The organism is Kosakonia sp. (genome assembly GCF_032104925.1).
GTDB lineage: Bacteria > Pseudomonadota > Gammaproteobacteria > Enterobacterales > Enterobacteriaceae > Kosakonia.
On the sequence record NZ_DAMCGF010000007.1, the window covers coordinates 1 to 230,686 of the forward strand.

A 230,686-nucleotide genomic window follows, 5' to 3' on the forward strand; every position below is an offset into this window, starting at 1 on the left:
CGAGGTACAGTTCTGTTTATGTGTGGCATTTTCAGTAAAGAAGTCCTGAGTAAACACGTTTCGTTGAATACAGCTTCTCTGCCGAACCTTATATTAGTGCCTCAAGCAGTAATGTCTCAGTTTTCTCAGTCAATGCCTGCGGGCGAAGTATATACATTAAGGAATTTTGCAAATGGCAAAGATTAAAGGTCAAGTTAAGTGGTTCAACGAGTCTAAAGGTTTTGGTTTCATTACTCCGGCTGACGGCAGCAAAGATGTATTCGTACACTTCTCTGCGATCCAGGGTAACGGCTTCAAAACTCTGGCCGAAGGCCAGAACGTTGAGTTTGAAATTCAGGACGGCCAGAAAGGCCCGGCTGCAGTTAACGTAACTGCTATCTGATTTCGACACCCCTGAGCTTGAAGCGCGTGTAGCGCATCAATGTCAGACATAAAGCCTCGCCTTAGTGCGGGGCTTTTTAATTTCCACGGCATAACAAATGGCGGTACACTTTCGCCCTTTAAGAACGCCCCGGAGTTTTTATGGCTTTCAGTTGTCCGCTCTGCCACGAACCTTTGCACCGTCGAGATAAATCCTTCTTTTGCGCACAGCGACATCAGTTTGATATTGCGAAAGAGGGGTATGTCAATCTTTTGCCCGTTCAGCATAAACGCTCGAAAGATCCTGGTGACAGTGCGGAGATGATGCAGGCGCGCCGTGCCTTTCTGGATGCGGGGCATTACCAGCCACTGCGTGATGCGATTGGCGACATTTTGCATGCGCGGCTACCGTCGTTAGCCGATGCGGTGCTGGATATTGGCTGTGGAGAAGGGTATTACACCCAGGCGTTTGCCGCGATTGCTCAGCAACATGGTGCACAAATGTTAGGGCTGGATGTTTCAAAAGCGGCGATCCGTGCGGCGGCAAAACGCTATTCGGCGATCATGTTCTGTGTTGCATCCAGCCACCGCTTGCCTTTTGAGGATGGTTGCATTGACGGGCTGGTGCGTATTTATGCGCCCTGTAAGGCGCAAGAACTGGCACGCGTAATGAAACCAGACGGTATTGTTATCACTGCATCACCTGGGCCACGCCATCTGATGGAACTTAAGGGGCTCATATATGATGAGGTGCATTTACATGCGGAAAACAGCGGCGATATTGCGGGATTCAAACTGCTGGAACAGCAATCGCTCTCTTATGAGATGACATTGACGGGCCAGCAAGCCGTGGCGTTATTGCAGATGACGCCTTTTGCCTGGCGGGCAAAACCGGAGGTGTGGGAAAAGTTAGCGGCAATGGAGCAGTTCCACTGCCAGACCGATTTTACAATCCACTGTTTACAGCGGGAAAGTTAGGCTGCGAAGTGGCTCCACAAGATCTGCGCGCCTATGCCAATGAGTACGATCCCACCGAGGATCTCGGCGCGCTTTCCAAGCAAGGGGCCAATAAAGCGACCAATCATTATTCCTAGCGTGGACATAATAAAAGTGGCGCAGCCAATAGCCAGCGCAGTTGCGAGAATATTGACTTGCAGGAACGCGAGGCCAACGCCAACAGCCATCGCGTCGAGACTGGTAGCAATTGCGGTGGTTACCAGCAACCAGAAACCATGACGATGGGGCGTTTCCGCTTCACAGTCGTCATCGCCACGTATTCCCTCAAGCACCATTCGACCACCGAGAAACACCAGCAGCACAAACGCTATCCAGTGATTCCATTCCAGGACGAATTTTGTGGCCAGCAGGCCCAGCCCCCAGCCAATCAGCGGCGTCAGGGTTTCAATCACGCCAAAGATAAGGCCAGTGCGCAATGCTTCGGAAAACTTCGGTTTATGTAAGGTGGCGCCCTTACCGATAGAAGCCGCGAAAGCATCCATCGACATGCCAAAAGCGAGGAGAAGAGTGGCAGATAAATTCATGTGAGCGTCCTGACCGGGAATTCCATATAACACATCTCTGCCCCCAGTAAACAGCAGTTGATGTGCCAATGGTCTCGCCTGACTGATGGTTTCAGTCCGTACGCGCCACGTTTTGCAACGAGTATGTTGACACGTACATTTCCGGGTGGTGGAAATCGGCTACTCCCCAACGACGGACGCACCTTAACATATTTTGAGAATATAAAACAACAACGGCAATATATAATGTTGCTTGCCGTGTGATAACGATTAGCATTTAGATTTATTGGTAAAAGTTACGTTAATAAATATAAGTAAATCTCCCATCAATATAGCAACGGCTATAACTCTGCTGATTATTTACGCGGAGCGATTTTCGCCCTCTCAAATGCTAACTTACTGAGTTTTAAGTAAAACTGTTGAGATCTTTTCCAGGTCGTCGATATTTCGTACGCGAATAAGCAAACGTCGCTGCTCTAATTGCATCACTAACACACCATCTTCCGATAAATTCATCTCTTTTATACGGCTATATTCAATCCAGGCATTTGCAAAGAAAAAACCACGCATTTTAAAGATGATTTTGGGGGTGCGGATCCAGAATAGATAAATACCCAGCAAAGCCAGGGCAAATAATAACCACATGGTTAATGATGAACCGCCATTGGCTGTGTTGTTATAGATAAGGATCACCAGTAGGCCGACAAAAATTGCGCCATCGGTACGGCTTCTGCGTAACAGGGGAACCGCCAGGAGTGTGGCACCATTGCGGCGTGGCATGATGAATTCATCATAGATGGCGAAAGCCAGCAGGGCGGCGATAAACAGTACCAATACGATATCCGTAATCGTCATTGTTTCTCCTTACATAAAAAAACCGGGGGCAAGCCCCCGGTTATCACATCACATATTAAAGACCCAGAAGACCGATAGCGTAACCCACAATCCCGATGACGAAGAAGCCAACGATGATCCACAGCGGGTTAACTTTCTTACGCAGCAGCCACATACAAGCGAAAGTCAGCAGCAACGGTACCAGGCCCGGCATCAATTGATCGAGAATGGTTTGTACTGTCGTAACGTTGGTTTTACCGGTCTGATCGGTAATTTCTGATACCACCAGTGGAATGTTCACATGCGTCCACTTGTTAACCAACGCCCCCATAACAAACAGGCCGAGAATTGACGCCCCCTCGGTCAGTTTTTGCAGGAAACCACCGCCCATATCTTTAACAATATCGATACCTTTACGGTAGCCGTACGCCACGCCGTAATAACGTGTTGCCAGACGGACGATATTGAACAAGACGAAGAACAGCAGTGGCCCGAGCAGGCTACCGCTCATGGCAATCCCTGCTCCGAGCGCTGCAAATACCGGGCGCACCGTACCCCAGAAAATCGGGTCACCGACACCGGCCAGCGGCCCCATCAGACCAACTTTAATACCGTTAATCGCGCCATCGTCGATCTCTGCACCATTCGCACGCTGCTCTTCCATAGCCAGCGTAACGCCCAGTACCGGCGCTGCCACGTATGGATGGGTGTTGAAGAACTCCAGATGACGTTTAATGGCCTGACGGCGCGCTTCGTTATTTTCCGGGTACAGGCGTTTAATCGCCGGCACCATCGAGAAGCAGAAGCCCAATGCCTGCATGCGTTCGAAGTTCCATGACCCCTGGAACAGGTTAGAACGCAGGAACACGCCACGAATGTCACTCTGGGTGAGTTTTTTCTCAGTCGGGGTTTTTGTCATATCAACCATGTCGTTCACCTGTTAATCCAGTTCGTTATCAAGATCGTTGGAACCCGCAGCCGGAGCAGCGCCGCCTGCTGAACGGTTATATTTCGGGCTGAGCTGAATGTAGAGGATCGCCATGACTGCACCGATAACACCCAGCGAGACGAGGTTGAAATTGGTGAATGCCGCCGTCACGAAGCCGAGATAGAAGAACGGCATCAGGTAGCCTGCGCGCATCATATTGATGACCATCGCATAACCTACCACCACGATCATACCACCGGCGATATTCAGACCGCTGGTCACGACTTCAGGAATGGCGTTCAGCATGCTCTGAACTTCACTGGTACCGACAGAGATAGCGACAATGACCGCCGGGATAGCGATACGCATAGCTTGCAGGAACAGGGAAGAGACGTGGATCCAGGAAAGTGCCGTCAGATTACCGGTTTCGGCTGCTTTATCCGCGGCATGCTGGAAGCCGACGGTAATGGTACGAACAATAATGGTCAGAACCTGGCCTGCTGCCGCCAGCGGAATGGCCAGCGCGATACCGGCACCGATGCTCTGATGACCGCCAATGACCAGAATGGTCGAGATAATCGACGCCAGCGCCGCATCGGGAGCGACCGCCGCACCGATGTTCATCCAGCCCAGAGCAATCATTTCCAGCGTACCGCCGATAATAATACCGGTTTTCATATCACCCAGAACGATGCCCACCAGCGTACATGCCACCAACGGACGGTGGAACTGGAATTCATCGAGTATCGACTCCATACCGGCAATACACGCGACGACGAACACCAGCACAATCTGAAGAGTGGTAATCTCCATTGTACTTCTCCTATAGCTAAATCAGACGTAAGTGTGAAAACTGAGTCAATCAGGCCGCCGCGGTTATTTCGCCACTTTGCTGATTAAATCCATCATTTTCAGTTTCGGATCGTTTGAAACTTTGCGGACTTCCAGCTCAATATTGCGTTCATTCAATTTCCTGAAGGCGGCAATATCTTTCTCGTCCACCGAAACTGCGTTATTCACCTGGGTTTTACCCTGACGATAAGCCATACCGCCAATGTTGACGGAGGTGATTTTTACCCCTTCTTCAACGACGCGCAGCACATCCGTCGGATTGGTGAACAACAGCATCACGCGCTCGCCTGCGTATTTAGGGTTGTTGTACACACGCACCATTTTGGCGACATCAACGACATGCGCCGTCACACCTGGAGGCGCAACCTGAGTCAGCAGAGTTTTACGGACATTATCTGCTGCCACTTCGTCGCTCACGACGATAATACGCGTAACGTTAGTCTCTTTTGTCCAGCGGGTAGCAACCTGGCCATGGATCAGACGGTCATCGATACGGGCAAGGCCGATAACCATATAATCATTAGGCCCCATGGGTTTGGCCGGTGCTGCCGCTTTCGGTGCCACAGGAGCCGGTGTGGGTTTTGCCACCGGTTGTGCTTTTAGCGCTTTCACGCCTTCGCGTCCGGTCTCCACCGCCAGCGCCACCAGTTCGTCAAAGGTCGGGTTGTCATCCCGGGCCATCAGTGTTTCCACCAGCATCGGAATATTGACGCCAGCAATAACTTCATAATGCTCTTTATCGACGACAATACGGCTGGCAGCGTTAAACGGACTGCCGCCCCATGTATCAACGAGAAACAGCACACCTTTGCCGGTATCCAGCTTCGCCAGCTGTGCGTTGTACTTTTCGATCAACGTTTCCGCATTTTCACCGGGAACAAAATCAATCCAACCGACGTTCTCCTGCTCGCCCAGCAGCATCTCGGCGGTTTTGAGCAACTGTTCCGCAGCCCAACCATGTGTGCCTATAACAATAGCAATGGTCACTTGCTACCTCCTTCTTCTTGTCGTTAACACACCATTAATTGATGTATTGTGAATCTGTCCCGGTAACGGTAAACCGAATCGATTCAGATAAGGGTTAAAGAGAACACCTATGACTTTCGGGAATTATTTTAGATAGCGAAAAAATAATTTATGTGATGAAGATCCGTAATTTAGGTTTCCTCTTCGTGAAATTTCGAAGCGCAAAATATCCACATAAATTGCAAATTCCGGTAAATCTTTGCAAATGCCAAAGTCTCTCTGATATGTTTATCCTCCGTTTAATGAGTCAGGAGTATAGGGCAGCAGCCCACCGTATGGATCGTCACCGACGTCAGTTCACTTTTTGGCCTTCTCGTGCCACGCAGCCCGGCGTTTTCCGCCATTTCCCAACGACGTTCAATGTCACATTTGTGCGTTTGTGCACACTGAATAACGCATCTCTTCTCAGGAGCCTGTCATGGAATTCTTAATGGATCCCTCGATTTGGGCGGGATTATTGACGCTGGTAGTTCTGGAAATTGTTCTCGGTATCGACAACCTGGTGTTTATTGCCATCCTTGCCGACAAACTGCCGCCGAAACAGCGTGATAAAGCGCGTCTCATTGGTCTGTCGCTCGCGTTGGTGATGCGACTGGGGCTGTTATCGCTGATCTCGTGGATGGTCACGCTGACACAACCGCTTTTTTCCGTCTGGGATTTCACCTTCTCCGGGCGCGATCTGATTATGTTATTCGGCGGTGTGTTCCTGCTATTCAAGGCGACGACGGAGCTGCACGAACGGCTGGAAAACCGCGAGCATGACAGCGGGCATGGCAAAGGCTACGCCAGTTTCTGGGTAGTGGTCGTGCAGATCGTTATTCTTGACGCCGTCTTCTCACTCGATGCGGTCATCACCGCAGTAGGCATGGTCAATCACCTGCCGGTAATGATGGCGGCTGTCGTTATTGCGATGGCAATGATGCTGCTTGCGTCAAAACCGCTGACGCGTTTTGTGAACCAACATCCCACGGTGGTCGTGCTCTGTCTGAGCTTCCTGCTGATGATTGGTTTGAGCCTGGTGGCTGAAGGTTTTGGCTTCCATATTCCGAAAGGTTACCTGTACGCGGCGATTGGTTTCTCTATCATCATTGAGTTCTTTAACCAGATTGCGCGCCGCAACTTTATTCGCCATCAGTCACATCTGCCGCTGCGCGCCCGTACGGCTGATGCCATCCTGCGTTTAATGGGCGGTCGCCGTCAGTCGAACCCGCAAATTGAAGCTGATAGCCAGGCCTCTGTACCGGTGCCGGAAGGGGCGTTTGCGGAAGAAGAGCGTTATATGATTAACGGCGTATTAACGCTGGCTTCACGCTCGCTTCGCAGCATTATGACGCCGCGCGGTGATATCAGTTGGGTGGATGCCAACCTCGGTGTTGAACAGATCCGCCAGCAACTGCTGTCCTCGCCGCACAGCTTGTTCCCGGTTTGCCGTGGTGAGCTGGATGAAGTCATTGGCATTGTGCGCGCAAAAGAGATACTGGTGGCGCTGGAAGAGGGCGTGGATGTTGCGGCGATCGCTTCGGCAACACCGGCGATTGTGGTGCCGGAGACGCTGGATCCGATTAAGCTGCTGGCTGTATTGCGCCGGGCGCGCGGCAGTTTTGTTATCGTCACCAATGAGTTTGGTGTTGTGCAAGGCCTGGTAACGCCGCTGGACGTGCTGGAGGCTATCGCCGGTGAATTCCCGGACGCGGATGAAACGCCAGAAATCGTTGCCGATGGTGACGGCTGGCTGGTGAAAGGCACCACAGACTTGCATGCGCTCCAACACACGCTGGGTCTGGACAACTTCATCGATGAAGACGAAGACATTGCCACTGTGGCGGGTCTGGTGATTGCCGCGCGAGGGCAAATCCCGCCTGTGGGCGAAACCTTCGAAATGGCACCGTTGCATATCACCGTGATGGAAGCCAACGATTACCGTGTTGATCTGGTCCGTATTGTTAAAGAGCAACCTGCTCACGACGAAGAAGAGTAATCTTTACCCCGGCATTAACGGTGCGACATGACCGTTATGCCGTTCCGGCGGCGGGGAGATATTCCCCGCCAGCCAGGCCGGAAAATCCTTCACCGGCATCGGTGCTGCAAAAAGAAATCCCTGCAACATATGCACACCCTGTTGACGTAAATACAGTGCTTGTTGCGTTGTCTCCACTCCTTCCGCGACCAGCTCAATATTCAGCCGTTGGCCGAGCGCGATAATCATATCGGTCACCGTCGAGTTAACCGCATCCGTACCAATAGCTGCGGTATAAGACTTATCAATTTTCAGGATGTCCGGGTGTAATTTCTCCAGCCACGAAAGTGAACTATTACCCGTACCGAAATCATCAATGGCAATCTTCGCGCCATGGCGATGAAGCTCGCGCAGCATGCGTGATTCGACATCCAGCAACGCATCGCGCTCCGTGAGTTCAATGGTTAACTGCTGGGCAGGATTTTTGTTAAACCAGAGCTGGACGAGATCTTTTAACAACTCACCGTGGCGCAAATGGCTTGGTGCGGCGTTGATGCCGATATGAAAGTGAGGATCATCAGGAAAGAGCGCCAGTTGACGCTGGGTTTCAGCCAGCACATAACGCGTCAGTGGGGCAATCAGATGCTGCTCTTCGGCAATCGGGATAAATATCTCCGGCGGGATCCAGCCCTGACGCGGATTGTGCCAGCGCAACAAAATTTCGACGCCCGCACACTGCATATTGTGTGCATTGAGCAATGGCTGGCAAAACAGCTCAAACTCATGCCCGGCAAGCCCGAGGTTTATCTCGCGGGAAAAACTCATCCGGCTGGCGGTGGCAAACCAGGCAATAAAACCGGTCAATAAACTCATCATCAGCGCCAGCGGTAACTGCGAAGGCAAATGCCACAGCGCCAGTCGCGTAGAACCCGGCCCGGTTACGCTAATGGTAAAAGGAAAATGGGCAGAAGTACGCTGGTAGCGCTTTTCGTTTTCCAGCGACGGTAAGTTATCCAGCACACCTTTGCCTTCGACCAGATGTTTGCCGCCGACGCTGAGGCTGACGCTGGTAATCAATGGCGCTTGCGGCTCCAGCATTAAATTACTCAGCAGCTCAATATTTACCGCCTCCATCACGCCACTTTGTCCGTCCTCACTGGTGGGATACCACATGATCAAGATAGGGCGATCTTTTAGCAGTGACTGATCGGTGGTGAGCACCAGCTTTTGCGAACGTGAAGGCAGCGAGGGCTGAAGCTGGTGAATGGCAACATCGCGCTGGCCAAAGATACTCGAACAGTAGAGCGTTCCGTTCTGAATCAGGCCGATAGAGCGCACGGTTTGCAGGCTTGCTGCCAGCTTGCGAAGCTGCAGGTGAATATCGCTACAGGGAATGCCAACCAGCGGCACCAGCACACTGCGACCCGCCTCCAGCGGCAGCATCAATCGCTCAAGGGTTTTAACCGCGTGGTTGGTAAAGGCGTAAATACGCTGATGATTTAAATTACGCTCCGAAATAAAGCGAAACGTGAGGGTTAAAAATAGTGCGACAGCGCCAACCAGCACGCAAACAATGGCGCGCCGTCGTCGGTAACTTTTAATGATCCGTTGAGCCGTCTGCATGCCGCTGCCGCCTGTAAAATCCCTGGCCTGATTTCCATGCCAGAACACTCAAAGTGTAGTGGGGAATTACCGGAGCGACGATAAATCGGTGAAAGCTCACTCAACTGCAGTAAACATGAAAAAACGCCGTTCGGCTGAACGGCGTTGATAAGCAAGAATTAATCACACTGTACTTTGATGGCCAGCCCGCCACGTGATGTTTCACGGTATTTGGCGTTCATATCTTTACCGGTCTCATACATCGTTTCGATCACTTTATCGAGCGAAACGCGCGGCGCGCTGGTTCGGCGCATTGCCATGCGTGAGGCGTTAATCGCTTTCACTGAAGCAATAGCGTTACGCTCAATGCACGGCACCTGGACTTGCCCGGCCACCGGATCGCAGGTCAGGCCAAGGTTGTGTTCCATGCCAATTTCCGCCGCCACGCAGACCTGCTCCGGGCTGGCGCCCAGCAGTTCTGCCAGACCCGCCGCAGCCATCGAACAGGCAACGCCCACCTCGCCCTGGCAGCCAACTTCGGCACCAGAAATGGAAGCGTTCATTTTATACAAAGCGCCGATAGCGCCAGCGGCGAGAAAATAGCGGATATAAATATCCGGGCTGACGGATTCGATAAAGTGGTCGTAATAGGCCAGCACCGCCGGAACGATACCGCAGGCACCGTTAGTTGGTGCGGTTACCACGCGGCCACCGGCGGCGTTTTCTTCGTTAACCGCCAGCGCAAACATGTTCACCCAGTCGATAACGTTCATTGGATCGCTGGAGAGCTTATCGCTGGCAACCAACATGCGGCGCAGTGCGGAAGCGCGGCGCGGAACGCGCAGCGGCCCCGGCAACACGCCTTCCGTATTCATGCCGCGATCGATACAGGCGCGCATGGTGGACCAGACATTACCGAAGTACTCTTCAATCTCTTTTTTCGAGTGCAATGCCAGTTCGTTTTGCATCACCATGCCAGAAAGCGACAGGCCGGTTTCTTTGCAATACTCCAGCATCTGGGTAGCGGAATTGAACGGATAAGGGACATCGACCGAGCTGGTGGTCTCTTTACCAAAATGCTCTTCATCGACGATAAAGCCCCCGCCGATGGAATAATAGGTTTTGCTGTAAATGACGTTTTCGCCATTCAGCGCGGTGATACGCATGCCGTTCTCATGCAGCGACAGGTTATCGCTGTGAAAACGCATCCCGTCATCTTTCGGGAAATCGACTTCATGACGCCCCTGCGCCAGCAACAGTCGCCCGCGATTTTCCACATCACGGATAAAACCCGGGATTGCATCGATATCGACTGTGGCCGGCTCGTTACCCGCCAGTCCCATAATGATCGCGATATCGGTATGGTGGCCTTTCCCGGTAAGGGAGAGCGAACCGTACACATCCACTACCACGCGGGTGACGTCATCCAGCAATCCTTTTTCGACCAGATCATCGACGAACTGCTTACCGGCCTTCATCGGGCCTACAGTGTGGGAAGATGAGGGACCAATCCCCACCTTAAACATGTCGAATAGACTAATCACATTAACGCTCCTGACAGGGTTACCGGGGTTTCCAGTAACGATGTAATAACTGCGCATAGTGTAAGAGGGAAGGCCATCATCAGCTTAACTATTCACATGAATTAAACTAATGGCTAACCCTGATTTTACTAATAGCGCGTACGCTGTCACAAAAGTGCTATATGTAAAGTATAGTCAAGGTCTGCGCCCTATCTGCAGCGCCAGCGAGCGAATAATTCCTGCCGTCATGCCCCAGACAAAATAATGCTGATACCAGGATAACCACACCCGATGCGCATTGCCGTGGCGGTGGATATCCAGCGGATGATAGCGGCCAAGACGCAGCGCTTCGGCGAGCGGCATTTCAAACACCGCCGCCACTTCATCTTCACTGGCGTGATAGGGCAAATCCGGCGGGATAATGCCGACCACCGGCGTAACCTGAAAACCGGTCACGCTATCAACCGGCGGCAAAACGCCAATCACCTCGACGGCCTCAGGCGGAATGGCGACCTCTTCCTGCGCTTCGCGCAGTGCCGCAGCGATTAGCGACGCATCCGTGCTGTCAACCGCGCCCCCGGGGAACGCTACCTGACCGGCATGCTTGCGAAGCAGAGGCGAGCGTTGCGTCAGTAATAAGCCGGGCTGCTCACGGCGCACTACCGGCACCAGTACCGCCGCCTGACGTGTATTTGCAACCGCCGGGTTGAGTTGCGGGCGTAAAAGCTGAAAGCGCGATAAAAAATCATCCAGAGTTAAAGCCGGTTGCTCCACGAATCATCTCTCCAGTTGCCGCAGGATACGGTTAACTTTATCAAAAGTTTCCTGATACTCCGCCTCTTCCTGGCTGTCGGCCACAATGCCGCCGCCTGCGGAACAGTAAATTTTCCCCGCACAGGCGCTGAGCGTGCGAATGGTGATGCTGGTATCCATATTCCCGCAGAAACTGAGATAACCAATCGAACCGCACCAGGCGTTACGCCGCTGCGGTTCAAGCTCATCGATAATTTCCATCGCCCGCACTTTCGGTGCGCCAGTGATCGAGCCGCCCGGAAACGCCGCGCGCAGCAGGTCGCTGGCATTGCGTCCGGCGGGCAATTTCGCCGTTACAGTGCTGACCAGATGGTGCACGGCAGGAAAAGGTTCGACCACGAACAGTTCCGGCACGCGCACCGACCCCGGTGTCGCCACGCGACCGATATCGTTGCGCATCAAATCAACAATCATCAGGTTTTCGGCCTGATCTTTCGGTGAGGCGGCGAGTTTCTGTGCCTGCTGCGCATCGGCCAGCGGGTCGGCAAGCCTTGGCAACGTGCCTTTAATCGGGCGTGTTTCTATATTGTCGCGTTCAAGGCGAATAAAACGCTCCGGCGACAGGCTCAGGATCGCGCCGTGTTCAAGGCGTAGAAAAGCGCTGAACGGCGCGCGGTTTTCGCGATTGAGTTGGCTAAACGCCAGCCACTCATCCCCGCAATAGTCGGCAGTAAAACGTTGCGCCAGATTGACCTGGTAGCAGTCGCCGCTGTGTAACCATGCCTGAACCTGGCGGAATTTTTCGCCATATTCGCTACGCGTCATATTGGCCTGCCAGGCGGAAGTCAGCCGAAACGGTTGGCGCTGCGGTTCACTTTGCGCCTGTAACCATGCCAGCCTGGCGTTAACATCGCTATGGCTGAGCAATGTCACACGCTGCAACTGATGATCGACAATCAGCGCCCAGTCATAAATCCCGACCGCCATATCCGCGATGCGAATGTCCTGTTCGGCAATCGCGGGCAGCTTTTCGAAACGACGGCCTAAATCATAGCCAAACAGCCCCAGCGCACCACCCTGAAACGGCAGATCGGCATGAGGTTCGCATCGAAACGGGTAAGCATCCAGACGTTGTTGCAGCAGGTGTAGCGGATCTTCCTGCGATATCTCGCTACCATTAAGGGTAGTGGCCTCGCCGTGTGTCGTCAGTGTCTCCAGCGGATCGGCAACCACAATATCAAAACGATTGTGCGGATGTTCAGCATGGCCAGAATGCAACAGCATGGCCCAGGGCTGGTGGCTGAGTGGCGCAAAGTAGTGTTCGGCGGCGTCCTGGCGCCACTGCAGCGAAATAACGGCGGGGGATAACGTTTTCATTGATCCTGACTCATGTGCGTCTGCGCTGGTGAAGCGCGCCGACGCATGAAATAATTAGCGCCAACAATTTAGCAGGAGTTGACAATGTTTGCAGGTTTACCTTCCCTCAGCCACGAGCAGCAGCAAAAAGCGGTAGAGCGTATCCAGGAATTAATGTCCGGTGGCATGAGCAGCGGGCAGGCGATTGCGCAGGTTGCTGAAGAGTTACGCGCCAGCCATACCGGCGAACGGATCGTGGCGCGCTTTGAAGATGATGATGACGAGTAATTACACCGCGGCGATGATTTTGATTTCCACTTTATAACGCGGGTTCATCAGTTTTGCCTGCACGGTGCAACGCACCGGTGCATGGCCCGCAACAACCCAGGCATCCCACGCTCTATTCATGGCGGCGAAGTCGTCGCCATCGGCCAGAAAAATGGTGGCATCAAGAATGCGCGTTTTATCGCTGCCTTGCTTGAGCAGAACCGCATCAATTTGCGCCAGCGTGTTGGCCGTCTGTTCAAACGCATCGGCATCGAGGTTTTCCGGCACGCCAGTGTAGTAAAGCGTCTGATTGTGGATAACCACATCAGACCAGCGGTCTGCCGCATCAATACGCACAATTGTCATTGTCTTTTCCTTCTTATTGGCCATGAATTCGCGGGCAAGAGTGCCATAAAAACCTGGCTGGCGTAAATCCGCTCACCCTGACATAATCACTGGCGATTTAACCAGGGGGTAGTGTGACGGACGATTTTGCAACAGACGGCCAGTTAGCCAAAGCCATTGCGGGATTCAAACCGCGTGAACCGCAGCGCCAGATGGCGCAAGCCGTCACACAGGCGATTGAGAATACGCAGCCGCTGGTGGTGGAAGCGGGCACCGGTACCGGTAAAACCTACGCCTACCTCGCGCCTGCGCTGCGCGCCGGGAAAAAAGTGATCATCTCCACCGGTTCGAAAGCCTTGCAGGATCAGCTTTACAGCCGCGATTTACCTACCGTCGCCAAGGCGCTTGAGTTCACCGGGCGTACCGCGCTGCTGAAAGGGCGCTCCAACTACCTCTGTATTGAACGTCTGGAGCAGCAAGCGCTGGCCGGTGGCGATCTGCCGGTACAAACGTTAAGCGATGTGATTTTGCTGCGCTCCTGGTCGAATCAAACCACCGATGGTGACATCAGTACCTGCGTCAGTGTGGCGGAGGATTCGCAGGCGTGGCCGCTGGTGACCAGTACCAACGATAACTGTCTGGGTAGCGATTGCCCGATGTATAAAGACTGTTTCGTGGTCAAAGCGCGCAAAAAAGCGATGGATGCAGACGTGGTGGTGGTCAACCATCACCTGTTTCTTGCCGATATGGTGGTGAAAGAGAGCGGCTTCGGGGAGCTGATCCCGGAAGCCGAAGTGATGATCTTTGACGAAGCGCACCAGCTTCCTGATATCGCCAGCCAGTATTTTGGTCAGTCACTCTCCAGCCGCCAGCTTCTTGATCTCGCTAAAGATTTCACCATTGCCTACCGCACCGAACTGAAAGATACCGCGCAGTTACAGAAGTGCGCCGATCGTCTGGCGCAGAGCACGCAGGATTTTCGCTTGCAGTTAGGTGAGCCGGGTTATCGCGGTAACCTGCGCGAGCTACTGGCAGATGCGCATATTCAACGTGCGCTGTTGCTGCTCGATGATGCGCTGGAACTCTGTTACGACGTGGCGAAGCTGTCGCTGGGCCGCTCCGCACTGCTGGATGCCGCGTTCGAACGCGCGACGACATATCGTGCCAGGCTGAAACGGCTCAAAGAGATCAACCAGCCAGGTTACAGCTACTGGTATGAATGTACTTCACGTAACTTCACGCTGGCGTTAACGCCGCTGACCGTAGCGGATAAGTTTACCGAGGTAATGGCGCAGAAAAAGGGCAGCTGGATTTTCACCTCTGCAACGCTTTCCGTGAATGACGATCTGCACCACTTTACCGCGCGACTTGGCATTGAAGGGGCGCAATCGCTGTTGCTGCCAAGCCCCTTTGATTATGAGCGCCAGGCATTGCTGTGCGTACCGCGCAATCTTCCGCAGACCAATCAGCCAGGCGCTGCGCGCCAGCTGGCGGCGATGCTCAGACCGATGATCGAAGCCAACAATGGCCGCTGCTTTATGCTGTGCACCTCGCACGCCATGATGCGTGACCTCGCCGAGCAATTTCGCGCCACCATGAGCCTGCCCGTCTTGCTGCAGGGAGAAACCAGCAAAGGGCAACTGTTGCAGCAATTTGTGAATGCCGGTAACGCGTTACTGGTGGCAACCAGCAGTTTCTGGGAAGGGGTGGACGTGCGTGGTGACACGTTATCGCTGGTCATTATTGATAAGCTGCCGTTTACGTCTCCGGAAGATCCGTTGTTAAAAGCGCGGATGGAAGATTGCCGTCTGCGTGGAGGCGATCCGTTTGATGAAGTTCAGCTGCCGGACGCGGTTATTACCCTGAAACAAGGCGTCGGGCGCCTGATACGTGATATTGACGATCGCGGCGTGCTGGTCATTTGCGATAACCGTCTGGTGATGCGCCCCTATGGCGCGGTGTTTCTCGCCAGCCTGCTGCCTGCACCGCGAACCCGTGATATTCGCCGAGCGGTTGAATTCCTCGCCTCTCCCCCGGCGCAGTAATTTTCTGTGGACTGTGGTAAGATGCGCGCCATTTTGTTTTTCATGGACCGCTATACCCATGCGCATTCTGGCTATTGATACTGCCACAGAGGCTTGTTCTGTCGCCTTATGGAACGATGGAACCACCTTCGCTCACTTCGAACTTTGCCCACGCGAACACACGCAACGCATCCTGCCACTGGTCAGGGATGTGCTTGGCGACGCTGAACTTAACCTGACGCAACTGGACGCACTGGCGTTTGGTCGTGGTCCGGGAAGTTTTACCGGCGTGCGCATCGGCATTGGCATTGCGCAGGGGCTGGCGCTCGGCGCTGACCTGCCGATGATTGGCGTTTCAACGCTGGCGACGATGGCGCAGGGCGCGTGGCGCAAAACGGGCGCGTCCCGCGTGCTGGCGGCGATTGACGCACGCATGGGCGAAGTCTATTGGGCAGAATATCAGCGCGATGAAAATGGCGTCTGGCACGGCGAAGAGACGGAAGCGGTATTAAAACCGCAAGCCGTCACTGAACGTTTGCAGCTGCTGGATGGCGAGTGGGCGATGGTCGGTACTGGCTGGCCCGCATGGCCTGAGATGGGCAACAACAGTACGGCAACCCTGCGTGATGGTGAGATCTTATTGCCCGCCGCGGAAGATATGCTGCCCATCGCTCGTCAACTGTTGGCTGCGCAGAAAACCGTCGCCGTCGAGCATGCCGAGCCGGTTTATTTGCGTAACGAAGTGGCATGGAAGAAACTTCCTGGCCGGGAATGAATCTCAGTAGTATCCACTGGGGTAAGGAGTCGCATCATGGCGGGTCAAAAAAAGGTTGTGCGCAGGTTGCTGGCAGGGCTGGCAATTGTGGTATTAAGCGGTTGTGTTTCTGTGCCTGACGCGATTAAAGGAACCAGTCCCACGCCGCAGGATGATTTAGTGCGCGTGATGAGTGCGCCGTCGCTGTATGTCGGCCAGGAAGCCCGCTTCGGCGGTAAAGTGGTGGATATTCAGAATCAGCAGGGGAAAACCCGGCTTGAGATCGCTGCCGTACCGCTCGACAGCGGCGCGCGTCCGGTTCTGGGCGAGCCATCCGTTGGGCGAATTTTTGCTGATGTGAACGGTTTTCTCGATCCGGTCGATTTCCGCAATCAGCTGGTCACCGTGGTTGGCCCGATAACCGGCACGGCAGACGGCAAAATTGGCAACGCGCCGTATAAATTTATGGTGATGCAGGCAAATGGTTACAAACGCTGGCGGTTAACCCAGCAGGTGATGTTACCGCCGCAGCCAATCGACCCGTGGTACTGGGGGCCGGGGCCGCATCCGCGTGCGTGGCACGGCGGGTACGGTGGATGGGGCTGGTTCCCCCCTGAACCTGCACGAGTTGAGACGGTCGTAACAGAGTAATTTCTTGTTTTATCAGGAAAACGAAACAGCGGCTAAGCCGCTGTTTTTTATATTGGGCTTTGTATAAGAAAAATAATTAGTGACGCGCTTCGCAACCTTCAATCCGCTTAATTAATAAACTGGTACGCTGAGTTAATATTATGTTAACGACTTGTTTATTAACTGGGGTTGTGATGACCAAGAATACTCATTTTAGAGGTGATGCATTGAAGAAGGTTTGGCTAAACCGGTATCCCGCCGATGTTCCGGCGGAGATCAATCCTGACCGTTATCAATCCCTGGTTGAATTATTTGAACACTCCACGGCGCGTTACGCCGACCAGCCTGCGTTTATCAACATGGGCGAGGTCATGACGTTCCGTAAACTTGAAGAGCGCAGCCGGGCGTTTGCGGCTTACTTACAGCAGGGGCTGGGGCTGCAAAAAGGCGATCGCGTCGCGTTGATGATGCCGAACCTGTTGCAATACCCGGTCGCGCTGTTTGGTATCTTGCGCGCCGGGATGATCGTGGTGAACGTCAACCCGCTTTATACGCCGCGTGAACTGGAACATCAGCTTAATGACAGCGGGGCTGCCGCGATTGTTATTGTGTCGAATTTCGCCCATACGCTGGAAAAGATCGTTGATAAAACGCAGGTGCGGCATGTCATTTTGACGCGCATGGGCGACCAGCTTTCCCCGGCAAAAGGGACGCTGGTGAACTTCGTGGTGAAATATGTGAAACGGCTGGTGCCCAAGTATCATCTGCCGGACGCCATCTCCTTCCGTCGGGCGCTGCAGACCGGTTACCGCATGCAGTACATCAAACCGGAAGTGGTCGCCGACGATCTCGCCTTCCTGCAATACACTGGCGGCACAACCGGCGTGGCAAAAGGGGCAATGCTGACGCACCGCAATATGCTGGCAAACCTTGAACAGGTGAACGCGACTTACGGGCCGTTGCTGCATCGCGGGAAAGAGCTGGTGGTCACTGCGCTGCCGCTGTACCACATTTTCGCCCTGACTATGAACTGCCTGCTGTTTATTGAGCTCGGCGGGCAAAACTTATTGATCACCAACCCGCGCGATATTCCGGGGCTGGTGAAGGAGCTTGGCAAATATCCGTTTACGGCCATGACCGGCGTGAACACGCTGTTCAATGCCTTGCTGAATAACGACGATTTCCGCAAGCTGGACTTCTCCTCGCTGCACCTGTCCGCCGGTGGCGGGATGCCTGTTCAGCAGGCGGTTGCCGATCGGTGGGTGAAATTAACCGGGCAGTATCTGCTGGAAGGTTACGGTCTGACCGAATGTGCGCCGCTGGTCAGTGTGAACCCGCATGATATTGACTACCACAGTGGCAGCATTGGCCTGCCGGTTCCCTCAACGGAAGCCAAACTGGTCGATGACGACAACAATGAAGTTTCACCGGGCGAACCGGGCGAGTTGTGCGTGAAAGGGCCGCAGGTCATGCTGGGATACTGGCAGCGCCCGGACGCCACGGATGAGATCCTGCGTGACGGCTGGCTGCACACTGGCGATATTGCGGTGATGGATGACGAAGGCTTCCTGCGCATCGTCGATCGCAAAAAAGATATGATTCTGGTTTCCGGTTTTAATGTCTATCCGAATGAAATCGAGGATGTGGTGATGCAACATGCCGGCGTGCAGGAAGTGGCGGCTGTCGGCGTACCGTCGGAAAGCAGCGGCGAAGCGGTGAAGATTTTCGTAGTGAAAAAGGACGCTTCGCTGAGCGAAGAGGCATTGATCGCTTTCTGTCGCCGTCAGCTGACCGGCTATAAAGTGCCGAAGCTGGTTGAATTTCGCAATGAACTGCCAAAATCGAATGTCGGTAAGATTTTAAGGCGAGAATTGCGTGACGAAGCGCGTGGCAAAGTGGACAATAAAGCCTGAGCTATGCGTGAGTCCCCTAACGCCGGTTAAGCCGGCGTTTTTTATGGGCGCAACTAAAGAGAAAATGACGTGAATTACCAGATGATAACGACGAACGATGCGCTGGCAGCAGTATGTGAAGCCGCCCGCGCATTTCCAGCGATTGCCCTGGATACCGAGTTTGTCCGCACCCGCACCTATTATCCGCAACTGGGGTTGATCCAGCTGTATGACGGTGAACATGTGGCGCTGATTGATCCGCTGACCATCACCGACTGGACGCCGTTTCGCGATTTGCTCATCAACACCGCCGTGACCAAATATTTGCATGCGGGAAGTGAAGATCTGGAAGTGTTCCTCAATGCGTTTGGTGTACAGCCACAGCCGATGATTGACACGCAGATCCTCGCCGCGTTCTGCGGCCGCCCGCTGTCGTGGGGCTTTGCAGCGATGGTGGAAGAGTTTACCGGGCTGGTGATTGATAAGAGCGAATCCCGTACTGACTGGCTGGCGCGTCCGCTGACCGAACGCCAGTGCGATTACGCCGCCGCCGATGTGTGGTACCTGCTGCCTATCGCCGGTAAATTGCTGGCGGAAACCGATCAGGCGGGAAGACTGGATGCCGCGCTGGATGAGTGCCGCCTGATGATGCAACGCCGCCAGGAAGTGTTAGCCCCGGAAGAGGCGTGGCGCGAGATTACCAACGCATGGCAATTACGTACGCGCCAGCTTGCCTGTCTGCGCTTACTTGCCGACTGGCGGCTGCGCAAAGCGCGTGAGCGCGATTTAGCCGTCAACTTTGTGGTGCGTGAAGAGAACCTGTGGGCCGTGGCGCGTTATATGCCTGGCAGTATGGGCGAACTGGACAGTATTGGTCTTTCCGGGAGCGAAATCCGCTTCCATGGCAAAACGCTGCTGGCGCTGGTTGCGCAGGCGCAGGCATTGCCGGAAGAGGCGCTGCCAGAGCCGCTGCTTAATCTGATGGATATGCCGGGTTATCGTAAAGCGTTCAAAGCTATCAAAGCGCTGGTGCAGACCATCAGCGAGAGTCAGGGTATTAGCGCTGAGCTGCTGGCATCACGCCGGCAGATTAATCAATTACTCAACTGGCACTGGAAATTGAAACCGCAAAATTCGTTGCCGGAATTAATTAGCGGCTGGCGTGGGGAATTGATGGCCGATCAGCTGAAAATATTACTTGCGGAATACCCGCGTTAAATACTGTAAATAAATACAGCCTATTTGCGGAAATAAAATAAAAAAGGCAGAAAATATTCTGCCTTTTTTTATCCCGGTACCTGGGAAATCTATTTTGTCTCTTCGGTTTCCGGTAGGGTGACGTTCAGTTCCAGAATGGAAATATCATCCCCTTTTTGCTCCAGTTGCACCGACACCATTTCCGGATCGATTTGCACGTATTTGCAGATCACTTCCAGAATGTCCCGCTTCAACTGCGGTAAATAATGCGGTTCAGCATCGCTGCGGCGGCGTTCAGCAACAATTATCTGCAGACGCTCTTTCGCAATGCTAGCGGTGTTCTTTTTTCTGGAGAGAAAAAAGTCGAGTAATGCCATAACTTATCCTCCGAACAGGCGTTTGAGGAAACCTTTCTTCTCTTCTTCAATGAAGCGGAAAGGACGATCTTCTCCCAGCAGACGTTCCACGGCATCGGCATAAGCTTTGCCGGCGTCAGCATTGGTATCCAAAATAACCGGCTCACCCTGGTTCGACGCACGTAACACCGACTGATCTTCCGGGATCACGCCAATCAGTTTGATACGCAGGATTTCCAGTACATCTTCCATACTGAGCATGTCACCACGGTTTACGCGACCCGGGTTATAACGGGTGAGCAGCAGGTGCTCTTTAATCGGCTCTTCGCCATTTTCCGCGCGGCGGGATTTCGACGCCAGAATACCGAGAATTCGGTCAGAGTCGCGCACGGAAGAGACTTCCGGGTTGGTGGTAATAATCGCTTCATCAGCGAAGTAGAGCGCCATCAATGCGCCTGTCTCAATGCCTGCCGGGGAGTCGCAGACGATAAAATCGAAGTCCATTTTCTTCAGGTCTTCCAGCACTTTATCGACGCCTTCGCGAGTCAGAGCGTCTTTATCACGCGTTTGCGATGCCGGGAGAATGTAGAGGTTTTCAGTGCGTTTATCTTTGATTAACGCTTGATTGAGTGTGGCATCGCCCTGAATAACGTTAACGAAATCATAAACCACGCGGCGCTCACAGCCCATAATCAGGTCGAGGTTACGCAGGCCGATATCGAAGTCGATAACAACGGTCTTTTTGCCCTTCTGGGCTAAACCAGTAGCGATGGCCGCGCTGGAGGTGGTCTTGCCAACGCCCCCTTTACCCGAAGTAACAACAATAATGCGTGCCATAGGAGTTCCTTGTTAAAAGGGCTTAATTTAAGGGTTGAATTGTCAAAGCGTCGTTGGCCAACTGCAAACGCGCCGCTTTGCCATAAAATTCGGCCGGGATCTGATCGCTCAGCCAGTATTCCCCCGCAATGGAGACCAGCTCCGGCGTGAGGTGAGAACAGAATATTTGGGCGTCTTTATCGCCACTGGCGCCTGCCAGCGCCCGGCCGCGCATCATGCCATAGACATGAATGTTGCCATCGGCGATAAGCTCTGCGCCCGCGCTGACGTGGCTGGTCACAATCAAATCACAATTTGGCGCATAAATGCGCTGGCCGGAACGCACCGGCGCGTCAATTAAGCGTGTTTTTGTGATCGGCGCCGCAACCGGCGTCGGTTCCGGTGCGCGCTCGTTACGCGCTGCTTTCTCTTTTCCTTCCGTCAGCAGCGGAAGACCGGCGCGTTCAACTTCAGCCTTCAGTTCTGGATCTTTGCAACCGCTAATGCCAACCACATGTAAATCTGTCGTGGTAATAGCCTGCAACAGCGCGGGCCAGTTAACAGCGCCTTCCAGCGCGGAAACATTGACAACAATAGGAGCGTGCAGCAAAAAAGCGGGAGCCTGAGCGATTTTGTCTTCTAACGCCTGACGAATAACCTCGGGTTTTGCATCATGCAAGTGAACCACTGATAAGGTAAAACTACTGCCTTTTAGCTCGATGGGCGTATTTGACATCCTGACCTTACTCATTTTGCTATTATCACCCGCATCTTGAGTGATATTCCGAAGACTATCAGGCATGTTATAGTCACTATTATTTTCAGGCAAGTAACCTCCCGATAATTCCGAGTAAAAGTATGTTTTGTGTGATCTACCGAAGTGCCCGACGCGATCAGACTTATCTGTACGTCGAAAAAAGAGACGATTTTTCCCGCGTGCCGGAAGCATTAATGCAAAGTTTCGGTCAGCCTCAGTTGGCAATGATTCTGCCGCTCGATGGCCGTAAAAAATTAGTCGGTGCAGATTTAGAAAAAGTAAAAGAGGCGTTAATTTCGCAGGGCTATTATTTGCAACTTCCTCCGCCGCAAGAAAATTTATTGAAGCAGCATCTCGCCGCTCAGGGTAAAGAATAATCCTACGGCAGTAACGGCGGATCGCTCCGCCGTTTCTTAATTATGGCTATTGTATCGCCGTAACATATTGGCATTTGACAAACCGCCGGGTGGCGCGGATAGTCATTTTTCGCTCATGTTCAATGTGTTACCGGAGGTCGTACACCATGTATCAACATCATAACTGGCAGGGCGCTCTGCTGGATTTCCCGGTGAGTAAAGTGGTTTGCGTTGGCAGCAACTATGCGAAACATATTCAAGAGATGGGGAGCGCTACCCCGGAAGAGCCGGTACTGTTTATTAAGCCCGAAACGGCGTTGTGCGATCTTCGCCAGCCGCTGGCGTTGCCGCAGGATTTTGGGTCGGTTCACCATGAAGTTGAGCTGGCGGTGCTGATTGGTGCAACGCTGCGTCAGGCGACGGAAGAGCATGTGAAAAAAGCGATTGCCGGTTATGGTGTCGCGCTCGATCTGACGCTGCGCGATCTGCAAGGCAAAATGAAAAAAGCCGGGCAACCATGGGAAAAAGCGAAAGGGTTTGATAATTCCTGCCCCATTTCAGGTTTTATCCCGGCGGCGGAATTCCAGAGCGATCCGCAAAACACCACGCTTGGGCTGAAAATCAACGGCGAAGTGCGCCAGCAAGGCACCACGGCGGATATGATCCATAAAATTATTCCGCTGATTGCCTATATGAGCCGCTTCTTTACCTTAAAAGCCGGCGATGTCATTCTGACCGGCACGCCAGAAGGGGTGGGGCCATTGCACAGTGGTGATGAGCTGGAAGTGAGTTTCGACGGGCTTTCATTGACGACTCGCGTCCTTTAAAGCAGTTTGCCGCCTTTCCTGGCGGCAAAACTTGCATCCGCATGCCAGACTGGTTATAAGGTGCACCCTGGATTTCAACGGCGGATTTCATCATGAGCGACACTCCTTTCTGGCAAAGCAAAACCCTTGAGCAAATGACGGACGCGGAGTGGGAGTCGCTGTGCGATGGCTGCGGGCAGTGCTGCCTGCATAAGTTAATGGATGAAGACACTGACGAAATCTATTTCACCAACGTTGCCTGTCGCCAGCTAAACATAAAAACCTGCCAGTGCCGCAACTACGAACGCCGCTTCGAGTATGAGCCGGACTGCATCAAGCTGACCCGTGAAAATCTCCCCACTTTCGAATGGTTGCCGCCAAGCTGCGCTTATCGCCTGCTGGCGGAAGGAAAGGCGTTGCCGCTGTGGCACCCGTTGCGTACAGGCTCGAAAGCCGCCATGCATGCCGAGCGTATTTCGGTGCGCCACATTGCGGTGAAAGAGTCAGAAGTCCGCGACTGGCAGGAGCATATTCTAAATAAACCGGAATGGGCTGACTAACGAAAACGTCATACATAACCGGGACAGTCAGCCGCCAGCAGGGCAAGGAAAAGTGAAGAACCGCGTTCTTGTCACGCGGGCGCTTCAGGGTCGGTAAGATGACGAACGCGACGAACAAAGAGGCCAGCAACAGCCCGCTAAGAAGCGTACTGGCAGCAGCGATATGCAGAGCAATATAGAGAATAAAAGAAGAGACAATGGCGAACAGCCTGATCTTCTGCGTAAAAAAGAGCGTACCTGAAGCGAAGTAAATAAGTGCGATAACTCCAGCCACCCGAATCGTCCTTTTCCCTGCCAGTATTCATCTTTGCGGATGTTGCCTTGATCCTGAATCAGTCAAAAAAAACGCTCCCGAAGGAGCGTTCTGTTAGCGACCAAACAGGTCGCGTTTTTTCGGTTTGAACGGCTGAGCAATCAGCACCAGCAGTGCCACAACCAGATAGGCGACAAAAATGCCCAGCAACCATTGTGGCATTTCCAGCGTCAGGAATGACCACTGGCGCTCGGCACAGTCACCAGAAGCAACAAACACCTGCGGCAGCCATTTATCCAGCGGCAGCCAGCCCGGAAAACGAGCGGCAAAATCGCAGGTCATAAACGGCGAAGGATGTAACTGGATCATGGTATGTTCCCAGGCCAGCTGGATGCCGCGCCACGCGCTGTAGATCCAGATAGCCAGAGCGACATAACGTAATGGTGTTTTCGGCGCAATGGCTCCGACAATACCCGCGCCCATTACGCCAAAGAGCGCACTGCGTTCATAAATGCACAGGACGCAAGGTTTAAGCAGCATGACATGCTGGAACCACAATGCGACCATTTCCAGCGCAAACGCTGTTAGCGCCATCAAAAGCCAGGCGCCGCGCCCGCGTGAGCACCCGTTTAAATATCGCAACATAATCATTTCCCTGGGAGATGCGTAGACAAAGCAGTGTAAACGAAATCATTGCGCAGGCCACTAGCGGGCAAGAAAATAATGCGTAATCGAATGTTTATCATGCGAAAAGTCAAACCTGGCAACAAAGTGCTGCCATTTACGCAACAAAATATCCTCCGTGCTGCGGGGTAAATATTGCGCATCAAAGCCCTGTTACTATTGCGGATAAGTGTTGTTAAATCGCCAAAATGGATCCCCGATCCCCTTTTTTCTTCATGAGGTACGCTACCTGCACCGGGTGCGGTCTGGTATGATGAGTGTCCTTTGCTTAGCTGTGTAATGGAAATCTCTCTATGGTCATTAAGGCGCAGAGCCCGGCGGGTTTCGCGGAAGAGTACATCATTGAAAGTATCTGGAATAGTCGCTTCCCTCCGGGGTCGATTCTTCCGGCTGAACGCGAACTCTCTGAACTGATTGGCGTCACTCGTACCACATTGCGTGAAGTTTTACAGCGCCTCGCCCGTGATGGCTGGCTGACAATTCAGCACGGCAAGCCGACGAAAGTGAACAACTTCTGGGAAACCTCCGGGCTGAATATTCTGGAAACGCTGGCGCGTCTGGATCACGAGAGTGTTCCGCAACTGATCGATAATCTGCTTTCAGTGCGTACCAACATTTCCACGATTTTTATTCGCACCGCGTTTCGTCAGCATCCGGAAGACGCGCTGAAAGTACTGGCCAGCGCGCGTGAAGTTGAAGATCATGCTGATGCCTTCGCTGAACTCGATTACAACATTTTCCGCGGTCTGGCCTTTGCGTCCGGTAACCCAATTTATGGTTTGATCCTTAACGGCATGAAAGGGTTGTATACGCGAATTGGTCGCCACTATTTCTCAAGCCCGGAAGCCCGCAGCCTGGCGCTCGGTTTCTACCACCAGCTGGCACAAGTGTGCGAACAGGCGCAGCATGACAAAGTCTACGAAGTTGTGCGCCGCTATGGTCATGATAGTGGTGAGATCTGGCATCGGATGCAGAAAACGATGCCGGGTGATTTAGCCTTACAAAGCCGATAAGCAAAGAAAACCCCTCAACAGAGGGGTTTTTCATTACAGGCTGTTGGCGCGGGGCGGACAACGCTCCAGTAACTCCACACTGCCATCTTCGTTTTGCTGTTCCAGCAACACATCAAAACCCCACAAACGATGCACATGTTTCAGCACTTCGCGGCGCCCCTTATCCAGCGGCGCACGGTTGTGCGGAATATAGCGCAGCGTCAGTGAACGGTCGCCGCGCAGATCCACATTCCACACCTGGATGTTTGGCTCAAGGTTGCTGAGATTGTATTGCGAGGAGAGTTTCGAGCGGATCTCCCGGTAACCCTCTTCATTATGGATAGCGGCAATCTCAAGATAATTGTTACGGTCATCATCCAGCACGGTAAAGAAGCGGAAATCGCGCATGATCTTCGGCGACATAAACTGGCTGATAAAGCTCTCATCTTTGAAATCGCGCATCGCGAAATGCAGCGTTTCCAGCCAGTCCGAACCGGCAATATCCGGGAACCAGTAACGGTCTTCATCCGTTGGCGACTGGCAAATACGCTTAATATCCTGGAACATCGCAAAGCCCAGCGCATACGGGTTAATGCCGCTGTACCACGGGCTGTTATAGGGCGGCTGGAACACCACGTTGGTGTGGCTGTGCAAAAATTCCAGCATAAAGCGGTCGGTCACTTTGCCTTCGTCATACAGGTGGTTAAGGATGGTGTAGTGCCAGAACGTCGCCCATCCTTCGTTCATCACCTGCGTCTGTTTTTGCGGATAGAAATACTGGCTCACTTTACGCACGATACGCAGGATCTCGCGTTGCCACGACTCCAGTAACGGCGCGTTTTTTTCCATAAAGTAGAGCAAGTTTTCCTGCGGCTCTGCCGGGTAGCGACGCGCCTGCGCGATGGTTATTTCTTCTTCGCGTTTGGGCAGCGTGCGCCACAGCATATTCACCTGGCTTTGCAGATACTCTTCACGGCTTTTCTGCCGCGCCTTCTCCTCCTGCAACGAGATTTTCTGCGGACGTTTGTAGCGATCGACGCCGTAGTTCATCAGTGCGTGGCACGAGTCGAGTAACTTTTCCACTTCGTCCACACCGTAGCGTTCTTCGCAATCGGTGATGTATTTACGCGCGAAAATCAGGTAGTCGACGATTGAGCTGGCATCGGTCCAGCTTTTGAATAAGTAATTGTTTTTAAAGAAAGAGTTGTGTCCATAGCAGGCGTGCGCCATCACCAGCGCCTGCATGGTAATGGTGTTCTCTTCCATCAGATAAGCGATGCAAGGGTTAGAGTTGATGACTATCTCGTAGGCCAGCCCTTGTTGCCCATGCTTATAAAGCCGCTCGGTTTCGATAAATTTCTTCCCGAACGACCAGTGAGGGTAATTGATCGGCATGCCGACGCTGGAGTAAGCGTCCATCATCTGCTCTGAGGTGATCACTTCGATTTGGTGCGGATAGGTATCCAGCCGATAAAGTTTCGCCACCCGGTCAATCTCCGCCAGGTAATCATCCAGCAGTTCGAAAGTCCAGTCGGGTCCATCGCTCAGACGAATAGAATCCTTATTCATTGAGTCAATCGTAGCCATTAGCGCGCCCTCGTTGTTAACGACACTCTCTGTATGGAGCGTCTCATTTCAAGCATAGAACACGCAATTAAATCTGTACCTAAGCCATAAATTTTTCTTCGCGATTTTTCATCATATCAACGGCGTAAATAGCTAGTGTTTCGAAATATTATGCTGCGGCGAAAAGTCGCGCAGCAGGAGATGCTAAATAACAGAAACCCTTGTCATACGGCGAAGCTGTGAGGAAGCTCACCATAAAAAAGCCATATGTTGAATAATATTTTCATCTGGGTTATCAATTTGTAATCAGATGATCGTGCTTTACTCACAGGAGAGGGATATGCGAGTTGTTGTGTTAGGAAGTGGCGTGGTGGGTGTCACCAGCGCCTGGTATTTACGCCAGGCCGGGCATGACGTCACGGTGATTGATCGCCAGCCGGGTCCCGCGCAGGAAACCAGCGCCGGTAACGCCGGGCAGATCTCACCAGGCTACGCCGCGCCCTGGGCGGCGCCAGGTGTGCCGTTAAAAGCCATTAAATGGATGTTCCAGCGCCATGCGCCGCTCGCAATCAGCCTCGACGGCACCTCATCGCAACTGAAATGGATGTGGCAGATGCTGCGCAACTGCGACACGCGCCACTATATGGAAAATAAAGGCCGCATGGTGCGTCTGGCGGAATACAGCCGTGATTGCCTGAAACTGCTGCGCGAAACTACCGGTATTCAGTATGAAGGGCGGCAAGGCGGTACATTGCAGCTGTTTCGCACCGCCGAGCAGTACGAAAACGCCACGCGTGATATTGCCGTATTACAGGATGCCGGCGTGCCTTATCAGCTGCTGGAGTCTGCCCGGCTGGCGGAAGTCGAACCCGCGCTGGCGGAAGTTGCACACAAACTGACCGGTGGTTTGCGTCTGCCAAATGATGAAACCGGCGACTGTCAGCTTTTCACCCAGCAACTGGCGCAGATGGCGGCGCAGGCGGGCGTGGAGTTTCGTTTTAACACCCCGGTGGATCGCCTGCTGTATGAAGGCGAGAACATCTACGGTGTGAAATGTGGAGAAGAGGTGGTCAAAGCCGACGCGTACGTGATGGCATTTGGCTCGTGGTCTACCGGCTTACTGAAAAACATCGTCGATATCCCGGTATACCCGCTGAAAGGTTATTCATTAACGATCCCGATTGCCGAAGAAGACGGCGCACCGGTTTCAACGATCCTGGATGAAACCTACAAAATTGCCATTACCCGCTTTGATCAGCGTATTCGCGTCGGCGGCATGGCGGAAATCGTTGGCTTTAATACGGAACTGCTGAAACCACGCCGAGAAACGCTGGAGATGGTGGTGCGCGATCTCTTCCCGCGTGGCGGATTTGTCGAGCAAGCAACTTTCTGGACCGGCCTGCGCCCCATGACGCCAGACGGTACGCCCGTGGTCGGACGCACGCCGTATAAAAACCTGTGGCTGAACACCGGGCACGGCACCCTTGGCTGGACAATGGCTTGCGGTTCCGGCCAGCTGTTAAGCGACCTGATGTCCGGCAGTACTCCTGCGATTGCTGCTGATGATTTAAGCGTGGCGCGTTATTCGCCTGGCTTTACCCCTGTGCGCGCGCACCATTTACACGGTGCTCATAACTGATTCGAAGAAGGAATAGGAATGTCTCGTCCGGTTCTCGCCACGCTTGATTTAACGGCGCTGAGCAATAATTTACAGGTTGTGCGCCGCGCGGCACCTGCCGCAAAAGTCTGGTCGGTTGTGAAGGCGAACGCTTATGGTCACGGTCTGGATCGCATCTGGCGCGCGCTCAACAGCACAGATGGCTTCGCGATGCTCAATCTTGAAGAGGCCATTTTGCTACGCGAACGCGGCTGGAAAGGGCCGATTCTGATGCTGGAAGGGTTTTTCCATGCCGACGAACTGCCGCTGTTTGATAAATATCGCCTGACGACCAGCCTGCACAGCAACTGGCAGATCAAAGCCTTGCAGGACGCGCGTCTGCAGGCGCCGCTCGACGTTTATCTGAAGATCAACAGCGGCATGAATCGTCTCGGCTTTATGCCTGAACGCGTGCACACCGTGTACCAGCAACTCAATGCCTTAACCAACGTGGCGACCGTTACGCTGATGTCCCATTTTGCTGAAGCGGAGCGGGCAGACGGTATCACCGCGCCGCTGGCGCGCATTGAGCAGGCGGCGGAAGGCATTAACGCGCCGCGCTCGCTGGCTAACTCCGCCGCCACGTTGTGGCATCCGGAAACGCACTATGACTGGGTGCGCCCCGGCGTGGTGCTGTATGGCGCTTCGCCATCAGGCGCGTGGCAGGATGTCGCCAACAGCGGGATCCGCCCGGTAATGACGCTGAGCAGTGAGATCATGGCCGTGCAGACGCTGAAAGCCGGTGAAACGGTGGGCTACGGTTGTCGTTACCGCGCGCAGAGCGAACAGCGTATTGGTGTTGTCGCCTGTGGGTATGCCGACGGCTATCCGCGCATCGCGCCTTCCGGCACGCCAGTGCTGGTGGATGGCATTCGTACCGGCATTGTTGGTGCGATCTCAATGGATATGCTGACGGTGGATTTAACCCCGTGCCCGCAGGCCGGGATTGGTACGCCGGTTGAGCTATGGGGTAACGAGATAAAAATCGATGAAGTGGCGGCGGCGGCCGGAACAGTAGGGTACGAATTGATGTGCGCCCTGGCGCCGCGCGTGCCTGTTGTGACAGTGTAACTTAACGCGAGGCGGTTATTCCGCCTCGTCTTCCGCCACGCGAACGCCGACCTTCAGTACCGCATTATCGGCTTTTTCCGCCACTGTCCAGATCATCCCGGCGAACTCGACCTGATCCCCCACGACCGGCGCGGCACCCAGCAGTTGCTGCACAATATCGCCCAGCGTTTGCTGGCTTTCACGATACTCCAGCCCCTCTTCCAGACCGTAAATCAGCGCCACATCGGCAAATTTAGCATCAGCTTCAAGAATAAAATCACCGAAGAAGCGCTGATCCAGCGCCACCGGCGGAGACTGGCTAAACAGCTTCCCGAGCGCGGGGAGATCGCTTTCGCGGCCAATCACGCATAACACATCGCCTTCACGCAGCCGGGTACTGCCGGTCGGGTGCAGAAGGCTGTTGTCACGAAACAGTGCCGCAATACGCGTATCCGCAGGCATGTGTAAATCACGCAGTGCAGCACCCACGCACCATTTATCCGCACTGAGTTGATAAACAAACTGCTCAAACGGATTGTCCGGGTGAATATCCAGACCGACGCGGGAGACCGGCCAGCCAACCGGTGGCACGACAACTTTGGCTTTTTTCGCCGCCCACGAGAGCGACGTTCCCTGAAAAAGCAGCGAGATTAACACCACGAAGAAGGCGACATTAAAGAACAGGCGCGCGTGATCAAGCCCGGCCATCATCGGGAAGGTGGCGAGAATAATCGGCACCGCGCCGCGCAACCCCACCCAACTGATAAAAATGCGTTCGCGCAGGTTAAAACCGCGAAACGGTAACAGGCTGGCAAACACGGACAGAGGACGAGCAACAAAAATCATCCACGCCGAGAGGATGAGTGCGGAAACCGCAATCGGCAACAGATCAGACGGTGTGACTAACAGACCCAGCACCAGGAACATGGCGATTTGTGCCAGCCAGGCCAGGCCATCAAAATTTTGCAGGATACCGTAACGGTTACGGATAGGGCGGTTGCCCAGCACAAAACCACATAGATAGACCGCCAGAATGCCGCTCCCGTGCAGGGCTGTGGTTAAGGCGAAAACCAGAATCCCGCCGCTCAGTGCCAGCAGCGGATAAAGGCCCGGCGGCAGAGAGATGCGGTTAATCATCTGCTGCAACAGATAGCCGCCCAGGCCGCCGAGCAGAATACCGAGGCCAAACTCCCGCACAATATGCACGAGGAACATGATGTCGATGTCTGCCGTGTGCTTCTGGATCATCTCAATCAGCGTGATGGTAAGAAACACCGCCATCGGATCGTTGCTGCCGGATTCGATTTCAAGGGTAGAACCGACACGCTCGTTCAGCCCTTTACCGCCGAGCAGCGAGAACACCGCGGCGGCATCGGTGGAGCCAACAATCGCGCCGATCAAAAAGCCTTCCATAATGTTGAGCTTGAACAGCCAGGCGGCCATCATCCCGGTTAAACCGGAAGTGACCAGCACACCAATAGTCGCCAGGGAAAGCGCGGGGCCAAGCGCGACGCGAAACGAGCTGGCGCGGGTGCGCATGCCGCCATCGAGTAAAATGATCGCCAGCGCGAGGTTACTGACCATGTAAGCAAAAGGGTAGTTATCGAACGGAATACCGCCGATACCGTCGACACCGGCCAACATACCGATTGCCAGAAAGATAACCAGAATGGGAATACCAAGGCGGGAGGAGAAAGAGCTTAATAAAATACTGCAGGTTACAAGAACTGAACCCAGAATAAACAGACTGATTATCGCCTCAGCGTCCAATGGTGTGCTTCTCCTTAATCCTCACCGTGGGGGATCCCGGGCGGCGGTAACCGGCCGGGTTGATTAGTGCGTCATATAATAACGGCAGAAACAAGGCTTTAATAAGAGCATAAAGCGCTTTTTTTACCTCAAGATCGTGGGATGACCCGTTAAGGTCAGTTGCGTCTTTTCAGCATGTTGCAACCGGGCATGCGCACCGAGCGGCAGTGTGACGGTCTGCGGTTCATGACCAAACGCCAGCCCGCTGACCACCGGGATCGTCAATTGCGCGCGCAGATAGTCGATCATCTTATTAAGATTGTAGCCCGCATCGTAATCGTTGGGTTGCGCCAGCGAGAAACTGCCGAGGATCAGCGCCCGCTGCTGCGCCAGAATACCTGAGTGCAACAACTGCAACAGCATGCGTTCCACGCGGTAGGGATGTTCATTAATGTCTTCCACCACCAGAATGCCGCCGGGTATGGACGGCAGCCAGGGCGTACCAATCAGCGAGGTTAACATCGCCAGGTTTCCACCCCACACCGTGCCTGCCACGTCACATTGCGGGCCTTCACCGTCCCACTCAATGGTAAAGGTTTCATTGCTGATGGCGCGCCAGAAGTGCTCTGCCGTAAAGGCATCCAGCGTTTCGGCACCGAAATTACCCGCCAGCATTGGCCCGCTAAACGTGATGACTTTGCCGTATGCCAGCAACCCAAGTTGAATGGCGGTGAAATCGCTATGGCCGCAGATCAGCAACGGTTGATGCTGCTGGCGCGCTACCAGCGCCTGCCAGTCAATATCCGCGAGCAGACGGCTGACGCCGTACCCCCCGCGCACCGGCATCACGATAATGTTGTCGCCCGGCAATTGCGCCAGTGCGTTGATATCCGCCAGGCGCTCTTCGTCATGTCCAGCGAAACGCTCATGACGGCGGGTGATGACGTGCTGATTGTTAACCTGATGGCCTTGCGAAGTGAGACGTTCGACGCCAAGCGCTGCGGCGTGCTGGTTAATGCAATAGCCGGAAGGGGCAATCAGATGGAAGGTGGACATGGCAATTCCTTGCTGACATCTATAGGGAAACAGTTATCATGCCGCTAACCTGTGTCGTTGTCATCCGTAGCCGATGACACTTATAGAAGGATTAGCTTGCGTGAAATTGAGATGGTTTGCTTTTTTAGTGGTACTGCTCGCCGGATGTAGTTCAAAACAGGATTATCGTAACCCGGACTGGAACCCGGAAGTTCCGGTAAAACGCGCAATGCAGTGGATGCCCATCACCGAAAAAGCCGGTGCAGCCTGGGGCGTCAGCCCGCAATTGATCACCGCGATGATCGCCGTGGAATCCGGCGGTAACCCGAATCTGGTCAGCAAATCCAACGCCGTTGGCCTGATGCAGCTTAAAGCCTCCACCGCCGGGCGCGAAGTTTACCGTCATATGGGCTGGAGCGGACAACCGTCCACCAGCGAACTCAAAAACCCGGAGCGCAACATCTCCATGGGGGCGGCTTATTTGAGTATTCTTGAGCACGGGTCGCTGGCAGGCATCCGCGATCCGAAAGTGATGCAGTACGCCCTGGTGGTCTCGTATGTGAATGGCGCAGGCGCGCTACTGCGGACTTTCTCGTCCGACAGAAGCGAAGCCATTGAAGAGATAAACGAGTTAAGCGCAGACGCGTTTATGAAGCATGTGGCGGAAAACCACCCCGCGCCGCAGGCGCCGCGCTATATCTGGAAAGTGCAAAAAGCGATGGATGCGATGTAATTAGCGTACCCGGCTGGCGCGTTCGCGCGCCTCGCGCTCCAGGGCAAAAATAATGCGCTGGAGCTCGCGTTCCACGCCCGGGCTGACATTCAAAAAGCGAAAACTCAGACGCGGCGTGACAATGGTTTCATTCTTGCCATCAACGACTTTACGCTCGCCAATCGCGATCAACTGCGCGTCAAAATAGAACTGCCCCCACGACGCCATATCCAGTTCCACTTTGGAAAAACGCATGCCCGGTTGCAACGCGGCAGGCGCTTCGCCATCCAGCAGCGCGCCCATGCCGCCTAATGACAAGTCGAACAGACGAAAGCGAATCTCGCTTTTATCCGGCATAAATGCCTTACAAAAATAGGCCGGGTGGAGCGGGGCGCTGATGCGAAAATATTCACGGCGCTGAATAAACCACAGCGTTTCCGGAAGCGGAGTAATAAAAGCAGGTAAAGCCTGAAAATCGCCTGCAGAAAGCTTTGTCAGTGTGAACTCGACTTTGGCGCCATGTGTTTCAGCGGTCACGGTAACCTTTCCCGCACGCTGTACTGCGTTGTTCTCGTACTCCTGGCTGCCAAAATCCATGACCAGCTCTTCTGGATTCACTTCCAGTATCTTGCTGATGAACTGACCGCTACCCCAGGTGATGCAAACGGGCACCTGGTTCTTTTGCAGGTCGCGTAAAACGCCCAGCACGGCCAGAGGATTTTGTTTCAGGAACTGCTCACTGTAATTGCTCACGCCGAATGGCTCCTTGATGGCTGACACACCTTCGTTGCTTTATCGGCATTCCCGGCAAGAACTTAATACAAATAACGTAATTATTTTCGTAATCCGTTTGAATTAAGTCTGTGAGATGAAAATGTTTTATGACCGACATCTATACTGTAGCTAACGCGTCGCCGAAGTGGTATGTGCGCGTCAACAAGACTAACAGAAGGAGAGAGAAACATGGGCATTCTCGCGTGGATCGTTTTTGGCCTGATTGCTGGCGTTATTGCTAAGTTGATTATGCCAGGACGGGATGGGGGCGGTTTCATTCTGACTTGTATACTTGGGATCGTCGGGGCCGTTGTCGGCGGCTGGCTCGCGACACAATTTGGTTATGGCGGAGATATTACCGGCTTCAACTGGCACAGTTTCCTGATCGCGGTGCTGGGTTCGATTGTCGTGCTGGCCGTCTTCCGGTTGTTCAGACGAAATTAACCGCCAGTTCATCCGTTTTTTGAGACAAAAAAGCCGCAACATGATTGTTGCGGCTTTTTGCTGTGCGCGTTACTGCGCGACGGCTTGCTGCTGTTTTTGTGGCTGAGTCGTTGGTTCAACCTTCGCGGCAGCCTGCTGTGCGGGCTGCGTTTGCGGTACGCTGTCGCACGGTTTCTCTTTCGGGCAGATCAGATCGAGCATTTTCAGCGTCACACCGTTGGTCCAGCCGAAACCGTCCTGCAGCGGATATTCGCCACCGCCGCCACCTGTGCCGGTGGTGCTGACATCATATTTCTCGACCAGTTTTTTCTCACGATCGTAAGTGTGCTGCACATTAGTCAGAAAACGCCAGCTCACTTCCATTGCCAGTTTCTGCTGATCGTAATTTTGCAGGCCCGCTGTTGCCACCCATTGCAGCGGCGCCCAGCCGTTCGGCGCATCCCACTGCTGACCGCTCTTCACCGTGGTGGTAGCGATACCCCCCGGCTTCAGCAACCGTTCTTTGGCCGCGCTGGCCACTTTATCGGCGCGATCTTTGGCGGCGGCATTAACAAACAACGGGTAAAGCGCTGCGGCTGTCAGCTGATTACGCACCTTCTTCGTCTTCAGATCGTAATCCGCGTACCAGCCCTCTTTTTCATTCCACAGATTGGCCTCGATACCTTTCTGACGCGCGTTCGCCAGCGCATCGTACTGGCTTGCTTTCGCGCTATCGCCGGCTGCCTGATAACCACGGGCGAGCATTTTTTCCATCTTGAACATCAGCGCATTCAGATCAACCGGCACAATGCTGGTGGTACGAATGGTGCCAAGCTGATTGGGATCGTCCATCCAGCGGGAGCTAAAATCCCAGCCCGACGCGGCGGCAGAACGCAAATCGCGGTAAATCTCGGTTGCCGGGCGATTGGGGTTATTTTTGGCCGTTGTCACATCATCCAGCCACGACTCCGGGCGCGGCGTATCGCGATCGTCCCAGTAGCGGTTCAGGATGCTGCCATCGCTGAGCTTAACCACGCGCTTATTGGCCTGGCCTGGCTGCAGCGTATCTGCACCTTCCATCCAGTACTGGTACTCTTTTTCCATTTGCGGCAGCCAGGTTTTCAGCGCTTCGTCACCGTCGTGCGTGGCCAGCAATTCCACCATCAACGAGAAGAAGGGCGGCTGCGAGCGGCTCAGGTAGTAGCTGCGGTTGCCGTTAGGAATATGGCCCCACGTATCGATTTCATGGCCAAAGTTGCTGATCATGTCTTCAATCTTGTCCCAGTGGCCGCTCTCGGCGAGGCCGAGCATCGTGAAATAGCTATCCCAGTAATAGACTTCGCGAAAACGTCCACCCGGCACGACATAAGGTTTTGGCAGCGGCAGCAGCGAATCCCATTTCCCTGCGCTGTCGGTGGTGCGTGTTAACACCGGCCACAGCCCGTCAATATGCTCACGCAGGTTTTGTCCTTCAGGCGGAACATACTTCTCCCCCTCTTTGGGCAGCGTAAAGTTCACATCGACAAAGTGGCGTAAATCGAAACTGGTTTGCGTGCGCTGCATGCGGTAATCCGCGAGGATCATCAGCGGGTCGCCTTTCGGCACGGCATCGGCAAAGGTTTTTTGATCGGGAAAGAGCTTAGCGGTTTGCACATCGCTGAACAGCGGACCGAGCAGAACATCCGGTGGCTGCGGCGTATTTTGCGCCTCGGCGGCGAAAGAGTGGGGAGCTGTGGCGAGTAACGCGCCGCCTAACGCGATTTGCATGACCAGCAGCAGAGCGCGCGGTCGGTGTAGAACAGGTCTTGTCATCGATTATTCTCCTTAGCGGGTGCACAGCGGTGCTGCCGCAATCAACCTTGCACAAAACCATAGTCGAATCTGAAACAAATCGTGTGTCGCGTTTGGCATTTTGCACGATTCCAGACAATTTCCCCGTCTGGCTGGCAGAGCAGGGGGCGGATTTTATGCTCTCGCTGCACAAATAATCAGCACCGGCTGCATACCTGTCCGTCAGGGGCTTTTTATTTATTTGCGACAGGGCCCGAAATGGGTAAATAGTGCGCTGTATCAATTTTGCTGAATGGGTTCGTTTATTGTCGATTCACAAAAATTAAGTCTGACTACACAATTTAAGGTGGGTTGAAATTTCATATGAAAGTAAAGAATGTTTCCTGCCAGGGACTGTTACACACTTGACTATCGTGCTGTGGAAATAATGTTTATTTGTTCAATATATTTTGCCTATCAAAGCCAAAATAACGCCGTTGCTTATCTTGTACGTTAATCCGCACTTTTATTCAGGTAATTTCACTACTAAATATTGTAGGGTTTATCACATTAAATTAGTTTTTAGGATTCATCCTATCTCGCATTTTAAAATATATGCTATTGCCTTGTTGTCACTAATATTGATTAATAATCAGCGATTTATGCAAAGATTGCGCACCGTTACAAAATGGGTGGGTTGGCATCTTTACGGATTATCATCTAAAGTGAAATTCTTTCTTGAGAATTGTCCTAATTTGCAAAAAAATTAAATAATAGTATTTCAACAGGTCGGAGATCATATTGAATTGAATAATCTGATCTGTAAAATTGTGTCACGATAGTCAATGAAAAGTAATATTATTGCGGCCTGTCCCTGCGACAGACTCGTGCGGTAGCTATGCCTTTTATTCATTATCTGAGCGTTTAACTGGACATGGATTTGCGTCATTTAGAGCGATTTAAATACCCTTTCCAAAACGCTCCAGGTCAACACAGTAATATATTTGCAATGGAAAAAAACGTTATGAACATGCGAATGGTATTGGCTCTTCTTTTTGTCTTTGGCGTTTCGGCTTGTAAAGCGCCACCTAAACCCGCCCCAACCGATGACACCATCGTCACCAGCGAAGTGAACGGTGTCACGCTGACACACCGCTACGCGGTTATTCCGCCGAAGGAATTCCAGCCTATCAAACAAGACTATCGCGCGCTTTACCCGGCGTCGGTGATGAGCACCCCGGATTTCGGCGGCAAAGTGATTCGCCAGCTGCAAGCCGGTAAAACCTATGTGGTTCTGGGTCAGGTTGAACACTTCTGGATGGCGCTGGCCGATGAAGGTCAGGAAGAGCTGATTGGTTATGTACCGATGCGTGCCGTCGTGAAAAGCGAGCTGTACGAAAAAACCCTGCGTGATGACGCACGCAAACTGAAACGTAAAAAACAGACCTGCGTGACTGTCGATGGCAGCGGTAAGGCTTGCAAAAACGCCAACTCCGGAACGTGGATCATCAATTAATCCAGCCGTGACGAGTACCTGGTATGAATAATAATTCGGTTGTACGCCAGATTAGCCTGGTGTTTTTCTTTGTGCTGGCCACCCTGGCCAGCGGTTGTGGCTCCTCTTCACACAGCGTACCTACCAGCTATAACCTTCAGTTCAGGGCTCATCCGCAAATCAATGAGTCCGCTCCCCTTAAAGTCAGGGTGTTGCTGTTGAAATCGGACGCGACATTTATGTCCGCCGATTTCTGGTCGCTGCAAAACAACGCAGATAGCGTACTTGGCGCCAACCTGCTGAACAGTGATGAATTTTTCCTGATGCCCGGCCAGTTGTCGAAAACGCTGAGCGGTAAAAGCGCGCCCGACGCGCGTTACATCGGCGTGATGGCGGAGTATCAGGCGCTGGATGGCAAAAAATGGCGGATGTCCTTACCGCTTCCGGTGCAGGGAGAGACGCACTTCTACGAATTCTGGAAATCGTCGTCAGACGAACTGGAAGCCAACATCTTCCTCGACGTCAATGGCATCCGTGTGATTTCCAAATAGCGCCAGTCTTAACAGGAAAACCGTATGAACAAAGCAGAAAAGGTCGTGTGGACCGAAGGTATGTTTCTGCGCCCTCATCACTTTCAGCGAGCGGAAAGCTATCTGCAACACCATATTCGCGAGTGGGGGACACTGCAGCGCCCGTATCTTTGGGGCTACCTTGATATCGAGCTCGACGATGCCATGCTGCGCCAGGGCTGTATTGCCCTGAGTTATGCCAGCGGTTTACTGCCGGATGGCACGTTCTTCTCATTCCACGATGCTCGCCAGGCGCCCACACCGCTGGCTATCCCTGACAATATTAACAATGAGCGTGTGGTGCTGGCGCTGCCTGCCCGTCGCGGCGGGCGTGATGAGGTGATCTTTAGCGAAGAGAAAGATTCGCTGGCGCGTTATGTCACCTGGGAAAGCGAAGTCGATGACGATAACGCCATGTCCGTCGGGCCGGCGGCGGTGCAGTTTGGCCGTCTGCGTCTGAAACTGATGCTGGAAAAAGATCTCTCGGCAGAGTGGACGGCGATCGGTGTCGCGCATGTCGTAGAAAAACGTAACGATAACCACGTTCGAATTGATAGCCGTTATATTCCGCCGATGCTGAATGCGGTTAACAACCCGGCGATTTACGCCATTATCAACGATCTGCAAAGTTTGCTGATGCAGCGTAGCCAGCAGATTGGCCAGCGTCTGCGCCAGCCGGGGCGTTTTAATACCTCCGAAATGGTGGAATTCACGCTGCTGGCGTTGATTAACCACCATGTCGGCCAGGTTTCCCATCTGAAAACGCTGCCGATGATCCACCCGGAAGAGTTGTGGCGCAGCTGGCTGGCGTTTGCCACCGAGCTGACCACCTGGACCGCGTCGCGCTCGCCGGAAGAGACGCTGCCGGTTTACGACCATGACGATCTGGCCGGGTGTTTTGGCAAGTTACAACTGATGCTGCGCAATGGGTTGTCTCTGGTGATGGAAGAGCACGCCATCCAGTTGCCGCTCACCGAACGCACGCACGGGTTGAATATCGCCACGTTGCCGACCACCACCATGGCGCGCGAGTTTGGTTTCGTGCTGGCAGTAAAAGCCAGCGTCCCGGGCGAAATCCTGCAAACCCATTTCCCGGCCCAGATGAAAGTCGCGCCGGTCACCAAAATCCGCGACCTGGTGCAGTTGCAACTGCCGGGTATGAAGCTGCGCACCATGCCGGTCGCGCCGCCGCAAATTCCGTGGCATGCCGGTTACAACTATTTCGAACTGGAAAAGGGCGGCGAGCTGTGGAACGAAATGGAGAAATCGGGGGCTTTCGCGCTGCATCTGGCAGGTGAATTCCCGGGTCTTGATATGGAGTTTTGGGCCATCCGTAGCCCGACTGAATAATACAGCGAGCGCACAATATGCAGGAACAACAAGCCTCCGGCAGCGATGCCGCTCTGGCAGGAGCAAGTGGCAACAATCCTTTGGTCGCGGCCGCCAACCCGCTGCTTAACGCGATACCGCAGATCCGCTATTCCGTTTCTCATGATGATCAAAGCGGTCTGCGCCAGCACCTGATTGATGAAATTCGCCGTTTTGAAGTGCGCTGCCAGCAATCCGGGCTGGCCTACGAAGTGATCGTCGGCGCCCGTTACTGTTTATGCACCGCGCTGGATGAAGCGGCGGCGCTCACGCCGTGGGGAAGCCGTGGCGTCTGGTCCGGTAGCGGTCTGCTGGTGACGTTCCACAACGAAACCTGGGGCGGGGAGAAATTCTTCCAGCTGCTGGCGCGCTTGTCGCAAAACCCGCGCGAACATATCGCGCTGCTGGAGCTGATCAACTTCTGCCTGTTACTCGGTTTTGAAGGACGTTACCGGGTGATGGACAACGGCCGCACGCAACTGGAAACCATCAAACAGCGCTTGTGGCAGATGATTCGCGGTGTGCGTGGCAACTATCCGCCGCCGCTGTCGCCGCACCCGGAAGATCAACCGGTCATGCGCAAATTGTGGCGGCCGGTTATTCCGCTGTGGGCGTGTGTCGGGCTGGCGGGTTTTCTCGCCTGCCTGTTCTATATCGTGCTCAACTGGCGTCTGGGTGACAGCACCAACCCGGTGCTGGCGAAAATTTACCAAACCCAGTTGCCGGAAGCGGCCATTGAGCAGCCGGTACAAAACGTGCAGCCGGTACTTAACCTGCGCGCGTTTCTGCGCCCGGAAATTCAGGCAGGCCTGGTGGCGGTGCGTGATGAAGCCGATCGCAGCGTGGTAACACTCAAAGGCGATGGGCTGTTTGCCTCGGGATCGACGGTGGCACGCGAAAGCTATGAACCGGTTATCGATCGTGTTGCGCAGGCGATGAATAACGTCAGCGGCAAAATTCTGGTGGTGGGTTTCAGTGACAACGTGCCGATCCGCAGTGCGCGTTTCGCCTCGAACTACGAGCTGTCGCTTGAGCGCGCGCGTTCTGTGCAGTCGCTGCTGCAAAAACACCTGTCGCAACCGGCGCGTGTGAAAGCGGAAGGGCGAGGGGAGATGAACCCGATAGCGCCGAACAACTCGGCTGAAAACCGCGCCCGTAACCGCCGCGTAGAGATTACTTTGCTGGTGTCGCCGGGAAATACGGCCGCCGAGCTGAACGGATTGCCGCAAGGAAACTAAAGGATGAATATGTTGCTTTCATTGCTGACCAACCGCATTTTGTGGGGTTTCCTTGGCGTAACGGGGCTGGCCGCGGTTATCTGGATGATTGGCCCGCTGCTCTCCGTCGTGGATTCCCGCCCGCTTGAGTCTGAGCAAAACCGCATGATCACCATTGCGGTGATGTACCTGATTTGGGTTCACAGCCACATTGTGCCGCGTCTTTACAACGCCTGGCTCAACCGCAAGCTGATGGACAACCTGAAAAGCGAAGAGGCAAAAGATCCGGTTGAGCGCAAACGCCTCAATAACGAAGATCAGGTGCTGAACGAGCGTTTCGAAGAAGCCGCGCAGGTACTGAAAAAAGCGCACTTCAACCAGCCAGGTCAGCGCGGACAGTGGGCGCAGCGCTTCAGCACCCAGTATCTGTATCAACTGCCATGGTATGTGATTATCGGTGCGCCGGGTTCCGGTAAAACCACTGCGCTGGTCAACTCCGGCCTGCAATTCCCGCTGGCGGATCGCTTCGGTAAAACCGCGCTGCGCGGTATTGGCGGTACGCGTAACTGTGACTGGTGGTTTACCAACGAGGCTGTGCTGCTCGATACCGCCGGGCGTTATACCACGCAGGAGAGCGAGCAGGTTCAGGATGCGAGCGAATGGCTGAAGTTTCTTGGCCTGCTGCAAAAGTATCGCCGCCGTCAGCCGATCAACGGCGTGATTGTGACGGTCAGCATTGCCGATCTGCTCACCCAGTCAGCCGAGGCATCGCGCGAACAGGCGCTTAACCTGCGCCAGCGTTTGACCGAGTTGCATGAACAACTGGGGATCCGTTTCCCGGTGTATGTGCTGGTGACCAAAGCGGACTTGCTGAAAGGTTTTCGCGCGTACTTTGCCGGGTTTGATAAAGCGCAGCGCGATCAAATCTGGGGTTTCACCTTCCCGTGGGAAAAAGCCAAACTGGCGGATTTCGACCTGCAGGGCAGTTTTATTCAGGAATTCGCGCTGCTGCAACAGCGTCTGGACGCGGCCCTGCCGGATACGCTACTGCGTGAAAGCGATGCGCAAGCCCGCGCGGAATGTTTCCTGTTCCCGCAGGAGTTCGCCGCGCTGCGTCCGCTGCTGGCAGATTACCTGAACACCATTTTTGCCCGCTCTAACTTTGAAACCGAGTTCTCCCCGCGCGGCATCTATTTTGCCAGCGGTACGCAGGAAGGCCTGCCGTTTGACCGCGTGATGGGCGAACTGAACCGCGCGCTGTCGCTGCCGCAGGGCAAATCAGGCGATAACTGGGATTCGGTCAGCAAAGAGGAACCGGTGCCGGGCGGGAAAGGGCAGAGCTTCTTTATCAAGCATCTGCTGCAAAACGTGATCTTCCAGGAAGCCGGTATCGCCGGGCAAAACCGCTGGTGGGAACTGCGCAGCCGGGCGGTGATCTGGTCCGGTTATGCGGCGCTGCTGGCGCTGCTGATTATTATCAGCGCCTTGTGGTTTACCAGCTACGGCAACAACCGTGATTATCTGGATGAAGTGCAGGCCAAAGTACCGGCCCTTGACCAGCAGATCAAAGCGCTGCGTAACCGCCAGCAGGGCGATCTCTTTGCCTTGCTGCCGCTGCTTAATGGCCTCTCTGCGCTGCCGGAAAGCGAGAAGTTTGACGTCAATAACCCGCCGATCACCCGCCGTATGGGGCTCTATCGCGGTAACGATGTGGCGGACGCCTCGCAAACCCTGTACCAGAAAGCGCTGCAACAGATGCTGCTGCCGGAAGTGGCGATGCGCATCACTACCTGGTTGCGTAACGACAACGGCAGCGATGTGGAATACAGCTATGAAGCGCTGAAAGCCTATCAGATGCTGTATCAGCCGAAGCATTACGACGGTAAGTTCCTGCACTCGTGGGTGATGCTCAATCTGCAACGTAACCTGCCGCAGAACGTTACCAAAGCGCAGTTAAGTCAGCTTGAGTGGCACCTGACGCAACTGCTGGAGCCGCAAATTCAGTCGTCGCCGTATGCCAAAGACGAGGCGCTGATTAGCCGCGAACAGGCATTGATCAACCAGCAACCGCTCTCCACCCGCGTTTACGGGCGGCTGAAACGCCTGCTGGAGCGCGATGAAAACCTGAAGCAGGTTTCGCTGGCGTCGCTTGGCGGCCCGCAGAGTGAACTGGTCTTTTCCCGCAAAAGCGGTAAGCCGGTCGGTGAAGGGCTGCCGGGGTTGTATACCCCGGATGGGTACTGGAACAGTTTCAATGCGCAAATCGCGCCGGTCACCGCCTCGCTGCATGAAGATGATGTCTGGGTCCTTGGTTCCACCACGCAAGCGGAAGACAAACAGCAAACCGATAACGCGGTGCGCCAGCTGTATGCGCGGGATTTTATCGCTATCTGGGATAACTTCTTAAGTGACATTCAACTTAATAACAGCGCGGATCTGAACCAGCGCATCAATACCGCGCGTCTGCTTTCCGGGAACAATTCACCGCTGCGCCGGCTGGTTATCAATCTCAGCCAGCAGTTGAAACTCAGCCGTGATGACGTGGCGGATGGTAAAGAGAAAGCGCCGGAGAGCAGCAACCGTGGTACGCAGATGCTCGAAACGCTGTTCAGCAACCATGACGGCGCGTCAGCCACGGCAAACGCCGCCGCCAGCCAGACGCCGGAACAGCGTGTCACCGAACATTTCGCGCCGATCATCGAACTGGCGCAGCCGCTGGAAAAGGGCGGCAAGACCATTGTGTTTGATGATTTTCTCAAACAGGTCGATGAGCTATATCGTTACCTGACCGCCGTGCAGGATGCCGCCAACAGCGGTATGCCACCGCCGGGCGGCGAAGCGATCAGCCGTTTGCAGGCCAGTGCCGGGCGTTTACCTGGCGGGCTGCAAACCATGTTCAGCAACATGGCGGTTGGCGCGAGCAGTGATACCCAGCGCCGGGATATGGAAAACGTGCGCAAGCGCATCAGCGTGGAAGTGGGCAGCTTTTGCCGCCAGGCGATTGCCGGACGCTACCCGTTAGTGCGTTCCGCCAGCAGCGAAGTTACCCCCGACGATCTGGCACGCATGTTTGCCCCTGGTACTGGCCTGATGGATGTCTTTTTTCGCGACAACCTGACCAACAAAGTCGATACCACCCAGGCGACATGGCGTTTTATGCCGGGCATCGATGGCAAAACCCTGCCGGGCAGCGAAGGGGTGCTGGTGCCGTTTCAGCAAGCGCAATCGATTCGTGACGCGTTCTTTGCCAACGGCAGCGCAACACCGTCGTTTCGCACCACGGTGCGTACGGTGCGCATGGATAATACCATCCTGAATATGACGCTGGATGTAGACGGACAAATCCTTCGCTACAGCCACGGCCCGCAGGCGGTGCAAATCGTTAGCTGGCCGGGTTCCGGCGGCACCAACCAGGTGCGGATGCAGTTAGGGCTGGCCAACGGTACAACCGCTACGCTTGTGACCAACGGCGCCTGGGCGCTGAACCGCTTTTTCGATAAAGCGCGCGTCAGCCCCGGCAGCAGCAGCCTGAGCCGCCAGGCGACATTCACGGTTGACGGACATCAGGTGACGCTGGAATTCGCGCCGAACAGCATCCGCAACCCGTTCCAGCTTCCACGTTTCGCATGTCCTTGAACTGCAAAGGAACGCCTAATGACTACGACTTCTGCAATTAGCTGGTATGGCAAACTGCCCAGTGCGGGCGATTTTTTACAACGCCGCTTTCCTGATGCGCTTCAGCGTCAGTGGTCCCACTGGTTTCAGGTGGGGCTGATGAACTGGCAGAAAGAAGAACAGCGTACAAACGACCGGCAGTTCAGCAATGCGCCGATCTGGAATTTTGTTGTGCCACCGATGCTCGGCGGGCAGCAGGTGCAAATGGGCTGTCTGCTGCCAGGGCGCGACAGCGTTGGTCGTCAGTATCCACTGTGTGCATTGATGGCGATTAACCCGCTGGAGTGGTCGCCACGCCATTTAGCGAAGGCGGGCGACTGGTATGAACAACTCGGGCGCACCATGCTGCATGCCGTGCGCAATGGGTTTTCACCCGAACAGCTCGACCAGGCGCTGCTCTCCATTCCACCCGTACAACTGGTGGAGCCGGAAACGCGCTCGGAAATTCTGGATGTGATTGGTTATGACGGCGACGGCGAATCCACCATCGGCTGGCGACAGGCCGCCGAATGTTTTGATCCGCTGCGCCAGATCAGTTTCTGGTGGACCAACCGCAGCGATGGCTACCCGCTCTACACCCATGTGCACAGCGGCAATTTTACCGGCCAGTTATTCACGCTGTTGTTTGAGCCGGCGGGTGGCGCAAGACCCGGTCGCCATGGCCTCTACCCACCGATGTTTGAAGAATAAGCAGGTTGCGGATGACTATAGAATCGTTACTCGCTCCGGTCAGCCCGGAGCAGCCTTGCGGTGAGAATCTGGAGTACGACGCCGATTTCCAGGCGATGGAGCAGGCGAGCCTCGGCAAAGCCGAGCAGCAGTTTGGCAGCACCATTATTCCCGCCGAACCGGCAGACTGGACGCGGGTGGAAAAACTGGCCACCGGGCTGCTGGCGCGCACCAAAGATATCCGCGTAATGATGGCGTTAACCCATGCGTGGACTCGACGTCGCGGGCTGGAAGGCTATGCTGATGGTTTAATGCTGTTAGGCCAGGCGCTGGCGCTGTACTGGGATCAACTCTGGCCTTCGCTGACTGACGGTGGTGAATTCGACCCGTTTTATCGCATTAATGCGCTGGCGGGGTTAAGCGATAAATCTTCGCTGACCACCACGCTGCGCCAGTCGACGCTGCTGCGCAGCAACGGTGATGAGCTAAACGTGCGCGACGCGCAGGCGTTGCTTGACGGCAGCAAAACGGAATGTGCAGGCTATCCTGGCGGCCGGGTGCGTCTGATTGATGAACTCACGCGCGGCGGTCAGCCTGGCATTGAGGCTATCTGCCAAATCGAAGGGCGTCTGCAAACGATCCGTACATGGTTGCTCGAACAACTGGGCGAAAGCGGGGTGCCGGAAATGGAACAGTTACTCAAAACGGTCGGGTTAATCGCCGGCGTCAGCCGCGCTAACCGCACGGAAGAGCAACAGGCGACAGAACAAACGGCACCTGCGGAGAGCGCACCGCAACCGGTTGTCGCGACACCGCTTGCGGCGCATACCGACTGGCGAACCGCACAGGTTACCACGCGTGCCGATGCGCAACTGATGCTGGAAAAAGTGAAGCAATATTTCACCCAGCACGAGCCGAGCCACCCCGCGCCGTTGATGATTGACCGCGTACAGCGGCTAATCGAACTGGACTTTATGGAGATTATTCGCGATCTGGCGCCCGATGGCGTGAATCAACTGCAAAACATCTTTGGGCGTCAGGACTGACGCGTACCGAGTTATGACGGCAGGCGCGTTGCCGGTCGTCAAACCTTCACCGCGCATATTCGATGGAGAACATCATGGCAATAAGTAACAGTGGTCAGAAATTTATCGCCCGCAACCGTGCCCCCCGCGTACAGATTGAGTACGACGTGGAAGTGTACGGCGCGGAGCGCAAAATCCAGCTTCCGTTTGTGATGGGCGTAATGGCGGATCTGGTAGGGAAACCGGTGGAGAACTTACCTTCTATTGAGGATCGTAAATTCCTCGAAATCGACGTCGACAACTTCGACGAACGCATGAAAGCGCTGAAGCCGCGCGTGGCGTTCAACGTCGACAACACGCTGACCGGCGAAGGCCGTCTGAACGTCGATTTAACTTTCGACAGCATGGATGACTTCCTGCCGGACGCGGTGGCGCGCAAAGTTGAGCCGCTGAACAAGCTGCTGGAAGCGCGTACTCAGCTCTCCAACCTGCTGACCTACATGGACGGCAAAAACGGCGCGGAAGAGTTGATTGCCAAAGTGTTGCAGGATCCAACCCTGCTGAAATCGCTCAGCCAGTTACCGAACAGTGAAGACAGTGCGCAAGGTAAAGAGGAGTAAACCATGAGCAACCCTTCTCAACAGCAAGAACTGCAGCAGGGCGCACAGGCCTTCAGCCAGGATGAATTCAGCGCGCTGCTCAGCAAAGAGTTCCGTCCGAAAACGGACCAGGCGCGTTCAGCGGTAGAAAGCGCGGTGAAAACGCTGGCGCAACAGGCGCTGGAAAACACCGTCACCTTCTCCAGCGATACCTACCGCACCATTCAGAACCTGATTGCCGGGATTGATGAAAAACTGTCGCAGCAGATTAACCAGATCATCCACCACGAAGATTTCCAGAAACTGGAAAGCGCGTGGCGCGGTCTGAGCCATCTGGTGAACAACACCGAAACCGACGAGATGCTGAAAATTCGCTTTATGAGCATCTCCAAGCAGGAGCTGGGCCGTAACCTGAAACGCTACAAAGGCGTGGGCTGGGACCAGAGCCCGCTGTTCAAAAAAATCTATGAAGAAGAGTATGGCCAGTTCGGCGGCGAACCGTTTGGCTGCCTGGTTGGCGACTACTACTTCGACCACAGCCCGCAGGATGTCGAACTGCTGGGCGAAATGGCGCGCATCGGCGCGGCGGCACACTGCCCGTTCATTACCGGTACTGCGCCAAGCGTGATGCAGATGGAGTCCTGGCAGGAGCTGGCGAACCCGCGCGATCTGACGAAAATCTTCCAGAACACCGAATATGCCGCCTGGCGTTCACTGCGTGAATCTGAAGATGCCCGTTACCTTGGCCTGGTCATGCCGCGCTTCCTGTCGCGTCTGCCGTACGGTATCCGCACCAACCCGGTTGACAGCTTCGATTTCGAAGAAGAGACCGATGGCGCGAACCACAACAACTATTCGTGGGCGAACGCGGCCTACGCGATGGCGACCAACATCAACCGTTCCTTCAAAGAGTACGGCTGGTGTACCTCGATTCGCGGTGTGGAATCCGGTGGTGCGGTAGAAAACCTGCCATGCCATACCTTCCCGAGCGATGACGGCGGCGTGGACATGAAGTGCCCGACCGAGATCGCCATCAGCGACCGTCGCGAAGCAGAACTGGCGAAAAACGGCTTTATGCCGCTTATCCATCGTAAAAACTCCGACTTCGCCGCCTTTATTGGCGCACAGTCGCTGCAAAAACCGATGGAGTACCACGACGCCGACGCGACCGCTAACGCACGTCTCGCCTCGCGTCTGCCGTATCTGTTCGCCTGTTGCCGTTTTGCGCACTACCTGAAGTGCATTGTGCGCGACAAAATCGGCTCATTCCGCGAGCGTGACGAAATGGAACGCTGGCTGAACGACTGGGTGATGAACTACGTCGACGGCGACCCGGCGAACTCCTCGCAGGAAACCAAAGCGCGTAAACCGCTGGCTGCGGCAGAAGTGCAGGTGCAGGAAATCGAAGATAACCCTGGTTACTACGCGGCGAAATTCTTCCTGCGTCCGCACTACCAGCTGGAAGGTCTGACCGTTTCTCTGCGTCTGGTATCCAAACTGCCGTCGCTGAAAACCAAAGAGGCGTAAGCCAGACAGGCCGCAAACTTTAGAGGTTTGCGGCCCTGGAAACATTTTCGCAAACAGAAGGATATGTGATGAAAATGCGTATTGGACTTGCGGGTTTTTTGGTCATGTTCTCCACAATGATAAGTGCGGAGATGAAGACCTATTCATACCCACAAGCGTCTCCGTTACCCGAAGATTCTGTTTTAAATCTTATGCGGGATCCTGCTTTGCTAAATGGCTTCGATGTAAATATGAGCGCCCAACGTTTTGCTGACGCCTGGTTCTCTAAAACGAATGAGCGTGAGCGGATTAAAGCAGATATGTATCTGTTAGGCGTACTGGATACGACAGAAGGAAAAACATGGTGTGGTTATAACCGTCTTCTGCCGTCATCTATTCATGAAAATTTATATTCCTACTTTGAAAATCTAACGGCGGAAAAAGGAAAACTGCGTGCATCCAAAGTAATAAGCGATGCGATGACAGAGTTGATGCCATGCAAAAAGGGGAACAATAAATGAGGCCATTATACGATCAGTTAAAACGTTACCATCGTTCCTCTCTGAAGTATCAGCCTGGCTTTTTATCACCGGAAGAACTATTTAAAGAGATTGGCTATGACTATCAGGCACTTAAAGCAAGTAATCCGAATTATGAGAATACTTGTGGTGTACGAATGAGTTTAGCCTTGCTTAAAAATAATATTGATTTTACTGGCCGATTTATTATTAAAGACGGTCCTTATAAAGGTAAAAAGATAGAACCAGGCGCGAAGCTTCTTGCCGATCAACTTTATAAAGACAGCGTGTTTGGAAAAGCTGAAGTCTACACTGATATTCGCGAAGCGGGCAGAAAATTGCGTAACCGTAAAGGTGTCGTTTATTTTCACAGAATCGCAGGTTATGGAGGTGGTCATATCGACCTGCTTGAACCACTGAGTAATAATATGTTTCAGTGCAACAGTGGATGCCATACCGACTCCAAAGAAGTGTGGTTCTGGGAATTAAAGTAGCCCATGCGTAATTAATTAAATGATTTAATTTCTACCCGCCTGGGTAGAAAAGGAACTTCTGGAAAGAAATATATCTTTCCAGGATGTAAAGAGGCAGAGGTAAAATATGGACGGTTTTATTCGGCCCCATGCTTACCCGTTTGCCATATAAGCGCTTTTTCGAAAGCAATATTTATCATTAACGAAGAGTAAATATTATGGCTATTGATATGTTTCTGAAGGTCGATGGAGTTACGGGTGAATCTAAAGACTCTAACCACACCGGCTGGACTGATATCACATCTTTTTCCTGGGGTGCTTCACAACCTGGGAACATGAGCGTTGGCGGTGGCGGCGGTGCCGGTAAAGTCAATTTTAATGACCTGCATGTTAACGCACTCATTGATAAATCCACGACGGCTATCCTGAAACATTGCGCCAGCGGCAAACACTTGACCAAAGTTGAGCTGTCTGTCTGCAAAGCAGGCGGCCAGCAGGTTGAGTATGCGCGCATCACGCTGGAAGACGTGCTGGTGACTTCCGTTCAGTACACCGGTGCTGACAACGGCGACACCGTAGGTGTGACCTATGCATTCCAGGCTGCGAAAGTGAAACAGCAGTACTGGGAGCAGTCCTCCTCCGGCGGTAAAGGTGCTGAAACCACCGCTGGCTGGAACATCAAAGAAAACAAAGAAGCGTAATCGCTGTGGTGAGCCCGCAAGGGCTCACCTTGTTTTTTTCTGGCAAATGACGATTTAATTATTAATTTTTTATCTCTTTTTATATCGGGTTAGTCGCGTTATCCCCAACAAAATAATTTGCTACTCAAACGCAGCCGCTTTTATGAAAGCTGTTTCTTTTGAGTGCGTATAAAAATTAAAGAATAATTTGAGGATGAACGAATGAGTGTTATGCGCAAGGGTGATCGTGGTACGAATGTTAAAGAGCTACAGCAGCTTCTGAATAAATCGGGAGCGAAAGTCGGTGAAGATGGTATTTTCGGCTTAAAAACCGAAATGGCTGTCAAACAATTCCAGGCGAAACAGAATTTACACGTCGATGGAATTGTCGGACGACGCACCCTTGCTGCACTGGGAAAACCGGTCACCACCCGCGCGCCACAGCCGCCGATTTCCGGCAGCGCCGGGCGACAGGCTGTCGGTGCGATGGATATCTCCGCCAGTGGCATGACCTTTATTTTTCATCGCGAAGCCTGGGCAAACAAAAGTTGTTACCTGCACTGGCCAGGCGGCGCAAGCGGCGTGACGCTCGGGCCGGGCTACGACATGAAAGAGCGCTCAGAGCAATCTATCAAAGCGAAAATGATTGAAATCGGCATCGATGCGATAACCGCGGAAAAAATCAGTAAAGCCGCCAGATTGCATGATGACCAGGCCAGCCAGTTTGTCGCCGATAACGCGAAACTGGTGCGTCTTACCGCCGATCAGGAGACAAATTTACTGCGTGCCACCGTTCCGCCGTACGTTAACGCGGTGAGAAATGGTATTTTTGTGCCGCTGAAGCAGTATGAATTCGACGCGCTGGTCTCCTTTGCGTATAACCCTGGTGGGCGGCTGAACAACGTGTTTGGTTTTATCAATCGCGGGCAGATCTCTGATGCGATGACGGAAATTAAACGCGCGAATACCAGTAAACACAAAGTTATGAAGGGTTTGATTAATCGTCGTAATTTTGAAGTGAATCTTTTCTTAAACGGCGACTACGGGACAAATTGATCCATGACGACTCACACTAAACAGATCGTAGCGGCAACCATGACTTGCCTGGCGTTGTTCTCTTCGGCGGTGCAGGCGGGCAATTCACCGGTACAGGGCGAGTGGCAGGTTGAGAAAGCGTTTATTAATACCGAAACAGAACGCACCCTGAACTATCAGTTCAATGATGATCGCCTTGTCGGGCGCTTTCTGAGCGTGACACCGCAAGGGATCAGCACTACGCTGCCGGGCGGCTCGAATTGCCAGTCACCCGCGATGAAAGAAAGCAGCAGCACGCTGGATGCCTGGGTTGCTGCCACGCAGTCCATCCCGGAGAAAGACGCGGCGAAAACCTATGAACTGGGATTAGACGGGAGCGCGAAAACGCAGGTCGAGAACATTACCTGCGCATCCGGTCACTTTGCCAACGGTGATGCGGGCAGCGATGCCAGCCTGGCGTTCGTCAACCAGCGCTTACTGCTGAACTGGACGGATGGCACCATCCTTTTGCTCAAGCCGGTCGATAAAAACAGCAAACCGCAGGCATCGTTTGATTGTGCAAAAGCCGCTTCCGCGCCGGAAAAAGCGATTTGCGGCGATCGCGAGCTGGCGGCCCTGGATAACAGTGTTGCCCGTTCGTACAAAGCGTTTCGTAAAGAAGCCGCCTCGCTTGGCAATAACGATCTGGAAAACAAACTGCAATCGCAACAGAAAGCCTGGCTAAGCCAGCGCAATAGCTGCAATGGCGATGTGCAATGTCTGAAAAAATCGATGAACGATCGTCTCGAAACGCTGGCGCACAGCCTGGATGGGGTCTGAGTCGTGTCATAAGGGGATGGCGGGCTGCCATCCCTGCTAAGCAGTAAGACGTTGTCGGTATTGCATGTACGCCACTGGATGAGATGGCAGGGAAAAACATGACAGGAAGCATCATTCGGTTCACCCCGGCGCGCGTAAAGTGTGTCGCCTTAGCCGCACTGGTTTCGTTGAGTCACTGCGCGGCCAGCGCAGCAGAAGCGCCAGCCTCTATTTCGGGACCCTGGCGTATTATTGCCAATTCAACGGATACGCAAGCCACCATCTCCTTCTATACGAAAGTCAACGATCCCAGCTATGTTGGCCGCGTGGTGCGTTTTGATAACCACGCGGTAAGTGGCGACGCGGCGCTGAACATTGATTGCCAGCAACCCGCATACCTTCAGCAATCGCCGATGACGCTAAATGAAGCGATAGTAAAAACCTCCGGCGAGCGCCGTTTTCCGCCCAAAATTCCTGTTGCAGAAGATTTCGGTTTGAACGGGCAAGGCATGCAGAAAATCACCCCAATTGTGTTGCAATGCCAGCAAGGACACCTGGGGCCGGATGGCGAATCCATCGGTAACTGGGTAGCGTTGTTATCTGCCGATAAGCTGCTGATGTACGGGAATGACAACAGCTATTTTGTGCTGAAACGCGTGACGGCTGATGAAAAAATTACGCCCCGTTTTTCCTGTAACGCTAAGCTAAGCGCCACCGAGCAAGCGATTTGTGGTGACAATGAACTGGCGGCCTGGGATCGCAGCGTGACCGATGCCTACACTATTCAGTTGCAGCAACAGCAAGAAATTGACCCGGCGGATAAAGCCACGTTGGCGGGCATGAAAGCGGCGCAGCGCGACTGGCTTAAAAAACGCAACCAGTGCCAGACAGACGCCGCCTGCTTAACAAAATCGATGCAAGAACGGACCTTTGAATTGGTCAGTAAAATCCAGTAAAACAAGAGACTTATCCGGTGGCTGCGCCGGGTTCGCGAACGTCGACCTTCTTTTCGCTTGTCTTCAAACGCAGCCGTTTTAGCTAAAGCGGCACCGTTTGAGTGCACATAACTCCAGCAGGAATACGCGATGCGATTCACTATTATTACCAGTAAACCCGGTCATCAGCCGCCACAAAGTAGCTGCGACTTTTATCCCCCGGGCGGCACCATTGGCCGCGGCACGGACAACAATCTGGTGCTGCCGGACAACGACCGTTCCATTTCACGTTTGCAGGCGATTGTCCATATCGCCGGCAATGGCGAGTGCCGCGTCACCAACCGTGGCAACGTGACCCGTGTCGTACTGAATGACATCCCCCTTGAACGTGGGCGTCAGGTTGAGCTGCAGGATGGCGATATTCTTGGCATCGATGAGTACCGTATTGAAGTCACCGATCTGATCCAGGATACCCGTCCTGTCACCCGTATGGCGGAAGAGATGTATCCAAAGCCAGCGCAGCCGCAGGTGGCGAAACCGGCACCTGCTCCGGCGCAGAAAAACGCGCCAGAAGGTGCACCGGCGTCCGTGCCGACGGAAATCTGGGACAGCCTGATGCAGGAGTTTTCCATCTCCGACAGCATCTCCAGCAGCCGTGCGAAACCGCAGGAAGCGCAAAATCTTAACCCGTTCGCCGCGCCGAAAGGGCCGGAGCGCAACCCGGAAGATCCGCTGTCGCTGCTCAATAACAATGAACCGCTGGTGACGCCGAAATCGCTGGCCTCGGATCAGCTGTTTAACGACGAGCAGTTGTTTAAAAACGACAGCATCTTCAACGATTCCACGCCTTCTGCGCTGGTGCCGCCGGTTGAACCGACACAAAAATCGCACACGCCGGATAGCGACGAGCTCGATCCGCTGGCGCTGTTTGGCGGTAGCGGTAGCACGAAGCAAACCCGCAGCGACGATCCGCTTGGCCTGCTGAGCGGCGCGGTGCCGCTGGCGCATGCCGATGAACTGGCGGCGCAGAAACCGGCTGAACCGCAGCCGATCATTGCCGATCTCAACACGCCGGAACCGCCGCCAACCGCTCAGCCGATTATTACCGAGCTGCACCCGGAAGATTTAAGTTCGACGCCGCTGTTTGCCGACGACGCGCCGCTCTCCGCGCCGGAAGAGGTGCAGGAGCAGCAGGATTACGCTGGTATCACGCTGCCAACACCGCAGGCGGTGCAGCGCAGCGCGGCGCAAACGCCGAAAGGGCGTCTGCGTATCGATCCGGTTCAGAGCAATGGCACGAAGAGCACGCCATCAGTCAGCACCGGCGACAGCGGTGATGTGCTGAAGGGTGAGCTGCTTGATGCGCTGCTTGAAGGCATGGGACTGAGCGACATGCAGCCGGTGCCGCAGTTCGATAAAGAAAACATGCGCCAGTTCGGTCAGATGCTGAGCATGTTCTCGCAGGGCACGGTTGCGCTGTTGTCGTCGCGTTCTATTCTGAAACGCGGTGTAAAAGCGGACATGACCATGGTGCTGGATGACGCCAACAACCCGTTCAAACTGCTGCCGTCGGGTAAAACCGTATTAATGCAGATGTTCGGCACGCGTATGCCTGGTTTTATGCCGCCGAAAAAATCGGTGCGTGACGCGCTGATCGATTTACAGGCGCACCAGCTGGGGATGATCTCCGGTATTCGCGCCATTATCGCCGCCATGTTGCAGCAGTTTAATCCGGAGCAACTGGAAGATGACGCCAAACGCGACGGCGCAACCGCGCGGCTTGGCGTGCTCTCCAACCGTAAAGCCGCGTTATGGGATTACTACGTTCGTACTTACGCCCAGACGGCCGGTGAGATTGACGATGACTTCCACACCCTGTTTGGCGAAGCGTTCCTCCACGCTTACGACATGGAAGTCAACCAGTACAAAGACTCACAAAGCGGATCGGAAGAATGAATATCAGCACGGCCTCTATTTCGCGACAGGGCGAACGTGCCAGTAATCAGGATCAGACCGGGGAAACCATCGGCGAGCGCGCCGCCTGCTTTGTGGTCTGCGACGGCATCGCCGGTTTACCCGGCGGTGACGTGGCGGCGAAACTGGCGCGAAACGCCATTATCACCCGGTTCGACGGTGACGAGCACCTCAATGCCCAGTACATTCGTCAGTACGTGAATGGCGCGAACCGCGCCATCCGCGAAGAGCAAAAAGCGGTGCAGGATTATCACCGCATGGGCACCACCATGGTGAGCCTGTTTATCGATCGCGATTACCAGCTCGCCTACTGGGCGCACGCGGGTGACAGCCGGTTATATCTGTTTCGTCGCGGCTGGCTTTACCACGTCACCACTGATCACAGCCTCGTCCAGCAGATGAAAGACGCCGGGCACCAGACCGAAGGTATCAACGGTAACTTGCTCTATTTTGCGCTGGGGTTGGGCGAGGATGAGCGTGAACCGAGCTACAGTGATGTGGTGCCGATTGAAGATGGCGATGCTTTTTTGCTGTGCACGGATGGTTTCTGGCACGGCGTCACCGAGGAGCAGATGCAACAGTCGCTGCACATGGTGAACACGCCGGATGAGTGGCTGACGTTGATGAATCAAATCCTGCTGAAAAACGGTGTCGGGGCGCAGACCCAGCAGGACAACTATAGCGCCGTAGCGGTGTGGATGGGCACGCCTCAGGAGACGACGCTTTTGCATACGCTCTCTGAAGCCGCACAGTTTTTCCCTCTTCGTGATTGATACAGCTTACAAGGACTTTTATGAAACTTTGGCTACCGGGTTTGGCCCTGCTGGCAGTGTGTGGCAGCGTGCAGGCAGAAAACTACCGCATCGTGCAATCGCCTTCGCAAAAACTGGATGTCTGGATCGATAACGTCGCCGATAACACGCCAAAAAGCTGGTGTGCGAAGACGCTGCCGCTGCGCATTGTCGCCAGCGGCGATAAAAAACCCTCGGTACTGAATAGCTTTTTACCGCGTCTTGGCGCGCTGCTGGAAAACCAGTGCGGCACGCTGACGCAGGTGCGCTGGAAACTGACCGACCCACAAGGCACGACGCTGGCTGAAGGCACCGCCGATAAAGCCAAAGAGTGGGATCCGGTGGTCACCTCAACCGGTGCGACTACCGCGCCCGCCGCAACCCCGAGCGCCGGACTGGTTGCCCCTACCGGTCGCGCCGAAGATCTCTCGCCGCCCGCCAGCCGTGCGCCGTGGCAGGAGTTCACCTTGCAGGATGGCTGCCACCTGCGCACCTTCTGGCAGGGCGGCGCCGGTACGCCCGCGCTGTTTATACCCGCCAAAGAAGATGGCAAGTGTGAGAAGGGCGGCTGGCTGAACGGTCGCAGCGTAGTGACGCAACTCAGCAACGGCGTGGAAAAGAAAATCACCATGACCTTCGTACACGGTTTCCCGGTCAGTGGTCTGAATGCCAGTGTGGATGCGGATCGCCTGTTGATTACCACCGTCAACAACGAACGTATGGTGGTCAGCGAAGGTACGCTGGCGCAGAGCTGGATGATCCTGCCGTATGTTGACAGCCTGAATGGCTGGCAGGCGAATGGCACCGTGGCGGTGGAAATCTCCCGCGACGTGGCAAATGACCCGGCGCGTTTACAGGCGCGTATTGAAGAAGTGCGCAAAGCGTGGATGCCGTGGTTTGAACCGGGTACGCACCTGAATATTTTGCTGATTGACTCGCTGCATCCGCAACTGCGCAACCCGGCGGTTGGCACCTATAAAACGGTTAATTAAGGAGCGGCGATGAACACGTTGTTTCAACAACTGGCGGGCGAATCGTTGCGGGAAAGCCTGGCGCAGCTCGAAAGCCGTATCCGCACGCAGCCGGGCGACGCCGATCTGCGCGCCGCGTTCGCCCAACTGTTGTGCCTTGATGGCAACTGGTCGCGCGCGCTGGCGCAGTTAAAAAGCTGGCAGGCGTTAAAACCGCAGGCACAGCCAACCGTTACGCTGCTGGAACAAGCCATTGAAGGCGAACGCCAGCGTGCGGACGTGATGGCCGGTCGCGCGCGTCCGGTTACGCCGGATCAACAATGGCCGTGGCTGGCATCAATGGTCAGCGCGCTGGAGCCGGAAGCGGCGAATGCCAGCGCAGATCGTGAAGCCGCGCTGGAAATGGCCGACGCTAACCCCGGGCAGTTGACGACGCAGGACGGTCAAACGCTGCACTTTGACTGGCTGATGGACGGTGATTGCCGCTTTGGCCCGGTCTGCGAAGCTATCGTCAATGGCCGTTATTTCTGGCTGCCGTTCAGCGCCATTTCCGCCATGCAGTTCCAGCCCCCGGCCAGCGTCACCGATTTAGTATGGCGTCACACGCTGGTGCGCTTGCAGGATGGCAGCGAACAGGTGTGCCAGATCCCGGCGCGCTACCCGCTGGATGCGAATGCCGATGACCGCTTTAAGCTGTGTCGCGTCACCGAATGGCAGCCGTTGCCAGGCGATGCGCCGCACTATATCGGGCAGGGGCAAAAAGTGTGGCTTAACGACAGCGCCGAATATTCGCTGCTCGATCTCGCCACCGTCAGCTTTAACGTGGAAGCCGCAGATGAGTAACTCTGCGCATGATGAAGAGAGCGACCTGCTGCGTAGCGGCTGGCGCTCGCGGCGCGGGAAAGAGACCGTTGGCGCGCGCGATAAAATGCAGCCTTCGCTGCTCGATCGCCTGACGGATGAAGCGCCGGATAAAGTGCAGGAGCCGGTGAACAACAATCTGGTTTCGCACTCCGCGCTGCGCCGCCATGTGCTGCGCGATTTGCAGTGGCTGTTCAACACCATTAATAACGAAGCGCAACAGGATCTCTCCGGTTTTGACCAGGTGCGGCGTTCGGTGGTGAACTTTGGCGTGTCGCCGCTGGCGGGCAAGCGCATGTCGGATATCGAATGGCAGGATATCCAGCGCAAACTGACCGACGCGATTTTGCATTTTGAACCGCGCATTCTTCCGCAAGGATTGCAGGTGCGCTGCATCTCCGATACTAAGTCGCTGGATCTGCATAACGTCCTGTCGATTGAGATCAAAGGCCGCCTGTGGTGCGTGCCTTATCCGCTGGAGTTCCTGTTTCGTACCGATGTGGATCTGGAAAACGGGCATTTCGAGCTGAAAGACGCGGGGTAACGATGGACAGCAAATTACTCGAATATTACAACCGCGAACTGGCCTGGCTGCGCGAAATGGGTCAGGAATTCGCCGCACGCTACCCGAAAGTTGCCGGGCGTCTGGGTATGCGCGGCATGGACGTCTCTGACCCGTATGTCGAACGCCTGATGGAAGGTTTTGCCTTTCTGACCTCGCGCGTGCAGTTAAAAATGGACGCCGAGTTCCCGCGTTTCTCCCAGCGTTTGCTGGAAATGGTCGCGCCGAATTACCTTGCGCCCACGCCGTCCATGGCGATTGCCGAACTGCAACCGGACAGCGCGAAAGGCGATTTGAGCAACGGTTTTGTGGTGCCGCGCGGCACCATGATGGACAGCCAGGTGATGAAAAAGAACGGCGTCACCTGTAGTTACACCACCGCGCATGATGTCACGCTGCTGCCGCTGAAAATCAGCCAGGTGGAACTGGGCGGTGTACCCGCCGATCTGCCGCTCGCGCAGGTCGGTTTAAGCCAGCGCGGCGCGCAAAGCGCACTGCGTATTCGCCTGAGTTGCGACGGCCCGGTAAACCTCAGCCATCTTGATTTCGACCGTCTGGAGTTTTTTTTAAGCGGCCCGGATATGCAGGCGCTGAAGCTTCTCGAGCTGGTGATGGAGCATCAGGTCGGCATCCTGTGCCAGGCGAACGGGCAGAAAACCCCGCCGCTGGTGCTGGCCGACGATGCACTGCGCCAGGAAGGGTTCAGCGCAGACCAGGCACTGCTGCCGGACGATCTGCGCAATTTTGACGGCTACCGCCTGTTGCAGGAGTACTTTGCTTTTCCGTCGCGCTTCCTGTTTATCAGCCTGCATGGCTTGCGCACGATGCTGGCGCAAAGTGGCGAAGCGAAGTCCTTCGATATCATTATTCTGCTCGACAAAGCCGATGCGCAGCTTGAACGGGTGGTGGATAAAAGCCACCTCGCACTGCACTGCACGCCAGTGATTAACCTGTTCCCGAAAGTGGCGGAACGCCAGAAACTGAGCGACAGCCTGCATGAGTACCATCTGGTGGTCGATAACATCCGTCCGCTGGATTACGAGATCTACGCCGTTACCAAAATTCACGCCAGCATCGACGGTCAGCGTGATGAACAAACATTTCGCCCGTTCTGGAGTAGCTGGAGCCAGGACGAAGGTAACTACGGGGCTTACTTTTCGCTGCGCCGCGAACAGCGTGCGTTATCGGAACATGCGCAGCGTTACGGCACGCGTACCGGCTACATCGGTTCGGAAGTGTTCGCCTCGCTGGTGGATGAACAACATGCGCCGTGGCGGGAAGAGTTACGCTACATCACCGCCGAAGTGCTGTGCACCAGCCGCGACTTGCCGCTGATGTTGCAGCAGGAGATTGGTCAGTTTGTGTTGCCGGATTCGCTGCCGGTTAAAACATTACAACTGCGCAAAGGCCCGACACCGCCGCGTCCGGTGCTGGCAGAAGGGTTGAGCACCTGGCGGCTGATCAGCCAGTTGCAGATGAACTATTTAAGCCTGATGGATGGCGAAGACGGCGAAGGCGCTGCGGCGCTGCGGCAGTTGCTGGGGCTTTATACCCGGCTGGCGGAAGCGCCGGTCGCGCGTCAGATCGAAGGCGTGCGCCACTGCGTGCTTGAACCGGTGCATCGCCGCGTGCCGGAACCGGGACCGATTGTTTTCGCGCGCGGTATTGGCATTACCCTGACGGTCGATGAGCAGGCGTTCTCCGGTTTCAGTCCGTACCTGTTTGGCAGCGTGCTGGAGCGCGTTTTTGCCCGTCTGGTGGGCATGAACAGCTTTACCGAGTTCACGCTTAAGAGCCAGCAGCGCGGGGAAGTGGGTTACTGGCCGCCGCGCATGGGCAAGAGGGCGCTGATATGACCGAAACGCTGAGCAGCGCGCCGGTCATTACGCGCGCCAGTGCGCTGCCGGAGGCATTCTGGCAAAACGTAATGGCGACGCCGTGGCGCTACGATCTGTTTACGCTACTGCGCCGCGTCGATGCGCGTGGCGGTGAGCGTTACCCGCTGGGTCGCGCGCCGCTGCCGCGTTTTGAGCCGTTGCGCATTGGTCAAACCCCCTCACTTGGCTTTGCGCCCTCGACGCTGTCAAGCGTGCGCCAACGCGAAAACTCGTCGCTGTATGACGTCTCGATTCTCAGTTTTGGCCTGTTTGGCCCCAACGGCCCGCTGCCGGTTCACCTGACTGAATACGCCAGCGAACGTATCGCGCACCACCAGGATGACAGTCTGAGCGCCTTCGCCGATCTTTTTCATCACCGCCTGGCGCTGCTGTTTTACCGCGCCTGGGCCGATGCGCAGCCGACTGTTTCGCTGGATCGCCAGGATAACAAACGTTTTGAGCAGTACATCGCCTCGCTGATCGGCATGGGGCAGCCAGGACAACTGGAAAAAGGCAGCTTAAGCCCGCACGCGCGTTTTGCCCTTGCCGGGCATCTGACCCGCAACGGGCGCGACCCGGAAGGGCTGGCGAAGATCCTGCGCAGCTATTTCAACGTGCCGGTCACCATTGTCGAAAACGTGCCGCAGTGGATGCCGCTCAGTGAACGTGAACGCGCGCGCTTACAGGGCGGGCGACACGCGCCGCGCCTCGGGCAATCGGCGTTTCTTGGCGAAGCTGTACGCGATGTGTGCCATAAGTTTCGCATCGAAATTGGCCCGCTTAACGTCGATACCTACCGGCGCTTTATGCCGGGTGAAAAGTGGGTTACCGCGCTACGCGACTGGGTGCGCCAGTATCTGGGCATTGAGTACCAGTGGGCGGTGAAAGTTATTTTGCGCAGTGAAGATGTCGCTGGTGCCACGCTTGGTGGAGCCGGGCGTCTGGGTTACAGCGCCTGGCTTGGTACACAGCCCAGGCCACAGGCGCGAGGAGATTTGGTTTTCAGCCCGGAGGGGTAACCTCCGTTGTTAGTTTCCTGGTCTGACGTACGCACACATCCTGCATGTCGTATCGCGCGACGAGCTGGCTTGTAAGGATGACTGCACACTAATTATGAATAATGGATGAACTCATGTCAGAAATCAGCCGCGCCGTTCTGTTCGGCAAACTCGATACGCTGTTATTTACCTCGCTGGAAAGCGCCACCGCCTTTTGCAAGCTGCGTGGCAACCCGTATGTGGAGCTGGTTCACTGGCTGCATCAACTGATGCAACAGACGGACGGCGATCTGCAACAGGTTATTCGCCACTTTTCGCTGGATGAAGAGGCGCTGACGCGCGATATCGTCGCGGCGCTGGACAAACTGCCGCGCGGCGCAAGTTCGGTTTCCGACTTGTCAGAACACATTGATACCGCCGTGGAACGCGCGTGGGTATATGGCTCGTTAAAATATGGCGTGACGCGCATTCGTGGCGGCCATCTGCTGGCCGGGATCCTGAAAACCTGGAGTCTGGCGAACGTGCTGAAAGGCATTTCGCCGCAGTTTGAGCGTATCAGCGCCGATGCGTTGCTGGATAACTTCGACGCCATTTTCGCTAACAGCAAAGAGAGCCAGCAGGTCACCGTGGCGCTGAACGATGACGCAGGCGCAGGCGTACCGCAGCAACAGGGCACGCTGGCGCAGTATGGTCAGGATCTGACCGCCCGGGCGCGCGACGGCAAAATCGACCCGGTAGTGGGGCGCGATGAAGAGATCCGCCAGATGGTCGATATCCTGATGCGTCGCCGCCAGAACAACCCGTTGCTGACCGGTGAAGCGGGCGTTGGTAAAACCGCGGTGGTTGAAGGACTGGCGCTGCGGATTGCCGCAGGTGATGTGCCGGAACCGCTGGTGGATGTGCAACTGTGGCTGCTGGATATCGGCATGTTGCAGGCGGGCGCGGGAATGAAGGGCGAATTTGAAGCGCGTTTACAGTCGCTGATTAACGAAGTGCAATCCAGCCCGACGCCGATCATTCTGTTTATCGACGAAATTCACACGCTGATTGGCGCCGGCGGCCAGCAGGGCACGGGCGATGCCGCCAACCTGCTGAAACCGGCGCTGGCGCGTGGTCAGCTTCGCACCATCGGCGCGACCACCTGGGCGGAATACAAAAAATACATTGAGAAAGATCCGGCGCTGACCCGCCGTTTCCAGACCGTACAAGTCGCGGAACCAGACGAAGAAAAAGCCGTTCTGATGCTGCGCAGCACCGTTTCCGCCCTGGAAAAACACCACCGCGTGCTGCTGCTGGATGAAGCGGTTGTCGCGGCGGTGAAACTCTCGCACCGCTACATTCCGGCGCGCCAGTTGCCGGATAAAGCCGTTGCGCTGCTCGATACCGCCTGTGCGCGCGTCGCGGTAAGCCAAAGTTCTCCGCCGCCGCAGCTGGAAGATTGCCTGCACCGCATCGCCGCGCTGGACGTGGAAGTTGAGATTGCCAACCGTGAAGCGAAAATGGCGACCGGTGAAAGCGATCGCGTGGAAAAATTGCAGGTCGAGCTGGAAAAACTGGCGCAACAACGCGACGAACTGACGGCGCGCTGGGAGCAGGAGCAGGCGCTGGTTGACGCGATTATTGCGCTGCGCGCGCAGCTGCATACTTCGCCGGAAGAGGCGCTGGCCGATTTACGCGCCACGCTGACGCAACAGCAGGCCGAACTGCGTGCGCTACAGGGCGACGCGCCACTGCTGTTTACCTCGGTGGATGCCAACGTGGTCGCCGCCGTGGTTTCCGACTGGACTGGCATCCCGCTGGGCCGGATGGTGAAAAACGAAATCGACGCGGTGTTAAAACTGGCCGATACCCTGAACGAACGCGTAATTGGACAGCGCCACGGCCTGGAACTGATTGCCAAACGGGTGCAGACTTCGCGTGCGCGCCTGGACGATCCGAACAAACCGGTAGGCGTCTTTATGCTGTGCGGCCCGTCCGGTGTCGGTAAAACCGAAACCGCGCTGGCGCTGGCGGAGTCGCTGTACGGCGGCGAGCAGAACGTTATCACCATCAACATGAGTGAATTCCAGGAAGCACATACGGTTTCCACGCTGAAAGGTGCACCTCCGGGCTATGTGGGTTACGGCGAAGGCGGTGTGTTAACCGAAGCGGTGCGCCGCCGTCCTTACAGCGTGGTGCTGCTCGATGAGATCGAAAAAGCCCACCCGGATGTGCATGAAATCTTCTTCCAGGTATTCGATAAAGGCTGGATGGAAGATGGCGAAGGCCGTCATATTGATTTCCGTAACACCATTATTATTCTCACCTCCAACGTCGGGACTGAGCTGATTACCGGCATGTGCGCCGATCCGGAACTGATGCCGGAACCGGACGCCCTGCGCGACGCGCTGCGCCCGCCGCTGTTGCAGGTTTTCCCGCCCGCGCTGCTGGGCCGTTTGCTGGTGGTGCCGTACTACCCGCTCAGCGACGAGATGCTGGCGATGATTGTGCGCCTGCAGCTTAAACGCATTCAGCGCCGTCTGGCGGACAACCACGGGATTGTGTCGGAAGTGGACGACAGCGTGGTGGAACAAATTGTTGCCCGCTGCACGGAAGTCGAATCAGGCGGCCGTATGGTGGACGCCATCCTTACTAATACACTGCTGCCGCTGATGAGCCAGCTATTACTCGACGCCAGCGCGCGCGACGAGCAATATAAGCGCTTACGGGTCACGTTTGAGCAGGGTGAGTTTCACTGTCAGTTTGCGGCGTAAAGCCATTATCAAGAGAGTTTTCCAATATGACGGATCACGATAACAACCGGAGTGTACCGAATGCACTGCCACCGGGATATCGCTTCAACGAGTTTGAAATTTTAGAAGTGATCGGCGGCGGTGGTTTTGGCATCGTCTATCGCGCCAAGGATCACCAGCTTGAGCGAACCATCGCGATTAAAGAGTTTATGCCGTCGTCGCTGGCGGTACGTAATGATGACATGACGCTGGTGCTGCGTAGCGAGCGCTTCAGTAAAGCATTTACCGCCGGGCTGAACAGTTTTATTCAGGAGGCGCGTCTGCTGGCGCGCTTCAACCACCCGAATCTGCTGCATGTGCTGCGCTTCTGGGTGCAGAACGACACCGCCTACATGGGAACGGTGTTTTACAGCGGCACCACGCTTTCCCGCCTGCGTGAAAAGAACCCGACGCTGATTAATGAAGCGTGGATCCGCCGCATGCTGCCGATGCTGCTGGGTGCTATCAAAACCATTCATGACGAAGGCTATCTGCACCGCGATATTTCGCTGGATAACATCCAGATTCAGGATAACGGCCTGCCGGTGTTGCTCGATTTCGGCTCTGCGCGTCGCAGTATTGGTTCGGTATCCGATGAAACCGAAACCATGCTGCGGCCGGGCTATGCGCCGATTGAGCAATACACCGACGACAATGAAAGCGAGCAGGGGCCGTGGACCGATATTTACGCCCTTGGCGCGGTACTGCACACGCTGATTATTGGCTCACCGCCGCCGGTAAGCGTGGTGCGCAGCATTCAGGATACCTATGTTCCCCTGACGCAGCGTGGTTTGCCGGGGTATTCGCATACGCTGTTGCAGGCGGTGGATCGCGCGCTGTCGCTGAAAATGGAAGACCGTCCGCAAACGGTGGATGAATTCGCCGCGCTGATTGAAATGCCGGTCGCCGGGATCGACGACGTCATGAGCGTAAAACAGCCGGGTACCATGCTGGTGCCGGTGGAAGAAACGACGGAAAAAACCGATGCGCTGAGTAGCGTGAAGCGTTACAAAGTGCCGGGGCTGGTGGCCGCTGGCGTGATCGTTGGGGTGATTGCGGGGGCGGTGCTGTTTGGCGGGAATTCCTCGTCGGACACGGCGGCGACGCAGAACGCCAGTAACAGCGATCAGCAGCAGACCACGCAGCAGGCCGCTGAACCGCCGCGCCAGACCTTACAGGAGACAAACACCGCACCTGCAGCGACGCCTTCGCAAACCACGCAGACGCAGGCACAAAGCCAGACCACTGCGCCTGCGGTACAGGAGCCGGTTGCGCAGATTTTTGTGCGTATGAACGAGGGTGAAAAACTGACGTTGAACGGCGAAGCGCAGTCTGTTTCTCCGGCCACCAACGGTTTTGCCTCGTTGAAGCTTCAACCGGGGCGTTACAACCTGGTACTGCAGGGCAACGGTCAGACCCGCAGCCAGACTATTACTATTGGGCAGCCAGGTACCTGGCTTATCAACCCGCAAGCACAATAGTGGTGGTTCCTCCGGGCTGACGCCCGGCAGCGCGCGGGAAGCCATTCCCGCGCGCGTCACTTTTCACATTGCATGCTGATGCAATGTCTTCTTGTTGCAATAACAACGCTCGTCTCGCTCGTTATATTAAAAAGACAGAACTATGAATTTATTAACACACAGCAATCAGGGTGGCGGTGAATTTACGTTTGTCGTATCGCGAAGTAATGCAAAAGCTGACGATAAAGTTCACGCCCTCGCTGCCCGAAAAACGCGTGAGCTGGAGATGACGCTCATCGATTTTCATCTTGAATCGTCGGAAATGCTGGAAGTTGATGGTTATCCCGCCGTGGAGCTCTTCTACCAGTTTAAAAATGACAACCACGTTATCTTCCAGCGACAGACGTTAATTTTGCTCGACGATCCCGCCGGGAAAAAAATGGTGAGCTACGTGGGCACCTGCCCTGGCGAATTCAGCGAAGAACATCAAAAGCAATATCAACAAATCATCCAGAGTATTAAATTTCATCGCGCAAAATAGCGTGCAGGTTTTACCGTGCGCTGATTGCCGTTGACAGACATTGAGTAGGGATCTCTCGTTATGCAGAACAGAATCACGGCGACGTTACCCGTCGGGGGCTTACTTTTCTGGAAACTTGCCGGGCGCGAAGCGCTGTCCGAGTCATTTACGCTGGCGCTGACGGTGCTGGGCACCGATGCGCGGGCAGACCGCAGCAAGCTGCTGGGGCAATCCGCAACCATCAATATTCCCACCCAGGGAACGGGTACGCGCTATATCAACGGCAAAATCACCCGCGTGGCGGTGAGCGCCGTTGAACTTTCGGGGACGCGTTACGCGGTGTATCAGCTCACCGTGGAGCCGGATTTGTGGCCGATGAAACGCGACCGCAACCTGCGTATCTTCCAGGGCCAGACTGCGCCGCAGATTGTGAAAACGCTGCTCGGCGAATATCAGGTGAACGTGGAAGATAAGCTGACCGGCAGTTACCGCACCTGGGATTACTGCGTGCAGTACCAGGAATCGAGCCTCGATTTCATCAGCCGTCTGATGGAGCTTGAGGGCATCGCCTACCATTTCCGCCACGAAGCCGACCGCCATGTGCTGGTGCTGACCGACGCGGCGACCGAACATCAGCCCTTCAGCGGCTACGAAACCATTCCGTATCACCAGACGCCGTCCGGCGGCAGCACGGATGAAGAGGGTATCAGCCAGTGGGCGCTGGAGGACAGCGTGACGCCGGGCATTTACAGCCTCGACGATTACGACTTCCGCAAGCCGAACGCGTGGCTGTTCCAGGCGCGGCAGAACCCGGCGTCACCGCAGCCGGGCAGCATTGACGTGTACGACTGGCCGGGGCGTTTTGTCGAGCACGGTCACGGGGAGTATTACGCACGTATCCGCCAGGAGCGCTGGCAGGTGGAGCACCAGCAGATTCAGGGCACCGCCACGGCGGTTGGTGTCGCACCGGGAAACACCTTTGCGCTGTATAACGCGCCGTTTTTTAGCGATAACGGCGAGTACCTGACCACCGAAGCGAACTACTTTTTCGAGGAAAACCGCTATGCCAGCGGCTCCGACGGCGAAACGGTGCACCGCATCGATTTCACCGTCATCCCGTCATCGGTGGTGTTCCGCCCGGCGGCGGTGACGGCGTGGCCGAAAACCTACGGGCCGCAGACGGCGAAAGTGGTCGGCCCGCAGGGCGAGAGCATCTGGACGGATAAATATGGCCGGGTGAAGGTGAAATTCCACTGGGACCGTCTGGCGAAAGGCGATGACACCAGCTCCTGCTGGGTGCGTGTGTCGAGTGCCTGGGCGGGGCAGGGCTTCGGCGGGGTGCAAATCCCGCGCGTGGGCGACGAAGTGGTGATCGACTTTATCAATGGCGACCCGGACCGGCCGATCGTTACCGGGCGCGTCTATAACGAAGCGAGTATGCCGCCGTGGGCATTACCTGCTGCTGCCACGCAGATGGGCTTCCTCAGCCGCTCGAAAGATGGTTCGGTCGATAACGCCAACGCCCTGCGCTTTGAAGACAAGGCGGGCGAAGAGCAGGTGTGGCTGCACGCAGAGCGAAATTTTGATGTAGATGTCGAGAATGATGAAACGCACACCATTGAAAAAAATCATACGCAATTTGTAGGAGAAAATGAAACGCTGCGAGTGGTGAAAGATCAAAAATGCGGCGTAAAAGTGAATACGCTGAATTTAACCGGTAGTGACAGGAAAGATAAAGTAGTTAATTCATTCACCTTGTCTGCAGGTAGTTCTTTGCGTCTGGAGTGCGGTGAAAGTGCCATTGAGTTAACCAGCGATGGGAATATTAATATTGTTGGCAATAATTTTAATTTTACCGTCAAAGAAACAGGGCAGATAAATACATTAGGTGGTGAGTTGCACTTAAATCCGGATGAGGGGCAGGCAGCGATAGTTGCGCCTGGATCAGGTCATCAAAGTGCCATACAACAAGAAGTCGAAAGCTTTTTTATTATTAACAATAATGAGTAAAGGGATACAGGAATGGCTGATTATATTCTCCAGGAAGCTACGCTTGCGCTACCGGATGTGTTTAAAGATCGCACCATGAATTTATTTACCCTGAATGATAATGGTGCAAGTGAGTTTACTTTCGTTGTATCCCGAGCCAGCGCAAAAAAAGATGAAAATATTCAGTCTGTGGCGGCGCGTATTTTACGCGAACTGGAAATTACTGTTCCACAGTTTCACCTTGAATTGTCGCAGCCCGTGACGATTGATGATAAACCCGCGATTGAACTTTATTATCAGTTTAAAAACGATGGTACGGTTATTTTTCAGCGCCAGACGGTGGTCTTGCTGGATGAGCAGCCAGCTGCCAAAAAAATTGTTTGTTATATTGGCACATGTCCTGATGAGTTTAGTGAATATTACCAGCGGCAGTATCAGGATATTATCCATAGCATCAAATTCCATCGTGAGCGGGAAACAGAGCCAGGGCAAATGCTACTTGCTGATGATCAGCGAATATTCTTTGCACTTGATACAGAAACGAAACATTTGACTGCTTTTGACGGTATACAATCCCTCTACCGGCACCTACCTCTGCAGCGTGCTCGTGAAGGCGTGTTTTTGTTCTATGCACAGGATGGGCAGGCATTGAGGATAGCTTCTGTACCCGGAAGTCAGCCCGTGCGCTATGCGCTGTGGACCCTTCCGGAGGCGAGTGGACACCATCTTGCGCAACAGCTGTCCGCCTGTCGAACATTTGAGGGAGTTGCGGGGCTGGATTCCTTAGATGGGGTCCGGCGCTTCCTTGCGCGCGACGGAGATGATGTGAATCATGGGTGAGTATCAAGCCGCGCGTGTTGATGATCCCATTGCACATACGGCGTCGCAAGGCTGGATGATTGCTGGCCTTATTGGCGGCGCTTTGCTGGGGGTAGCTGCAGTAGCGGTAACCGGTGGCGCCGCGCTGGTAGCCGTTTCTGCTGTTGCGGCCAGTGCTTGCGCGGGCGGAGGTTTAGGTGAAGTCCTTGGCAGTATGTCATGGGCGCCAAGGCATGTTACCGGGATGCTGAAGGAGGGTTCTCCTGATGTTTTCGTCAATAGCCGTAAGGCGATTCGTGCGCATCTTTCGCTCGGCGAATGCGATGAACACAGTGGTAGTCCCCAGCGCGTTGCAGAAGGCTCGATAAAGGTTTACATCAATAATTATCCTGCTGCGCGCATTAGCGATCGTTTAACCTGTAGCGCAGAGATCTACCAAGGTTCAGCCAATGTGTTTATTGGCGGCGCAAAGGTGCAAACAGATGAAATCAGTCCGGAGATCCCTGAATGGGTTAACTGGGTGATGCTGGGTGTTGGTGTTGGTGCACTCGCTGTGATTGCCGGGCCGGTCATTGCACTACTTAGTACCGCCGGGGGGATGGCCGGAGGAACGCTCGGCAATTACGTTGGCGGTAAGATTTTTGGTGAGGGCAGCGACGGCCAAAAATGGAGCATGCTGGCTGGCGGACTTATTGGCGGCGGACTGGGTGCCAAAGGCGGGGCGAAGTTTAACGCCTGGCGTGCTGGTAAGATTGTTGCCGAACCTGTAGCGGTAAAACCCGTAGCTACGGCTAAGCCGCTGATGAGCCTGAAAGAGGCCGTTGGTGAAGCAAAAGCAAGTAAATGGATTGCCCGGGGACGGGAGTTAATTGACAATAAAGCTCCACACTTGTCTAAATTATTAACCGATGATCAGGTTGGTGCACTCCATGGCTACACTACAGACCCGGGTTACAAAATGATTAATCCTGCTCTGCGTGGAACAAAACCACTTACACCAGAACTTGAAGCGTTCGCCCAACATATTAATGAAGGCTTGGATAACCTTCCGGCTCATACGGGGACGACGTTCCGTGGTATGAATAGCTTGCCTGATGAAGTACTGAGTCAATACACGCCGGGTAATACTGTTTCTGATCGGGCCTTTGTGAGTAGCGATATTAACAAAGCTTTTGATGGGCCAATTCAAATGAAAATGGAAGGGTATTCAGGCAGGAAAATCGATTTCTTATCAGAATTTAATGCGACGGAAACAGAAGTGCTCTTTAAAAGTAATACGCAGTTTGAAGTAATTAGCCGTACTGATGAAGCAGGTATCACCCAAATTCACATGAAGGAACTCTAATGATCGATTTGCATGCAGATGACTTAATAATCAGTAATTATGCTGACCGGTATTATGATTACCTTCCCCCAAACATCCGCAAAAGATTGTCTGAAGTCGACGATCCTGCCGCTGTCAAATATGATGCCTGGGATAAAGCGCGACCGCTCATCACTTCCACAGAAAATGCTCGCGATAAGGCTATTGGCGCATTAGTTGGGCTGGCAGTAGGTGATGCCGTGGGGACGACGCTAGAATTTCAGCCACGCGATCGCTATACGGTAAGCGATATGACAGGTGGCGGTGCCTTCAGGCTTAAGGCTGGCGAGTGGACGGATGATACCTCAATGGCGCTGTGCCTTGCTGAAACCTATCTGCAAAACAATAAACTGGATGTCAGCGACTTTCGCAATCGTCTGGTTCGTTGGTACAAGCAGGGTGAGAATAGCAGTAATGGCATCTGCTTTGATATCGGCAACACGACCCGCTTTGCGCTGGAGCAGTACCTCCTGCAAGGTGAAACGTGGATGGGCAATACGGAGAAAAATACTGCGGGTAACGCAGCGTTAATACGTGAAGCGCCGGTGGCTATATTTCGCCGTAAGACGTTGCGTGGAATATGGTTTGACTCTCAGGCGCAAAGCCAGGCGACGCACGGTGCGTCTGAATCCCTTTCTGCCTGTTTTTTTCTTGGTTTGATCCTGCATCATTTAATTAACGGATACGACAAAGAAAAAACGTTTGCACCGCATATCGTACCGCTGTCTGCACGAGTGCTTATCATTAATGCCGGTGAATACAAGCAGAAAACGCGCGATCAGATCCGTTCCAGTGCTTATGTTATCGATACGCTCGAAGCGGCGATGTGGGCGGTATGGCATACGGATAACTTCCGTGATGCGATTTTATTGGCGGCGAATCTGGCCGACGATGCCGACAGCGTTGCGGCTACAGCCGGGCAAATTGCCGGAGCGTTATACGGCTACGCAGGCATTCCGCAGGAGTGGAAAGACAAACTGGTGCAACACGGACGTATTGCGCGCATTGCAGGTGAGTTGTTTGACCGCGCCCCTGATGAGGATTTTCTGTAAGCAGAAAAAGCGAGTGAAATTTTAACCATCAAAAGTTGAATGAGCGTCTTCTGTGTCGCCTCTCTCTTATTTTTACAGAGTAAATGAACATTGAGAACGCTATTTCACAGGGGAGAATATGGGGCTGGAAAGTGAGTATGCGGGGGAAGATGTCTGGAACGATTTTGTTTAGTCGTTTAGCGTTATTTACCCCGCAAATGATGTGGCTATATTAAGTCATTTCCTGAAAGGCGCATACGATCTCGCCATAGTGGTTAACGGTAAAATCGGCAAAAAGGGCGGGCTGGAATGGATGACACGGAAAATAAAAACGCTGGTGAATTTATCACCGCTTGAATATCTTGACGATCCTGTATTAATACTGCGTTTACGCCAGTACTTAATAGAGTTGCTCTGTTAACATTCCCATCGTCTGCTTTTTTGATACGTTTTCCGTAGCATTTTCTCTTCCCTTATTTAACGTGTTCCCTGCACGAAAAATGCAATGATATTTTTCGCATTTGCATAGGTTATGGCCAACGCCAGAACCGATTTGATACTTACTGTATTTTGTTTGTGGTTTTACTGATAATAAAAATTATCGATTTTGTAGCAACAGGATGCGAACTGACGTTATGCGACAGATTTTTCATGGCAACATATTTCTGCCGGTTTTTTTGATTTTACTCGTCTCTTTTTTCTCATTTGACGCTGCTGCGGTTATTGATATTAACCATTATGACACGCTCGAAACGGTCGAAAATATCACCGTGGATAAGCAGGTGCAGGCGTCGTTAAAAAATGTCTTGGGGGCAGATTACGCTGCGTTTGCAGGCAATTTCGATGTCTATGGCGAACCGCGACACACTGCGGATGGCGGGTTATTCGTTGAAGGCTGGCTGAAAGATCTCTATCTGGAAAATGCCTCCGCATTTGTTATTTATCCGGATGGTCGACTTTCTGCCGCATGGGTAGTGCCAGCGGCTTCGGTTGCACACTATAAAAGCAATACGGGAGAAAAAAGCATTCCTGATGCGCTGCAACAATGGGGTAGCCGATTTCAGGATGTGTCGTTTAACACGCCCGCGATTACTCAAACGGCTGAGACCTTCGTCGATTTTTTTGAAACCCCTAAATTTAAGATAAAAGTGGTCACGGTGTGTGGTAACGGCGCGAATTGTGACGAAGCAACGTACTACGGTGTGCGTAAAAATGATCGGGCCGAAGTCAATTTGCATGGCTTTGCGGTGCGGAAATCTTGTGAACAGTCAATCTGCCCTGTTATTACTTACACCTTTAAAAACGGCACCACCACTTATCTACTGAGTAAAATTGATAACAGCTTAACCGTGATACAAAACAATAAAATCCTTCTCGATGAAAAAGGTATCTGGAAAGCGCATGAGTAGATTCGCATGCCTGTCACCGTGCGTTTCAAAGGCACAGGTAATAGTGCTGCAAAACAGAGAAGCATTGAGGGCGTTATCGAGGGTAATTATTTCAGCCACCAGTTTTTCGCTGCTGAATTAACCGTATGAGAAAATGCGCATGGATCTGTTAACCCGTGAAGAGGGCGAAGCGTTACTGCTCAAATTCCTCAGCCGAGCGCTCAAAAATCCGTCGGATATTGAAACATTAATGACCATGGCCAGAGAGCATCCATCGACCATTCCCATGAAAGGGATTATCTACCAGTACGATCGCATGGAAAAAAATACGTTATCGAAAGCAGAGCTTAACGACCTGTCGACCTTGATGTTTTTTTACGGACCTTAAGAATTAACTCATTTTTTGTGATGCTGAAAAGGAACAGACGCACGTTATGCACGCTATTCATTCAACTCAGCAGCGGCTTTATTTTGTCGTTGCGAGCTTCTTGCTCTCCTGCTGCGCCAGCGCCGCGTCGGCAACTGATTTTTCCGGTCAGTGGCACGGCAGTGAAAGTAACGAATCCACATTAACGCTGAAATTATCCCAGCAGAATAACAAGCTTACTGGATCGTATTGCTTTATCACTCAGCGCGGCAACCGCATTGATTGCCCGGATAAACAGCAGGATAACCTGCGCGGCGAGGTGAAAAATGACACCGCCATCGTTACGTTTGATTCGAGCTTTGGCGGTAAAAATGGCAAAGCCACGCTGGTTATTAATGGTGACAAGCTGGCGTGGCATCTGACGCAACCGCCTGAACACGGAGATTATTACGCCCCGGAAAATTACGCGCTGGTTAAAGAGACCGTTCACGCTGGCGCGACGACGAAAATTATCCGCACTGATAACTTTATGCTGGCGATCCGCAATAATTGCGGCGCGTTCACTACGCCTTGCGATGATCTGCTTTATACCGGCGCGCGAAACCGCGACAGCCAGCAGATTAGCCTGCACGGTAAAACGCGGCTGGATAATGAAAACCGCGTGATTGGCGCAGAATTCCGTAATGGCGATGTGCTTTATCTTGTCGATTACAACCCGCCGAAACTGGTGGTGACGCAGGCGGGTAAAACGCTTGTCAACCAGGCGGGCAGTTGGCTTAAATAGCGCTTCTTTTGACTGACTATGGAAAGGTTAATGCGTCGAATATTCCCTGTTTTTTGCGCTGCTGTTTGCTTTTTCTGCTCAGGCGGCGCAAACGCCGCTGACGGAAAACGACTTCACCGTGGAAATCAATAAACAGGCTATCACCCTGGGGCAGGACTGGGATCGCAATCTGCTGACGGCGCTCGGGAAACAAACCCGCGAGGATTTTGTCGGCGAAGTGCCATTTGGCGAGGAAAACTATAAGTATTACCGCCACATTTTTCCGGGGTTTGATATCTACAGCGCCAATATCGACTGGCAGCAACGCGGCAAAAGCGTCGACAGTTACGTCATCGGGCAGATAACGCTGCATGCCCCCACATTGCATACCGCGCGTGGTGTGGTGCCTGGCGATGCGAAACAGCGTGTGATTGAGCATTATGGTGCGGGTGAAACCGATAACAGCGATGGCGAAGAGTGGATTATGTATTCACTGGCGCACAGAAATATCGCTTTCGATGTCACCGGCGGCAAAGTGCGGGCCATTAATATCAGCACTGGAAATGACTGAAGGGCGACCTGAATTTTCAATTTTTCGCGCAGGGTGACGACGATGAAAATCGACAAACTTATTAAGAAACGCGTGATGCTGCACGATGGCGAGGAAACGCGCTTTTTTAATCAACCTGTCGAATTGATTTGTCCGCGTTGCCAGAAGCCAATTGAGCCGGATCTCTACCAGAGCGGGGATTTTGCCCGGCTACCCGAGGATATTCAGGCCGCGGTGGCGGCAAGAATCAAAGTCATTACCTTCAATCCTGAGGCTTATACGCGTTACTCCGCGCCAGAAGGCTCGCTTCTTTGTTCTGCGCATAGCTGCGAAGGCGGGCAGGGGAAAACGCTGGTTATCTTCAGTTATAAAGAGCAGCAGCCTGCCCGTTACATCGCCACACTTTATGCGCTGCTGGTGGTTAGCGATGATCAATAAAGCGTGGCGCGAAGAGTTGCAGGAACTGAAGCGCGATGGTTCTGCCTGTCAGTTTCATGACGCCGAATGGGGCGTTATTCGCCTTAAATTGCTTTACCGGGGCGAGTTTCTTTTCTTTCAGCTTAATGAACGGGCACTGATTTGTGAGGTTTCTGCGCGCTACAGCACGCTGGATAAAACGAGCCTTAAACGATGGGATGACGGCAGTGTCATTGGGGCTGGCGAACGTGAAGCGCTGGCGAAGATTATTGCGCGCTATTATCGACTCTGCTGGAAAGATGATCTTCGCATCAACTAAACATGCGCTGATTTATGAACAATAAAAACCCCCGGTCGGACACTCCGCCGGGGGTTTTTCACATCTTACTTAACGCTGGTTACAGCCGGCACACTGTTTGTTCTGGATCTGCTGGAAGAAGTCGTTACCTTTGTCATCCACCAGAATGAACGCCGGGAAGTTCTCCACTTCAATTTTCCAGATTGCTTCCATACCCAGTTCCGGGTAAGCCACGCATTCGAGGCTCTTAATGCTCTGCTGCGCCAGGACGGCAGCCGGACCGCCAATACTCCCCAGATAGAAACCGCCGTGTTTGGCACAGGCATCGGTCACTTGCTGGCTACGGTTGCCTTTTGCCAGCATGATCATACTCGCGCCGTGCGATTGCAGCAGATCCACGTAGGAGTCCATACGCCCTGCGGTGGTTGGGCCAAGCGAACCGGACGCATACCCTTCTGGCGTTTTCGCCGGGCCGGCGTAGTAGATCGGGTGATCTTTCACGTACTGCGGCAGCTCTTCGCCATTATCAATCAGCTCTTTCAGCTTCGCGTGAGCAATATCACGCGCCACGATAATTGTACCGTTCAGCGAAACGCGGGTTGATACCGGGAACGCGGAAAGCTGTGCGAGGATCGCTTTCATCGGCTGGTTGAGATCGATTTTCGCCACATCGCCTTCGCCCTGCTGGCGCAGCTCTTCCGGAATATATTGCCCCGGATTGTGCTCCATCTTCTCGATCCAGATACCTTCGCGGTTGATTTTCGCTTTGATGTTACGGTCGGCGGAGCAGGAGACGCCCATGCCGATAGGGCAGGAGGCACCGTGGCGCGGCAGACGGATGACACGGATATCGTGAGCGAAATATTTACCGCCGAACTGCGCGCCAAGGCCAAGGTTCTGCGCTTCCTGCATCAGCTCTTGTTCAAGCTGGACATCGCGGAATGCCTGGCCATGTTCGTTACCTTCGGTCGGCAAGCCGTCATAGTAGCGGGTTGAGGCCAGTTTCACCGTTTTCAGCGTGGACTCCGCAGACGTACCACCAATCACAAAGGCGATATGGTATGGCGGGCAGGCTGCCGTGCCGAGGGTACGCATCTTCTCAACCAGATAGTTTTTCAGCTTCGCCGGTGTAATCAGCGCTTTAGTTTCCTGATAGAGATAGGTTTTGTTAGCTGAACCGCCGCCTTTGGCGATGCAGAGGAATTTATACTCGTCGCCGTCGACGCTATAGAGATCGATCTGCGCAGGCAGGTTAGTGCCGGTGTTGACCTCTTTATACATATCCAGCGGCGCATTCTGCGAATAACGCAGGTTGTCTTCGGTGTAGGTGTTGTAAACGCCACGCGCCAGCGCGGCTTCATCGCCGCCGCCGGTCCACACGCGCTGACCTTTTTTACCCATAATGATTGCCGTGCCGGTGTCCTGGCAGGTCGGCAGCACGCCTTTAGCGGCGATTTCAGAGTTACGCAGGAATTGCAGAGCAACGTATTTGTCGTTTTCGCTCGCTTGCGGGTCATGCAGAATGGCCGCCACCTGTTTCTGGTGGGAAGGGCGCAGCATAAAAGAGGCGTCATGGAATGCGCGTTGTGCCAGCAGCGTCAGCGCTTCCGGCTCGACTTTCAGTACTTGCTGGCCGTCAAAGTCGGCGACGGAGACATATTCACGGCTCAGCAGATAATATTCCGTATCGTCTTTCGCCAGCGGGAACGGGTCCTGATAAACAAAGGGTTTGTTCGACATAGCTCTTTACTCCATAAAATAAAACCGCCGGGAATGCCCGGCGGTTACGAATCAGAACATCATGGTGATCCACGGATAACCAATCAACAGCAGGGCGGCCAGGAAGATAGCACCGAAGATGGTGCCCAGACGCCAGTAATCTTTGGTCGGCAGGTAGCCGCTACCGTAGTAAATCGGGCTTGGGCCAGTACCGTACGGGGTGATGATGCCCATCACGCCGAGTGAGGTACACAGAACCAGAACCACGACTTCCATATTGATGCCAGGAATTGTCGCTGCGATGGTCAGCATTGCAGGCAGCAGCGCCGTGGTGTGCGCGGTGGTGCTGGCGAACAGATAGTGCAGCAGGTAGAACGCCAGCAGCAGGGCGATGGTCGCCATCCCCGGAGAGATACCGCTCATCAGCAGGCCGCCTTCTTTACCCAACCAGGCGATAAAGCCGGTGGTGGAGAGGCCATCGGCCAGCGCAACCAGAGTGGCGAACCAGACAAAGGTGTTCCATGCCGGTTTGTTGCTGGTGATGTCGTTCCAGGTTAATACGCCGGTCCACAGCATCAGCACGACCACCAGCAGCGCGGCAAGCGCAGGCTCGATAAAGTCAGCGGCAAAGATCCACATCAGCAGCGCACAGCAGACAAACACCAGCAGCAGGATTTCATTGCGTGACATTCTGCCCAGTTTTTCCAGCTCGCGGCTGGCCCACAGCGGCACTTCGTCATTGACTTTCACTTCTGGCGGGTAGAACCAGTAAGCCAGCAGCGGCATGGTCAGAATCAACAGCACGCCCAGCGGCAGGAAGGCGATAAACCAGCTACCCCAGGAGATGTTAATGCCAACGGTGCTTTTCACCAGCGCCAGCGCCAGCAGGTTCGGTGCCAGTGCGGAAAGGAACATAGAACTGGTGATACAGGCTGCGGTAATCGCCACCCACATCAGGTAAGAACCGATGCGGCGCGCGCTTGGATCGTTCGGTTTGGAACCGTACAGCGGCGGCAGGTTGGCGATAATCGGGTAGATTGTCCCGCCGCTGCGCGCGGTGTTTGACGGGGTGAACGGTGCCAGCAGCAGGTCGGCGAAAGTAATGGCGTAACCGAGCGTCAGACTGCGGCGGCCAAGATATTTCACCAGAATCAGCGCCAGGCGGCGACCAAACTGGGTTTTATCGTAACCGGCGGCAAACATAAACGCGCCGAAGATAAGCCACACGGTGGAGTTACCGAAACCGCTTACCGCCCATTTAAAGGACTGGCCAGCCAGCTTGAATTTCGGGTCGGCCAGTTGTTCCGGACTGAACAGTAGCCACTGGCTACACAGCGCGATAACCACCACGCCGGTCATGCCGATAACCGCACCCGGCAGGGGTTCGAAAATCAGGCCGACAATAACGCCAACGAAGATAGCAAAGTAGTGCCAGGCAAATGGCGGTAAACCTTCCGGCACCGGGACAAACAGCAGAAGCACTGCCACGATAATCGGCAACGCCATCATTATCAGGCGGTTTTTATTTCCGGCTTTTGCACTGGCTGCGGGAGCAGACGGTGGGGTTGTTGTTTTCTCTGTCATAGTGAGCATCTACAAGTAGTTAAAAATTCGGTCATGCGCGGAAAGTGAATCTCTGATTATTTTAGTTTCAAAAGTTACTTTAATTTTTTATTGAGACTTTTCACATTCTGGCATGTGTTGTTTAACGCAAATTCAATCGCATTAAATAAAAATCTGAGCGTATTTATATATTGCTCTTCCATTGGCGAATACTATTGATTGAGATCAAGAAAACGAAACGAACGACACTTTTTTTAATAAAATGAATACCCACAGAGTATTATGTGGTTAATTTCACAAAATTACCGTAAATGTTAAAAAATGGTGCTGATAATAACTCTCATTAACGAGGTGTTTTCTTTTAACTATATGATATTTCACTATTTTATTATTTGAATAAAGCTGGAAAGGAAAAGTGTGAAGTAATCGCAATGTTACCGGTAATTAAAGTCATGTGAATACGATATTTAAAAATGATAATACGCTGGAGGTAGCTCTGTTATTAAGGTGGTTAAATAGTTTTATAACTAACGTAATTAATTTGGTAATTAAAATTCACGGTATATTAAATACACGACATCAGGATTAAAAAACAGAACGAAAAATAAATCCGTCACCGAATTCAAAGTTTTTAATTTTTAGATTTGGAGTTTAATTATGACCAGCAACGAACGCATCCTCAGCCCGTTTACCTTGCCGAATGGCGCAGAACTGAAAAACCGTTTGTTAATGGCGCCAATGACCACCTGCACAGGTTATTTTGACGGGACAGTCAGCAGTGAACTGGTGGAATATTATCGCGCCCGCGCCGGAAGTATCGGCACCATTATTGTTGAATGCTGTTTTGTCGATGATCTCGGCCTGGCATTTCCAGGCGCTATCGGTATTGATAACGACGAGAAAATTGCCGGTCTGGCAAAAATTGCCTCGGCGATTAAAGCCGAAGGTTCAAAAGCAATTTTGCAGATTTACCACGGCGGCCGCATGGTCGAACCGAAGCTGATTGGCGGTCGTGCTCCGGTTGGTCCGAGCGCTATTGCCGCTCCGCGTGATGGCGCGGCAACCCCGGTTGCGCTGACCACCGCTGAAGTGGAAGGGATGATTGGCAAATTTGGTGACGCCGTACGCCGCGCCATTCAGGCCGGGTTCGATGGTGTCGAAATTCACGGTGCCAATACCTACCTTATCCAGCAATTCTTCTCGCCAAACTCCAACCAGCGCGATGATGAGTGGGGCGGCAGCCGCGACAACCGCGCGAAGTTCCCGCTGGCCGTACTGGACATCACCCATAAAATGGCGCGTCAGTACGCCGACGACGCCTTTATTATCGGTTACCGTTTCTCGCCGGAAGAGCTGGAAGTGCCCGGCATCCGTTTTGATGACACCATGTTCCTGCTGGAAAAGCTGGCGGCGCGCGGTGTTGATTATTTGCACTTTTCGCTGGGTGCGGCGCTGCGTCCTTCCATTAACGACACCAGCGATCCGACGCCACTGATTAAAAAATATTGTGCCATGCGTTCTGCAACGCTGGCGCAGGTGCCGGTGATGGGTGTTGGCGGTATCGTTAATGCCGCCGACGCTGAGCAGGGGCTGGATCACGGCTATGACCTGATTGCGGTAGGCCGTGCGTGCATCGCGTATCCGGACTGGACGGCGCGTATCGCCAACGGTGAAACCCTGGAGCTGTTCATTGATAGTACTCAGCGTGAAGCGCTGAATATCCCGGAACCGCTGTGGCGTTTCTCGCTGGTTGAAGCGATGATCCGCGACATGAGCATGGGCGCTTCGAAATTTAAGCCAGGTCTTTTTGCTGAAACGGTTCAGGACGACGCTAACGAGCTGGTTATCAATGTCAGCCTCGACACAGACCGCATCGTCGATATCGAACTCGCCTCAAGTACCGTTGATAGCGTTGAATTCACCAGCAGCTTTGAAGAGATCCGCGGCCGCATCCTGACGGCCAACAGCCCGCACGTTGACGCGATTTCAGGCGCAACCAGCCAGAGCGAAGCGGTGAAAAAAGCGGTATCAAAAGCGATGGTGAAATCCAGCAAAGCGCTGGCGGCGGAAGAGGGCAGTGACTCTCAGGAACCCAAACGCTATGACGTTGTGGTTGTCGGTAGCGGCGGCGCGGGTCTGGCGGCGGCGATTCAGGCGCACGACGAAGGTGCGAGCGTACTGATTGTCGAAAAAATGCCAACCATCGGCGGTAACACTATTAAAGCCTCTGCGGGCATGAACGCCGCGGAAACCCGCTTCCAGCGCGTAAAAGGCATTCAGGACAGCAAAGAGCTGTTCTACGCGGAAACCCTGAAAGGCGGGGGTAACAAAAACAATCCGGCGCTGCTGCGTCGCTTTGTGGAAAATGCGCCAGAAGCCATCGAATGGCTGGCTCGTCGCGGCATTATGCTTAACGACATCACCACCACTGGCGGGATGAGCATTGACCGTACGCACCGCCCGCGCGACGGATCGGCAGTCGGTGGCTACCTGATTAGCGGTCTGGTGCGTAATGTCACCAAACGCGGCATCGATGTAATGCTGGATACCTCAGTGGACGACATTCTGTTTGAGCAAGGTGAAGTGCGCGGCGTACGCCTGCTGACTGAAGAGCAGGAGAGTGTGGTGATCGAGGCGAAAAGTGTGATTGTGGCGACCGGTGGTTTCAGCGCCAACAGCGCAATGGTGGTGAAATACCGTCCGGATCTGGAAGGTTTTGTCACCACCAACCATAAAGGCGCGACCGGCGGCGGTATCGCACTGCTGGAACGTATTGGCGCGGGCACTGTGGATATGGGCGAAATTCAGATCCACCCGACCGTTGAACAGAATACCTCGTACCTGATTTCCGAATCGATTCGCGGCGGCGGTGCGATTCTCGTCAGCCAGCAGGGCAAACGCTTCTTTAACGAAATGTCGACCCGCGATAAAGTCTCGGCGGCAATCATCGCCCTGCCGGAACATTACGCTTACATCGTGTTTGATGAGCATGTCAGAGCGAAAAACAAAGCGGCAGACGAGTATATCGCGCGTGGCCTGGTTACCAGCGCCAGCTCGCCGCGTGAACTGGCGGATAAACTGGGTATCGATTACCACGCTTTCCTGGCCACGCTCGAACGCTACAACGGCTTTGTGGAAAAACAGCACGATGAGGACTTTGGTCGCACTACCGCACTGCGTGCACCGATCAATGAAGGCCCGTTCCACGCGATCCAGATTGCACCGGGTGTGCACCACACCATGGGCGGAGTGACCATCAACACTGATACCGAAGTGTTGAACACAGAAAACCAGGTGATCGCGGGCGCTTATGCCGCCGGGGAAGTGGTTGGCGGCCTGCATGGCGGCAACCGTATCGGTGGGAACGCCGTGGCCGATATTATTATCTTCGGCTCACTGGCGGGACACCAGGCTGCAATGCGCGCCAAACGCGGCTAACCGCGTGCTACACTTCAGGCCTGCCAGTGCGCAGGCCTGCTCAATTTAGCCCATCAGGAGAGTGCGATGTCCGATAACCGTGTCTGGAGCTACTCTGCAACCCTTATGGGTTCTCCCATTCTGCTGAAACTCTTTGCCGATAACGAAGCGCTCGCCTCCCGCGTTTTTGGCCTTATCAAACGTTACGAAGATCTGCTGACGGTCAACCGCGCCCGTTCACAGGTGATGGATATTAATCACGCCGCGGGACAACATCCGGTGGCGGTCAGCCGTCCGGTGTATGAACTGATTAAATGCGCCAAAGCCGCCAGCATGGTGCAGGACAGCGCTTTTAACCTGGCGATTGGCCCGCTGGTGAAACTGTGGCGTATCGGTTTTAAAGGCGACCGCGTACCGCCAGACGACGAGATAACCGCGCGGCTGCGCATTACCCGTCCGCAGGATGTGGTGCTGAATGATGCCGACAGCAGCGTGTTTCTCACCCAGCCGGGGATGGAGATCGATCTTGGCGCAATCGCCAAAGGCTTTATCGCCGATCGGGTGCGCGATTACCTGCATCAGCAGGATGTGCGCGACGGATTGATTAACCTGGGGGGCAATGTGCAAACCCTGGGCACGCCGCAAGGTAGCTGGTCTATCGGGCTGAAAAAACCTTTCTCATCCGGCGATGCGCTGGTGGGGTCGATAGACGTGGTGAACCAATCGGTGGTGACATCCGGCACCTACGAGCGCTATTTCGAACAGGATGGTAAACGCTGGCACCATATTCTTGACCCGCGCAGTGGTTACCCGCTGGATAACGAACTCGACAGCGTGACGATCATTTCCCGCGATTCGCTCGACGGTGATATCTGGACCACGCTTATCTTCGGTCTCGGTGTGGAAAAAGGCTGCGCATTACTGAAACAGCGCGAGGATATTGAAGCGATTTTCGTCACCAAAAACCGCGACATTATCCTCTCTTCACAGCGCCAGTTCCGCTTTACGCCGTGCGACGACAGTTACCGGATCACTGACTGTACTGCTTAAGTAAGCTGTATTGGTCGGCGATCAACTGGTAGCGATACACCGGGCGACCGGTTGCACCGTAGTGAATGGTGGTGTAGAGAATATTGATTTGGGCAAGCCAAATCAGGTATTTACGGCACGACACGCGCGAAATATTCACGGCATTCGCCAGTTCATCGGTAGAAAACTCAATGCCCGGATGGGCGTCAATCCACTGGCAAATAGTGCGCAATGTCTGCGCGGTTAACCCTTTTGGCAGGCGGCGCGTATCGGCGGCTTCCGGCGCGCCACCGTGTAACAGGCGGTCGACATCAGACTGCTCATAATAGGGGTGCGCACTCATCAGCTTGCGCTTTTCGCGCCATGAGGTCAGCGCTTCTTCGAAGCGCGGGAACTGGAAGGGTTTGATCAGATAATCCACCACCCCATAGTGCAGTGACGTCTGAATGGTTGCCGCATCGGCGGAGGAGGTGATCATAATGACATCAATCGCCCGGCCACTGGCGCGAATGATGGGGAGCAGATCCAGCCCGCTGTCCTGCTGCATATAGACATCCAGCAGCACCAGATCAATATCCCGCTGCGGATCGTTAATCATCTCCTCGGCCTGGCGCAGCGTCGATGCCGTGCCGCAGCACTGAAAGCCGGCGATCTGCGCCACATACATGCGGTTCAGCTCGGCGACCATGGCATCATCGTCAACAATTAATACATTTATCACGCGTTCTTCCTTTCACTATCCCAGGGGAGATGGACAAAAAATTGGGTAAAGACACCGGGTTCAGACTCGACGGTGATCGTGCCGCCAAGTTCGGTGAGCTGCTGGCTGGCAAGAAACAGCCCAACGCCCCGGTTATCACCTTTCGTCGAGAATCCTTTGCGGAAAATGGCGTTGATATTACCCGGCGCAATGCCCGGACCATCGTCGCTCACTTCGCCGGTCAGCCAGCCATCCTGATAATGCAGCAGGATACCCACTTCGCCTTCCGGCTGACTACTCATGGCATCGAGCGCATTTTCGATGAGATTCCCCAGCACCGTCACCAGCACGGTAACTTGCTTCTCATTGGGGTTATCCGGCACCAGGCTCTCATCCGCCAGCGTCAGCGTAAAACCGCGCTCTTTCGCCCGGTTGATTTTGCCTAACAGGAAACCCGCCACCACCGGCGATTTAACCCGGTGCTGAATAGCGCCAATATCGGTTTGATAATTCTGCGCGGTTTGCAGCACGTACTCTTCAAGCTTGTCATAACTTTTCATGTTTAGCAGGCCGAGAATAACATGCAGCTTGTTCATAAATTCGTGGGACGTGGTGCGCAACGCATCAACATAATTCACCATCCCGTCCAGCCGCTGGAGTAGCTGGCTGACTTCGGTTTTATCGCGGAAAGTGCTGATCGCGCCAATCACCACGCCCTGGCTGCGCACCGGCACGGTATTGCTGAGCAGCAGCAGACCGTTGCAACCGAGCTCGCGATCGTGGGTTGGCTCGCCGGTTTCCAGCACTTCGAGCAGGTCGGCGAGCAGAGGCCCGTGTCCGGCGGCACCGTCTGGTGCATTGGTCAGCAGCATCTGCCGTGCGGCATGGTTAAGCAGCGTTACGCGCCCGTCAGCATCGACGGCAATCACCCCTTCTTTCAGTGACTGTAACATCGCCTGGCGCTGCTTGAATTGCGCCGAGATCTCGTGCGGCTCAAGGCCAAGCAGAATGCGTTTCAGCACCCGCACCAGTTGCCAGGTACCGAGCGAGCCCACCAGCGCGCTAAACAGCAGCGTCCACATCACCGCCCAGCGGCTGCGGCTGACTTGCTGATCGACCTTGCTCAGCGAGATCCCGACCACCACCACGCCAATTTGCTGGTTGGCGTCGTCATATACCGGTGTAAAAACGCGTAATGCCGGTGCCAGCACGCCGCGGTTCACGGCGACATTTTCTTTGCCTTTCAGCGCCGGGTTTAGATCCTCGCCAATAAAGTGTTGCCCGATGATCCCGGCGTTCGGGTGCGAATAACGGATGCCGTGCATATTGGTGACGATGGCATACAGCAGATCGTTGCGGGCAGCGACCGCTTCCGTCAGCGGCTGGATCACGTTGCTGTCAGGCGGCAACAATAATCCACGCTTGATTTCAGGCGAATCAGCCAGCGTGCGCGCAACGGCCAGCGCCGTCTCTTTTACACCATCGCGCGTGGCATTACTGATTTGCCAGAACCACAGGGCAAAGGCCAGCAGCAACACCGAACCGATAACGCTGCATACCATTAGCGTCACGGTGGTACTGAGCTTCATAGGGCGTTTGCGTGGTTTTATCCGCTGCGCTAACTCTTTCATGCCAAACCCAATTATTCACATCAAGATAGTTATTATCACCGAAGGCGTAAAAATCTTAAAGCGGCGCGAGAAGTACAAAATGCGCGGCGTAGCCGTGAAGCGTGACCCCATTCGCAGGTAAGGCAGATAAATAACCTTATAGTGAGTGTGGAACCATTCAGAAGGAGCAGGGTATGAGCAGTAAGCCAAACGGTTCACTAGTGGAACGTCGCAACCGCCGCACGACCGACATCGACCGGCTCGCCACGCTGGATATGCTGACGCTCATCAATGAGGAAGATAAACAGGTTACCGACGCGGTAAGCGCCTGTTTGCCGGAGATCGCCCGGCTGGTGGATAACGCCAGCGCGACGCTGAATCGCGCCGGCAGGGTGGTGATTATCGGCGCCGGTGCGTCCGGGCAGGCGGCGATACAAACCGCACAAGGTTTTGCTCCCGATACACGTCATGGCGTTATTGGCTTGTTGGCCGGTGGCATCAATGCTAACGCGCAAGAGCGTGACGCGGCGGCGGCAAATTATGAACGCGGGGTTGCCGATTTACAGGCCATCAACTTTAGCCATGACGATATGCTGGTGGCGCTGTCGGTCAGTGGTAAAACGCCGTGGACATGGGGCGCGCTGCGCCACGCCTGGGTGCTCGGCGCACGCATCGCGCTGGTTTGCCGGGGTCACGATAGCGAAGCCGCCCGGTTGGCGGATATCGTGCTGGCACCGGACAGCGGCGCGGAGGTGGTGAGTGGTTTTAGCGAACCGAAAGCGCGGCTTGCCCAGCAGCAAATCCTCAATATGCTGGCAACCGGTCTTGCTATCCGTACCGGGCGTGTTTACAGCAACCTGCGGGTGGATGTGCAGGCGACCAGTGTGCACTGGGCAGAGCGGCAAATCACGCTGGTGATGGCGGCGACGCAGTGCTCTCGCGAGCAAGCGAAAAGCGCGCTGGAGAGCTGCGACCATAACTGCCGTACGGCGATATTAATGGTGCTGACCGGTCTGGATGCCTGGCGCGCGCGCGATCTGCTAACCGAGAATAACGATCATTTGCGAATTGCCTTACAGGAGGCGAAAACGCATTTTGCTGATGTCTGAATAATGAAAAAAGCCCGCCAATAATTACGGCGGGCTTTTTTATTATGTATTGTGCGAACGTTTGATATTTCGAGTTTTTAAGATAAATCCCGCCACTATTAATTCCACATTATTTATGTCACTGCTTTTTTTAATTTAAAAAATCGGCGAAATACTATTTATCGATATGAGCTGAATTGTGAATGATATTTTAAATTAACGTAAAAGTGCGTTAATATCTGTTTTCACGAATCACACCTGCTATGTAACCTTATAATTATGCCTGCAATGAAAAAGACAATTATCTCGCTCAGCGCCGTCGCGTTACTCGTCAGTTCAGTGACCAGCGCGTATGCGGAAGAGACACAAAAAACGGACTTCCTGCTGATTGGCGGCGGCATCATGAGCGCCTCTCTGGGCACCTGGCTGCAGGAGCTGCAGCCGGAGTGGAAACAAGTGATGGTGGAAAAACTCGATGGCGTGGCGCTCGAGTCTTCTAACGGCTGGAATAATGCCGGCACCGGTCACTCGGCAAATATGGAACTTAATTACACGCCGCAGCGTCCGGATGGCTCTATTGATGTCAGCAAAGCGCTGGAAATTAATGAGCAGTTTATGATTTCCCGCCAGTTCTGGTCGGCACAGGTGAAGCGCGGTATTTTGAATAACCCGCACGCTTTTATTAATTCCACGCCGCACATGAGTTTCGTCTGGGGCGATAATGTGGATTATCTGGCAAAACGTTATGCCGCTTTGCAGCAAACGACCTTATTCCAGGGCATGAAATTCTCCACCGACCATCAGCAAATTAAACAGTGGGCACCGCTGGTGATGGAAGGGCGCGACCCGAACCAGAAAGTCGCCGCCACCTGGACGCCGGTCGGCACCGACGTTAACTACGGTGAAATTACCCGTCAGCTGGTTGGCAGCCTGAAAAAAAGCAGCAACTTCTCCCTGCAAACCTCTTCCGAAGTGACCGATTTCAAACGCAATGCCGATAACTCCTGGCATGTCACCATCAAAGACGTGAACAGCGGTAACGAGCACGCCATCGATGCGAAATATGTCTTTATCGGTGCCGGTGGCGGGGCGCTGAAGCTGCTGCAAAAAACCGGCATCCCGGAAGCGGATAACTACGCGGGCTTCCCGGTCGGCGGTTCCTTCCTGATGACGGAAAACCCGGCGATCACCAGCCAGCACCTGCAAAAAGTCTACGGTCAGGCGTCCGTGGGCGCGCCACCGATGTCGGTACCGCATATCGATGCCCGCTTTATTGATGGCAAACGCGTGGTGCTGTTTGGGCCGTTCGCGACCTTCTCCACCAAATTCCTGAAAAACGGCTCCTTCTTAGACCTGCTGAGCACTACCACCACCAGCAACTTTATGCCGATGACCCACGTAGGGCTCGACAACTTCGACCTAGTGAAATACCTGATTGGTCAGGTCATGCTGAGCGATGAAGACCGCTTTGAAGCGCTGAAAGAGTACTATCCGCAGGCGCGTAAAGAGGACTGGAAACTGATCCAGGCCGGCCAGCGTGTGCAGATCATCAAGAAAGATGAAGACAAAGGTGGCGTGCTGAAGCTTGGCACCGAAGTGGTGGTCGATCAGCAGAAAACCATCTCTGCGCTGCTTGGCGCATCGCCGGGCGCGTCGACGGCAGCACCAATCACTCTGAATGTGCTGAAGAAGATGTTCCCGGAGCAGTTCAACTCGCCGCAGTGGCAGAGCAAAATCCGCGACATCGTGCCGAGCTACGGTCAGGAGATGAACGGTAACGTGGCGTTGACTCAGAAAGTATGGGATGACACCGCTGCCACGCTGCAACTGGCGAAACCGCCGGTGATTGAGATGAACGATCAGAAAAACGCCCCGGCTGACAAACCGGCAGAGGCGAAAAACGATGCTCCGGCTGACAAACCGGCTGAAGCGAAAAGCGACGCCTCCCCACAGCACGATATGGCGCTGTAAATAAAACAGGGCGCACTCCGGTGCGCCCTTTCTCTTTTAGTCGGTCTGCGACCGTTCCCGCCTGAATTAAACTTTGTTGTTATTCCCGTCGCGCATTTAACCGTTCGCTTGCCGTTTTTCGAGGCGGCGGTAGAGCGTGCTGCGCGATATCCCCAGTTTTTTGGCCGCCAGGCTCATGTTGCCCCGCGCTTCTGCAATCGCGCTCTGCTCATCTTGCGGGGCTGCCACCGCCAGCGTTGGCGGGGGCGAAGAGGCAATGTCAGGGGGAAGATCCGCAAGCGTAATGCAATCACCGTCTTCCGCCAGCGCCATCAATACCCGCAACTGGCTGAGTAACTGGCGCACATTTCCCGGCCACGGGCGACCCGCCAGCGTGGCAACCACCTCGGCGCTAAGAGTAAGGCCACGGCTGGCTGCGCCCAGCTCCTGCCACAGTTTTTGGATAAACCCATCAACATTCTGCCACTCGCGCAACGGAGGAATGCGCAGATGAAACTCCTGAATGCGGTACAGCAGATCTTCGCGGAATGTCCCGGCTTGCACCCGAGCGGCGAGATCCTGATGGGTGGCACAAATTAGCGTGAAGTTGACGTCATACACACTGTTGGCACCCAGCGGCGTCACTTTCTTCTCCTGCAACAGGCGCAGCAGGCGGGTTTGCAGCGCCAGCGGCATATCGCCAATCTCGTCAAGAAACAGAACGCCACCATCGGCTTCCCGGCACTTACCGATATAGCCTTTCGGGCTTGCGCCGGTAAACGCGCCGGGAACATAGCCAAACAGTTCGGACTCAATCAAATGCTCCGGGAGCGCCGCACAGTTAATGGCGACAAAGTTTCCTGTGCGCCACTGGCTGCGGGCATATAGCTCGCGGGCCAGATACTCTTTCCCGCTGCCGGTTTCACCGGTCACGCATAAGGCAATCCCGGCATTAACAATGCGCAGTGCTTTCTCTTTTTCCCGCGCCAGTTGATCCTGCGCGAGGGCTGCGCCGCGCCCGATATAGCGCCGTGCAGGCAGCGTCTGACGCGCGTAGTAGCGCCGTGTATTACTGGCATCAAGGGTGGTTTCGCCGACATGTAAACCGGCCTCCGGGAAAAGCGTTTGCAAAGAGAGTTCGCCAAAATGCTGCGGCGTCAGCGAAAACTCATCCATCGCCAGCTTGTTCGCACCGAGCAATGTCTGATCGGCGAAAATCAGCAACAGCTCCTGCGCACTGCCGAGCACCGACGGGTCGTGATGCAGACTCAGCAGCCAGCGGTCGGCACCAAGCGCGCTGGTGGCCCACTCATGTTCTATTTGGCATACCGCGCGACGGATCAGCGCGGCGGCATCGCGGCGCGGTGCCTGGGCGGGTGTTGAGAGATCTAATACCCCGGCAATTTGTCCGTCCGGTCGGAAGACGGGGGACGCCGAGCAAAACAAGCCTGCGTTGCGGCTGAGGTAATGTTCGCCGCCGGAGACTTCACAATGGCGCTGCAATGCCAGCGCAGTCCCTATCGCGTTAGTGCCGCGCGCGTGTTCGCCCCACAGGTTGCCAGGTGCCAGCGCATAACGCTGCGCTTTTTGCAGAAAGTCGCGGTTGCCGTGGGTCTCCAGCACCAGACCGGTAGCGTCGGACAGCACCATTATCGACGGATGACTGGTAAGCTCCGGGCGCAGTCGCGCCAGCAGCGGGGCGGCCAGATGGTTGACCCAACCGTTTTCCGCGCGGGCATCTTTCAGCATGGATGTCGCTACCCAGGGCTGGGCGTCATCATCGCGGGTCAACCCGTAGCTGCGACTACGCTGCCAGGAGTTTTCAAGCAGGCAGGGTAACCCGGCAGGAGCGAGGGACAAGGCGCGTGGCGGCATGTGACTCTCCATTAAATGAGATGTTACATTTGTGTAGCATAACAGTGTCCCGTATGTAGCGACGTGCGACACACTTCCCGCACCCTGTACCAGCCTTTTTTGTGTCATTTCATTCCGGCAAAAGTCTGACTTTCAGTTATTTCCTTGTTTTATCAGCATAAACGCACCTGCGACGGATCGTTTGCTACGACCTGGCATAAGAACTGCTTATGTCACTGTGTCCGCCACGATGCGCGACGCCTCACCTGTACCGATAATAAAAGAGGAACATCTTATGAAATATGTCCACCCTGGCCTTGATGGCGCGAAAGTCTCTTTTAAACAGCGTTATGGCAACTATATTGGCGGTGAATTTGTTGACCCGGTGGAAGGGCGTTGGTTTACCAACACCTCGCCGGTCACCGGACAGGTGATTGCCGAATTCCCGCGCTCAGACGCGGCGGATATTGAGAAGGCTCTGGACGCAGCGCATGCTGCCGCCGACGCCTGGGGAAAAACCAGCGTGCAGGATCGCGCCAATGTGCTGCTGGCCATTGCCGATCGCATCGAAGCCAACCTGGAAATGCTGGCATTAACAGAAACCTGGGATAACGGAAAACCGATCCGCGAAACCATGGGCGCGGATTTGCCGCTGGCTGTTGATCACTTCCGTTATTTCGCCGGTTGTATCCGCGCGCAGGAAGGGACAGCGGCAGAGATCGACAGCAATACGGTTGCTTACCACATCTATGAACCGCTGGGCGTGGTCGGGCAGATCATTCCGTGGAACTTCCCGCTGCTGATGGCGGCGTGGAAACTGGCGCCGGCGCTGGCGGCGGGCAACTGCGTGGTACTGAAACCGGCTGAACAGACGCCGCTTGGCATCTGCGTGTTGATGGAACTGATTGGCGATCTGCTACCCAAAGGCGTGCTGAATGTGGTGCACGGCTTCGGCACTGAAGCCGGTGAACCGCTGGCGCGCAGCAAACGCATCGAAAAAATCGCCTTTACCGGCTCCACGCCGATTGGCCGCCACATCCTTTCGTGCGCGGCGGAAAACATCATCCCCAGCACCGTCGAACTCGGCGGCAAATCACCCAATATCTACTTTGAAGATGTGATGAATGGTGATGAAGGCTTTATTGATAAAGCGGTGGAAGGCGTGGTGCTCGGCTTCTTCAACCAGGGCGAAGTCTGCACCTGCCCGTCGCGCGTGCTGGTGCAGGAATCGATCTACCCGCAGTTTGTCGAAAAAGTCATCGCCCGCATGGAGAACATCCGCAAAGGCGACCCGTTTGACACCGACACCATGATTGGTGCGCAGGCGTCACAAGAGCAGTACGACAAGATCCTCTCTTACATCTCGATTGCCCGCGACGAAGGCGGCGAAATCATTACCGGCGGCGCTCACGTGGAACACGGCGACGGGCTGCAAAACGGTTTCTATATCCAGCCGACATTGATTAAAGGCCATAACGGGATGCGCTGCTTCCAGGAAGAGATTTTTGGGCCGGTGCTGGGCATTACCACCTTTAAAGATGAAGCCGAAGCGCTGCGTATCGCCAACGACACCGAGTTTGGCCTCGGCGCAGGGGTGTGGACGCTGGATATCAATCGCGCATGGCGCATGGGGCGCGGCATTAAAGCGGGTCGCGTATGGACAAACTGTTACCACCTCTACCCGGCACATGCGGCGTTTGGCGGTTACAAAAACTCGGGCGTCGGGCGTGAAACCCACAAACTGGCGCTGAGCCACTATCAGCAGATCAAAAACCTGCTGGTGAGTTACAGCGGTTCGCCGCTGGGGCTGTATTAATTATCTACATCAGGATGAGGCGATAATATGCAACTGAAAACCATGAAAGCCGCAGTGGTGAAAGCCTTTGGTCAGCCGCTGGTGATTGAAGAGGTGATGGTGCCGGCTGTTGAACCGGGCAAGATCCTCGTCAAAATTGAAGCGACCGGCGTGTGTCACACGGATTTACACGCCGCCGATGGCGACTGGCCGATTAAACCGAACCCGCCGTTTATCCCCGGCCACGAAGGTGTCGGCCATGTGGTGGCTGTCGGGCCGGGCGTGAAGCATGTGAAAGAGGGCGATCGTGTCGGTGTGCCGTGGCTCTACTCAACATGTGGTCACTGTGAACACTGCCTTGGCGGCTGGGAAACCCTGTGCCATTCGCAGCAAAACTCCGGCTATTCGGTAAACGGTACGTTTGCCGAATATTGCCTGGCCGATGCCAGCTATGTCGGGATTTTGCCGGATAATGTCGATTTTCAGAGTATCGCGCCGATCCTCTGCGCCGGGGTGACAGTCTATAAAGGGCTGAAAATGACCGAAGCGCGCGCCGGAGAGTGGGTGGTGGTGTCGGGTATCGGCGGTCTGGGACACCTGGCGATCCAGTACGCGGTGGCGATGGGCATGAACGTGGCGGCGGTCGATATTGATGATGACAAGCTGGCGTTTGCCCGCCGTCTCGGTGCCTCGGTGGTGGTCAATGCGCGCCAGGAAGATCCGGGAACGCGTTTCCATAGCGAGTTTGGCGGTGCGCACGGCGTGCTGGTGACCGCGGTATCGCCAAAAGCGTTTGAGCAGGCAACAACCATGATGCGCCGTGGCGGCACCATGGTGCTCAACGGCTTACCTCCGGGGAAATTCGACCTGTCGATTTTTGACATGGTGCTCGATGGCACCACGGTGCGCGGTTCGATTGTCGGTACGCGTAAAGATCTGCAGGAAGCGCTGGATTTCGCCGGGCGCAACAAAGTCCATGCGGAAATCGCCGTGGAGCCGCTGGAGAATATCAACAGCATTTTTGAGCGGATGCGCGCCGGGAAAATCACCGGCAGGATCGTCGTTGATATGTCGAAGTAACAGAGTAAAACGGGGCAGCGATGCCCCGTTTGGCGTTTCAGTACAGAGCATCCGCAAACTCTGCCAGCTGCTGGTTAAAACGGGCTGGCTCTTCCAGGAACGGGGCGTGCCCCGAATGGTCAAACCACACCGCGCTAATACGGGGATTCACACTTCTGGCACGCGCCAGCGATGCGTGTGGCTCCACCAGCTGGTCATGCCTGCCGTAGATAAAGCGTACCGGGATTGTCGCTTTTCCCAGCCCCTGCTCAAGCACAACTTTCATTGACGGTACGGCGCGTTGCATCTCCCAGGAGGCCATCGCCGCATTGGCTTGCAGGCGCGCGAAGGTAACCGGGTCAGGTTGCTGGTAGAAGCAGAGCCGCAGAAATTCGCGCTCGCCATCCAGGTGGGTGGCTAGATCCGCCGAGGTCATCGCCTGATAGACTTGCGGATGCGCCGGGATCTGATCGGGCGTTAACTCCACCACGGCGTCGACATACAGCGCGCCAGACAGCGCTTTGTCACCAAACTGCGCCAGGTAGTGACTGATCACCGCGCCACCCAGCGACCAGCCGACCAGCAGCGGTTTTTTTGCATGGCTTGCGGCAATCACGGCGGCGACATCTTCCGCCCAGCGGCTTCCCTCGCGGTAGGCCTCTGCCTGCGTCGGTTTGGCCGACAGACCATGGCCGCGCATATCAAAACTGATGAAGCGAAAACGTTGCAAAGCCGGATCCTGACGCTGTTTTTCCCAGTTCAGGTGGCTGCCTAATAAGCCGTGAATAAAAATAATCGGCTTGCCTTGCGGCGCGCCGGACTCTTGTACCGCCAGTTCCACACCGTCCGCCGAGGTCACGGTGTACTGCTTGTCGCTGGCAAACAGCGAGGCGGAAAAGCTGAATAACAAAATAGCGAGATAACGGCCAGGGGATAACAGCATAAAATGTTCCTCCAGATGAATGTTCGCGGCTATCCTCAACCCTGACACTGGTGTCAGAGTCAAGCCATTTACCGGGAGGAAGAGAATGTTTTCAATTGGCGAACTCGCCCGACAAACGGGCATTAGCGTGCGCTCTATCCGCCATTATGATCGCCACGGTCTGCTGTGCAGCACGCGTGCCTGCAACGGTTATCGCTACTTTCCACCGCAGGCGCTCGGCCAGGTGAGGCAAATCCAGCAGTTGATCGCCACGGGGTTTAGCATTGCTGAAATTGCCGCTTTTCCTGCCTGTATGCGCAATGAAGAAGGGGCGACGATGTGTCCGCAAACGCGCGCGTTGCAGCGTAAACGGCTGGCGACGATTGAGGCGCAAATCGCCACCCTTGAACGCCGCCGCGCGCAACTGGTTGCCGCGCTGGGCGCGACAAAACAAAAAACGACGCCCTGAGGCGTCGTCATAATGTGCAGGGCGGAAGCCTCGCCGTTATAAACCGCGTTTGCCGATCAGGCTTGCCAGTTCAACCAGGCGATTTGAGAAGCCCCACTCGTTATCATACCAGGCGAGGATTTTCACCAGATTGCCGCCAATCACCAGCGTTGATAATCCGTCAATGATCGACGAGCGCGGGTCGCCCTGGTAATCGCTGGAAACCAGCGGTTCGTCACTGTAACCGAGAATACCTTTCAGCGGACCGGTCTCTGCGGCTTCGCGGAACGCGGCATTTACCTCTTCAACCGTAACGTCACGTTTTAGCGTGACCGTCAGGTCAACAATCGACACCACCGGAACCGGTACGCGCAGAGAGTAGCCTGTCAACCGGCCGTCGAGTTCCGGGATCACTTTGCCGAGCGCTTTCGCCGCCCCGCTGGAGTAAGGCACAATCGACAGCGCCGCAGCACGCGCGCCGCGCAGATCTTTTTCCGGCTGGTCGTGCAGCGCCTGGCTGTTGGTATAGGCGTGGGTGGTGTTCATCAGGCCATGTTCGATCCCGAAGCGCTGATGCAGGACTTGCGCGGCAGGGGCCAGTCCGTTGGTGGTACAACTGCCGTTGCTGACCACAAAATGGCGTTTGGGATCGTACTGGCTATCGTTCACGCCCAGCACGATGGTTAAATCATCATTTTTACCCGGTGCGGAGATAATCACCCGTTTTGCGCCGCCGCGGCTGATATGCACTTCGGCTTTGTCACGTTCGGTGAAGAAACCGGTGGCTTCAATCACCACTTCCACGCCAACATCGCGCCATGGAATGTTGCCCGGATCGCGTTCGCTGAACACACGCACCGCATTGCCATCGACGAACAACTGGCCTTCACCCGCTTCTACCGGAACGGGCAGGGTGCCGAGCAGAGAATCATGTTTCAGCAGATGAGCGAGAGTTTTGCTGTCTGTCAGATCGTTAATCGCCACGATCTGAATCTCCGGGTTGCCCAGCGCCGCGCGTAACACGTTGCGTCCAATTCTGCCAAAACCATTAATGCCGACCTTAACCATAATTGACTCCTTCCTGTGCGGTAACTAACTGCAGTTACTGTAGGCCGGTCATGGTTTGGCGTAAACGACAAAAAAGGATCACTTTACGCCAATTTGCGGCAGTGGAAGCGCTGGCGGTAATCGCCTGGTGTCAGGTGTAACTGGCGTTCGAAAATGCGCCGCAGATTGATGCTGCTGCCGAAACCGGTGGCGGCGGCGATCTGATCCAGGGTTTCACTGGTTTGCTCCAGCCGGCTACGTGCGGCGGCGAGCCGCGCTTCGGCCACATAGCGTGCGGGAGAAACGCCGCTTTCACGGGTAAAGACGCGGGTGAAATTGCGCGGGCTCATCGCAACCTGTTCCGCCAGCCGCTCAACGGATAAATCCTCAGCCAGGTTGGCAAGGATCCAGTTTTGCAGTTCGCTGATTGGCCCGACGCCGCTGGCCTGCTGCAATTGATAGCGGCTGAACTGCAACTGACCGCCGGGGCGGCGCAAGTACATCACCATGTTCTGCGCGATATCCAGCGCCAGTGAGAAGCCATAATCATCTTCGACCAGCGCCAGCGTGAGATCGAAGCCGGAACTGACGCCGCCAGAGGTCCAGACTGGCCCGTCCTGAATATAGAGCGGGCCGCCTTCAACGGTTACCGCGGGGTATTCTTTCTGCATGGTTTCCAGCAGCCGCCAGTGGGTGGTTGCGCGCCGTCCGTTAAGCAACCCACTTTGTGCCAGCAGCATCGCGCCACCGCAAATAGAAACGACCCGACGCGCGTGCGGCGCGGCAAGGCGCAGCCAGTCCACCACGGCCGTACCTTCTTCGGCATCAGTACCGCGACCGGTTATCATGATGGTGTCCCACGGCTGGCGCGGATCGATCTCCGGCAGGCGGTGATCGGCCAGCAGGTTCAGCCCGGACTGGCCATGGATCACCTGGTGAGGCTGGGTGGTGGCAACGGTAACGCGATAGCGCGGCTGCGCGGTCTCATCCGGATGTAGCTGGTTGGCCTGCATCAGAATGTCGGCAATACCGGCGGCTTCGAACAGCATGCCGCCATCAGGAACAATAATCAGGAATGTTTTCATGTCCTGAAACGTACGCCAAATACATTTTAAGTCAAGCCTGCGCTGAAGGGCGCGGATGACGGGCAATAAAAAACCCGGAGTCTCCGCTCCGGGCAAATCTAACAAGACACAAAATGTTATCGAATAACGCAGTCTGTGGCGTTATTCGCTGGCCTGTTTACGGTTAGCCATCGTCGTGACCAGATATTCCTGCACGGGGTCGAGAGAAAGATCGGGTTGCGGCAGTTCAGCCTCATCATGGTTGCTGGCAGGTTGCCCGGCGACAAAGGGTTTTAGCTCCCGGGCGCGTTCAAACTCACTCAACACCTGCCAGCCGAGATCGTCACTGGCACGGTTGTTCATTAACACATTCCTTACGCGTTTCAGCTTTGGCAGCATCGTCGTCTCTCCATTAACAATAAACGCAGGTTATTTTTTCGCTTCAACGCCGGGCGCGCTGGAGCGGTCAAGGAATTGAGTTGTCACTTCCGGCACGTGCTGGAGCATCCACTCCGCCATTTCAATCTCTTGCGCCACAATTTTTTGCAGCACCTGCACGCCGTTAACATCGCCCAATTCTTCAGCCGTTCTAATCAATGAGGTGTAGCACGCAATTTCAAATTGCTCAAAGACATAGCCACCTATTGCGCCTTTAACCACCTCGTCGGAATTAAAGACACCGCCAACGGCTTGACCCATTGCCGCCATTTTACCCATGGTGTCTTTGAGGACCGATCGCGATATTCCGCATTGATCAATAAGCCCTTCAAGTAACACTATTTGTTCGCGGGTTTCGGCTAAATGACTTTCAATTTTGCTTTTCAACACAGGATAATTATCGATGCGTTTAGCCATTGCCTCCAGCATCGACTCTGCCTGTTTTTCCATCCCATGTGCGTCACGTAGCCAGTCGTGATAATTCTCTTCGCGTGTCATACGTTTACCTCAGGTGGAATTAACTCAATGACGTTTATTCTACTTCCGCTTTGGAATTAATTTTGCTGGTCGCAATTTTGGTAAGTAAATTGTCGGTGGTTTTTTCCTCTTCCAGCGTTTGCGCCAGAAGATTTTTCGCTTTTTTATAGCCTAATTGATCGGCAAGGGTGCAAAGCGTACCGTAAGAGGCAATTTCATAATGTTCAACTTTTTGCGCAGCGGCAATTAACGCGGCGTCACGAATAGTGCCTTTTTCAGTGCTTTCAATCACCTCGTCGGCTTCTTCTACTAAACCTTCCATCGCATGACACTTCATGCGTTTTAACTTCAGGCCGCTTTCGGCTTCAAGCAGCTGATCGATGCGCTCTATCTGGCCTTGCGTCTCTTCCATGTGTTGTTTGAAGGCTTGCACCAGCTCGGGTGTAGAGGCTTCGCGTGCCAGTTTGGCTAACGCGCGGGCAAGCTGTTTTTCTGCGCTGTAAATGTCCGACAAGCCGTGGATAAATAAATCGTTTAGCGTATTAATCTGCATAATTAAAGACCTTTAATTTCAGGTTAAAAATAGCGAGCCGTTGCCGGCTCGCCAGGAATAAAATAAATATATTGATGCGGTAAAAAATTAAATCAGAAATTAATCCCCTGATTTACGGCCGCCGCTGTGGCTATTCTGGCCGCCTTTTTTACCTGCTTCGGAAGCGCGCTGTGGATCATTTTTGAAATTACCACCGCTGTGTTGACCGCCTTTGCGGCCCGCTTCGGACGCTTTTTCACGATCTTCGGCGAAATTACCTGAGCCGCCACGATGTTCAGCCATAATATTTCTCCTGTTTCGTTGTTAAATATATGAACATGAATATTCGAAACCATGTTCACTGCGTTCAGGGATTAAAGTTAGTCGCTGTAGTGAAATAGTCAAACGTGAAAATTCCTATGCAAAAAAATACTCCTTTAGGTGTAGCTGCTGGTTATTTAAACAAAGCGGCATTGAGGATGTATCTTTAAAATAAGTCACTTAGCAAAAAGTAGATAGAAAACGAATATTACCTCTCGTTATTACCTACCTTTTTTCATGTGGTTTCTGGCATGAAAATGGCATTTATTGACATAAATTTACATTTTGTTTTGGTAAATCATCATGATTTCTTATGGTTTTAAGAGAAGTCTCAAACAGGGATGCAGAATGTATCTTGCCGTTTGGCTCGCCGCTCACGCGGCAACTACTTTTAAATTTCATAACCGATACGTCACCCTGAACAGGAACGACTTTTTGCCAGTTCACTGAGCTGTCGAACCGGGGAGTGCGCGTACAGCGTTTTTTGGTGAGGAAGCAAGATGAGCCTGCAAAAATGTACCGTCCTGTACGACGGTAGGGCGCTGGTTGGCCCCGAAAATGTCCCGCTGATCGATTTTCTTGAAACCTGCAATATCACGCTACCCCATGTTTGCTACCACCCGGCGCTCGATCCGTTACAGACCTGCGATGTGTGCTGGGTCGAACAGGCGGGGAAGCTGGTGCGCGGCTGTACGCTGCGAAGCCATGACGGGCTGGTGATTAACTCGCTGGACAGCCAGGCGCGGGCGGCGCGCGAAGAGGGCATGGATCGTCTGCTGGCGAAACATGAACTTTATTGTACCGTGTGCGAACACAATACTGGCGACTGTACATTGCATAACACCATGGTGGATATGCACATTCCTATTCAGCGCTACCCGTATACGCGTAAGCCTTACGTTAAAGATCACTCCAACCCGTTTTACACCTACGATCCGGATCAATGCATATTATGCGGGCGCTGCGTGGATGCCTGTCAGAATGTGGAAGTCAACGAAACGCTGAGCATTGATTACACCATGGAGCATCCGCGCGTGCTATGGGACGGGGGAAATCAAATTGCCGGTTCGAGCTGCGTTAGTTGCGGGCATTGTGTGACGGTCTGCCCGTGTAATGCGCTGCTGGAAAAAAGCATGCAGCCGGATGCCGGGCCCTTTACCTCGATGCGCCAGTCGCTCAAACGTCCGCTGATCGATGTGATTAAAGTGCTGGAAAACTCCACCGGCGCCGAAATTATCTCCGGTATTTCGGTGATGGATACCGCGTTACGCCAGCAGGAGATAAAACGCACCAAAACCGTCTGCACCTATTGCGGCGTAGGATGCAGCTTTGAAATGTGGACCCGCGATCGCCAGCTTCTGAAAGTGCAGCCGGTGGTTGATGCGCCGGTAAATGGCATCTCCACCTGTGTTAAGGGCAAATTCGCGTGGGATTTCATTAACAGCCCGCAGCGCCTGACCACGCCGCTGATCCGCGAAAATGACCGTTTTCGCCCGGCAAGCTGGGAGGAAGCGTTAACCCTTGTCGCCAGCCGCTTATTACAGACCCGTGATCAGTACGGCCCGGACAGTATTGGTTTTATCGGCTCCAGCAAAGGCAGCAATGAGGAAGCGTATCTGACGCAAAAAATTGCCCGCGCCATTATTGGCACCAACAGCGTGGATAACTCATCGCGCTACTGCCAGAACCCGGCCACAGAAGGGCTGTTTCGCACGGTGGGCTATGGCGGCGATGCCGGGACGATTGACGATCTGCAACAGGCCGAACTGGTGATTATCGTCGGCAGCAACACGGCGGAGAACCATCCGGTGATCGCCTCACGCCTGAAAGCGGCAAAAAAACACCGCGGGCAAAAATGGCTGGTGGTCGACCCAAGACGCCACGAAATGGCAGAACGCGCCGACCTGCATTTACGCATTCATCCCGGCAGCGATCTGGTATGGGCATCGGCAATGGCACGCTATATGTTTGACCACGGTTATGAAGATGCGGCTTTCCTCGCGGAACGTGTCAACCAGGTTGACGCCTATCGCCAGTCGCTAACCCCGTTTACGCTGGATTACGCCGCGCAAATCACCGGCATACAGGAAGAGACACTGCGCGAAGCGGCAGAGTTGATCGGCAAGGCGGGTAGCGTCTGCATTATGTGGGCGATGGGCATCACGCAGCACAGCCACGGCGCAGACACCAGCACCGCGTTATCCAACCTGTTACTGGTGACCGGCAACTATGGCCGACCCGGCACCGGCGGCTATCCGATGCGCGGGCATAACAATGTGCAGGGCGCCAGCGACTTTGGCTGCTTGAAAAATTTCTACCCTGGCTATGAATCGGTCAGCGATCCACAGATCCGCGAAAAATGGGCCAAGGCCTGGGGCGTACCGGCTGAGCGCCTGTCGCTCAAGGTCGGGCAGGACAACTTTATGATGGTTGAACTGGCGCGTAAGGAGGTGATCCGCGCCATGTACGTCATTGGCGAGGAAACCGCCTTTTCCGACGCGGACGCGGAAAATGTGCATCAGGGTTTTACCAATCTCGATTTTCTGGTGGTGCAGGATCTGTTTCTTAGCCGCACGGCGCAGTTTGCTGATGTGGTGTTGCCTGGCTGTCCGAGCGTGGAAAAAGAGGGGTCGTTTGTAAACACTGAGCGGCGAATTCAGCGCTTCTACCCGGTAATGGAGCCGCTCGGCGACAGCCGTCCGGACTGGTGGATCCTCACGCAACTGGCGGCCCGTATGGGCCATGACTGGGGCTATCAACATCCGCAGGAGATCATGGCGGAAGTGGCGGGCATTGCCGAAAGCTTTGCCGGTGTCAGCTATTCATGTCTTGAGGGCTGGAAATCGCAAATCTGGCCGGTCAACGCCGATGGCAGCAGCACACCGCTGCTCTACACCGAACGCTTTAAATCCCCCGACGGGCGCGCCACGCTTTATCCGCTGAGCTGGCAACCGCCCGCTGAAGAGGCGGATGCCGAATATGATTTGTTGCTCAACAATGGCCGGATGCTGGAGCATTTCCAGTCCACCAACCAGAGCGGGCAGGGCGGGCGCACCACCAGTCTTTCACCGGACTGGTTTGTGGAAATCAGCCCGCAGCTGGCGAACGCGCGCAGCTTGCAGGAAGGCGACTGGGTAAAACTTATCTCCCGGCGCGGAGAAGTTGAGGTGCCGGTGGTGGTGACCGATCGCGTTCAGGGGAAGGTGCTGTTCATCTCCATTCATCAGGGTAAAGATGGCATTAACCAACTCACTGGCGAACACCACGATCCGTCGGTCAATACACCCGCCTATAAAGAGCTGGCCGTGCGCCTGGAAACACTGGATCGCCCGCCGCTGCCCGACCCGCTACCGAAGCACAATTTCCGCCACGGTAAACGTACCCCGATTGACAAGGTGCCAGTGGAAGAGAAATGGCGGCGCGAAGATTACCGCGAACCGCCAGCAACCGAACCCCACCCGGAGAAATTCTGATGGCAAAAGCGATTGATTATCAGCCGGAACCGGCAAAGATTGGCCCCGATGCCCATGAAGAACTGGCGCGACTGCTGGAGTCGTTGCATCAGCATGGCGTGCTGCGCCTGGCAAATGATTTGGTAGGTGCCAATCAGGAGATCGCGCAGGTGCTGGTTAACGGCTTACAGCGCGAAGGCACGCTCAATGCGATACAGAATATCGCGGTGCTGCTGCTCGCGCTCTCCAGCATTCCACCGGAGAAAATGTACAAACTGGCCTTTGGCCTGCGCGATATGGCCGATGCGCTAAGCCAGCCTGCCGGGGCGGGTGAGCATACTGCTCCGGGTCTGCAAGGGGCGTGGAAGATGCTGCAGGACGAGGATCTGTGGCATGCCCTGCAACCCCTGCTTACCGGGATGAAAGCCTTCGCGCGGCGCATGGAGCAACCGGTTGATAAGCCGATCTCCGCGTGGACCGGTAAACCCAGCGACGCATAATGAACGAGGAAACCGCACTGGTGCTGGCGCGCGGCCAGTTTGCTTTTACCATCGGCTTTCACATTGTGCTGGCGGCTTTTTCCATTGGTCTGGCGCATTTTTTGATGTTCCTTGAGGCGATGTGGCTCTGGCGCAAGCAGCGGCTCTGGCTGTCGCTGTGGCGCTACTGGAGCAAAATTTTTGCCCTTAACGTGGCGGTGGGCGTGGTCACCGGCGTGGTGATGGAGTTCGCTTTCGGGACGAACTGGAGCGGGCTTGCCAGCCGCGCGGGGGCTGTGCTCGGCCCAATGATGTATATGGAAGTGCTGGTCGCGTTCTTTCTTGAAGCGGGGTTTATGGGCGTGGTGCTTTTCGGCATGGGCAAAGTCCGGCCGTGGGTGCATTTTATGGCGACCTGTATTGTGGCGCTTGGTTCGCTGTTCAGCGCGTTTTGGATCCTTGCGGCCAACTCATGGATGCAAACGCCGGATGGCTTCGCCGTGGCGGCCGATGGTCGCTTTGTGCCGGTCGACTGGTGGGCGGCAATTATCAACCCGTCATTTCCCTGGCGCATGGCACATATGGTGGTGGCGGCAATGTTGGGCACGGCGTGCCTGGTGGCGGCCTGCGGGGCGTGGCATCTGCTGCGCGAGGCGCGACATCCGGCGGCGCGCCAGATGTTCTCACTGGGCCTGTGGATGCTGGTGGTGATGGCACCGGTACAGATCGTGCTTGGCGATCTGCATGGCGAAAACACGCGCGACCATCAGCCGATAAAACTGGCGGCGATGGAAGGCGCGTGGGATCCACCGCCGCCGGGCGAAGGCGAGCCGCTGCGATTATTTGCGCTGCCGGACATGCAACAGCGCCGCAATTTATACGAAGTCGCCATTCCCGATATCGGTTCGCTCTACTTGCGGCACAATCTTGAAGGGCGCATTCACACGCTCAACCAGTACCCGGCGGAAGCGTTGCCGTGGGTGCCGGTGGTGTTTTGGTCGTTTCGCGTGATGGTCGGGCTTGGCATCGCCATGGCGGCTGCGGGCATGGCCGGGCTGGTGGTGCGCCTGCGGGGGCGTTTGTGGCGGGCACGCTGGTTACAACGCGTGATGGTGCTGCTGGCACCCGCCGGATTTATCGCCATGCTCGCAGGCTGGCTGGTGACGGAAGCGGGGCGTCAGCCCTGGACCGTTTACGGCTTGCTGCGCACCTCGCACAGTGTGGCGCCGGTTTCACCAGAACTGGTGCTGGGCTCGTTGCTGGCGACCGTGGTGGTTTATATCGCGCTCTTTGCGCTGGGGCTGTGGTTTTTGCTGAAGCTGATGTCGCGCTTACCGGCGAGGCATGAAAAGAGTGCCATGCCTGAGGTCGCCGAACGCACCGGGAAGGGGACGTGATATGCCGGATATTTTAGGTTTGCCCTGGCTTGATGCACTTTCTGCCGCTGCACTGGCGCTCAGTTTGCTGGTCTATGTTCTGCTTGATGGCACGGATTTGGGCACCGGCATCCTGTGCGCCTTTCAGCGCAGCCCGGAGTCGCGTCATATTATCAACCTCTCTTTACTGCCGGTCTGGGATGGCAACGAAACCTGGCTGGTGCTCACGGCGGGCGGCTTGCTGGGGCTTTTCCCGCTGGCGTACGGCATCATCCTCAGCGCGCTCTATATCCCGGTGTTTGTGATGTTGCTGGCGCTGGTGATGCGCGGCATGGCAATTGAGTACCGCCACTATGCGCCACGGCTGTTTGACCTGATGCTGGTGGCTGGTTCGCTACTGGCGGCGCTGGCGCAAGGGATTATTGTGGGCGCGCTGTTACAGGGAATTGCTACCGATGGGCGCCAGTTTACCGGCAGCGGTTTTGAGTGGCTGCGTCCTTTTCCACTCTATTGCGGCTTTGCGCTGGTCTGCGGATATAGCCTGATGGGGGCAGGGTGGATAATCTGGCGCTGTACCGGCGAGCTGGAAACGTGGGGGCGGCGGGTGATGCCGTGGCTCGCCACCGTCACCGGGTTGCTGCTGGCGGGGTTGCTGGTATGGAGCGCGCAGTTGCACGAAACCTGGCGGCAGCATCTGTTTAACCCGTGGCTGTGGTTACCACTCTCGTTGGTGGCTGCACTGGCAGTTGCGTTGTTATGGCTGGGGCTGATATTGCGGCGGATATTTCTACCGCTGGCGGCGGTGCAGGTGATAGTCAGTTGTGCTTTTTGTGCGCTGGTGTTTACGCTTTTTCCCTGGATAGTGCCGCCTGTTCTCAGCATTACGCAAACCGCCGCGCCACCGGCCACGCAGCGATTTCTGCTGGTGATGTTTGCGCTACTGGTGCCCGTAACGTTGCTTTATAACAGCTGGGTTTTTCGCATCTTCAGTGGAAAAATTGCAGGTTAGTTCGGCAAAACAGGCTATAAAGTAAAGGCGAGATTTACAGTAAGCAACAGCATGCGCGGAGACTTATCCATGGCTATAGCAAAAGCTTATAATTTAAAGCAGGCATATCAAATGATTAGCTCAGGTAAGCACCAGGAAGTTGAGCTGGCTTTTGATGTCGATGCGGATACGTTTTTTATGCTCTCGGCAAACTACGGCAACAGCGGGGCGAAGATTGCCCGTCACGATAACCATTTTGTGCTCAGGCTGGAGAAAGAAGCCGCTTCAGGTTGAACACACTCGGGTAGCATGTTTCACCAGTGGCACAGGAGTGCAGGCGACGGGCGTATTATTCGCCACCGACGCCGTGTCATCTCTGCGTTATATTTATCCCTTTTAATAGCCGCGAGCCCTGCCACTGACTCTGTTTTTTCCGGCTTGCGGCTTCATTTGTTGTTACCCTGATTTCGCGGCGGCGCACTTTGCCGCCACACTAAAACTCGTTATCTACCCATTATTCCCGGCATTACGCCGGGTTTTTTTTCTCTGCGCGCAGCCCGTTGGCCAGCAAGCAAAACGCGTTAATAACTTTGGGTAACGTCTGTTGCGGGTTATCACTGGCGGCGACCCATAACGCGGCATTCAACGCCGCGCCGTTGAGCAAACGCGCGGCGGATTCCACATCCACCTCTTTCATCTCGCCGTTTGCCACCATGTCAGCAACGGCGATACGGGTGGCCTGCAGGCAGGCATTCTGGCTTGGCCAGCGCGAAGGATCGCCAAGAAACGCCGGGCCATCAAGCAACACAATGCGCTGGATTTCCGCATCGAGCGCCATTTCGATATAGGCGACACCTTCAGCCAGTAGCGCATCCCAGGCATTATCGGTGGCGTGCGCGCGCATCTTCGCGCGCTGCGCCATTTCGCCATCAACCTGCGCCACCACGGCGGCAAGTAAGCCCTGTTTATCGCCAAAGTTGTGATACAGCGCCCCGCGCGTTAAGCCTACGCTGGCGGTCAGTTCATCCATTGATGCCGCCGCAAAGCCTTTTTCGGCAAACGCCTTGCGTGCTGCGGCGATAAGTTTGGCGCGATTCTCTTCCATGGTTTGCGCGCGACGTTTTACGGCCATGTTGACTCCCTTTGAAATACATCGCGTATGTGAATTGACATACGCAGTGTATGTGGATTAACTTCATATACGAAGTGTATCTCAAATCAACCAGCAAAAGGTAACCCTATGATCCCACGCGAACCCGTTTTTCCCGCTCATCGCCATGCGTTGTATGAACAACATGGTTACTCTGCCGCGATACGCTCCGGCGATCTGCTGTTTGTTTCCGGTCAGGTTGGCAGCCGCGCCGATGGCAGCCCGGAGCCCGATTTCGCGGCACAGGTGCGTCTTGCGTTCGACAATCTTCAGGCCACGCTGGCGGCGGCGGGGTGTACTTTTGATGATCTGATTGATGTCACCACCTTTCATACGGACCCGGAAAACCAGTTCGCCACCATTATGCAAGTCAAACAGGCGCTTTTCCCGCAGCCGCCGTATCCCAACTGGACAGCCGTGGGCGTGAACTGGCTGGCGGGTTTTGATTTCGAAATTAAGGTGATTGCGCGCATTCCTGAACGCGCGGCATAAAAAAGCCTGCGACAGGTCGCAGGCTTGAGGATAAAGAGCGGGATTAGAGCAGATCGAAGCGATCGAGATTCATCACTTTTGTCCAGGCGGCAACAAAGTCGGTGACGAATTTCTGTTTACCGTCGGCGCTGGCGTAAACTTCCGCCAGCGCGCGCAGTACCGAGTTGGAGCCAAACACCAGGTCGGCGCGCGTGGCGGTGTATTTCACCTCACCGCTCTTGCGATCGCGGCCTTCAAACAACTCTGATTTCTCGTCGGCGGCTTTCCATGCGGTGCGCATATCGAGCAGGTTAACGAAGAAATCGGTGCTCAGTACGCCCGGCTGGTCGGTAAAGACGCCGTGCTTACTGCCGTCATAGTTCGCACCCAGTACGCGCAGGCCGCCAACCAGCACGGTCATTTCCGGCGCGGTGAGCGTCAGTTGCTGCGCTTTATCAATCAGCAACGTTTCGGTGCTGATACCATCCCACACGCGGCGATAGTTGCGGAAGCCATCGGCCAGCGGCTCCATCAGTGCGAAAGAGTCCACATCGGTTTGATCCTGACGCGCATCGACACGCCCCGGCGTAAACGGCACATTAACCTGCACACCGGCCGCTGCCGCTGCTTTTTCAACGCCAACCACGCCCGCCAGCACAATCACATCCGCCAGCGAGGCTTTCGCCAGCGTTTTCTGAATACTTTGCAACGCGGGCAGGGCTTTCGCGGCGATAGCGTTCACTTCCCAGCCATTTTGCGGTGCCAGCGCCAGACGCGCACCGTTCGCGCCGCCGCGTTTATCGCCGCCACGGAAGGTGGAGGCAGACGCCCAGGCGACTGAAATCAGTTCGCTCACCGACAAGCCGGATTCGGCAATCGCAGCTTTCAGATTAGCGATATCAGCACCGTTCGGCTGATGAACCGCCGCAGGCAGCGGATCCTGCCAAATCAGGTCTTCTTTTGGCACTTCCGGGCCGATGTAGCGTGATTTTGGCCCCATATCGCGGTGGGTCAGTTTGAACCAGGCGCGGGCAAAGGCTTCATTAAACGCCTGTGGATCGTTGAGGAAACGGCGCGAAATCTTTTCAAATTCCGGGTCGAAACGCAGCGTCAAATCGGTCACCAGCATGGTGGGCTTGCGTTTTTTCGCCGGGTCGAACGGATCAGGGATAATTTCAGGGGCATCTTTCGCTTCAAACTGGATAGCACCCGCCGGGCTGCGGGTTTGCACCCACTCATATTTGAACAGGTTTTCGAAAAAGTAGTTGCTCCACTGGGTGGGTGTTTGCGTCCATGCCACTTCCAGACCGGAAGTGATGGCATCTGCGCCTGCACCGCTACCGTAGCTGCTCATCCAGCCCAGACCCTGCGCTTCCAGCGGCGCGGCTTCCGGCTCTGGTCCGACATGGTTATCCGGCGTGGCGGCACCGTGGGTTTTGCCCAGCGTATGACCACCGGCGATCAGCGCGACGGTCTCTTCATCGTTCATGCCCATATTGCCGAAGGTGGCGCGAATGGCAGAGGCTGCAGAAACGGGCTCGCCGCTGGCGTTCGGGCCTTCCGGGTTAACGTAAATCAGCCCCATCTCGGTTGCGCCAATCGCGGCCTGCGCCAGGCTTTCCGGGTGGCGGTGGCTTAACCACTCTTTTTCATTACCCCAGTCGACATCCATATCCGGTTCCCAGACATCTTCACGCCCGGCACCAAAACCGAAAGTGCGGAAGCCGGCATTTTCCAGCGCCACGTTGCCCGCCAGAATAATCAGATCGCCCCAGGAAATTTTTTGACCATATTTTTGTTTCACCGGCCACAGCAGACGACGCGCTTTATCAAGGCTGACGTTATCCGGCCACGAGTTGAGCGGTGCAAAGCGCTGCTGACCACGACCTGAACCCCCGCGACCATCAACGGTGCGATAGGTGCCGGCGCTGTGCCAGGCCATGCGAATAAACAGGCCGATATAGCTGCCCCAGTCTGCTGGCCACCACTCCTGGGAATCGGTCAGCACATTGCGGATATCAGCTTTGAGCGCGGAATAATCGAGCTTTTTGAACTCTTCGCGGTAGTTAAAATTTTCACCCAGCGGGTTAGAACGGTTGGAGTGTTGGTTTAGCAAATCTACGCGTAACTGGTTCGGCCACCAGTCGCGGTTACTGGTTACCGGGCCTGCACTTTTTTCGCTGCTTTTGTTATGAAAGGGGCATTTCTCGACGGATGACGAGAGGGATTGATCGTCTGACGTGCTCATATCGGGCTCCATTTGCTTGTGTTCTGTCGTTACGATATACACTGCTTCCTGATAAAGGTATTTGAATGAATCTACAGATTTGATAGTTAATACCTTTCTATAAAATGGTAAAAACTTGACGCAAATCGCTTAACTGCGCTACCCACTCCTAAACATTAGCAATTCCACCACTACCGTTACGGTTTTTTTCCGGGCGTAGCGCATTTTTTGTGACGACGTCACCACGGTACAGCAGGCGCTACCTGCAAGCGTATGGAACGCAGGTGTGTATTCTCTCTTTGAAATTAAACGCCAACGTTTTGGCGAAATATATCCATCTCCGCGCCTGGAATAATTTTCCGATGCTTTATCTGCGCAATGTTAATTTAATCGGCCAAAACGGAATGGCTAATAAACACGCTATGTAGCAACTGCATTTCGCTGCGTTTGCTCAATAAGAAAGAGATTACGGCAATGCATTTTTTGCCAGCGTGGGGGAAGGGTTGTGGATAATCTTATGTACAGAGCGACATTTTTTCTTTTTTACCGTTTCGCTAATAATGACGTAACGGCACATTATCACAATATAACTGGCCGAATACGCAGCATACGCTACCCTGATTATTCCACCTGACTTTAAGGAAAAAGATCAATGCGTCTGGCTTTACATCTTATTATTCCCCTGATGCTTGTTGGCTGTGGCGCCAATAATAGCGAACCGCAAACGGCTATACCTGGCGAGAAAACTTCCGGGAAAATGAAAACCCTCGAAACAGGCGCAGCGCTAATACAATCTCGCCCGCCAATTGAGGCAATAAGTGCTTACCTTGATGGCTTTCATTTTTATAACGGCGATCGACAAGGGCAAATGGAAGCCCATCATTATGTCACCGTGTTAAATAATGATGTCATGCAGGCGGTGATTTATGACGGTAATACCGCAAATGCACGGCTGATGGGCGTGGAATACATCATCAGTGAGCGACTTTTCAAAACGCTGCCGCCCGAGGAGAAAAAACTCTGGCATAGCCACCGTTATGAAGTGAAATCCGGCTCGCTTATTGCGCCGGGTTTACCGGCCGTCGCCGAAAAAGCCTTGATGAGCAATATCGTGAATACCTACGGCAAGACCTGGCACACCTGGCACACTGAACGTGACCAGACGCTGCCGCTGGGCGTGCCCGCGCTAATGATGGGATTTACACAAGATGGGCAACTCGATCCGGCGCTGCTTGCTGACCGCGATCGCCGTTTTGGCGTGAGCACCCCGGCTATCAGGCAGCAGCGCAAAGATCTGCCAGCGCACCCGGTGGCACAGGGCGCGGATGCGTGGGAACAGGGGCAGGTGATTCAAATCAAGCCCGTTACGCTCTCTGAAGGTACACATGCGCATAAATAACGCTCGCGGAGGGCAAACGTGATTATTCATCATTTTAATTGCGGCTGTATGTGCCCACTCGGCGGCGCGCTGTATGACGGTTTCAGCAAAGGTGTGCATGCGCATCTGGCGTGTCACTGCCTGCTGCTTGAAACACAACGCCACGGACTGGTGCTGGTGGATACCGGCTTCGGCACCACCGATATGCGCCAGCCCCGGCGCAATATCCCGGCTTTTTTTCGCCTGTTGAACAACATCCAGCAGCGGGAAAACTTAACGGCGCTGGCCCAGGTTGAGGCGTTAGGGTTTAAGGCTGCAGATGTGCGGCATATTGTATTGACCCATCTGGATTTTGACCACGCCGGCGGCCTGACCGATTTCCCGCAGGCGCAGATCCATCTCTTACAGCACGAAATCGACACTGCGCAGCAGCGGCACAGCTGGCTTACACGCGAACGCTATCGTCCCGGCCAGTGGCAGGGCGTTTCGGGCTGGCAGGGGTATGCCGCCGAAGGCGAGAAGTGGTACGGCTTTGATGCCGTGACGGCCCTGCGTGGATTGCCGCCGGAGATTTTGCTTATCCCGCTCGCTGGTCACACGCTGGGTCATGCCGGTATTGCCATTCAGCATCCCGCTGGCTGGCTACTGCACGGCGGTGACGCCTGGTTTTACCGGGGGGAAATCGGGGGGACGGAGCGCCACTGCACGCCGGGGCTGCGTTTTTATCAATGGATGATGGCGATGGATAACGCAGCCAGAAGGGTTAACCAGCAACGTCTGCGCGAGCTGGCGTTAACGCATGGCGAGGAGATCCGGCTGTTTTGTAGCCACGATGCGCAGGAGTTGCGTGCGTTACAACGCCGATAAAAAAAAGCATCTGCCTTGCAGATGCTTTCGGGATGCTTATTTCGGCTGGGGTTCACCGCTACCGAGGTCGGCGCCGGTGAGGGGATCCACAGTCGGATCGGATTTGGTGCGTTCGGCCATCGCTTTTACCAGCGCCAGTTGTTCCGGGCTGAGCGTCGTGGTGGCGGAGCCGTCACCGCCGTCCACCGCCGGTTGTGGATCGGCGACATAGTCAAAGTTCTCATCGCTGTTCCAGCTACCGCGCGGATCGTCACCTTCCGACATGTTGTAGTAGACGTTGGTGTACTGTTCGATTGGCGGTAATTTTCCTGGCGGGAAATTATTGCGAATCGAGTAGAGCGCCTTCTCAAAAGAGAGCATATGCGCGGCTTCACGGGTCATCAGGAAACCTAACGCGTCTTTTACACCCGGATCGTCGGTGACATTGATTAGGCGCTCGTAAATAATTTTCGCGCGCGCTTCGGCGGCGATATTCGAACGCAAGTCGGCGGTCACTTCGCCAATCGTATCAATATAAGCGGCGGTCCACGGGACACCGGCGGAGTTAGTCAGCGCGGGGCCGCCGCCGTACAGCAGCGACGTAATATGGCTGTCGTTACCGTTTTCGGTTAACGAGCGATACAGCTCCGCCTCACTTTCGGTGCCTTCTGCCAGCTCGCCTTTTGCCCCTTTATTGAGCATGCCGACCAGCGAACCGATAATTTCCAGATGGCTGAGCTCTTCTGTCGCGATGTCCATCAACATCTCTTTGCGACCGGCGTCTTCATCACCCAGCCCCTGGGTGAAATAGCGGCATGCCGCAGCCAGTTCCCCTTGCGGGCCGCCAAACTGTTCAAGCAGCAGGTTGGCCAGCCCTGGATTCGGTTCACTGACGCGCACGGTGTATTGCAGTTGCTTTACATGACGAAACATTGCTTGCCTCCTGAAAAATAAAATTTATTATTTTTTAGCTTCCACGCCTTCCGCTGCGCTGCGCAGCAAAAATTGTTCTGTCACATCCGGAATATGATTGAGTGCCCATTCGGCCATGGCTTTTTCTTCCGCCAGGATCTGTTTGAAAATATCGATGCTGGCGCTGTCACCGGCTTTTTCAGCCGCGGCAATAAGCGAGGTATAACAGGCAATTTCAAATTGTTCGAAGACGTAGCTACTGATTGCGCCTTTAACGATTTCATCCGGTGCAAACATGCCGCCAAATGATTGACCCATCGCCGCCATTTTGCTGGTGGCATCTTTCATTAACGAACGGTTAATATCGTTACGATCCATCACCGTTTCCAGCAATTTTATTTGCCCTTGCGTTTCCGTTAAATGTTGCTCAATTCGTGCGCGTAAATCGGGGTAATTATCGATGCGGCTGCTCATGGCATTAAGCATTGACTCAGCTTGTTTTTCCATGGCATGTGCATCGCGTAACCAGTCGTGATAATTTTCTTGAGGTGTCATATCTGATCCTTTCATGGTTGAGTGGATAAGCAAAATAGGGCACTGCCGCTGTTATCAGCAGTTATACTATTAATAAAAAATATCAGGGGAAGTTATGCGGCGTTTATTAACGCGAGATGAATTAAATAGACAAATATTAATCCTGATATCCTTCCTGCTTTATATTTACATGCCAGCGTGTGTCGCTTGATATTAAATTTAGACACTGACCTCATTTAGTCAAACCGAGGCGTAAACAGGTTGGGTTGAATATATTTTTTGCTCGCCGTTTCGCTTGTTATTATTTTTTAAAAAATAAATTTTCATTAATATTAATAACTTAACGGCATGCACTTTCGTTTTCATTAATCACCTGTGTCACTATCACTCATTTTTGGCAGGTATAGCTGGCTTTTTCGTGGCCTTTTTTGACATTTCTTTACGTTTGGCAAGCGGCTACACGCGTGATATTCAGCAAGTTTAAGAACTATCTCAGTCCTCGCGCCCGCCGAAAGGGTTGCCGCCGAATGCACAGTTGAACCGCTCCATTCGCGGCGTTAAAAAAGAGAGTGATGCCTTACCTGACAGGTGCATGCGGCATATGCCCGTTTTTACTTTTCCATATGAGGATTATTGCTAACCAGAATGATGTTCAGGGCGCTGATGGCTCGTTACCCTGTTAGCCCACGAGGAGAACATCATGAAACAACTGGAAAATGCCCATGCCGCGACTTTCCGCGCAGTACGTTTTGTCCTGACGGACATGGACGAAACCCTGACATACCAGGGAAAACTGGCTGCAGCCACCTACCAGGCGCTGGAACAGTTACACCACGCGGGGATCAGCGTTATCCCTGTGACCGCCGCACCGGCTGGCTGGTGCGATCAAATGGCGCGAATGTGGCCGGTGGCGGGGGTGATTGGCGAAAACGGCGGGCTTTTTTATCGCCGTGCACAGGAGGGGATTGCGCGTCACTACTGGCACGACGCGCAGGCGAAACTGACACCACAATTAGCGCATATTATTGACGACGTAAAACGCCAGGTTCCCACGGCCACGCTGGCTGATGACCAGCCCTTTCGACTGACCAGTATTGCTTTTTCCCGCACGGCGGATGACGAACAAAACGCCGCCATCATCAACTGCATGCGCAGTCATGGAGCCAGTGTCACGGTCAATAATCTCTGGCTGCTCGGCTGGCTGGGCGGTTACGACAAGCTGGTGATGGCGCGAAAAGTGCTGCGCGAACACTACAACCTCGACATCGATAGCGACCCTGACTCGGTGCTTTATACCGGTGATTCACTCAATGATGCACCGATGTTTGCCTTTTTCCGCCATTCGGTAGGCGTCAGTACCGTGCTGGAGTGCCTTGATGCGCTGCCCCAGGCGCCTGCCTGGATCACGCGTGGGCCGGGTGGGGCCGGGTTTGTCGAAGCCGCGAATGCACTGCTCGCTTCACGAGCTATAAAATCAACACGTTAAGTTGATCTTCACCACCCGGAACACCATCACGCACTGACAAAACGTGCGCTTATCTTGACAATTCATTGACAGTTCACTGCCTGGTCAGTAATTTCATTTGTAATTACTGACCAGGCAAATATCATGACTAACGCTGCGGATATTCCCAACCCAAAACTGCACCTCGGTTTGTTGATTCATCTGGCAAACCAGTTCAAAGACCAGCTTATTAGCCAGTACTTTTCTGCTGCGGATATCACCGCTGCACAGTTCAAGGTATTGATAAGTATCTATAAAGGCTTCAATAGCCCAGTTGAAGTGAGCAAAAATCTGCTGATGGATGCCGGGGCGATGAGCCGCATGCTTGAGCGCATGGTCAAGCGCGATCTGATTGTGCGCACCACCAACCCGGAAGATAAACGCCAGGTCATTCTCGAACTGACCGACAAAGGGCGCGTGATTTGTGACCGATTTCAGAATGAGGCGCTGGCCTCGATTCTCAGTACGATGACCAGGCGTCTGACCGCCGACGAGTCGCGGCTGCTGGTTGAACTGCTGATAAAAATGTTGCCGGACGAGGCAACCCGCCCACATCGCTAAGCTGTCCTGAAAAGGTATCAAGATGCAAACTTCATCTGCACAACCCGAACGCGCGCCGAGCAAACGTAAGCGCAACTTCGCTATCCTGTTCGTTGTTTTGCTGCTTATCGCCGCAGGCTGTCTGGCCTGGTATCTGTTATATGCCCGTTACTACGAAAGTACTGATGATGCGTACGTCAACGCCAACCTGGTGACCTTAACGCCGCAAATCGGCGGGACGGTGACGCAGGTTTCCGTTGATGAAGGCGATTATGTCGAAAAAGGGCAGCCGCTGGTGTTGCTGGATCCGAGTGACACCGAAATCGCCCTGCAACAGGCAGAAGCGAACCTGGCCAGCACTGTGCGCCAGGTGCGCGGCTTGTACAGCACGGTCGATAACTACCGTGCGCAGGTCGCGGCGAAACAAACCGCGTTGCAAACCGCGCAGAACGACTATGCGCGTCGGCAAAAAATCGCCACCAGCGGCGCGATTTCCGTTGAGGATTTAGCGCACTACCGTGATGCGGTCGCCACGGCGAAAAGCGATCTGGCGGCGGCGCAACAGGCGTTAAGCACTAACCTGGCGATGACCGATGACACGGTTATCGACAGCCATCCGGAAATCAAAAGCGCGATTGCCACGTTGCGCCAGCGTTACCTCGATAACGCGCGCAGCACCATTGTTGCGCCGGTAAGCGGCTTTGTCGCAAAACGCGCGGTACAACTGGGGATGCGCGTCGATTCCGGCACCACGCTGATGTCGATTGTGCCGCTGGATCAGGTGTGGGTGGACGCCAACTTTAAAGAGAGCCAGATGAATACCATGCGTCTGGGGCAGAAAGTGACGCTGACCGCCGATCTCTATGGTGACGATGTGGAGTACCACGGCACCATTGAGAGTCTGGGCATTGGCACCGGCAGTGCGTTTTCGCTGCTGCCGGCGCAAAACGCCAGCGGGAACTGGATCAAGATTATCCAGCGTTTGCCAGTGCGCATCACTCTTGATCCGCATGACATGCAGAAACATCCGCTGCGTGTGGGGCTGTCGATGTTTGCCCGCGTGGATATTCGTAACGCCGATGGCGATCTGCTGCCGCCCAAAACGGTTGCTGCCCCGCGCTTCACCACCGACGTTTACCAGAACGCACTGGAGAACGCCGATCAACTGGTGACGAAAATTCTTCATGACAACAGCCAGGCGGTAGCGTCCAGCGCCCGCTAAGAGAGACGTTATGCAAGATAAGTCGGCGTTTACGCCACCCAGCCTGTTGCTGGCGACGATTGCGCTGTCGCTGGCAACCTTTATGCAGGTGCTGGATACCACCATCGCGAACGTTGCGCTGCCGACCATCGCCGGTAACCTTGGCGTCAGTTCGGATCAGGGCACCTGGGTGATTACCTCGTTCGCGGTGTGCAATGCTATTGCGCTGCCGCTGACCGGCTGGTTTACCCGTCGCTTTGGTCAGCTCAAGCTGTTTGTCGGTTCGGTGGCGCTGTTCACTCTGACCTCGTTTCTGTGCGGGTTCGCCCACAGCATGACCGAGCTGATTATCTTCCGCGCGCTGCAGGGCTTTTTTGCCGGGCCGATGTTCCCGATGTGCCAGACGCTATTGCTGGTGATTTTCCCGACCAGCAAACGCAGTATGGCGCTGGCGTTGCTGTCGATGGTGACCGTGGTCGCACCGATTGTCGGGCCGATTACCGGCGGCTGGATCACCGACAATTACTCGTGGCCGTGGATCTTCTATATCAACGTACCGATAGGGATTTTCGCCGCCATCGTGGTCTGGACACAGCTGCGAGAGCGCGAAGAAACCACCTCTCATTCGCCGATCGATTACATCGGCATTGCGTTGCTGGTGCTCGGCGTGGGCCTGTTGCAGGTGGTGCTGGATAAAGGCAACGACATGGACTGGTTCAACGCCACGGAAATCATCGTTATGTCGGTACTTTCCGCCATTGCGCTGGCATCGTTTGTCATCTGGGAACTGGGGGAGCAGCACCCGATTGTGAACCTGCGGCTGTTTAAAGATCGCAACTTCGCCATTGGCACCGCAACGCTGACGCTCGGTTACGCGGCTTTTTTCGCCATTAACATTATCCTGCCGCAGTGGCTGCAAACCCAGATGGGTTATACCGCCATCTGGGCCGGGCTTGCCGCCGCGCCGATGGGCTTTTTACCGCTGCTGTTAACACCGTTTATCGGTCGCTACGCCCATAAAGTGGATCTGCGCCTGCTGGCGTCATTGTCGTTTCTGACCATCGGCGCATCCTGCCTTATCCGCGCGCAGTTTAATACCAGTGTCGATTTTCGCACCGTGGCGGAAGTGCAGATGTTTATGGGTATCGGCGTGGCGTTTTTCTTTATGCCGATCACCACCATTGTGCTGTCAAATCTGCACGGTGCCGAAGTGGCGGAAGGCTCCGGGCTGGCAACCTTTTTCCGCGTGCTGGGCGGCTCGTTTGCCTCGTCGCTCACCACCTGGATCTGGTCGCGCCGCGAGGTTTACCATCACGCTAACCTGACGGAAAGCGTCTCCGTGTATAACCCGGCGGCCACCGACTATCTGCATAAAATGGGCGGCGTGACGCAGCAACACCTGGCGGCGGTGGATAAAACCATTGAACAGCAGGCCTATATGCTGTCGACCATCGACTATTTCTGGCTGTTGGGCTGGGGATTTCTGGCGCTGGTGGTGGTGATTTGGTTTGCCCGCCCGCCGTTTGTGCGTTCCGGTGCGCCGGGCGCGCCGTCGGCAGGACACTAATAACAGAGATGGAATAACCTATGGCTCCGGTGTTACCAGGCAGTGATGGTCGTTTATTGCAGCATCGTTCTTTTGTTGCCTTCTGGCTGGCGCGAACCAGCTCCAGCTTCGGTTTTCAGATGTTATCTATCATCGTCGGCTGGCAAATTTACTCCCAGACACAGAGCGCGTTCTGGCTGGGGATGATTGGTCTGGTGCAGTTTATTCCCTCGTTAACGCTGGCGCTGCCTGCCGGACATATCGCCGACCAGTTTGACCGCCGTCGCGTGGTGCTGCTGGCGCAGATTCTCGAGTGGCTGGCCATCGCCGCGCTGGCGTGGTTAACGTGGCAGGGCGATGCCAGCGTGTGGGTGATTCTGGCGCTTATCTTTGTTATCTCTTGCGCCAAAACCATTGAGTCGCCATCGATGATTTCGATGTTGCCGGCGCTGGTGCCGCTCTCCATTTTACCGCGAGCAACAGCCGCGAATGCGGTTTCCGGCCAGGCGGCGCAGATTGTCGGCCCGGCGCTGGGCGGTTTTCTCTACGCGGCGGGGGCCGATGTGGTGTACAGCGTTACCGCCGGGCTCTATCTGGTGTCGCTGTTGCTGGTGATGACCCTGCGGTATGAACAGGCGCAGCCGCCGCGCACGCCAGCGACGCTATCTTCGCTGTTTGCCGGTGTTGGGTTTATCCGCAACCGCCCGGATGTGCTGGGGGTGATTTCGCTCGATCTGTTTGCCGTACTGCTCGGCGGCGCGACCGCACTGCTGCCCATTTTCGCCCATGATGTGCTGCATACCGGGCCGCTTGGTCTGGGCTTGCTGCGTAGTGCGCCAGCCGTTGGTGCGCTGCTGGTGGGCTTCTGGTTAAGCCACCGCGCATTGACGCGCAATGTCGGCATGATCATGTTTATGTGCGTGGCGGGGTTTGGCGTGGCGACGCTGGTGTTCGCCTTCTCAAGCTGGATGTGGCTGTCGCTGCTGGCGCTGTTCGCGCTCGGCGGTTTCGACATGGTGAGCATGGTGATCCGCGGTTCGCTGGTGCAACTCGATACGCCAGATGAGATGCGCGGGCGGGTGAACGCGGTTAACTCCATTTTTATCAACACCTCTAACCAGCTCGGCGAATTTGAATCCGGTATGCTGGCGGCGTGGCTTGGCGCGGTGCCTGCGGCGGCGATTGGCGGTGTCGGCACGTTGATTGTGGTAGCCCTCTGGATGAAGTGGTTCCCCGGTTTGCGCTACCGCCAGCGGCTGGAAAGTGATATGGGGTAGGTTAATCAGCCCGGTTTACGCCGGGCTCTGTTCAGGGAAAGTATTGCCTGGCAGAATGGTTAACCCTGAGCAGCCGCGGGTTCGTTCTCTTCGGCCGTGGCGGAGGGAAGATTCAGAAACGCCATTATCTTTTCTATATCCTCTTTAGAGAATGATTGCGTTTGCCGTATTATTGCTTCAATAAAATCTTCGCATGCATTAGTCATATATATTTTATTCGCCAACGCACGTCCCGGATTACGTTCATCAAAATCAAACAGTTTGTGAAGGGTGCTCTGAACTTTCTCCGGATCGTTTAAAGCTTCCAGGTTAGTGCTTATATTCCCGGAAATAACAGCCAGCCGCGCGGCAAGCGAAATAATTTCCTGGCGAACAGAGGAGGAGAGTTGTCGGGTATTGCTGAGAGATTTTTGGGCGTTATCAAGTTGAAATTGGGCTTTTGCAAGATCAGCTTCAAGCGCCAGCGTTTTTTTGAGCGTCTTTGTTCTGCCTGCATTGATACGATCCATAAACCATTGCCATGCGGCATTTGCGACGCGATCTGACCAGTTAACACCAATGCGTACAAAAGAGGAGAGTAAATTAACAACAAAATCCAGTACCGGCATGGCTATAGACATGCCAAAACCCACCACCAGCGGCCAGTAAAAATAGTTATGCGAGAAATGGTAAGCGCTGGTGATATTTTTAAGGAGGGTTTCTATTTTCTCATCCGACATGGCGATAAGTAATATGTGCTTCCAGTTAAATGCGACCAGTGAGCACAATAAATAGATATACACAGGCCCTTTTAATCGGCTGGAAATAATATTACTGGCAAAACCCGTTATCTGTTCCTTCAAATCTGAATCTGATGCTTTTTCCGTCACAATGCTCCCCTTATTAATATTATTTTCTGTGCGAACTGGCGAAGCGATTATAACCAGAGCTGATGATCTCCGCGATCATCAGGAGTAGTGGGGAGGCAAAACGGTTTTCAGCAAACCGATAGCGATAGAGAAGCAAGGCTGAATTGAATGCCAGTCTCAGATGCTTTCTGCCTTGCCGCTATGGTGAGCGATAGCAAACCCCTGTTCCCGCCAGTGGGCAAGCTGCTGCGCCTGGCTGCGCGTGAGCGGTTTGCCGGTCCAGACAAACAGATGCTGGCCGGGAAAAAATTCCGGGTGAGGGGAGTCGAGCGGTTCGGCGAGGACATCAATGCGCCAGCCCTGCTGTGACAGGCGCCATGCTTCGAGCCATAGATGGGTGCGATCGTCATTTCCCCAGGCGATCAGCAGCGCCGTTTTCGCTGCCTGTTCACGCGCGGTGGCAATGCCTGACGCGGCGAACTCCACTAATACCCCGTCCAGCAGGCTTAACACCACACGTGCGGTATTTTTATCGCGGCTGAGCCGCTGGCGTACCGGCACCAGTATGTCGTCGATAAGCACATCCGCTGCGTGTGTCTGACTCAAGGTGTGAAGGGTGGCGCGCAGCCGGGAGGGATTCACTTGTCGCAGCATCGACATCAACTCTTCCTGCAGTGACGCCCAGCTTGTTTGCCCGGCGAATTTGTTGTCGTCGAGCAAGGCTTTAACTTTGCTTACGGAAATGCCGTTATCGATCCAGCGCTTGATCTCCACAATGCGCTGAATGTCAGACTCATCGAATTGACGATGACCACCTTCACTGCGCTGCGGTTTTAACAGCCCATAGCGACGCTGCCAGGCGCGTAGTGTGACCGGGTTTATCCCGCAGCGTTCGGCAACCTCGCCGATACTATAAAAAGCCATAGCTCCCTCGTACTCTTTAACGCCAGTGTGCTCTTTTCACAGACTAAGTTAACTTTGCAAAGTTGTACAAATCCTTTTTTGTACAACTTCGCTGCACAGCTTATATCATCTCATCTCTTTTTTCTGGCCAGGCCACGGCCGGAATGCCGTTTCCATCCGGGCGCGCGAAAAGGTGTCCCTGGAACTGAGAAATGCCCGCCGATTCAAGCCACATCCACTCTTCCGCCTTTTCGACGCCGACGGCGGAAATAGCAATTTCCAGCGAGGTACAGCATTTGATAATCGCCTGAACAATGGCCTGACGGGAGCCACTTTTGTGCACGTCCGCAATCAGTGCACGGTTGATTTTGATTCGGTCCGGCTGGAATTGCGTCAGCAATACCAGCCCGCCAAACCCGGCACCGAAGTGATCGATTGCCACACGAATACCGGCACCTTTCAGCATTTTTACCGCCTGCGTAAACGCATCAATGCATGAAAACACCGCGCTTTCGTTAAATTCCACGATGACCTGTTCAGGAACCAGCCCGTGCTCTTTAATCGCCTGCACAATAAATTCAGTGGCATCCGGCACCTTTACCAGCGTCATGGGCAGCAGATTTACCGAGAGCGTCTGCGCACCCAGCTTTAACGCCGCGGCCATCGCAAAGGCGACGCGCTTACTTCGTAAATCGGCGGTGTAAATATCATCCCCGGCCATATCGTCGAACCAGTCTTGCGGCGAGCCGCCTACGCGGGTACGCAGCAGCGCTTCGACAGAGACAATCTGGCGGGCAAAGGGGTCAACAATAGGCTGGAAAGCAAAATGGCAGTCGGCACGGCTATCCGGGACGCCTGGCGGCAGGGGTATCGCGTTGCCATCGGCAATAAACTCCCAGGCATCGCCCGGTGGAATTTCGTAGTAGAACTCTTTCTCGCTGTCTTCGACGAAGGTCTGAAAGAACTGCAATGCGCGATCGCCGTAGGTCAGTTGGTATCGCGTTGTGCCTTTATCAAATACGGTCTGCAATACCGCTTCACGATCGTGATCGCGCAAGTCGAACAGCTCCATTCCGGTCTTACCGAAGCGCCTTGACGGCGCGTAGTCTCTGAGCACTTCGACCAGATTGTAATGGCGGTCATCGCCACAGATGTCCTGATAAATAGCCGTAACACTTTCTTCAGGCCCTTCAAGCAATTGAAAAAAATGGGTGCCATTGAATAGCAGGATCCCCGTCACGCTGGCCCGACCATTTTTGATATTGGCGGCTGCGACCATCTCTTCAAGCATCTTAAACGAGACATGGTCATGCAGGTGGCTGCGGTAAATGATGGTGGTAAGCATAGGAGTTCCGGCGGGATATTTAGGAATATTTACCTTAGCAGAAGATAGCCAGGACGTTGTGCCGTTATTCCATTTATTTTCAAATAGTTCGCGTATGTCCGCAGGTGATTATGCAGAAATGTTAACAACTCAGCAGGCATCGATACAGGTAATTTGTACAAGCCTGTTGCGTCCGAGAGCTTTTGTTCTCGTGTTAACTCGATGATTTGTATAAATTTATGGAGTGTTTCTATAGGGGGCTAATTATTTTGTACAATTTCTATGTACATATTAGCAATCTTTGTATAACTTTAATTGTACTTTCCTGACTCATGGACTTTAGAGGATTAACAGATGCAACAGAATGGTTTTCTTCCAAACACAGCGAATGCTGTTACTCGCTACTTTGATAAAGCCACGCTGCCAACGCAGCAAGAAACATTAGGACGCATTGCAGTCGAGATCCTGACCGAAGGCCGCAATCTGAACCGTAAGGCTATTTGTACGAAATTGTTGTCGCGGCTTGAAAAAGCATCTGGCCCGGAAGAGGAGAGCCACTATCACACGCTGATTGGTTTGCTGTTTGATCGTTAAGATGAAAAGACTAATCGCGATAAATGACCTGGTTATTTGAGTCAATTCTCACGGGGCGCCATAAGCTCTGGCAGAACGCTACCACGTGAGAATTGGCTTCATGCCGCAATTGCACTTCGGCAACGGGCGGCAACCCGAGATGCAGTTATGAACAGTAGTGAAATAGAGCAACTGACAGATGAACTTATTGGAGTGGCCGTGTTGTCACTCCTGAAAGACAACTCTCCTATCAGCACCCAGGCCCTGATAGCCCGGCTGCGTTCGATGGAGAGCAGTGAGCCTGACAGCCAACGGCGCAAGATGCTGGGGCGCATTATTGCCGAAATCAGCAATAACACGCTGGGCGAAATGCGCCATGGCGCAGACGCGGTAGGCATGGAATGGAATGAGGATCGCAGGGATAACATTTATCCACTGTTTGGCAACAAGCAGCCGGGCAGTAGTAAAAAACACTGACTGAAGTGCTGATAAGAATGAACTCAACATGGGGTAATGAAATGAGCCAGGCTATGCTTGAAAGTTCTGATGGGTACGAAAATCTTACCGATCTTTCTCTCATGGAATATTTTCGCAGCGGTGGTGAAAAACTTGCAGAGGAATCCGCCATTCTTGGTGTCGCCATCAGACGCATAGTCGCAGCCGATGAACGTATAACCCATAAGGCGTTGATTCTTGAACTTATCCGGATGATCGAAAGCACGGATGATGTGGTACGAAGCGACATTATCCGCAATACACTGGAAATTGTTGTACACCATACGACGGATGATATCTGACCTCAGGAACGAGGGATTATTGCCACCGTCCGCAAAAGCAGACGGTGGCAATAATCTGCCAATAGCGGTTTTTTGCCTTCCTTTATTGGCTTCTACTGGCTCCACTTGTTGAAAACACCATTTGCCAACACCTGCCACACCAGGGTTTTTTTACGCTTGCCTGCCGACGTAGTGATTTGCCGCAATCTGAAAAGTGGCACTATTCTCTGTGCACTGTTTCGTAACGGCATCGCCGCGCCTGGTGGCGACAAAGGGCAATAATGTCAGGTTTTAAGCTCATCCCACTTGCCAGAAAGCTTGCCGTTGGGCTGCTTGTGCTCGGCATCGTTTTTTTTATTGGCCGCGTTTATCAGTCGGAAAAAGGCCCTTCATTGCAGTCATGGCACCGCTGGTCTGCTGATGAAATGTCTGCCGAAGCGATCGACCACGCCCGTTTCGCCGACTATCTTGCGCACGAAGACACGCTTTTCCGCGACATGAAAACGCAGCTCACGGATGCGCTTAGCGACGATGAGAAAACACCGCTTAACCGGTTTTACGCGCAAAGCCGGGTTTACCCCGCCGGTTTTCAACCCAACTGGAACCGCTCTCAGGTATTGATGCCGCAAGGCACTATTCGCGGCGCGGCGGTGTTGCTGCACGGGCTGACGGATTCGCCCTACAGCATGCGTTACCTGGCGCAGGCCTGGCAGCAGCAGGGATTTGTGGTGGTGGTGCCGCGCATGCCGGGGCACGGCACAGCACCGGGCGCGCTGGTGAAAGTGGATCGCGACCAATGGCTGGCGACCACGCGACTGGCTGTGCGGGAAGCCACAAGGCTTGCGGGAGCGTCCGTACCGCTGCATCTTGTCGGCTACTCGAACGGGGGCGCACTGGCCATGCAGTATGCGCTGGATAGCCTTGGCAACAGCGCGCTGCGCCGACCACAACACATCATTCTGTTATCGCCGATGATCGGCGTCCCGTCCTATGCGCGTTTTGCCGGGCTCGCTGGCTGGCCCGCGGCGTTTCCGGCGTTTGCCAAAGCGGCGTGGCTGAATGTGGTGCCAGAATTCAACCCGTATAAATACAATTCGTTTCCGGTTAACGCCGCCCGACAATCATGGTTGCTAACGCAGGCGTTGCAGCAGCAGATCCAGCAGGCCGCGCGCAGCGGACAGATAAAAGACTTACCGCCGGTGCTGACGTTCCAGTCGGTGATGGATTCCACGGTCAGTACCCGCGCGGTGGTCGACGCGCTGTACCGCTATGTGCCGCAAAACGGCAGCGAGTTAGTGCTGTTTGATATCAACCAGGCGGCCAATGCCGGTGCGCTGTTTCGCCCGTCAGCCTCGCTGGCGGTGAATACGCTGCTGCCTGCGCCGCCACGTCGCTACACAACCACCGTCATTACCAATGCCGCCGCCGACAGCGTTGACACGGTTGCCCGCATGACGCCCGCGCAGGCGGTGCAGGAGACGCAGGAGGCGTTACACATTGCCTGGCCGCCGGGGATGTTTTCGCTGTCGCACATTGCGCTGCCGTTTCCACTGAATGACTCCCTGTACGGCCTGTATCCGGCGCAGAATAATCAATACGGCATAAGCCTCGGCGCTATTTCGCTACGCGGCGAAACCAATACGCTGGCGGTGAGTCTTGATACGCTGATGCGCGCCAGTTCCAACCCGTTTTTCCCGTGGATGATGGCGCAAATAAACCAGCGCATTGCGTGCAGCGATAAGCGCGATTTCCCGGCGTGCCTCAATGCTTCTCGCCAGTCGCCAGCCGTCAGGGACGCAGAATAATGCGCCCCAGCACGCGGTTTTCCTCTGCGTAGCGGTGGGCTTGCACCACCTCTTGCAGGGAAAACTCTCTGTCGATGATCACGCTGAATTTGTTATCCCTGACATCCATCAGCAGCGTGTCGATTGAATCTCGTGCTTGCTGGTGGGCAAGTTCACGCCCCCAGAAAAGCCCGCTAATCGTTTGATTAGCTTGCTGTAATGCCACCAGATCGGCGCGGGCATTTCCCCCGGCGTTACCGGCCAGTACCACGGTTCCCCATTCGCGCAGGCAGGCGATGGATTGTTCCAGCGTCGAGCCGACCAGATCGAGAACGCCGTCCACGCCGGCTGCGTTTGTCAGCCGTTTCACCTCGGCGACAATATCCTGCTGGCGGTAATCCAGTGCGACATCAAGTCCGAGCGTTGTCAGTTGGCTTACGCGGGCATCACCGGAAAGCGTGGCGAGCACGCGCGCGCGCTGCGCCTTCGCAAGCTGAATGGCGGCAACCCCAACGCCACCCGCGCCGCCCTGGATAAGCACGCTATCGCCTGCTTTGATCTTTAAGCGTGAAGAGAGCGCCCAGGCAGCCGTGCCAAAACTCACCGGGATAACCGACGCGGAAACAACATCCAGCCCGTCGGGAATGACCCATGACCATTGCGCGGGTGCAACGCGGTACTGGGCATGAGAACCCGCGAGCGCGAGCGTCGCCACACGTTGTCCCGGGTGGCGATCTGTTACCTGCGCACCGACTTCAATAATCGTGCCCGCAGCGGAATAACCAGGAATACCACCTTGCTCGCCGGGGAAGGCCGTGGCGCGATTAATCACATCGCCGCCCTCAAGCGAGATGGCTTCTACGCGGATCAGCACATCGTTCGGACCACAAACAGGTTCGGGGACGTCGGTATAACGTAAAACCTCCGGTTTTCCCGGCTGAAAATAGCGTGCGGCTTTCATCGTTGTCTCCTGTTTTTATCTGCGGGTGAGCATGACAACGCCGCAAGCTCAGCGACGCTACGTCTGCGTATGATGGTTCGCGGCGACGTTCAGCGCTGTTCCTGTTTTCGCCGCAGGGTGAGTAATGGCGTGACTGAAATACCGTGCACCAGCACGCTTAGCGTCACGATGGTGATGGCGATATCGGTTATCGCTCCCGCGTTCTGAAGGCCATGCGTCCAGGCGTAGGCGATATAGTTAAGACTGCCGATCCCGCGAATGCCCAGCCAGCCAAGACTTAACCGATGCAGCACGGATTCACCCGAACGCCAGGTCAGCAGCCAGACGGCGAGGGGGCGAATGATGATAAACACGGTGAAGGCCAGAAGCAGCGCGCTGGCATCCCAGTGGCGTGACAGTGTCACACCAAGCACGATCACCAGCCCGGCGGCCAGCAACCGCTCAACGGTATCGCCAAAGGAGAGCGCATCGCCCACCACCAGACCGACGGATTTGATCGGGTTATGCTCTTCGAGCCCGTGCCGGGTATGCGGATTCACCTGCATCTCGGCGGGCAGGTCGTGATCGTCCTCGCTGGTGTGGCGTTTTTGTACGCTCATCTCGGCGCTACGCAGGCCGATACCGGCAGCGAACGCCGCGAGAAAACCGGACGCGCTGAGCATCATCGCCAGCGAAAAACTCAGGCAAATCAGCGCTAACGCAATAAAATCGCTGGGTGCCACTTCCCCCTGCGCGTGGCGTGAGCGTGTGGCGACCAGGCCAATTAAGCGTCCGAGAACAAAACCGATACCCAGCCCGCCGATCAGCGCCCAGAGCAGATCGACGCTCAACCAGTGAAACCATTCCCCGGCGCTGATTGCGCCACCGGCTTTTTGCCAGACCAGCGCCAGCATCAAAAAGGGCAGCGCGGTGCCATCATTGAGACCCGCTTCACTGGAGAGCGCGATCCTGAGGCGGTCATCATCCTGTGCATCGTTGATAGCCACCAGGCTTGCCAGTACCGGATCGGTAGGGGCGAGAATAGCCGCCAGCGCCAGCGATAACGGCCATGAAAGATCGGCCATAAAATGGGCGGCGAGCATAATCCCGGCAATGGTCAGCAACATAGCGGGCAGCGCCAGCATGATGCCCATTCGCCAGTAAGGCGAGGTAAGCGGCAGGCGGATTTTCAGCCCGGTGATAAAAAGCGACGCCGCCATCGCCATTTCCGTTATCCGGCTGGTAAGCGGGGCGTGGCGAACAATATCAATGCCAATCAGCCCCAGCATCCACGGCCCGCAGGCAATACCCACCAGCAGATAGAGGCCAAAAATGGGCACCGGGACACGGCTTATCCAGCCGTAAGAGAGAGACATAAACAACAACAAACAACCCGCCGCAGCGGTCCAGGCCAGATATTCCATACTACTCCCAAGCAAAATCATCTTCTTAACAGGTATAGCTGCTACCAAAAGATGTGCCAGCAGCGTGCTCCCTAATGCCAGCACGCCGCGCGTGGCGAACGGCGTGCTGGTAACGCATGGGACATTACGCGTGCGGGTTGCACGCCCGTTTACTCCGGTACGTTGCCTTCTCCTTGCTGCGATGGCCATTTCCAGTTCTGCACTTCAGGCAAGTCTTCGCCATATTCGCGAACATACTGATGGTGCGCGGCAATTTTTTGCGCCAGATCCTCCAGGATGTCATCCGCTTTGCCCTGTAACGACGGCACGCGCAAAATCGCCTCCTGCGCCAGGTGAAAACGATCCAGTTCATTGAGTACGGTCATATCAAATGGCGTAGTGGTGGTGCCTTCTTCCATAAAGCCATGCACGTGAAAATGGCGGTGGTTGTTGCGCTGATAAGTGAGGCGGTGAATCAGACTCGGGTAGCCGTGGAAGGCAAAAATCACCGGCTTATCGGCAGTAAACACCGCCTCGAAGGCTTCTTCGCTCAGGCCATGCGGATGCTGATCCTGGGTTTGCAGCGCCATGAGATCCACGACGTTCACCACCTGAACACGCAGCTCCGGCAGGTAATGACGCAGCAGGTCGACCGCAGCGAGGGTTTCCATGGTCGGCACGTCGCCCGCGCAGGCCATCACCACATCCGGAGTTTCGTTCTGCTGCACGTTTCCGGCCCATGACCAGATCCCCATTCCTGCAGCGCAGTGTTTTGCCGCGTCGTCGAGGTTTAACCACTGAGGCGCAGGCTGTTTCCCGGCGACGATGACATTAATGCGATCCCAGGTTTTCAGGCAGTGGTCGGCGACACACAGCAGGGTATTGGCATCCGGCGGCAGGTAGATGCGCACAATATCCGCTTTTTTATTGGCGACATGATCGATAAAACCGGGGTCCTGATGGCTGTAGCCATTGTGATCCTGGCGCCAGACATGCGAGGAGAGCAGGTAGTTGAGCGACGATATCGGCGCGCGCCAGGGCAGGTTGCGCGTCACTTTCAGCCACTTCGCATGCTGGTTAAACATCGAGTCGACAATATGAATAAACGCCTCATAACAGTTGAACAGCCCGTGACGCCCGGTCAGCAAATAGCCCTCAAGCCAGCCCTGGCATTGATGTTCGCTCAGGATCTCCATCACCCGGCCATCGCGCGCCAGTTGCTCATCATAGGGTTTAAGCGGCTCCTGCCAGGTGCGATTCGTTACGTCGAATACTTTACTCAACCGGTTGGAGGCCGTTTCGTCGGGGCCAAACAGCCGGAAATTATCGCGGTTGTGTTCGAAAATACCGGCCAGATAGGCGCCCAGCGCGGCGGTGGATTCGGCCTGCGTTTCGCCCGGGGAGGTCACTTCGACGGCGTAGTGATGCAGGTCCGGCGTCACCAGTTCCCGGCGTAAACGACCACCGTTGGCCCACGGCGACGCGCCCATGCGCTTGTCGCCGACCGGGGCCAGTACCTGTAGTTCTGTTTTGAGTTGTCCCGATGCATCGAAAAGATCGTCTGGCTGATAGCTGCGCATCCACTGTTCCAGCAGTTGCCGGTGCTCATCGTTTTCACGGCATGATGAAACCGGAACCTGGTGCGCGCGCCAGAAATCCTCCACTTTTTTGCCATCGACGGTTTGCGGGCCTGTCCAGCCTTTGGGGCTGCGCAGAATGATCAGTGGCCAGCGCGGCACGGTGGTCTGCGCCTCGCCACTGCGCGCCTGCTGCTGATAGTCACGGATGCTGTTCAGCGCCTGTTCCAGCGTTTGTGCCATCTGGCGGTGCATCCTGGCGGGTTCATGGCCGCTGACAAACAGCGGTTCGTAGCCGTAGCCGCGAAAGAGCTGTTGTAAATCATCATCGCTGGTGCGCCCGAGAAGCGTCGGGTTGGCAATTTTGTACCCGTTCAGGTGCAGGATCGGTAGTACCGCGCCGTCGCGGGCGGCGTTGAGAAATTTTATGCCGTGCCAGCTCGAGGCCAGCGGGCCGGTTTCCGCTTCGCCATCGCCAATCACGCAGGCGGCAATCAGGGACGGGTTATCGAACACCGCGCCAAACGCATGAGCAAGTGAGTAACCCAGCTCGCCGCCTTCATTAATCGAACCGGGCGTTTCGGGCGCGGCGTGGCTGGGGATGCCGCCGGGGAAAGAAAACTGGCGGAACAGCTTCTTCATGCCGTCGGCGTTCTGGCTTATCTGCGGGTAGATTTCGCTGTAGCTCCCCTCAAGCCAGGTGTTGGCCACCATGCCTGGCCCGCCATGGCCGGGGCCGCAGATATAAATCATATCGAGATCGCGCTGGCGTATGGCGCGGTTGAGATGAACATAGATAAAATTCAGCCCCGGCGTGGTACCCCAGTGGCCCAGTAGGCGCGGTTTGATATGTTCCGGCCTGAGCGGCTCGCGCAGTAGCGGGTTATCCATCAGGTAGATTTGCCCGACAGAGAGATAATTGGCCGCGCGCCAGTAGCGATCAAGCAGCTGAATTTCGTGGTCAGAGAGAGACGATATCTGTGTCATGCTTTCCTCGCGTCGTCAGAAGGTAAACCAGGCGTTGCCCTTGCAGGCGAACAAATTTCCCTTTAAGCCTGGCACACCGTGTTTTCTGATGACGAAATGAACAGCATCACGTTCCCTTTTTCGTGCAAAACCGGACGATCAACCGGGTCCTTCACTGCCTGCGGCCAGCAGCGGAACCACCACATCGCTGATGGGGGTGGCGATGCCATGCGTGCGGCCATAGCGCTGCACCACGCCGTTACGGATATCCCACTCCAGCGGGCGATTCGCCTGGCGGTCGGCGAGAATTGACGTGCCTAAGTCCGCTGGCGCACGGTGAAAACCGTCCACAATCTCCCGGGCAACGTTATCGCTGAGCACCGCGCCTTCCGCCCGCGCAACCGTCAGGCATTCACGCAAGTACGCCAGCGCCAGCGCGGTGATATCCTCGCGTGTGAACATGCCGGCGCGGCGATTGGCGAGCACCATCAGGCCAGCGACCGCATTCTGCAACAGCTTGCGCCAGGCGATCGACGTAAAATCCGCCGACAATTCAACCGCGCAACGTGTGTCGCTGAGCGCTTTCACCACCCGTTCTGCCTGCGGCACGTCCGGCAGCGTCAGGCGCGGTCTGGCGCGCAGCCAGACAGAGGCATCCGGCTCACGCTGCGCCGGGAACCAGACGACGGACGGCAGCACGCTTGCGCCGTTGACCAGTGGAGCGAGCTGGTTTTTTTGCTCGACGCCATTTTGCAGTGCGCACACAACGGTGTTTTCATCGCATAACGTCGCCAGCCAGGCGGCGCTCTGCGCAACCTGCGTAGTTTTCACCGCCACAAACACCAGATCGAACGGCTTATGCAGCGCTGCCGGATCGCTCAATACCGGGCCGGGCACCACAATTTCCCCCTCATCGTGGCGCAGAATCAACTGCGGGTGCGCGGTACGTCCGCATAAAACGGGCGCGTGGCCCACTTCGTGCAGCGCCGCCGCGATAGTCGTGCCGATAGCCCCCGGGCCAAGCAGCGCAATTGTCGGAAAATCAGACATGGTGAGTTCTCCTGATGTGGTTAACCAATCATTACCGTGCCGGTCGCGATCACCGTACACGCCAGCACTTTTCTTAGCGTTAACGTCTCGCCGAGAAACAGATAACCCAGTAGCGCCGCAAACAGAACGCTGGTTTCACGCAGCGCTGAAACTGCCCCCATTGGCGCGGTCGCCATCGCATAAATAATGATGCCGTAAGCCAGCAGCGAAACCAGCCCGCCGGCGGCGGCAGGCAATACATCGGGACGCCAGCGCAGTAAACTTTTTGCACCGCGAAGCCCGATATAGAGCGCGGGCATCAGCGCGCCCCATAACGCACTCATCCACACGGTATAGGCGATGGCATTACCCGCGATGCGCACGCCAATGCCATCCACCACGCTATAAGCGGCGATAAACGCGCCAGTGACCAGCGAATATGTCAGACCCGGTAGCGCCAGGCGACGGCGTTGCAGGGCAAGCAGCAGAATACCGCCGGAAATCAACCCAATGCCAGCCAGCGCGTTCACGGCCATTTTTTCCCCGGCAAACAGAGCCGCCGCCAGGGTCACCATCAGCGGTGAAGCACCGCGCGCAATCGGGTAGGATTGCCCGAGATCGCCGCTCTGATAACTGCGTACCAGAAACAGGTTATAACCGACATGCAGCACCGCTGACAGCAGCGCATATTTCCAGCTGGCATAAGCCGGCAAGGGTAAAAACGGCGCCACGACAATGCAGGTGAGGGCTATCGTCGCGCACATGATGGTCATGGACCATAAGCGATCCGTGCCGCCGCGTAACAGCGTATTCCAGCTGGCGTGCAGCAGGGCGGCGAATAACGTCAGTAAAACAAGGTAAGTGGGCATGTATCGATGCTAATCAGCACATGCCCGGATGAAAAGTGAAGTGTCATCACACCGGCATGAATAAATACTCATACTTAGCGATAGTTAAGCTGTGCCTGTTGTGACTCTGCTAACAGCCAGCTGCGGAATGTCACAATGTGCGGCTGTGTTTCGATCCCCTGCGGGCAGACAAAATAATAGGCGGCCGGCGACGGGAAAGGCACGTCAAAAAGCCGCACCAGCGAGCCATCGGCGATCTCCTTTTCAACGTGCCCACTGCGCGCCAGCGCAATTCCCTGGCCCAGTAACGCCGCTTCGATGGTCATATTGGTATCGGCGAAACGCACGTTCTCATGCAGCACATCGGTATTAACGCCGACCTGCTTAAACCAGGCGTCCCATTTGGGAACCAGATCGGCGCCATCGCGCGTCAGCAGCGGGTAGCGCAGCAGTTCGGCAGGTTCATCCGGCGTGCCAAAACGCTGCAAAAGTGCCGGGCTGGCAACCGGGAAAAGCTGCTCGCGGAACATAAATTCTGTATGCAGCGCCGGATAATTCCCGTGACCAAAGCGGATCGCCACATCAGCATCGGTGCTGGCGAAGTTAATGGCCTGATCGGTGCTTTCCAGCGTCACCAGAATTTCCGGGTGTAAGCGCGCCAGATCCGGCAAGCGTGGGAGCAACCATTTCAGCGCAAAAGAGTAAGTGGTGTTGACGCGCAGCCGCACCCGGCCTTTTTGCTCGCGCAAATCCGCCAGCGTGGTTTCCAGTTTGCTGAAAAATTCACGTACCAGCGGGGCGAGCGCGGCACCGGCTGGCGTCAGGCTGAGGGTTTTGCCGCGCTGAAACAGCGGTAATCCCCAGATGTCCTCGAGATTTTTTAGCTGATGGCTGACGGCACTTTGCGTTATACACAGCTCTGCCGCCGCCGCGGTAAAGGTGGTGTGGCGGGTTGCCACTTCAAAGGCGCGCAGTGTCGCAGTGGGGGGAAGATCACGCATCTTACGGTTCCTGTTAATGAGCTAATGCTCATAACACCCTATGCCGAAACCGTGGGGAAAGCTACGCTAACAGAACAGTAAGCTGCCGCCATTCAGAGCAGGGTAACGGTGCTGTCTAACCAGTCCGGAAGATGTTGCCGATACCAGGCGAGATAGCGCTGAAGATCGGTTTTCTGCCGCTCAGCAAGCAGCGTGACCACTTCGGTGACAATCCACGCTTTGGCGATGGCAATCTCCCGGCCGAGTTCGCGCGGTGTTGCATGATCCGCAATACGACAATAGCGCCCGGCAAGCGCCTGAAAAGCGTGTGTGGTGCCCATCCCTTTTATCAGCGGCGCGAGGTCAATCGCCGGGCTTCCCGTGGAAAATCGTTCCCAGTCGAAGAGCACCAGCTCGCCGTTATCCCGTCGCCCCCAGTTACCCGCATTGCTGTCGCCGGAAATTAACCCCGGATGGCGAAAGAGCACCTCGCTGGATTGCTGAAAACGGCGCAGTTGTTGCGAAGCCGGTTCCGGCAATGCCAGCAGCGCCAGCGATTTTTCCAGCGCGGAAACTGACCAGCTGTGCGGGTGATAGCGCCATGACGCCTCTGGCGCAACGCGATGCAAGCGAGCCAGCATCGCTAACACCTCATCACCTGCCACGGCATCCTGCGAAACCGGGTGAGGAATATACTCAAGCCTTACTAACTGTCGCGCCGGATCGGCGAATAACAGCCCTGGCGAGGCAATCTTTGCCGCGTTGAGCCGGTGCGCCGCATGTTGATAGAAAGCATATTCAACCTCACTGACGGGATATTTCTCAATGACGCGCTGGCCATGCTCATCAACAAAAAGCGTCACGTTTGCAGCCCCCATTTTTGATAAATCCTGAGCTGTCATCCCTTATTCCTTGCGCGCTGGTCGAGCGTTTCAGTGTAGCCTGGAGGGGGGCGACGCGAAGAGCGGTTTATTCCTGCGTCGACTGCTCCTGCGCAAGCAGGCGATATTGTCTTGGCGTTAACTGATACTGTTCGCGAAACGCGCGGCAGAATGTCGATTGCTGCTGGTAACCCAGGTGCAGCGCAATATCCGTAATAGAGCGATGCGTTTCGCTCAGCAACGCTTTCGCAATCACCATGCGCCGGTAGCGGATATACACGCCAGGCGACATGCCGGCGATTTGTTTAAAACCGCGCTGGAAATGCCAGGCGGAGTAACCGGATTTTTTCGCTAACACGCCAAGCGGTAACGGTTCGGCAATATTGCGCTCTATCCACTGGAGAATATCCTGGATGGTTAAGCTCATCAGATATAACGAGGACTTTTTTCTCATTTCAATTCCCGCTGTTAATGCGCGGCGTTTAGGGAAGTTATCTCTGTTTCCTCCCCGAACGCAAAAGCGTCATTCTGTTTACGGGCAGATAACCTGTTTCCGCCCATCAGGTGATCCGCATCAGCAATCTTCAATAATTAAGTAGACGGCATTAAGCGGCCCGTGGACGCCGACAACTTTAATCAGCTCAATATCGGCCGTCGAACTTGGTCCGGCGATAAGATTGATACACGAGGGAAGCGTTTCGCCTTCCTGCACCCGCTGGCGCAAAACGTGCGCCAGTTGTGTGACGCCATACAGCAACCTGCTCTTATAGATAACGAACAGGGTGGTGGTGGGCAGCAGGCTGATAGCACGCCCCTGTGACGGGGAGGAAAAGAGCACCACACCGCCGGTTTCGCACAGACCATATTCGGCGTAGACCACGCCAATGCTGGCTTGTGCGGCGCGACGCAGATTCTCTTCTCCGTCCGATGACGCCCAGCAATGTGCTGGAAACCTGTTCTGCAAATGCGCGGTGATCCCGACGTTTGCCAGCCGGGCGTCGCCGCTAATCAGCAGCGGACCGCCGCCGTACTGGTTACAGATCCGTTCGGCAAGCTGGGGAATTTGCGCCAGCGGAGCCACTTCGCAGTGGGCCTGCATAACCGTGGTCGCATATTCGATAAAACTGTCGCAGGGGTGCTGCTGGATCTGTCCGGCATAGCGGCTTGTCAGCGGAGCGTGTCCGGCAAACTCCAGCGGCTGCGGTATCTGACGCGGTTCGCGACCGAGCCGTCCGGCAATTTTTTGCATAAACGCATCACGGTTTTCCATCAGGCTTGCTCCCCGTTTTTATGCTGTTTTTGGTGTTTTTTAAACCAACTGCGGAAACTCTCGCCATCGGCAGCGGGCAGATCGCGGGCCTCCGTCCACTTGCCGATGGCTGAGATCGTAAAGGGCATCTTGCCGTTGCGGATCATCAGTTGGGCGGCGCGTGCCCCAGCGACCATGCCTACTTTCCACAGCCGGGGGTGACGGTTGGCGTAATTGAACAGGTGAACGGTGTGTCTTTCCATGGCGGGCGTTCTTCCGCTTTCCGCCAGCGTGCGGCGGTGTTCAAGGATCAGTGACGACAGCGGAATGCGCACCGGGCAGACATCATCGCAGGCGGTACATAACGAGCAGGCATAGGGCAGGTTTTTGAAATCATCATAACCGCCGAGCAACGGCGTAAGCACCGCGCCAACCGGGCCGGGATAGATTGAGCCGTAACCGTGTCCTCCGATATGACGGTAGGCCGGGCAGGTATTCATGCAGGCACCGCAGCGGATGCAGCGCAGGATGTCCTGGAAAGGCGAGCCCAGCACCTGCGAGCGACCATTGTCGACAATAACCAGATGGAACGATTCCGGCCCGTCGCTCTCCATGCTGCCTTTCGCGCCGGTAAGCCAGGTGTTATATCCCGTAAGACGGGCGCCAACCGCGCTGCGCGCCAGCATGGTGAGGATGACGTCCAGCTCGGCGAATGTCGGCACCACGCGCTCCATGCCCATCACGGCGATATGCGTTTTTGGCACGGTGGTACAAAGCCGGGCATTGCCTTCATTGCTCACCAGGCTGAGCGTGCCGGTTTCCGCGACTGCAAAGTTGCAGCCAGTAATGCCGATGTCGGCGCTGAGGAAATCCTCGCGGATCTTCTGGCGAATAAAACGCGTCATGGCTTCCGGCGTTTCGGGGCCGTTATAACCCAGTTTTTCGCGCAACACCTGCTGAATTTGATGGCGATCCCGATGAATGGCCGGGACAACCACGTGTGAGGGGGCATCTTTGGCGAGTTGCAGAATATACTCGCCCAGATCCGTTTCCACGACCTCAATGCCAGCCGCTTCAAGCGCGGCGTTCATGCCGATCTCTTCGGTGACCATCGACTTCGATTTAACGATTTTGCGTGCCTGTTTTTCCCCGGCAACCTGCAAAATATAGCGGGTGGCATCTTCATGCGTATCGGCGAAAAAGACGTGACCGCCGTTAGCGCGGATCTTTTCGCTTAACTGGTAAAGATAGGCATCGAGATTGTCGAGAACATGGGCACGAATTTCAGCGGCGCGCGAGCGCCAGTCGGGCCAGTTTTCCAGTTCATCGACCATCTTCTGCCGGTTGATACCGATCCTATCCTGCGCGTTCGCCACGGCGTGGCGCATTACCGGATCGTCAATTTGCTGCTGTACCCGGTCATAAAAAGGAACATTGCTGGTTTTTAGCGACATAGTGTTTCCTTAGCGGCTCATCAGCACATCAGCGATATGCAGCACACGCACATTCTGGCCTTCACGCTGTAAACGCCCGCCGATATTCAGCAGGCAACTGGCATCCGCGCCGATCAGGTAATCCGGCCTGGCTTGCATGATATGCGCGACCTTTTCTTTCACCATCTCGCCGGAAATTTCGGCCATTTTGACCGAAAAGGTGCCGCCAAATCCGCAGCAGGTTTCCTGGGCGCCAAACGGTACAATTTCCAGATCACGCACTTCGCGCAGCAGTATTAGCGGTTCATCACGTACCCCGAGCTTACGAAACAGGCTGCATGAGGGGTGATAGACCGCCCGTCCTGGCAGGCGCGCGCCGACGTCGGTTACGCCAAGCTGGTTAACGATAAAGGAGGTCAGATCAACCATGCGGCTGGCAACCTTCGCGGCGCGCATCGCCCACTCAGGTTCATCGACCAGCCAGTCCCCATAGTGGCGGATCGCGTTCATGCAGGAACCGGCAGGCGAGATAATCGGGTAGTCGTTGATTTCCAGCGCCGCAATTTGCGCTTTCATACCCGGCAAGGCGTCACGAATGTAGCCGCTATTAATTGCCGGTTGACCGCAGCAGCCCTGTTTTTCAGGAAACTGCACATGGCAGCCTAACTGTTCGAGTAGCAGGACACTGTTTCGCGCCATGCGCGATTTAAGTGCGTCCCCAATGCAGGTAACAAAAAAATTTACGTTCATATTATTTAGCTTCCAGCGAAGATAACGGCATAACGTTATTTTTCATTTCAGGCAGGCGGCGAGGGCGTTTGCGCTTACCTGTTTACGCGTCTCTTTAGCGCGCCACGCGCAGCCCGCCAGTGACGCCGCGGCTTAATACGATCTGCCAGAGCTGGATATTTCTGGCGCGAAATGCGCCCGCGCAGGCGGTGAGGTAATAATTAAACATGCGATGAAATTGCGTGGAGTAATTGCCCGCTATTTGCGGCCAGGCCTGATTAAAACGGCGATGCCAGGCCATTAATGTTTTGTCGTAATCGGCACCGAAATTATGCACATCTTCGATAACAAAATAGGGCTCGCTGGCTTCGGTAATCTGTTTTAAGGAGGGCAGGCAGCCATTCGGGAAAATGTATTTATTGATCCAGGGATCGACATTATGCAGGGTTTTATTCGACCCGATGGAGTGCAGTAAAAACAGACCATCCGGCTTCAGGCAGCGATCGACGGCGTTAAAGTAGGTCGCATAGTTTTTCGGCCCGACATGTTCGAACATGCCGACGGAGACGATGCGGTCATAGCGTTTATCCAGATCGCGGTAATCCTGCAACAGGATGCGAATATCCAGCCCCTCGCTGTGGCTTTCGGCGTAGGCTTTTTGCTCTGCCGAAATGGTGATGCCTTCAACGCTGACACCATAATGGCGCGCCGCGTATTGCGCTAAACCGCCCCAGCCGCAGCCTATATCCAGCAGCGTCATGCCTGGTTTAAGCTGCAGTTTTTCACAGATCAGCGCGAGCTTATCCTCCTGCGCCGCGCAGAGTTCATCGGCGTTTTTCCAGTAACCGCAAGAGTACTGCATATGGGGATCGAGCATGCGGCTAAACAGATCGTTACCCAGATCGTAATGCACTTCGCCCACTTGCCAGGCGCGGCGACGGGACTGAGGGTTGATGATGCGCGCCGCGGCAATGCGCATCAGGTCGGCCAAACGCGCCGGGCGCTGCTCATCAAGTCTGGCGCGCAATAGCTTGTCAAAAAACGCATCGAGCTGTTTGCAATCCCACCAGCCCTCCATATAACTTTCACCGAGCCCGAGTGAACCCTGCTGCAACACCCGCCTGAAAAAACGCGTGTCATGCACGCGGATATCCCAGGGTTCGGGACCATTAATCATGATGCCTGCCTGGGACAGCAGTTCCTGGACAATCCGCAGCCAGTGGCCGGGTTTACTGATCACATCGACGGTACATTCGTTAGCCATCATCTTTCCTTCAACGTAGCGTGCGCTCAGCCGGTAATTCCCCCGTTATTCACTGCCCGTCAGTGCGAAAAAGGCTTATCGCTCAGGCAGCTGGCTGGTAAATTGTTCACAACGGGTGAAATATATTTATGACCCGTTCATTATTCAGGAAACCCGTTTTGCCTGCGCTGTGCTATCAAGACAAACTTCATCGAATAGAGGTCAGGTTGTTATGTGCTCAAAGCTTGTGTTGCCGCCTCGTCAGCCCATTAGCGGCCAGCCCGCGCCGGTGCTGATGACCTTGCCTCGCCCGGTGTACTTTCGCAGTTACCCTTTACGCGGCGATACGGGCGTGGACATGCATGAGCATCCGTTCGCGGAATTTCTCTATGCGCGCGAGGGAAGTATGCGGGTGGAAATTGAAGGGAAGACGCTGGTGGTGCCCGTGCTTTACGGTGTCTGGATCCCGGCGCGCGTGCCGCACCGTCTTCTTGCCGGCAGCGACGTATTGCTGGAAAGCCTGTATGTCGAGGCCGATTTTGCCACCATCCCTTTTAGCGGCAGTAAGGTGGTGGTGGTGAGTGATTTTGTGCGTGAGTATATTCACTACGCCACGCAAAACGTGCCGGAAAAGTATGACGACGCAGGCGATGACGCGCAGTTAGTGCAGGTGCTGATTTCGCTGCTCAGACGTTTACCCGATGCCGGGTTATCGGTCTCCTGGCCGGTATCGCCGTTGCTGACGAGAGTTTGCAGCCAGATCCAGAAAACCCCCGGCGACGCGCACAGTATTGAACAGTGGGCCTCCTGTAGCGGTATGTCGGTGCGCACGTTCTCGCGCCGTTTCAAAAAGGAGACCGGCGTGGCGTTCAGCGAATGGAAAAAACGGGTGCGTTTGCTGGAATCCGTGGTGATGCTAAAAAACAAACGCAGCGTGACGCAGGTGGCGCTGGAGCTTGGCTATTCAAGCCCGGCCTCGTTTACCTTTGCGTTTCGCGCCATGTTCGGCGTGCCGCCAACGCGCTATTAAACAGAGACTACCCGCCGCGCTTTTTCAGCCGCGCCGGGGCGCGCGTCATTGATACTGCCGCTCTTTACTAACTCCTGAAAAAAGCCGGCGTAGCCACCAGATAACCAGCGCCAGCAGGGCGATTGCCCCCAGCACGGCAAACGCCACGCTGTAGGAGTATTTCGCCGCAATTGTTCCCGCCATCGCCGGGCTGAATGCGGCTCCGGCACCCTGCAACAGCATGATAAAGCTCTGCCCGGCGTTGGTGTGTCCGCTGCCTTCCAGCAATTTAACGATATAACCGGGTACCGCCACGCCCAGCAGCCCTGCGGCCACGCCATCCAGTATCTGAACCGGGATCATAAAAAGCGGTCCTGCCGAGACGCAGGCGAGCGCCGCGCGCAGCGGCAGAACCAGCAACGCTGCGGTAATCAGCAGCGGGTAACCATGTTTTCCCGCCCTGGCGGCGGCAAATAAGGCGACGGGGATCATCACCAGTTGTGAAATAATGACGGTCGCCGCCGCATATACACCGGCGCTCATTTCCCCGCCGGGCGCGGAGGCCACCCGCATGCTGAGCATCGGCAGCAGCGCCGCGTTAGCCAGGTGAAACAGCATCAGCGTCACGCCGGTCGCAATAAGGGCCGGGTGGGTGATAATCGCACTGAGGCGGGGGACGGCCGCCGGATCTTCGCCGTGACTGAGCCCCCGTGCGGCGCGGTTATCAATGTCGTTATTGCGAACAGCAAATACCGCGAACGTTGCGCATATCGCCATGCCGGTCATCAGAATAAAAACGGCATCGGTACCGAAATACCACACCAGAATGCCTGCCAGGATCGCGGCACTCATATTTCCGCCGTGGTTAAACGCCTCGTTCCTGCCCATCTGCTGGTTAAAGCCAGACGGGCCGGTTAAGCCAAGCGTAATACCCATTAACAGCGGCGCAATAAACGCGGCGGATATGCCGGTGACAAGTTGTGAAAAACCAACGACAAAAAGCGTCGGATACGCCCAGAGTAACAGCGTGGCGGCGGTGATCAGCAAGCAGCAGGCAACGAGAATACCGCGCTTATGCCGCGTGGCGTCAGCGACCAGCCCGGAAGGCATGGTCGCCACCAGACCCGCCAGACCGCCGGCTGTCATCATCCAGCCAATGTTGTCGGCTTGCCAGTGATGCTCAGTGAGAAAGATCCCCAAAAAGGGGCCAAGGCCATCCCTGACATCCGCCATGAAAAAATTCACTAAACAGAGTGCCTGTAGCGAGCGTAACGGCATAGAACCCCTTTTTATGTGCATGCGCTGCGTTCCTGAAGTCCCGGTTTTCCGCATCCTGAAAGCGGGTTGTTATCCGCTTCCGGCGGCTGGCAGACAAAACAGATGCCGTATCGAACACCTGCGAGAAGGGATAATAATCGGGTTTCACGTCAATCGTGTGATACATAAATGTAACATTCTGTCGTGCTGGCGAAGGGGAGTGTGCAAGACGGTCGACTGCAAACGTGTGGTGAATCTGCATCTTCAAGGCGGCTGACGATGCCAACGGTGTTTGACGGCTATGCCAGCAAAATCACACCCCCGGACAACAGCGACCATCAGCCGCGCCGTGCTTTGGGCGGCACTGCCGATATCTTTGGCGTTTTTAGCTAGCGGGTGGCGTGCCGGTCAAATGCGATCAACCACCGCTTCGATGGCGGAGTTAAGACGCTCCACTAACAGGCTAATAAAGCAGACGGCCCGCAGCGGTGTGTTGCCAGCCATTCACCGCTGCGGGTTACGCCAGTGCGTCGCTTTTGGGATATAGTAGAAAATTATCTTCTTATAACAGGTGGCACTGGCAATGGCTTTGATCCCAAAAAACTACGCGCGGCTGGAAAGCGGTTATCGTGAGAAAGCACTTAAAATCTATCCGTGGGTGTGTGGACGCTGTTCGCGCGAGTTTGTCTATTCAAATCTGCGTGAATTAACGGTTCACCATATCGATCACGACCATACTAATAACCCGGAAGATGGCAGCAACTGGGAGCTGTTGTGTCTGTTTTGCCATGACCACGAACACTCGAAATATACGGAAGCCGATCAGTACGGCACTACCGTAGTGGCGGGGGAAGACGCGCAGAAAGATGTCGGGGCCGCAACGTATAACCCCTTTGCCGATTTAAAATCGATGCTGAATAAGAAAAAATAGCGCCAGCACCGTTCGCTCCTGCCCGCAAAAATCAGTGCCGGGCAGGTTGGCAACAAGCCGTCAGTCGTGGCGTTAAGTAAGCGTGCTAAACAGGTTTTGCCCGCAAGCTGGCAGGTAAGTACAGACAAGGATCCCAATGATTAACTTCAGCAAGCCTCTTCTGGCGCCGCCTCTTCAGGCCGGTGACACCATTGGTTTTTTCTCTTCATCAGCGCCGGTAACCACCACGGCACCCAATCGGTTTAGCCGTGGGAAACGCTTCCTGGAGGAGAAAGGGTTTCGTCTTCAAGCCGGTCGTCTGACCGGCAAGTCTGATTTCTATCGCTCCGGCACGATTGCGGAGCGAGCGCAGGAGTTCAACGAACTTATTCGCGATCCGCAAATTCGCTGTGTGATGTCGACAATAGGGGGAAATAATAGTAACGCCTTACTGCCTTTTATTGATTATGACGCTCTGAAAGCAGACCCCAAAATAATCATCGGTTATTCAGATACCACCGCGTTACTGGCGGGAATTTATGCGCGAACGGGATTAGTTACCTTTTATGGCCCGGCATTGGTTGCTTCATTTGGTGAATTTCCGCCGCTGGTGGATGCCACTTATCACGCGTTTATTGAAATACTTTGCGGACAGAATAATGGTCACTACGACTATGTTTTACCGGAAAAATGGACGGATGAACGGCTTAACTGGGATGATGCCGAGCCGGTACGGGCTAAAACACTGTATGCGAATAATTGCCGGTTTATCGGGCAGGGGGTACACACAGGGCGCGTTATTGGCGGTAACCTGAATACGTTATCGGGTATCTGGGGGAGTGAATGGATGCCTGAAATACGATCCGGTGACATTCTGTTCATTGAAGATAGCTTAAAAGATATTGCCACCGTTGAACGTTCATTCGTGATGCTGAAACTCAATGGCGTGTTTAAAAAAGTGCGGGCGATCCTTCTTGGTAAACATGAATTATTCGATAACGCCGGAAGCGGCCGGACGCCTTACGATGTATTACGCGAAGTTTTAGGTGACGAAAACGTTCCGATCGTGGATGGTTTTGATTGCTGCCACACGCATCCGATGCTGACTTTACCCCTTGGTTCAACGCTTACCCTTGATTTTGACAATCAGAAAGTATCTATCGTCGAACCCTGGCTGTCAGACAGGTAATAAGCCGCCACCGTTTATCATTTGGCCGCGAACAGTGCCCTCCTCATCAGGAGGGCACTTACTGGCAAGTCATAACCGTCAGAACGATTCCCAGTCAGCACTATGACCTGTCGACGTTGCGGGCTTCAGATCAACCTTGCGGTGAGGCGCCGCTACGCTTTTTTTCGGCTTAACGGTATCGGAACGCAGTTTGAACACCGAAACCAGTTGTGCAAGTTGCTCAGCCTGTTGTTCCAGTGATGATGATGCCGCAGACGACTCCTGAACCAGCGCGGCATTCTGCTGTGTCGTTGAATCCAGCTCGGTGACCGCCTTACCAATCTGATCGATACCTCTGCTCTGTTCTTCCGACGCACTGGAGATTTCGTTCATGATGCCACTCACATTGGTGACAGAAGAGACAATCTGCTCCATCGTCGTCCCGGCTTTATTGGCCATTTCTGAACCGGTCACCACACGTTGGACGGACTCTTTAATCAGGCTTTCGATCTCTTTGGCGGCCTGAGCGCTGCGCGATGCAAGGCTTCTTACTTCTCCCGCCACCACGGCAAAACCGCGCCCCTGTTCACCTGCGCGCGCCGCCTCAACGGCTGCGTTTAGCGCAAGGATATTGGTCTGGAAAGAGATGCCATTGATGACGCTGATAATATCGGTGATCTTGTTTGAGCTTTCGGTGATCGTCTCCATCGTGCTGACGACATCCCAGACAATTTTCCCACCGGAACGCGCATGTTCCGCCGCCAGCACCGCGAGCTGACTGGCTTCGCGCGCGTTGTCGGCATTACGCTTAACCGTTGAGGTCAACTCCTCCATGCTGGCCGCCGTTTCAACCACGGCGGCAGACTGCTGTTCTGTGCGGGAGGCCAGATCCGTATTGCCTGCTGAAATGTCCGAAGAGGCATTGGCAACATGAACCACCGACTCTTTTATCTGGGTGATCATTTCGCGAAGCTTGTCGTTCATCACGCCCATGGCCAGCGTCAGGCGACCCAGTTCATCTTTTGACTGAGGTTCAATGGTTGCGGTCAGGTCACCTTCGGCAATACGTTCTGCCAGCGTCAGATTGTGTTTTATCTGTCGCGTCATCTGGCGCGTAAGCAGCCAGGCGACCAGTAACCCCGTCAGTACGGCGCAAAGGGCAACCACGCCCATGATGATCATCACCCGCTGAATGATATCGATATTTTTCTGCGTCTGGCCTGTAACCAAATTCGAGGTAACGGTATTGATTTTTTCTGCCACGGTGGTCAATTCCGTCGCCGCCTTCTGCGACTCTTTTAATGCAGCCGCATATGCTGTGACGTGCCCCTGCAGGCCGCTGAGAAACGCCTGCGCCATCTCTTTGTCTTCAGCGCTAAACGCCGCATTTTCAGCGTTAAGCATTTTCGTTGCTTCATCGTACTGACGGGCAAAAATGTCCATTCCTTGCTTACCCGCCGATGACTGGATCTCATACGCCGTCGTCCAGATATTATTGAGGCGGTTCAGTAGCGCTATCTCGTTTTTGGTGGTGGTTTCCTGCTGCTCAAGGCGGGTAGTGAATTGATTGAGCAGGATTTTCATATCAGCTGATGTCAGGTTCTGTGACTGCCCGACGGTCACTTTTTCCAGCTTAACAAACGTGTCCCGGTGAGTGGCGTAATCCGGGATAGTGCTGCGCAGTTCATCAAACAACACGCGGGCGTCATCGTCCCAGGTGTAGTCCAGGCCAGTAACTGCTTTCTGGTCCATTTTTTCAATGGCAACTTTGTTCGCCTCAAGGGATTTTTCATCGTGGTTTAATTGATACGTCAAACGGTTACGCCGCGCGGTATTTAGCTCCGTACTGATTTCATTGATTAATTTTCCTTTCAGGGCGTGGTCGCGGATATTGCTGGATTGCTGAATGCTGATAAGTGAAGACAGAACAATGATAATTATCAAAACCGCAAATCCGCCAAACAGCTTGGCAGCGACAGGCAGGTTTTTTATTGACGGTAACAGCTTTGGCATAGACGTATCCTCAATAATAATTCTTAATATTCAAAAGACGGTTTCATTTTCACTTCTTATCAGATTGCAGGTGTCTTCACTTCTTAAGAGGACGCTGGAGACAGGACTTATCAAAATACTTATCGACAATTGCCGCACATTTTTTAATGAAAAAAAGAAAAAAATTGCAGGCGAAAAATATATTTTAAGTAAATGAAGCACATTGCATTATAGATAGCGAAAAAAGCCGTGTGCTTTTATTCGATCAGCGTTGTAATCATGAGTCAGCAAAGGTTTTTATTGGCAGAGATAAAACTAAGAGGGAATATATTATATGTGCCGTCATTCATACTGACGGGCTTGCGAAATTACCGGTTAGTCTGGTTTTAATTAGTGCTCTATGTTCTTTGGGGATAGCGGCGAATTAAATGTGGGCGGGCTCTCAATATTTATTCATCTGGCAGGATATTTCTTAATGTCGCTTTTCTGGTTGTGCCAAACAGCGCTACGCCTGTCTGGCGGCGCCGCTCTCCGTTGTGCCGAAATGCGGGCAATAAAAAACCCGCACCAGGCGGGTTTTTTATTCTCAGTCGCGCTTAACTGCTCAGGCTGTTTGCCTTCATCGCTGTGGTAAGCACCGCTGATAAAGGGCAGGGCTTACAGCGCGGTAACGTTACCAGCTGCAGGGCCTTTCGCGCCGCTTTCGATGGTGAAGGAGACTTTCTGACCTTCATCCAGGGTTTTGTAGCTGTCGCTCTGGATTGCAGAGAAGTGAACAAACACATCTTTGCTGCCGTCGTCCGGAGTGATAAAGCCAAAACCTTTATCAGAGTTGAACCATTTTACTAAACCAGTCATTTTATTAGACATTGATATTTCCTTAATTAATGAGCCACGAAGCGCGGCGATAATGGCCTGTGATTATAGAGTGACTTATTTGGCACTTAGGAGGAGGCTCACGAAGAAGGGTATCTTTGGATAACTCTTGAACTGAGGACTGCTTTACTAAAACTGCTTTCATAAGGTCTGTATTCCAAACCGATGGCGCTATTAAGACATAGCGAGTTCGATTTGGCAATGTTTATGTTTTTTTATTTTAACCACTTACACGCCCGGATGGCTGCATGGCTGTCTGTTTTGCCTGGCTTTAAGTCCTTTCTCAAGCCTGTTATTTCGCAGAGTTTTTGCAGGGTTGCGTTGCCAATTCGCTTAGCGGGTAAAACAAAAAGGCCACCGCAAGGTGGCCCCGGTCATCATTTTCTCGATTTACCTGCATCCGAGCGTTTCTCACGAACCCTTCCGTTATTGTTGCGATCGCGAGGTTGTGTGCCACCACCAGGTTTAGGTACGACGACGTCTGGATTAAGTGGTCTTCTGTCAGCCATGTTTTCGTCCCCCAAGAATGGCAAAAGTGCCATCGACGGTGATACGCCGCGCTTGTTGACCTTGCAACACGGATCGGACTACATATTGAGCAGCATCAAATTTATCCTCGTATCAGTACAGGCATGCAGACCGGAAATCAGGCTATTAAACGAAGCAGAATCGACGCGGCTGCCATGGCAGACTTTTTCTCAGAACACAATGAGGAGATTTATGGATCTGACAACGCATTTTACAGCAGTTGACGGGGTCTTTTATCGCGCAGTTGATCCGGCTTACCGGCACTTTGCATTAGCCGGCTCCAGAGCGCCAGGGCGCTATTCTGACAGCCATCAGCCAACGCTGTACCTGAGTTCATCGCCGGCAGGTGTAGAAGCAGCCATGCAATCCCACCGTAGCAACCGAAGCGCCAGCCTGGAAATAGTCAAAGTCAGGGTTATGGCAAAGAAAATTTTTGATCTCCGGAGTGCAGATGCCGTGCTGGCTGCGGGCATTAATCTTCAAGATGCGATTGCGCCATGGCAGGAAATGGTGAAAGAGGGCGGCGTTCCCGGCTCGTGGGGTGTGCGTAATCGGCTGGAATCACTCGGCTTTAATGGTTTAATTGACCTTTCGCGTAAAGCGCCCGGGCTCTGGCATCTGGTGCTTTTTGCCTGGAATGACAACAGCCCATGTCAGGTCAATATTATTGAATAGTACGAAGCTGACATAACGCACCGGATAGACACCACTACGGTCTGGCTACGAGGCTGAGTACCATGCTGGAAGCCAAAAGCGTACATGGCGGGCGAAAGAAATGCCTGCCGCGACGCCGTTTCTGGCCATGACGTCGCGATGTTGTCCGGCAATTTTCCTCTCTTGCGAAACGCGTTCACATTCCCTTCTTGTTGGCGAGCTATTTTCCGTCGGGTGATGTTTTTTTAACCACAAACGCGGAGAACAGCATGAGAGGATTAACGAAGACACGCCTGGCCACTGCCGTTATGGTGTGCACTTTTTCTGTTTTTGCTGCCCCGGAGGGCGACATAAAACCGCCGCCGTTACAAAGGGATAGCCCGCCCGTGCCGGGATCCCTCGTGTATGGTGTCGTCCAGCAAACGACCACCCCGGTCGATACGTTGAACAATGTGGTTAAAAATCTGCCGGCGCTGGAAAACGGCAAGCGTTATGAAGTCCGGCTGGAAGTGAGGGAACTGGCACCGGCGCCACCCGTTCCCCCTGCACCCTAGTTAACCACGGTTCAGCCCCTTTCCGGGGCTTTAAACAAACACGTACCGGCTTGTGTCGGCCTGGTTGTACGTCACGCTTTGGGGTCATTTATGGATCGCAAACTCCTGTCAAAAAATGCTGTCACCACAATAAAAAATACCGGCACAAAGAAAATCGCGAATACGGTGGCGCTGATCATGCCCCCGAAAACCCCAATACCGATGGCATTCTGCGTGCTGGCGCTGGCACCACTGGCGAGTATCAGGGGAACAACGCCCAGCGTGAAGGCTAACGAGGTCATCAAAATCGGGCGCAGCCGTTGTCGGGACGCCATGAATGCTGCCTCCAGGGTGCTCATGCCCTGGTGGCGTAGCTGCCGGGCAAATTCGACAATCAAAATGGCGTTTTTGGCTGAAAGACCAATCAGGGTAATTAAGCCCACTTTGAAAAAGACATCGTTGGTCATACTGGCAGCGCTGACAGCAATAAGCGCGCCGATAAGCCCCAACGGCACGGCCAGCATCACGGAAACGGGAATTGACCAGCTTTCATACAGTGCCGCCAGCACCAGAAATACCACCAGCACAGACAGGAGGATTAACCCTGGCAACTGGGACGCCGAGGCTTTCTCCTGCAACGAACTGCCCGCCCACTCGCCGGTAAACCCTGGCGGTAATGCCTTTGCCAGCTGCTCCATGGTTTTCATCGCTTCACCACTGGCGTGGCCCGAAGCGGCGCTGCCGGTAATGCGAATGGCCGGGTATCCTTGATAACGATTGAGTTGCTGCGGGGCCTGGTGCCAGGACGAGGTGACAAAAGCTGAAAGTGGCACCATTTCCCCGAGCCTGTTTTTTACGGATATTTTTAACAGCGTTTCAGGCTGCATTCGGTAGGCCGCATCGGCCTGCACAATGACCTGCTGGACACGGCCAGCATTGGTGTAGTCATTGACATAGTTTGAACCCGAAGTGACAGAAATAGCCTGATTGATCTCCTCAAACGATACGCCTAACGCTTGCGCTTTTTCCCGGTCGATGTTCAGGGAAATAGACGCGCCCTCGGGTAATCCATCGATATAGACATCCGCAAGATTTGCACGCTTGTTTGCCTGTAAAACCAGCCTGTCTGCGGCCTGTTTCAGCGCCTCGTAGCCTTTGCCCGCTCTGTCTTCAACATAAAAGGTGAACCCGGAAGAGGTGCCCATATCAGCGATAGCGGGCGGCAGCAGGCTCATGGTTACCGCATCGGGCACGGACTGCATTTTTGCCTGAATGAGATCAGCTTCATCCTGGGCTGCGATGCCCTTGCGCGAGGACCACGCTTTTAAGGTCGTAAAAGCCAGCGCGGAGTTTTGCCCCGAGCCTGAAAAACCGAAACCGAGGATCATAATATTGCTATCAACGGTTTGCCGTGCCGCTACCTCATCTTCATAGCGTTTCACCACCGCGAGCGTGCGCTGCATCGTGGCCTCGGAGGGAAGCTGAATGGAGGACATAAAATAGCCCTGATCCTCTTCGGGCAAAAAAGAGGATGGCAGCGTGATTAACCCCATCACCAGGGCAGCGCACAGCGCGGCATAAAGCAGCATCATTCGCCCGGCGCGCTTTACTACATACCCCAGTCCCGCGGTATAACGGGAAGAGAGCATCTGAAAATAACGGTTAAACCCGGCGGCAAATCTTCCCGCTGAAGTCGCATTTTTCTGATGCGGCTTCAGCAGGGTGGCACAGAGCGCAGGCGTCAGCGTTAAAGCTAAAAAAGCGGAGAACAGGATCGATACCGCCATCGAAACCGTGAACTGGCGGTAAATCACCCCGACCGAACCGCTGGCAAAGGCCATCGGGATAAACACGGCGGTGAGCACCAGCGTAATGCCAATAATCGCCGGTGTGATTTCCCGCATCGCTTCGCCGGTCGCCTCGCGCGCCGGGAGGCCTTTTTCTGCCATCAGTCGCTCAACGTTCTCGACGACAACAATCGCGTCATCGACGATGATACCAATGGCTAACACCATGCCAAACATGGTCAGAATATTGATGGAATAGCCGCTTAGCAGCATCACGGTGAATGTCCCGAGCAGCGCCACCGGAACAACAATGGCCGGGATGAGCGTGCAACGGATATTGTGCAAAAAGATCAGCATCACCAGAAAAACCAGCACCATCGCTTCGGCTAACGTTTGTACCACTTTGATGATCGACGCTTTGACAAAAGGGGCGGTGTCGAACGGAACGGTAAACGCCATGCCCTGCGGCAGCGCGGTGCTCAGTTCGGCCAGTCGCTGATGAATCCCTGCGGCAGTGCTGATGGCATTCGCGCCTGGCGAAAGCTGAATCGCTGCTGCCGTTGCCGGAACGCCATTTTCCCGGATGCCATAGGTATAACTCTGTAACCCAGACTCCACGCGTGCGATATCGCCAAGCGTCAGACGCGCGCCCTCCGTGGTCGCTTTGAGGGTGATATTTTTAAATTCCGCAACAGAGGTGAGTTGCCCCTTCACGGTTAACGGATAAGTGACGTCCTGGCCCGGCAGCGCCGGTTCGTCTCCCGATCTGCCGGGTGAAACCAGCACATTCTGTTGGCTCACCGCGCTGATGACGTCACTGGCTGAAAGCTGGTAATGGTGCATTTTTACCGGGTCAAGCCAGATGCGCATGGCTTTTTCACCGCCGAACAACTGAACCTTGCCCACGCCCGGCACGCGACGAAGTGCATCGCTGATGTTTCTGGCGAAATAATCACTCAGATCCGCCTCCTGATAGCCACCCGTTTCGGATTTCAGTCCGACCATCAGCAGAAAACCAGACTCGGCCGCTTCAACGCTGACACCGTTTTGTCTCACTGCCTGCGGTAGGCGTGGCTCCACGGTTTTTACCTTATTTTGCACATCCATCTGCGCGAGTTTGCTGTCCGTTCCGGGTTTAAACGTCACGGTGATAGACGCCATTCCGCTGGTATCGCTGGTGGACTCGAAATAGAGCAAATTGTCGACACCTGTGATCTCTCGCTCGATAAGTGAAACCACCGAGCTATTCATCATGTCAGGCGATGCGCCAGGAAAACTGACCGAAATAATAATACTCGGCGGCGCGACCGACGGATATTGTGCGACCGGAAGATGCGGGATGGATAAACACCCGCTCAATATAATGAACAGTGCAACAACCCAGGCAAAAACAGGCCGGTCAATAAAAAACTGTGGCATGAAATCAATTCCGAACAATTAAGGCGAGGTGAGTAAACTCAAGGTTTCTGCTGCGGTGATAATGTCCCGGTATCGACATCATCCGTCTTGACGCGTTGACCAATGTCTTTAAGTTGTGAAAACTTCTCCAGCAGTTGCGGAGCATCATCAAGGCTGGTGGCAAACATCCACATATACGTCATTACCGAATAAATATGCCCGGCGTTCACCCCCTGGGTTGAGGTCATTAATATAATGGTCAGGGTAAAGAGCAGGGCGATCAGCACGCCGATCGCCAGGTATCCCAGCGCTTCACGATCGGAAAGTCTGATTCGCAAGCGGGCAAGGGAGGAATAATGGCGGTTAAGCGAGAGCGTGGTGGCTTTATGCACATAGTCCACCTCCTTCTCCAGTCGGTTATTCAGCCGGTTAAACAGCAACTCATTTTTACGGGTATAGCCTTTAAGAAAGCACGACAGAATAATGACAATAACCACGCACATCACCCCGGCGTGAAACTCAATGATGAGCAGCATAATGGCCGCGCCAAAAAGGGAAATAATCGAGGTCATCAGCATCGGCAGATGCATCTCAAAGAAATCAACAAATTCACGGGCTAACACCACCCGTGCGGCGATGGTTGAGTGATTAAGCTGATATTTACGCTGCGCAATAATAACCGATACGGCAAGACCGGCATAAATGCGTGCAAATGTGCGCGTATCGATGCTGCGACGGGTTGCACCGAGGATCCAGATAAAGAGGATCATCAGCCCATACAGCGCGGCTGTAAGGGCATTCCCCGCCAGAATCGCGTTGATAGCGATGCCCGCCAGCACGGGATATAACAAATAGGTCACGTTTTCCGCAATCACCAGCAAAAAAGTCACCGAGAGCTTTTTCCCGTTTTTTACGGCCAGATGTTTTAATGTCCTTTTCACATTTTCAGTGGTGGACGGTGGGTGTTTATTTATCGACGTCATTATAAAAAAGTATCTACCCGGTATGGATGAACAATCCTGGCTTACCTTTATGCTTAATCACCCCTGCGCTTTCATTGCGAGCCGATTAACATATGCGCCAGAATTACAGTGCATTGATGCAGTGTATCGTTTTGATGTTTACGCAACGTGGCTGCTTTGTGGAGTCTATATGGAGGTGGCTAGTTTATCTGCGATATAAAGATGCCAGAATTTTCTCGCTACCTGTCACCACGCTTATCGCCAAAAATCGTTGCTTCGCATTCAATAAGATTCAGAGGATCCGCAATAAAAGGTACATCGGCGTAACGCCGAGGAAAATAATCAAAAAACACTCATAATAAAAACTAAAATCATAAATATCAGGAAACCTCAGTAACAGAATATTAAAGATGAGAATAAGGTGAAGAAATATGATGACCAAAACGAAGGTGACAAGTGCCAGCTCTTTCAGTACGCCCGCTTTTTCCTGTAGCAAAAACAATAAAAGTGAAACGCTTAACGCCGAATAGATAAACGGTGATGAAAGCAGCGTTGCACCTACTTTTTCCTCAACGTTGTGCATCAAAATAAGCCATATATAGAACATTCCCCATAACCATAGCGAAAATATCATCAATGAACTGATTTTTTCAGCGGTGAGCTTCCGTAAGTACTTCATTGATATTTCTACTCCGAAAGATAGCGTTACCGGTAATGAAATAAGATGTTTTTACCGTGTTTATTTATGTCATCGTTTTCCAGTAACAGGTTATTTTCTATGCCTTAGTTTCTATTGTTATCCAGGACTGTGGAAAATTGATTACCCGAATGTGGAGCGAGTGTGTACGTCTGTCTGGTAAATATTCACTTGCGGATGTTGCCGTCAGACATTGAGAAAAAAATGAGACGTCAGCGGGTTTACCTGGATGCAACTTTCGTCGCACAAGCGGGTCTCATGTTCGCTGATGACCTGCGCGTTATTGCCTGGCTTCAGAAACAGCTTAGAAAAACGGCATTTGCATCGGTGCATTAACCGCAGCGAAAACATCGGTGTATGCTTTCGCGCAAGCCAGGTCACAGAATGCCTGCAATATCAGTGGTGGGTGGAGAAATCATGAACGACAACTATCTTATTCTTGTTGCTGAAGATGATGATGAAATAGCGGATATTCTGACCAGTTATATTCAGCGTTCGGGGATGCGCACCCTGCGCGCGGCGGACGGTGAGCAAGCAATAGATACCTGTCGGCTGAAAAAGCCCGATTTGGTACTACTGGATATCCAGTTGCCGGTGTTTGATGGCTGGACTGTCCTTTCCACACTGCGAAAAGAGAGCAATATTCCGGTCATCATGGTTACGGCACTGGATCAGGATATCGACAAACTGATGGGGCTGCGGCTTGGCGCGGATGATTACGTCGTTAAACCTTTCAATCCCACTGAAGTGGTCGCACGTATCGAAGCTGTGCTGCGCAGGGCAAAGGCCAGCCACGAACAACTCCACAATAAGCCTATCCGCACCCCCTTTTTAACGGTGTATCCGCAAGATTTTTATGTGGAGATCAATGGTTGCGGCGAGGTTATCTCTCCCTTACTGACAACGACCGAATTCAAACTGCTGGCCTATCTGGCGCGTAACCCGCGCAAAGTCTGCTCGCGCGAAGAGTTGCTCAATGCCTGCCTGCCGGAAGGTGATACCCTGGATCGCACGGTGGACAGCCATATGAGCAAGTTGCGCAAAAAGCTGGAAAACTGCGGATTAAAAGGGGTTCCGGAAAGTATTCGCGGCATGGGTTACCGATTAGGTGAAAACAAATGAACAAAGGCCATCCTTTAAGCCGCCAGGTTCTGGCGTTTATGATTTCGCTGACGCTGACGGTTATTGCTGTCTCGGTTATCGGCTCCTACCTGTTTTATACCTTTATCATTTATTACATTCCCGGCGGGGCAATGGCCGGGAATGAGGATCAGATGACCTATCTGGACTGGTTATGGATCCTGATTGCTTCCGCGATAAGTTTATCCATCTCGCTTTTTTTTACGGTAAAACTGTCGGCAAGAATATTGACCCCGTTAAGCTCCGTTGCGACCAGCCTGCGCAGGATAGCCCAGGGCGATCTGGGCGCGCGGGCGTTTTGCGCCAGTTCCCATCTGGGTGAGCTTAATCATCTGGTTAATGACTTCAATGAGATGGCGGAAAAACTACAAACAATGGATGCGCAGCGCAGATCCTGGAATGCCGCCATCGCCCATGAACTGCGCACGCCGGTTACCATTCTGCGGGGCCGTTTACAGGGGCTGGTGGATGGCGTATTCGAGCCAAATCCAACCTTGTTTAACAATCTGCTTAAGCAAACCGAGGGTCTATCCAGCCTGATAGAAGATCTGCGGGTGGTGAGTTCATCCGGCGGGGCCGAATTTACGTTAACGCTCGCGGAAGTGGATTTGCAGGAGATCATTCAGAGCGCGGTGGATTCCTTTGCGCTGGAGTTTAAACGTAGCCATTTTACCGTCGCGACCGAATTGCACCCCCAGCAATGCCAGTGCGATCCGCTGCGAATCATTCAGTGTCTGACTGTCCTTTTCGATAACGCGATAAAATATGCCACCTCTAAAAGCATGGTGATCCGCCACGGCGCGAATGAACACGAGAACTTTATTCTTATTGAGGATGGGGGGCCGGGGATCCCGGAGGCGTTTCATAAATTTATGTTTCACCCCTTTCAGCGCGGCGCCAGCGCAAGGGATACCAATCCGGGAGGCTGTGGGCTGGGATTATCAGTGCTGAAAGCCATCATGCTTGCCCATCAGGGCGACGTTACCTACACGTTAACCGATCAGGGCCATTCCATTTTTCGCCTCTCATGGCCCCTACGGAAACAACCGTGATTACGCTTTCTGTGTCTGCAATTGCGGGTTGGTTTGTTTCGCGGCCATATTCCACATCTCACCCAGCCGGGTATCCCACTCGGGCGGTGAGATTTGTAACTTGCCGCGCCGGGGGCTGAGGGTGATTTCACTGAAATAAATAACATCACGCTGCAGCATAAGATCAATTCGGCAATAATCGATCCCGGTTGACAGCTCCTGGGCAGCGGTTATTGCCTTATGCAATAATTCCGGTTCAGGTATCGCCCCGGGGGTATTGGGATATTCCATCTGAAAGGGCTGCAACTGCCAGCAGCGATTGTAGACATTAATAAAACCGTGACCGGCATCATCGGTAAAATCCGCTTCGATAAAACCCGCGATGCCGTGAAAACAGTGTATTCTCAGCATTTCTGGCGTGCGGCTTTTGTCTCTTTCGGAAAATAAATCAATGTATTTTTCGCACAATATAACCGGTTTGATGTTTTTATACTGCCATTCCCGGGTGGTGTAATACATATTTCTGCGCAGGGCAAAATCCAGCTTCTGCAGCGCGCGCGCAATATTGAGTTTATCCTTATCTGTGCATATTACTGCGCTACCACTGTCGTGATTACACTTCAGCACAAACTTGTCCGGTAACTGGCTGAAATCGATGCTTTGCACGTTGTCATAGATGCAAAGCAAGGTGGGTAATTGTACTTTCTGCGTACGCGTCGCAACATAATCGCGCACCGCCAGTTTATCTGCCAGCCGCGTATAGAGCGGGTTATGGTCATGCATCATGCGGTAGCATATTTTTTCGCTCAGCGTCACCGGATTAACCAGATCGGGGGTTCTGCCCGTGAGTCTTTTTAATCTTTTGCTATGAAACTGGTGATCCTGAACCATACCGGTTAAAAGTTTTCGACCCAGATACTCGGTGTATTTCATGAAATAGTTAAATCTGTTCATTTTTCCTCCTGCGGACAGTAAACATTCTGCAGAGGATTTATTGATTTATATTGCCGCTAATATGGAGTGACGATGGAGTGGCTACAGGTAAAACATCCTTAAACGAGTTGGCTAAGTTCTGCTTGGCAGAAGGGAACGGGCAATATATTCCTTTAAGTTAAATCTCAACACAGATACCGGCGTGTGACCGCGAAATATGGGGCGGGAGTAAGGAAAGAGAAACGCGAATTATCTTTGCAGAAAGGTACAGGGCTTGAAGATAAAAGGGTCTTTCTTACCGGCTTAACAAATTGCGCAGAAAACAGGTTCAGAATTCACTTAAGCCAGATATATTACCTGTCGGGCCACCTTTTCAATGAGGGAGTGAGAAATGACGGATTACAGTTTTTATCAAAAAGGTAAGCACATCGTTGTGCTGAAAAGTTCGCAAGGGGATGCCGCTTCTCAACTTTTGGCGCAGGGCTTCGAAAAACAGTTTGAAGAGATCAGCGCGAGCAGTGAAAAAAATGCGCTTGCCCGCTTTGCGGATATTCGCCGTGATAACCAAATCGATCGCGAAAACTTCCTCGCCGGCGCAGGACCGATGCCGCTTATCGGTGGATTGACGGCCATTGTCACCTCTCTTGTGCGCAAAAAAGAGCAGTGATCAAAACGTAGACGGTTACGTTAATGGATGGGAAATACGGCGGCACAATGCCCGCCCTGAACGCGGGTTGCCGCGAAGTTACGCCGATAAAAGGTCCAGCATGACGAAAATTGATGAACTAAAAAACGCCTATCCCGGCGCACAGGCATGGTCATTCGGCGATAACGCGGAGATGGCAAACGCGCTTGCACGCTTAGTGGTGAGTGGGAAAAAAACGGCCTCCTGCTGCTCGCTTGCTTCCTACCTCGCTGAAGCGTCGGCAGCCAAAATCGGCAGTTATCATATTATTCTCGACGGGCAACATTCCCCGGTTTGCGTCATCAGAATGCTAGCGCTGCGCCTGGTACGCTTTTGCGATGTGACGGAAGAGTTTGCCAGAAAAGAGGGCGAGGGCGATTTAAGCCTTGAATACTGGCGCGAAGAGCACAAAGCCTTTTTTACCCGCGCGGGATTTTTCTCTGAACAGATGGAACTTGTCGCGGAAGAGTTCGCGGTGGTTGAGGTTCTCTAAACCGTGCATTGACGGTCGATCCGCATTTCCTAATACTCCCGAGGTGAAACGCGACGGGCGCGTTTCACCTGTTTCACCTTCAAAACCCGCACCGCTGCAACAGGTCGAAAAGCTGCTGTGCAGAAACTCAGCGTGATGTTCACAGAACGTCCTCTCTTTCTTAACCCTGTTCAAATTGGTTAAAAATCGCTGATTTACGCAACATATATCGCAAAACGCACAGAAACAGGTTTTTAAAAATCCGCTCACTACGCAAACTTTTGCAGCCAGCCTTCGCGGGTAACATTGATCGGGCGGGCTGGCGTTCAGGTTGAAGCGTGGTGGGAATGCGCTAACACGTTCTGCCTTAACGAAAAAAACAATGAGGGAGTGGAGTATGAAAACACACATTACCTGGCTGGCGCTTACCGTCAGCGCGCTTGTTGCGGGCGCGACGCTTCCTGCCGTGGCCGCGCCATTACCGGCGACGCCGGATTTATCTGTGCCGGTAAGCCAGTATGTAACCCAGGTTAACGCCGATAAAAGTATTACCTTCCGCCTTTTCGCACCGGGCGCAAAGCGGGTATCGGTGGTGACCGGTTCAACCCCGGAGAGCGTTGTTTCACACGACATGCAAAAAGATGAGCACGGCATATGGTCGTGGAAAAGCGCCGCACTGGCACCGAACCTTTACGAATATTACTTTGATGTCGATGGTTTTCGTTCGGTGGATACAGGAAGCCGGTTTCAGAAACCGCAGCGCCAGGTCAATACCAGCCTGATTCTGGTGCCGGGCAGTATTCTTGACGATCGCGCTGTGCCCCATGGTGATTTGTTGACGGTGACCTACCACGCGAAAGAGCTGCGTTCAGAGCGTCGCATGTATATCTGGACGCCGCCGGGTTACAACGGTAAAGGCGAACCTCTGCCGGTGCTCTATTTCTACCATGGCTTTGGCGATACCGGCCTTTCCGCCATTGATCAGGGGCGGTTGCCGCAGATAATGGACAACCTGCTGGCCGAAGGGAAAATCAAACCCATGCTGGTGGTGGTGCCGGATACTGAAACGGATATCGTGCAGGCGATCCCGGAAAATTTCCCGCCGAAAGAGCGGCGCAAAACCTTCTATCCGCTTAATGCCAAAGCGGCAGATCGCGAACTGATGCATGACATTATTCCGCTGGTCGATGCCCGCTTTAATGTGCGCAAGGATGCTGGCGGACGTGCGCTGGCCGGGCTCTCACAAGGGGGCTTTCAGGCACTGGTTTCCGGGATGAACCATCTGGACAGCTTTGGCTGGCTGGCGACATTCAGTGGTGTCACCACCGCCACTGTCCCGGATGCGGGTGTGACAGCGCAGCTCAATAAGCCGCAGGAAGTGAATAAGCAGTTGCATAACTTCACGGTGGTGGTGGGCGAAAAAGATACCGTCACCGGGAAGGATATTGCCGGGCTTAAAAAAGAACTGGAGCAAAAGGGCATCACGTTTAGCTATAAAGCGTATCCCGGCCTGGGGCATGAAATGGATGTCTGGCGTCCCGCCTATGCTGAGTTTGTGCAGAAACTGTTTAAATAAGACGTTGCAGTCTCGTCCGCTGGCGCTGAACAGGCTGCCAGCGGACAAAATCAAGACAACATTTAACGCTTTGGTTATTCACCGGTTATGCGGGCGAGTAACGACGGGGAAGTTTTCCGCCCGGTAGTCTCCACTGACACCGTGGCGGATAACCCCGCCACTAACTCCACGCCTGCGGGCAACTTATCGATATGAATGCGGACCGGTACGCGCTGCGCAAGTCGCACCCAGCTAAAGGTGGGGTTGACGTCCGGCAGGCCAAGACCACCCGTTTCGTCATTGCTGTCGCCGATGCCGTGCCCGATGCTCTCAACGTGACCGGTGATGACGGGTTCAAACCCCATCAGCGCGATGTGCGCGCGATTTCCGACATGAATATGCCGCAGTTTTGTCTCCTCAAAATAGCCCACAACCCAGAAGCTGTTCGCATCAATGATGGCCACTTTGGTTTCCCCGGCGGTGGCGTAGTCGCCCGGACGCAGCCTGAGATGCGTGACATAGCCCGCTACCGGCGCGCGCACCGTGGCATGCGATAAATTTAGTTGTGCCAGTTCCAGCGCCGCCAGCGCGCCGTGATAATTTGCCACCGCGATGCTGGCCGCACTGCCTGTTTGTTGTAAGTCTTCGCCGGAGATCACGCCTTTAATTTGCGAACGCCTTGTCGCCGCATCCTGGCGCATTAACATCTCATGGCGTTTCGCCTCGACATCCGCCTGCGCGCTGGCTACCGCCAGCTTCAGCCAGTGCGGATCGATCGAATAGAGCACATCGCCACGATTAACCCACTGGTTATCGCGAACGGCGACATTAGCCACCGGCCCGGAAACATCCGGCGCTATCTGCACCACATCAGCACGCACCCGACCATCACGGGTCCAGGGACGCTGCGCGTAATGTTTCCACATCAGGTAAGCAAGGAGGGTTGCCACCAGCACGGCGCTTAACGTCAGTGCATAACGGCTTAACAGAGAAAAAAAGGATTTCATGCGACTAACCCCAGCGCGTTCAGTCCCTGCATAAGCAGGAAAAAAGTAACAATGTAAGTGGCAAAACTCATCAGCGGACGCCAGGGCAGGCGCCGAAGGGGTCTGCTGAAGGTGAAAAGCGGCACCCATAACAGCGTGAGCAGTAACGCCGCCAGCGCGATCACCAGCAGCCCGGGAATGTATACGCCAGCGAGATTGAGATCATTAACCATCGTTCGGCTCCTTATTGTGTTCACGCAAGGCACAGTGCAGATCCAGCAGGCTGTCGGTGAGTTTTTGTGAAAGCGCATGCGGCGACTGCGCGTGGTGGGCAATCAGGGTGTGAAGGTGCGGGCCTGGCGCAGGCGAGTCGGTATGGTGGATAAGCCGTTCAAGAAGCAGGCTTATCTCAACGGCGGTTTTACGGCTAACCTGCGTTTGCAAGCGACGTAAATGCACTACCGCAAGGCCGATACGCAAAGCCTGCAACATCACCTGCAGCACATCTCCGGCTGCCTGTTCGCTGCGTTGCAGGCGCGGCAGTAACAACGCCGCTCTGTCCATCATCAGATTGGTCCAGTGCACTTCATCAAGCATCATGACGCCTTTCACACTGCGCCTGATATCGCGTTGGCAGATGCGCAATAAACGCTGGATGGCGGCATCGGCCTGCACGGTTTGCAGCAACCCCATACCCAGCACCGCAAAGCCGGTGGCGGCAAAGAGCGCGATGGCGGTATTGACGGCGGTGGCGAAATCACCGCTGTAGTGCGCCCCCAGCTCACATAAGATGGGCAGCGTCAGCGTGATCCCCATCGCCATAAAGGTGGTAGCCGGTCGCGCCTGTAACGATCCGGCCCACAGATAGACCGGCGCCAGCACCGCCACCAGCACCGCGAAATCTGTCACCTGGGGAAGCAGGGCAAAGCTGTAGAGCAGGCTCACCATCACCCCCCAGGCGGAACCTATCATGTATTTCACAATATGCGGGGCGGGGGTATCGAAACTACCAAACAGCGTGCAGCAGACCCCGAGGATAGAGACCGCCGTCGCGCCATCGGGCCAGGCGGAATAAATCCAGATCAGGCAACCACAGAGGATGATGACAAATGCCCCCAGCGCCGTGCGCGCCGCAGAGAGGCTGTCGCGGTGAAAGACATAGCCTTTCGCCGGTTTATCTTCTGCCGGCAGTTGCGCCGGTTTTGCCTGCGCGAGTGCGTTCGCGAGCCGCTCGCAGTGCAGCAACAGGATAATGGCTTCATGGAGGTGACGGACAAGGTTCATCTGCAGCGCCGTTTCAAAGGTCAGCGCCTCTGCGGCGGCAAGCCGTTTGGTTAATATCGCGCAGCGTTCTGCCAGCGCTTGTCCGGTAATTTTCCGTTTTGCGCTTTCTTCCCCGACGAGCCAGCTTTGCACCTCTTCCAGCAGCGTCTGAATATCGGCGGGCAGGACAGTGACCATCAACAGGCGATCGTGTATTTCACCGCTGACGATCAACAAGCGCGCCAGCTTGTCATGCAGCGCTTTTCGCGCATGGCGCACCGGCGCCGAGAAGGCGAAGTCGTAAGGGATATGGTGGCTCAGGCCTTGCAGAAATTGTAACGCCAGCGCCAGTCGCAGATTAGCAGCCGCCTCATTGGCACTTCCCGCCAGCGCGTCTGCCAGCATCTGGCGTGCGGAATGCAGCGTTTGCGCGATTTTGCTGTTGAACAGGCCAGAGATCCGTTTTGGCAACACATAGCGGTGAATCAGCGCCGCGCAGAAGATGCCAATCCCAATCTCCTGCACACGAACAATGGCGGTATCAAAAATCTCGCCGGGGTGAAAAACCGCCGGAAAACCGATCAGACTCGCCGTGTAACCGGCCAGCACAAAAGCGTACGCACGGGGTGTGCGCTCAAGCAGCGATAAATAGAGACAAAAGGTGATCCAGCCGGTGAGTACCACGCTACAAAAAATCGGCGTGTTTACGAAAGTGGGCACAATCAACACCGTCGCCCCGGCACCCACTATTGTACCGGCTAAGCGGTAGACGCTTCTGCTCAGCGATGCGCCAACCGAGGTTTGCGACACAATATAAACGGTAATGATCGCCCAGGAGGGTTTTTCAAGGCCGATCGATAAGGCGATGTAATAAGCGAGCATCGCCGCAGCAAAGCTCTTGGCGGAATAGAGTAATGCGCTGGCATCGCCCGCCACTGTGACGGAACCCAACATCGTGCCCGTACGACGACACAGGGCAGATAAATCGCGCAACAAACGGCGGGGTGAGAAATCAATTTTGTTCATGGCGGGAAGTATTACCGGCTTGCGCACGCCATTAAATACTCTATTCTGTCAAAAAATACCTGAATGTTGCCAATCGTATGCCAACCCGTTATGCCACGACCCTGTTTGATCCCGACACCACCGACTGCCCGGCGGTGGCGCGTCGTCTCGATTTTGTTGATTACGAAGCCGAAGTGCCGGTGCATACCCACCGTAAAGGGCAGTTAATTATTGCGCTGTATGGCGCGGTGACTTGCCGGGCGGAAAATGAGATCTGGATTGTGCCGCCGCACTGCGCGGTCTGGATCCCCGGCGGCGTCGCACATAGCGTCAGCGCCACCTGGAACGCGCATCTCAATTATCTGTTTATCGAGCCTGGTGCGGCAGCGCTACCGAACCGGTGTTGCACGCTGGCGATCTCCCAGTTGGTCAAAGAACTGGTGGACAGACTGACAGGCGAGAGCGTCGAATACCCCGCAGACAGCCATGTTGCCAGGCTGACCAGAGTCACGCTCGACGAATTAGCCACCATGCCGCAGCAAAACGTCAGTTTGCCCGTATCAGCGAACGCCAAAATCCGCGCGATGGCACAGGCGCTGGTAAACCATCCCGACGATCGCAGCACCTTTAAAGCATGGGCAAAGCGGCTGGCGCTCAGCGAACGCTCGCTGGCGCGTTTGATGCTGCGCGAAACCGGGCTGAGCTTCGGGCGCTGGCGGCAACAGCTCCATCTGGTGATTGCCTTGCGGGAGCTGGCGAGTGGTGTCTCGGTGCAAAATGTGGCGGCAAAACTGGGTTATGAATCGGTGAACGCCTTTATCACCATGTTCAGAAAAGCGATGGGCAGCACGCCCGCGCACTACTTTGCGGAACAACAAAAAGCGCCGCGCTAAGCGACGCGCCTGCACATCGCGGCTTCCCGTTGCGGCCATTTAGCCCGGCAGGAAAAACAGCACTCACTGTCACGACATCTGCTGCGCCAGCAACGCAATCAGCGCCAGCAGAGCCGGCAGCGCCTGCACATAAAGGATTTTACGGCTGGCGGTGACCGCGCCGAAAACCCCGGCAATCAGCACGCAGATAAGAAAGAAAAAGAGTACCGCCACGCCGCGCTCAGCGAGCCACAACCCCCACAATAACCCTGCGGCAAGAAAGCCATTGTACAGCCCCTGGTTTGCGGCCAGAACGCGGGTTTCGCGAGCAAACTCCGCGCTCAGGTTAAAGGCTTTGCGGCCTGTTTTTGTGTCCCAGAGGAACATTTCCAGCACCAGAATGTAGAGATGAATAACGGCAACAATGGCGACAAGAATTTTGGCTAACACAGGAAACCTTACGGAATGATGGCAGGTGAAAGGGAGTATAGATAATTGCGCGGGGGGCAGCAGCAAGTGCGTTTAACAAAACGCGCAATAGCATTCACCCTTTGATGCGCGCACTATAGCGGCACAACGTTTAACCACCATCAAAATGCGTGACGACAGATTTGCCCGGACGTGAGGTGCTCAATGGATATTTACGAAAAACAGTATCAGGAACTGCAAGCCAGCGGTGCCGAAGCCTGGGCTGGCGACGGTTACCAACGCGCGAAAGCGCAACAACAGCAGGTTTTTGCCTGGCTCAGCCAGCAACATTATCTTCCGCAACCCGGTGCGACCATCCTGGAACTTGGCTGTGGCAATGGTGCCATGGCGGCGCACTATTTTGCCCTGCGAGGCGATACCGTCTGGGGCGTGGATTTCGCGCCAACCGCCATCGAATGGGCGAAAGCGCGCTTTACGCAGGCGGGCCTGCCCGCGCACTTTTTCACGGGCGATGTCTGCCATCTCCCACAATGTGACGATGCCATGTTTGATCTGATTGTGGATGGCAGTTGCCTGCACTGTCTTATTGGCGATGCCCGGCAGCGCTGCCTGGCCGAAGTCAGGCGGTTGCTCAAACCGACAGGTTACTTTGTTATCAGCTCGATGTGCGGGCTGCCGCGCTACGCCGGGGATATCGCGGCTTACGATAGCGACCAGCAGTGTCTGCTCAGGCAGGGGCAAGCCTGGCGCACGCTTAAACCCTTGGCTGATTTGCTCGAGGAAGTACAAAACGCGCAGTTTGTCGTGCATGCAAGCCAGGTGAACGAGAATCCGTGGTGGGATCATGCCACCATCGTCTGTTCCGCGCGGTGAGTTGCCCCCTCTCTTCAGGATCGCATAAGCCGCTGGCAATGCCGAAAAAAAAAAGACGACACTACGATGTCGTCTAAAGGGGGTGGTTCAGGAGCCCGTAAGGGTCATTCGGGCTTTCTTGTCATTAATTCAGTGAACGGTCAGACGCAGCGCCAGATCGTCGGGGTAGGGGGTAAAGTAGCGCTGTTTCGCCAGGTAGCCATCCGGGTATTCGGCGAGATAGTGCTTTAACAGCGTGATCGGGGCGAGGATCGGCAGCCGCCCGTTGCGATAATTGAGGATCACATCGCGCAGTTCGCCCCGCTGACGGCTGTTCAAATGTTCGCGGAAATAGCCCTGAATATGCATCAGCACATTGGTATGGTTCTCCCGGGAAGCATTTTTTTTCAGGATAGCCATCAGCTTTTCGCGATACACCCTGAAGAAGGCATCCAGATCTTCCCACTCATGCAGGGAGGCGACGAACGGGCCAATCTGCCGATAGCCCGCCTGATGGTGCGCCAGCAGTTGCAGTTTGTAGCGGCTGTGAAATTCCAGCAGACCGTGGCGCGTCAGGCCGTTGGCCCGCAAAGTATTGAGTTCATGCAGGGCGAAAACGCGCTCGACAAAGTTTTCCCGCAGCAGCGGATCGTGCAGGCGGCCATCTTCCTCCACCGGCAACCATGGGTATTTCGCCAGCAGCGCAGCGGTAAAAAGCCCAACCCCTTCTTTACGCCCGCGCTGACCATTTTCGTCATACAGCCGCACGCGCTCCATGCCGCAGCTTGGCGATTTCGCGCAGACGATAAAACCGGCTAATCCCTCCTGGCGGGCGAGATACGCCTCGGCGAATTCGGCCATTTTCTCTGTCACATCGTCGTGCGGGGCGTGGCTAAAGCGCATACGGATATCCCCGGCGGTGGTCTGCACCAGACGCAGCGCCGGGCGCGGCACGGGCAGGCCGATGCCCATCTCCGGGCAGACGGGTTTGAACGTGACCCACCGCGCCAGCTCGTCCATCACGAAGCCCATGCGTTTATGTCCGCCGTCAAAACGGACGGTGGAGCCGGTTAAACAACCGCTGATACCAATCATGGGTGGGGTTTTCATGGCGCTATCCTCTTACTGCGTTTGGCGGGTGAAGAAAAGCGTCACCGTCCCGACGGTAATGCCGAACTTCTTCATCGCTGTTTTGTTGAATAAATGGGTGTCGTCCTGCAGATACATCCAGTCATCAAAGGTCAGCAGCCAGGTGCTGCCGTTGGCTTTCACGTTCATGCGGTAGTGCCAGTTAAAGGCGTTACCGGCCGACTGCCCGGTTGCCACGCCCTCAATATCGCCTGCCGTACCTTCGTAGCGATCGCTACCGACGCGGCGGATATGCCACACCCGTTGCTGCTTTTCACCATCGTCATAAATGAAGTGTTCATTGAGCGTGAGCGTCTCGCCCACCACCTCGCCCTTGATCTCAACATGGAAGCGGCGCAGTTGTTTGCCGCTGCGATCCTGCACCATCCCCCAGGCTTCGGTTGTGCCGTTGAAATAGCGGAAAATATCAAGCGGCGGCTGTTGGTGTTGATAATCACCAATCTCGCTGCTACAACCGGCCAGCAGCATCATCAGCGCAAGGCCGAGCGCCAGAATGCGTTTCATTTTTGACCTCCGATCAACTGTTGACGCAGGGCGGGATATTGCGTGGCGGGCGCAAGCCAGATCGCCAGAAAGTGGCTGCTGAATGCTTCCGACTGGTATGTGCCGAGCGGGCTAAAGCCTTGCTGCGACGAAGCGGCGCGATACCAGAATTGCCCCTGTTTGCCGCGCATCACAAACGCCAGTTGCGTGCCGGACGTCACGTCAGGCCACAGCCTGCGCAACATGTGCAACCAGGCTTCGCTCTGCGGCTCGCGCGCCAGGATCCCCTGCGCCTGCCACTGTTCGCGGGTGGCGTCTACCAGTTCGTCGCGGTCGATATCGCGCAGGTAGGTGATGATCAGCGCCTGATCCTGTTCAGGCCCGCTGTAGCGGCCGTCTGGCGTGCGCAACTGCGAGGTATAAACCGTAAATGGCCCCCAGGTCAGCGTCGCGTCGCCAACTTTGCGCCAGCTTAACCAGTCGGCAGCGTGGACCGTGGGCACCAGCGCGCCAAGCCACAGCAACATCAGTAACGCGGTTCGCATCAGCGCCTCCCCGTCACAATATGGAAAAAGAGCATCATCACCAGCCAGCCGGTAGCCATCGAGCTAACGACAATAAACGTGGGGGCCAGAAAGGTGATGGCACCTAATCGTTCGCCAAGGAGGTAAGCCGCCGGGCCGCCGCCTGTCGCCATCAACATCAGGGCCCAGCCGGGAAGCGTCGAGGTACTGCCCAGCGCCGTCCAGACGCAGGCAAACATCAGCCACAGCGCCACCATCCACAGCGGCAGCAGCGAATCGCCGCTAAATTCGATAAGACCCGTCAGCGCCCAGAATGCATCCAGCCCGCCCCCCATTCCTGCCAGAAACAGGGCGTACAGACGCTGTGTGGGGGATAACAGCATGCAGGCCGCGATCGCCAGCGTAAGCCAGATAACCAGGCCGCGCTCGCGAAACAGCACCACCAGCGTCCAGTAGAGATCGAACGCGATAGCCAATAAAAAGACCTGCAGATAACGTTTCATACGCGATCCGCGGTCAGTTGCACCACGCTGATGGTGCGCGCGTTAAACCCGGCTTCGCAGTAGCCAAAGTAGTAGAGCCACATGCGGCGAAAGCGGTTATCAAAGCCGAGCTTTTCAATCTCCTGCCAGGCGTGGTTAAAACGCTGCCGCCAGTGCGCGAGCGTGCGGGCGTAGTCAGGGCCCATATCGAACAGATTGCGTACGACAAAATCGGTGTGGCGCGTCATCAAATCGTTCATGGCGGTGATGCTTGGCAAAAAGCCGCCGGGGAAGATGTAGCGCTGAATAAAATCGACGCTTTTGCTGTAGTCGCGGTAGCGCTGATCCTGAATGGTGATGGCCTGCAACGCCATTTTGCCACCGGGACGCAGACGCGCCTGGCAGGTTTTGAAAAAGGTAGGCAGATAGCGTTGACCGACGGCTTCTATCATCTCGATCGACACCAGTTTGTCGAATTCACCCGTCAGATCGCGATAGTCGCAAAGCAGCACCTGCACGCGATCCTGCAACCCCGCGCGGGCAATGCGCTCGCTTGCCCAGCGGTACTGCTCCTGCGAAAGCGTGGTGGTGGTTACCCGGCAACCATAGTGACGGGCGGCGTACTCCGCCATCGCGCCCCATCCGGTGCCGATCTCCAGCAGATGATCGGCAGGTGTCAACGCCAGTTGTTCGCAAAGCCTGGCCATTTTGGCCTGTTGCGCGTCGGCAAGATCCTGATTTTCATCGGCAAAGAGCGCGCTGGAATAGAGCAGATTTTCATCGAGAAACTGCGCGTAAAAGGCGTTACCCAGGTCGTAGTGGGCGGCGATATTTTCCCGCGCCTGCTGGCGATGGTTGCGCCGCGTCCAGTGACGCAGCCGCTCAACAGGTCGGCTAAGCCAGCGAAAACCGCTCTCCAGCCGCCCGAGCACGCGGCTGTTCAGCGCCAGGATCTGTAACAGTGCGGTAAGCTGACTGGTCTCCCAGTCGCCCGCGATCCAGGCTTCAGCAGCGGCGAGGCTGCCGCCGGTCAGCAGCCGCCAGTAAACACCGGGTGCCACAATCTGCACCTCGGCGCGCAGCGTAGCTGAGGCATCGCCAAAATGAAACGCCTGGGCGCCTTCACGCAGGGTGATGGAGCCTTGCTGAATGCCGCTCAGCAGGCGGAAAAGTATCCATCGCGCGATACGGACGTTGCGCGAAATCTCGGGTTCAAGCGCAAAGACGGGATCGGTCATGAACGTTCACTCCTGCTCACGGGATGAGGATAAATCGGCACACGTTTGAGCCACAGCCGCAGCGCCTGCCAGTAAATAGCCAACACGGTTTTTAGCGTCATCAACGGAATACGCAGCAGTAAAGACGCCAGCGTGGTGCGGGTTAACGGTTCCCGGCTCAGCATGAGCGTGGCGTCGAACACTTTTGATTGCTGATGATTTTCGATATGCATGTGCAGCGTTTTGCCGGGGCTGTTGAAGCGCCAGTGATAGACCATCTCCATCGGATTAAAGGGGGAGACGTGAAACGCTTTTTCCAGCGGGCGCGGCGTCTGGCCTTCAACGGCGTAGTAATGGCGCTCGTTCCACGGCGTGTTGCGCACCTCTGCCAGCACCCAGCGCAGGCTACCCGCACTGTCGTAGCAGTAGTAAAAATTGACCGGGTTAAAGTGAAAGCCGAAATAGCGCAACTGGGTCAGCAGCATCACGCGGCCGTCCGGGCGCTCGGCGGTCAGCTTTTCCACTTGATCGAGCGCACGCGCTTTAAGCGGCGTGCCCAGCGGATAGTCCGCATCATGGAATGAGGCCGCAGCAAAGCGATTACGGCGAATGCCGACCGAAGGCAGCGCATCAAGCTCGTCCAGATCAATCCAGGCCATAAATACGCTATAGCGAAAATGGTGCGCTTTCGGCTGCAGCCGACGATGGCGCAACACGCCCTGATACAGGCAGCTATTCATCGGCGCGCCCCTCGCTGGTGGCGATGCCGTGGACGACATCGAGCGCGCTGCGCACGCCATCTTCATGAAATCCGTTGTACCAGTAAGCGCCGCAGTACCAGCTCCGGTGCTGGCCGTTAATCTCATGACGCCGCGCCTGGGCGCGCCAGCTTGCCGGGTTAAACAGCGGATGTTCATAGACAAAGCGCTGCCAGACGTAGCGATCATCGATAGGCTTATCCGGGTTCAGCGTGACGCAGAATAGCGGGCTTCCCGCCGGCAGCCCCTGGAGAATGTTCATGTTGTAAGTCACACAGGCGCTGGCATGATCCTGCTCGCTCAGGCGATAGTTCCAGCTTGCCCATGCGCGCTGGCGTACCGGCAGCAAGCGGGGATCGCTATGCAAAACGACCGCGTTGCGCTGCCAGCCGATATTGCCTAACACTTCACGTTCGGCAGGGGTTGGGGCATCAAGCATTGCCAGCGCCTGCGCGGAGTGGCAGGCGAAAATCACCTGGTCGAAAGTGTGCGTGGTTGTGGCAAGCTCGATATCGACGCGGTTGTCATGGCGAATCACTTTTTGCACCGGTGCGTTAAGCTGCAGGCCCAGGCGATCGCCCAGTTGTGAGAGCATCGCACGGATGTACTCCCACGAGCCGCCGGGCACCACATACCACTGCGGGCGATGGGTGATATCCAAAAGGCCGTGATGTTCAAAAAAGCGCAAAAAGAGCGGCAACGGGAAGCGCCGCATCTCCTGCAAGGAGGATGACCAGATGGCGGCACCCATCGGCAAAATGTAGTGACGGGCGAAGAAATCGCTAAAGTGGTGGCGCTCAAGGAAGGTTTGCAGCGTGGCATTCTCATCCATGTTGCCTTGTAACGCCGCTTTCGCCAGCCGGTTAAAGCGCACAATTGCTTTCAGTAACGCCCAGAATGCAGGGTTGAAAAGATTACGCCGCTGAGCGAATAGCGAGGTGAGCGTATGCCCGTTGTACTCAAGACCGCTGTGCGGGTTATGCACCGAGAAGCTCATCTGCGTTTTTTGCCCGCGGATGCCAAGCTCGCTGAGCAGGCCCATAAAGCGCGGGTAGGTGCGATCGTTGTAGACGATAAAACCGGTATCAATGGCGTAAGTGCCCTGTGGCGTGGTGATATCGACCGTGGCGGTATGCCCGCCAGCGGTGGGCTGTGCTTCAAACAGCGTCACCTGATGGTGTCCCGCCAGCCGCCACGCGCAGGTCAACCCGGCAATGCCGCTGCCGATAATGGCAATCTTCATGAACGCACCATCCTGCACAACAGCGCATGCTGAAGAAAAGAGGGCAGCCCGGCCAGCAGACGCAGGATCAGGCTAAAACCGGTCGGGAAGGCGATGTGGTTTTTGCCTTTCGCCAGACCACGACGGATAGCGTTTACCGCCTCATCAACGCTTACCTGGCCTGGCATGGCAAAATCGTTTTTACGCGTCAGCGGCGTATCCACAAAACCGGGTGAAACGACCGTGACGGCAATACCTTTAGGTTCCCAGTCCAGCCGCAGGCTGTTGGCAAACCAGCTCAGCGCGGCTTTCGACGCGCCATACGCCTCGGCGCGTGGAAACGGCAGCCAGTGCGCCATCGAACTGACCAGCACCACGCGGTTTCCCGCCACAAGCTGCGGTTGCAGCGCGGCAATGCAATTGACCGGCCCGAGAAAATTGGTCGCGACCACCCGTTCAACCAGCTCTGCATCCACCACGCCGCGATCGAGATACTCGCAGGTACCTGCGCAGAGGATGGTGAGATCGGCGCAGCAATCGGCCAGCGCATCGCGGCAGGCTTCGCGATCGGTCATATCAAAAAGGCGTACTGTGATGTTCGGGCTGGATTGCCGGAGTGCTTCCAGCCGCGCCGGGTCACGCCCGCAGGCGATAACGTGGTAGCCATCGCGGGCCCAGGATCTCGCCAGCCCCTCGCCGATACCGGAACTGGCGCCGGTGATGAGGACAGTCATCATGCGCGTACACTCCGTTTCACACCGCGAACCGCCCAACCCAGCAGCGGCAGATGTTGGTAGATCATCTCGCCGGCATCGTAGTAATCGCGCTGCCGCACTATCTTTTCGCCCCGCACATCCACCACTGAACAGCCCGGCAGCGTGAGGTGTTTCCCGCCGGCAATGCGCGGATGCGACCAGTGCATGGTCCAGCTTGTGGCAAAACGCGCATCGTCGTGAAGTGGTGAGTCGATGGAAAAATGGCAGTGGTTAACACTGGCGAGAAGGTGGCTGAAATAGCGCTCAATAGCCGGTAACCCCAGGTGTTCGCCAAACGGATCGATAAGCAGCGCATCCGGGTGATACAGCGCGGATAGCGCAGAGACGGGCTGGCTATCCAGCCGGGCGTAGTACTCAACAAACCGATCGATGACGCGGGACAGTGTGCTCATGACTCTCACCAGGGCGTTGAACAACGTAACGGAACTGCATAATTCAAACTTACACAATTAAAATTATTTGTCCAAGTTTTGATGAAAATATTTTTTATTTAGTAAAGAATTCAATTGGTTGTTTGAGGTGATTTTTTGCGAAAAATGAAACCTATACGCAACGGTAACCGTTGCGCTTGATGCAAAGGCCTGCGCAGGGAAGGGATTAGAGCGAGATGACGTCGAGGGAGCGAACGCGTGGTTGCCAGAGTTCGATCTGTTTTTTACGGGCGGCGGTGAGTTTGCCGGAAGTGACCAGCAACCACTTTCGTTCCGGCAGGATCTCCGGTGCTAAGGTTGCAGGCGGCACGGGAAGCACGTCAATACGGTGGCCCTGGCCGGTGCGTTTGAGCGCTTCAAGCCAGATTTCACACGGATCGGCAAGGTGCCATCCGGTGATGAGATAGTTATCGCCCGGCGCTTTTCTGTCTCCTTCAAGGCAAAAGGAGGTGTAAGAAATGATGATGCCATCGAGGATTTCGCGCAGGGTCATCATCGCCGGGATATTGGCCGACACTTTACTGCGCAGCGGTCGCAGCACTTCGGTTACCAGTTCCGGGCGCGGATATTCACGTCCTGAATCATAAATAAGCTGGCGCAGGGATTCGATTTTTCCCTCTTTCAGGCGCTGGAGCATGTTTTCCTGCAGCGTCAGCCAGTTGTTAGTGCGACGCGCGCCGGGGCGCTCCAGCAACGGTTTCACCTGGCTGACAGGGACGCCTTTTTTCACCCAATCGAGAATTTTTAGCGCCTGCTGCACATCGTCATCGCTGTAGAGCCGATGACCGCCATCGGTGCGCATCGGTTTGAGCAGGCCGTAACGACGCTGCCAGGCACGCAGCGTAGTCGCGGTGATCCCGCAAAGTTGCGCAAATTCGCCGATGGAGTAAGACATAAGGTAAACCCGCTAATAAAGAATGCTCTCAATATACTACGAATATTTATGGGTTGAATGAAGTGTGGGCCGTTTGCACTACACTTTACTGCCAACCGCGAAGATGAAAGGAGTTCTCATGAAGTTATGGCCGGTGGTGACGGGTGTGGCTATCGCCTTGACACTTGTCGCCTGTAAATCTCCGACGCCGCCAAAAGGGGTGCAGCCGATCACCGGGTTTGACGCCAGCCGTTATCTGGGTAAATGGTATGAAATCGCGCGTCTGGAAAATCGTTTTGAGCGCGGGCTTCAACAGGTAACCGCCACTTATGGCAAGCGCAGCGACGGTGGGATCAGCGTCCTTAACCGTGGTTTTGATCCGCAAAAGCAGAAGTGGAGCGAGAGCGAAGGGAAGGCTTATTTCACCGGCGAGCCGACCACCGCGGCGCTGAAAGTATCGTTCTTTGGCCCGTTTTACGGCGGTTATAACGTGATCAAACTCGATGACAATTACCAGTACGCGCTTGTGAGCGGCCCGAACCGCGACTATTTGTGGATCCTCTCCCGCACGCCGACGCTTCCTGAAACGGTAAAACAGGATTATCTGAATACCGCGCGAAGCCTCGGGTTCCGGGTTGACCAGCTGGTATGGGTTAAACAGTAACGCAGCGCCGGAATCGCCTCATGTCCGCGATAACGCTGCGCCACCCTGGGGAAGGGGCAGCAACTAAGGCCAGTTCCCCTTTGCGCCGGGCGCGAACAACGCGCAATGTCGCGCCGGCAGGGGGGAAATACCGCGCATCCGTAGGGGTTTTAGTGCTCAGTCTGTTGGCTTAGCCGTTCTTCCGTCAGGCACAAAACAGGCAGCTTGTGTTCCGCAGGACGAACGAATTCCGCGCACAATCTGTTTCAGCGACAAGAGGTGATACCGTTAACGCTGAGATGCCAGCCACAATTTTGCCTTCAAAATGAATATTTTTCCGATAAGAATCTCATGATTGCCGCGACATTTTTTAAGTTATAGCTAACCAGACTGTTCTTCTCATAAGCCAGCTTCAATATGTCGTAGTCATCAACCAGCTGGCCGATGTCTAATTTATCTGGCTCACGATGAGGATCGTAGAGGGATGCGGAGGGAACATTCCAGTAATAATCGGCATCCAGCGCAATGCTATCTATTCCCCGCTGCTTCATTTCAATAAAAATTTTGCTGATGATTTCTTCAAGTAAATGGAGATCGATTTGCATACTACGTCCTTACTCTTCAGTGGCTGCAGCAGCCGAGATCCAGTCGCGAAAGCGGCGGCTTATCTTCTGCAACAACGCGGATTCCTCATACACCAGATAGTAGGCTATCGGCGAATGAAGCGAGATTTTCAGCGGGTTAATTAGCAGGCCACTTCTTAGCTCTTCGCGTACAAGAGCACGGCGAACAAGCGCGATGCCTCTACCTGCAATTGCCGCTTCAATCACGCCATTGGAATCGATGAAAATGGGGCCGGTGTCACTCTTCACATCGTCAATACCCAGCGTATGAAACCATAAGGCCCAGTCCAGCCGGTGCTCATCGTGCAGCAGCGGATACTTTGCCACATCCCGCGGCCCTGAGAGTTCGCTTTCTGCCGCGAGTAATCGGGGGCTACAGACCGGGAGGAGATTGTCGTTTACCAGAACCTCAGACGTCAGTCCCGGATAGTTACCCGCACCGTGTCGGATAGCGAAATCAATCCCTTCGGAAAGTAAATCAACCTGCCTGTTGGTGGTGCTGATTTGCACTTCCACACCCGGATTGGCTTTTTCAAAGGCTGGCAGGCGCGGCAGCAACCATTGAATGGCAAAACCACTGGTGCAACTGACCGTCACTTTGTTTGCCTTTCCCTCATTCATTAAGCGTTGCGTTGCTTCTGCTATCTGGCTGAACGCGGGTCTTATCGCCCGCATATAGATACGCCCCTCGATTGTCAGTTCCAGACGGCGAGGGCTGCGGATGAACAGCCTGGTGCTGGTGAAGTTTTCCAGTTTTGCGATTTGCTGGCTGACAGCGCTGGATGTCACACATAACTCTTCCGCAGCCGCTTTGATACTCATCAGCCGAGCGGCCGACTCAAAACACATAAGTGCATGTAAAGGGGGCATTTTCATTAACGACACTGTCTCATGAGTTAGAAAATCTTAAGTATAAACAAAAATCTTGTTTGTCAGTCTGTCTGGCATGTTTCACAGTTTCGCCGTGAATTCCCCGTAAATGAAAAGGAACGGTTATGCGTGTTGCTGATTATCTTCGGTTAGTGTTGCTTGCCGCTATCTGGGGCGCGAGTTTTCTCTTTATGCGCATAGCGGTACCGCAGTTCGGTGCGATTAATACGGCATTTTTGCGGGTATTTTTTGGTTTTATCGGACTTGCGGTCATTTTATTACTGTTTAAATCTTCGTTTGATTTTAAAGATAAATTCAAATCCTCATTTATCCTCGGCGTTATTAATTCCGGGTTGCCTTTTCTGATGTATTGTCTGGCGGCTCAATGGCTGCCTGCCGGGTATTCGGCCATTTTGAATGCAACCACCCCGTTGATGGGGGCGCTGGTGGGTTTTTCCTTTTTTGCCGAGAAACTTACCCTCAAAAAATGGGGGGGCGTGCTGCTGGGGCTTATTGGCATCATCGTGATTACCACCATCGGTGAAGCGCAATCAGCGGATAAACAAATCATCGGCGTTATTGCCTGTCTTATCGCGACCAGTTGTTATGGGATCGCCGGCTTTCTGACGCGCAGCTGGATTTCAAACAAAGGGGGACTCGATCCGAAAATAGTCGCTTTCGGTAGCCAGACAGGCGCAACGGTTTTTTTGCTGCCTTTTTTCATCTGCAGCACCCGGTTCGGGCCAACGGTTAACTGGCTGCAGCAAGAGGCCTGGGTGAGCGTCATTGCAGTCGGGGTTTTCTGCACGGCATGGGCTTACATCCTCTATTTTCGACTGATTGCCGATATCGGGCCGTTACGTTCATTAACCGTGACATTTTTAATTCCGCCGTTTGGCGTGCTATGGGGATATCTGGTACTGAGCGAAACCATTAACAGCGGTTTCATTATGGGGGTGCTTATTATTGGTGTGGCGGTCTGGATGGTGGTGAGTCCTGAAAAAACGTTCAGGTGAGGTAACGGCTTTTAGAGAGGCAATCAGATCTTATGTGATTGCATCGCCATGGGTTTAACAGGCACAGCAGAGCCATTTCGATGACTCTGCTGTGCCGATCACACGGCCTGGAGGGCAGCATGAGTCGTCGTGCTGACGGCCACGACAACGCCGTTACAGAAAGTTTTTCCGTTACTGAAGCGTGAAGAATTAAAGAAAAAAATCTACCGAACGAGAGATGAATCCCGCAGCGATATTTCGATGACAACGAACTGTTTTATATCAGTAAGCGTCAGCATGGTTAGCGCAATCCCATGCCACCGGCGGAGTATGAAAACCACTATTATCAGCGGCCCGGAAGTGTCGGGATTATCCGTGGCGATTGATTAGTGGAAAAGTGTCCAGAAAATCATTCCGTTTATCGAGTTTATCGCCGTTGATATGCACTATTAACCGGGCGTCACGCAATATAATTATTTTGTGCAGACGAAGGGTAGGGCTGATGTTGCGGACGCGGAAAATATCACATCTGGTATAACCTTCCATCATATCCGTCGGGAATCATACGCAAAAGTTAATAATATATTTAATGAGGTAATGCTTGCCTGATTATAATCTATCCGATGGGTGAGGGTTTGCATTAAATAACATCTGAATAATGTTTTTTCAGGTAACAACCAGGTGAAAGTGATTTTATTACTGGCAATAAAATAACAATGCGGAAGACTCCGTAATTTGCCCTGGTTTATTTGCCCTGGTTTATTTGCCGTATTGAGTAAAAGAGGTGAGTAGGCCTATATTTTTGTTGTTCTTTCTTATTTCAAGGGGAACAGCATATTTGCTCGTAGATAATTTTATTGCAAGGAGGCCAATATGTCCTCATACAGCCTAAATAAAGCCAAGGAGAATAATATGTCCGCATATTACCCACACAGTCTTATTCCTCCCCATATTTTACGTCGCATTATCGACAATGGCTCTGAGGCGCAGCAACACTTTGCGCGTCGAACTTTAGTCCATGTGCAAAACTTGATGGATATCGGCCTTAAAGGAATCTCTAAGCCTCTGGCCACCTACCCTGGCGAATTGATGCGTAATATTTACGATGCGCATCATCAGTCGACGGTAAATGGCACGCTGGTACGTTATGAAGGCCAACCTTCCAATGGCGATATCGCTGCGGACGAGGCCTATGAGTACCTCGGCGTGACGCATGATTTCTTCTGGCGAGTCTGGCGACGTAATTCTCTTGATAACCAGGGGATGGCCCTGAATGGCATCGTGCATTTCGGTGAATCATATATGAATGCATTCTGGGATGGGCAGGAGATGGTTTTTGGTGATGGCGACGGTGTTATTTTCAATCGTTTCACGATTGCCATCGATGTAATCGCGCATGAACTCGGTCACGGCGTCACCGGCAGTGAGGCCGGGTTGATCTATTATGCGCAGTCAGGCGCACTGAATGAATCTTTATCAGATGTTTTCGGCTCGCTGGTGAAGCAATACTACTACCAGCAAACCGCCGACCAGGCTGATTGGTTGATTGGCGAAGGATTACTGGGTGAAAGAATTAATGGCCGTGCTCTGCGCTCCATGTCTGCGCCGGGCACCGCCTACAACGATCCGATGTTAGGTGCCGACCCGCAGCCCGCCCATATGAACGATTATGTCCGAACCCGCGATGACAATGGCGGTGTGCATTTAAATTCCGGTATCCCAAATCGCGCCTTTTACCTGGCATCTGTCGCTGTCGGCGGTTATGCATGGGAAAAAACCGGTTACGCCTGGTACGACACGGTTTGTGACAAGTCACTGCCTCCGGACGCAGATTTCGCCACCTTCGCCAGATTGACTATCTATCACGGTGGAAAACGTTCCGGCAAAGCGGTTGCCAACGCCATTGAGCAGGCCTGGAGAGAAGTTGGAGTGTTATGGTGAGCACACCTGAACTCACCGATGATGTGGTGATTGAACTGGCCCGTGAAGGCGGGCTGGTTTATATGCCGAAACTCATCAGAAAGCAGTGCATTGAAATAGCGCAGTTGAATACAGAGCAGCGCCAGCGGCTTGACACTATTCTTCGCCAGGCATTACCGCTCGGGCAGCGGCCTGGCCTGGCAAATTCTCCAGGCGAGGGTGACCAGCGTTTCTACCGTCTCCAGATTACCTGGACGGCCCGGCAAAAAGAGATGCAGTTGTTGATCCCGGAAAACCAGGCGCCGGAATCCCTGCAAAGGTTGTGCAGAGAAGGTAAGACCTCTATCTGCAAACCTTAAAATGCGATGAACCCGGCGCGTTTTTATATTTTTTCTGTAAAGGAGGAATATCAACAAAAATCTTAAATCAGCCTGATTATTAATACCACAGGTAATATCACATCTGAAAAGGAATATTCAATCATGAAAAAAAATCTACTGATTTTAATGTTATCTTTATTTCTGACTGGTTATGTTTACGCGCATGGATATATTGATAACCCACCAAGTCGTTCATTTCTTTGCTCTCACGCGGGCGGTGCATTAAATAAAGCTTGTGGCGCGGTGATGTATGAACCTCAATCGATTGAAGGCGTGAAAGGTTTTCCTGTCGGCGGTCCTTCCGATGGTTTAATCGCAAGCGCAGGGAATCCGAGTTTTTCTGAATTAAATGAACAGACGCCAGGTCGTTGGTACAAAGTCAATCTCAAAAGTGGCGCGCATACATTTGACTGGACGCTCACCGCCCGCCATAGCACAACTTCCTGGAAATATTACATCACTAAGCAAGGATGGGATCCGAATAAACCATTAGCTCGGGCTGATTTTGATTTAAAACCTTTCTGCGAAAGATTTGATAACGGGAAAATCCCGCAAAGTAAAGTCCAGATGAACTGTACTATTCCACAACGCTCGGGGTATCAAGTTATTTTGGGCGTATGGACAATTGCCGACACAGGGAATGCGTTCTATCAGGTCATTGATGCTAATATGACTAAATAATTAATGAAATATCTAAAACTGTATTAGTCCGAGTCTGTACTAATACAGTTTATTAAATAAGATTATTTATCGAGTGTGGTTTTTTGCAGGTATAAATGTGTAATTAATCTTACCTTTGGCCCTTTTGCCCAGGGCCATTTCCCCTGCTTGTTGCCATCCCTCATTGAAACATCAGCATTGAAGAAAGGGCAATTGGCTTCGAACTGGATGCTACCCAACGCGAATCAGGTAACAGCGAAACCAGTCCACAAGCCAGTCTGGAAGGTTCGCCCGCAAGGGGATCGTTCAGTGTGAAAATCACGGGGCGAGTCTCACATAAAGCGCAACCCCGCTCTTTCTGGATTGGCAAGCAATTTGCGAATGACGGGAATTGGTACAGTGCAGTGACGGATAGCGTACGCGGTTTGCGTACTGATAAATATGTGATCGACAACCCACAAAGCGCGGTGCGTTATCTCTCTACGGATAATGGCGCTACAACTGTCGTGCTTCTCCCTTGTCAGTAATTGATGTTAAGGCCTCATGACGTTTACTGAGGTCATATCTTGATAATTTAAGGAGGCTGCAATGATAACAATTGATGACATGGGGTTATTCAGTAACTGGTTGGCCGCTCTCGCCGGACTATTTGGTGGCCTGAGCGTGTCATTTTTTTGGCAACCTAAAAAGTTGTATCAACGTGGCCGCCTGACGGCGGGCATCATTATCGGGGGGATTAGCGTTAGTACGACATTTACCCTGGGAGGAATTATCTCTCAATGGCTGGGAATGAATTTTACAGATAAGGATACTGCTATGGGGATCGGTTATTTCATTGGATCAATCAGTGTCGGAATGGTTGCCTGGCTGGCCAATTTTTTCTGCCACAGAGAAGAGCGCGACATTTTGCAGGTGGCAGGAGAGCTGAAGCGCGCCGCCAGAGGTGTTAACAAAATACCAGGCCGTTACCGATCCATTCGTAGTTCAAAAACAGGAGATCCATCATGATGTTGAAGGTTTTATACTGGGTACTCACTCTGGTAGATGTTTTTGTTGCTTTGATTATTCTGATTAGCGCGCTCAGTCATCGCCTTCTCAATACCGTTTATATTTCGCGAGGATATAGTATTGGGCTGCTGATTGCGGGGATTGGTTTTATGTTACAGGTGGCGATAAATGTCCCTTTTTTGTTGTTTGATGTCATATTAACGCCTTATCAATCCTCTTTTTTTATATTTAAAGATATCGGTATCGGGATAGTAACAATCAGCTATTGCATACATCCGCCGTCTACAAATCTGCCATCCAGTAAGAAATTTCCCCATAAAAGAGCAGCAAAATAAGCTAAATAATTCACCAACCCAAAAAAGAGTGGGTATGATAAAAGGAGCATTATTTATATCTGATGCTCCTTTTGTGCTAGAGACTCGTTGGGAATTGACAGCAATCGAACAGCATAAATAGTGTGGCTAATTTTCTTTAAAATACATCATTGCCGCCTGGGTGCGGTTAGTCACATTCAGGCGACGAAAAATAGATTCGAGATGCGTTTTTACGGTACCCGGACTGATATTCAGGAGGCGGCTAATTTGTTTATTAGATTCGCCGGCAGCGAGCAATTTGAGGATCTCGCGCTGACGTTCGCTTAGACAAGCCAGGGTACGATGGTTATTATCCAGAACCGTCATATTCTCGTGGGGAAAGCTGAGCATGCCCGCAGAAGCGGTATGTAGCGTTTGTGTGATGGTTTCGGGGGGGGAGTCGCGCCTGACAAAAGCAATGGCATGATGATTCAGAAATTGTCGCAACGAGATGAGTTGGCATTTATTTATCAGCATCACCACCGGGATGCCAGGATAGTGCTGCGATAAGTTATCAATTAACTCAATACATGCTTTTTTATTATCATTACCATCCAGAATAATTAAGGAGGCGGGGAATTTGCCCAGAGTTTCATTGATTTTCTTACAATCATTTAAACCGCAGATTTTTACTTCCGGAATGCTATGAGACACTACCGATGTCATTTCTTCAATGTATATAGAATGTTTGTCAATCATGAATATATGCATGCGCCTTCTCCATATAATAGTTTCTTCAATGAATCTATTACTTCATAGAGTAGTCAATGGTGTGAATAATTGAAATTAGGGTGATTTCCATAGGCCTTTTATCCGACAGGAAACGGATAATAACTTTAAGTTATGCCTGACGCTTATAAATAACCTCTTAATTATTTTTGCGAAGTAGGATCTTATCTTATTATCTCATTTGGTTATACCTTGAAATGCAGGGTCTTCGGTGCGCCGATGTGTTCCTTTCGACAACAGCATGAAAGTCTGGAGACCGGCAGCAGAATTAGCGTTATCCGATTCCAGAGCTTATCTGCGCAATACTCTTCGCTGTAAATAATCGAAAGGGTTTTGATTGAAAGCCCGTACAGACAATAACAAAAAACGTCTTTTAATCATGATGGATGAATAGTGGCATCCGACCCGGGCTAACACCGCTGGTGTCAGAAATCCGGCCCTATAAAAGGAGGGAAAAAACGGTTGCGGGTACTTTTCCCTCATATACTCTGGCGTAGCTGTTCCCTTATTCGTGAAATTCGCTTTCACCCAAAAATATCATTTTGTTATATGTACTAACTGTTAGTGGTGTCAGATTTAATAATAGACATATGTCGTTAACAGTATACCTGAGAGGTTTTTCATGCTGGGGATGAAAGTTTATTAGGCTTACATCTTCTGCGACGGATTCTAAATCAACTGGTTATACTTTAAAAAACAAGTGAAATGATTGGCCATCCATTCCTGAAATAATTAAGAGAGTAGACAGTGTGCGCTGTGTTCGTGCGTCGTTCAGGTGAAGTATATTTCCTGTTCCGGCCGGGCATGTTAAATGGCATTTATGCATTATCGCGCTGCCAGAGAACACTTCAGGATGATCACAGCTTGTGGCAGGGGGTATAAAACGGGGTCGTTACCAACCCCGCAGAGAACACTCAGGAGAGGACTTTTGCAAAAGCTTTGGCGAAAGCATAGTTTTCCTGACCAGTGATCAGCGTACTGGTTGGTTTACTGTTCGAGTGCATATTGCCATGTTCGTCGATGGTATCAGGTGCAAAATCGCGTCCCAGAGACCAGTTACTGACTTGATGCAGATTATTGGCTTTGGAAAATTCAGCAACTTTAACTGCATCCTCAAGCGTGAATACTAACGGGTCAGTGTCATTGTGGCCTATCATCGGTGTCACAACGATTTTTGAATATGCTTCGGCATCGGTATAACCCCAAATCGCTTTTAGCTGATCTTTGGTGGCGTTAATTGCCTGGATAGCGTAATCCCCCTGATTGCCGGCAAAACTTGGGCCGTAATCCATCGCCATAATATTAACGTAAGGGTGTAATTTATTCGCTGCTGCACTAGTAAGTACATCCAGGCCAGCCTGAACTAACCCAGTCGGTAATACGGGCAGCGTGACACTGACTTCCAGATATGGAACGGCCTTCTTAGCTTGCACAAATGCCGGGAATGCAACATTGCCATTATAAAAACCCTGGGTTTCAAAATCGAGATCGATCGTTTTTACACCGTAATTATTGGCGATATTGACATATAACCCGGCGAGATCATTAACGCTCCATGTGGTGGAAAAATCCACGCCGGAAAAACCACCAAAAGAAAATATGGGTTCACCACCTGCGTTATTAATTAAATCTGTCAGCGGCTTGATGGCCTTGAGTGGAAAACTACTGTTGCCCCAAACCGGATTTTTCGGGTTGGCGGGATCCTGCACAAGGAAAGCGAGATGGAACTTTTTGACGCCGAATGCGATCGCATCACTGATAAAATCCTGGTTGAGTCCCGGGGGCGTTGTTGCCCATTTAGCGAATATAGTGACATCAACATAGGGTGCAAAATCCGTGGCGCCTGAGCCTGTCGAGGGTTTACCGGAAGTCTTGCCACTAATTGCACTGCTCCTGGCTGACTGGTTGCCTGCGTTATCGACAGCAAAGACACGGAAGGTATAAAGGGTGTTTGGTTTCAGGCCGCCGATGGTGGCTGACGTTGTTGTCACGGTAACGGTCTGCGATGAAGCTCCTGGTTCGGCGTAAGACACCACATAGTTTTTTACGCCGCTACCGTCATCGGTAGAGGCATTCCATGCCAGGGATATGGCATTGTGCGCAATACGCGTCACATGCAGGTTAACCGGAACGCTGGGGGCGGTGGTATCTGGCGAAACGGGCCGGGTCAGCACGCTGATGCTGCCAGTATTGTCGGATACATTGCCTGCGGCATCATAGGCCTGTACCGAGATTGTATATTGCGTATCTGCGCTAAGACCATCGAGGATAGTGGTGGTGTTCGGTACGCGTTTAGTATGCCTTCCGTTGGCCCAGCTCCAGGTGACAATATAGCCGCTGACGCCTACATCATCGGTGGAGGCGTTCCATGAAAGAGCAATGGTTGAGCTGGTGGTACCGGTGGAAACCAGACCTGTCGGTGCTGAGGGGGCAGTGGTATCTGGCGTATCGCTGTCTCCGGCGAGTACACCATTTACATAATAAGCGATCGGTAAAACATCAGCGCTTAAGCTACCATTATTGGAACCGATATTGACAATAAAGCTGACCGATTTGCCATTAGCGATTGGTGTCAGGTAGTTCGCTAATTGCCCGGTAATATGTGTCGTACTTATCCCCGTTTTCTCGATGTTCAACCCAATATTGGTAGATGGCTGAACGCTTTGCGGCATATCGAAGCTAATTTTCACAGGGCTGTTAATGGTTTTTCCAGTATTATTGAGAAGTGTTATTTTAAGCGCCCCCGACCACGCGGAAACTGATGCATATTTCGCGGTGAAAGAGACGTGAGTTGTTTCAGACATTTGTATTTCTCCATGTATTTATTGTGAATTCTGTTTCAGGTATATCCTGCAGGTAAAAACAAGAGTGCTTACACAGATAACTATCAAATAAGCACTCTGCTTTTATTGGTTAAGCAGTTGGGTTGTCCTGTTGCTAATGAATTTTAATAAGCGCCGCCGTCGTTAAAATAATTAGCATGTCAGAAAGGGGATTAGTATGTATTATCGTCAGGCAATCACATTGCTGTATCCATTGGGATATTTGCTATCAGATATTCCGGGCGATCGCCAAGCTTTGTAAGAATAGGTTGTCTTAGCTGGTTGTAAATATCTTCATTTAATTTGAGTCCCAGTTTGTATATATCTATGGAATAGCCTTCTTGCCATTTCATAAAACCCTCAACATCACTGGTAAAGTGATAAGCAAGCATCAGGACAATGATTTGCGGCGAATTTTGTACATTCAGCGTTGGTGTCACAATGAAAAGGCCGTCACTATATTTGTGCGGATTGATAGCCGCGGATTCCCATAAGGTAAAAGCGGGCGAGGTCAATGCGAGGTCTTGCGCCGCGTGAATACTCGCGCCTGCCAGAGGCTGTGTCGCGTCGGGAATATGCTGATTCACTAACGCAGCCCAGTCGACAGGTGCTGAAAGCTCAATGGATTGACTGGCAAAATGGAGCATATTCCAGCCTACCGTTGCAAGCACACCAGTAAAACTTTCCTGCCAGTCCTGAGTGGCAGAATGCCGGTTAAATTTCTTATCTGCCGCAAGTTGAGCGAATAACAGAGAATGGCACACATCATCCCGCTGTTGGCTGGAGAGGGTTTTATCAAAAGAGAGCACAATACCTTCGTTAATTTGCGCATAATTATCATCATCTGAACCAATCGCCGGGTCAGGACAGCGGGCGGCAGATTTAAGCGTTTTTTCTCGATCTGTTAATTCAGGAAGCGTGATGGAATTCAGGAGTGACAACATAAATTAACCTCGCAATGTATCGCAAGTATAATAGGTGGTCGTCCATAACATGGCTTATTACTTCGTCATGGACGATAGATTAAAATAACCGTATTTCGATATCAGATTTCAATATTTGCAATCATATCGATTGCCCGATCACCCAGTTTATCAATAACGGCCTGGCGCACCCCTTTATAAACACCTTCGTTTAAGACGAATTTATTTGCCGCGCGTTGAATTTTGATCGAGGTGGATTGCCAGGTTACCTACAGAAAACGCCCCTCATTGCGCTTCGCATCAAATTGCATACCATCAAGCATCATTACCACATCGCCATTTGGTAACAGATCTGCCGGGAAAATTTGAAAATTACCGGTGTTTTCCGAATTTGATTTCGCATCCCAGATAAGCATTTGCTTTGAGGTATCGCTCAGGCTGGATAACGCCTTCATTGCCGCTGCCACTAATGCAACCTCACCGACAGTAGCGATTTGCGCAATGATCCCCAACACAGCCTCATCCAGTTTTACGGTACTGGCACCTGACGTATAGGTATCAAACGCGAAAGCAGGTTGGTTCCAGCCAATTTGGCCCAGTACATTGACATAAAAACGATACCAATCCATGGGCGCAGTATAACGGTTGCAGTGTTTATCCGCCGCCAGTTGAGCGAACAGTGTTGAGTTCTGAACATCTTGTTTATTCTGCCCATCCAGACGTTCGGTAAATGAGATGAGGCTGCCGGCATTGACTTGTGCAGATACTTTATTATCAGTCAGCATGGTTTTTCTTTTTGACTGACCATGATCCGGTACTCCTTTTAGACGTTCCAGTAACGGTGCCAGATCGGCAGTGGTTTCAATCGGTGTTTTAAGCACAAAATCCAAAGCGTTAGTATTCATATTATTCCTCCACTCAAAGTTCCAGGTGTGTATGCTATAAAAATTACTGTGTTTCATTGATATAAAAGAGAATGCCGCCAGGTAATCAACGAAAATGTTGCTTATTAGTGGCTTGTATATATTTCAGTGCTTCCTGCGATATAGAACGAATTTACGGTCGTTATATGAGGCTTTTTAATTTCCTCTAAATATAAATCTAATGGAAGAAATATAAATACGAACGCATCTGATATCAATACGGCAAATACGGCAGGGTAAATTACGGAGCCATATGCGCTGTGTTTATCGCATTAAATATTGATGGTAACGCGAACTATATTGTGTGACGTGACGAGTTAAGTTGCTATGAAATGAAAAATCCACGCAATAGCGTGGATTTTATAGGCTTTTGTGATCTTTATGAGATTGAATAAAATGACCTGTCCCAGTATTAAACACAATAATCAGTTAGTAATGTCGGTTTGTTTATCTTCGTTTTTTCCATTTCGCCAGCCTGCTGCAAACTCCGCTGGCGTCAGATAATTCAGTGAGGAATGAGGCCGACACTCGTTATAGTCCTGCCGCCAGTCGTTAATGATTTTTCTGGCGTGAACAATATCGCTGAACCAGTGCTCATTCAGACATTCATCCCGAAATCGACCATTAAAGCTTTCGATAAACCCATTCTGTGTCGGCTTGCCCGGCTGAATAAGCCGGAGCTCAACGCCATGCTCAAAGGCCCACTGGTCCAGTGCCCGGCAGGTAAACTCTGGTCCCTGATCTGTTCTGATCGTTGCCGGATAGCCACGAAATAACGCAATGCTGTCCAGAACACGTGTGACCTGAATACCTGACATACCGAAGGCAGCAGTGACTGTCAGACATTCCTTCGTGAAATCATCGATGCAGATCAGGCACTTGATCCCGCGTCCGATAGCCAGTGCGTCCATGACGAAATCCATCGACCACGTCAGGTCAGGAGCAGCAGGAAAGAGCAATAGAAGACGTTCTGTTGCCAGGCCTTTACTACGTCGTCTGCGCTTAACACCCAGGCCGCTGAGATGATAAAGGCGGTACACGCGCTTGTGATTAACACGCAGGCCCTCTCGTCGCAGTAGTTGCCAGATACGACGGTAACCAAAACGCCGGCGCTCAAGCGCCAGCTGAGTGATGCGCCCGGATAAATACGCATCAACCGCCGGACGCTGCGCCTCATAGCGGCAGGTCGACAGGGACAAACCAGTCAGCCTGCTGGCTCGACGTTGCGGCAGACCGGTCGCATCACACATCAACACCACGGCTTCCCGCTTCTGGCCTGTCGTCAGTACTTTCGCCCCAGAGCCACCTGAAGCGCCTCCTTATCCAGCATGGCTTCGGCAGGCAGCTTCCTGAGCCTGACGTTCTCTTCCTCAAGCGACTTCAGGCGCTTAACCTCGGGCACCTCCATACCGCCATACTTCTTACGCCAGGTGTAAAAGGTGGCGTCGGAAATGGCGTGCTTACGGCAGAGCTCACGGGCAGAAACCCCGGCTTCAGCCTCGCGGAGGATACTGATGATCTGTTCGTCGGAAAAACGCTTCTTCATGGGGATGTCCTCATGTGGCTTATGAAGACATTACTAACATCGCGGTGTATTAATCAACGGGGAGCAGGTCAACCATGTAAACCAGGAAAAAGCCGACCAAGAGATAATAGTGATGTCATGTGCTGTTAATTCACCATTACAATACGCCACGTCACCCTAAAAAAACCGTGCGGTCGGGATCGACCCTCTGAACAAAGGACTGGTGAACACATTGTTAAGTTTACAGATTTTACACAAAGCGGTTTCCAGACTGATATTTCGCCTGCTGGCGGACAAACCTCTGCCCACGAAAACCCCCGGCGAAAAACTGCATATTCTTCTGCTTCGATGGGATGCAAAATTAGGCGACTCCATCGTATCTTCTTTCTTTTTTCGCGAATCACGTAAGCTCAATGCCCGTTTGACTGTACTTACGGTTAACGAGTTAGCTGAAATGCATACCAACACCTTCGGTGTGGATGAAGTCATCGTTACGAATCCGCATCCAAGGCTTGGTGAACTACGCAGATTGGCGAACCAACTAAGTAATGTCGATGTCGTTGTTCATCTGGTTGGACGACTGCAACCTGCCGAAGTCGTTTTTATACGGTTACTCCGTCCGGCGAGTCTCTATTCCCTTGATGATTCGCTGCGCTGTGTGAATCGTAAAATGGGTTTTGCTGCAAACACGCTCAATATCGTGGAGCAGTACAAATATATTCTGCAGGATCTGGGCGCGAAAGTGATCGACACCCAGTACATTGTACCGTTGCCTGCCGAGCTCCCGCCTGCGGCACTTTCCCCCAAAATACTTTTTAATCCTTATGCCAGCCGAAGAGACAAGGGGCTATCCCCTTCCCGTGCAACCGCAGCTCTACAAGCTATCGCCGACGATTTTCCCGGCCATTTCGTGGGAATTCTTTGCAGCCCTTCAACGCTGCACAGCGCACAGCATCTGGAAAGCGCAGTTGCGCGCGATAATGTGGCAGTCTTGCACGACGGGCTAACACCCGAAAAGGTTGCAGGCTATATTCGCCGAGCGCAGGCTGTTGTTAGTGTGGATACCGCCATTGTGCATATGGCTGTTGGCCTGAAAGCGAAGCTGGTGGCGATCTACCCGTTGATTGCAGGTCAACACAACCCATGGCTGCCGCCTCGCTCACCTTTTACACAAGTGATCTACAGCGAGCAACAACCAGACACACTCCGTCGTACGGGAAAAAAAAATATGGATGATTTTTCGCTAACGTCATTAATGAACGCATTGCAGACTCACTTAACGCTGCCAGAAGAAGCGAAAAGCAGCATGTCGCTTAACGCCAGAATCATCCCAGGGCTAGGGGTAGCGACGGGCACGCTGGCGCGACAACTGCCCTTAATCTGTGAAAAATTTCCTGAAGTTGCAGGCTGTTATGCCGGGACGATCAACCTTGAATTCAGCATTCCTGTCGCAGTCGTGCGACCCGATCACCGTACCGCGCCACTGGCCTGGACTCCCAGTGGACGCACTACCGAGATATTCGATCTACTGCGCATTGAACTTGAATTCAGCCATTTACCTGAACGCATCCCAGCATGGCTATATATTGCCCACAACTCGCCACACCGCTGGACGCCGACCATTCACGAAGCAATCGCGCCGCGCATTAACCTCAATGGCGCCACGCACTGTCGACTCCACTTACCCGCTGAGGCTATCGTACTGGGCGAAAGCGGTACTCAGGCAACGGAAGCTATCAATTTGTCACTTTCATCAACCCAGTAATCCGCATTCGCCTCAATATGCAAAAACAGTTTTGCCAGCAGCGAACCACCCGCCAGGAATTCAGCCACGGTTTCTCTCCGGGCTTCGGTACGCCGGAAATAGGTGTTGTAAAGTTTGAGAATGGCCACGTCGTTAATCAAAAATGCCCCGACGGCAATATCGGTGCGACGCATCACCTCGCAACCAGCAAAGTTGTAGAGAGGACGGTATCCGGGATCGATGACCTCCCCGCCAATCGGGATGGCAGCATCGGCAGCCTGGGCAATGATATTTTTGATTCTCCCAGGATTACCCCAAGCGTGATTCTCGCTCTCAAGGCCTATAGCTAAGGCTTGTGCAAGTATGGGGTTTCCCGGCAGGGACGCGAAAATACACTCGCTATGCCAGTGCAATTTATGGCTCAGCCCTGTCGGAAATAACTCAACACTCGGATCTCTAAACAGCAACGTATCCGCATCCAACCATGCTCCGCCCCAGCGATGCACAAACGCCATGCGAATGAAATCGCTCTTCGCCACAATAGCTTCAATGCCGTTCGCCATCGTAAAGCTCAGCGGCTCAAAAGCCCAGGTTTTATTCATGATGTCAGCATCGATGTGCTCGCTTACCGTTCGCGGCGTAAGCAGAAGAAAACGCTCGCCCAGAGCTCTGTGCATAGAAACCAGTGCCAGGGCAACATAAGCCGGCATGGTCTGACCCGGTGCGTTTTCCCAGTAACTGACGTAATGGATAGTGTCGGATGTCATTTCACCAGCACCTTACCTTTCGCACACAACAGCCCATTTTGCATCAGATATGTTCTGAGCATCACCAGTGATGGCGCGCATTCAGGCTGAGCTAAAAACTCATTATTTAATGCTGATTTATACAGATTAAGCCAGGTCAGCACCGGCACATTTGGCAGGAAAGCCGGTAAACTATCCCGGTTGTCTTCGCCAAATAACAGACGCAACGCACGCAGAATGGGCTGATAGCCCGGAGCAGAGAGCAGTTGCGAGACGTTTTCATCCAAATTCTGCTTTATGCTCACGCTGTTCAGCCGATCCTCCACCGACGCATCAGTTAATGCCACCCGGGGATCTAGCGCCACTGGGTAAATGGCACGAAATGACCGGGCGCCGTTACACAGCGATTCATACAACACTTTGTCCGCCGTTGCCCCAGTCACCAGCACGTCATCTCCGAAAATGACATGCACGCCGCTCCAGCGGTAAAAATTCTCCGCTGGAATCACATGATCCTGCTCAAGATTGACCCGATCGCGCTCGGCTTGGCTGAGGCTGGCGTAATTTTCACACGGCAGCGCAATCCTGGGCAATTTAACGTTGATAATGGTGGGCAATCCTTTATGCGCCAACGTGAGATTAATTTCCTCAACCACGATATCGTAGAGCACATTGGCCGTGGAAGGCACATTACGCCAGCCCGTGGTCATCATCACAACACTCTCTCCCTCCTCTTTGGCCTTGCAAAACAACCCTGACCATGAAGAGGAGGCGTCATCCAGTTCTGCGGCAAGATAGTCGATAACGCACCGTGCCAGATAGTGTATCTCGCTCACTCCACCATATTTCGCACGGCTATAAATGCCCGCCAATGTTGTAGCTTCAGCACCGGTGCGCATATCGCAAAATGATCCAGTCGCATTCGGCGTCAGATAATGCATCGCCTTACCACCAAAAATAGCGACGTAATCGGACATGTCGATCAAACCGCGCGCCAGCAAATCGGTCGCGAACGCGCGAAAACCGGATTTAACATCCTGCGCATTGATCTGTGCACTGGCCTGGCGAAACATTGCCAACTGGGTTGCGATCGGTTCGTTGTGCAACGTGTTCCACACAAGTGAATGCGGAGTTTTTAGTCCATTCATGGTGAAGCTCCTTAGCGAGACGCTGGCACAGTGTGAAATTGAAGGTCTTTAAGCAAAACATCAATGCGTTGACGCTGCTGATAATAGCAGAGGGATTGAAGCCCTAATGGCCTGAGTGCCGCCAACAGTTCAGCGATCCCCGCTCCGGCATCGCGCGGATCATGGGCATCGGACCCGATGGTTAATGGAACATTGTTCTCCAGTAATTTTTCCAGCAAAGCGCGGGAGGGATAGGACCATCTTCCAGTCACCTCTTTACCCGTCGTCGGATCAAGGCTGGATTTACGCAGACCTGAAGCATTCAGCTCATATGCGATACCGCTGCGTACGAGCGGTGTAATCAGCGGTTCAAAGCGACGCAAAAACACATCCTCTGGGATTGCGCGCAGCAGCGTATCAGCGTGCCCAACCGCATCAAACAACTGGCTTTCCAGCAATGCTTCAAGCTGAGCAAAGTATTTGTCCAGAAAGGAGGCTGCAGCTAACCGGGGCAGTTCCCAGACCTTCACCATCGCCTTATCGGCAACAGTGACGTAGTGAATTGAACCGATAACAAAATCCATCGGATAGTGTGCAAGTAATTGCCGGTTATAACGCTCAGTTCCCGGCATATAATCGAGTTCCAGACCGCGTAGCAGCGTGATCTCGCCTTTATAAGTCTGCTGCGCCTTATCAATATCGGCGAAATAGCGCTCCAGTTCCGATTCCAGTAAACGGTTCTGCGCATCCACTGGGAACGGAGCATGATCGGTGATGGTGAGTACTGTCACCCCCGCAGCAATCGAGGCACAAACAAGTTCATCGATGGTGCCTACAGCATGTTTCGAGTAGAACGAGTGGCAGTGCGAATCAATCATGCGGCCTTCCATTGTTCAAGCAACCCGGAATACTTCCCCATCTCTTTAACCAGCCAGTAAGGATTATTGGCGGTCGCGATGATCGCACGAAGCTGCGGAGTGTTTTCCAGCCGCGCCAGCAGTTCGGTTAACGGCTGGGTATATAACGCGCGCGACAAGGGATTTTCCCGCACATGGCTCGCCAGATGATGCCAGTCGATCACATCAGAATGGATATTCGCAACACGCTCGGTCTCAATACCGTACAGAAACACATCGCCGTTGGGTTTAATTGTCACGTCCATGCCATTGGGCTGGGGTGCACGGTTCAGGCTGCCAAAGGTAAAAGGTTTATCCACTTTGGACTCAATCGCGGCAATATATCCCTGTAAGTCCAGATAACCCTCTGGCGTATCTCTTGCCGGATGAACCAGATTTTTGTAGTCGATGTTAAACGTGTCCGCACCTATTAATAATTTATCTTCCAGCACGCTGACTGGCTTTATGCTGGCGTTAATTCCCCATGAGGCCAGCTCACTCACCAGATATTCGCGAGTGAAGTCCCGATCGATATCAATTGAGCGAAATGAAAAGCTGAGTGATGACGGTTTTTTGCGCTGAACATAATCCAGGCTAAATCCATGTGCACGCCATTTTACTTTTTCAATATGGTGGCTATCTGAACTCAGGCGAATATTACAGGTATCACCATTGGCGGAGACAAGACGATTGATCTCATCAAAAATCTTTTCCATCTTCTCATGGCGAAAAAAACCGCTGGTAATAAACTCAAAGCTGTTGCCCCCTCGGGACAACGCCAGTAAGTCATAAAAGGTGTGAATGTTATTGAGCGGTTCACCTTCACCACTCACGGAAATACGCTTTACGGATGGATCATTAATGAGCACCGAAAGATTGTCACGTGCCTGCGTTGACAGCTCCATACTCTTACCCGTTACGTGCTTATCCGCATACATGCAGAACGCACAGCCGATGCCACAGATCTGGGTGATGTCTACATAAAGCAAATGACCATGTAATTCCATATATAATATTCTGCCTTATTTTTATTTAGAGTAAAAAAATCAACCTAACGCAAATTTAAGATAGGGCTGTCGCATAAATTATAATGATGACAATGGATCATCACTACTATTATTAGTGTATTGACTCCGAGAATCAAAAAACATAAATAAAAAGTGTTCTGCCGTAACCAACTAGTGAATTCTAGCATCAGAAAGAATTCTTATAAAAGAACACAGTATCAACCTGAACCAATGGTTGAATTCATCACTAAGTAGCCTAATAATGGATTTTCCTGTTTCCCATCCATGACATGGATGCGTCTTTCATTCTGAATACTTTCGGATGTGGATACCTTAAAATATGTCCAATCTTTACATTTGGGTTGACGATAAAAACCGCAATAACCTCATACGAACAATCGACAACCTGGCGCGGCGACATCCAGATTTTAAAGCGTTGCTGCGTGACGGAGATAAAATTGAAAATACCCTCAATTTTTTGTTTCCCCACGGCATGCCGATGGAGTACCTCATCTCCAACCTCAGCATTGATGAGCGGCCGGAAGAGAATTTGGATTTAGCCTTTCGTCCTGTGCTCGGTCCGGGGCAACCTTGGCCGTTCCCGCCAGGTTGCTCACTGGTTGCAAAAGGTTTCTGGAAAACCGGTGCGCCTTTTTTCAAGATTCAGGATATTTTCGAGGTTGCAGATGCGCCTGCACAGGTCTATGAAAAAAGTCTTCCCGTGGTGGTTTATCAGGATAACCCCGCCTTACAGCCTCGAATCAAAAGAACCGATAATGCGCTGAGCCGGGAGTTAGCCCACGAGCTACCGCCAATCTCCGCCAACACACGAAGTAAACTGGTTGACTGGCGCGAGTTTCTGGAATGGAAACGCAAGCTGGTTTCCGAAAAAACCCGTGGATTGCATTTTACAAAACGTGGATGGCAGGAAGACAAATTGGTTTTCCAGGTCGTTGGTGAAAGCGAACAATATATCCGTGACGTGCTGCGTGCCTTGTCGCGCCAGGATGTAGTGGCGTTTGATCCTGCAGTTTCTGAAGATGAGTGGCTGTTTCGAATCAGTGATAAAGACAGCGCCAAACGTACACCAAAAGGGATTGAACTCGGGCAACCGGAGGTCAGGCCAACGCTTGTGCCAAACAGGAGCATCCCCCAGGGGTGTCCGTGGCCCATACCGTGTCTTGTCGATGTGTTTGTCAACCTGTCAGAGGATGACCAGAATCAACTTTCGACGGCAGAAGATCATGAAAGCGCCCGCGACAGTTTACTGGCCAGGATCCCTGAAAAAGGTTTTCTTTCGGTGTCGGCGGCGGGCGATTTAGCCTTGATCCGCCGTCACGAGCAGGCACTCAAACGCCTGCAAGATCAGGGTGGTTACGCCCCTTATCTCTCATCCTATCTCTTTGATGCGCGCCAGGCCAAAAGCCCCACCACGTTCGAACCCATCACCGATTGGTTTCGCGAGGATCTGAACATTCTCCAGCAAGAGGCCGTCAACAAAATCCTCACGGCGCCGGATCTCTGCCTGATTCAGGGACCGCCTGGCACGGGGAAAACAACGGTGATTGCAGAAGCCATAATGCAACTGGCGCGTAAAGGGGAGCGGGTTCTGCTGGCTAGCCAGGCGCATACGGCGGTCGATAACGCGCTGGAACGTCTGGGCAAACACCCGGATTTGCGGGTTATTCGTCTCGCACGTGATTTGAGCAAAATTTCCGGCGAGGGCAAAGCGTTCGTACAGGAAACCTCCTTATCCCGCTACTACACCTCGCTGGCTGAGGATGTAGAGAAACGCTTTCTGACGCCCTGGCGTGAGACAAAAGATCAGCTCAACCAACTGCAATCGTGGCTCAATCAGGCGGAGTTTTTACGCCGTGACGCAGAACACGCCGGGCAGGCGCTTACCGCGCATGAACATGCGCTAAAGAAGGCAGAACAAAACAGAACTCTGGCGTGGCGGAAATTGCAGGAGCAGGGGCAAAAACACGCAGATGCGAAACAGCGGCAAACCCGGTTACTGGCGCTGAAGGCATTCCTCGAACAGAATGAGGAAACGATCCCTGAGCGTTGCCCGCTACCGGAACCCGCCGCCTCCGCGCTAGCATCTGCATTGTTCGATCTTGCCAGCGCGCAGGTGAAACTTCCCGTCTCCGTTGCCGACTGGACCGCCGTACCATCGCAACAACCCCAGATGCTGTCCGGGTTGTTGCGATTCTGGCACAGGTTGTGGGCGCACCGCACCGATCTGGAAAATGATGTGGCCCGCTTGCGGGCCACTGGGCCGTCTGCACTACAAATCCCGGATCGGGCCATTCACCTTGCCGAATTGGAGGCCGAAGAGCGAGCACTTGCCGATAAACTTGACGACGATGAAAGTCTGTTTCCGGTATGGAAAGCCAAACGACAGGAGATTAAACAGCTTCGCGACAGTTCTGCCGGTGGCTTAAATCCGGAGCTGTACGGCAACATGTTCCTTGACCCGGAATCCTGGTGTCAGTCGATTGAAAACGCAGAGCTGACGGGTAAGAAACTGGCGGCGCGCGTTGCCGCCCTAGTGGCGAGCAGCGCCGTGATTGAACGGGAATCAGCACGACTTCTGGCTCAGACTGACGAACTTATTGCGCTTTCTCACGTGCCGGATATCGATGAATCTGAGTGGCGTCAATGCGAGCAAGAAACCACCCATCTGCAACAGCGGGAACCACAGATTCGCCAGGCTCTGGAAGACTGCATTAGCCAGCAGGCGGAGTGGTTGGCCCGGCGTGTCTCGCTGGCAACGTTGCCTGATTCAATCTCTGCGGAGATAAGCGTGCGTTTTGCGCAAGAGATGGCGTCCTGCGAAGAAATGATCGGTACGCTGACGTTGCGCCTTGCGGAACAGCAGGTGGTTCAGGAGGTCTGGGAGCCGTTGTTGCAGGACTGGAGCAACGAACTACGCCGTCAGGTTTCGTACCAAAACGACTGGCATCACTTTAAAGAAACGTTTGTGGCTGAATGCAACTTGGTTGCGATTACCTGTAACGAGCGTGAACAAACATTAGAAGAATCGGGCCAGGTCAGTTTTGATGTCGCCATTATCGATGAAGTCAGCAAAGCAACGCCGTTGGAAATGTTACTGCCGTTGATGCGTGCGCGCCGTTCAATCCTGGTGGGCGATCACCGGCAATTACCGCCGCTGTTTCAGGAAGGCGCCGATGCGCAAACCTTTAGCGATGCCGTCGATGAAGCGGACGAAGACGGGCAGAATACCCGAACATCGCTGACCCGGCATAACCTTCAGCGGTTTGAAAAAATGGTGACGGCATCATTATTCAAATCCCACTTCGAAACGGCTGATGATGCGATCAAAGCGCGTCTGGAAATACAGTTTCGAATGCACCCACAAATCATGGCGATGGTGAACCATTTCTATGAACGCCGCCTGAGCTGTGGATTGGAGTTCCCCAATTACGATAGAAACCACGGTCTGGTGCTGGTCGATACCGACGGCAACACCATCGTGGAGCCTGCACGAAATAGTGCCGGAGAGCGGGTAGTCAAAGATATCCAGCGCTCGCCTTCAACCATCCCACGGGAAGAAAAAGCGGTAACTGAGGGCGACCATGTGCTGTGGGTAGATACATCCCGTGACCTGCAAGGCCAACTTCATAAAGAAGATGTGGACGCTAGCGGTAAACCCGCGCGCAGCAACTGGCTGGAAGCACAGCTTATTGCTCACACGCTGTTACAGATTGATAAACAGTGCGCCAGCCTTGGCTATTCAGCGCAAAAACGCTACCAAGTGGGTGTCGTCTCTTTCTATGCCCGTCAATGTCGGTTGATTCGCGAGGCTATCCGCGAGGTTAAACCTAACGGACGTTTTGACTGTCTGGATGTCGAGATCAATACCGTTATCCGCTATCAGGGCAAGGAGAAACCTACCATTCTCGTCAGCCTCGTGCGCAATGATGGTGTGGATACCCAAAGCCATGGCGGGAAGGTAAGACGCCGCTCCAGCCGCGCCAACGTCGCGCGTTACGAATTTATCAACGTCGCCTTCTCACGCGCGCAAGAGCTGCTGATTGTGTTTGGCGCACGAAATATGTACGAGTCCTATGACGTCACGCTTCCACATATGGACAGCGAGGGTGTAACAACCCGCAAGGTCTATAAAGATATTTTGGATCAACTGGACAGAAATGCTCAGTTGATTCCGGCGAGTCGCCTAATGCGAAATACACCGCAGAGTAAGCGTAACTCTCCACCGTCATCCGGCATGCGTCACAGAGGGAATAAGTGATGAAGTTAGGATCTTTTGCTGTCAGTGTACCTCAGTACAAAATTGAAACTCTGGTGATCTACCAGACCATACGAACCCCCACGGTCTTTGAGCGTATGCTGATGAGACTGTGTAAAAGCTACCGGAAAACGCCGGAAATTGCGCAATTGACGCTGGTGCAGATTTTCGAGCAGCAACTGGGCGTCACATCGGCCAGCGCGCTGGTCGGCCCTTGCGTCGAGGATCTGATTTACCTTGGCGTGCTGGCCTGTCCGGCATCAGAGAACTATATGTCGCTTCGTCTGGCCGACATATCATTAACCCCTGAGGGGCTCAACTTTCTTGCTCGCGAACGGTTACCTGGGCGCCAGCAACAAACCAAGGTCCAGCACCTGTTTTTGCCTTTATCAAATACCGTTCAGCCATTGCGCGCCAGCAATCTGCCTGGCACGCCCACCAGCACAGTATTTATCAGCAAGGACGTGCTTGAACCGCAGGATTGTTCCTCGTGGATACGACAAGAGTTAGAAAAAGAGCGCCATCCGTGGAAAACAGCGAATACAGAGATTCACTCCGTTCAGTCCAGCGTAGCTGGCGTAGTGTGGGAGCAGCACCAAATCACCATTGAGTGTGATGGGTCCGGCGTCCTTTCCGTTAAAGCGCCCGGCTCTGCCAACTTTGAACAATGGCTGCAAATGGCCGCTGCAGATATCGTGTGGCAGCACATTTTGCAGCCGATCCTGACGAGCGAACCTGCGGCAAACTGGCCCAGACTCAGCGATGAGAGTATTCGCCATGCAAGAGAGATAGCGCCGTTAAGTCGCGCAGCAGACAGCACAACGGATCCTTCCGCCACCCTGCTGCACGTCATCACAAATGATGCAGAAAAAGATAACTACTTCGGTGAAAATCTGATCCTGCTGCACGGTAAGAAGAGTTCCATACTGGGCATGACAATTCTGCTCAGGAACGCCGAACCTGAAATCCGCCAGCTTGACAGCAAAAAGGGAAGTCTGTGGCTCGAAATGACAGTGCCTGAAGGTTTACCTGCAGGACTGGCTACTCTGCGTATCCTGAAAAAGGACGGCGCACCGCAGGCGCATTTTTCCGGATGGGGCAACGTCTTTTGGCGAGGGCAAGCGCAGCGTGCCGCGCTCAGCCTCACTGCGGACAGCACCATCAGTGCCGAAATCTGGCAACGACTACAAGCGGAATTACAATCCGGTCTGAATGCCACGCACAGTGCCACAGCGCACGCCCTCACTTCGCTTTGGCTTACTCCGCAGGAGACGATTACCCACTGGCAATCCAGAAATGAGGTGCGTCCTGTTGCGGAATGGCTTGCCGACGCGAGCGAATTCGCGGCGACGCTGGAGAGGTTGACCCCCCACTCGCGAGCACAGTGGCAACCATACTGGCTTAACGCGCTTAAAGCTCTGATGATGGCCGGAGTGACACGTTTGCAAACCCCGATCCAACCTGATGAAGCGATCCATTACCTCACCGTTCTGAATCAGTTGGTTCCTGACCATAGCAGTGATTTTTCCGCGCTCTTGCTGGATCACTGCAGTCCGCTTACTGATGTGGCCTCGCTCGAACAACTGCGTAAGGCCGTTGGCCCGACATCGGTTCTGCCGAATTCCCTTTTCAGCAGCACGCTGCTGCAAATATGGCTGGCAGAGGTATTAACGGATGCGCCGCTCACTTTGCATGAGCCTCATGCCTTTGCCCAGTCGCTAACAACACTCAGAAATGCGCAGCAAGACGTGTTACGCAACGTGGGAATGAAATCCCTGACGGATGCCGCTACGGGCAATTTAAGCCTTAAAAGCGTGAAAACATCGGCACTGACAAGCGTGACACAGTGGCAGAACGCTGTTGCAGCACTCGGTACATTACGTGCGGCCGTAACGTCCGCCTCCTTTTCGCGTATCGATGCATTCGATACGCAAGTTCAGGCTTGGCGGGAACTGGCAACGCAAAAGCTCGCCCATCCCGAAGCGCCCGGCAAACGGTTTGTCATCTTTGATACCAGCGCATTAATAGAGTCCCCCAATCTGCCCTCGTGTTTGCAGCAGAATGACACGCCAGTCATCGCCAGGCGCGTTCATCAGGAGCTGGATCATCTCAAAACATCAGACAACCCTAACAAAGCCCGACAAGCACGGGAGGCGATTCGGACGCTGGAACAGGTAAACAAAATCGTTCGTTACGAATCCGAAGTTATGGAGCTTCTACCTGCTGACCTCGAACCGACGTCCGATAATCGTATCCTGTCGGTGGCGCTATACCTGCGGCTTAGCGATGTCATCCTGGTGACCGCTGATAAGAGTTTCCGCAACATAGCACGCGCTGAAAATATTACGGCGATTCTGCCCAGCGAATATAAAGAGATGTCGCGCGGCAAGACCAGGCCGCGCAATACGGGAGGAATAGTGAAATGAGCAGACATGAGCAGGCACGCTACCAGATTGAGCGTCAGCGGCGTCAGGAGCTTTTTAACCAGCGGGTCAGCGAGACAACGCGGGTGTATCTCGACCGCTATCGCAACATCTTGAATGACGTACAAAACCAAGGGATCAGCAAGTATGTGCAGGCTGAATTTTCCACACTGCAACGCGAACTGGAGACTCTGAAATGGCTTGTTGATTCCGATCCGGCCACCGCGCGCGACCGGAGTATTGCCCTAGGCCAGCAGGTACATGCTTTACCCAGACACGCCAGAGCAATGCGCCAGGCTGTTGTTGAAGCAGAGCGAGCGGCGGAGCACGTTGCCCAGGAAGAGGCGCGGGAAGCCGTTCGGCAAAGGGTTGAGCAAGAAACCAAAGCCCGCGAAGAAGTGGAAACCGTCTGGCAGAACGAACTGACAAACTGGGACGATCCGCTGGCCAGGCAATTAGCCTTCAAAGCGCTGGCGGAGCTTCGTCGTCATCTCCTCGACTCCAATCACCACACCACAGTTGAACAACTGCGGGCTGAATTAGGCAACATTAAGCACGAATACGAACAGCGTTCTCAGGAAAGAAGAGCGCAGGAGTATCAAACGGCGGTGGCCAGTACAACCGAGGATTCGCTGCAATTATGCCGTGAGCAGATTGCCGCAGCGAGCCGTCAGGCTCCCGAACACGCAGCAGCATTGGCCGCAACTCTTGATACGGCAAGCTCGCTGTCGCCAGAGGAACTCTCCCGCAGAATGGTTGAAGTCACCAGCGAACTCGATACAGTGGTGGTGGATGAAAGTTGCCGCCGTGAAGTCGTGCAGGCGGTTTATCGTTCGCTTGAGGACGCTGGGTTTGTAATGGAAAAACCGCGTCTGGTGAACAAAGATGACAGCAACGAAGTGGTTATCCGCGCGATGAGACCTGCGGGCGCACAAGCGGAATTTAAAATAGAGCTCAGCGGAAAACTGAATTACAAGTTTGACCATTACCAGGGTTCTGCCTGCAAAAAAGATATCGATACGGTCCTTCCACGACTGCAATCCATTTATGGCATTCAGTTGTCCACAGAACGAGTCGTTTGGGAAAACCCGGACGACAAGGACAGCGACGCCAGACCACAACCCGGAATGACAAGGGAGAAATAAATGAGCTCCGGACAACAATCCTGGCAAGAAAATTTCCGCCGCGAATGCGGGATCCGGCGAGGGATCATCCTGCACGGCAACATTGTCGATGTGGTCTACGACGAATCCGCTACTGACCAGTGGAGAAGCATACCGGAAACCATCGATGCCCTACTCAAAGAGCGCGGTTACCGGCATGTTATCCGCTGGGATCGTGTCTCTGGCGTATCAGGTGTCAATGCCCGGGAATGGACCGATCTGATGAGCGCCGCGACGCCCGCTTCCTCACCAGTAGAAGGCGACGAATATGATATGGGCACGCCGTTGCCGACAGCACGGACCACACAAACCAGCCATGCATTAGAGGTGAATCCACATGACTTTCTCACAGTCGTCGCCCGACTGATGAAGTCTTCTGGCCCCGATCGTATTGCCTTCGTGCTGGACTGGTCTCACCTGTTGTTTGGGCAAGCCAACGCGCTGAGTGAAGCGGAACGGGGCTTGCTACTGATGATGGGTAAAGCCGCGCGTGACGCGCAGCTAGCGCTCAACGCTGCGGATATCGATAAGCCGCAAACGTTGATGGTTTTTTTGTGTCAGGGCTTATCGGTATTGCCGCCGTCGTTATACCTGCATAACCCGCTGTTCAAAGAAATCAATGTGCCGCTTCCGTCCCGCACCACGCGGGAAAACGCCGTGCTGAGTCTTAATAACGTCCTCATCCTTAACACCCCAATACTGAATAAGAGCCGGGTGCTTGCGGATCTTGTGGATTCGCTGGAAGGGCTTACGCTGCGTGATATTCACAATATTGCGAAACTCTCCCGACAACTTCCGCAAAAAATGAGCGCCGAATCGCTGGTCAGCATGTACCGCTATGGTGAGAAAAAAAGCCCGTGGGAAGAGCTGAACCGCGACAAACTGAGCAAAGCGATCGAAACGTTGAAGGTGCGCGTGAAAGGACAAGATCAGGCTCTGGCAGTCGTTAACCAAATCCTGATTCGCGCGTATACCGGCTTATCCGGTTTACAGCATTCCAGCAAACAAAGAACCCCAAAAGGCGTTTTATTTTTTGTCGGCCCAACCGGTGTGGGGAAAACGGAGCTGGCAAAAGCCCTCGCCCAGTTTTTGTTTGGCGACGATGAGGCTTGCCAGCGCTTCGATATGTCGGAGTTCAACCATGAACACGCCGACCAGCGACTGGTTGGTGCACCTCCTGGCTACGTGGGTTACGAAGAGGGTGGCCAATTAACCAACGCGGTAAAAAAACGGCCGTTCTCTTTGTTGCTGTTTGATGAAATTGAAAAAGCACATCCCCGAATACTCGACAAATTCCTGCAAATTCTGGAAGACGGAAGGCTGACTGACGGTAAGGGCGATACGGTTCAATTTTCTGATACCGTTATAGTCTTTACGTCAAACATTGGGGCGGCGCAAATAGCGGTGGACAATCCGGATGTCAAAGGGGCTTTTATTGAGGAAGTACGTAATCATTTTGTCAGTGAACTGAATCGGCCAGAATTGCTTGGGCGTATCGGTGAGGGAAATATTATACCGTTTAACTTTATGACAGATGAAAATTTCCTGATTGATATCGCACGATCGAAACTGGAACCGCTCCGCTATCGCCTTAACGAGAAATGGGGCGTAACGGGAATGCACTTCGAGGATGAGACGAAAGCGCTTAGATCGATCGTTAACATGGTTGATCGCAGCAGCGGCGGGCGCGGTGTGCTCAATGTTTTAATCCGCTATCTGTTTGATCCGTTGTCCCGGTTCCTGTTTGAAGAGGTTGGTTCACCTGAGCACTCCCTAGGTCGTGCAATAAAGGTTGTTCAGGGGGGGACCAAACCCAATTTTGACTTCGATCTGGAGTAAGGCATCCGATGAACTGGCTGAATCTGGCTTCATGGCTCCCCTGCACCGAAGTTGAAGGGCCGGGAAAACGCGCAGCGCTGTGGGTACAGGGCTGCGACAAACGCTGTGTCGGGTGCTGCAATCCCGGCTACCTGAAAATCATTGAGCGTGAAATTATTCACGCGAATACTATGATTGATCGTTTGCTCGCAGCCCATGAAGAATGGGGGCTAGAAGGGGTAACCTTTTTGGGAGGAGAACCTTTCCTCCAGGCGCAAGGGCTGGCAGCTGTGGCTGAAGGTGTCTCACACGCCGGGCTTTCGGTGATGGTATTCACTGGCTACACGATGGGTGAACTAAATGAACTCAATCTGCACGGCACGCAGGCATTGCTGAAATGGACGGACGTGCTAGTTGATGGCCCCTATCAGGCATCCAGCCCCGATCGGACACGTAACTGGGTCGGTTCTACGAACCAGCAGTTTCACTATTTAACCAACAGGTACAACGAGTCGATAGAAGGCTCAACCCTGCCAGACCGCGCCATGGAATGGCGGATCAGCGATGATGGCCGCATTGTGGTCAACGGCTGGCCTTATGCTATTAAATGACTGCCGTAGGTTCGAATAAGTCCGGGACAAACTATACAATCAGATCGCGGCGCCTTAATGCTATAGTTTAAGGCTTCGGATGCGGTCAGACCCATTATGACGCTTGCGGGGCGTTGGTAGGGTAGAACGCCTAACGGGAAGGGGTTCTAAGCATTAAAAAGTTACCGTTACTTGAATACAAACAAATCAGGCCTTTCCTCCATAAAAACGGCCTGTTCTGTAAAAAATAAATCACCCCCGACTACAGCCGAAGTTATGGTCCCCATCTCCAAAAAATTTTGTATCGAGTTTGGCTAGGTAATCGAGATGATTCAATAAATTGTTGTATTCCGCTTCAAAATTAAAATCATTGATATCCAATATATAGCGACAATTTTCAGGGTAGTAAATTAATCCCGGATAATCATCCAACTCCAATCCTTGTGCGCTATACCATGCTCTTACAATCATCATTCGTAGATTACTTTCAGTTTCATAATCTCCCAAGTGATAATAAGCATCTTTATTAAAAAAAGACAAATTGAAAATGGCATTTTCCTCCTTCAGAAGGTAAGCACACACGTTTTAGTTCCACACACTTTTTGAAATTCCCGGTTTTTCAGCCATCAGCCGGTACTCTTCCGGCGTCAGGTTATTCAGGGATTCATGCGGCCGCTCGCAGGTATATTCCACCAGCCAGCGCTCCGTAATTTCCCGTGCTTCATTAAGGGTGCTGAACAGATAAAAATCCAGAATTTATGTCCGGTAGGTCCGGTTAAAACGTTCGATAAACGCATTCTGTGTTGGCTTGCCTGGTTTAATAAATTCCAGTGCCACACAATGTTCTTCTGCCCACGGCGCCAGAGTCAGCGAGATGAGTTCCGTGCCGTTGTCCATTCTCAGTTTCAGCGGATAGCCCGGTTTGCCACGATCTTGTCCAACACCCTGACCACCCGCTGTGTCGGGATACTTACACTTCGGGTAAAGTATTGGTTCACGTTTATTTCAATTGGGTTGTGTATTATACAGTTTATCAAATGACAGCAAATCTTTATGCGAATGCCTTGCTTATTGAATCTGATAAAACCGCTGTTTTTGAATATGAATACGGTAGAGCATCAGGTTCCAGCGTGATATTTTTTCCATACGGTAGAAGCATCATCTGGTAGTGATTATTACTTTTCTGCTGTGGCATCTAACGACAACATGATAAAAATTAGTTATTCGCGCATTGGTGTTTAGTCATATAACACCTTTGCTGTGCCATTTGTCGTTGTTGAATATATCTATGATACTTTATGAGTTGGTGTCTATTTAACTCAGGTTGAGTTTTATTTACCAAGTAAATAATGCACAAATTTAAGAAAACATTTGTGCATTATAATAGTTTTATATTGTTCACACTATTGAACTTTTGTTTCGCGCATCACTACGATGGGTGAATGTTTTCCTTTATGGGTTTTTCCAAAACTAAACATCATAAAACAAGATAGTAATGTAAAAAGCAAAACAAATAAATGAACTCCAAAAATTAACCATTGCTCTGATGATAATTTTAAATGATTCAGGGAGCTATAAGATGAATATATCATAAGCAAAATCCACGTGAAAACTATAAAGATACTAACCCATTGATTTACTTTTGAAACAGATATACTCAAAGGTCCAGTTATAAGTTTATCCATGATGTTTTCATGCTGAGGTCTTTCTAATAATGTTTTATAAAGAGGACCAGTTATTTTATCTTCTAATAGATCCAGGTGATTCTCCCAATTTTCTTGCCAATATTTGCTTCCCCTACTGGCAATGAACCATGCAAAGGTAAACACAAGTCCGATACAAGAAACAATAAATGATAAGAAAAATTTATTAGGAATGTGTTCTGAAGCAAGAATGGAAAAGTATCCTGCAAAAGCAACTGCTATTAATGCCCAAAAATAAGTGGCTCTTTTCCAATAAAGTTCAATTTCAAATTTTCGGATATCTGAGACTTGCTCAAAAGCAGCTTTTAGCAATTTTGAATCTTTGTCTCCAGTCTGAAATTTAGTGTCGTATTCGTCTTGTTGCATATAATTCTCCCCCATGTGCAATTTATTTTTTTTGTAGGCCACTTGGTAATTTGTTAAATAGTTTCATCCTACTAATAAGATGAATTAAAAGACTCGGTGCATATAAATTTTACAATAGCGATCTTTTATGATTTCCAAAAAATCATTAATATTGCTTAATGCTCTAAGGTCATCCATCCTTACAACAACGATTCGGATACCGTCTCTTGTAAGATGTTCGTGTAGGCGATAAACCGCGCCTCTTTCTTCGTTATTTCCATTGACAAAATCACCAGTTACACCATTAGCTGCTACAAAAATACCTGTTGTTAGGTGTTTCATACGTATTTTAGCTGCAAAACTATCAATTAGAGTAGCGCCAGCAGGACGTGACCAATTTTTACATTCAATAGATATCAGATTATCCCATGGTTCAAAAACTTGAGTAGTTTTCGCATTCCATAGTAAAAGGTCTACTTCCTCAGCAGGAGCATTAATGTTGACCTCTCTAACTTCGATTCCGTCAATGCAATTAAACAAGTAGCGGGATAATGATTCTAAAGAGCTTCCCTTATCTTGATTTGTTACGGCGTTATCTACAGCTAGAATATGTGATAGAAAGGTGGGTGCATTAAACATCAGTCACCCCCATATACTATATTAAGTAATTGTCTTTTTATAGAAAGATACAGATCTTTTGGGTTATCTATATCAATAAGATCGTCCCTGTCTAAAGAAATTAGTATTATTCCATAGTCATTCTTTAACTTTCTAGCAAATGTTCTGGAGTTTTTTCTATTTTTTGCTGTTGTTAGCAATAATAAGCTTCGTAGCCCCTGTCTCTTTATTTTTTCAGCTAAATAATTCCATTGTTGAGTATTCATGGAATTAAGAGCTTTTAATTCAACAGGTATGGGGTTTCCTAGTGATTGTAATTCTGGGTCATCTGATGAATTCCATATCATAAAATCAAAGGAGTCTCGAGACTTTACCTTTTCAGATTCCATTACCTGCCATTGAATGATATTTTTCGCTAGTCCGTAGAACCATCTCTCAAATAAATTATGCCGTTTTGGTCCATTGAATGCGTATAAATCTCTATATTTAACGTCTGGAGAATAATTATTAAAATAAGAATCAAGCATGTTAAAGGTGGTGGTTTTAGACTTGTGTGAATTTTTTGTTCCTGAGCTTTGTTCTACAGCCCGAAATACTTCATAAGCTATATGTTCAAAGTTACCACTATCGGCTACTATGCACTTTTGATGGGAAAGATCAAAGGGGATTAGACTATGTGATTGAGAAATAATTATCACTTCTTTCTTTGCGCCTTGTGCTAAGCCAATTTCAAAATAAATATTTGGATTCCCTCTGGATATATAAAAGACAATTACATCACACATGTCAAACAGAGATTGAATTTTATTTATTGTTGGCAGTTCAGGGTTTAGCCTATTTATTGTTTCAACGTGAATTTTTTCCTGTTTATTAAATTTGTCAAGTATTTTAGATATCGGTTCTTGAATGTCGATATCATCAGTTATAAATCCTATTCTCTTCACGATGTTCCTACTGTATTTATATGGTCATATAATATGACATTAGGTGAATTACTAGCACTGTTTTTTAACAGTGCGCTGCTATCAATACAATCATTCAACTTGCATAAGGTTAATTTGATTTACATTAACTTAAAATGGGTCAAAGGTAAAACTGTTATCAACATCATTGAAAGTATACTAATCCTATCTCGCGGAGCACACAGCTGTATGCAATGGATGATCTTTTCCTGCCAAAACTAAACTCAACAACATTATCAGGGGCGTCTTTGCCGGATTGGATGATTTCATACTCAATAAAATCCACCCATTTCAGAAATATATTTCGTAGCATCTGACCGAGTTGATAGGTTCTGATCAGTCGGTCCTTGGGAACATGGTTCAGCAGTAGCTCAATCAACCATTCAGGTGCGTCCAGATACTCAGCACAACCAGTTGTAACACTGCGGCGTAGGTCGTGTGGTGAGAAGGGGGCTGCTTCTGCCATATATTTTATTCTCAAACGTTCAAGCGCGCGGGTTATGGCATCACCAGTGACGGGAAAATCCGGTTTGCTGAGGGATTCAAATACCTAACCTCCTTCTGAAATGATGCGCGGTGTTTTCAGTATGGATTCCGGCGGGTTCGCGGCGATCTGAACGAAATCGGGGAAAGCTGCGGCAAAAACCGGGTGGGTTGTATTATGCAACTGAACCGGATCAAAGCCGTGCGCGGCTATAAGGCACCACGCCGTATCGCCGGCAGACCTTCCGTGTTGACCCAAATCGCGTGCAGCGGCAGTTTACTGTAACCCTGGCCAATCAGGTCTGGGTCACCGATTACTTATATCTGCACTTGGCAGGGATGGTTGTATCTGGCGGTGGTTATCGATCTCTTCGCCCGTAACGTGGTCGGCTGGTCGATGAAACCCACTCTCTCACGCTAACTGGCGCTCGACGCGCTTATGATGGCCGTCTGGCAGCGAAAACCGGACGGCGAGGTCATCGAGCACTCAGACTAGGGCAGTCAGTATGGCAACGACGACTAGCAACGGTTCTGTCGGGCAATAATCTGGCACCCAGTATGAGCCGGTGCGGCAACTGCTGGGATAATGCGGTGGTCGAATCGTTCTTCAGTTTGCTGAAAAAAGAACGGATCAGAAAACGCATATATAAAATCCGGGATCTGGCCCGGCCGGATATCTTCGATTACATTGAAGTCTTCTATAATCGGGCCAGTTTCCACAGTCATCCCGGCGGCGTCAGTCCGGGGCCTTCGAACAGGCTTCGTCGTGAGGACAGAATTTGTCTACGGTTGTGGGGTCACTCCAATCATGTTCAATAGGTAAATGCCAAGATAACTCTCTCCACGCTACTTGGTATCCTTTGCCGTTTAACTATCATAAGCCATATACGTTTATATAAAACTGCCCTTTGCCATCCTCTGTTTTCTGTACCCGGTACGTAATAGGCAATGAATTGTAGTGGTTTACTGAATTTGGCCACCTGAACAGAGGTGATATGCTCACCTCAGAACATTACAGGTGCCTCAATGAAAAAAAGAAATTTCAGCGCAGAGTTTAAACGCGAATCCGCTCAACTGGTCCTTGATCAGAACTACACTGTTGCAGCTGCGGCCAGCGCTATGGATGTGGGTCTTTCTACCATGACGCGATGGGTAAAGCAGTTACGGGATGAACGACAGGGCAAAATACCTGAAGCCTCCCCCTATAACCCCGGAACAGATTGAAATACGTGAGCTGAAGAAAAAGCTACAACGCATGGAAATGGAAAACGACATATTAAAAAAGGCTACCGCGCTCTTGATGTCAGACTCCCTGAACAGTTCTCGTTAATCGGGAAACTCAGAGCGCAGTATCCTGTGGTCACACTTTGCCACGTGTTCGGGATTCATCGCAGCAGCTACAAATACTGGGTGAAAACCCCCGAAAAGCCAGACGGCAGGCGAGCTGTGTTACGCAGTCAGGTTCTGGAACTGCATAACATCAGCCATGGCTCTGCTGGCGCAAGAAGTATCGCGATTATGGCAACCCTGAGAGGCTTCAAAATGGGACGCTGGCTTGCCGGAAGGCTCATGAAAGAACTGGGTCTGGTGAGTTGTCAGCAGCCTACCCACCGGTATAAACGTGGTGGTCATGAACACATCGTTATCCCGAATCGCCTTGAGCGACAGTTTGCAGTGACAGAACCGAATCAGGTGTGGTGCGGCGATGTGACGTATATCTGGACAGGTAAACGTTGGGCTTACCTCGCTGTTGTTCTCGATCTGTTCGCAAGGAAACCGGTGGGCTGGGCAATGTCATTCTCACCGGACAGCAAGCTGACCATCAAAGCGCTGGAAATGGCGTGGGAATCTCGCGGTAAACCAGCCGGGGTGATGTTCCATAGTGACCAGGGTAGCCACTATACAAGCAGGTAGTTCCGGCAGTTACTGTGGCGTTGCCGGATCAGGCAGAGTATGAGCCGACGTGGAAACTGTAGGGACAACAGCCCGATGGAACGCTTCTTCCGGAGTCTGAAAAACGAGTGGGTGCCAGTGACAGGTTATATAAACTTTAGCGAAGCTGCTCATGCGATCACAGACTATATCGTCGGGTATTACAGCTCGCTAAGGCCGCATGACTATAACGGTGGATTACCCCCAAACGAATCGGAAAACCGATACTGGAAAAACTCTAAAGCGGTGGCCAGTTTTAGTTGACCACTACAGAACGTAACAAGATAGAAAAAGCATTGGGATCGCTGACATCAGAATGTGAAATATTTCCGGTCGCTGAAGGCCTTTTCGGTGTGTCCATTTCAGAGCGAAGTCTCTCATCCGCGGGCGAAGTTGCCGTTCAAAAAAAGCTTGAACCACTCACTCGTTTTGACCTGTGGCAGGGAGCCTGGCAAGAACCCAAGCGACGTTGGCTTTGGTGAGTTTCAGCGCTATTGCCTGTCTTGATTATCAAAGCGGTTTAAGGCTATCAATATTAAGATATGAAGGTCCGTTCATGGCACCCAGCAGACGTTCGTAGAGCTTACATGCTGTACACAGAAAGATGTTTTGTAGGGCATTAAGTGGGAAGGGGGTTCTTATAGGGCTTGTAAGTATCTGGCGATGCGCCATGAATAAAGATCCCGAAAACTATGGGCATCTCGTATGCACTGTTTGCATATACTATAGGTTGAATTGTAGGTTTTAATTGAATTTCAATAAATATCTATGTTAATCAATAATAAAACACCAATGCATCAGCGTTTATGAAACATCAACACTGATGTCAGTGCTGCTTACCCATCCATCAAGCTTATCAGCCCATTCCTGCATCATCACTTTACGCTCATCAAGATACGTCGCATGGTTGTAAGTGCGGCGAACATTGTTGGTATCAGCGTGCGCAAGCTGAGCCTCGATAGCATCAGGCCGATAGCCCATCTCGTTTAAACGGGTACTTCCTGTAGTTCTGGTTGCATGTGGACTATAAGTTCCGCTCCAGCCGAGGTTTTTAAGTAGCTGACGCAGCGAGTGTGATGTCACCGGGCCACGTGGGTTATCTCGTCCCGGAAAAAGGTGCTGTCGATGCCCGGTTAATCCCTGTAGTGTTTTGAGCATGTTGACGGCTTGAGAGGGGAGGGGAATAACATGTTCCCTACGAGCTTTCATGCGCGTCGCCGGAATGGTCCATAGCGCATTATCGAGATCGAATTCTGCCCATTCAGCCTCGGTGGCTTCGGCTGGCCGCGCCAGCGTCCACCACATTAGCCACATGCAATAGTTAACCTGATATGAGCCGCGACTGTTATCCAAACAGCTTAATAGCTTCCCGATTTGCTGTGGGTTCAATGCCTGTTTGTGCTGTGTCTTATTCGCCGGAAGCGCCTTGCGTACAGGCCAGACAGGATCGCTGTCAGCTCTAAGCGTTGCTACTGCCAACTCGAAAACCGATGAAATGGTACGTCGGGCTTCAGCGGCAACAGTCGGAGCGCCGCGTTTAGCGGTTTCCTGAAGAATTTTAAGAATGTGGTGTGGGGTGATATCTCTGACAGGGAGCTTACCGATTGCGGGGAAAACCACACGTTTAAGCATATCCAGTCGGCGTGTTTTGGTAATTTCGGCCCAGTCTTTCATCTGCAACCACTCTTTGGCGATCAGCTCAAAGGTGTTAGAAGCGTCATAGACCTTGCGGATCTTATCTAACTGACGAGCCTGTGTCGGGCTAACTCCATCTGCGACTTGCTTACGCGCTTGCTCGCATTTCTCGCGAGCTTCGGCGAGCTTTATCGCTGGATACTCACCCAACGCAAACATGCTTGATTTTCCGTTGAGTTTAAATCGATAGCGCCATGCCTTTTTGCCATTGGGTTTCACTTCGAGGTAGAGACCATTAAAGTCATTGAGTCGATAGAGTTTTTCTTTTGGCCTGGCAGTGCGGCATTGCGTATCAGTGAGCATAGCGGGTCCTTGACTATTTCTTATACCGTTATTGTACTCACCTAAAATGATAATGAAAACGGATTGTACTCATCTATGTACTCATTTTAGACTGCGCTTCCATGAGATCACATGAGACAATGTGGAATAAAAAATCCACGCAAGCGCGTGGATTTTAGAGAGTTTTGTGAGCTTCATGAGATATTCTGACATCTCATGAGACAACAAAACTTATTTAGACGTTGAACAGGAAGTTCATCACATCGCCATCTTTCACGATGTACTCTTTGCCTTCTGCACGCATCTTGCCGGCTTCTTTCGCGCCTTGCTCACCTTTGTAAGCGATGAAATCTTCATACGCGATGGTCTGCGCACGAATAAAGCCTTTTTCGAAGTCGGTATGGATTTTACCCGCCGCCTGTGGCGCGGTTGCGCCAACCGGGATAGTCCATGCACGCACTTCTTTCACGCCGGCGGTGAAGTAAGTTTGCAGGTTCAGCAGGGCGTAACCTGCGCGGATCACGCGGTTCAGCCCCGGCTCTTCCAGACCCAGTTCGGCCATGAACTCGTCACGCTCTTCATCGTCCAGCTCGGCGATATCTGCTTCAACGGCGGCACAAACCGGCACCACGACGGAGCCTTCTTGCTCAGCGATAGCGCGAACCTGGTCAAGGTAAGGGTTATTTTCAAAGCCGTCTTCGTTCACGTTAGCGATATACATGGTCGGCTTCAGTGTCAGGAAGCTCAGGTAACGAATCGCTTCTTTCTCTTCTTTGCTCAGATCCAGCGCGCGCAGCATACCGGCGTTTTCCAGCTGCGGCAGGCATTTTTCCAGCGCGGCCAGCTCAACTTTCGCATCTTTGTCGCCGCCTTTCGCTTTTTTGGACACGCGATGGATAGCGCGTTCGCAGGTATCCAGGTCAGAAAGCGCCAGCTCGGTGTTGATCACGTCAATATCTTCGGCCGGGTTCACTTTGCCCGCAACGTGGATGATATTGTCGTTCTCAAAACAGCGCACCACGTGGCCGATGGCTTCCGTTTCGCGAATGTTGGTCAAAAACTGGTTGCCCAAACCTTCGCCTTTGGACGCGCCTTTTACCAGACCTGCGATGTCGACGAATTCCATGGTGGTCGGCAGAATACGCTGCGGTTTCACGATTTCCGCGAGTTTATCCAGACGCGGATCGGGCATCGGTACGACACCGGTGTTCGGCTCAATAGTACAGAACGGGAAGTTAGCCGCTTCAATACCTGCTTTGGTGAGCGCATTGAACAGGGTGGATTTACCTACGTTGGGCAGGCCAACGATACCGCATTTGAATCCCATGATGTAATTACCTTAATATCTTGATAATCAACCTGTTGCGAAAAACAGATTGTAGAAAAGTGAATAACTTTGGCTATTATACACGTAACCGCTGTTACGCGCGGCAAAAATGCCGCGCAACCCGCTTACTGCGGCTTAAAGGCGTGCAGGCGATTGGTGGCTTTGGTTAAACCGTCTTTCAGCCAGATCTCGGTACAACGCGCCGCTTCGTCTACGGCTTCGTCAATCAGTTTCTGTTCGGAAACCGGTGGTTTGCCCAGCACAAAACCGACAACCTTGTTTTTATCACCCGGATGACCAATTCCAACGCGTAAACGGTGAAAATTGGGGTTATTGCCCAGTTTACTGATGATATCTTTCAGACCATTATGGCCACCGTGGCCGCCCCCCAGTTTAAATTTCGCCACGCCTGGCGGCAGATCCAGCTCATCGTGGGCGACGAGTATTTCGTCCGGGTTGATGCGATAAAACGTCGCCATTGCCGCGACCGCCTTACCGCTCAGGTTCATAAATGTCGTGGGAACCAGCAGACGCACGTCTTCACCCGCCAGATTGATGCGCGAGGTATAGCCGAAAAACTTCGGTTCGTCGCGCAGCGGCGCGCGGGCTCTCTCCGCCAACAAATCAACATACCAGGCGCCCGCGTTATGGCGCGTCGCGGCGTATTCAGCGCCGGGGTTCGCCAGCCCGACAATCAGTTTAATCGTCACTTTTTATTCCTGACCAGATCAATGTCCGGCGCGTAGTTTACGTTGTGCGGGACGCGAAGACAAAATTCTCCCGGCGAAACGCGAAAAATGATAATGATTGCTCACATCAACCATTCGAATTTCATGTAGTTCAGTAGGTTATTTGTAAATTTGTGTTAGTCATAGATGTGTAATTGTGATCGTGCCCGCAACCGCTAAAAGGGTGGCTGTCTATACTTTACACACAAGGATTGGGGTTATCCCATCCAACCCGTCGTTCCGGAGGTGACAGATGAAACGCAAAAACGCTTCGTTGCTCGGTAATGTGCTTATGGGGTTGGGGTTGGTCGTGATGGTTGTCGGCGTTGGTTATTCCATTTTAAACCAGTTGCCGCAACTTAACCTGCCGCAGTTTTTTGCCCATGGCGCTGTGCTGAGCATCTTCCTCGGCGCCGTTCTCTGGCTCGCTGGCGCCCGCGTAAGTGGTCATGAGCAGGTGTGCGATAAGTACTGGTGGGTGCGTCATTATGACAAACGCTGCCGCAGGGACCGGCAACATCATAGTTAAAAAGTCAGTTTCGATAACGGTTCCTGCGGGAGCCGTTTTTTTTGGCTTTTTTCTTGACCCTCACGTAACGTGAGGCCCGATAGTCCAGTCTGTGGGCGAGAAAGGAGCAGCTATGTTGATTCAGGTGGGGGAGTTAGCGCGACGTGCGGGGATCAGTGTGCGTACGTTGCACCACTACGAGCAAATCGGTTTGCTGTTGCCTTCTGCCCGAAGCGCCGCCGGATACCGGCTTTATGCGCTCGCGGATGTCAAACGCCTGCATATGATTCAGGCGCTGGCGAAAGCGGGTATGGAACTGGCGGCAATCGGGGATTATCTGGCGCGGGAAACGCGTCCGCTGGCGGAATTACTGGATGACCAAATCATGCTGCTCGACAAGCAAATGCACAATATTGTCACTCTGCGCGAACAGCTTGCGGTGTTGCGTGATGGTCTCGCCAGCGGCGTGGAGCCCGATCTGGAGTCCTGGCTACAGACCCTGGAGTTAATAAAAATGTACGATCGTTGGTTTAGTCCGCAAGAGTTACAGGAATTACCGTTTGCCTCGCGCGATGAGGCTCGCGAACGATTCTGGGCGCAAATGGTGAGCGAAGTGCAAACCCTTTTAGCGCAGAAGTGCCCGGTGGATGATCCGCGCGCGATGGAGCTGGCAACCCGCTGGATGACGCGGCTGGAGCAGGATACTGCCAACAAACCGGAGTTTCTGACCCGCTTAAATGAGATGCACCGCGTGGAGCCCCAAATGCGTGAGCAAACAGGCATTACGCAGGAAGCGGTCGATTTTATTACCCACAGTTTTGCGGAAAGCAAGCTCGCTATCTGGCAGCGTTATTTGTCTGCGCAAGAGATGGCGTTTACCCGGGCGCACTATTTTGACCGCATGATGGAGTGGCCGCCGCTGGTGGCGAAACTGCATACCGCTCAACGTCAGGCAGTAGATCCAGAGTCTGACGAAGCGCAGGCGCTGGCCGCTAACTGGCTGGAGCTGTTCCAGTCTTATGCCGGAACCGATCCGCAAACGCAGCAAAAATTCCGCAGGGCGATGCAACAGGAGCCGCATCTGATGAAGGGAACCTGGATGACGCCCGACGTGCTGCAATGGCTACAACGGGCGATTGAGGTGATGATGCGCCGCCGCGCATCATGATTACAGGTCGGCTAAGGCCGCATCACGGTTAGGGAAGAACGACAGACGGCCAGGGATTGGCTGTATACCCGCGCGCGCCAGCGTGCGCAGCGGCTGGAACTCAAGGTTGCTGACGCGCAGTTCAGTACCCTGCGGCAGGCGGTTGACGAAGCGACGGAAAGCATCCAGCCCGCCTGCATCCAGCACCGGCACCGCATCCCATTTCAGCACCACAATGCGCTTCCCGGCGATACGGGTTTCCAGATCGCTGAACACACTTTCTGCAGCAGCAAAGAACAGCGGGCCGATCACGCGTAGCACCAGCACATCATCCGGTACGCTGACGTTTACCACGGACAAGTGAGTCATCCGCGCAATACGGCGCATAAACAGCAGCGACGCGAGCACAATCCCTACGCTGATGGCGATCACCATATCGAACAACACGGTCAGTGACATGCAAATCAGCATCACCACAATGTCATCCACCGGCGCGCGGCGCAGCAGATCGATCACTTTGTGCGCTTCACTCATATTCCACGCCACCATCAGCAACAGCGCCGCCATGGCAGACAGCGGCAGCCAGGAGAGCAGGGGAGCCAGCGCCAGTAACGCCATGATCACTAACAGTGAGTGAACCACCGCCGAAATGGGCGAAGTGGCTCCGGCGCGGACGTTGGCCGCCGAACGGGCAATCGCTGCGGTCGCGGTGATCCCACCGAAGAACGGTGCGGCGATATTACCCAGCCCCTGACCAATCAGCTCGCTGTTGGCTTTATGTTTGGTGCCGGTCATACCGTCCAGCACGACAGCGCACAGCAGCGATTCGATAGCACCAAGCATTGCCATAGAAAATGCCGCAGGCAGCAACGCGCGCAGCGAATCCCAGCTCAGGGTAAATTCAGAACCTGGCAGATCCCACGGCAGCACCAGTTGCGGCAGCAGCTGCGGGATGCCGTTGCCCTGCGAACCATCTGCCAGTATGTAGTGAAATTGTGAACCGATGGTCGCGACGTGACCGCCGAGCAGATTGACCACCAGCATCACCGCGCAGCCCGCCAGCAGCGCGGGCAGATGCCCCGGCAGACGTAAACGCAGGCGCGGCCACAGCACCAGCGTGGCGAGGGTGACAATACCAATCGCCGCATCACCCGGATTGACTGTCGGCAGTGCCATCACCAGCGCGCCGACTTTTTGCAGATAGTGTTCCGGCACATGCGGCATTTGCAGGCCGAGAAAATCTTTTATCTGCATGGTGGCGATGGTAATGCCGATCCCGGAAGTGAAACCGAGCGTCACAGAAAGCGGAATGTATTCAATTAACCGACCAAAGCGCGCCAGCCCGAAGAGGATCAGAAACACACCGGACATCAGCGTCGCTACCAGCAGGCCCGACAGACCAAACTGCTGCGAAACCGGGTACAGGATCACCACGAAGGCGGCAGTCGGACCGGAAACGCTGTAGCGCGAACCGCCACTCAGGGCGATAACAATCCCGGCAACCGCCGATGTATAAAGCCCGTATTGCGGTGCCACGCCACTGCCGATCGCCAGCGCCATCGCCAGCGGGATAGCGATAATACCAACCGTTATCCCGGCAATCAGATCGCGGGTGAAACGGGCAGTGGTGTATTTTTCTTTCCAGCACGCGTCGATTAGCGCGCGAAAAGGCATGACATGAGGTGAGAACAATCTGTTCACAATGGTCTGGCGTCCCCTGGAAATTATTCGATAACTAATTAATAAATCATACAAATAATATTTAAAGCTAAAAAAACCCGCCTGAGCGGGTTTTTTATACAGCAACGATTAATGTTCGAACATGGCGGAAATCGATTCTTCGTTACTGATACGACGGATGGCTTCAGCCAGCATGCCAGACAGCGTCAGCGTACGTACGTTCGGCAGCGCTTTGATCTCATCGCTCAGCGGAATGGTGTCGCAGACAACCACTTCGTCGATCACAGAGTTGCGCAGGTTATTTACCGCATTACCGGAGAAAATCGGGTGAGTGGCATAGGCGAACACGCGTTTCGCACCACGCTCTTTCAGCGCTTCTGCTGCTTTACACAGCGTACCGCCGGTATCGATCATGTCGTCAACCAGGACGCAGTCGCGGTTTGCCACGTCACCGATGATGTGCATCACCTGGGAGACGTTCGCGCGCGGACGGCGTTTATCAATGATCGCCATATCGGTATCGTTCAGCAGCTTGGCAATCGCACGGGCGCGAACGACGCCACCGATATCCGGGGAAACCACAATCGGGTTGTCCAGATTCAGTTGCAGCATATCTTCAAGCAGGATTGGGCTACCGAATACGTTATCTACCGGTACATCGAAGAAGCCCTGAATCTGTTCAGCATGCAGGTCAACGGTCAGTACACGGTCAACGCCGACGCTTGAGAGGAAATCGGCAACCACTTTTGCGGTAATCGGTACACGGGCGGAGCGCACGCGGCGATCCTGACGGGCATAGCCAAAGTAAGGAATGACCGCGGTGATACGACCTGCGGAAGCACGGCGCAGGGCATCAACCATCACAACCAATTCCATCAGGTTGTCGTTGGTAGGGGCACAAGTGGACTGGATGATGAAAATATCACCACCGCGTACATTTTCATTGATTTGTACGCTGACTTCGCCGTCGCTAAAGCGACCTACGGCGGCGTCGCCGAGAGAAGTGTACAGGCGGTTGGCAATACGTTGTGCTAGTTCCGGGGTAGCGTTACCAGCAAAAAGCTTCATATCAGGCACGAGAAGAACCTCAGGCATGCGTCCAGTGGTGGATTGAATCGGCCAAAATGTGCGGTCAGGGCTGAATTCTATCCATGCGGTGTATTAAAGAGCGCGATGCAACGTCTGGAACAGGTGTGACGTTGTCACCGGAGCTCAGCTTGCCCGGCGATGGTCTGCGCTAGCGGCGAGAGGTTGACGCCTCGCGCGACAAAACCGTGCAGCCATTCCGGGGCTTGCTCAAGCACCTGACGAGCGGCGGATTCGGTGTCAAATTCGGAAAAGACACAGGCTCCTGTGCCAGTCAGGCGCGACGGCGCGTATTCTAACAGCCAGGAAAGCGCGGCATCAACCTCGCGAAAACGTTTTCTTGCGATAACCTCGCAATCGTTGCCGAATTCACATTTTAATAACGTATCAATTGACCTTTGCGGCGTATTTCTCGGCAGCTCGGGATCTTTGAAAATTACCGGCGTGGGAATGCTGACGCCAGGGTGCGCCACCAGATACCATTTTTCCGGCGGATTGACCGGGGTGAGGATTTCGCCAATCCCTTCGGCGAAAGCCGCGTGACCGCGGACAAACACCGGCACATCGGCACCCAGTCGCAGGCCGAGTTCGGCTAACTCATCGACGCTCAGCTTACAGCCCCACAGATGGTTGAGGGCGACCAGCACGGTGGCAGCATTCGACGACCCGCCGCCGAGCCCGCCGCCCATCGGCAGGCGTTTGTCGATAGCGATCTCTGCGCCGCTACCCGCAGGCAGACGACCACTTTGTGCCGCGCGCTGCATGAGCAGACGTGCGGCGCGTACAATCAGATTCTCTTCGTCCGGCACGCCTTCGACCGGTGTTAGCAGGCGGATCTCTCCATCGCGGCGCGGTTCAATGCTCAGCGTGTCGCCATAATCAAGAAACTGAAACAGGGTTTGCAGCGTGTGGTAGCCATCGGCGCGCTGGCCGGTAATGTATAAAAACAGGTTGAGTTTCGCCGGAGCGGGCCACGTCGTCATTTGGCAATCCAGTTGTCCATTTTCAGCTTGATGCGCTGTTTGCCGTCGCTCAGCTCCATATTGGCTGGCAGGGAGGGCTGGCTGTTGTCATACCCGCCATACACCACTTTCCAGTTTTTGCCGCCCTGGCTGTAATTCAGCTCGCTCAGGCGGTATTGCGCATCGAGCTTATAATCGGTGGCATCGCCTGGCAGACCAAGGATCCACTGGCGCAGGCTATTAAGTGGGATCGGCATGCCGGTCAGTTTGCCAATCATCTCTTCGGCATCATCGGCGGTATACCGTTTGCCTTTGTTGTCCACCAGTTGCACGTTACCCGGCTGGGCGTTCAGTTCCAGTTCGGTGCTGCCCAGTGGGTTGGTCAGCAACAGACGATAGCGATCCTGGCCGGTTTGCTGCCAGAAAAAACGGGCATACACTTTTTGCTCGTCAGAGATATAAGCGAATGCGCCGCGCGTTTGATACTGATTTAAGCTGCGCACCTGTTGCTGATGTTCGCGCCACTGTGGCGAATCCGGGCTTTGTCCCGGCCCTTTTGGTGCATTGAGCGTACAAGCGGTTAACACGAGGCTTGCCAGCGGCAGCAGGCGAATAAAACGGAAGTCTGGCAGAGTCATAACGAGGGGAAATCCTTGCGAGGTTGCAGTATTACGCTTAATGCTAGCGCCGCTCTGAAACAGCGTCTACGTTCAAGTTGTCTTAAATCATTAAATTACCAATTACTCCGAAAGGGTAGTGTCTCTTTTATTGACCTCACTCATCCTGTATGATGCGTACAGTCTAACCTTATCAACGTTGGTACTATTCCCGCGCTCATGACCCTTTTAGCACTTGGCATCAATCACAAAACGGCTCCCGTTTCGTTGCGAGAACGCATTGCATTTTCGCCGGAAACGCTTGACCAGGCGTTAGAAAGCCTGCTGTCACAGCCGATGGTGCAAGGCGGTGTGGTGCTGTCAACCTGCAACCGTACCGAGCTCTATCTGAGCGTTGAAGAGCGGGACAACCTGCAAGAAGCGCTGGTGCGCTGGCTGTGTGATTATCACCATTTGCGTGAAGACGAAGTGCGCCAGAGCCTCTACTGGCACCAGGATAATGACGCCGTCAGCCATTTAATGCGTGTGGCGAGCGGGCTGGATTCGTTGGTTCTCGGCGAGCCGCAAATCTTAGGCCAGGTGAAAAAGGCCTTTGCCGATTCCCGGCGTGGTCATGACAACGCCAGCGATCTGGAGCGTATGTTCCAGAAATCATTCTCCGTCGCCAAGCGTGTGCGCACGGAAACCGATATTGGCGCCAGTGCGGTATCGGTCGCTTTCGCCGCCTGTACGCTGGCGCGGCAAATCTTCGAATCCCTTGCGTCGGTGACCGTGCTGTTAGTGGGCGCAGGCGAAACCATTGAGCTGGTTGCGCGCCACCTGCGCGAGCATAAAGTGCAGAAAATGATCATCGCCAACCGTACGCGTGAACGCGCGCAGGTGCTGGCGGATGAAGTCGGTGCGGAAGTCATTGCTTTAAGCGATATTGATGAGCGCCTGAAAGATGCTGATATCGTGATCAGTTCCACCGCCAGCCCGCTGCCAATTATTGGTAAAGGAATGATGGAACGTGCGATGAAAGCGCGGCGTAATCAGCCTGTTTTGCTGGTGGATATCGCCGTGCCGCGCGATGTCGAGCCGGAAGTGGGCAAAGTGGCGAACGCCTATCTTTATAGCGTCGACGATCTGCAAAGTATTATTCAGCACAACCTGGCGCAGCGTAAAGCCGCGGCGGTGCAGGCGGAAACCATCGTCGCCCAGGAAACCAGTGAATTTATGGCCTGGCTGCGTGCGCAAAGCGCCAGCGAGACCATTCGCGAATACCGCAGCCAGTCTGAAACGGCACGCGATGAACTGACTGCCAAAGCGCTTGCCGCGCTGGAGCAGGGCGGCGATCCGCAAGCTATCATGCAAGATCTGGCGTGGAAACTGACCAACCGCCTTATCCACGCCCCAACCAAATCTCTTCAGCAGGCCGCCCGTGACGGGGACGATGAGCGCCTGCATATTCTGCGCAACAGCCTCGGGCTGGATTAGCACAACACTCTCTTATTATTAAAAGGTGCATTTACGCCTATGAAGCCTTCTATCGTTGCCAAACTGGAAGCCCTGCATGAGCGCCATGAAGAAGTTCAGGCGCTGCTCGGAGACGCCCAAACCATCGCCGACCAGGATAAATTCCGTGCGCTGTCGCGCGAATACGCACAACTGAGCGATGTGTCGCGCTGTTTTACTGACTGGCAACAGGTTCAGGAAGATATCGAAACCGCGCAGATGATGCTCGACGACCCGGAAATGCGCGACCTGGCGCAGGATGAACTGCGTGACGCGAAAGAAAAAGGCGAGCAACTTGAGCAGCAATTGCAGCTGTTGCTGCTGCCAAAAGATCCTGATGATGAACGTAACGCGTTTGTCGAAGTTCGCGCCGGAACCGGGGGCGACGAAGCTGCGCTGTTTGCTGGCGATTTGTTCCGTATGTACAGCCGTTATGCCGAATCCCGCCGCTGGCGCGTCGAGATCATGAGCGCCAACGAAGGTGAGCACGGCGGTTTTAAAGAAGTGATCGCAAAAATTAGCGGCGAGGGCGTTTACGGACGTCTGAAATTTGAATCCGGCGGACATCGCGTCCAGCGCGTTCCGGCGACGGAATCGCAGGGCCGTATTCATACGTCTGCCTGCACCGTGGCCGTGATGCCGGAGCTGCCGGAAGCCGAAATGCCGGATATCAACCCGGCCGATCTGCGTATTGATACCTTCCGCTCTTCCGGCGCGGGCGGTCAGCACGTTAACACCACCGATTCCGCAATCCGTATTACCCACCTGCCGACCGGGATTGTGGTCGAGTGCCAGGATGAACGCTCGCAGCATAAAAACAAAGCGAAAGCCTTGTCAGTGCTCGGCGCGCGCATCCACGCCGCAGAAGCCGCGAAACGCCAGCAGGCAGAAGCCTCAACACGGCGTAACCTGCTGGGCAGCGGCGATCGCAGCGACCGTAACCGCACCTATAACTTTCCGCAGGGCCGTGTGACCGATCACCGTATCAACGTCACGCTGTACCGCCTTGACGAAGTGATGGAAGGCAAGCTGGATATGCTGATCGAACCGATTGTGCAGGAATATCAGGCCGACCAGCTGGCGGCGCTCTCCGAGCAGGACTAATGGATTATCAACAGTGGTTGCGCCAGGCGATAAGTGAGCTGGCCGCGAGCGAAAGCCCGCGCCGCGACGCGGAGATCTTATTGGGCTTTGTCACTGGCAAATCGCGAACGTTCATTCTCGCGTTTGGGGAAACCTTGCTTGACGGCGGACAGCAGCAACAGCTGGCGACGTTACTGGCTCGTCGTGTGAATGGCGAGCCGGTGGCGCATCTGATTGGCGTACGGGAGTTCTGGTCACTGCCGCTGTTTGTCTCGCCGGCAACCCTTATTCCGCGCCCCGACACCGAGTGCCTGGTAGAGCAGGCGCTGGCGCGCCTTCCTTCCTCACCGTGTCGCATTCTCGATTTAGGCACCGGCACTGGCGCCATCGCGCTGGCGCTGGCGAGCGAGCGCCCGGATTGCAATGTCACAGCGGTCGATCTGATCCCGGATGCGGTGGCGCTGGCACAACGTAACGCCGCACATCTGAACATCACCAATATTGAAATCCTGCAAAGCCGCTGGTTCAGCGCGCTTGAAGGGCAGCAATTTGCCATGATTGTCAGCAATCCGCCTTACATTGATGAGCATGATCCGCATCTTGTGCAGGGCGATGTGCGTTTTGAACCGCTCAGTGCGCTGGTGGCGGCCAACAACGGACTGGCGGATTTACACACCATCATTGATGCTGCCCGCCAGCATGTGTTACCCGGCGGCTGGCTGCTGCTGGAACACGGCTGGCAACAGGGCGCAGATGTTCGCGCTATCTTCGAACATTACGGCTGGCAGCACGTGGCAACGTGCCGGGATTACGGTGATAACGAACGCCTGACGCTGGGGCAATGGCCTTTACAGGAGTAACGGGCAATGAATGCTTTTAAACTGCTGATTACATTGCATTTGACCTCTGTGGCGCTCACCGTTAGCCTGTTTGTTTTACGCTACTGGTGGCGTTGGTCGGGCGATCCGCGTATTAACGCCCGCTGGGTGCGGGTGGTGCCGCACACGGTGGATACTGTGCTGCTGCTGAGCGGCGCGGGTTTGATGTGGGTGACAGGCTATTTGCCATTTACGGTTAAAGGCGCATGGCTGACTGAAAAGCTGTTTGGCGTTATCATCTACATCGTTTTGGGTTTTATTGCGCTGGGGCGACATCGCCCGCGCAGCCAGCAAACAGGTTTTATCGCTTTCTTGCTGGGGCTGGTGGTGCTGTACATCATCATTAAACTCGCCGCCACAAAAGTACCGATACTGGGGTAAGACATGAGATCGTTAGCTGATTTCGAATTTAACAAAGCGCCGTTATGCGACGGGATGATCCTTGTTTCCGAGCTGATTCGCGATGACTTTCCTTCGCAATATGTGCAAGACGAACTGGAGCGGTTGCTCAGTCTGGCACGTGAGGAGATAGGTCAGGCAAAGCCTCAGGACTGGCAACTGGAAAAACTCGTTGAGCTGTTTTACGGCGAATGGGGTTTTAAAGATACGCGTGGCGTGTACCGTTTATCTGACGCGCTGTGGCTGGATAAAGTGCTGCAAAACCGTCAGGGTAGCGCGGTATCGCTGGGCGCGATTTTACTGTGGGTCGCCGGTCAGCTGGATATTCCCCTGACGCCGGTGATTTTCCCGACTCAGCTCATCCTGCGTGCCGAATGGCTGGATGGGGAAATGTGGCTGATCAACCCGTTTAACGGCGACACGCTGGATGAACACACGCTGGAAGTGTGGCTGAAAGGCAATATCAGCCCGGTGGCCGAGCTGTTTAACGAAGATCTCGATGAGGCCGACAACGCCGAAGTGATCCGCAAATTACTGGATACCTTGAAGTCGGCGCTGATGGAAGAGCAGCAGATGGAACTGGCGTTGCGCGCCAGTGAAGCGCTGTTGCAGTTCAATCCCGAAGATCCGTATGAAATCCGCGATCGCGGTCTGATTTATGCGCAGCTGGATTGTGACCATGTGGCGCTGAATGATTTGAACTACTTTGTAGAGCAGTGTCCTGAGGATCCGATAAGTGAAATGATCCGCGCGCAAATCAATTCGATTGCGCACAAGCAGATTACCCTGCATTAAAGATTTGTTCCGATTCACACTCGATAAGGCGATTTTATGAAACAAAAAGTGGTCAGCATTGGCGACATTAACGTCGCGAACGACCTGCCGTTTGTACTGTTTGGTGGTATGAACGTGCTGGAATCCCGCGATTTGGCAATGCGCATTTGCGAACACTACGTCACCGTGACCCAGAAACTGGGTATCCCGTACGTGTTCAAAGCCTCTTTTGATAAAGCCAACCGTTCTTCCATCAAGTCCTACCGTGGACCGGGTCTGGAAGAGGGGATGAAAATCTTCCAGGAACTGAAACAGACCTTTGGCGTGAAAGTGATCACCGACGTGCACGAAGCGTCGCAGGCGCAGCCGGTGGCTGATGTGGTGGATGTGATCCAGTTGCCTGCGTTCCTCGCGCGTCAGACCGATCTGGTTGAAGCGATGGCGAAAACGGGCGCGGTCATCAACGTGAAAAAACCGCAGTTTGTCAGCCCGGGCCAGATGGGCAATATCGTGGATAAATTCCACGAAGGCGGCAACGATAAAGTGATCCTCTGCGATCGCGGCGCGAACTTCGGCTATGACAACCTGGTAGTCGACATGCTGGGCTTCGGCGTAATGAAGAAAGTCTCCAACAACTCGCCGGTGATTTTCGATGTCACCCACGCGTTGCAGTGCCGCGACCCGTTCGGCGCGGCGTCTGGCGGTCGTCGTGCTCAGGTTACTGAACTGGCACGTGCCGGGATGGCAACCGGTCTGGCAGGGCTGTTTATTGAAGCGCACCCGGATCCGGATAACGCAAAATGCGACGGCCCGTCCGCGCTGCCGCTGGATAAGCTGGAGCCGTTCTTAAAACAGATCAAAGCGATTGACGATCTGGTGAAAAGCTTCGACGAACTCGATACCGAGTAAGCATAAAAAACCCCGCGAGTGCGGGGTTTTTTGTTTCTGCCTGTCAGGCAAATATCGTCATCAGATAGGCTGCGAACAGCGCCAGGTGCGCCGCGCCATTAAGCACGTTGGTTCGCCCGGTAGAGAACGAGATTTGGCACAGCAGCAGCGAAGCGACCATGACAATCATTTCCGGCGCGCCCAGGCCGAACACCAGGTCATTACCGGTTAGCCACGCAATCAGCGTCACAACCGGGACGGTGAGGGAAATCGTTGCCAGTACCGAGCCAAAGAACAGGTTCATTGCGCGCTGTACCTGATTATTCAGCACCGCTTTTAACGCCCCTAAACCCTCCGGAGAGAGGATCAACAGCGCCACCAGGAAACCGGTAAATGCCACCGGCGCATTCATTTCTGTCAGCAGCGCTTCCAGCGGCGTCGCATTCATTTTCGTCACGGCAATGACCGCAACCAGATGGATAATCAGCCACAGCGTGTGCCACAGATTTCCGTGCGCGGAAGGTTTGCCGTGGTGCGGATCGTCATCATCGCCTTCGTCTTCATGTTCATAGACGAACAAGCTCTGGTGCGTTTTGGTCTGGATAAGCAAAAATACGCCGTACATAGCCGCTGAGATCAACGCCACCAGCAGCGACTGACCAATTGTAAAATTGGCCTGCGGCAGTGCCATCGGAAACACCAGCACGATAATCGCCAGCGGAAACAGCGCTATCAGATACTGTTTAATGCCAAACAGATTCATATATTGCGTGGCGAACTTACGCCCGCCCAGCAGCAGCGAAAAGCCCACCAGACCGCCAGTGACAATCATGATGATGGAATAGAGTGTGTCACGCATAAGCGTTGGCGCGGCGTCGCCGGTGGCCATCAATGCGGAAATCAGGCTGACTTCGAGGATAACCACCGACAGGCTGAGGATCAGTGAACCATAGGGCTCGCCAAGCCGGTGGGCAAGCACGTCGGCATGGCGTACCACGCTAAACGCGCTGGATAAGATACCAACCAGTGCTAATAAATTAATGCCGATAACCGCTGGTAGTGACTGCGAACCTCCCCAGAAAAGCAGCACTGCCAGCGCCAGCACCGGGAAAATAAGGGATGTCTCCTTGTGGCGGGTTTTCACCGCCTCGTGCGTTGTTGTCATTATGATGCTCCATCACAGTGCAGGTGTTTGCGAATTATAGATAGAAAAAGAACGGGTCATAAAATAACAAAAATCACTGTTTTGCTGGGCTTTTTTACGTAGTTTTACCCTCAGCGCTTCGTTTTGTTATCAACTAAATAAAATGCACGCTCTCATTTAATTTTTATTTATATTACAGTGATATGGGTGTGGTTATCTGGCAATCTGTTACTTTTTCTGGCGTGCCCGCTATTTGTCGTCCAGACTTACTTCTTTAAGCCCAAAGGAGCGTGAAATGCCGTATAAAGCGAAGTCCGATCTGCCAGAGAGCGTGCAACATGTCCTGCCGGCGCATGCGCAGGAAATTTATAAAGAGGCGTTTAACAGCGCCTGGGAGCAATATAAGGACAAAGACGATCGCAAAGGGGATGCCAGCCGCGAGGAGACGGCGCACCGCGTGGCCTGGGCGGCAGTAAAAAACGATTACCAGAAAGGTGACGATGACAAATGGCATAAAAAGAAGTAACGCACTGAAATAATTACTTTTCGCCATTTATAGCTCTATTCGATGGATTGACGCTATTGCCAGCGGCCTGTGAATTGCATAAGGTCGTAGTAAGCTGCGCTTAAAGCAGCATATGCCGGGAAGGCAGCAGTTGAGCAGTCGCACGGAAGCAGGCAGTGGCGGAGGTAGAAGATGTTAACGCGTGATTTTTTGCGAACAGCAGATTGCAAAACGGCATTCGGCGATATTGACGAATCGTTACTTTGGTCGGCGGAACAGCGCGCGGCATCGCTTGCGGCGACGCTGGCATGTCGGCCGGATGATGGCCCGGTGTGGATTTTTGGTTATGGTTCGCTGATGTGGAACCCGGCGCTGGAGTTTAACGAATCCTGCACCGGTACGCTGACAGGGTGGCACCGCGCGTTTTGTCTGCGCTTAACCGCTGGTCGCGGCACCGCCTGCCAGCCTGGACGCATGCTGGCGCTTAAAGAGGGCGGGCGTACCACGGGTGTGGCGTACCGTTTATCCGACGACACCCTGCATGATGAGCTGACGCTGCTGTGGAAACGCGAAATGATCACCGGCTGTTACATGCCAAGCTGGTGCAAACTGGCGCTTGATGATGGCCGCACGGTAAATGCGCTGGTGTTTATTATGGATCCGCGCCATCCGCTGTATGAATCCGATACGCGTGCGCAGACCATCGCCCCGTTGATTGCCGCCGCCAGCGGCCCGCTCGGTACGAATGCGCAGTATCTGTTTTCACTGGAACAGGAGCTGATGAAGCTCGGTATGCAGGATGATTGCCTGAACGATCTGGTAGGGAAAGTGCGTTTGCTGCTGGAGGGAGAAAAACCAGGCCCGGAGATGCAGCCTGGTTTTGCCTGCTAACCGTAACCGTTAAGCGGCGACGTAGCTGATCGAGTGCTCCAGCGACTGGCTGTGGCTGTCGATCAGCACACTCCAGACGCCGCTGTATGGCACAGCCAGATAGGCACTTGCGCGATTCTGTACACTCAGAATATCCGTTTGAGCGTTCGGCGTTCGGCTCTTCTCGCTCATCAAATGAATGTGACAACTTTCGGAACAACGAACAACTACTGTATCCCCACCAAACAACTTCAGACTTGCTTTTACCACCGCCATTTTTAACCCCGTAGTTTTTTAACAACGCGATCCGTGCGGGAAGGATCCCCGTGCGTGACTTTGTTCACAATTCACTCAGTGCATAACACCAAACGGAAGGGGTTCGAATGCTGATTTTGATCAAATAATGACGTAACGATTAAACAAAAATTACATTATTCGGCAGGGAAAGAAGACGGCGCGTAAAACCGTGGTTAAAACGCGCCGATAAAAAATTAAATGCGGAAATGACCGGCAGTTTCAGCAAGCTCCGTCGCCTGCGAGCGCAGCGCGCCTGCGGCGGCGGTCGATTCAACCACCAGTTCCGCGTTTTGCTGCACCATGCGGTCAAGATCTAGCACCGCATGGTTAATTTCCTGAATGCCTTTCATCTGCTCGCTGGTGGCGACGGAAATTTCACGCATGATCACCGACACACTGTCGATGCTGGCAACAATATCCGTCATGCTGTCGCCCGCGAGGCGGACAAAGCGCGAACCGGTCGCCACGCTTTCGGTGGTGGAGTCGATCAGCGTTTTGATCTCTTTCGCCGCTTGTGCACTGCGGCTTGCCAGATTGCGCACCTCACCGGCGACCACCGCGAAACCGCGACCCTGTTCACCCGCACGGGCAGCTTCAACCGAGGCGTTGAGCGCCAGGATATTGGTCTGGAAAGCAATGCCGTCAATCACGCTGGTGATATCGCCGATTTTTGCCGAAGCCACTTCAATCGACTGCATCGTATTGATCGCTTGCGTTACTACCTGACCGCCGCGCGACGCCGCTTGCGAAGCCACATGCGCCTGATCGTTGGCCTGTGCTGCGGCGTCGGTAGACTGCGCCACCGATGCGGTGATTTGCTCGACCGCACTGGCCGTTTCGCGCAGGCTGGAGGCCGCTTGTTCGGTTCGCCCGGAGAGATCCTGGTTGCCGGCGGCAATCTGTTGCGCGGCCACTTGTACCGAATTGCTGGAATCGCGCAGTTTAATCATCACTACGGAAAGCTTGTCGCTGAAGGCGTTAAAGGCATGCGCTATTTGTGACACCTCGTCATGACCATCCACCGGTAAGCGCTGCGAGAGATCGTTGGTGCCGCTGCTGATCGCGTTCATGGCATCGCGCACCGTCAAGAGGCGTTTAAGCAGGGTGGCGACAATCCAATGCATCAATGTACCGGCAATCAGCACCAGCACAATCAGCGACAGCGCAGAGGCTTTCAGTTGCGCGCGCAACCCGGCGGTAGAATCAGCGCTGTCAAGCGCCACCGCCAGCAGCCAGTTGGTGCCTTTGACCGGGCTTGCCAGCAGTGCTTTATCTTCGCCGGCATACACACCTTCCACCCGTTTTCCAGCCCGTAACTGTTCGAAGCTGACCCCGCCAATCGCCTCACTGAAGGGCTTCATGGTCAGTTTGTCGTTGGCGGCGGCAATTACAGAACCATCGCTTGCCAGCAACATGCCGGTGCTGTTCGGTGTTGGGCTGATACCGCGCACGTTAGCCACGACGCTATCCATCGAGACGTCGCCTGCGACCACGGCTTTTAACGTACCGTTCTCTTTGACCGGGACGGCGAAGGTTACCACCAGCGCACCGGTGCTGGCGTCAACATAAGGCGCAGTGACGACAGGCGCGTCGGCTTTTACCACTTGCTGATACCACGGACGGATTGTCGGGTCGTAATCCGCCGGTACGCCGCCCGGATCGGAGAATTTCGCCGTTTTCGTGGCGTAACCGACATAAACGTTGATAAACCCACCGGCGCGTGCGATCTGCGTGAAAACCGGCACGGGATCGTCGGTTAACGCCACGCTTTGCAAAGAGGCAATCATGTTCATTTTGCTGGCGACCCAGTCGGCAATCGCAATACTGTGACTGGCGCTGGTGCTGGAGAGAATATCCTGCTGGGTTTGTTGGCTGTGCTGGCTGGTTACCTGATAGTTAATGATGGTGTTAAGCAGCAAAGCGCCGGCGAGACACCCCGCCGTTGCTGCAATAATACGGGACTTAATCGATCTGAACATAGTTATAGTACCTGCTGTGTTGTCTTAAAGGGCTATCGGCAACACAGCAGGCAAACTTGATGACGTAACGCCACCCATAAGAAAAAAATATTAAACTCGCCGCAATATTAAAACGTTAATACTTTGTCGGCCGCCAGCGTCCACTGCGCCAGCTCCACCAGCGTGCCGATCTCCACACCGTCAATCAGCGGCAACGCGGTGATGCCGCGCCCGTCGGTGCAGGTTTTACACAGTTTCACCGGTACATTTTGCGCCGTCAGAATTTCCAGCATCTGCTGGATGTTGTAGCCCTCAGCGGGTTTTTGTCCGCGCAACCCGGCGGTTACTGCGTCGGACATCAAAAACAGCCGCAGTTCAGTGTCGCTACTCTGCTCACGCAGCGCGATGGCCAGCCGTAAGCTATTGAACAGCGACTCACTGCCGTACGCCGCGCCATTGGCGATAATCACGATCTTTTGCATCTTCACTCCTTCGATAAACAGGATTCGTGGCGCTTATGCTACTGCGCCGGCGCAACGGGCGAAAGGCAGTCACAACAATTACTGACCAAAGCGACCGATAAGCCCGGTGGCGGCAAGCGTGTGACCTTTCAGTTTTGCGAATAACTCTTCGCGCGTCAGCCCTTCGGGCAGCGTTGGTTTAAGCGACGTGGCGATCAGGGTAAAGGTGTAATGATGCGCGCCGCTGCCCGGAGGCGGGCACGGGCCATGCCAGCGCAAATTCCCCGGTGTGTTCTTGCCGCCCGTATAGCCTTTGCCATCACGCAGATCGTTTTGCGCAAAGCCCGTGCTGGACGGGGCGATGTTATAAGCCACCAGGTGCGTTACGCCCAGCCCGGTCGCGCCTTCGGGATCGTGTACCACCAGCGCGTAACTCTGCGTATTGGCAGGTGGGTTGTTCCACACCAGCGACGGCGAATAATTTTCGCCGGTACAGTTCGGGTTATTGCTGGCGTTACCGGCGAATTTTTTCTCCATTAAGGCGTTATCGGCAAATGCGGAAGATTGCAGGGTAAACAGCTCGCTGGCGCTGGCCTGCGAGGCATAAAACAGGATCGCACTACACAAAATTTTATGCTTAGTGTTCATGTCAGCTCTCCGGTAAGGGGTGCATTAACTGTAGCTGCAGCGAAGCGCAGGGATAAGGTTTTTCCTGGTATTTTGTCTGCGGCTGTAAAGCCCTGGCAAAACCGTTAAACTTGACGGTATGAATTATCCTCTCCTTACACTTCTGATGCTGTCACTGATAAGCGGCGTCGCCAGTGCCCGGCAGAATAGCTTCGTACAGCAAGCAGAAAACCCCTTTGATAATGACGGCGATGGTTTGCCGGATCTTGGCATGGCCGCGGAAAATGGTGCGCAGGAAAAGCATTTCGCAGAGATGGCGAAAGCGTTCGGCGAAGCCAGTATGAATGATAACGGCCTGACCACCGGCGAGCAGGCTCGGCAGTTTGCTTTCGGACAACTGCGCGATGTCGTCAGTGATGAAGTGAATCAGCAAGTGGAGTCCTGGCTTTCGCCGTGGGGCAGCGCCAGCGTGGATTTCAAAGTGGATAATGAAGGCGGGTTCACCGGCAGCCACGGCGACTGGTTTGTGCCATTGCAGGATAATAATCGCTATCTCAGCTGGAGCCAGCTTGGACTGACGCAGCAGGATGCCGGGCTGGTGGGAAATGTTGGCGTCGGTCAGCGCTGGATCGCCGGCGACTGGCTGCTCGGCTACAACACCTTTTACGATAATCTGCTTGATGACAATCTTGGTCGCGCCGGGCTGGGCGCTGAGGCCTGGGGCGAGTACTTACGCTTTTCAGCAAACTACTACCAGCCGGTAAACAGCTGGGAGTACCAGACCGCCACGCTGCAACAGCGTATGGCGCGGGGCTACGATGTTACGGCGCAGGCGCGATTGCCGTTTTATCAGCAGCTCAATACCAGCGTCAGCGTCGAGCAATATTTCGGCAACAGCGTTGATCTGTTTGACACCGGTACCGGCTATCACAACCCGGTGGCGGTGAAGTTGGGGGTGAATTACACGCCGGTTCCGCTGGTGACGCTGACCGCCGAACACCGCCAGGGGGAGAGTGGAGTTAGTCAGAACGATTTAGGGCTGAAAGTGAATTATCGCTTTGGTGTACCCCTGTGGAAGCAGCTTTCTGCCAGCGAGGTGGCAGAAAGCCGTTCGCTACGGGGTAGCCGCTATGACAGCCCGACGCGCAACAATGCCCCGGTTTTCGAATATCGCCAGCGTAAAACGTTATCGGTATTTCTCGCCACGCCGCCGTGGGATTTGCAGCCGGGTGAGACGGTGGCGCTGAAACTGCAAATTAACAGCACGCACGGTGTACGTTCGATAACCTGGCAGGGCGATACGCAGGCGTTAAGCCTCACGCCGCCAGCCAATGGGCGCAGCAGCGATGGCTGGACACTGATTATGCCGCGCTGGGATAGCGCAGAAGGTGCCACCAACCGCTGGACGTTGTCGGCACTGGTGGAAGACGATAAAGGGCAGCGCGTTGAATCGAACACTATCGAACTGAAGCTGACGGAGCCAGTGATCCCGCCAGCGGAAAACAGTAATACGGGCTGGACGCTACCAGACCCGTAACCTGTCAGAAAATACGTTCCTGGTGCACCCAAACGGCGGCTTCAACGCGGGATTTCAGTTTCATTTTCTTCAGCATGTGTTTGACGTGCACTTTAACCGTGCTTTCGGTGATGTCCAGGCGGCGGGCAATCATTTTGTTCGGCAGCCCCTGGGCAATCAGCTTGAGAATATCGCGTTCGCGAGGCGTAAGCTGGGTGATATCCCGGTCAGTGGTGGCACGGTTGGCGCGCAGGCTGGCGGCCAGCACCGGGGTGAGCGCTTCGCTGAGCACCATTTCGCCCGCCGCGGCTTGTTGCAGCGCTTTCAGCAGATCTTCCGGCTCCATATCTTTCAGCAGGTAGCCATCTGCGCCGCGTTTTAACGCGGTTACCACGTCTTCTTCATGGTTGGAGACGCTAAAGACAACAACGCGGCCCGACAGGGTTTTTTCCCGCAGCTTATCCAGCGTTTCCAGCCCGTTCATGCCTGGCATGTTGAGATCCAGCAAAATCAAATCCGGGTCCAGCGATTCCGCCAGTTCAATGCCTTGTTCCCCGTTGCTGGCTTCGCCGACCACGGTGATGTCGGGAGCCATGCTGATTAACTGCTTCACGCCGGTTCGCAGCATTGGATGGTCGTCGATCAGGAGGATGGTGGCCGGATCCTGATTACTCATGGGTATCTCCTTGCATGGATGAGAGAAACGTCTCTGGAATAAACGTCACGACGACCTCGGTACCACCGGATGCTCCGGGGCGAACCTGGCAATCGCCGCGCAGGCTTTGCGCGCGGTCACGCATAATTATCAATCCATAATGGTTCGTCCTTTCAGCATTGACCGGGATGCCGCAACCATTGTCGGTGATGCGCAATATTACCCGGTTTTCCTGCTGTTGCACTGCGACGCTGACCGCGGTTGCGCCGGAGTGTTTTAATGCATTGCTCAACGCCTCGCGGGCTATCTGTAACAGGTGAATCGCCTGATGCGCCGGGACCAGCCGGGGCGGGAGCTGGTAATCAAGACGTACCTGGAAACCGAAACGACCGCTGTACTCCTGGCAACTGGACTCCAGCGCCGGGCGCAGCCCTGGTTCGGTTAATTGTAAACGAAACGTGGTCAGCAACTCGCGCAGCTGCGCCCATGAGGTATTCAGCTCGTTGCGGATCTGCCCCAGCAACTGCTGGCTGTTTTCCGGCAGCGCGTCGCCCTGCATTTGCAGGCAACTCACCTGCATCTTCATGCAGGAGAGGGACTGCGCGATGGAGTCGTGTAATTCGCGGGCGATGGTGGCGCGCTCTTCCATGACCATCAACTGTTGCTGCCTGTCCTGATGGCGATCGAGTGCCAGCGTCGCGGTGAGTTGTTCCACCAGCGTGTCGACCAGTTGCTGCTGGTCATGGCTTAAATGGCGGCCCGGCGGCAGCGTTGCCAGCAGCAAACCATATTGCATATGCGCATCCGCCAGTCGCCATTTCAGCGTGGTGCCAAACCCGCTGGATTCGGTGAGAATACCGTTGCGCGGACATAAATGGCAGCCTTTGTCATCGCAGCTCGCATCCGACTGGCAGGTAAAATCCTGATGATTTTCCTCATCTTCCAGATCGTACACCCGCAGCTCAATATCATGCAGCAGGGTTAAATTCTGCAAACCGTTCAACACTGGTGACAGGCGCTCGCACATCGGGATACGCGAATGCAGCCGGTGGTTAGCCTGCCATAAAAACGACAGGATCTGGTTCTTTTGCTCAAGCCCGGCGGTTTTCTCCTGTACCCG

Annotated in this window: 214 protein-coding genes and 8 pseudogenes (1 of these 222 cut by a window edge); 119 read left to right on the forward strand and 103 right to left on the reverse strand. The window is 53.7% G+C overall.

Translation table 11 applies throughout. From position 1 onward, the window contains the following. Nucleotides 1-18: 18 nt before the first annotated feature. The 3 genes and pseudogenes from RT644_RS15130 (at nt 19) to rlmA (ending at nt 1,338) form a co-directional block, all read left to right on the forward strand. Nucleotides 19-160: pseudogene (locus RT644_RS15130) on the forward strand (DUF2627 domain-containing protein). A gap of 12 nt (nt 161-172) precedes the next feature. Continuing rightward, nucleotides 173-382, forward strand: coding sequence for a transcription antiterminator/RNA stability regulator CspE (gene cspE, locus RT644_RS15135; protein WP_001062678.1), 210 nt, complete (start codon nt 173-175; stop codon nt 380-382). A gap of 140 nt (nt 383-522) precedes the next feature. After that, nucleotides 523-1,338, forward strand: coding sequence for a 23S rRNA (guanine(745)-N(1))-methyltransferase (gene rlmA, locus RT644_RS15140; protein ID WP_313627196.1), 816 nt, complete (start codon nt 523-525; stop codon nt 1,336-1,338). Here rlmA and mntP read toward each other — a convergent pair. The 5 genes from mntP to manX all read right to left on the reverse strand — a co-directional run bounded on the left by mntP (nt 1,335) and on the right by manX (nt 5,481). Then, nucleotides 1,335-1,901 (reverse strand): manganese efflux pump MntP, encoded by a 567-nt coding sequence (gene mntP / locus RT644_RS15145; RefSeq protein WP_045511389.1) that lies wholly within the window; start codon nt 1,899-1,901, stop codon nt 1,335-1,337. The two genes, rlmA and mntP, sit on opposite strands and share 4 nt — an antisense overlap. A gap of 375 nt (nt 1,902-2,276) precedes the next feature. Next, nucleotides 2,277-2,735, reverse strand: coding sequence for a DUF986 family protein (locus tag RT644_RS15150; RefSeq protein WP_313627197.1), 459 nt, complete (start codon nt 2,733-2,735; stop codon nt 2,277-2,279). Nucleotides 2,736-2,790: 55 nt separating this feature from the next. Beyond that, entirely contained in the window at nt 2,791-3,642 is an 852-nt protein-coding gene (locus RT644_RS15155) for a PTS mannose transporter subunit IID (RefSeq protein WP_020454084.1), read from the reverse strand. Nucleotides 3,643-3,654: 12 nt separating this feature from the next. Further along, nucleotides 3,655-4,455 (reverse strand): PTS mannose/fructose/sorbose transporter subunit IIC, encoded by an 801-nt coding sequence (locus RT644_RS15160; protein WP_017456976.1) that lies wholly within the window; start codon nt 4,453-4,455, stop codon nt 3,655-3,657. Nucleotides 4,456-4,518: 63 nt separating this feature from the next. After that, nucleotides 4,519-5,481 (reverse strand): PTS mannose transporter subunit IIAB, encoded by a 963-nt coding sequence (manX, locus tag RT644_RS15165; protein WP_020454083.1) that lies wholly within the window; start codon nt 5,479-5,481, stop codon nt 4,519-4,521. A gap of 314 nt (nt 5,482-5,795) precedes the next feature. Between manX and RT644_RS23650 the strand changes: the two genes are divergently transcribed. After that, nucleotides 5,796-5,951, forward strand: coding sequence for a protein YoaL (locus RT644_RS23650; protein ID WP_409521875.1), 156 nt, complete (start codon nt 5,796-5,798; stop codon nt 5,949-5,951). Then, nucleotides 5,939-7,498 (forward strand): CNNM family cation transport protein YoaE, encoded by a 1,560-nt coding sequence (yoaE, locus tag RT644_RS15170; RefSeq protein WP_045509879.1) that lies wholly within the window; start codon nt 5,939-5,941, stop codon nt 7,496-7,498. The genes RT644_RS23650 and yoaE overlap by 13 nt, the downstream gene beginning before the upstream one ends. A 3-nt stretch (nt 7,499-7,501) precedes the next feature. Here the strand turns inward: yoaE and RT644_RS15175 are convergent, their stop codons facing one another. From RT644_RS15175 to pabB, 4 genes are all read right to left on the reverse strand, one after another. Beyond that, nucleotides 7,502-9,100, reverse strand: coding sequence for an EAL domain-containing protein (locus RT644_RS15175; protein ID WP_313627198.1), 1,599 nt, complete (start codon nt 9,098-9,100; stop codon nt 7,502-7,504). A 158-nt stretch (nt 9,101-9,258) separates the two neighbouring features. Then, nucleotides 9,259-10,623, reverse strand: a complete 1,365-nt coding sequence (gene sdaA / locus RT644_RS15180) for an L-serine ammonia-lyase (RefSeq protein WP_097405785.1) — start codon at nt 10,621-10,623, stop codon at nt 9,259-9,261. Nucleotides 10,624-10,797: 174 nt separating this feature from the next. After that, a complete protein-coding gene (locus RT644_RS15185) occupies nt 10,798-11,376 on the reverse strand; it encodes a CoA pyrophosphatase (protein ID WP_020454079.1) in 579 nt (192 codons plus the stop codon). A 3-nt stretch (nt 11,377-11,379) separates the two neighbouring features. Next, complete coding sequence (gene pabB, locus RT644_RS15190; RefSeq protein WP_313627199.1) at nt 11,380-12,732, reverse strand: aminodeoxychorismate synthase component 1; 1,353 nt, start codon at nt 12,730-12,732, stop codon at nt 11,380-11,382. Between the two features lie 84 nt (nt 12,733-12,816). Here pabB and RT644_RS15195 point away from each other — a divergent pair, with 84 nt between their 5' ends. Continuing rightward, nucleotides 12,817-12,999 carry a YoaH family protein gene (locus RT644_RS15195; protein ID WP_017456983.1) on the forward strand — a complete coding sequence of 61 codons (183 nt, stop codon included), beginning with the start codon at nt 12,817-12,819 and terminating at the stop codon, nt 12,997-12,999. Here RT644_RS15195 and RT644_RS15200 read toward each other — a convergent pair whose 3' ends face one another. Then, nucleotides 13,000-13,344, reverse strand: a complete 345-nt coding sequence (locus RT644_RS15200) for a RidA family protein (protein WP_020454077.1) — start codon at nt 13,342-13,344, stop codon at nt 13,000-13,002. Between the two features lie 113 nt (nt 13,345-13,457). Here RT644_RS15200 and RT644_RS15205 point away from each other — a divergent pair, with 113 nt between their 5' ends. The 5 genes from RT644_RS15205 (at nt 13,458) to rnd (ending at nt 19,841) form a co-directional block, all read left to right on the forward strand. Continuing rightward, nucleotides 13,458-15,368, forward strand: coding sequence for an ATP-dependent DNA helicase (locus RT644_RS15205; RefSeq protein WP_313627200.1), 1,911 nt, complete (start codon nt 13,458-13,460; stop codon nt 15,366-15,368). 58 nt (nt 15,369-15,426) lie between these two features. Continuing rightward, nucleotides 15,427-16,122, forward strand: coding sequence for a tRNA (adenosine(37)-N6)-threonylcarbamoyltransferase complex dimerization subunit type 1 TsaB (tsaB, locus tag RT644_RS15210; protein WP_313627201.1), 696 nt, complete (start codon nt 15,427-15,429; stop codon nt 16,120-16,122). A 36-nt stretch (nt 16,123-16,158) separates the two neighbouring features. Next, nucleotides 16,159-16,752 (forward strand): Slp family lipoprotein, encoded by a 594-nt coding sequence (locus tag RT644_RS15215; RefSeq protein WP_313627202.1) that lies wholly within the window; start codon nt 16,159-16,161, stop codon nt 16,750-16,752. Between the two features lie 206 nt (nt 16,753-16,958). After that, nucleotides 16,959-18,644: a long-chain-fatty-acid--CoA ligase FadD gene (fadD, locus tag RT644_RS15220; RefSeq protein WP_313627203.1), complete on the forward strand. Its 1,686-nt coding sequence runs from the start codon at nt 16,959-16,961 to the stop codon at nt 18,642-18,644. Between the two features lie 69 nt (nt 18,645-18,713). Then, nucleotides 18,714-19,841 (forward strand): ribonuclease D, encoded by a 1,128-nt coding sequence (gene rnd / locus RT644_RS15225; protein ID WP_114413865.1) that lies wholly within the window; start codon nt 18,714-18,716, stop codon nt 19,839-19,841. Nucleotides 19,842-19,930: 89 nt separating this feature from the next. On the opposite strand, the gene minE is transcribed toward rnd, so the two are convergent. Genes minE through minC form a run of 3 tightly spaced genes read right to left on the reverse strand, consistent with a single transcriptional unit; the run spans nt 19,931 to nt 21,728 of the window. After that, on the reverse strand, nt 19,931-20,197 hold the full coding sequence (gene minE / locus RT644_RS15230) for a cell division topological specificity factor MinE (RefSeq protein ID WP_017456990.1): 267 nt from the start codon (nt 20,195-20,197) through the stop codon (nt 19,931-19,933). A gap of 3 nt (nt 20,198-20,200) precedes the next feature. Continuing rightward, complete coding sequence (gene minD / locus RT644_RS15235) at nt 20,201-21,013, reverse strand: septum site-determining protein MinD (protein ID WP_017456991.1); 813 nt, start codon at nt 21,011-21,013, stop codon at nt 20,201-20,203. Nucleotides 21,014-21,035: 22 nt separating this feature from the next. Next, complete coding sequence (gene minC, locus RT644_RS15240; protein WP_020454071.1) at nt 21,036-21,728, reverse strand: septum site-determining protein MinC; 693 nt, start codon at nt 21,726-21,728, stop codon at nt 21,036-21,038. A gap of 122 nt (nt 21,729-21,850) precedes the next feature. Here minC and RT644_RS15245 point away from each other — a divergent pair, with 122 nt between their 5' ends. From RT644_RS15245 to RT644_RS15255, 3 genes are all read left to right on the forward strand, one after another. Further along, nucleotides 21,851-22,126, forward strand: coding sequence for a YcgL domain-containing protein (locus RT644_RS15245; protein WP_045509846.1), 276 nt, complete (start codon nt 21,851-21,853; stop codon nt 22,124-22,126). Nucleotides 22,127-22,272: 146 nt separating this feature from the next. Next, a complete protein-coding gene (locus tag RT644_RS15250; protein ID WP_313627204.1) occupies nt 22,273-22,932 on the forward strand; it encodes a fumarylacetoacetate hydrolase family protein in 660 nt (219 codons plus the stop codon). Between the two features lie 92 nt (nt 22,933-23,024). After that, nucleotides 23,025-23,471, forward strand: coding sequence for a YcgN family cysteine cluster protein (locus RT644_RS15255; protein WP_020454068.1), 447 nt, complete (start codon nt 23,025-23,027; stop codon nt 23,469-23,471). Between the two features lie 367 nt (nt 23,472-23,838). On the opposite strand, the gene dsbB is transcribed toward RT644_RS15255, so the two are convergent. Next, nucleotides 23,839-24,369 carry a disulfide bond formation protein DsbB gene (dsbB, locus tag RT644_RS15260; protein ID WP_016495635.1) on the reverse strand — a complete coding sequence of 177 codons (531 nt, stop codon included), beginning with the start codon at nt 24,367-24,369 and terminating at the stop codon, nt 23,839-23,841. Nucleotides 24,370-24,701: 332 nt separating this feature from the next. On the opposite strand from dsbB, the gene fadR reads away from it, so the two are divergent. Next, the gene (fadR, locus tag RT644_RS15265; protein ID WP_313627205.1) at nt 24,702-25,421 is read left to right on the forward strand and encodes a fatty acid metabolism transcriptional regulator FadR; all 720 of its coding nucleotides are present in this window, start codon (nt 24,702-24,704) and stop codon (nt 25,419-25,421) included. A gap of 33 nt (nt 25,422-25,454) precedes the next feature. Here fadR and RT644_RS15270 read toward each other — a convergent pair whose 3' ends face one another. After that, a complete protein-coding gene (locus tag RT644_RS15270; RefSeq protein ID WP_016495637.1) occupies nt 25,455-26,987 on the reverse strand; it encodes a SpoVR family protein in 1,533 nt (510 codons plus the stop codon). Between the two features lie 277 nt (nt 26,988-27,264). Between RT644_RS15270 and RT644_RS15275 the strand changes: the two genes are divergently transcribed. Beyond that, nucleotides 27,265-28,605, forward strand: a complete 1,341-nt coding sequence (locus RT644_RS15275) for a D-amino acid dehydrogenase (protein WP_327062256.1) — start codon at nt 27,265-27,267, stop codon at nt 28,603-28,605. Between the two features lie 18 nt (nt 28,606-28,623). Continuing rightward, entirely contained in the window at nt 28,624-29,694 is a 1,071-nt protein-coding gene (gene dadX / locus RT644_RS15280) for a catabolic alanine racemase DadX (protein ID WP_313627206.1), read from the forward strand. Between the two features lie 15 nt (nt 29,695-29,709). On the opposite strand, the gene RT644_RS15285 is transcribed toward dadX, so the two are convergent. Next, a complete protein-coding gene (locus tag RT644_RS15285; RefSeq protein ID WP_016495640.1) occupies nt 29,710-31,443 on the reverse strand; it encodes a potassium/proton antiporter in 1,734 nt (577 codons plus the stop codon). A 123-nt stretch (nt 31,444-31,566) separates the two neighbouring features. Next, entirely contained in the window at nt 31,567-32,478 is a 912-nt protein-coding gene (gene ldcA / locus RT644_RS15290; protein ID WP_313627207.1) for a muramoyltetrapeptide carboxypeptidase, read from the reverse strand. A 100-nt stretch (nt 32,479-32,578) separates the two neighbouring features. On the opposite strand from ldcA, the gene emtA reads away from it, so the two are divergent. Further along, complete coding sequence (gene emtA / locus RT644_RS15295) at nt 32,579-33,190, forward strand: membrane-bound lytic murein transglycosylase EmtA (protein ID WP_313627208.1); 612 nt, start codon at nt 32,579-32,581, stop codon at nt 33,188-33,190. Here the strand turns inward: emtA and RT644_RS15300 are convergent, their stop codons facing one another. Beyond that, nucleotides 33,191-33,922, reverse strand: coding sequence for a flagellar brake protein (locus tag RT644_RS15300; RefSeq protein WP_016495643.1), 732 nt, complete (start codon nt 33,920-33,922; stop codon nt 33,191-33,193). It abuts the gene before it with no gap. A 210-nt stretch (nt 33,923-34,132) separates the two neighbouring features. Between RT644_RS15300 and RT644_RS15305 the strand changes: the two genes are divergently transcribed. Continuing rightward, a complete protein-coding gene (locus tag RT644_RS15305; protein WP_016495644.1) occupies nt 34,133-34,387 on the forward strand; it encodes a GlsB/YeaQ/YmgE family stress response membrane protein in 255 nt (84 codons plus the stop codon). 69 nt (nt 34,388-34,456) lie between these two features. On the opposite strand, the gene RT644_RS15310 is transcribed toward RT644_RS15305, so the two are convergent. Continuing rightward, nucleotides 34,457-36,178, reverse strand: a complete 1,722-nt coding sequence (locus RT644_RS15310; RefSeq protein ID WP_097405797.1) for an alpha,alpha-trehalase — start codon at nt 36,176-36,178, stop codon at nt 34,457-34,459. 982 nt (nt 36,179-37,160) lie between these two features. On the opposite strand from RT644_RS15310, the gene RT644_RS15315 reads away from it, so the two are divergent. From RT644_RS15315 to RT644_RS15485, 35 genes are all read left to right on the forward strand, one after another. Continuing rightward, nucleotides 37,161-37,652 (forward strand): hypothetical protein, encoded by a 492-nt coding sequence (locus tag RT644_RS15315; protein ID WP_016495646.1) that lies wholly within the window; start codon nt 37,161-37,163, stop codon nt 37,650-37,652. Nucleotides 37,653-37,675: 23 nt separating this feature from the next. Beyond that, complete coding sequence (tssJ, locus tag RT644_RS15320; protein WP_016495647.1) at nt 37,676-38,182, forward strand: type VI secretion system lipoprotein TssJ; 507 nt, start codon at nt 37,676-37,678, stop codon at nt 38,180-38,182. Between the two features lie 24 nt (nt 38,183-38,206). Further along, nucleotides 38,207-39,550, forward strand: a complete 1,344-nt coding sequence (gene tssK, locus RT644_RS15325; RefSeq protein ID WP_016495648.1) for a type VI secretion system baseplate subunit TssK — start codon at nt 38,207-38,209, stop codon at nt 39,548-39,550. 17 nt (nt 39,551-39,567) lie between these two features. Then, nucleotides 39,568-40,806 (forward strand): DotU family type VI secretion system protein, encoded by a 1,239-nt coding sequence (locus RT644_RS15330; protein ID WP_016495649.1) that lies wholly within the window; start codon nt 39,568-39,570, stop codon nt 40,804-40,806. 3 nt (nt 40,807-40,809) lie between these two features. Further along, nucleotides 40,810-44,421, forward strand: a complete 3,612-nt coding sequence (tssM, locus tag RT644_RS15335; RefSeq protein WP_016495650.1) for a type VI secretion system membrane subunit TssM — start codon at nt 40,810-40,812, stop codon at nt 44,419-44,421. An 18-nt stretch (nt 44,422-44,439) separates the two neighbouring features. Further along, on the forward strand, nt 44,440-45,150 hold the full coding sequence (tagF, locus tag RT644_RS15340) for a type VI secretion system-associated protein TagF (RefSeq protein ID WP_016495651.1): 711 nt from the start codon (nt 44,440-44,442) through the stop codon (nt 45,148-45,150). 11 nt (nt 45,151-45,161) lie between these two features. Then, nucleotides 45,162-46,175, forward strand: a complete 1,014-nt coding sequence (gene tssA, locus RT644_RS15345; RefSeq protein ID WP_313627209.1) for a type VI secretion system protein TssA — start codon at nt 45,162-45,164, stop codon at nt 46,173-46,175. Nucleotides 46,176-46,249: 74 nt separating this feature from the next. Further along, nucleotides 46,250-46,774, forward strand: coding sequence for a type VI secretion system contractile sheath small subunit (tssB, locus tag RT644_RS15350; protein WP_016495653.1), 525 nt, complete (start codon nt 46,250-46,252; stop codon nt 46,772-46,774). Nucleotides 46,775-46,777: 3 nt separating this feature from the next. Further along, nucleotides 46,778-48,280, forward strand: a complete 1,503-nt coding sequence (tssC, locus tag RT644_RS15355) for a type VI secretion system contractile sheath large subunit (RefSeq protein ID WP_016495654.1) — start codon at nt 46,778-46,780, stop codon at nt 48,278-48,280. Nucleotides 48,281-48,348: 68 nt separating this feature from the next. Continuing rightward, complete coding sequence (locus tag RT644_RS15360; RefSeq protein ID WP_160269736.1) at nt 48,349-48,780, forward strand: Rap1a/Tai family immunity protein; 432 nt, start codon at nt 48,349-48,351, stop codon at nt 48,778-48,780. Beyond that, on the forward strand, nt 48,777-49,271 hold the full coding sequence (locus RT644_RS15365) for a T6SS effector amidase Tae4 family protein (RefSeq protein ID WP_313627210.1): 495 nt from the start codon (nt 48,777-48,779) through the stop codon (nt 49,269-49,271). Before RT644_RS15360 ends, RT644_RS15365 begins: the two co-directional genes overlap by 4 nt. 197 nt (nt 49,272-49,468) lie before the next feature. Next, nucleotides 49,469-49,951: an Hcp family type VI secretion system effector gene (locus RT644_RS15370; RefSeq protein ID WP_016495656.1), complete on the forward strand. Its 483-nt coding sequence runs from the start codon at nt 49,469-49,471 to the stop codon at nt 49,949-49,951. Between the two features lie 201 nt (nt 49,952-50,152). Beyond that, on the forward strand, nt 50,153-50,986 hold the full coding sequence (locus RT644_RS15375; RefSeq protein ID WP_045509807.1) for a peptidoglycan-binding protein: 834 nt from the start codon (nt 50,153-50,155) through the stop codon (nt 50,984-50,986). A 3-nt stretch (nt 50,987-50,989) separates the two neighbouring features. Continuing rightward, nucleotides 50,990-51,784 carry a lysozyme inhibitor LprI family protein gene (locus RT644_RS15380; protein ID WP_045509804.1) on the forward strand — a complete coding sequence of 265 codons (795 nt, stop codon included), beginning with the start codon at nt 50,990-50,992 and terminating at the stop codon, nt 51,782-51,784. A gap of 98 nt (nt 51,785-51,882) precedes the next feature. Further along, entirely contained in the window at nt 51,883-52,719 is an 837-nt protein-coding gene (locus tag RT644_RS15385; RefSeq protein ID WP_016495659.1) for a lysozyme inhibitor LprI family protein, read from the forward strand. Nucleotides 52,720-52,848: 129 nt separating this feature from the next. Beyond that, the gene (tagH, locus tag RT644_RS15390; RefSeq protein ID WP_313627211.1) at nt 52,849-54,654 is read left to right on the forward strand and encodes a type VI secretion system-associated FHA domain protein TagH; all 1,806 of its coding nucleotides are present in this window, start codon (nt 52,849-52,851) and stop codon (nt 54,652-54,654) included. Next, complete coding sequence (locus tag RT644_RS15395; protein ID WP_016495661.1) at nt 54,651-55,445, forward strand: PP2C family protein-serine/threonine phosphatase; 795 nt, start codon at nt 54,651-54,653, stop codon at nt 55,443-55,445. Before tagH ends, RT644_RS15395 begins: the two co-directional genes overlap by 4 nt. A 20-nt stretch (nt 55,446-55,465) precedes the next feature. After that, nucleotides 55,466-56,455 (forward strand): hypothetical protein, encoded by a 990-nt coding sequence (locus tag RT644_RS15400; RefSeq protein WP_269231193.1) that lies wholly within the window; start codon nt 55,466-55,468, stop codon nt 56,453-56,455. Between the two features lie 9 nt (nt 56,456-56,464). After that, nucleotides 56,465-57,277: a type VI secretion system accessory protein TagJ gene (locus RT644_RS15405; protein WP_160269748.1), complete on the forward strand. Its 813-nt coding sequence runs from the start codon at nt 56,465-56,467 to the stop codon at nt 57,275-57,277. Beyond that, nucleotides 57,270-57,839 (forward strand): type VI secretion system baseplate subunit TssE, encoded by a 570-nt coding sequence (tssE, locus tag RT644_RS15410; RefSeq protein WP_313627212.1) that lies wholly within the window; start codon nt 57,270-57,272, stop codon nt 57,837-57,839. Before RT644_RS15405 ends, tssE begins: the two co-directional genes overlap by 8 nt. 2 nt (nt 57,840-57,841) lie before the next feature. Beyond that, complete coding sequence (gene tssF, locus RT644_RS15415; RefSeq protein ID WP_313627213.1) at nt 57,842-59,713, forward strand: type VI secretion system baseplate subunit TssF; 1,872 nt, start codon at nt 57,842-57,844, stop codon at nt 59,711-59,713. Further along, complete coding sequence (gene tssG, locus RT644_RS15420) at nt 59,710-60,753, forward strand: type VI secretion system baseplate subunit TssG (protein ID WP_045509790.1); 1,044 nt, start codon at nt 59,710-59,712, stop codon at nt 60,751-60,753. The genes tssF and tssG overlap by 4 nt, the downstream gene beginning before the upstream one ends. Before the next feature lie 113 nt (nt 60,754-60,866). Continuing rightward, nucleotides 60,867-63,485 carry a type VI secretion system ATPase TssH gene (gene tssH / locus RT644_RS15425; RefSeq protein ID WP_313627214.1) on the forward strand — a complete coding sequence of 873 codons (2,619 nt, stop codon included), beginning with the start codon at nt 60,867-60,869 and terminating at the stop codon, nt 63,483-63,485. Nucleotides 63,486-63,511: 26 nt separating this feature from the next. Next, nucleotides 63,512-64,984 carry a serine/threonine-protein kinase gene (locus RT644_RS15430; RefSeq protein WP_313627215.1) on the forward strand — a complete coding sequence of 491 codons (1,473 nt, stop codon included), beginning with the start codon at nt 63,512-63,514 and terminating at the stop codon, nt 64,982-64,984. 142 nt (nt 64,985-65,126) lie between these two features. After that, nucleotides 65,127-65,504 (forward strand): DcrB-related protein, encoded by a 378-nt coding sequence (locus RT644_RS15435; RefSeq protein ID WP_016495669.1) that lies wholly within the window; start codon nt 65,127-65,129, stop codon nt 65,502-65,504. Between the two features lie 60 nt (nt 65,505-65,564). Beyond that, on the forward strand, nt 65,565-67,493 hold the full coding sequence (locus RT644_RS15440) for a type VI secretion system Vgr family protein (RefSeq protein WP_313627216.1): 1,929 nt from the start codon (nt 65,565-65,567) through the stop codon (nt 67,491-67,493). Nucleotides 67,494-67,505: 12 nt separating this feature from the next. Next, nucleotides 67,506-68,312: a DcrB-related protein gene (locus tag RT644_RS15445; RefSeq protein ID WP_313627217.1), complete on the forward strand. Its 807-nt coding sequence runs from the start codon at nt 67,506-67,508 to the stop codon at nt 68,310-68,312. Next, nucleotides 68,305-69,636, forward strand: a complete 1,332-nt coding sequence (locus tag RT644_RS15450; RefSeq protein ID WP_313627218.1) for a PAAR domain-containing protein — start codon at nt 68,305-68,307, stop codon at nt 69,634-69,636. Before RT644_RS15445 ends, RT644_RS15450 begins: the two co-directional genes overlap by 8 nt. Beyond that, the gene (tri1, locus tag RT644_RS15455) at nt 69,636-70,706 is read left to right on the forward strand and encodes an ADP-ribosylarginine hydrolase Tri1 (protein WP_313627219.1); all 1,071 of its coding nucleotides are present in this window, start codon (nt 69,636-69,638) and stop codon (nt 70,704-70,706) included. Before RT644_RS15450 ends, tri1 begins: the two co-directional genes overlap by 1 nt. A gap of 614 nt (nt 70,707-71,320) precedes the next feature. Then, complete coding sequence (locus RT644_RS15460; RefSeq protein WP_313627220.1) at nt 71,321-72,094, forward strand: hypothetical protein; 774 nt, start codon at nt 71,321-71,323, stop codon at nt 72,092-72,094. 139 nt (nt 72,095-72,233) lie between these two features. Further along, the gene (locus tag RT644_RS15465; RefSeq protein WP_313627221.1) at nt 72,234-72,461 is read left to right on the forward strand and encodes a hypothetical protein; all 228 of its coding nucleotides are present in this window, start codon (nt 72,234-72,236) and stop codon (nt 72,459-72,461) included. Nucleotides 72,462-72,507: 46 nt separating this feature from the next. Next, nucleotides 72,508-73,224, forward strand: coding sequence for a hypothetical protein (locus RT644_RS15470; RefSeq protein WP_313627222.1), 717 nt, complete (start codon nt 72,508-72,510; stop codon nt 73,222-73,224). Nucleotides 73,225-73,342: 118 nt separating this feature from the next. Continuing rightward, nucleotides 73,343-73,774: a hypothetical protein gene (locus RT644_RS15475; protein WP_313627223.1), complete on the forward strand. Its 432-nt coding sequence runs from the start codon at nt 73,343-73,345 to the stop codon at nt 73,772-73,774. Between the two features lie 42 nt (nt 73,775-73,816). After that, nucleotides 73,817-74,191, forward strand: a complete 375-nt coding sequence (locus RT644_RS15480; RefSeq protein WP_269231164.1) for a hypothetical protein — start codon at nt 73,817-73,819, stop codon at nt 74,189-74,191. Beyond that, nucleotides 74,181-74,489: a hypothetical protein gene (locus RT644_RS15485; RefSeq protein WP_016495693.1), complete on the forward strand. Its 309-nt coding sequence runs from the start codon at nt 74,181-74,183 to the stop codon at nt 74,487-74,489. The genes RT644_RS15480 and RT644_RS15485 overlap by 11 nt, the downstream gene beginning before the upstream one ends. Before the next feature lie 69 nt (nt 74,490-74,558). Here RT644_RS15485 and fumA read toward each other — a convergent pair whose 3' ends face one another. Together fumA and RT644_RS15495 are read right to left on the reverse strand one after the other, a co-directional pair. Continuing rightward, nucleotides 74,559-76,208, reverse strand: a complete 1,650-nt coding sequence (gene fumA / locus RT644_RS15490) for a class I fumarate hydratase FumA (protein WP_045509718.1) — start codon at nt 76,206-76,208, stop codon at nt 74,559-74,561. Nucleotides 76,209-76,259: 51 nt separating this feature from the next. Beyond that, nucleotides 76,260-77,771 (reverse strand): anion permease, encoded by a 1,512-nt coding sequence (locus tag RT644_RS15495; protein WP_071925190.1) that lies wholly within the window; start codon nt 77,769-77,771, stop codon nt 76,260-76,262. 636 nt (nt 77,772-78,407) lie between these two features. On the opposite strand from RT644_RS15495, the gene RT644_RS15500 reads away from it, so the two are divergent. Further along, a complete protein-coding gene (locus RT644_RS15500; RefSeq protein WP_160269794.1) occupies nt 78,408-81,188 on the forward strand; it encodes a flavocytochrome c in 2,781 nt (926 codons plus the stop codon). A gap of 66 nt (nt 81,189-81,254) precedes the next feature. Next, nucleotides 81,255-82,217, forward strand: coding sequence for an FAD:protein FMN transferase (locus tag RT644_RS15505; RefSeq protein ID WP_313627224.1), 963 nt, complete (start codon nt 81,255-81,257; stop codon nt 82,215-82,217). On the opposite strand, the gene dcuR is transcribed toward RT644_RS15505, so the two are convergent. Both dcuR and RT644_RS15515 read right to left on the reverse strand, forming a co-directional pair. After that, a complete protein-coding gene (dcuR, locus tag RT644_RS15510; protein WP_016495698.1) occupies nt 82,198-82,917 on the reverse strand; it encodes a two-component system response regulator DcuR in 720 nt (239 codons plus the stop codon). The genes RT644_RS15505 and dcuR overlap by 20 nt on opposite strands. After that, entirely contained in the window at nt 82,914-84,527 is a 1,614-nt protein-coding gene (locus RT644_RS15515) for a sensor histidine kinase (protein ID WP_313627225.1), read from the reverse strand. The genes dcuR and RT644_RS15515 overlap by 4 nt, the downstream gene beginning before the upstream one ends. A gap of 173 nt (nt 84,528-84,700) precedes the next feature. On the opposite strand from RT644_RS15515, the gene RT644_RS15520 reads away from it, so the two are divergent. Together RT644_RS15520 and mqo are read left to right on the forward strand one after the other, a co-directional pair. Continuing rightward, nucleotides 84,701-85,615, forward strand: coding sequence for an N-acetylmuramic acid 6-phosphate etherase (locus tag RT644_RS15520; protein ID WP_313627226.1), 915 nt, complete (start codon nt 84,701-84,703; stop codon nt 85,613-85,615). Nucleotides 85,616-85,873: 258 nt separating this feature from the next. Continuing rightward, complete coding sequence (gene mqo, locus RT644_RS15525) at nt 85,874-87,565, forward strand: malate dehydrogenase (quinone) (RefSeq protein WP_313627227.1); 1,692 nt, start codon at nt 85,874-85,876, stop codon at nt 87,563-87,565. A 96-nt stretch (nt 87,566-87,661) separates the two neighbouring features. On the opposite strand, the gene RT644_RS15530 is transcribed toward mqo, so the two are convergent. Then, a complete protein-coding gene (locus tag RT644_RS15530) occupies nt 87,662-89,419 on the reverse strand; it encodes a sigma-54-dependent Fis family transcriptional regulator (protein ID WP_313627228.1) in 1,758 nt (585 codons plus the stop codon). A 274-nt stretch (nt 89,420-89,693) separates the two neighbouring features. On the opposite strand from RT644_RS15530, the gene RT644_RS15535 reads away from it, so the two are divergent. Both RT644_RS15535 and adhP read left to right on the forward strand, forming a co-directional pair. Next, nucleotides 89,694-91,214, forward strand: a complete 1,521-nt coding sequence (locus tag RT644_RS15535) for an aldehyde dehydrogenase family protein (RefSeq protein ID WP_016495703.1) — start codon at nt 89,694-89,696, stop codon at nt 91,212-91,214. Nucleotides 91,215-91,241: 27 nt separating this feature from the next. Further along, on the forward strand, nt 91,242-92,273 hold the full coding sequence (gene adhP, locus RT644_RS15540) for an alcohol dehydrogenase AdhP (protein WP_017457060.1): 1,032 nt from the start codon (nt 91,242-91,244) through the stop codon (nt 92,271-92,273). Nucleotides 92,274-92,310: 37 nt separating this feature from the next. On the opposite strand, the gene RT644_RS15545 is transcribed toward adhP, so the two are convergent. Then, nucleotides 92,311-93,195, reverse strand: coding sequence for an alpha/beta hydrolase (locus RT644_RS15545; protein WP_313627229.1), 885 nt, complete (start codon nt 93,193-93,195; stop codon nt 92,311-92,313). An 85-nt stretch (nt 93,196-93,280) separates the two neighbouring features. Between RT644_RS15545 and RT644_RS15550 the strand changes: the two genes are divergently transcribed. Continuing rightward, complete coding sequence (locus tag RT644_RS15550) at nt 93,281-93,643, forward strand: MerR family transcriptional regulator (RefSeq protein ID WP_249881638.1); 363 nt, start codon at nt 93,281-93,283, stop codon at nt 93,641-93,643. A gap of 36 nt (nt 93,644-93,679) precedes the next feature. Here RT644_RS15550 and gap read toward each other — a convergent pair whose 3' ends face one another. From gap to RT644_RS15580, 6 genes are all read right to left on the reverse strand, one after another. Continuing rightward, nucleotides 93,680-94,690, reverse strand: coding sequence for a type I glyceraldehyde-3-phosphate dehydrogenase (gene gap / locus RT644_RS15555; RefSeq protein WP_097405820.1), 1,011 nt, complete (start codon nt 94,688-94,690; stop codon nt 93,680-93,682). A gap of 83 nt (nt 94,691-94,773) precedes the next feature. Further along, a complete protein-coding gene (locus tag RT644_RS15560; RefSeq protein ID WP_045509692.1) occupies nt 94,774-95,754 on the reverse strand; it encodes a GlxA family transcriptional regulator in 981 nt (326 codons plus the stop codon). Nucleotides 95,755-95,895: 141 nt separating this feature from the next. Next, nucleotides 95,896-96,096, reverse strand: coding sequence for a hypothetical protein (locus RT644_RS15565; RefSeq protein ID WP_016495709.1), 201 nt, complete (start codon nt 96,094-96,096; stop codon nt 95,896-95,898). Between the two features lie 66 nt (nt 96,097-96,162). Further along, nucleotides 96,163-96,669 carry a ferritin-like domain-containing protein gene (locus RT644_RS15570; protein ID WP_016495710.1) on the reverse strand — a complete coding sequence of 169 codons (507 nt, stop codon included), beginning with the start codon at nt 96,667-96,669 and terminating at the stop codon, nt 96,163-96,165. Nucleotides 96,670-96,703: 34 nt separating this feature from the next. Then, a complete protein-coding gene (locus RT644_RS15575) occupies nt 96,704-97,201 on the reverse strand; it encodes a ferritin-like domain-containing protein (RefSeq protein WP_045509684.1) in 498 nt (165 codons plus the stop codon). A gap of 99 nt (nt 97,202-97,300) precedes the next feature. Continuing rightward, the gene (locus RT644_RS15580) at nt 97,301-97,483 is read right to left on the reverse strand and encodes a general stress protein (RefSeq protein ID WP_016495712.1); all 183 of its coding nucleotides are present in this window, start codon (nt 97,481-97,483) and stop codon (nt 97,301-97,303) included. 518 nt (nt 97,484-98,001) lie between these two features. Here RT644_RS15580 and fdhF point away from each other — a divergent pair. The 5 genes from fdhF (at nt 98,002) to RT644_RS15605 (ending at nt 104,090) form a co-directional block, all read left to right on the forward strand. Beyond that, the gene (gene fdhF, locus RT644_RS15585) at nt 98,002-100,974 is read left to right on the forward strand and encodes a formate dehydrogenase subunit alpha (RefSeq protein ID WP_313627230.1); all 2,973 of its coding nucleotides are present in this window, start codon (nt 98,002-98,004) and stop codon (nt 100,972-100,974) included. Next, nucleotides 100,974-101,453: a DUF1641 domain-containing protein gene (locus tag RT644_RS15590; RefSeq protein WP_097405823.1), complete on the forward strand. Its 480-nt coding sequence runs from the start codon at nt 100,974-100,976 to the stop codon at nt 101,451-101,453. The genes fdhF and RT644_RS15590 overlap by 1 nt, the downstream gene beginning before the upstream one ends. Next, nucleotides 101,453-102,829: a cytochrome ubiquinol oxidase subunit I gene (locus RT644_RS15595; RefSeq protein WP_313627231.1), complete on the forward strand. Its 1,377-nt coding sequence runs from the start codon at nt 101,453-101,455 to the stop codon at nt 102,827-102,829. The genes RT644_RS15590 and RT644_RS15595 overlap by 1 nt, the downstream gene beginning before the upstream one ends. Nucleotide 102,830: 1 nt before the next feature. Beyond that, a complete protein-coding gene (locus RT644_RS15600; protein ID WP_313627232.1) occupies nt 102,831-103,817 on the forward strand; it encodes a cytochrome d ubiquinol oxidase subunit II in 987 nt (328 codons plus the stop codon). Between the two features lie 111 nt (nt 103,818-103,928). Then, nucleotides 103,929-104,090, forward strand: coding sequence for a hypothetical protein (locus RT644_RS15605; protein ID WP_016495717.1), 162 nt, complete (start codon nt 103,929-103,931; stop codon nt 104,088-104,090). Between the two features lie 232 nt (nt 104,091-104,322). On the opposite strand, the gene RT644_RS15610 is transcribed toward RT644_RS15605, so the two are convergent. Further along, on the reverse strand, nt 104,323-104,928 hold the full coding sequence (locus RT644_RS15610; RefSeq protein ID WP_016495718.1) for a TetR/AcrR family transcriptional regulator: 606 nt from the start codon (nt 104,926-104,928) through the stop codon (nt 104,323-104,325). A 108-nt stretch (nt 104,929-105,036) separates the two neighbouring features. Between RT644_RS15610 and RT644_RS15615 the strand changes: the two genes are divergently transcribed. Continuing rightward, on the forward strand, nt 105,037-105,438 hold the full coding sequence (locus RT644_RS15615; protein WP_016495719.1) for a RidA family protein: 402 nt from the start codon (nt 105,037-105,039) through the stop codon (nt 105,436-105,438). Between the two features lie 43 nt (nt 105,439-105,481). Here RT644_RS15615 and katG read toward each other — a convergent pair whose 3' ends face one another. Then, nucleotides 105,482-107,665, reverse strand: a complete 2,184-nt coding sequence (gene katG, locus RT644_RS15620) for a catalase/peroxidase HPI (RefSeq protein ID WP_313627233.1) — start codon at nt 107,663-107,665, stop codon at nt 105,482-105,484. Between the two features lie 631 nt (nt 107,666-108,296). On the opposite strand from katG, the gene RT644_RS15625 reads away from it, so the two are divergent. Together RT644_RS15625 and RT644_RS15630 are read left to right on the forward strand one after the other, a co-directional pair. Then, nucleotides 108,297-109,043: an OBAP family protein gene (locus RT644_RS15625; protein WP_313627234.1), complete on the forward strand. Its 747-nt coding sequence runs from the start codon at nt 108,297-108,299 to the stop codon at nt 109,041-109,043. 18 nt (nt 109,044-109,061) lie between these two features. After that, nucleotides 109,062-109,889, forward strand: a complete 828-nt coding sequence (locus RT644_RS15630) for an MBL fold metallo-hydrolase (protein ID WP_313627235.1) — start codon at nt 109,062-109,064, stop codon at nt 109,887-109,889. 36 nt (nt 109,890-109,925) lie between these two features. Here RT644_RS15630 and RT644_RS15635 read toward each other — a convergent pair whose 3' ends face one another. Beyond that, entirely contained in the window at nt 109,926-110,801 is an 876-nt protein-coding gene (locus tag RT644_RS15635; protein ID WP_016495723.1) for a manganese catalase family protein, read from the reverse strand. A 27-nt stretch (nt 110,802-110,828) separates the two neighbouring features. Continuing rightward, complete coding sequence (locus RT644_RS15640) at nt 110,829-111,335, reverse strand: ferritin-like domain-containing protein (RefSeq protein WP_016495724.1); 507 nt, start codon at nt 111,333-111,335, stop codon at nt 110,829-110,831. A gap of 679 nt (nt 111,336-112,014) precedes the next feature. On the opposite strand from RT644_RS15640, the gene RT644_RS15645 reads away from it, so the two are divergent. The 5 genes from RT644_RS15645 to RT644_RS15665 all read left to right on the forward strand — a co-directional run bounded on the left by RT644_RS15645 (nt 112,015) and on the right by RT644_RS15665 (nt 117,382). Further along, nucleotides 112,015-112,800, forward strand: coding sequence for an HAD-IIB family hydrolase (locus tag RT644_RS15645; protein WP_313627236.1), 786 nt, complete (start codon nt 112,015-112,017; stop codon nt 112,798-112,800). Nucleotides 112,801-112,923: 123 nt separating this feature from the next. Further along, on the forward strand, nt 112,924-113,379 hold the full coding sequence (locus RT644_RS15650) for a MarR family transcriptional regulator (RefSeq protein WP_016495726.1): 456 nt from the start codon (nt 112,924-112,926) through the stop codon (nt 113,377-113,379). Between the two features lie 22 nt (nt 113,380-113,401). Next, nucleotides 113,402-114,580: an efflux RND transporter periplasmic adaptor subunit gene (locus tag RT644_RS15655; RefSeq protein ID WP_313627237.1), complete on the forward strand. Its 1,179-nt coding sequence runs from the start codon at nt 113,402-113,404 to the stop codon at nt 114,578-114,580. Nucleotides 114,581-114,590: 10 nt separating this feature from the next. Continuing rightward, complete coding sequence (locus RT644_RS15660) at nt 114,591-116,126, forward strand: DHA2 family efflux MFS transporter permease subunit (protein ID WP_313627238.1); 1,536 nt, start codon at nt 114,591-114,593, stop codon at nt 116,124-116,126. 20 nt (nt 116,127-116,146) lie between these two features. Further along, complete coding sequence (locus RT644_RS15665) at nt 116,147-117,382, forward strand: MFS transporter (protein ID WP_313627239.1); 1,236 nt, start codon at nt 116,147-116,149, stop codon at nt 117,380-117,382. A gap of 59 nt (nt 117,383-117,441) precedes the next feature. On the opposite strand, the gene RT644_RS15670 is transcribed toward RT644_RS15665, so the two are convergent. From RT644_RS15670 to RT644_RS15680, 3 genes are all read right to left on the reverse strand, one after another. Next, a complete protein-coding gene (locus RT644_RS15670; RefSeq protein WP_313627240.1) occupies nt 117,442-118,251 on the reverse strand; it encodes a hypothetical protein in 810 nt (269 codons plus the stop codon). 156 nt (nt 118,252-118,407) lie between these two features. After that, entirely contained in the window at nt 118,408-119,154 is a 747-nt protein-coding gene (locus RT644_RS15675; RefSeq protein WP_097405835.1) for a MerR family transcriptional regulator, read from the reverse strand. A gap of 100 nt (nt 119,155-119,254) precedes the next feature. Then, on the reverse strand, nt 119,255-120,478 hold the full coding sequence (locus RT644_RS15680) for a diguanylate phosphodiesterase (protein ID WP_313627241.1): 1,224 nt from the start codon (nt 120,476-120,478) through the stop codon (nt 119,255-119,257). 333 nt (nt 120,479-120,811) lie between these two features. Here RT644_RS15680 and ycgZ point away from each other — a divergent pair, with 333 nt between their 5' ends. The 5 genes from ycgZ to RT644_RS15705 all read left to right on the forward strand — a co-directional run bounded on the left by ycgZ (nt 120,812) and on the right by RT644_RS15705 (nt 123,611). After that, nucleotides 120,812-121,051 carry a regulatory protein YcgZ gene (ycgZ, locus tag RT644_RS15685; protein WP_016495733.1) on the forward strand — a complete coding sequence of 80 codons (240 nt, stop codon included), beginning with the start codon at nt 120,812-120,814 and terminating at the stop codon, nt 121,049-121,051. Nucleotides 121,052-121,198: 147 nt separating this feature from the next. Further along, the gene (locus RT644_RS15690; protein ID WP_045509656.1) at nt 121,199-121,507 is read left to right on the forward strand and encodes a hypothetical protein; all 309 of its coding nucleotides are present in this window, start codon (nt 121,199-121,201) and stop codon (nt 121,505-121,507) included. Nucleotides 121,508-121,548: 41 nt separating this feature from the next. Further along, nucleotides 121,549-121,827 carry a biofilm development regulator YmgB/AriR family protein gene (locus tag RT644_RS15695; protein ID WP_170956311.1) on the forward strand — a complete coding sequence of 93 codons (279 nt, stop codon included), beginning with the start codon at nt 121,549-121,551 and terminating at the stop codon, nt 121,825-121,827. 108 nt (nt 121,828-121,935) lie between these two features. Further along, on the forward strand, nt 121,936-122,088 hold the full coding sequence (locus RT644_RS15700; RefSeq protein ID WP_160269839.1) for a hypothetical protein: 153 nt from the start codon (nt 121,936-121,938) through the stop codon (nt 122,086-122,088). After that, on the forward strand, nt 122,088-123,611 hold the full coding sequence (locus RT644_RS15705) for an alpha/beta hydrolase (RefSeq protein ID WP_313627242.1): 1,524 nt from the start codon (nt 122,088-122,090) through the stop codon (nt 123,609-123,611). Before RT644_RS15700 ends, RT644_RS15705 begins: the two co-directional genes overlap by 1 nt. On the opposite strand, the gene RT644_RS15710 is transcribed toward RT644_RS15705, so the two are convergent. From RT644_RS15710 to cfa, 12 genes are all read right to left on the reverse strand, one after another. After that, nucleotides 123,595-124,551 carry a zinc-binding alcohol dehydrogenase family protein gene (locus tag RT644_RS15710; protein ID WP_313627243.1) on the reverse strand — a complete coding sequence of 319 codons (957 nt, stop codon included), beginning with the start codon at nt 124,549-124,551 and terminating at the stop codon, nt 123,595-123,597. The genes RT644_RS15705 and RT644_RS15710 overlap by 17 nt on opposite strands. 89 nt (nt 124,552-124,640) lie before the next feature. Further along, the gene (locus RT644_RS15715; RefSeq protein WP_269231142.1) at nt 124,641-125,954 is read right to left on the reverse strand and encodes a sodium:proton antiporter; all 1,314 of its coding nucleotides are present in this window, start codon (nt 125,952-125,954) and stop codon (nt 124,641-124,643) included. A 149-nt stretch (nt 125,955-126,103) separates the two neighbouring features. Continuing rightward, nucleotides 126,104-128,497, reverse strand: coding sequence for a phosphoketolase family protein (locus tag RT644_RS15720; protein WP_313627244.1), 2,394 nt, complete (start codon nt 128,495-128,497; stop codon nt 126,104-126,106). A 138-nt stretch (nt 128,498-128,635) separates the two neighbouring features. After that, a complete protein-coding gene (locus RT644_RS15725; protein WP_045509638.1) occupies nt 128,636-129,526 on the reverse strand; it encodes an oxidoreductase in 891 nt (296 codons plus the stop codon). 20 nt (nt 129,527-129,546) lie between these two features. Next, nucleotides 129,547-130,374, reverse strand: coding sequence for a DMT family transporter (locus tag RT644_RS15730; RefSeq protein WP_313627245.1), 828 nt, complete (start codon nt 130,372-130,374; stop codon nt 129,547-129,549). A gap of 74 nt (nt 130,375-130,448) precedes the next feature. Beyond that, nucleotides 130,449-131,354, reverse strand: coding sequence for a transcriptional regulator GcvA (gcvA, locus tag RT644_RS15735; RefSeq protein ID WP_045509633.1), 906 nt, complete (start codon nt 131,352-131,354; stop codon nt 130,449-130,451). Between the two features lie 92 nt (nt 131,355-131,446). Further along, the gene (locus RT644_RS15740) at nt 131,447-132,235 is read right to left on the reverse strand and encodes a phosphotransferase (RefSeq protein WP_313627246.1); all 789 of its coding nucleotides are present in this window, start codon (nt 132,233-132,235) and stop codon (nt 131,447-131,449) included. Between the two features lie 67 nt (nt 132,236-132,302). After that, complete coding sequence (locus tag RT644_RS15745; protein ID WP_082071774.1) at nt 132,303-132,668, reverse strand: helix-turn-helix transcriptional regulator; 366 nt, start codon at nt 132,666-132,668, stop codon at nt 132,303-132,305. A 120-nt stretch (nt 132,669-132,788) separates the two neighbouring features. Continuing rightward, on the reverse strand, nt 132,789-133,484 hold the full coding sequence (locus RT644_RS15750) for a lactate utilization protein C (protein ID WP_313627247.1): 696 nt from the start codon (nt 133,482-133,484) through the stop codon (nt 132,789-132,791). Beyond that, on the reverse strand, nt 133,484-134,917 hold the full coding sequence (locus RT644_RS15755; RefSeq protein WP_097405849.1) for a LutB/LldF family L-lactate oxidation iron-sulfur protein: 1,434 nt from the start codon (nt 134,915-134,917) through the stop codon (nt 133,484-133,486). The genes RT644_RS15750 and RT644_RS15755 overlap by 1 nt, the downstream gene beginning before the upstream one ends. Before the next feature lie 9 nt (nt 134,918-134,926). Continuing rightward, nucleotides 134,927-135,646 (reverse strand): (Fe-S)-binding protein, encoded by a 720-nt coding sequence (locus tag RT644_RS15760; RefSeq protein WP_313627248.1) that lies wholly within the window; start codon nt 135,644-135,646, stop codon nt 134,927-134,929. A gap of 94 nt (nt 135,647-135,740) precedes the next feature. Next, nucleotides 135,741-136,889, reverse strand: a complete 1,149-nt coding sequence (cfa, locus tag RT644_RS15765; RefSeq protein ID WP_016495748.1) for a cyclopropane fatty acyl phospholipid synthase — start codon at nt 136,887-136,889, stop codon at nt 135,741-135,743. Nucleotides 136,890-137,100: 211 nt separating this feature from the next. Here cfa and RT644_RS15770 point away from each other — a divergent pair, with 211 nt between their 5' ends. After that, nucleotides 137,101-137,898: a helix-turn-helix domain-containing protein gene (locus tag RT644_RS15770; RefSeq protein WP_016495749.1), complete on the forward strand. Its 798-nt coding sequence runs from the start codon at nt 137,101-137,103 to the stop codon at nt 137,896-137,898. 45 nt (nt 137,899-137,943) lie between these two features. Here the strand turns inward: RT644_RS15770 and RT644_RS15775 are convergent, their stop codons facing one another. Further along, complete coding sequence (locus RT644_RS15775) at nt 137,944-139,155, reverse strand: MFS transporter (protein WP_313627291.1); 1,212 nt, start codon at nt 139,153-139,155, stop codon at nt 137,944-137,946. Nucleotides 139,156-139,542: 387 nt separating this feature from the next. After that, nucleotides 139,543-139,638, reverse strand: coding sequence for a diacylglycerol kinase (locus tag RT644_RS23655; RefSeq protein WP_409521870.1), 96 nt, complete (start codon nt 139,636-139,638; stop codon nt 139,543-139,545). A 79-nt stretch (nt 139,639-139,717) separates the two neighbouring features. Between RT644_RS23655 and yajD the strand changes: the two genes are divergently transcribed. Together yajD and RT644_RS15790 are read left to right on the forward strand one after the other, a co-directional pair. Then, a complete protein-coding gene (gene yajD / locus RT644_RS15785) occupies nt 139,718-140,065 on the forward strand; it encodes an HNH nuclease YajD (protein WP_013365700.1) in 348 nt (115 codons plus the stop codon). Between the two features lie 136 nt (nt 140,066-140,201). Next, the gene (locus RT644_RS15790) at nt 140,202-141,233 is read left to right on the forward strand and encodes an LD-carboxypeptidase (protein WP_313627249.1); all 1,032 of its coding nucleotides are present in this window, start codon (nt 140,202-140,204) and stop codon (nt 141,231-141,233) included. 78 nt (nt 141,234-141,311) lie between these two features. Here the strand turns inward: RT644_RS15790 and RT644_RS15795 are convergent, their stop codons facing one another. Then, nucleotides 141,312-143,225, reverse strand: coding sequence for a methyl-accepting chemotaxis protein (locus RT644_RS15795; RefSeq protein ID WP_313627250.1), 1,914 nt, complete (start codon nt 143,223-143,225; stop codon nt 141,312-141,314). Nucleotides 143,226-143,861: 636 nt separating this feature from the next. Beyond that, the gene (gene cspA, locus RT644_RS15800; protein ID WP_016495754.1) at nt 143,862-144,074 is read right to left on the reverse strand and encodes an RNA chaperone/antiterminator CspA; all 213 of its coding nucleotides are present in this window, start codon (nt 144,072-144,074) and stop codon (nt 143,862-143,864) included. A 726-nt stretch (nt 144,075-144,800) separates the two neighbouring features. On the opposite strand from cspA, the gene RT644_RS15805 reads away from it, so the two are divergent. Together RT644_RS15805 and RT644_RS15810 are read left to right on the forward strand one after the other, a co-directional pair. After that, entirely contained in the window at nt 144,801-145,283 is a 483-nt protein-coding gene (locus tag RT644_RS15805; protein ID WP_313627292.1) for an RES domain-containing protein, read from the forward strand. Between the two features lie 365 nt (nt 145,284-145,648). After that, on the forward strand, nt 145,649-145,816 hold the full coding sequence (locus RT644_RS15810) for a hypothetical protein (protein ID WP_158539526.1): 168 nt from the start codon (nt 145,649-145,651) through the stop codon (nt 145,814-145,816). Nucleotides 145,817-145,887: 71 nt separating this feature from the next. On the opposite strand, the gene RT644_RS15815 is transcribed toward RT644_RS15810, so the two are convergent. The 3 genes from RT644_RS15815 to RT644_RS15825 form a co-directional block, all read right to left on the reverse strand. Beyond that, on the reverse strand, nt 145,888-149,001 hold the full coding sequence (locus tag RT644_RS15815; RefSeq protein ID WP_313627251.1) for a multidrug efflux RND transporter permease subunit: 3,114 nt from the start codon (nt 148,999-149,001) through the stop codon (nt 145,888-145,890). 38 nt (nt 149,002-149,039) lie between these two features. Further along, nucleotides 149,040-149,963 (reverse strand): ABC transporter six-transmembrane domain-containing protein, encoded by a 924-nt coding sequence (locus tag RT644_RS15820; RefSeq protein WP_313627252.1) that lies wholly within the window; start codon nt 149,961-149,963, stop codon nt 149,040-149,042. A gap of 271 nt (nt 149,964-150,234) precedes the next feature. Next, nucleotides 150,235-150,621 (reverse strand): hypothetical protein, encoded by a 387-nt coding sequence (locus tag RT644_RS15825; protein ID WP_045509591.1) that lies wholly within the window; start codon nt 150,619-150,621, stop codon nt 150,235-150,237. Between the two features lie 435 nt (nt 150,622-151,056). On the opposite strand from RT644_RS15825, the gene RT644_RS15830 reads away from it, so the two are divergent. Beyond that, entirely contained in the window at nt 151,057-151,761 is a 705-nt protein-coding gene (locus RT644_RS15830) for a response regulator (RefSeq protein WP_016495761.1), read from the forward strand. Further along, nucleotides 151,758-152,831, forward strand: a complete 1,074-nt coding sequence (locus RT644_RS15835) for an ATP-binding protein (RefSeq protein WP_016495762.1) — start codon at nt 151,758-151,760, stop codon at nt 152,829-152,831. Before RT644_RS15830 ends, RT644_RS15835 begins: the two co-directional genes overlap by 4 nt. Here the strand turns inward: RT644_RS15835 and RT644_RS15840 are convergent, their stop codons facing one another. Further along, on the reverse strand, nt 152,832-153,764 hold the full coding sequence (locus RT644_RS15840; protein WP_313627253.1) for an ATP-grasp fold amidoligase family protein: 933 nt from the start codon (nt 153,762-153,764) through the stop codon (nt 152,832-152,834). 370 nt (nt 153,765-154,134) lie between these two features. Between RT644_RS15840 and RT644_RS15845 the strand changes: the two genes are divergently transcribed. The 3 genes from RT644_RS15845 to RT644_RS15855 all read left to right on the forward strand — a co-directional run bounded on the left by RT644_RS15845 (nt 154,135) and on the right by RT644_RS15855 (nt 156,476). Continuing rightward, a complete protein-coding gene (locus RT644_RS15845) occupies nt 154,135-154,410 on the forward strand; it encodes a hypothetical protein (RefSeq protein ID WP_313627254.1) in 276 nt (91 codons plus the stop codon). A 100-nt stretch (nt 154,411-154,510) separates the two neighbouring features. Further along, complete coding sequence (locus RT644_RS15850) at nt 154,511-154,921, forward strand: ASCH domain-containing protein (protein WP_313627255.1); 411 nt, start codon at nt 154,511-154,513, stop codon at nt 154,919-154,921. 376 nt (nt 154,922-155,297) lie between these two features. Beyond that, nucleotides 155,298-156,476 carry an alpha/beta hydrolase-fold protein gene (locus tag RT644_RS15855; RefSeq protein WP_097405859.1) on the forward strand — a complete coding sequence of 393 codons (1,179 nt, stop codon included), beginning with the start codon at nt 155,298-155,300 and terminating at the stop codon, nt 156,474-156,476. A 74-nt stretch (nt 156,477-156,550) separates the two neighbouring features. On the opposite strand, the gene RT644_RS15860 is transcribed toward RT644_RS15855, so the two are convergent. The 3 genes from RT644_RS15860 to RT644_RS15870 are packed head-to-tail and all read right to left on the reverse strand — an operon-like array spanning nt 156,551 to nt 159,730. Next, nucleotides 156,551-157,462, reverse strand: a complete 912-nt coding sequence (locus tag RT644_RS15860; protein ID WP_097405860.1) for an HlyD family secretion protein — start codon at nt 157,460-157,462, stop codon at nt 156,551-156,553. Further along, nucleotides 157,459-157,674: a DUF1656 domain-containing protein gene (locus RT644_RS15865; protein WP_045509576.1), complete on the reverse strand. Its 216-nt coding sequence runs from the start codon at nt 157,672-157,674 to the stop codon at nt 157,459-157,461. Before RT644_RS15865 ends, RT644_RS15860 begins: the two co-directional genes overlap by 4 nt. Next, nucleotides 157,667-159,730 carry an FUSC family protein gene (locus RT644_RS15870; protein WP_409521871.1) on the reverse strand — a complete coding sequence of 688 codons (2,064 nt, stop codon included), beginning with the start codon at nt 159,728-159,730 and terminating at the stop codon, nt 157,667-157,669. Before RT644_RS15870 ends, RT644_RS15865 begins: the two co-directional genes overlap by 8 nt. Before the next feature lie 77 nt (nt 159,731-159,807). Between RT644_RS15870 and RT644_RS15875 the strand changes: the two genes are divergently transcribed. Next, on the forward strand, nt 159,808-160,602 hold the full coding sequence (locus RT644_RS15875) for a helix-turn-helix domain-containing protein (protein ID WP_269231124.1): 795 nt from the start codon (nt 159,808-159,810) through the stop codon (nt 160,600-160,602). Nucleotides 160,603-160,671: 69 nt separating this feature from the next. Here the strand turns inward: RT644_RS15875 and RT644_RS15880 are convergent, their stop codons facing one another. Next, the gene (locus RT644_RS15880; protein WP_016495771.1) at nt 160,672-161,031 is read right to left on the reverse strand and encodes a DUF1304 domain-containing protein; all 360 of its coding nucleotides are present in this window, start codon (nt 161,029-161,031) and stop codon (nt 160,672-160,674) included. Between the two features lie 183 nt (nt 161,032-161,214). Between RT644_RS15880 and RT644_RS15885 the strand changes: the two genes are divergently transcribed. Further along, complete coding sequence (locus RT644_RS15885) at nt 161,215-161,883, forward strand: class I SAM-dependent methyltransferase (RefSeq protein WP_016495772.1); 669 nt, start codon at nt 161,215-161,217, stop codon at nt 161,881-161,883. 129 nt (nt 161,884-162,012) lie between these two features. On the opposite strand, the gene RT644_RS15890 is transcribed toward RT644_RS15885, so the two are convergent. The 10 genes from RT644_RS15890 to RT644_RS15935 all read right to left on the reverse strand — a co-directional run bounded on the left by RT644_RS15890 (nt 162,013) and on the right by RT644_RS15935 (nt 169,799). Further along, entirely contained in the window at nt 162,013-162,972 is a 960-nt protein-coding gene (locus RT644_RS15890) for a YbgA family protein (RefSeq protein WP_016495773.1), read from the reverse strand. A gap of 12 nt (nt 162,973-162,984) precedes the next feature. Next, nucleotides 162,985-163,515, reverse strand: a complete 531-nt coding sequence (locus tag RT644_RS15895; RefSeq protein WP_313627256.1) for a DUF3833 domain-containing protein — start codon at nt 163,513-163,515, stop codon at nt 162,985-162,987. Further along, nucleotides 163,512-164,039 carry a hypothetical protein gene (locus tag RT644_RS15900; RefSeq protein WP_313627257.1) on the reverse strand — a complete coding sequence of 176 codons (528 nt, stop codon included), beginning with the start codon at nt 164,037-164,039 and terminating at the stop codon, nt 163,512-163,514. Before RT644_RS15900 ends, RT644_RS15895 begins: the two co-directional genes overlap by 4 nt. After that, nucleotides 164,039-164,521 (reverse strand): DUF2878 domain-containing protein, encoded by a 483-nt coding sequence (locus tag RT644_RS15905; protein ID WP_313627258.1) that lies wholly within the window; start codon nt 164,519-164,521, stop codon nt 164,039-164,041. Before RT644_RS15905 ends, RT644_RS15900 begins: the two co-directional genes overlap by 1 nt. After that, nucleotides 164,518-165,738, reverse strand: a complete 1,221-nt coding sequence (locus RT644_RS15910; RefSeq protein WP_313627259.1) for a cyclopropane-fatty-acyl-phospholipid synthase family protein — start codon at nt 165,736-165,738, stop codon at nt 164,518-164,520. Before RT644_RS15910 ends, RT644_RS15905 begins: the two co-directional genes overlap by 4 nt. Beyond that, nucleotides 165,735-166,457 carry a DUF1365 domain-containing protein gene (locus tag RT644_RS15915; protein ID WP_313627260.1) on the reverse strand — a complete coding sequence of 241 codons (723 nt, stop codon included), beginning with the start codon at nt 166,455-166,457 and terminating at the stop codon, nt 165,735-165,737. The genes RT644_RS15910 and RT644_RS15915 overlap by 4 nt, the downstream gene beginning before the upstream one ends. Beyond that, nucleotides 166,450-167,718 carry an FAD-dependent oxidoreductase gene (locus RT644_RS15920; RefSeq protein ID WP_313627261.1) on the reverse strand — a complete coding sequence of 423 codons (1,269 nt, stop codon included), beginning with the start codon at nt 167,716-167,718 and terminating at the stop codon, nt 166,450-166,452. The genes RT644_RS15915 and RT644_RS15920 overlap by 8 nt, the downstream gene beginning before the upstream one ends. Beyond that, nucleotides 167,715-168,434, reverse strand: coding sequence for an SDR family NAD(P)-dependent oxidoreductase (locus RT644_RS15925; protein WP_313627262.1), 720 nt, complete (start codon nt 168,432-168,434; stop codon nt 167,715-167,717). Before RT644_RS15925 ends, RT644_RS15920 begins: the two co-directional genes overlap by 4 nt. Next, on the reverse strand, nt 168,431-168,865 hold the full coding sequence (locus RT644_RS15930) for a nuclear transport factor 2 family protein (RefSeq protein ID WP_016495781.1): 435 nt from the start codon (nt 168,863-168,865) through the stop codon (nt 168,431-168,433). The genes RT644_RS15925 and RT644_RS15930 overlap by 4 nt, the downstream gene beginning before the upstream one ends. Nucleotides 168,866-169,070: 205 nt before the next feature. After that, nucleotides 169,071-169,799, reverse strand: a complete 729-nt coding sequence (locus RT644_RS15935; RefSeq protein ID WP_016495782.1) for a MerR family transcriptional regulator — start codon at nt 169,797-169,799, stop codon at nt 169,071-169,073. A gap of 118 nt (nt 169,800-169,917) precedes the next feature. On the opposite strand from RT644_RS15935, the gene RT644_RS15940 reads away from it, so the two are divergent. Further along, nucleotides 169,918-170,442 (forward strand): lipocalin family protein, encoded by a 525-nt coding sequence (locus RT644_RS15940; RefSeq protein ID WP_160269932.1) that lies wholly within the window; start codon nt 169,918-169,920, stop codon nt 170,440-170,442. A 299-nt stretch (nt 170,443-170,741) separates the two neighbouring features. Here RT644_RS15940 and RT644_RS15945 read toward each other — a convergent pair whose 3' ends face one another. Together RT644_RS15945 and gcvA (RT644_RS15950) are read right to left on the reverse strand one after the other, a co-directional pair. Next, the gene (locus RT644_RS15945) at nt 170,742-171,026 is read right to left on the reverse strand and encodes a hypothetical protein (protein WP_045509540.1); all 285 of its coding nucleotides are present in this window, start codon (nt 171,024-171,026) and stop codon (nt 170,742-170,744) included. A 9-nt stretch (nt 171,027-171,035) separates the two neighbouring features. Next, nucleotides 171,036-171,920 carry a transcriptional regulator GcvA gene (gene gcvA, locus RT644_RS15950; RefSeq protein WP_313627263.1) on the reverse strand — a complete coding sequence of 295 codons (885 nt, stop codon included), beginning with the start codon at nt 171,918-171,920 and terminating at the stop codon, nt 171,036-171,038. Nucleotides 171,921-172,039: 119 nt separating this feature from the next. On the opposite strand from gcvA (RT644_RS15950), the gene RT644_RS15955 reads away from it, so the two are divergent. From RT644_RS15955 to RT644_RS15990, 8 genes and pseudogenes are all read left to right on the forward strand, one after another. Beyond that, entirely contained in the window at nt 172,040-172,930 is an 891-nt protein-coding gene (locus tag RT644_RS15955) for a DMT family transporter (RefSeq protein WP_313627264.1), read from the forward strand. A gap of 98 nt (nt 172,931-173,028) precedes the next feature. After that, a pseudogene (locus tag RT644_RS15960) lies at nt 173,029-173,295 on the forward strand (IS3 family transposase); the annotation flags it as partial. 526 nt (nt 173,296-173,821) lie between these two features. Then, nucleotides 173,822-174,850 (forward strand): M4 family metallopeptidase, encoded by a 1,029-nt coding sequence (locus RT644_RS15965; RefSeq protein ID WP_313627294.1) that lies wholly within the window; start codon nt 173,822-173,824, stop codon nt 174,848-174,850. Next, a complete protein-coding gene (locus RT644_RS15970) occupies nt 174,847-175,188 on the forward strand; it encodes a protealysin inhibitor emfourin (RefSeq protein WP_174240601.1) in 342 nt (113 codons plus the stop codon). The genes RT644_RS15965 and RT644_RS15970 overlap by 4 nt, the downstream gene beginning before the upstream one ends. Before the next feature lie 123 nt (nt 175,189-175,311). After that, entirely contained in the window at nt 175,312-175,890 is a 579-nt protein-coding gene (locus RT644_RS15975; RefSeq protein ID WP_160269939.1) for a lytic polysaccharide monooxygenase, read from the forward strand. Between the two features lie 140 nt (nt 175,891-176,030). Continuing rightward, nucleotides 176,031-176,216, forward strand: a pseudogene (locus RT644_RS15980) (hypothetical protein); the annotation flags it as partial. 241 nt (nt 176,217-176,457) lie between these two features. Beyond that, complete coding sequence (locus RT644_RS15985; protein ID WP_160269942.1) at nt 176,458-176,877, forward strand: hypothetical protein; 420 nt, start codon at nt 176,458-176,460, stop codon at nt 176,875-176,877. Continuing rightward, nucleotides 176,874-177,212, forward strand: coding sequence for a hypothetical protein (locus RT644_RS15990; protein ID WP_016495791.1), 339 nt, complete (start codon nt 176,874-176,876; stop codon nt 177,210-177,212). The genes RT644_RS15985 and RT644_RS15990 overlap by 4 nt, the downstream gene beginning before the upstream one ends. Nucleotides 177,213-177,338: 126 nt before the next feature. Here RT644_RS15990 and RT644_RS15995 read toward each other — a convergent pair whose 3' ends face one another. From RT644_RS15995 to RT644_RS16015, 5 genes are all read right to left on the reverse strand, one after another. Continuing rightward, nucleotides 177,339-177,941 carry a response regulator transcription factor gene (locus tag RT644_RS15995; protein ID WP_313627265.1) on the reverse strand — a complete coding sequence of 201 codons (603 nt, stop codon included), beginning with the start codon at nt 177,939-177,941 and terminating at the stop codon, nt 177,339-177,341. Nucleotides 177,942-178,873: 932 nt separating this feature from the next. Further along, on the reverse strand, nt 178,874-180,763 hold the full coding sequence (locus RT644_RS16000) for a fibronectin type III domain-containing protein (protein ID WP_313627266.1): 1,890 nt from the start codon (nt 180,761-180,763) through the stop codon (nt 178,874-178,876). A 215-nt stretch (nt 180,764-180,978) separates the two neighbouring features. Further along, nucleotides 180,979-181,725: a hypothetical protein gene (locus tag RT644_RS16005; protein ID WP_313627267.1), complete on the reverse strand. Its 747-nt coding sequence runs from the start codon at nt 181,723-181,725 to the stop codon at nt 180,979-180,981. A 248-nt stretch (nt 181,726-181,973) separates the two neighbouring features. Next, nucleotides 181,974-182,609 carry a hypothetical protein gene (locus tag RT644_RS16010; RefSeq protein ID WP_313627268.1) on the reverse strand — a complete coding sequence of 212 codons (636 nt, stop codon included), beginning with the start codon at nt 182,607-182,609 and terminating at the stop codon, nt 181,974-181,976. A 443-nt stretch (nt 182,610-183,052) separates the two neighbouring features. Further along, nucleotides 183,053-184,173, reverse strand: a protein-coding gene (locus tag RT644_RS16015) for an IS3 family transposase (protein ID WP_313627269.1) whose coding sequence is annotated in 2 segments (ribosomal slippage) — nt 183,053-183,915 and nt 183,915-184,173 — 1,122 coding nt in all. Because the reading frame shifts where the segments join, the coding sequence is not laid out codon by codon here. 202 nt (nt 184,174-184,375) lie between these two features. Here RT644_RS16015 and RT644_RS16020 point away from each other — a divergent pair. Beyond that, nucleotides 184,376-185,917 carry a glycosyltransferase family 9 protein gene (locus RT644_RS16020; RefSeq protein ID WP_313627270.1) on the forward strand — a complete coding sequence of 514 codons (1,542 nt, stop codon included), beginning with the start codon at nt 184,376-184,378 and terminating at the stop codon, nt 185,915-185,917. Here the strand turns inward: RT644_RS16020 and RT644_RS16025 are convergent. The 4 genes from RT644_RS16025 to RT644_RS16040 are packed head-to-tail and all read right to left on the reverse strand — an operon-like array spanning nt 185,872 to nt 189,672. Beyond that, nucleotides 185,872-186,663 carry a hypothetical protein gene (locus RT644_RS16025; protein WP_313627271.1) on the reverse strand — a complete coding sequence of 264 codons (792 nt, stop codon included), beginning with the start codon at nt 186,661-186,663 and terminating at the stop codon, nt 185,872-185,874. The genes RT644_RS16020 and RT644_RS16025 overlap by 46 nt on opposite strands. Beyond that, the gene (locus RT644_RS16030) at nt 186,660-187,790 is read right to left on the reverse strand and encodes a hypothetical protein (RefSeq protein WP_313627272.1); all 1,131 of its coding nucleotides are present in this window, start codon (nt 187,788-187,790) and stop codon (nt 186,660-186,662) included. The genes RT644_RS16025 and RT644_RS16030 overlap by 4 nt, the downstream gene beginning before the upstream one ends. Nucleotides 187,791-187,801: 11 nt before the next feature. Beyond that, nucleotides 187,802-188,647 (reverse strand): histidinol-phosphatase, encoded by an 846-nt coding sequence (locus RT644_RS16035; protein ID WP_313627273.1) that lies wholly within the window; start codon nt 188,645-188,647, stop codon nt 187,802-187,804. After that, nucleotides 188,644-189,672, reverse strand: a complete 1,029-nt coding sequence (locus RT644_RS16040; protein WP_065370164.1) for a radical SAM protein — start codon at nt 189,670-189,672, stop codon at nt 188,644-188,646. The genes RT644_RS16035 and RT644_RS16040 overlap by 4 nt, the downstream gene beginning before the upstream one ends. Before the next feature lie 340 nt (nt 189,673-190,012). On the opposite strand from RT644_RS16040, the gene RT644_RS16045 reads away from it, so the two are divergent. From RT644_RS16045 to RT644_RS16065, 5 genes are read left to right on the forward strand one after another with little or no spacing between them, the layout of a single operon-like run. After that, nucleotides 190,013-193,951 carry an AAA domain-containing protein gene (locus RT644_RS16045; RefSeq protein WP_313627274.1) on the forward strand — a complete coding sequence of 1,313 codons (3,939 nt, stop codon included), beginning with the start codon at nt 190,013-190,015 and terminating at the stop codon, nt 193,949-193,951. Further along, nucleotides 193,951-196,374 carry a PIN domain-containing protein gene (locus RT644_RS16050; protein ID WP_313627275.1) on the forward strand — a complete coding sequence of 808 codons (2,424 nt, stop codon included), beginning with the start codon at nt 193,951-193,953 and terminating at the stop codon, nt 196,372-196,374. Before RT644_RS16045 ends, RT644_RS16050 begins: the two co-directional genes overlap by 1 nt. Next, on the forward strand, nt 196,371-197,516 hold the full coding sequence (locus RT644_RS16055) for a hypothetical protein (protein ID WP_313627276.1): 1,146 nt from the start codon (nt 196,371-196,373) through the stop codon (nt 197,514-197,516). Before RT644_RS16050 ends, RT644_RS16055 begins: the two co-directional genes overlap by 4 nt. Then, on the forward strand, nt 197,517-199,373 hold the full coding sequence (locus tag RT644_RS16060) for an AAA family ATPase (RefSeq protein ID WP_065370168.1): 1,857 nt from the start codon (nt 197,517-197,519) through the stop codon (nt 199,371-199,373). Nucleotides 199,374-199,381: 8 nt separating this feature from the next. Further along, the gene (locus tag RT644_RS16065; protein WP_313627277.1) at nt 199,382-199,963 is read left to right on the forward strand and encodes a 4Fe-4S single cluster domain-containing protein; all 582 of its coding nucleotides are present in this window, start codon (nt 199,382-199,384) and stop codon (nt 199,961-199,963) included. A gap of 231 nt (nt 199,964-200,194) precedes the next feature. Here RT644_RS16065 and RT644_RS16070 read toward each other — a convergent pair. The 6 genes and pseudogenes from RT644_RS16070 to RT644_RS16095 form a co-directional block, all read right to left on the reverse strand. Next, a pseudogene (locus RT644_RS16070) lies at nt 200,195-200,510 on the reverse strand (inovirus-type Gp2 protein); the annotation flags it as partial. A 17-nt stretch (nt 200,511-200,527) separates the two neighbouring features. Continuing rightward, nucleotides 200,528-200,916, reverse strand: a pseudogene (locus RT644_RS16075) (integrase core domain-containing protein); the annotation flags it as partial. Nucleotides 200,917-201,345: 429 nt separating this feature from the next. After that, the gene (locus RT644_RS16080; protein WP_197511271.1) at nt 201,346-202,011 is read right to left on the reverse strand and encodes a hypothetical protein; all 666 of its coding nucleotides are present in this window, start codon (nt 202,009-202,011) and stop codon (nt 201,346-201,348) included. An 84-nt stretch (nt 202,012-202,095) separates the two neighbouring features. After that, nucleotides 202,096-202,629, reverse strand: coding sequence for a restriction endonuclease (locus RT644_RS16085; protein WP_313627279.1), 534 nt, complete (start codon nt 202,627-202,629; stop codon nt 202,096-202,098). Next, entirely contained in the window at nt 202,629-203,552 is a 924-nt protein-coding gene (locus RT644_RS16090) for a hypothetical protein (RefSeq protein ID WP_313627280.1), read from the reverse strand. Before RT644_RS16090 ends, RT644_RS16085 begins: the two co-directional genes overlap by 1 nt. A 163-nt stretch (nt 203,553-203,715) precedes the next feature. Further along, a pseudogene (locus RT644_RS16095) lies at nt 203,716-204,162 on the reverse strand (hypothetical protein); the annotation flags it as partial. Here RT644_RS16095 and RT644_RS16100 point away from each other — a divergent pair. Together RT644_RS16100 and RT644_RS16105 are read left to right on the forward strand one after the other, a co-directional pair. Further along, nucleotides 204,157-204,823, forward strand: a pseudogene (locus tag RT644_RS16100) (IS3 family transposase); the annotation flags it as partial. The pseudogenes RT644_RS16095 and RT644_RS16100 sit on opposite strands and share 6 nt — an antisense overlap. A 256-nt stretch (nt 204,824-205,079) precedes the next feature. Then, nucleotides 205,080-206,249: pseudogene (locus RT644_RS16105) on the forward strand (IS3 family transposase). Nucleotides 206,250-206,789: 540 nt separating this feature from the next. On the opposite strand, the gene RT644_RS16110 reads toward RT644_RS16105, so the two are convergent. From RT644_RS16110 to pth, 3 genes are all read right to left on the reverse strand, one after another. Beyond that, nucleotides 206,790-207,983 (reverse strand): integrase arm-type DNA-binding domain-containing protein, encoded by a 1,194-nt coding sequence (locus tag RT644_RS16110; protein WP_313627281.1) that lies wholly within the window; start codon nt 207,981-207,983, stop codon nt 206,790-206,792. A gap of 214 nt (nt 207,984-208,197) precedes the next feature. Continuing rightward, a complete protein-coding gene (gene ychF / locus RT644_RS16115) occupies nt 208,198-209,289 on the reverse strand; it encodes a redox-regulated ATPase YchF (RefSeq protein ID WP_016495799.1) in 1,092 nt (363 codons plus the stop codon). A gap of 125 nt (nt 209,290-209,414) precedes the next feature. Further along, the gene (gene pth / locus RT644_RS16120; protein WP_313627282.1) at nt 209,415-209,999 is read right to left on the reverse strand and encodes an aminoacyl-tRNA hydrolase; all 585 of its coding nucleotides are present in this window, start codon (nt 209,997-209,999) and stop codon (nt 209,415-209,417) included. A 271-nt stretch (nt 210,000-210,270) separates the two neighbouring features. Between pth and ychH the strand changes: the two genes are divergently transcribed. Both ychH and RT644_RS16130 read left to right on the forward strand, forming a co-directional pair. Beyond that, nucleotides 210,271-210,546 (forward strand): stress-induced protein YchH, encoded by a 276-nt coding sequence (gene ychH, locus RT644_RS16125; protein ID WP_016495800.1) that lies wholly within the window; start codon nt 210,271-210,273, stop codon nt 210,544-210,546. Nucleotides 210,547-210,658: 112 nt separating this feature from the next. Next, entirely contained in the window at nt 210,659-211,693 is a 1,035-nt protein-coding gene (locus tag RT644_RS16130) for a MerR family transcriptional regulator (RefSeq protein ID WP_313627283.1), read from the forward strand. Here the strand turns inward: RT644_RS16130 and dauA are convergent, their stop codons facing one another. From dauA to lolB, 4 genes are all read right to left on the reverse strand, one after another. Beyond that, entirely contained in the window at nt 211,694-213,373 is a 1,680-nt protein-coding gene (dauA, locus tag RT644_RS16135) for a C4-dicarboxylic acid transporter DauA (RefSeq protein WP_313627284.1), read from the reverse strand. It abuts the gene before it with no gap. Between the two features lie 108 nt (nt 213,374-213,481). Beyond that, nucleotides 213,482-214,429 carry a ribose-phosphate diphosphokinase gene (prs, locus tag RT644_RS16140; protein ID WP_017457137.1) on the reverse strand — a complete coding sequence of 316 codons (948 nt, stop codon included), beginning with the start codon at nt 214,427-214,429 and terminating at the stop codon, nt 213,482-213,484. A 125-nt stretch (nt 214,430-214,554) separates the two neighbouring features. Beyond that, entirely contained in the window at nt 214,555-215,421 is an 867-nt protein-coding gene (ispE, locus tag RT644_RS16145; RefSeq protein ID WP_313627285.1) for a 4-(cytidine 5'-diphospho)-2-C-methyl-D-erythritol kinase, read from the reverse strand. Beyond that, entirely contained in the window at nt 215,418-216,038 is a 621-nt protein-coding gene (gene lolB, locus RT644_RS16150; protein WP_016495805.1) for a lipoprotein insertase outer membrane protein LolB, read from the reverse strand. Before lolB ends, ispE begins: the two co-directional genes overlap by 4 nt. 198 nt (nt 216,039-216,236) lie before the next feature. Between lolB and hemA the strand changes: the two genes are divergently transcribed. Genes hemA through kdsA form a run of 6 tightly spaced genes read left to right on the forward strand, consistent with a single transcriptional unit; the run spans nt 216,237 to nt 221,554 of the window. Next, a complete protein-coding gene (hemA, locus tag RT644_RS16155; protein ID WP_045513513.1) occupies nt 216,237-217,493 on the forward strand; it encodes a glutamyl-tRNA reductase in 1,257 nt (418 codons plus the stop codon). A 39-nt stretch (nt 217,494-217,532) separates the two neighbouring features. Next, the gene (gene prfA / locus RT644_RS16160; RefSeq protein ID WP_016495807.1) at nt 217,533-218,615 is read left to right on the forward strand and encodes a peptide chain release factor 1; all 1,083 of its coding nucleotides are present in this window, start codon (nt 217,533-217,535) and stop codon (nt 218,613-218,615) included. Further along, nucleotides 218,615-219,454 (forward strand): peptide chain release factor N(5)-glutamine methyltransferase, encoded by an 840-nt coding sequence (gene prmC, locus RT644_RS16165; RefSeq protein ID WP_313627286.1) that lies wholly within the window; start codon nt 218,615-218,617, stop codon nt 219,452-219,454. Before prfA ends, prmC begins: the two co-directional genes overlap by 1 nt. Before the next feature lie 6 nt (nt 219,455-219,460). Continuing rightward, the gene (gene sirB2, locus RT644_RS16170; RefSeq protein WP_016495809.1) at nt 219,461-219,853 is read left to right on the forward strand and encodes an invasion regulator SirB2; all 393 of its coding nucleotides are present in this window, start codon (nt 219,461-219,463) and stop codon (nt 219,851-219,853) included. A 3-nt stretch (nt 219,854-219,856) separates the two neighbouring features. Continuing rightward, nucleotides 219,857-220,666, forward strand: a complete 810-nt coding sequence (gene sirB1 / locus RT644_RS16175; RefSeq protein ID WP_016495810.1) for an invasion regulator SirB1 — start codon at nt 219,857-219,859, stop codon at nt 220,664-220,666. Between the two features lie 36 nt (nt 220,667-220,702). After that, nucleotides 220,703-221,554: a 3-deoxy-8-phosphooctulonate synthase gene (gene kdsA, locus RT644_RS16180; protein WP_016495811.1), complete on the forward strand. Its 852-nt coding sequence runs from the start codon at nt 220,703-220,705 to the stop codon at nt 221,552-221,554. A gap of 43 nt (nt 221,555-221,597) precedes the next feature. Here kdsA and chaA read toward each other — a convergent pair whose 3' ends face one another. After that, nucleotides 221,598-222,698 (reverse strand): sodium-potassium/proton antiporter ChaA, encoded by a 1,101-nt coding sequence (gene chaA / locus RT644_RS16185; RefSeq protein ID WP_016495812.1) that lies wholly within the window; start codon nt 222,696-222,698, stop codon nt 221,598-221,600. Between the two features lie 274 nt (nt 222,699-222,972). Between chaA and chaB the strand changes: the two genes are divergently transcribed. Beyond that, on the forward strand, nt 222,973-223,203 hold the full coding sequence (gene chaB / locus RT644_RS16190) for a putative cation transport regulator ChaB (RefSeq protein WP_016495813.1): 231 nt from the start codon (nt 222,973-222,975) through the stop codon (nt 223,201-223,203). A 171-nt stretch (nt 223,204-223,374) separates the two neighbouring features. Continuing rightward, the gene (locus RT644_RS16195) at nt 223,375-224,073 is read left to right on the forward strand and encodes a gamma-glutamylcyclotransferase (RefSeq protein WP_313627287.1); all 699 of its coding nucleotides are present in this window, start codon (nt 223,375-223,377) and stop codon (nt 224,071-224,073) included. A gap of 9 nt (nt 224,074-224,082) precedes the next feature. On the opposite strand, the gene RT644_RS16200 is transcribed toward RT644_RS16195, so the two are convergent. The 4 genes from RT644_RS16200 to RT644_RS16215 form a co-directional block, all read right to left on the reverse strand. Continuing rightward, nucleotides 224,083-224,328: a DUF1883 domain-containing protein gene (locus tag RT644_RS16200; protein WP_016495815.1), complete on the reverse strand. Its 246-nt coding sequence runs from the start codon at nt 224,326-224,328 to the stop codon at nt 224,083-224,085. Nucleotides 224,329-224,543: 215 nt separating this feature from the next. Beyond that, a complete protein-coding gene (locus tag RT644_RS16205; protein WP_045513506.1) occupies nt 224,544-226,328 on the reverse strand; it encodes a methyl-accepting chemotaxis protein in 1,785 nt (594 codons plus the stop codon). A gap of 107 nt (nt 226,329-226,435) precedes the next feature. After that, nucleotides 226,436-226,789 carry a DsrE/DsrF/TusD sulfur relay family protein gene (locus RT644_RS16210; protein ID WP_016495817.1) on the reverse strand — a complete coding sequence of 118 codons (354 nt, stop codon included), beginning with the start codon at nt 226,787-226,789 and terminating at the stop codon, nt 226,436-226,438. Between the two features lie 78 nt (nt 226,790-226,867). Continuing rightward, the gene (locus RT644_RS16215) at nt 226,868-227,416 is read right to left on the reverse strand and encodes a YbhB/YbcL family Raf kinase inhibitor-like protein (RefSeq protein ID WP_097405885.1); all 549 of its coding nucleotides are present in this window, start codon (nt 227,414-227,416) and stop codon (nt 226,868-226,870) included. A gap of 145 nt (nt 227,417-227,561) precedes the next feature. Between RT644_RS16215 and RT644_RS16220 the strand changes: the two genes are divergently transcribed. Next, entirely contained in the window at nt 227,562-228,932 is a 1,371-nt protein-coding gene (locus RT644_RS16220; protein ID WP_016495819.1) for a YchO/YchP family invasin, read from the forward strand. 4 nt (nt 228,933-228,936) lie between these two features. Here the strand turns inward: RT644_RS16220 and narL are convergent, their stop codons facing one another. Further along, the gene (gene narL, locus RT644_RS16225) at nt 228,937-229,587 is read right to left on the reverse strand and encodes a two-component system response regulator NarL (RefSeq protein ID WP_016495820.1); all 651 of its coding nucleotides are present in this window, start codon (nt 229,585-229,587) and stop codon (nt 228,937-228,939) included. Continuing rightward, nucleotides 229,580-230,686: the 3' portion of a nitrate/nitrite two-component system sensor histidine kinase NarX gene (gene narX, locus RT644_RS16230; RefSeq protein ID WP_016495821.1), read on the reverse strand. The gene runs 696 nt beyond the window's last position; 1,107 of the gene's 1,803 nt are visible here — the last part of the coding sequence; its start codon lies beyond the right edge, outside the window; it ends in the stop codon at nt 229,580-229,582. The genes narL and narX overlap by 8 nt, the downstream gene beginning before the upstream one ends.

What these genes read in the sequence shown, in the direction of transcription:
- cspE (WP_001062678.1), top strand. Translation starts at nt 173, where the DNA reads ATGGCAAAGATTAAAGGTCAAGTTAAGTGGTTCAACGAGTCTAAAGGT.
- rlmA (WP_313627196.1), top strand. Translation starts at nt 523, where the DNA reads ATGGCTTTCAGTTGTCCGCTCTGCCACGAACCTTTGCACCGTCGAGAT.
- mntP (WP_045511389.1), bottom strand. Translation starts at nt 1,901, where the DNA reads ATGAATTTATCTGCCACTCTTCTCCTCGCTTTTGGCATGTCGATGGAT.
- RT644_RS15150 (WP_313627197.1), bottom strand. Translation starts at nt 2,735, where the DNA reads ATGACGATTACGGATATCGTATTGGTACTGTTTATCGCCGCCCTGCTG.
- RT644_RS15155 (WP_020454084.1), bottom strand. Translation starts at nt 3,642, where the DNA reads ATGGTTGATATGACAAAAACCCCGACTGAGAAAAAACTCACCCAGAGT.
- RT644_RS15160 (WP_017456976.1), bottom strand. Translation starts at nt 4,455, where the DNA reads ATGGAGATTACCACTCTTCAGATTGTGCTGGTGTTCGTCGTCGCGTGT.
- RT644_RS23650 (WP_409521875.1), top strand. Translation starts at nt 5,796, where the DNA reads ATGGATCGTCACCGACGTCAGTTCACTTTTTGGCCTTCTCGTGCCACG.
- yoaE (WP_045509879.1), top strand. Translation starts at nt 5,939, where the DNA reads ATGGAATTCTTAATGGATCCCTCGATTTGGGCGGGATTATTGACGCTG.
- RT644_RS15175 (WP_313627198.1), bottom strand. Translation starts at nt 9,100, where the DNA reads ATGCAGACGGCTCAACGGATCATTAAAAGTTACCGACGACGGCGCGCC.
- pabB (WP_313627199.1), bottom strand. Translation starts at nt 12,732, where the DNA reads ATGAAAACGTTATCCCCCGCCGTTATTTCGCTGCAGTGGCGCCAGGAC.
- RT644_RS15195 (WP_017456983.1), top strand. Translation starts at nt 12,817, where the DNA reads ATGTTTGCAGGTTTACCTTCCCTCAGCCACGAGCAGCAGCAAAAAGCG.
- RT644_RS15200 (WP_020454077.1), bottom strand. Translation starts at nt 13,344, where the DNA reads ATGACAATTGTGCGTATTGATGCGGCAGACCGCTGGTCTGATGTGGTT.
- tsaB (WP_313627201.1), top strand. Translation starts at nt 15,427, where the DNA reads ATGCGCATTCTGGCTATTGATACTGCCACAGAGGCTTGTTCTGTCGCC.
- RT644_RS15215 (WP_313627202.1), top strand. Translation starts at nt 16,159, where the DNA reads ATGGCGGGTCAAAAAAAGGTTGTGCGCAGGTTGCTGGCAGGGCTGGCA.
- minE (WP_017456990.1), bottom strand. Translation starts at nt 20,197, where the DNA reads ATGGCATTACTCGACTTTTTTCTCTCCAGAAAAAAGAACACCGCTAGC.
- minD (WP_017456991.1), bottom strand. Translation starts at nt 21,013, where the DNA reads ATGGCACGCATTATTGTTGTTACTTCGGGTAAAGGGGGCGTTGGCAAG.
- minC (WP_020454071.1), bottom strand. Translation starts at nt 21,728, where the DNA reads ATGTCAAATACGCCCATCGAGCTAAAAGGCAGTAGTTTTACCTTATCA.
- RT644_RS15245 (WP_045509846.1), top strand. Translation starts at nt 21,851, where the DNA reads ATGTTTTGTGTGATCTACCGAAGTGCCCGACGCGATCAGACTTATCTG.
- RT644_RS15250 (WP_313627204.1), top strand. Translation starts at nt 22,273, where the DNA reads ATGTATCAACATCATAACTGGCAGGGCGCTCTGCTGGATTTCCCGGTG.
- RT644_RS15255 (WP_020454068.1), top strand. Translation starts at nt 23,025, where the DNA reads ATGAGCGACACTCCTTTCTGGCAAAGCAAAACCCTTGAGCAAATGACG.
- dsbB (WP_016495635.1), bottom strand. Translation starts at nt 24,369, where the DNA reads ATGTTGCGATATTTAAACGGGTGCTCACGCGGGCGCGGCGCCTGGCTT.
- fadR (WP_313627205.1), top strand. Translation starts at nt 24,702, where the DNA reads ATGGTCATTAAGGCGCAGAGCCCGGCGGGTTTCGCGGAAGAGTACATC.
- RT644_RS15270 (WP_016495637.1), bottom strand. Translation starts at nt 26,987, where the DNA reads ATGGCTACGATTGACTCAATGAATAAGGATTCTATTCGTCTGAGCGAT.
- dadX (WP_313627206.1), top strand. Translation starts at nt 28,624, where the DNA reads ATGTCTCGTCCGGTTCTCGCCACGCTTGATTTAACGGCGCTGAGCAAT.
- ldcA (WP_313627207.1), bottom strand. Translation starts at nt 32,478, where the DNA reads ATGTCCACCTTCCATCTGATTGCCCCTTCCGGCTATTGCATTAACCAG.
- RT644_RS15305 (WP_016495644.1), top strand. Translation starts at nt 34,133, where the DNA reads ATGGGCATTCTCGCGTGGATCGTTTTTGGCCTGATTGCTGGCGTTATT.
- RT644_RS15310 (WP_097405797.1), bottom strand. Translation starts at nt 36,178, where the DNA reads ATGACAAGACCTGTTCTACACCGACCGCGCGCTCTGCTGCTGGTCATG.
- RT644_RS15315 (WP_016495646.1), top strand. Translation starts at nt 37,161, where the DNA reads ATGAACATGCGAATGGTATTGGCTCTTCTTTTTGTCTTTGGCGTTTCG.
- tssJ (WP_016495647.1), top strand. Translation starts at nt 37,676, where the DNA reads ATGAATAATAATTCGGTTGTACGCCAGATTAGCCTGGTGTTTTTCTTT.
- tssK (WP_016495648.1), top strand. Translation starts at nt 38,207, where the DNA reads ATGAACAAAGCAGAAAAGGTCGTGTGGACCGAAGGTATGTTTCTGCGC.
- RT644_RS15330 (WP_016495649.1), top strand. Translation starts at nt 39,568, where the DNA reads ATGCAGGAACAACAAGCCTCCGGCAGCGATGCCGCTCTGGCAGGAGCA.
- tssM (WP_016495650.1), top strand. Translation starts at nt 40,810, where the DNA reads ATGAATATGTTGCTTTCATTGCTGACCAACCGCATTTTGTGGGGTTTC.
- tagF (WP_016495651.1), top strand. Translation starts at nt 44,440, where the DNA reads ATGACTACGACTTCTGCAATTAGCTGGTATGGCAAACTGCCCAGTGCG.
- tssA (WP_313627209.1), top strand. Translation starts at nt 45,162, where the DNA reads ATGACTATAGAATCGTTACTCGCTCCGGTCAGCCCGGAGCAGCCTTGC.
- tssB (WP_016495653.1), top strand. Translation starts at nt 46,250, where the DNA reads ATGGCAATAAGTAACAGTGGTCAGAAATTTATCGCCCGCAACCGTGCC.
- tssC (WP_016495654.1), top strand. Translation starts at nt 46,778, where the DNA reads ATGAGCAACCCTTCTCAACAGCAAGAACTGCAGCAGGGCGCACAGGCC.
- RT644_RS15360 (WP_160269736.1), top strand. Translation starts at nt 48,349, where the DNA reads ATGAAAATGCGTATTGGACTTGCGGGTTTTTTGGTCATGTTCTCCACA.
- RT644_RS15365 (WP_313627210.1), top strand. Translation starts at nt 48,777, where the DNA reads ATGAGGCCATTATACGATCAGTTAAAACGTTACCATCGTTCCTCTCTG.
- RT644_RS15370 (WP_016495656.1), top strand. Translation starts at nt 49,469, where the DNA reads ATGGCTATTGATATGTTTCTGAAGGTCGATGGAGTTACGGGTGAATCT.
- RT644_RS15375 (WP_045509807.1), top strand. Translation starts at nt 50,153, where the DNA reads ATGAGTGTTATGCGCAAGGGTGATCGTGGTACGAATGTTAAAGAGCTA.
- RT644_RS15380 (WP_045509804.1), top strand. Translation starts at nt 50,990, where the DNA reads ATGACGACTCACACTAAACAGATCGTAGCGGCAACCATGACTTGCCTG.
- RT644_RS15385 (WP_016495659.1), top strand. Translation starts at nt 51,883, where the DNA reads ATGACAGGAAGCATCATTCGGTTCACCCCGGCGCGCGTAAAGTGTGTC.
- tagH (WP_313627211.1), top strand. Translation starts at nt 52,849, where the DNA reads ATGCGATTCACTATTATTACCAGTAAACCCGGTCATCAGCCGCCACAA.
- RT644_RS15395 (WP_016495661.1), top strand. Translation starts at nt 54,651, where the DNA reads ATGAATATCAGCACGGCCTCTATTTCGCGACAGGGCGAACGTGCCAGT.
- RT644_RS15400 (WP_269231193.1), top strand. Translation starts at nt 55,466, where the DNA reads ATGAAACTTTGGCTACCGGGTTTGGCCCTGCTGGCAGTGTGTGGCAGC.
- RT644_RS15405 (WP_160269748.1), top strand. Translation starts at nt 56,465, where the DNA reads ATGAACACGTTGTTTCAACAACTGGCGGGCGAATCGTTGCGGGAAAGC.
- tssE (WP_313627212.1), top strand. Translation starts at nt 57,270, where the DNA reads ATGAGTAACTCTGCGCATGATGAAGAGAGCGACCTGCTGCGTAGCGGC.
- tssF (WP_313627213.1), top strand. Translation starts at nt 57,842, where the DNA reads ATGGACAGCAAATTACTCGAATATTACAACCGCGAACTGGCCTGGCTG.
- tssG (WP_045509790.1), top strand. Translation starts at nt 59,710, where the DNA reads ATGACCGAAACGCTGAGCAGCGCGCCGGTCATTACGCGCGCCAGTGCG.
- tssH (WP_313627214.1), top strand. Translation starts at nt 60,867, where the DNA reads ATGTCAGAAATCAGCCGCGCCGTTCTGTTCGGCAAACTCGATACGCTG.
- RT644_RS15430 (WP_313627215.1), top strand. Translation starts at nt 63,512, where the DNA reads ATGACGGATCACGATAACAACCGGAGTGTACCGAATGCACTGCCACCG.
- RT644_RS15435 (WP_016495669.1), top strand. Translation starts at nt 65,127, where the DNA reads ATGAATTTATTAACACACAGCAATCAGGGTGGCGGTGAATTTACGTTT.
- RT644_RS15440 (WP_313627216.1), top strand. Translation starts at nt 65,565, where the DNA reads ATGCAGAACAGAATCACGGCGACGTTACCCGTCGGGGGCTTACTTTTC.
- RT644_RS15445 (WP_313627217.1), top strand. Translation starts at nt 67,506, where the DNA reads ATGGCTGATTATATTCTCCAGGAAGCTACGCTTGCGCTACCGGATGTG.
- RT644_RS15450 (WP_313627218.1), top strand. Translation starts at nt 68,305, where the DNA reads ATGGGTGAGTATCAAGCCGCGCGTGTTGATGATCCCATTGCACATACG.
- tri1 (WP_313627219.1), top strand. Translation starts at nt 69,636, where the DNA reads ATGATCGATTTGCATGCAGATGACTTAATAATCAGTAATTATGCTGAC.
- RT644_RS15460 (WP_313627220.1), top strand. Translation starts at nt 71,321, where the DNA reads ATGCGACAGATTTTTCATGGCAACATATTTCTGCCGGTTTTTTTGATT.
- RT644_RS15465 (WP_313627221.1), top strand. Translation starts at nt 72,234, where the DNA reads ATGGATCTGTTAACCCGTGAAGAGGGCGAAGCGTTACTGCTCAAATTC.
- RT644_RS15470 (WP_313627222.1), top strand. Translation starts at nt 72,508, where the DNA reads ATGCACGCTATTCATTCAACTCAGCAGCGGCTTTATTTTGTCGTTGCG.
- RT644_RS15480 (WP_269231164.1), top strand. Translation starts at nt 73,817, where the DNA reads ATGAAAATCGACAAACTTATTAAGAAACGCGTGATGCTGCACGATGGC.
- RT644_RS15485 (WP_016495693.1), top strand. Translation starts at nt 74,181, where the DNA reads ATGATCAATAAAGCGTGGCGCGAAGAGTTGCAGGAACTGAAGCGCGAT.
- fumA (WP_045509718.1), bottom strand. Translation starts at nt 76,208, where the DNA reads ATGTCGAACAAACCCTTTGTTTATCAGGACCCGTTCCCGCTGGCGAAA.
- RT644_RS15495 (WP_071925190.1), bottom strand. Translation starts at nt 77,771, where the DNA reads ATGACAGAGAAAACAACAACCCCACCGTCTGCTCCCGCAGCCAGTGCA.
- RT644_RS15500 (WP_160269794.1), top strand. Translation starts at nt 78,408, where the DNA reads ATGACCAGCAACGAACGCATCCTCAGCCCGTTTACCTTGCCGAATGGC.
- RT644_RS15505 (WP_313627224.1), top strand. Translation starts at nt 81,255, where the DNA reads ATGTCCGATAACCGTGTCTGGAGCTACTCTGCAACCCTTATGGGTTCT.
- RT644_RS15515 (WP_313627225.1), bottom strand. Translation starts at nt 84,527, where the DNA reads ATGAAAGAGTTAGCGCAGCGGATAAAACCACGCAAACGCCCTATGAAG.
- RT644_RS15520 (WP_313627226.1), top strand. Translation starts at nt 84,701, where the DNA reads ATGAGCAGTAAGCCAAACGGTTCACTAGTGGAACGTCGCAACCGCCGC.
- mqo (WP_313627227.1), top strand. Translation starts at nt 85,874, where the DNA reads ATGCCTGCAATGAAAAAGACAATTATCTCGCTCAGCGCCGTCGCGTTA.
- RT644_RS15530 (WP_313627228.1), bottom strand. Translation starts at nt 89,419, where the DNA reads ATGCCGCCACGCGCCTTGTCCCTCGCTCCTGCCGGGTTACCCTGCCTG.
- RT644_RS15535 (WP_016495703.1), top strand. Translation starts at nt 89,694, where the DNA reads ATGAAATATGTCCACCCTGGCCTTGATGGCGCGAAAGTCTCTTTTAAA.
- adhP (WP_017457060.1), top strand. Translation starts at nt 91,242, where the DNA reads ATGCAACTGAAAACCATGAAAGCCGCAGTGGTGAAAGCCTTTGGTCAG.
- RT644_RS15545 (WP_313627229.1), bottom strand. Translation starts at nt 93,195, where the DNA reads ATGCTGTTATCCCCTGGCCGTTATCTCGCTATTTTGTTATTCAGCTTT.
- RT644_RS15550 (WP_249881638.1), top strand. Translation starts at nt 93,281, where the DNA reads ATGTTTTCAATTGGCGAACTCGCCCGACAAACGGGCATTAGCGTGCGC.
- gap (WP_097405820.1), bottom strand. Translation starts at nt 94,690, where the DNA reads ATGGTTAAGGTCGGCATTAATGGTTTTGGCAGAATTGGACGCAACGTG.
- RT644_RS15560 (WP_045509692.1), bottom strand. Translation starts at nt 95,754, where the DNA reads ATGAAAACATTCCTGATTATTGTTCCTGATGGCGGCATGCTGTTCGAA.
- RT644_RS15565 (WP_016495709.1), bottom strand. Translation starts at nt 96,096, where the DNA reads ATGAACAACCGTGCCAGTGACGATCTCGGCTGGCAGGTGTTGAGTGAG.
- RT644_RS15570 (WP_016495710.1), bottom strand. Translation starts at nt 96,669, where the DNA reads ATGACACGCGAAGAGAATTATCACGACTGGCTACGTGACGCACATGGG.
- RT644_RS15575 (WP_045509684.1), bottom strand. Translation starts at nt 97,201, where the DNA reads ATGCAGATTAATACGCTAAACGATTTATTTATCCACGGCTTGTCGGAC.
- RT644_RS15580 (WP_016495712.1), bottom strand. Translation starts at nt 97,483, where the DNA reads ATGGCTGAACATCGTGGCGGCTCAGGTAATTTCGCCGAAGATCGTGAA.
- fdhF (WP_313627230.1), top strand. Translation starts at nt 98,002, where the DNA reads ATGAGCCTGCAAAAATGTACCGTCCTGTACGACGGTAGGGCGCTGGTT.
- RT644_RS15590 (WP_097405823.1), top strand. Translation starts at nt 100,974, where the DNA reads ATGGCAAAAGCGATTGATTATCAGCCGGAACCGGCAAAGATTGGCCCC.
- RT644_RS15595 (WP_313627231.1), top strand. Translation starts at nt 101,453, where the DNA reads ATGAACGAGGAAACCGCACTGGTGCTGGCGCGCGGCCAGTTTGCTTTT.
- RT644_RS15600 (WP_313627232.1), top strand. Translation starts at nt 102,831, where the DNA reads ATGCCGGATATTTTAGGTTTGCCCTGGCTTGATGCACTTTCTGCCGCT.
- RT644_RS15605 (WP_016495717.1), top strand. Translation starts at nt 103,929, where the DNA reads ATGATTAGCTCAGGTAAGCACCAGGAAGTTGAGCTGGCTTTTGATGTC.
- RT644_RS15610 (WP_016495718.1), bottom strand. Translation starts at nt 104,928, where the DNA reads ATGGCCGTAAAACGTCGCGCGCAAACCATGGAAGAGAATCGCGCCAAA.
- RT644_RS15615 (WP_016495719.1), top strand. Translation starts at nt 105,037, where the DNA reads ATGATCCCACGCGAACCCGTTTTTCCCGCTCATCGCCATGCGTTGTAT.
- katG (WP_313627233.1), bottom strand. Translation starts at nt 107,665, where the DNA reads ATGAGCACGTCAGACGATCAATCCCTCTCGTCATCCGTCGAGAAATGC.
- RT644_RS15625 (WP_313627234.1), top strand. Translation starts at nt 108,297, where the DNA reads ATGCGTCTGGCTTTACATCTTATTATTCCCCTGATGCTTGTTGGCTGT.
- RT644_RS15635 (WP_016495723.1), bottom strand. Translation starts at nt 110,801, where the DNA reads ATGTTTCGTCATGTAAAGCAACTGCAATACACCGTGCGCGTCAGTGAA.
- RT644_RS15640 (WP_016495724.1), bottom strand. Translation starts at nt 111,335, where the DNA reads ATGACACCTCAAGAAAATTATCACGACTGGTTACGCGATGCACATGCC.
- RT644_RS15645 (WP_313627236.1), top strand. Translation starts at nt 112,015, where the DNA reads ATGAAACAACTGGAAAATGCCCATGCCGCGACTTTCCGCGCAGTACGT.
- RT644_RS15650 (WP_016495726.1), top strand. Translation starts at nt 112,924, where the DNA reads ATGACTAACGCTGCGGATATTCCCAACCCAAAACTGCACCTCGGTTTG.
- RT644_RS15655 (WP_313627237.1), top strand. Translation starts at nt 113,402, where the DNA reads ATGCAAACTTCATCTGCACAACCCGAACGCGCGCCGAGCAAACGTAAG.
- RT644_RS15660 (WP_313627238.1), top strand. Translation starts at nt 114,591, where the DNA reads ATGCAAGATAAGTCGGCGTTTACGCCACCCAGCCTGTTGCTGGCGACG.
- RT644_RS15665 (WP_313627239.1), top strand. Translation starts at nt 116,147, where the DNA reads ATGGCTCCGGTGTTACCAGGCAGTGATGGTCGTTTATTGCAGCATCGT.
- RT644_RS15675 (WP_097405835.1), bottom strand. Translation starts at nt 119,154, where the DNA reads ATGGCTTTTTATAGTATCGGCGAGGTTGCCGAACGCTGCGGGATAAAC.
- RT644_RS15680 (WP_313627241.1), bottom strand. Translation starts at nt 120,478, where the DNA reads ATGCTTACCACCATCATTTACCGCAGCCACCTGCATGACCATGTCTCG.
- ycgZ (WP_016495733.1), top strand. Translation starts at nt 120,812, where the DNA reads ATGCAACAGAATGGTTTTCTTCCAAACACAGCGAATGCTGTTACTCGC.
- RT644_RS15690 (WP_045509656.1), top strand. Translation starts at nt 121,199, where the DNA reads ATGAACAGTAGTGAAATAGAGCAACTGACAGATGAACTTATTGGAGTG.
- RT644_RS15695 (WP_170956311.1), top strand. Translation starts at nt 121,549, where the DNA reads ATGAGCCAGGCTATGCTTGAAAGTTCTGATGGGTACGAAAATCTTACC.
- RT644_RS15705 (WP_313627242.1), top strand. Translation starts at nt 122,088, where the DNA reads ATGTCAGGTTTTAAGCTCATCCCACTTGCCAGAAAGCTTGCCGTTGGG.
- RT644_RS15710 (WP_313627243.1), bottom strand. Translation starts at nt 124,551, where the DNA reads ATGAAAGCCGCACGCTATTTTCAGCCGGGAAAACCGGAGGTTTTACGT.
- RT644_RS15715 (WP_269231142.1), bottom strand. Translation starts at nt 125,954, where the DNA reads ATGGAATATCTGGCCTGGACCGCTGCGGCGGGTTGTTTGTTGTTGTTT.
- RT644_RS15720 (WP_313627244.1), bottom strand. Translation starts at nt 128,497, where the DNA reads ATGACACAGATATCGTCTCTCTCTGACCACGAAATTCAGCTGCTTGAT.
- RT644_RS15725 (WP_045509638.1), bottom strand. Translation starts at nt 129,526, where the DNA reads ATGTCTGATTTTCCGACAATTGCGCTGCTTGGCCCGGGGGCTATCGGC.
- RT644_RS15730 (WP_313627245.1), bottom strand. Translation starts at nt 130,374, where the DNA reads ATGCCCACTTACCTTGTTTTACTGACGTTATTCGCCGCCCTGCTGCAC.
- gcvA (WP_045509633.1), bottom strand. Translation starts at nt 131,354, where the DNA reads ATGCGTGATCTTCCCCCCACTGCGACACTGCGCGCCTTTGAAGTGGCA.
- RT644_RS15740 (WP_313627246.1), bottom strand. Translation starts at nt 132,235, where the DNA reads ATGACAGCTCAGGATTTATCAAAAATGGGGGCTGCAAACGTGACGCTT.
- RT644_RS15745 (WP_082071774.1), bottom strand. Translation starts at nt 132,668, where the DNA reads ATGAGAAAAAAGTCCTCGTTATATCTGATGAGCTTAACCATCCAGGAT.
- RT644_RS15750 (WP_313627247.1), bottom strand. Translation starts at nt 133,484, where the DNA reads ATGGAAAACCGTGATGCGTTTATGCAAAAAATTGCCGGACGGCTCGGT.
- RT644_RS15755 (WP_097405849.1), bottom strand. Translation starts at nt 134,917, where the DNA reads ATGTCGCTAAAAACCAGCAATGTTCCTTTTTATGACCGGGTACAGCAG.
- RT644_RS15760 (WP_313627248.1), bottom strand. Translation starts at nt 135,646, where the DNA reads ATGAACGTAAATTTTTTTGTTACCTGCATTGGGGACGCACTTAAATCG.
- cfa (WP_016495748.1), bottom strand. Translation starts at nt 136,889, where the DNA reads ATGGCTAACGAATGTACCGTCGATGTGATCAGTAAACCCGGCCACTGG.
- RT644_RS15770 (WP_016495749.1), top strand. Translation starts at nt 137,101, where the DNA reads ATGTGCTCAAAGCTTGTGTTGCCGCCTCGTCAGCCCATTAGCGGCCAG.
- RT644_RS15775 (WP_313627291.1), bottom strand. Translation starts at nt 139,155, where the DNA reads ATGCCGTTACGCTCGCTACAGGCACTCTGTTTAGTGAATTTTTTCATG.
- RT644_RS23655 (WP_409521870.1), bottom strand. Translation starts at nt 139,638, where the DNA reads ATGGCTGGCAACACACCGCTGCGGGCCGTCTGCTTTATTAGCCTGTTA.
- yajD (WP_013365700.1), top strand. Translation starts at nt 139,718, where the DNA reads ATGGCTTTGATCCCAAAAAACTACGCGCGGCTGGAAAGCGGTTATCGT.
- RT644_RS15790 (WP_313627249.1), top strand. Translation starts at nt 140,202, where the DNA reads ATGATTAACTTCAGCAAGCCTCTTCTGGCGCCGCCTCTTCAGGCCGGT.
- RT644_RS15795 (WP_313627250.1), bottom strand. Translation starts at nt 143,225, where the DNA reads ATGCCAAAGCTGTTACCGTCAATAAAAAACCTGCCTGTCGCTGCCAAG.
- cspA (WP_016495754.1), bottom strand. Translation starts at nt 144,074, where the DNA reads ATGTCTAATAAAATGACTGGTTTAGTAAAATGGTTCAACTCTGATAAA.
- RT644_RS15805 (WP_313627292.1), top strand. Translation starts at nt 144,801, where the DNA reads ATGGATCTGACAACGCATTTTACAGCAGTTGACGGGGTCTTTTATCGC.
- RT644_RS15815 (WP_313627251.1), bottom strand. Translation starts at nt 149,001, where the DNA reads ATGCCACAGTTTTTTATTGACCGGCCTGTTTTTGCCTGGGTTGTTGCA.
- RT644_RS15820 (WP_313627252.1), bottom strand. Translation starts at nt 149,963, where the DNA reads ATGACGTCGATAAATAAACACCCACCGTCCACCACTGAAAATGTGAAA.
- RT644_RS15825 (WP_045509591.1), bottom strand. Translation starts at nt 150,621, where the DNA reads ATGAAGTACTTACGGAAGCTCACCGCTGAAAAAATCAGTTCATTGATG.
- RT644_RS15830 (WP_016495761.1), top strand. Translation starts at nt 151,057, where the DNA reads ATGAACGACAACTATCTTATTCTTGTTGCTGAAGATGATGATGAAATA.
- RT644_RS15835 (WP_016495762.1), top strand. Translation starts at nt 151,758, where the DNA reads ATGAACAAAGGCCATCCTTTAAGCCGCCAGGTTCTGGCGTTTATGATT.
- RT644_RS15840 (WP_313627253.1), bottom strand. Translation starts at nt 153,764, where the DNA reads ATGAACAGATTTAACTATTTCATGAAATACACCGAGTATCTGGGTCGA.
- RT644_RS15845 (WP_313627254.1), top strand. Translation starts at nt 154,135, where the DNA reads ATGACGGATTACAGTTTTTATCAAAAAGGTAAGCACATCGTTGTGCTG.
- RT644_RS15850 (WP_313627255.1), top strand. Translation starts at nt 154,511, where the DNA reads ATGACGAAAATTGATGAACTAAAAAACGCCTATCCCGGCGCACAGGCA.
- RT644_RS15855 (WP_097405859.1), top strand. Translation starts at nt 155,298, where the DNA reads ATGAAAACACACATTACCTGGCTGGCGCTTACCGTCAGCGCGCTTGTT.
- RT644_RS15860 (WP_097405860.1), bottom strand. Translation starts at nt 157,462, where the DNA reads ATGAAATCCTTTTTTTCTCTGTTAAGCCGTTATGCACTGACGTTAAGC.
- RT644_RS15865 (WP_045509576.1), bottom strand. Translation starts at nt 157,674, where the DNA reads ATGGTTAATGATCTCAATCTCGCTGGCGTATACATTCCCGGGCTGCTG.
- RT644_RS15870 (WP_409521871.1), bottom strand. Translation starts at nt 159,730, where the DNA reads ATGAACAAAATTGATTTCTCACCCCGCCGTTTGTTGCGCGATTTATCT.
- RT644_RS15875 (WP_269231124.1), top strand. Translation starts at nt 159,808, where the DNA reads ATGCCAACCCGTTATGCCACGACCCTGTTTGATCCCGACACCACCGAC.
- RT644_RS15885 (WP_016495772.1), top strand. Translation starts at nt 161,215, where the DNA reads ATGGATATTTACGAAAAACAGTATCAGGAACTGCAAGCCAGCGGTGCC.
- RT644_RS15890 (WP_016495773.1), bottom strand. Translation starts at nt 162,972, where the DNA reads ATGAAAACCCCACCCATGATTGGTATCAGCGGTTGTTTAACCGGCTCC.
- RT644_RS15895 (WP_313627256.1), bottom strand. Translation starts at nt 163,515, where the DNA reads ATGAAACGCATTCTGGCGCTCGGCCTTGCGCTGATGATGCTGCTGGCC.
- RT644_RS15900 (WP_313627257.1), bottom strand. Translation starts at nt 164,039, where the DNA reads ATGCGAACCGCGTTACTGATGTTGCTGTGGCTTGGCGCGCTGGTGCCC.
- RT644_RS15905 (WP_313627258.1), bottom strand. Translation starts at nt 164,521, where the DNA reads ATGAAACGTTATCTGCAGGTCTTTTTATTGGCTATCGCGTTCGATCTC.
- RT644_RS15910 (WP_313627259.1), bottom strand. Translation starts at nt 165,738, where the DNA reads ATGACCGATCCCGTCTTTGCGCTTGAACCCGAGATTTCGCGCAACGTC.
- RT644_RS15915 (WP_313627260.1), bottom strand. Translation starts at nt 166,457, where the DNA reads ATGAATAGCTGCCTGTATCAGGGCGTGTTGCGCCATCGTCGGCTGCAG.
- RT644_RS15920 (WP_313627261.1), bottom strand. Translation starts at nt 167,718, where the DNA reads ATGAAGATTGCCATTATCGGCAGCGGCATTGCCGGGTTGACCTGCGCG.
- RT644_RS15925 (WP_313627262.1), bottom strand. Translation starts at nt 168,434, where the DNA reads ATGATGACTGTCCTCATCACCGGCGCCAGTTCCGGTATCGGCGAGGGG.
- RT644_RS15930 (WP_016495781.1), bottom strand. Translation starts at nt 168,865, where the DNA reads ATGAGCACACTGTCCCGCGTCATCGATCGGTTTGTTGAGTACTACGCC.
- RT644_RS15935 (WP_016495782.1), bottom strand. Translation starts at nt 169,799, where the DNA reads ATGTCTTACTCCATCGGCGAATTTGCGCAACTTTGCGGGATCACCGCG.
- RT644_RS15940 (WP_160269932.1), top strand. Translation starts at nt 169,918, where the DNA reads ATGAAGTTATGGCCGGTGGTGACGGGTGTGGCTATCGCCTTGACACTT.
- RT644_RS15945 (WP_045509540.1), bottom strand. Translation starts at nt 171,026, where the DNA reads ATGCAAATCGATCTCCATTTACTTGAAGAAATCATCAGCAAAATTTTT.
- gcvA (WP_313627263.1), bottom strand. Translation starts at nt 171,920, where the DNA reads ATGAAAATGCCCCCTTTACATGCACTTATGTGTTTTGAGTCGGCCGCT.
- RT644_RS15955 (WP_313627264.1), top strand. Translation starts at nt 172,040, where the DNA reads ATGCGTGTTGCTGATTATCTTCGGTTAGTGTTGCTTGCCGCTATCTGG.
- RT644_RS15965 (WP_313627294.1), top strand. Translation starts at nt 173,822, where the DNA reads ATGTCCGCATATTACCCACACAGTCTTATTCCTCCCCATATTTTACGT.
- RT644_RS15975 (WP_160269939.1), top strand. Translation starts at nt 175,312, where the DNA reads ATGAAAAAAAATCTACTGATTTTAATGTTATCTTTATTTCTGACTGGT.
- RT644_RS15985 (WP_160269942.1), top strand. Translation starts at nt 176,458, where the DNA reads ATGATAACAATTGATGACATGGGGTTATTCAGTAACTGGTTGGCCGCT.
- RT644_RS15990 (WP_016495791.1), top strand. Translation starts at nt 176,874, where the DNA reads ATGATGTTGAAGGTTTTATACTGGGTACTCACTCTGGTAGATGTTTTT.
- RT644_RS15995 (WP_313627265.1), bottom strand. Translation starts at nt 177,941, where the DNA reads ATGCATATATTCATGATTGACAAACATTCTATATACATTGAAGAAATG.
- RT644_RS16000 (WP_313627266.1), bottom strand. Translation starts at nt 180,763, where the DNA reads ATGTCTGAAACAACTCACGTCTCTTTCACCGCGAAATATGCATCAGTT.
- RT644_RS16005 (WP_313627267.1), bottom strand. Translation starts at nt 181,725, where the DNA reads ATGTTGTCACTCCTGAATTCCATCACGCTTCCTGAATTAACAGATCGA.
- RT644_RS16010 (WP_313627268.1), bottom strand. Translation starts at nt 182,609, where the DNA reads ATGAATACTAACGCTTTGGATTTTGTGCTTAAAACACCGATTGAAACC.
- RT644_RS16025 (WP_313627271.1), bottom strand. Translation starts at nt 186,663, where the DNA reads ATGACATCCGACACTATCCATTACGTCAGTTACTGGGAAAACGCACCG.
- RT644_RS16030 (WP_313627272.1), bottom strand. Translation starts at nt 187,790, where the DNA reads ATGAATGGACTAAAAACTCCGCATTCACTTGTGTGGAACACGTTGCAC.
- RT644_RS16035 (WP_313627273.1), bottom strand. Translation starts at nt 188,647, where the DNA reads ATGATTGATTCGCACTGCCACTCGTTCTACTCGAAACATGCTGTAGGC.
- RT644_RS16040 (WP_065370164.1), bottom strand. Translation starts at nt 189,672, where the DNA reads ATGGAATTACATGGTCATTTGCTTTATGTAGACATCACCCAGATCTGT.
- RT644_RS16045 (WP_313627274.1), top strand. Translation starts at nt 190,013, where the DNA reads ATGTCCAATCTTTACATTTGGGTTGACGATAAAAACCGCAATAACCTC.
- RT644_RS16050 (WP_313627275.1), top strand. Translation starts at nt 193,951, where the DNA reads ATGAAGTTAGGATCTTTTGCTGTCAGTGTACCTCAGTACAAAATTGAA.
- RT644_RS16055 (WP_313627276.1), top strand. Translation starts at nt 196,371, where the DNA reads ATGAGCAGACATGAGCAGGCACGCTACCAGATTGAGCGTCAGCGGCGT.
- RT644_RS16060 (WP_065370168.1), top strand. Translation starts at nt 197,517, where the DNA reads ATGAGCTCCGGACAACAATCCTGGCAAGAAAATTTCCGCCGCGAATGC.
- RT644_RS16065 (WP_313627277.1), top strand. Translation starts at nt 199,382, where the DNA reads ATGAACTGGCTGAATCTGGCTTCATGGCTCCCCTGCACCGAAGTTGAA.
- RT644_RS16080 (WP_197511271.1), bottom strand. Translation starts at nt 202,011, where the DNA reads ATGCAACAAGACGAATACGACACTAAATTTCAGACTGGAGACAAAGAT.
- RT644_RS16085 (WP_313627279.1), bottom strand. Translation starts at nt 202,629, where the DNA reads ATGTTTAATGCACCCACCTTTCTATCACATATTCTAGCTGTAGATAAC.
- RT644_RS16110 (WP_313627281.1), bottom strand. Translation starts at nt 207,983, where the DNA reads ATGCTCACTGATACGCAATGCCGCACTGCCAGGCCAAAAGAAAAACTC.
- ychF (WP_016495799.1), bottom strand. Translation starts at nt 209,289, where the DNA reads ATGGGATTCAAATGCGGTATCGTTGGCCTGCCCAACGTAGGTAAATCC.
- ychH (WP_016495800.1), top strand. Translation starts at nt 210,271, where the DNA reads ATGAAACGCAAAAACGCTTCGTTGCTCGGTAATGTGCTTATGGGGTTG.
- RT644_RS16130 (WP_313627283.1), top strand. Translation starts at nt 210,659, where the DNA reads ATGTTGATTCAGGTGGGGGAGTTAGCGCGACGTGCGGGGATCAGTGTG.
- ispE (WP_313627285.1), bottom strand. Translation starts at nt 215,421, where the DNA reads ATGACGACGTGGCCCGCTCCGGCGAAACTCAACCTGTTTTTATACATT.
- lolB (WP_016495805.1), bottom strand. Translation starts at nt 216,038, where the DNA reads ATGACTCTGCCAGACTTCCGTTTTATTCGCCTGCTGCCGCTGGCAAGC.
- hemA (WP_045513513.1), top strand. Translation starts at nt 216,237, where the DNA reads ATGACCCTTTTAGCACTTGGCATCAATCACAAAACGGCTCCCGTTTCG.
- prfA (WP_016495807.1), top strand. Translation starts at nt 217,533, where the DNA reads ATGAAGCCTTCTATCGTTGCCAAACTGGAAGCCCTGCATGAGCGCCAT.
- prmC (WP_313627286.1), top strand. Translation starts at nt 218,615, where the DNA reads ATGGATTATCAACAGTGGTTGCGCCAGGCGATAAGTGAGCTGGCCGCG.
- sirB2 (WP_016495809.1), top strand. Translation starts at nt 219,461, where the DNA reads ATGAATGCTTTTAAACTGCTGATTACATTGCATTTGACCTCTGTGGCG.
- sirB1 (WP_016495810.1), top strand. Translation starts at nt 219,857, where the DNA reads ATGAGATCGTTAGCTGATTTCGAATTTAACAAAGCGCCGTTATGCGAC.
- kdsA (WP_016495811.1), top strand. Translation starts at nt 220,703, where the DNA reads ATGAAACAAAAAGTGGTCAGCATTGGCGACATTAACGTCGCGAACGAC.
- chaA (WP_016495812.1), bottom strand. Translation starts at nt 222,698, where the DNA reads ATGACAACAACGCACGAGGCGGTGAAAACCCGCCACAAGGAGACATCC.
- chaB (WP_016495813.1), top strand. Translation starts at nt 222,973, where the DNA reads ATGCCGTATAAAGCGAAGTCCGATCTGCCAGAGAGCGTGCAACATGTC.
- RT644_RS16195 (WP_313627287.1), top strand. Translation starts at nt 223,375, where the DNA reads ATGTTAACGCGTGATTTTTTGCGAACAGCAGATTGCAAAACGGCATTC.
- RT644_RS16200 (WP_016495815.1), bottom strand. Translation starts at nt 224,328, where the DNA reads ATGGCGGTGGTAAAAGCAAGTCTGAAGTTGTTTGGTGGGGATACAGTA.
- RT644_RS16205 (WP_045513506.1), bottom strand. Translation starts at nt 226,328, where the DNA reads ATGTTCAGATCGATTAAGTCCCGTATTATTGCAGCAACGGCGGGGTGT.
- RT644_RS16210 (WP_016495817.1), bottom strand. Translation starts at nt 226,789, where the DNA reads ATGCAAAAGATCGTGATTATCGCCAATGGCGCGGCGTACGGCAGTGAG.
- RT644_RS16215 (WP_097405885.1), bottom strand. Translation starts at nt 227,416, where the DNA reads ATGAACACTAAGCATAAAATTTTGTGTAGTGCGATCCTGTTTTATGCC.
- RT644_RS16220 (WP_016495819.1), top strand. Translation starts at nt 227,562, where the DNA reads ATGCTGTCACTGATAAGCGGCGTCGCCAGTGCCCGGCAGAATAGCTTC.
- narL (WP_016495820.1), bottom strand. Translation starts at nt 229,587, where the DNA reads ATGAGTAATCAGGATCCGGCCACCATCCTCCTGATCGACGACCATCCA.